Source organism: Erwinia sp. 009765445, assembly GCF_058137865.1.
Genome location: NZ_JBYUWC010000004.1, coordinates 1 through 230686, shown reverse-complemented (window position 1 = coordinate 230686; position 230686 = coordinate 1). Strand labels below are relative to the sequence as shown.

The window sequence follows — 230686 nt, the reverse complement described above, 5'->3', positions numbered from 1 at the left end:
TGACCAGCACGGAAGGGAAGCGCTCTGAGTTGTCCTGGATCGTCCGTCCGATATAACTGATATAGAGCTGCTGCTGTGCGGAATTCAGCGCCTCCAGGAACAGATAGCGGTCATCGTCCCGGCGGCTGCGATCTCCTTTTTTGGGCTGTTGGCTCATCAGGTCAAAACCCAGCGGCGGCAACGTCCGCGGATAAACACCATCGTTCATTCCCAGCAGGCACACCACCTTAAAAGGGATGGAACGCATTGGCATCAGGGTACAGAAGTTGACCGGTCCAGCGAGGAAGCGCTGACTGATCCTCTCCTGATCAAGCCGGCCTGCCAGTTCATCGCGCAGCAACGTCAGCGGGATTGGCTGCTGATAGTGCGCCTGGATGCCGTAGTTAATCGCCTGCTGCCACTGCTCTTCTATCAGCGCCAGCGCCGCTTCGGTATCGGCATCTCCGGTGAAAAAGTCAGTGAGCAATTCACGGCACAGCGGCAGCCAGCTCTCCAGCCCGCGCGGCGAGGTCAGCTGTTCACGCCAGCGACGAAGACGCATCAGCAGTTCCGCCAGGTTTCCCGCCAGCTCGGCAATCAACCCGCTGGATTCATCATAGGGCAGGATCCCCTGCCAGTGCCCGGTCTCGCTGTTCATGGCGTAACCCAGCAGCATTCTTGTCAGGCCGAACTGCCAGGTGTGCTGGCCGGTTGGTGGCAGATCCAGATCCCGCACCGTATCATCATCCAACCCCCAGCGAATACCGGACTCTCCCACCCAATGCCGCAGGCGTCTCAATCCCTCTTCGTCAATGGAGAAATGCGCGGCAACCGCCGGAACCTCCAGCAGCGCAAGGACCTCTTCCGAAGTGAAGCGGCTGTCCGGCAGGCTGAGCAGAGAGATAAATGCCTGTAACGCCGGATGGGCCTGGCTGGCTCGCCGGTCGGAAATTGAAAATGGCAGATAGCGTTCAGACGGAGCGTTGCCAAACACCGCCTGGATAAAGGGCGTGTAGGCGTCGATATCCGACACCATCACAATAATGTCTCGCGGGGAGAGACCGGGATCTTTGGTCATCATATCCAGCAGCCGATCCTGCAAAACCTCAACCTCGCGCTGCGGGCTGTGACAAAGGTGAATGCTCACCGAACGATCTGCAGGATCCAGAAGCCGCTTATTACGGCTGGTTTCCCACTCTTCCTGCTTCAGCCCAATCACCGCCCTGTCTTCCAGCTCCAGCAAGTCATGCTGCAGGCTTTTCAGCAGGGAGACCGGTTCGATATCCACAAAGGCGTCAATCTCCTGGCACTCCATTTGCGCCAGCAGAAACAGGTTGTCGCGCCCCAGCTTGCCCCATGAAGCCAGCAGAGGATTGCTGAGCTGCTGTTCGCCCGCCTCGTTAAACAGGCCGGAAGCATCCGCCTGGCGGAAAAGCGAGCTTTCGCTTTGTTGCTGGTAATGCTGACGCCGCCGGCTTTGTAGCTTCGCCAGAAAAGCATAGTCCTGAATATCGCCCCAGTACTGACGGCAGGGATTGGTGAACAGCAGATGAATATCAATATGTTTACCCAGTGCCTGCAGGGCTTGCAGATACACCGGAGGCAGCGCGGAGATGCCGCAGATAAACACGCGGTCAGGCAGATCGGCCGGGCGCTCGTGGCTCTTTTCCAGCGCAGAAATAAAGCGCGAGTAGAGATTGGCACGGTGCCACTCAGGTTGCCCCAGCTCGCGGGTATACTCTACCAGCGCGGCCCACAGCGGAGCCTGCCACTGCTGCGCTTCACCCAAACCGTCAACGCTAAGCCCCTTTTCCCAACTGTTCAGCCATTCAGGCCGGTAGACCAGATACTGGTCAAACAGGTCTGCTACACGTGAGGCAAGCTGGAATAACTTGCGCTTGTCCTCATCATCAGTCAGATAGTGACTGAGCATGGCAAATTCATCGCGCGTCAGCATATCGGGCAGGATCGCCATCAGCTTCCAGCTCATGCCTGACTTGTTAAACGCGCTCTCTTTCGGGATATCCGTCAACACGCGGACAAACATATCCCAGATAAATGTGGCGGGCAGCGGAAACGCGATATTAGCGGCAATGCCAAACTGCTCCGCCAGCGACATCTGCAGCCACTGTGCCATCCCCGGACTCTGCACCAGCACCACTTCGGACTGGAAAGGATCGCGCAGCGGCTGGTTTTCAATCTGCCAGGCCGCCAGCGATTTCAGCAAATCCAGCTGATTTGAGTGGTAAACGGTAAACATCACTGCTCCTTTTCCGGGGATCGTCTTCTGCGCGAACACTGTAACCCGTCCGTCGTCTGTTGCAAAACATCAGGGATCACACTGCAACTGCTTCAGTTCCGCTTTGCGGCCCAGCGGGCTGGTTACCGTCACTGCCAGCAACAGACAACCTTCAGGGCCAGGCCGCTGCATCAGTGAGCTCTGCCAGTCAACGGCCTGATAACCCTCAAAGCGGAGCCATGCCTGCCGCCAGGCCTCCCTTTGCTGTAGCTGTTGCTGAGCCCCTTTCGCCAGCGCCAGCTGATAGTGCATTAGCGCAGTGAAACTGAGGGTAAATAACAGTAGAGCCACCAACGTTTCGGGCAGGCTGAAGCCCTGTTGCTCACTCATCCGGCTCACATTCTGCCTCCACTGATAGCGGGCAAAAGTCCAGCCAGCCGTGGGCTCTCTTTTCCAGAGAGCCAGCACTGCTCCGCTCCAGCCACTGATAAAAGGCTATCGTGCCTGCTCCACTGTCTCCCCGCAGCAGTACGGGCAGTTTCTCCTGCTCCAGCAGGCAGGCACGCCACGCCTGCGAAGCCAGCGTTTTGCACTGCCAGCCCAGCAGTGGAGACCACGATTGCTGCTCGCCCCATGCCAGTGCCGACAGGGCCTGACTGGCCTGCTGAAAATACTGGCGCTCATCCGCCACCAGGCTCAGTGACTCGTCAAGCTGGCGACGGGTGGTGCTCAGTAATGCCGCTGACATCAGCAACAACATAATCACCATGATCATTGCCCCGCTCCCTTGCTCCTTCGTATACCACATCTCTGCTCTCCGGGGTTGATGAGGTTACAGCCGGTGCTCCGTTTACCGACTCTCCTGCGCGGATAAATTCACGGTCGTCACCAGGCTTTCCAGCGTCAGAGGATGCTGCGGAAAGGCCAGTATATAACCGCTCAACCTGAGCCGCACCAGCTGTCCTGCCCTGACTACCAGGAATTCTGCCATCTTCGTGGTTGCCGGATCGTTGAGTTTCTCCCAACCACCTGCATCGCACCTCTCCACACCCCGCTGGGCTTCGAGATTTCCATCGCGCAGGCGAAAACCGTAAAAATCACTGTTTTCATTTTCCACCCCTTCCCATTTGCCATTGCTGTTTTCATCCCAGCGCAGCAACAGGCAGTTGCCCTGCGGATTGATTGTCAGCGCCTCTCCCGAACAGTCTCCCCGGCAATAACCCGCCCGGCGAACAGCCTTTTCCAGCGTGCTCATCATCAGCCGCAGCTCTTCATGGAGCTGAATACTCATCAGAGTGCGCAAATTCGCCATCTGCAGCGCAGGCAAAAACCTTGCCGCGCCGATCATCAATATCCCGCTAATGGCCAGTGCGATCAGCATTTCCAGCAGCGTGAAGCCAGCCTGTTTCATGGGCACGAATCCTGGCAAATGCGGACCCTGGCGCGGGAAGATACGATGATATGCCGCTCCCCGGCTGCGCTGGCTATCACTATGCGTCCCGGTTTCGCCACGTTACGGCGACCATAAAAACCCATTCCTTCCGTCACTGAACGCAGCGTTATTTCCGGCCAGGGCGCAGCAAAGACCCGACGCTGGCGCTGACAGGTTAGCTGCAGCGGACCGCTGCCCACACACCAGTTATTGCCGCTGCGTTGCCACAGCAGTTGCTGTCGGTTGTGCCAGTTAGCCTCATTGCGCAGCCTCAGCAGGAAATGTTGGATCTGGCGCGCGCTGGCATTCAGCCGCTGCTGCTGCTGCCAGTTCTGCCAGCCGACCAGGGCAGTCAGCGTCAGCGTGCTGGCGATAATCATCACCACCAGCAGTTCCAGTAAGGTAAAACCGGGATTGATTTTCATCAGCGCAGGATGGTCTTCATCTTAAAAGTCGTCCAGCGTTGAAAAATAACCCTGCGAGACGCCTTCAGCGCAATATCAATCTGTCGTTTGCATTGGCAAAATAGTTGCGGGATATGCCGCAAAAACAGCATGATGTTGCCCTTCTGGCTGGCGAATGCACCAGCTGCATCGCCCGAAAAGCGGTCTGGCTCAGGGCATCCACCGCCATTCGTCCGGGAAAAGAGAAGAATGTTAAACAGGGTTTGTTATGACTGATGAGTGTGAACTGATTGATTTGGCAGGAACTTTTCCACAACTGACCATCGATATGAAATACGCCACCGCCGACAATATCTGCGGCCAGCCAGTCTACTGTGAAGATCGCTGCCTGCTGCATCCCGATGCCGCAGCGGCGCTGGAAAAAAGCATCAGCATCGCCGCTCTGGCTGGCTATACACTGCTGGTTTATGACGCCTATCGTCCGCAGGCTGCACAGCATAATTTATGGCAGGCTTGCCCCGACCCCGCCTACGTAGTGGAGGTTTCTCTGGGTTCAAATCACAGCCGAGGTACTGCCGTTGACGTCACGCTGATCGACAGCGAAGGTCAGGTGCTGGATATGGGCGCAGGGTTTGATGAAATGCACGAGCGTTCCCACCCTTATTACCCCGGACTTACCCGCGAGGCACTCCGAAACCGACTGATGCTGAACGCTATTATGTTTGGCGGCGGCTTTACCGGTATCGCTACCGAATGGTGGCATTTTGAACTGCCCGACTCTGGAAGTTACCCCCTGCTGACGGATCGCTTTGCCTGCTATCCGCCCGCCTGACCTGTATTGCTATCAGGAGCGGCGAGTCGCTCCTGATCGAACTCAAATCGCCACTGGCGCTTTAATCGCCGGGTGCGGATCGTATCCTTCGATCTCAAAATCTTCGAAGCGATAGTCAAACAGGGAAGCAGGTTTGCGCTTGATCACCAGCTTTGGCAGCGGGCGCGGCTCACGAGTCAGCTGCAACCGGGTCTGCTCCAGGTGGTTGCTGTACAGGTGCGTATCACCACCGGTCCAGACAAAGTCCCCCACTTCCAGATCGCACTGCTGCGCCACCATATGCACCAGCAGCGCATAGCTGGCGATATTAAACGGCAGGCCGAGGAAGATATCGCACGAACGCTGATAGAGCTGGCAGGAGAGCTTGCCGTCCGCCACGTAGAACTGGAAGAACGCATGGCAAGGGGCCAGCGCCATCTCATCCAGCTCGCCGACGTTCCAGGCGGAAACGATAATACGGCGTGAGTCCGGGTCGCTTTTCAATTGCTGCAGAACTTTGGTTAACTGGTCAATCTCGCGACCACCGGTGGCACCCCAGCTGCGCCACTGTTTACCGTAAACCGGTCCCAGGTCGCCATTCTCATCAGCCCACTCATCCCAGATGGTGACCTTGTTTTCCTGCAGATAAGCGGTATTGGTATCGCCATTGAGGAACCACAACAGTTCATGGATGATCGAACGCAAATGACATTTTTTGGTGGTGACCAGCGGAAAACCTTCCTGCAGGTTGAAACGCATCTGATGACCAAAAATCGACAGCGTGCCGGTACCGGTGCGATCGTTTTTCGGCGTGCCCTCAGCGAGCACTTTCTGCATTAAATCCAGATACTGTTTCATTTTTCCTCACGAAGTTGCTGAGCGCCGCGACGGCGATAGGCCCAGATCATCATCACAATACCGGCGAAAATCATCGGTGTGGAGAGGATCTGCCCCATGCTGATACTGTTGTCAAACAGGCCAAGCTGAGCGTCCGGCTGGCGGAAGAATTCCACAATAAAGCGGAACGCGCCGTAGCCGATCAGGAACAAGCCGGAGACGGCACCCATCGGGCGGTTTTTACGGATAAAGAGATTCAGGATGATAAACAGCACCACGCCTTCCAGCAGCAGCTCATAGACCTGCGAAGGGTGGCGCGGCAGCACGCCGTAGATAGACAGCAACGTCTGCCATTCAGGATGCGTTGCCGCCAGCGCGACGTCTTCGCTGCGGGAGCCGGGGAACAGCATTGCCCAGGGCAGATCCGGTGCCACGCGGCCCCACAGCTCGCCGTTGATAAAGTTACCCAGACGGCCGGCACCCAGACCAAATGGGATCAGCGGTGCGATAAAATCAGAAACCTGGAAGAAGTTACGTTTGGTGCGGCGGGCGAACCACAGCATCACGCAGATAACCCCAATCAGACCGCCGTGGAACGACATGCCGCCATCCCAGACTTTGAACAGATATAGCGGGTTATCGAGGAACAGCGGCAGGTTATAAAACAGCACATAACCAATACGGCCGCCAAGGAAGACCCCGAGAAAGCCTGCATACAGCAGGTTTTCCACTTCTTCTTTTTTCCAGCCGCTGCCAGGCTTGTTGGCACGGCGCACCGCCAGCCACATGGCGAAAATAAAGCCTACCAGATACATCAAGCCGTACCAGTGCAGGGAGATCGGTCCGACGGAGAAAATCACCGGATCAAATTGGGGGAAAGCCAGATAGCCGTTAGTCATCTTTCACCATTTATAGAGTCTGTCCTGACCGGCAGGCGACGGAATTTATTAACCAGTGCGCGCACGACGCTGCATTAAGGCGCGCATCATAGCACAGCGCGAATTGCAGCGGCCCGGCGGAACTGTAAACTTTATTAAGCTACGGAGATCCCGGGTCAGATTATGTCGGGATTGCGCCGGGGGAAACTTTAGCGTCCACCCCGGATCAGGCCACCCAGCCCGCGACGTTCCATAAAGGCAGCCACCTGATGGCGGACCTCGGTCGCCAGCTGCGCCCGCAGACCAGATTCAGCCAGCTTGCGTGCCTCTTGATAGTCGAGATGGTGCAGCAGGTACTTGACCCGCGCCACGTTACGACCGTTCATGCTCAGATGGTGGTAGCCCAGACCGATCAGTAGCGCAACGCAGGCCGGGTCCCCGGCCATTTCGCCACACAGGCAGAGTTCTATTCCGGCCAGCTTCGCCTCTTCCGCAATGGTTTTCAGCGCTCTGAGCATTGCCGGGTGCAGGCTGTCGTACAGGTTAGCCACACGGGTATTGTTGCGGTCAACCGCCAGCAAATACTGCGTCAGATCGTTAGTGCCTACCGAGATAAAATCGACCCGATTGGCCAGATGACCGATCATAAAGATCATCGACGGCACTTCAATCATCACCCCGATACGCGGTTTCGGGATCGTATAGCCCAGCATTTCCTCCACTTCCAGCGCGGCGCGGTCGATCAGCCGGATCGCTTCATCGATTTCGTCAATGCTGGTGATCATCGGCAGCAGAATACTGAGGTTGTCGCTGGCAACGTTAGCGCGCAGCATCGCCCTCACCTGCACCAGGAAGATCTCCGGCTGATCGAGCGTCAGGCGGATGCCTCGCCAGCCAAGACACGGGTTCTCTTCACTGATTGGCATATACGGCAGCTGCTTGTCGGCCCCGATATCCAGCGTGCGCAGGGTGACCGGTTTTTCCAGGAACAGTTGCAACATGCCCTGGTACTGTGCTACCTGCTCTTCTTCAGAAGGGAAGCCGTTTTGCAGCATAAACGGGATTTCGGTGCGGTAGAGGCCCACGCCATCCACCCAGCTCCCCAGCGCTTTTTCGTGTTCGGCACTCAGGCCTGCATTGAGCATAACCTTGACGGGTTCGCCGCTTTTCAACGCGGCCGGGCACTCGACCACGTCCTCAGCCAGCTTGCTCAGTTCGTTTTCTTCGCTGATCAGCCGCTGATATTCCAGCACCAGCACCGGCTCAGGATCGACCAGCAGCTCACCGCGATAACCATCGACAATCAGCAGCCTGCCGTTCAGCAGTTCGGGCTGAATATCCGCGCCCATCACCGTCGGGATCCCCATCGCCCGAACCATGATCGCCGCGTGGGAGTTAGATGCGCCATCCCTGACCACCACACCCGCCAGACGATCGTGCGGCAACTCGGCAAGGGTTGTAGCCGTCAGCTCATCGGCCACCAGCACAAACCGCTCGGGCCAGGTATTGGTGCCCTGCATGGTGTCATCAAGGTGGAACAGCAGACGCTGGCCAAGCACGCGCAAATCGCCAGAACGCTCACGCAGGTAACTGTCCTGCAGGCTGGCAAACTGGGCGGCAAATTTTTCGATCACCTTTTTAACCGCCCACTCGGCTACCGATCCTTTGTCGATCTCGGCATAGAGATCTTTTTTCAGGCGGTTATCGCTCAGCAGGTGGGAATAAAGATCGAAGATTGCCGCGCTCTCTTTGTTGACGCTGGCAGTGAAACGCTTGCTGTAGCGGCGGAACTCGCCAGAGGCTTCATCCATAGCCAGAGAGAGCCTCTCCCGCTCACGCGCCGTATCCAGCGTTGAAGCTGCGAAAACGTTGTCCAGCGAAGGCTGGGTGGTGTCGACCCACCCTGCGGCAACAGCAACGCCCGGAGCAGCCGCCAGCGCGCGAACGCGGGTCTGCCGGTACTGGCCAAACAGGGCATTAAGCTGTGACTGGGATAGGATTGTCGCCATCTGGGTGGCGAGCGTGACAAGAAACGACTCTTCGCTTTCGTCAAACTGGCGGTGTTCACGCTGCTGCACTACCAGCACGCCAAGCAGCTGGCGACGGCTGATGATCGGCACGCCCAGGAACGAACGGAAGCGCTCTTCTTTGACCGAAGGAACGTATTTAAAACTGGGGTGACTCTGCGCATCTGCCAGGTTGATTGGCTCAGCCAGCCGTCCCACCAGCCCGACGATCCCTTCGTCGAAGGCCAGCGCGACGGTACGGCCACGCGGCTTTTTCAGTCCGCGGGTCGCCATCAGGTAATAGCAGCGGCGATCGTGGTCGGCGAGATAAACCGAACAGACTTCGGTTTCCATCGCCAGGCAGATCTCGTTGACCAGGATATCGAGCGCCTCGGTCAGCCTGGGTGCCCCGGCCACTTTTTCAACTATTTCGCGCAGCTGTGTGAGCATAATCTACGTGGCTTAACCTCTCTTCCGTCGGTAGAGCGCATTTCGTTGTACGGCATTCTCCTGCAGCGGCATTACCACGCCGGCAAACTCCTTCATCACCCGACGATAAACGTCGCGCTTGAAGGACACCACCTGGCGTACCGGATACCAGAAGCTGACCCAGCGCCAGCCGTCAAATTCCGGCGTACTGCTGGTTTGCATGTTGATATCCGCGTCATTGCACAATAATTGCAGAAGAAACCACTTCTGTTTCTGGCCGATACAGACCGGCTTTGTGTCCCAACGCACCAAACGTTTTGGCAACTTGTAGCGTAACCAGTTGCGGGTAGAGGCAAGAATACGCACATCCTTGCGGTGCAAACCGACTTCCTCGAAAAGTTCTCGATACATCGCCTGTTCCGCTGTCTCCCCGGGATTAATTCCCCCCTGAGGAAACTGCCAAGAGTGCTGGCCATATCTTCTGGCCCACAACACTTGTCCCTGCCTGTTACAAATTACGATACCAACATTCGGGCGGTAGCCATCATCATCGATCACTGGACTACCTCAAACTAAAACTCGGATGTTCTGATTGTTTCATACTCCTTAGAGGTGGTAAACCACTGGTTTTCGCCGTCAGCACCCGGCAGATGCGGGATAACTCACAGAGTTGAGCAAAGTTATAAACAGAAATCGCCGTTTCAGGGCGATCTTATTCACCTTTTCTGTGGATAGCTTTGTGCAGAACTCTGTTAACCCATGGGGAAAACTTTCTGAACACTGGCAGAACCTGATCTGAGCCTGGCGGTTAACCCTCTGTGGAAACTAGGATTTATCCGGATACCCCCTCCTTACCAACCCTTTTCATCCCTCTGTCACACTCATACCATTCCGCACTGGTGAAAGATCGAACACCGGGGTTTTTATCCACAGGCTATGCCATTAAGATGTACAAAAAAGCGTTTAAAATGGATAAAACCCCCTACGTCAAGGCTGTAAATCGAAACAGTATTATCATAAAAGCCGAGTTATCCCATTTTTCTGTGGATAACAGGGTGTAAGATCCTGTTCATTGCCAGTGACAACTCTGGCATAACCTTAAGCTGGCCTGGGAAAAACTCCCGATCCAGGAATAAAAAAACATGATTTATCATGCTATTATTTCACTTTTACACAATCTCCTGTGCCAGAGCAGGGAAAGCAAAAAAGAGTGGTGTTTTTTTGAACGGCAACAGAGAGTTATTCATGACCCAACCCTTTATCCCGATCCTTCCGCCGGAAAATGAAGCGCAGCTGCTGGAGCGTGCGCGACTACTGTCTGGCTACACGCTGGGCGAACTGGCGCTGCGAGCGAATATTGCCATCCCCCGCGACCTGCGTCGGGATAAAGGTTGGGTGGGAATGTTGCTTGAACGTTATTTGGGTGCCAGCGCGGGCAGCAAGCCGGAGCAGGATTTCGCCGAGATCGGCGTGGAGCTGAAAACCATTCCTGTAGATTCACTGGGCCGACCGCTGGAGACCACATTTGTCTGCGTGGCTCCCCTCACTGGCAATACGGGCGTAGTGTGGCAGACCAGCCACGTTCGCCATAAGCTGGCTCGTGTACTCTGGGTTCCGGTTGAAGGCGATCGTGCCATTCCGCTGGCTGACCGTCGGATCGGGGCTCCACTGCTGTGGAGCCCCGATCAACAGGAAGAGGCGCAGCTCAGACAGGACTGGGAAGAGCTGATGGATATGATTGTGCTGGGCCAGGTAGAACGGATTACTGCCCGTCATGGTGAAGTACTGCAGATCCGCCCGAAAGCGGCCAACAGTAAGGCGCTGACCGAGGGTATCGGGGAAAACGGTCAGCCGATCATGACGTTGCCTCGCGGGTTCTATCTAAAGAAAACTTTTACTGCTCCCCTGCTGGTTCGCCATTTTCTGCTGTAACCCTCAGAACCAGATAAATGCCCGCTATTTACCAGGATCATGGCTATAGCTTCTGCTGGGCGGGTTGAGTATCCTCTTCGTTTACTTCTCGTTTAGGATGTGATGCTTATATGTTTGAATGGATTGCCGATCCGAATGCCTGGCTGGCGCTGGGTACGCTGACGATTCTGGAAATCGTCCTCGGTATTGATAACATTATTTTCCTGTCTCTGGTGGTGGTGAAGTTGCCAAAACAGCAGCAGAATGCCGCACGCCGTCTGGGCCTGGCCGGTGCGATGATGATGCGTCTGGGTTTGCTGGCCTCGATTGCCTGGGTGATCCGCCTCACCCATCCCCTGTTCACACTGATGGATCACAGCTTCTCCGCCCGGGATCTTATCCTGCTTTTTGGTGGCCTGTTCCTGCTGTGGAAATCAAGCCAGGAGATCCACGAAACGATCGAAGGGAGCGAAGAAGAGCATACGACCAACGTTAACTCCTTTGCCGGTGCCATCGTGCAGATTATGCTGCTGGATATTATTTTTAGCCTTGATTCAGTGATAACCGCAGTGGGCCTTTCTGACCATCTGATTATTATGATGGCTGCAGTGGTGATTGCGGTAATGGTGATGATGTTTGCCGCCCGCAGCATTGGCGAATTTGTTGAACGCCATCCTTCGGTAAAAATGCTGGCGCTGGCCTTCCTTATTCTGGTTGGTTTTACCCTGATTCTGGAAAGCTTCAATATTCACGTTCCGAAAGGCTATATCTATTTCGCCATGTTCTTCTCAATGGCTGTTGAGTGCCTGAATTTACTCAGAAATAAAAAGAATCATACCGGATAAATACTGGCCGGGGTCCCGGCCAGCCTGTCATCCTGTAATATCACTTTACGAAAAAAGTCAATGACACTCCGTGCTTGCTGCACATTTTCGGAGTGTTACGATAGCCTCATTGTGCTATAGAGCGTAATAATGTTAGACAGATGACAGGCTAAGGGAGCTAAGTATGAAGTGGATGTTTGGCGCGGTTGCGCTGGTGCTGGCAACGCTGGTCAGCGGCTGCAGCAGTGATTACGTGATGGCAACAAAAGACGGCAAGATGATCATGACCCAGGGCAAACCGGAAATTGATAAAGAGACCGGGCTGGTGAAATATACCGATAATGCCGGTCATGAATTACAAATTAACGGCGACGATGTTTCCTCGATTGTCGAACGCTAACGCAAATTTCTGCCACCTGTTGCCGTAAAACGGGTGGCCTCAACGCATTTCCCGATAAATCCCCTCTTCCCCCTGTTGCACACGACGGTTATAGTCAAATGCCGGACCTGGCTGCACGCCGTTAAGCGCTACCTGAGCGTGAAGTTCGCTGCCAGGTTCCAGACCTTTTAATAATGAAAAAAGGAAGCCGGCAAATGCACTATCATCGTATCCCCCACAGCACTCTTGAAGTCAGCAGCCTGGGGTTGGGCACCATGACGTTTGGTGAGCAAAACAGTGAAGCCGACGCCCATGCTCAGTTAGATTTAGCGCTCAGCGCTGGTATCAACCTTATTGACACCGCCGAAATGTATCCGGTGCCTCCGCGCCCGGAAACCCAGGGTTTAACCGAAAAGTACATTGGCAGCTGGCTGAAAGCCCGCGGCAACCGCGAAAAAATCATTCTCGCCTCAAAAGTGGCCGGTCCAGTCCGTGGCGCAGATGCCTCAATCCGTCCGGGTCAGGCTCTCGATCGTAAAAATATCCGCGAAGCGCTGGATGCCAACCTGAAGCGCCTGAACACCGACTACCTCGACCTGTATCAGCTGCACTGGCCACAGCGCCAGGCCAACTATTTTGGCAAGCTGAACTATGAATATAGCGACAGCATGGCGACCGTGACGCTGCTGGAAACGCTGGAAGCGCTGAATGAGCAGGTTCGTGCCGGGAAAATTCGCTATATCGGCGTGTCGAATGAAACGCCATGGGGCGTGATGCGTTACCTGCAGCTGGCTGAAAAGCATGAGCTGCCGCGCATCGTCAGCATCCAGAACCCCTACAGCCTGCTGAACCGCAGCTTTGAAGTGGCGCTGGCGGAGATCAGCCAGCACGAAGGTGTTGAGCTTCTGGCCTACTCCAGCCTGGCGTTTGGCACGCTAAGCGGCAAATACCTTAACGGGGCAAAACCGGAAGGGGCTCGTAATACGCTGTTCAGCCGCTTCACCCGTTACAGCAGCGAGCAGGCGCAGCTGGCAATCGCTGAATACGTCGCGCTGGCGAAACAGCACGGTCTGGATCCGTCACAAATGGCTCTGGCCTTTGTGCGTCAGCAACCTTTCGTTGCCAGTACCCTGCTGGGCGCCACCACGCTGGAACAGCTGAAGATTAACATTGACAGCTACAATCTGACGCTGAATGAGGATGTCCTGCAGGGGCTGGAGGCGATCCACCGCCGCTATACTTTCCCTTCTCCTTAAAGCCTTGCTGGCGGGCGGAATTTATTCCGTCCCTGTGGGTAGATTGCAGGGGGCGTTCATTCGCCCCGCCAGGATGCATCAAAATCTGAAGTTATTCTCCCCGCGCGACACGAGTGCGTTTCTGAGCCAGTTGCCAGCCCCACAGCACAGCAATCGCCAGCGCGAACAGCGCGCCAAAACCTACCCCGGTAGCCACCGGCGGCGATCCCAGCTTAATTGCCAGTGAATACAGCCCCAGCATCAGCAGCATTGCGCCGTTTTCACCGAGGTTCTGCACCGCAATTGCATTACCTGCCCCCACACTCTCTTTACCACGCATTTGCAGCAGCGCATTAAGCGGCACCACAAAGAAACCGCCCAGTGCACCGATGGCAATCAACAGTCCATAAGCTCCGGCTGCCGTATGTTGCAGAGAGAAGCAAACCACCGCTACACCGATCAACACGCCAGCAGGCATGCAGCGGCCCATGGTTTTCAGCGTCACCAGCTTCGCTGCAGCGCCAGCACCAACCACTATCCCGATCGCTACCATTGCATTCAGTAGCGTAGGCGTTTTGTTGTCGGTAATGCCCAGCGCCACCGGCACCCACAGCACCAACAGGAAACGCAGCGTGACGCCCGCTCCCCAGAACAGGCTGGTTCCCACCAGAGAGAAGCGGGTTTCGCCGTCACGCCACAGCACGCGGCAGGCACGGAAAAAGGTAGTGGACATTTGTACCGGATGCCAGGTCTGACCCGGCCGGGCCGCTGACAGTTTCGGGATCAACAGATTTGCCGCCACCGCCAGACCGTAGGCCAGTACGCAGGCAATCAGCGCGGCCAGCAGGTTCCAGTCAGCCAGCACCCCACCGGCGACAGAGCCAATCAGAATAGCTGCGATAGTGGAGGATTCCATCAGGCCATTGGCCTTCACCAAAGTTTCACCGCCGGAGATCTCTCCCAGAATGCCGTACTTCGCCGGGGAGTAGGCTGCAGCCCCCACACCGACCAGGCTGTAGCCGATAAACGGGTTGAAGCCAAAGCAGATCACCAGCGCCCCGAGCAGCTTCAGTGCGTTAGCGAACATCATCACCCGCCCTTTGGCAAAGCTATCCGCTATCTGACCAACAAACGGCGCAAGAATGATGTAAGTGGCGACAAAGACCATCTGCAATACGGGCTGACTCCAGTCCGGATACACCTGCTGCTTAAGTACTGCAAGGGTGGCAAACAGCAGGGCGTTATCGCCAAAGGCAGAGAGGAACTGGGCGGCAATCACCGCCATCATCCCTCGCGACATGATCCCTTCATTGCTGGCGGCATTACTCATTGTTATTGTTCTCCGGTTGCTCAGCCATTTGTTTCAGGGTCACAAAATCTGGTTTGCCGCTGCCCAGCTGCGGCAGCTGTTTCAGGAAACGAATATCGCGCGGTACTGCCAGTTCAGGGCTGCCGATTTCACGGGCGGCACGCTGTAGTTTATCGCGGGTCAGCTCACTGTCCGTGGTAAACAGCACCAGCGCTTCCCCGCGATTTCCATCCGGCTTCATTGAAGCAGCATGCTGCTTCTCAGCCGAAGCCTTCAGCGCAATTTGTTCGACGGTTTCCAGCGAGACCATTTCACCGGCTATTTTGGCAAAACGCTTCATCCTGCCCTGAATCTGGCAAAAGCCGTGATCGTCAAAGTCGACAATGTCCCCGGTGTCGTACCAGCCTGCCTCCATCTGACCTTCGCCATTATCCGCCTGTGGCGCTTCCAGCACGCCTGGGTTATCAACGCGCAGATAGCCTTTCATAATGTTAGGGCCACGTAGCTGCAACAGCCCTCCCTGTTCAATACCCGGAACAGAAATAAGCCGGGAATCCATACCCGGCAGGATGCGCCCGACGGTGTGATTTTTCGCGGCCATCGGCACGTTGATTGCCACGACAGGCGCACATTCCGTCACGCCGTACCCTTCAAGAATACGAATACCAAATTTGTCCATCCACGTCTGACGGGTGTCTTCCTGCAATTTTTCCGCTCCGGCCACCACATAACGCAGGCGTGCGAAGTCATAAGGATTGGCAAAACGAGCGTAGTTGCCAAGGAAGGTGGAAGTGCCAAACAGCACGGTACAGTTACGGTCATAGACCAGCTCCGGCACGATGCGGTAATGCAGCGGGCTGGGATACAGAAAGACCTGCGCACCGGTCATCAACGGCGTGAACAGGCCAACTGTCAGGCCAAAAGCATGAAACAACGGCAGCGCTGACATAAAACGATCGCGAGGGGTGAAATCTGCCACCGTCCTGATCTGCTCGACGTTCGCCAGCAGGCTTTTATGCGAGTGCACCACGCCCTTCGGGTTTCCTTCCGAACCGGACGTAAACAGTACCATGGCCGCATCTTCCGGCTGCTGCTTAACGGCAGCCAGTGAAGGGAACAGCAAACGGCTGAGGATCCACAGCTTGTCCTGAGTAGTGACGGTCTCTTTCAAATCCTCCAGAAACACCCATTTAACGTCGGTGATCCCTTCCGGCAGATGCCAGAGCTTGCCTTTATCAAGGAACTGCCGCGAGGTGAATACCGTCTTCACTTCGGCAGCCTTCAGTGCACTGGTCAGTCCTTTCACGCCCGCCGTGTAGTTGAGCATCGCCGGAACGCGACCGCGCATTGAAGCGCCCAACAGCGCGGCAGCAGTCACCGTAGCATTCGGTAGCAGCAGACCAATATACTCACCCTGGGTGGTATAACGCTCAAGAATGCGTCCGACCCCCAGCGTTTTTTTCAGCAGGCCGGTATAGCTGTCTGGCGTGAAATTAACGTCTTCAATGCAGGGTTTGAAATAGCCATAACGCGAGCGGGCGGCCAGAAATGCCTGGTAAAGCGTCTCACGCGGTCGCACCGCCATGCGGGCTTCCATCATAATATGGTGCAGATGCTCACCTGCCAGCTTGCGACGCTCACGCGCGGTTTTTGCTTCCGGCATTGGCAGTGTGGTCGCAGGCAGAACGGTCAGGCTGATCCGTGGGAACAGGCGACGTTTAAACACACCAGCCAGCCGACCAAACAGCGAGAATTCTGCCCCCTCGATCCGCAGTGGCACTACGGTCGCCTGGGATTTGGCGGCAACAAAACCCGCCCCGTCGTAGATTTTCATCAGCGAACCGGTCACGGTAATGCGACCTTCCGGGAAAATCACCACCGGGCGGCCCTGGCCAATCATCTTAACCAGATGTTTGACTGACATGGGTTTAGTCGGGTCCAGCGGCACAAAATCAATCACCGAACGAACCCAGCGCATATACCACCGATCGCTGATGGAGGAATAGACAGCGAACACCGGTTTTACCGGCAGGAACACGGCCAGCAGCACCCCGTCAAGAAAGGACATGTGATTAGGGACAATCAGGACTTTTTCTTTTGTTAACCCGGCTAAATCGCCCCTCAGGCTGCAACGAAACACCAGCCGGAATAGCAGACGAAAAAATGAAAATAACATGCCAACTCCTTGAGCTTAAAAGTTGGCTATAACGATGCAGGATGCAGGGAGATAACTCAATGCGCTGAAGGGAAAAATCGCGTTTCAGGCGGCCAAATTTAAAAGGACAGGGGGATTTCTCTCATCTGGCAGGCCAGCTTTCAGTGGTCATATGAATTTCATGTGACAGTGCTCAGCTTTATGCCGGGTGCAGAACCGGGTTTCAGCGGGTTAAGCCTGGGGGTCATTATGGATAACTCTCTAATTTCTAATTAGTTGGCGGGTAAGAAATGGGGGAGTTCTTCCACGACCGTCCCTCCTGACAAAGGTCAGCTGTCTTCCACAGATAACAACCCTTTTTCTTATCACGACGGACAAATTGTCCTTTCCACCATAAATACAAAGACCGTACAGCATGATTAATTGCGCTGGATAAACTCACAAAATCAGAGTTATAAACCTTTAAAAAAGAAATAAACCACACTTGACGCTAATAATGAATTTCACGATGTAGCTCTTTTGGTCATTTTTTAGCTGTTTTACATGCTACACGTTCTAGTTTAGTTTGAAGGCAACCTGAACAGGGGGGAGAAAAAATATCTTCTCAGCTGCTGCCCGGGGCCATAACAACTCAAACTACTTTTGGAGCACCGCTATGACGTCCATTTTCCAACATCGGGGATATTTTCTGGCCGCCGGCCTGCTGGCCGCTGGCGCATCATTCAGCAGCGCAACCTTCGCCGCTGACACTAAAACCTGCGAGAAAACCTACACCATCGGTTTCAGCCACCCGGTGGGCGAGTCGCAGTTCGCCATTGCGCTGAAGAAAAAAGTGGTGGCCGCCGGTGAGAAAAACGGCTGCGTAAAAGTGCTGCTGGACAACACCCATCAGAGCAACCTGGAATCTCAGCGCGCCACGCTGGAAAGCTGGGTAACCCGCCGCGTGGACGCGATAGTTGTACTGCCAGTAGAAGCCACCGCGCTGGACGGTCTGCGGATCCAGGCGCAGAAGAAAAGCATGAAGTGGCTGACTTATGCAGGCGCAACCAAAGGCTCCGACGGTTCAGTCGGTTTTGATAACGTGCAGAGCGGCGATCTGGTTGCCAAAGATGTCCTTGCCTGGGTGAAGAAACGTTATCCGGACGGGAAAATTACCGCCGCCGTCACCACCCTCACGCCGCTGAAAGGCTTTGCCGGACGCTGGGAAGAACCGCTGAAGCAGTTTAAAGCAGCCGGGCTGACGGTAGTCTCGCAGCAGGATTGCGCCACCCAGGCCTGCGGTATGCAGATTGCAGAAGACACACTGCGTCAGCACCCCGATCTGCGCGTGTTTATCGGCATCAATGACGATGCGGCTCTGGGTGCCCTGCGCGCCTTTAAAAATGCCGGGATTAAACCGGAAGACGCTTACATCGCCGGGCAGGACGGTACTGTGGAAGGTCTGGAAGCTGTGAAACAGGGCGGGGCTTACCGAGCTTCTGCGGCCATCCTGCTGGACGATCTTGCCCAGTCGATTATCGATAATTCGCTGGCAGCGATCACCGGCAAAGGTCGCACCAACTACGAAACTGCGGTTGAACTTGGCACCCAACGTAACCCTCAGCGTCTTGATGCCCTTATCGCGCAATATAAGGACTGAGTATGAGTCTCGATCTGACCTCGAAGTGTCTGACTATTCGCCAGCTTCGTAAGTCTTTCGACGCGCAGGAAGTGCTCAAGGGCATCGACCTGGAACTGAAAGCGGGTGAAGTTCATGCCCTGCTCGGCCCCAACGGGGCCGGGAAGTCCACTCTGCTCGGTTGTCTGAGCGGCGCGGTAACGCCGGATTCTGGTGAAATCGTTATCGGCGATACGGCCTATAAACAGTTTACTCCCACCTCCGCTTTCGAGGCGGGAATGGCCAGTATTTATCAACATTTTCAGCTAATTGGTTCGCTAAGCGTCAGCGATAACATTTTTCTGGTCAATGAGATGCGCACGGCGTTTGGCACCACCCGCCAGCGTGCGCAAAAGAACCGCAGCGTGGAGTTACTGGAATCGCTGGGCGTGGATGTCGATCCCGCCAGCCTGGTGGAAGATCTCAGCGTTGGCGAGCAGCAAACGGTGGAAATCGCCCGGGCATTGCTGAAAGAGCCTTCCGTACTGATCCTCGATGAACCCACCGCCGCGCTGAGTGAAAACGAAGTAACCGCGCTACTGGAGCTGGTCCGCCGGTTGGCTCAGGATCATGGCCTGATTGTCATCTACGTCACTCACCTGCTGCGGGAAGTGCTGGAGGTGGCGGATAAAGTCACCGTGCTGCGTGACGGTAACGTCTTGTGGACGCGGGAAATTCACGATCTCAACCTTGCAGATCTGGTTCACGCTATTTCGCCTGAGAGCAATTTCTCACGCGAGCAACAGCAAAAGCAGATTGGCCCGCCGCTGTTCACGCTGGACGCATACCGCTCTTCCTGGACCGGTCCGGTGGATCTGACTTTGCATCAGGGTGAAATCGTCGGCGTTTTTGGCCTGCTGGGTTCCGGCCGCACGGACCTGCTGGAAGGGCTGGCTGGCGTGAAGTCAGGGCATGGCGGGCTGAGGCTTTACGATCGTCAGCTGCACTGCCCTTCCCCGCAGAAAGCCCGGCAGCAGGGGATTGTGCTGGTGGCATCTGACCGTAAAGAGCAGTCTTTGTTTGGCAGTATGAGCGCCAGTGAAAACCTGCTGCTTCCCCACTACTCTGCCCTTTCCCGCCCCTGGCGCCCGGTGAAAAAGGAGCGGGCGATCTTCCACAGGCTGGCAAAGCGCGTTGGCCTGATGCCTGCCGATCCTGACCGGGAAGGCGCTAATTTTTCCGGCGGCAATGCGCAGAAGCTGATGGTTGGCCGCTGGATGACCGACATTGACAGCAGCCATCTGCTGCTGCTTGACGAACCCACTCAGGGAGTGGATGTCGGGGCACGACAGGATCTGTACAGCCTGATACGCGACTACGCCGCACAAAAGGAACACGCGGTGATCTTTGCCTCCAGCGATCCCGAAGAGATTGTGGCGCTGGCCGACCGCGTCATTGTGCTGGTCGATGGCGAAGTTGCCAGCATCGTCGATCCCACTATCGGCGAAGAGAAACTGATAGCCCTGGCGCACGGCTGATCGTGTGTCGCTTCCCTCTTTTTATGGCGAATAATTATGTCTGATACCTTAAAAGCACCTGCAGGATCTTCGCTGAAGCGCAGCGAATCGCGATCCTCTCATGGCCTGAAAAGTCTGGGCCTGATGATTACCCGCTGGATCCTTCCCGTGGCTACCGTGGCGCTGATGGCGTGGTTCTCATGGCAGACGCCGGTTTTTTTCACCACCGATAATCTGCTGGCCATCGCCACCCAAAACGCGCCGACGTTTATCGTGGCCGCCATTTTCGCCATGCTGATGATGGCGGGCTATGTGGATCTGTCAGTCGGTTCCGTGCTGGCGCTGGTTGGCGTTTCAGCCGGGCTGGCGCTGAACAGCTGGGGATTGGTCCCCGGCATTCTGGTCGGGCTGGCGGTTGGCATAGCCGCAGGCTTGCTGAACGGCGTGCTGATTGGCCTGCTCTCGTTTTCACCAATTGTCGTCACGCTGGGTGGCCTTGCCGCAGCCCGTGGGCTGGCGCAGTACCTCGGCCAGGGATCAATCTATGGCTTCCCGGATGCCTTTGCCAACTTTGGTTCTGACAGCTGGCTTGGCCTGCCTGACCTGGCAATTATCGCCGCAGCGATCTGCCTGATCAGCGTCATCGCCACCACCTGCTTCCCTGTTGGCCGGCAGATTATCGCCATCGGCGTGAATCCCCGCGCGGCCTTTCTGATCGGCATCCGCGTCCGACTGGTGGTCACCCTGTTGTACACCCTGACCGGGCTGGCGGTGGGCATCGCCGGACTGCTGCAAATTGCCCGGCTGAACAGTGCCCCTTCCGGCACGCTGGGCGACGGCTTTGAGGTCATTATTTTGACGGCTGTCCTGCTGGGCGGCGTGCCGTTTACCGGCGGTAAAGGCAGCATCTGGCGCGTACTGGTCGGCGTCTGGCTGATTGGCACGCTGCGCAATGGGCTGATTTTGCTGGATATTGGTACCGAACTGAGCGGCATTATCACCGGTGGCGTGCTGGTGATGGCCGCCGCGCTGGAAGCCATCCGTTACTACATCCACAAAACTAAATAAGGAGGCGCTATGTACCTGATTGGCTATCTTTCTGCCCTGAGCTGTCGTGCCGGAGAAGGTGTGGACGTGATGATCGGCAGCAGCGTCAGTGAAGTCAGTGTTGATGTGGTTCACCTGATCCACGGCGATGATAATCCGCTGGGGCCAGGCTTTCTCTACCAGCCGGTTGAGCAGATTGCTGCCCGGCAGGTTCAGGCAAGTGAACAGCAGACGCCGATCGGCTCATGGGCTATCAGCCAGCAGCCTGTGCGGCTTGGTCAGCAGGAAACGCTGCAGCTGAGCCTGTCACTGTGGCCCACGCTGCCACCAGCAAAAGGGCTGCAGGGGATCTGCAGCCTGCCTGAGGCAGAGTTCCTGCTGGCGCTGGACAGTGAAGGCTGTCTGGTACTGAGCTGGCAGCAACAGATTCTGCTGAGAACAACAGCGCTGCCGCTGCGCGAGTGGTGCCAGATTGAGATTGAGGCCACAGAGAGTGCCTGCTGGCTGAGGATCAGCGACAGCAGCGGGCAGTCTCCGCATTTTACCGGGCCGGGCGTGCAGTTCAGTGGCAGCAGCAAAGTGCTGCTGGCGGCGGCATCGGTTGAATCCCGTGGTCAGCAGAATTTTCCGCAGGGCGTCTACAACGGCAAAATAGCCCAGCCGGTTATCAGCGTTGCCGGGCAGGTAGTGGCCCGCTGGGCCTTTGAACAGGAGATGAGCACGCAATCTGTTCCGGACAGCAGTGGCAACGGCTGCGAGCTGCAACTGATCAACGCCCCGACCCGCGCCATGACCGGACCTGACTGGCGTAACGATGTTCATGACTGGAAGCAGGAGCCGTCGCAGTTCGATGCGATCCATTTTCATGACGACGATCTGGCCGACGCCTGCTGGCCGGTGACCACGCACGTCGATATCCCGGCCTCACTGGGTAGCGGCGTCTACGCCATCAGGCTTCAGGCTGCCGGGCTGAAGCCTGATTATGTTCCGCTAATCGTCCGGCCTGCCGCAGGTATCGCTGCGGCGAAAATCGCCATGGTGATGGCAACCTACACCTATATTGCCTATGCCAATGAACATCTGACCGAAGGCGACTTTGAACAGGGAAGCGAGATCCCGGTCCAGACCGGCGACTGGGAAGATCTGGTCGCCATTCATCAGGAGTGGGGAAAGAGCCACTACGACCTGCACAATGACGGCTCCGGCGTGGCCTACTCCAGTTCGCTGCGCCCCATTCCCAATATGCGCCCCAACTACCGGTTCTGGGGATTTCATGCTCCACGCCGTTTTTCTGCCGATCTCTATATGGTCTGGTTCCTGACGCAGATGGGGGAAGAGTTCGACGTCATCACCGAGCATGATCTTCATGCAGAGAGCACCACCCTGCTGGCCGGTTACCAGACCGTGATCACCGGCAGCCACCCGGAATATTACAGCGCACCGATGCTTGATGCCTTTGAACAGCATGTTGCTCAGGGCGGCGGGCTGATGTATCTCGGCGGTGACGGATTCTACTGGGTTACCACCCCGTTTGAGGATTTGCCGCATTTGCTGGAGGTTCGAAAATCAGAGGGCCTTCGCCACTGGGATGCCGAACCGGGAGAGCGCTATCATGCCAGCACGGGTGAACTGGGGGGGATCTGGCGAAGTCGCGGCCGCAGTGCGCACCAGCTGTTTGGTGTGGGAATGGGCGGACACGGCTGGGACAATAAAGCGCCGGGTTACCGCCGCAGTGAACGCTCTTATCAGCCGGATGCCGCCTGGGTTTTTGAGGGGATTGAAGATGAGGTGGTGGGCGATTTTGGGCTGATCATGAACGGCACCAGCGGCGATGAAATTGACCGGGCTGACTTCCGCTATGGCACCCCGGCACATGCCATCATCCTTGCCTCTTCAGAACCCCACAGCGAGTGGTATGTGCCTGTTCCGGAAGATGTGACAACTGTATCGAACCGCCTCAACGCACGATATAATCGCGATGTTCGTTCCGATATGGTCCTTGTGGAACATGCTGGCGGCGGCGCGGTATTTTCGGTGGGGTCGATCATTTTCACCGGCGCGCTCCCGGTGAATAACGGGGATAATAACATCGCCCGCCTGTTGGGAAATGTTATCCGTAACTTTACTGCCAGAAGGTAATATTGACGCCTCCGTGATCGGGAGAACAGCGATGGCGCACTGACTATGAACAATAAACAGACCAGCATGCTTACCAGCTCCGGCTTTGCCCTGGCGGCGGCCGATCAGGTCAGCACGGCGCTGTGGCGAAACACCATTAATAACCGGTTTACCCAGCCGCAGTTTCTGGCCCTGAATGGCCTGCTGTATAAACCGGGGATTGGGCATTATGAGCTGGCGGATCGCGTTGGCGTCGATCGGGCGACCATTGGCCCGATTCTCAAGCGCCTGATGGAGCAGGCGCTGGTGCAGCGCAGGAAAGATCCGGCGGATTCACGCCGTTCCATGTTATCTCTCTCTTCTGAAGCCCACGACCTGCTGGCTGAAATGGCTTCGCTGGTGGAAACCGTTGACCGCCAGTTGATGGAGCCGCTCAGCGCGGCCGAACAGGCGGCGCTGGTGCAAAGCTGGGCGATGCTGAGCGAAGAGAACAGCCTGCAGGAGATGGTCGGGTTTGACGATCAGGCAGCCGATCCGGTGATCCCTCCCCTGGCACACTACCCGTGGTTTTTTCTGCGGCAGGCCTGCCGCAACTACCGTCGCCTGTGGCGGGAGCGGGTGGATGAGAACATCAGCACATCACTGTTTACGCTGATGGAGGTGGTTGCAATGAAGCCGGAAATTGATATTCGCACCGCTGCGCAACTAGCCTCGATTGAAGAGAGTAACGCCGTCCGGATGGTGATGCGCATGGTGCGAACCCGCATGATGCGTGATCCGCGAGATCCTCATGATGCGCGCCGCTCGCTGCTGTCGCTGACCGCCAACGGGCTGGCAACTTTTCAGGCGCTACAGGCACGCTTTCCGCTGGTGCAGCGGGGCTTAACGCAAAAACTGCCGCCGCTGGCCGTGGAGGAGTTTCACCGCCTGACCCGACTGGTCGCCAGGCTGTGATCAGCGCATTCTTAATGGCAATCTCATACAGATTGATCACGCTGAATTACTCCGGCAAATTCTTCGCATCCCAACCGCCGCCCAGCGCGGCAATCAGCTTAACGCTGGCAACCCACTGGGTGCTCTGCAGCGATAACAGGCTCTGCTGCGAGCTGAGGCTGGTGTTCTCGGTGGTCGCCACATCCAGGTAATCAATCATTCCGGCCTGATACTGGTTATAAGTCACGCGGGCTGACTCTTTTGCCGCCTCCGTGGCACGCTGCTGCGCCAGCATCTCATCCTGCAGGGTATTCAGCTGTACCAGATAGTTCTCCACTTCCTGGAAGCCGGTCAGCACCGCCTGACGGTAGCTGGCCACATCCGCATCATAGCTCGCCCTCGCCTGCTCAACTTTCGAAGAAGTGGCGCCGAAGTCCAGCAGCGTACCGCTGAGTTCCGGTCCCAGCGACCAGACGCGGTTCGGCAGTGAGAGCAGGTTATGGAATGTCGAACTGGATAAGCCGCCGGACGCGCTCAGCGTCAGGTCCGGATAGTAACCGGCAATCGCCACGCCCACGGCCGCATTGGCAGAGGCTACGTTACGCTCGGCATAGGCGATATCCGGGCGTCGCTGCAGCAGTTCGGAAGGCACGGATTGCGGAATGGCGGGCAGCGTGGCGGTGAGTTTAGCGGCTGGCAGGCTGAATCCGGCTGGCGTCTTGCCAGTCAGCATGGCGATGGCGTGCTCAGTTTGCGCCCGCTGCCAGCTCAGATCCAGCGCCGAGGCGCGGGCACTTTCAAGCTGCGCCTGTGCCTGCGCCAGAGTGGCGCGGGATTCGCTGCCTGCCTGGTATTTGTTATTGATAATGGTCAGATAGCGCTGATAGGCATCCACGCTCTGCTGATACAGCGCAATCTGCTGATCCATGATCCGCAGCTGGAAGTAGTCCTGCGCCAGCTCGGACTGAGCGCTGAGGGTGATATTCGCCAGTTCAGCAGCGCTGGCCTGTGCGCTGGCTTTGTTCTCTTCCAGCGTACGCCTCAGTTTACCCCAGATATCCAGCTCCCAGCTGGCGCTGGCCTCAAGGGAGTGGCTGTTGCTGGTGGTTCGCTGCCCACTGCCACTTGTGCTGTTGCCCGCACTGCCGCTGCGGGTAGAGGAGCCGGTATAAGTGGCGCTGGGGAACAGATCGGATCGCGACTCAGAAACCAGCGCCCTCGCCTGCCGGTACTGCGCCTCATACTGCGCGACATTCTGGTTCGAAACCGACACCTGACGCAGCAGCCCGGAAAGGGTTTCATCATGGTAAACCGACCACCACTCGCCCTTGCTCTCTCCATCCTGCGGCTGCGCCTCACGCCAGCCTTTCGCCTCTTTATACTGAGCGGGCACATTAGCCGTTGGGCGGTGATAGTCTGGCCCGACGGCACAGCCGCTCAGTAACAGCACCAGCAAAACAGGGGTGAGTTTATTCATTTTCTTTATCATCTTTTATTCAACATGACGCAGGCGGGCCCACTGACGTTTTGTCGCCCTGCTGGCCCGATCGAGATAGAGGTACACCACCGGCGTGGTGAACAGGGTTAACAGCTGGCTCAGCGCCAGGCCACCGGCAATCGCCAGGCCCAGCGGGCTGCGCAGATCGGCATCACCACCGCTGCCCAGCGCCAGCGGCAGTGCACCGAAGAAGGCTGCCAGGGTAGTCATCATAATCGGGCGGAAGCGCATCAGGCACGCCTGGGTGATCGCCTGCTGCGGCGTTAATCCCTGCTTACGTTCAGCCGCCAGTGCAAAGTCGATCATCATAATGGCGTTTTTCTTCACGATACCGATCAGCAGCAGGATGCCGATCAGTGCGATCACCGTCAGTTGGGTATTGGTCAACAGCAACAACAACAGTGCCCCGACACCTGCCGAAGGCAGCGTGGAAAGAATGGTCAGCGGATGAATATAGCTTTCATACAACACCCCCAGCACGATATAGACCGCCGCCAGCGCCGCCAGGATCAGCCATGGCATGGAAGCCGACAGGTCGGCAAAGGCTTTCGCCGTGCCCTGGAAGCCAGCCTGAATGGTATCCGGCAGAGCGATTTTCGCCATGGCGTTTTTAATCAACGCCGACGCCTGTTCCAGCGACACGCCATCCGCCAGATTAAACGCAATGGTGCTGGTCGCCGACTGTCCCTGATGCGCAACGGACAGCGGCGCATTCGCCCCGCTGAAGGAAGCAAAGGCGGAGAGCGGGATCTGATTGCCGGAATCATTGACCACGAACATTTTGTTCAGCATATCCGGGTCACTGGTATAGGAATCCTGCAGCGACATCACCACGTGATACTGATTCAGCGTCTTATACAGCGTCGCCACCTGACGCTGGGCAAAGGCGTTATTCAGCAGCGTATCCAGCATGTTGACGTTAACGCCCAGTCGTCTGGCGCGGTCGCGGTCAATGTTAATCATCACTTCCTGACCGCCAGTCTGTGAATCAGAGTCCACGCTGGTCAGCTGCGGAATGGCTTCCAGCGCCGCTTTCACCTTCGGCGTCCAGATGCGCAGCGTGTCCAGATCGTCGGCCTGCAGGCTGTACTGATAGCTGGCGTTGGCGCTACGTCCGCCGATATGAATATCCTGCGCGGCCATCAGGAACAGCTGCACTCCCGGCACGTTCATCGCCTTCCCGCTCAGGCGATTGGCGACTTCGGTCGCCGTCGCATCACGCTTATCGAAATCCTTCAGATGGACAAAGAAGTTGGCGGTATTACGTGAGCCAAACATACCGCTGCCCATTGAGGCCATCACGCCATCCACCGCCGGATCCTGGCCGATCATTTTGGCAAACTGTCTGAGCTTCGGTTCCATCGCCTGGAAGGAAATATTCTGATCGGCACGCAGCGCCCCCATCAGCAGCCCGGTATCCTGGTTCGGGAAGAACCCTTTCTGCACCACCGAGTAGAGGAACAGGTTGAGGACCACCGTCAGGATCAGGCTGAACAGCGTCAGCCGCTGATGGCGCATCACCCAACCCAACGCGGAAGAATAGGCTGCCAGCAAGCGGTTCAGGCCGTTTTCAATCCACTGGTAAACAGGATGCGCCCGTCTGGTCACTTCCGGTTTGCGCTTCAGCAACCGTGAACAGAGCATCGGCGTCAGGCTCAGGGAAACCAGCATCGAAATTATCAGCGATACCGTCAGCGTTACCGCAAACTCGCGGAACAGTCGCCCAACAATACTGCCCATCAGCAGAATCGGAATAAAGACGGCTACCAGCGAGAGCGTCATCGACAGCACGGTGAAGCTGACCTCCTGCGCCCCTTTCAGCGAGGCGCGAACCGGACTCAGCCCCTCTTCAATATAACGGGTGATATTTTCCAGTACCACGATGGCATCATCCACCACGAAACCGGTGGCGATAATCAGCGCCATCAGCGACAGGTTGTCCAGGCTGTAGCCGAGAATGTACATCACCGCACAGGTGCCAATCAGCGAGACCGGCAAGGCCAGCGCGGGGATCAGCACCGCCTGAGCGTTCCGCAGGAAAACGAACACCACACCAATCACCAGCAGCATTGCCACCAGCAGCGTCTCTTCGGTGTCATACAGCGAAGCACGAACATTCGGCGAGCGGTCAACAACGATTTTCAGGGCCACATCGCCCGGCAGATCTTTTTCCAGCGCCGGAAGCTGCGCCTTGATCGCATCGATGGTTTCCAGCATGTTCGCCCCGGCCTGCCGGGTCACGCCGATCATTACCGAAGGCGTACCGTTGTAGTAACCGACGTTGTATTTGTCCTCTACCGAGTCATACACGGTGGCAACATCACTGAGGTGAATGGCCTTACCGTTCTGATAGCTGACCACCAGATTACGGTACTGACTGGCCTGCTCCAGCTGGCCGTTGCTGTCCACCACCCAGGACTGCTTACCGCCCTGCAGCATCCCTTTCGGCAGATTGGTGGTGCTGTTGGCGATAGCTTCGCGCACCGTATCCAGCGACACGCCGAAGTGGGTCAACATCTGTGGCTGCAGGTCGATCCTGACCGCAGGCAGCGCACTGCCCATCAGCGACACATCGCCCACGCCCTGAACCTGAGCGATCTTCTGGTCAATTTTACTGTCGGCCAGATCGTACAGATAGCCTTTGGAGCGGGTGTCCGAGGTCAGCGCCAGCATCACAATCGGCGCATCAGATGGGTTAGCCTTACGGTAGGTCGGCAGCGAGGCCATGCTGCTCGGCAGCAGACTACGGGCCGCGTTGATCGCCGCCTGCACATCGCGCGCCGCCCCGTTAATGTCACGGTTAAGATCGAACTGCAAAATAATATTGCTCGACCCCTGCGAGCTGCTGGAGGTCATCTCGGTGATCCCGGCGATTTCCCCCAGCGAGCGTTCCAGCGGCGTGGCGACCGTGGCCGCCATAGTCTCCGGACTGGCTCCTGCCAGCTTGGCGGAGACCATAATGGTCGGGAAATCCACCTGCGGCAGCGGAGCCACCGGCAGCAAACGGTAGCCCAGCGCGCCCAGCAGCAGCAAAGCCAGCGTCAACAGCAGCGTGGCGACAGGCCGAAAAATAAACAGGCGCGTCATTTGCTCTGTACCGCTTTACGCATTCTGCGGCGTCCACGCTCTGCCATGCGGTCAAACCACAGGTAGATGACCGGCGTGGAGAACAGCGTCAACACCTGGCTGAAGATCAGCCCGCCGACGATCACCAGGCCCAGCGGCTGCCGCAACTCGGCACCGGAGCCGGAAGCCAGCATCAGCGGCAGCGCGCCCAGCAATGCCGCCATGGTGGTCATCAGGATCGGCCGGAAGCGCAGCAGGCAGGCCTGGTGGATCGCTTCCCTCGGGCTGAGGCGCTGCTTCTTCTCCGCTTCCAGCGCGAAGTCGATCATCATAATCGCGTTCTTTTTCACGATGCCGATCAGCAATATCACCCCGATCAGCGCAATCAGGCTGAACTCACTGCCTGCCAGCAGCAGCGTCAGCAGTGCGCCCACTGCCGCAGAAGGCAGCGTGGAAAGAATAGTCACCGGATGGATAAAACTTTCATACAGAATGCCCAGCACCACGTACATGGTTAGCAGCGCGGCGAGGATCAGCCACAGCGTGTTGCTGGTGGCGCTCTGGAACGCTTCGGTTTCCCCCTGATAACGCAGCGTGATGCTGGAAGGCAGCGCCAGGCTTTGCTGGGTTTCCGCTATGGCTTTCTGCGCATCTTCCAGCGAGTAACCCTTACTCAGGTTAAAGGAGATCGTCACTGCCGGGAACTGGTTCAGCCGCATATGCACCAGTGAGCCAATCCGCTGATGGATGGTGGCGATTGAGGTTAGCTTCACCATCCCGGTCTGGGTGCTGCTGGTCGAAGATGAGGTTGAACTGCTGCTGCCGGAAGAAGACGATGAGGAGGACGACGAGCTGCTGCTGCCGGAAGTTGACGACCCGGAGCTGTTCGACGTCGCCAGATAAATATCGTCAAACGAGGCCGGTGACTGCTGATACTTCGGTGCCACTTCCAGTACCACACGGTACTGATTCGACTGGGTGAAGATGGTCGACACCAGCCGCTGACCGAAAGCGTTATACAGCGCGGTATCCACATCAGAGGCGGTGATGCCATAGCGGGCCGCCGCATCGCGATTCAGGTCAACATAAGCGACCTGCCCCTGATCCTGCAGATTACTCACCACCGAGCTGAATTCCGGCCGCTTTTGCAGCGCGGCAACCAGCTGTGGCGACCACTCGACCAGGTTTTCACTGTCGGCATCGTCCAGCGAGAACTGATACTGATCCGGCGTAACCTGATCGTTGACCGTCAGATCCTGTGCGGCCTGCATATAGAGCTGAATGCCCGGCACGTTCTGCGTCGCCTGTTTCAGTTCGGCAATCACTTTATCGGCCCGCTCATCACGCTCGTCAAACGACTTGAGGTTAATCTGCAGGCGCCCGCTGTTCAGGCTGGAATTGGTGCCGTCAATGCCGATGGTTGAGGAGAGGCTGTCCACCGCCGGGTTCTTCAGTACGATCTCCGCCAGCTGCTGCTGACGCTTCGCCATTTCACCGAATGAGACATCCTGCGAGGCTACGGTGACGCCCTGGATCAGCCCGGTATCCTGGGTCGGGAAGAAGCCTTTGGGGATCACCACATACAGCAGTGCGGTAAACACCAGCGTCGCCAGCGCCACCAGCAGTGTTAAACGTTGATGGTTGAGAACGATGGTCAGCAGGCGGTCGTAGCCCGCGATCAGCTTATCGAAGAACTGGCCGCCTTTGCGGTAGAAGCGGCTCTGGCGCTCCTCCGGAATATGCTGCAGCAAATAAGCACACAGCATCGGCGTGAGCGTCAGCGACACCAGCATCGACACCAGAATCGACACCGCCAGGGTGATAGCAAACTCGCGGAACAGTCGGCCAACCACATCGCCCATAAACAGCAGCGGGATCAGCACGGCAATCAGCGAGAAGGTCAGGGAGATAATAGTAAAGCCGATCTGGGCTGAGCCTTTCAGCGCGGCCTCCATCGGCGTTTCGCCCTGCTCCAGCCGCCGGGAAATGTTCTCCACCACCACGATGGCATCATCGATGACAAAGCCGGTGGCGATGGTCAGCGCCATCAGCGACAGGTTGTTCAGACTGAACCCGGCGAGATACATCACGCCAAAGGTACCCACCAGCGACAGCGGCACGGCCACGCTGGGGATCAGCGTGGCGGCGACGTTGCGCAGGAACAGAAAGGTCACCATAACCACCAGCGCTATCGACAGCATCAGTTCAAACTGCACGTCGCTGATTGAGGCACGGATAGTTTGCGTGCGGTCAGAGAGGATCTGCACTTTTACGCCATCGGGCAGCGCGGCCTGCAACGTCGGCAGTTGAGCCTTGATGCCGTCGACCACCGAAATCACGTTAGCCCCCGGCTGGCGCTGCACGCTGATCACAATGGCCGGAGTGTTGTTGGCCCAGGCAGACTGGTAGGTATTCTCCGCTGCTTCTTCGATATGGGCAATATCATGCAGCCTGAGCGCCGCGCCGTTCTGATAAGTCAGGATCAGGTTGCCGTACTCGTCAGCGGTGCGCAGCTGGTCGTTGGCATCAATAGTGACGGAATGATACTTGCCGTCAAAACCGCCTTTTGAACCGTTAACGTTGCTGTTGCTGATTAATGTATTGACGTCTTCCAGCGTCAGCCCGTGCGCCGCCAGCGCTTTCGGGTCCATCTGCACGCGGATCGCCGGTTGATGACCGCCCGCCAGCGTCACCATCCCGACGCCTGAGATTTGCGAGAGCTTCAGCGCAATGCGGGTATTCACCAGGTCCTGCACTTTAATCAGCGGTAAGGTATCGGAACTGGCTGCCAGGGTGATCACTGCCGTATCCGCCGGGTTCACTTTTTTATAGGTTGGCGGATTGGGCAAATCGTTTGGCAACAGACTATCCGCAGCGTTGATCGCTGCCTGCACTTCCTGCTCGGCAACGTCCAGCGACAGATCGAGCGAGAACTTCAGGGTAATCACCGAGGACCCGCTGGAGCTGCTGGAGGCCATCTGGCTTAAGCCCGCCATCTGCCCGAGCTGCCGTTCCAGCGGCGCGGTGACCGATGAAGCCATCACGTCCGGACTTGCGCCCGGATAGAGCGTGGTGACCTGAATGGTCGGATAGTCCACCTGCGGCAACGCCGAGGTGGAGAGGACGCGGTAGGCAAAAATACCGGAGATCAATACGCCAATCATCAGCAGGATGGTAGCGACCGGACGCTCTATAAAAATGCGGGAAGGATTCATTGCGCTTTCGGTTTCCCGCTGGCCGCTTTGGTTTCAGAGGCGGTCACCACCGACACTTTGCTGCCGTCGCTGAGACGGTCGATCCCTTCCGTCACCACCTGCTCGCCAGCGGTCACGCCCTCAAGAATCGACTGCTGAGTATCACCCAGTGCCGGACCGGTTTTCACCGCTTTACGCGACACAGTTTGGTCTTTGTTAATAACGTAGACAAAGCTGCCGTCACTGCTCAGTTGCAGCGCCTGGGCAGGGATCACCGTCGCTTGGTTCAGCGTGCCGGTTTGCAGCCGCAGGTTGACGAACTGGTTCGGATACAGCGCCTCATCCTGATTATCGAACAGCGCTTTCAGCTCTACCGTCCCGGTACTGGTGTCGATCTGGTTGCTGATAAACTGTACCCTGCCCTGACCAAGCTCTTTGCTGCCGTCCTGATCAAAAGCAGTGGCGGGCAGGCTCTGGCCGTTATGCAGCGCCCTGACCAGCGTGGAGATGTTGCTCTGCGGCACGCTGAAAGTTACCGCAGCGGGCTGCGTCTGAGTAATTGTGACGATGCCGGTGGTGTCAGTAGAGTGCACCATGTTACCGGCATCCACCAGGCGCAGACCGGCGCGGCCGGAGATTGGCGAAGTGACGCGGGCAAAATCAATGTTCAGCTTCGCCGCATCAATCTGGGCCTGATCGGCTTTGATCGCGCCGCGGTACTGGCCAACGGTGGCAATCTGCGTGTCCAGATCCTGGCGGGATAACGAGTCCTGTGCAAACAGCTTGCGGTAGCGGGACAGCGTCAGTTCGGCACTTTTCAGCTGTGCCTGATTCTGGTTCAGATCGCCCTGATACTGTGCCAGGGTCGCCTGATAACTGCGCGGGTCAATCTGCGCCAGCAGCTGTCCGGCCTCAACCTTCTGCCCTTCGGTGAAATAGACCTTCATCAGTTGTCCGTCCACCCGGCTGGTTACCGTTACCGTGGCATTCGGGATTACCGTACCCAGCGCGGTCAGATACACCGGCACGTCTGCGGTGGTCACCTCTCCGGCGTGAACCGGCGTGGGGCCTGACATCATCATGCCGCCGGGCCCACCAGGTCCACCATGTGCTCTTCCCCCACCCGGCGGCCCGCCTGCACCCTGCGGTCCGGCAGAGCCATGCGGCCAGAAACGCCAGACCAGCAGCGCCACGATAATAACCAGGATCAGAAGAAGGATTTTCTTACGCAGTGAAGGTGAGATTTTCGCAGTCGATAGGGTCATGAGGCTCTGTTGAGTCAAGTGAAGTAAAAGACAAGCAGTTCGCAACCACCTGAAAAAAGTCAGGCCAGCAAAAACTGGCCTGAAGCTATTATGATTGAGCACGCTGATTAATTTCCATCCTCATAACGTAAGGATTTCGTTAATCATTGTCTGCCAATCATGATTTCCATCCACCACCCAGCGCTTTATACAGTGTTATTTGCTGGTTCAGCTGCCCTAACTGAGTGGTTATGAGCGACTGCTGTGCGGCATACAGCGATCGCTGCGCCACCAGCACATTCAGATAATTGTCCACTCCCTCCTGATAGCGGATATGGGCAAAGTCGTAGTTCTTCTGGTTTGCCTGTTCATCCTGCAGGCGCGCGGTTAGCTCATCCTTATAGGTATCCTGACCGGCCAGCGCATCACCCACTTCTTTGAACGCGGTCTGAATCGACTTCTCATAGTCAGCAATTTCAATGCGTTTCTGCAGGTGAGCGATATCAAGATTAGCCGAGTTCACGCCACCGTCAAAGATGGGCAGATTGATAACTGGCCCAAATGACCAGGCTGCGGTACCGCCTTCCAGCAAATGGCCCAGGCTGCTGGAGGTTGAACCGCCGGAGGCCGTCAGGCTGATACTTGGGAAGAATGCCGCACGCGCCGCGCCAATGTTGGCGTTGGCTGCTTGCAGGGTATGCTCTGCAGCAATAATATCCGGGCGGCGGGTCAGCAAATCGGACGGCAACCCGGCTGGCGTCGCCGGGAAATGCCACTCTTTATCCAGCTTCGCGTTGGCCAGTATATCCGCAGGCAGGTTGGTGCCGACCAGCAGGGCCAATGCATCGACATCCTGCCGTACCTGGCGGGTGTAGGTTGCCACATCGGCCTGTGCGGTGCGCACAGAGGTCTCTGCCTGCACCAGATCCTGCTCGCTGCTGACGCCGCCATCGAAGCTGCGTTTGGTCAGGTTGTAAGAGTCCTGCTGGCTCTTCACCGTGTCCTGCGCCAGCTTCAGCAGCTCGTTATCGGCACACAGCGACAGGTAGCTGGAAGCCACTTCGGAGATCAGGCTGATTTGCGTCGCCCGCTGAGTGGCTGCTGTAGCCAGATAACTCTCCAGAGCCTGATCGCGCAGGCTGCGCAAACGGCCAAAGAAGTCCAGCTCCCAGGCACTGACGCCGAGGCTGGTGTTGAACTCATGGTAGGTGATCGGGCCGGTCGAAGCAGTGTTATACAGGTTGCCAGGAATATGAGCGGCCGTTTCCGAGCCGCTGGCGCTGATGGAAGGCAGCAATGCTGCCCGGTCAATCTGCACCTGTGAACGAGCCACATCGACGTTCAGCGCCGCCACCCGCAGGTCACGGTTATTCGCAAGCGACATGGCAATCAGCTTGTGCATCACCGGATCGGTGAAGAAATTCTGCCAGCTGATATCCGCACCATTGCCCGCCGTCTCCTTCCCCTGCTGGTCATAGTGCGCCGCCACCGGCAACGCAGGACGCTGATATTTCGGCTCCATGGTACAGCCGCTCAGAACCAGCATCATTGCCAGCGGCAGCAGTGCCAGTGAATGAGTCTTGTGCATTAGTCTTTCACCTCAGTTTTTGTTTTTTTCTTGCCGGAGAAGCGCTGGGCCACCACAACGTAAAACATCGGCACAAAGAAGATGGCGAGGAAGGTGGCGGTAATCATCCCGCCGACCACTGCCGTACCGATTGAGTGCTGGCTGCCCGCGCCCGCACCATGAGAAATGGTCAGCGGCACCACGCCCAGCACGAAGGCCATTGAGGTCATGATGATCGGACGGATACGCAGTCTTGCGGCTTCCATGGCAGCCTCCACCAGCCCCTTGCCCTCTCTCTCATGCAGCTCTTTGGCGAATTCAACAATCAGGATGGCGTTTTTCGCCGCCAGCCCGACGGTGGTCAGCAGCCCCACCTGGAAGAACACATCGTTTTCCAGCCCGCGCATCAGCACGGCAAGGATCGTCCCGAGTACCCCCAGCGGCACCACCAGGATTACCGAGAACGGAATCGACCAACTCTCATACAGCGCAGCCAGGCACAGGAATACCACCAGAATCGAGATGGAGTACAGCGCCGGGGTTTGTGAACCGGAGGTCTGCTCTTCATACGACAGGCCGTGCCACTGAACCTTGAAGCCTTTCGGCAGCTTAGCGGCAATCTCATTCACCGCCTGTACCGCTTCACCCGAGCTGTAGCCCTGCGCCGGAGAACCCATGATTTCCACCGCCGAGACGCCGTTAAAGCGTTCATAGCGCGGCGAACCGTATTCCCACTTGCCGCTGCCGAAGGCGGAGAACGGCACCATATCGCCGCTCGAGTTACGGAAGTACCATTTGTTCAGATCTTCCGGCGTCACGCGGGAACCGGCATTGCCCTGCAGATAGACCTTCTTCACGCGGCCGTTGTAGATGAACTGGTTCACATAGCTGGAACCCCACGCCGTGGAGAGCGTGTCGTTGATGTCTTCCAGGCTCAGCCCCAGCGCTCGGGCGCGCTCATCGTCGATGATCAGGTGATACTGCGGCTCATCTTCCATGCCGTTCGGACGGGTTGCCGTCAGGCGTTTGTCCTGCGCGGCCATACCGAGGAACTGATTACGGGCCGCCATCAGCGCCGCATGCCCCTGGTTATTGGTGTCCTGCAGGAAGAAGTCGAAACCGGTTGCGTTACCCAGTTCCAGTACCGCAGGAGGCACCAGCGCAAAGACTTTGGCGTCTTTCAGCGTGGAAAAGTGGGCCATGGTACGCTGCGCCAGCTTCTGCACCGTCTGATTGCTGTTGCGCTGGTCCCACGGCTTCAGCAGCACAAACGACATGGCGGTGTTTTCACCCCGGCCTGAGAAGCTGAAGCCGTTTGGTGAGAACACCGAACTGACTTCCGGCTCGTTCTTCAGCAGCCAGGACTGAATGTCATCCAGCACCTGCTGCGTGCGCTCAGAGGAAGCGTTGGCAGGCAGCGTGGTCTGCATCATCATCACGCCCTGGTCCTCATCCGGCAGGAACGAGGTCGGCACGCGGGTGAACAGATAACCGGTCACGCCGACCAGCACCAGATAGATCACCAAAAACAGGTTACGTTTGGAGATCACCGTTCCCACGCTGTTGGTGTAGTGCAGCGTCCCGGCATCGAACTTACGGTTAAACCAGCCGGCCATGCCTTTAGTTTTGTGCTCCGCCGAGCCAGGTTTGAGGAGGGTGGCGCACAGGGCCGGAGTGAAGATCAGTGCCATCAGCACCGAGAGCGCCATCGCCGAGACGATAGTAATGGAGAACTGGCGGTAGATGACGCCCGTCGAACCGCTGAAGAAGGCCATCGGCAGCAGCACGGCGGACAGCACCAGTGCGATCCCAAACAACGCCCCCTGAATCTGCTCCATGGATTTTATCGTGGCGGCTTTAGGATCCAGCCCCTCGTCGTGCATCACACGCTCGACGTTTTCCACCACCACGATGGCATCATCCACCAGCAAGCCTATCGCCAGCACCATCCCAAACATCGTCAGGGTGTTGATGGTGTAGCCGCAGGCCGAAAGGATCCCGAAGGTGCCCAGCAGTACCACCGGCACCACCATGGTGGTGATCAGCGTGGCCCGCAGATTCTGCAGGAATACCAGCATCACCAGGAACACCAGAGCAATCGCTTCGAACAGGGTTTTCACCACTTCTTCGATCGATGCGCTGACCACCGGAGAGGTGTCGTAAGGGAAGGTCACCTGCACGCCTTCCGGCAGTGAAGATTTAATACCGTCCACGGTGGTGCGTACCGCGTTGATCGCATCCAGTACGTTAGCTCCACTGGCCAGACGCAGAGCGATACCGGCAGACGGTTTGCCGTTATAGGTGGCCGAGATGCTGTAGTCCTGCGGCCCCAGATCCACTTTCGCCACGTCTTTCAGACGCACCTGTGAGCCATCCGGATTCACTTTCAGCAGAATGTTTTCAAACTCTTTCACCGACTGCAGGCGCGTTTTACCGATTATCGTCGCACTGTATTTGGCACCAGGAATAGTCGGCAGGCCCGCCAGTTTCCCACTGGAGATCTGCACGTTCTGCTGGTTAATGGCGGTGGAAACATCACTCGGGATCAGCTGATATTTATAAAGTTTCGCCGGATCGATCCAGATACGCATGCCGTATTCCGAGCCCAGCACCAGGAAGTCGCCGACGCCTTTGGTGCGCGAGATCGGATCTTCCAGTTTGGAGACCAGCAGGTCCGCAAGGTCGCCGTTGCTCATCTTGCCGTTGTTGGCGATCAGGCTGACTACCAGCATAAAGTTGGCCTGATATTTACGGACGTTAATCCCCTGCCCGGTCACTTCGGTCGGCAATTGCGATTCCGCCAGCGACACCTTGTTCTGTACCTGAACCTGGGCAATATCCGGATCGGTGCCCTGATCGAAAGTAACAATGATGGTGGCGCTGCCGTCGCTGTTACTCTGCGATTCGATATAGCGCATGTTATCAATGCCGCTCAGCTGCTGCTCAATCACCTGCACCACGGTGTTCTGCGTGGTTTCGGCGCTGGCACCCGGATAGGTCACCTGGACCGAGATCGCCGGAGGGGCAATGTTGGGATACTGGTTAATCGGCAGCTTGAGGATCGACAAGCCTCCGACCAGCATCACAATGATCGCCACCACCCACGCAAAGATGGGGCGCTCAATGAAGAATTTAGACATCAGATTTCCTCTACTGCGCTGAAGGATCGGTGGTGGTCAGATTGGCCTGCGGAGCGGCTTTGGGCTGACTTTCGGTCGCACTGACCTTGCTGCCGCCCTTGACGTTTTGCAGCCCGTCCACCACTACCCGATCTCCGGTTTTCAACCCGGAAGTCACCAGCCATTTCCCGTTGATCATTTCACCGGTGGTGATGGTCTGCTGAACCACGGTGCTGTCCGCGTTAACCAGGTAGACGTAAGGCTTGCCTTTGGTGTCATGCATGATCGCTTCCTGCGGCACGAGAATGCCCTGGTCGGCGACGCCCTGTGGGAAGCTGGCGTGGACGAACATACCCGGCAGCAGTACGCGGTTCGGGTTCGGGAACGAGGCACGCATGGTGACGCTGCCAGTCCCCTGATCCACAGTGACTTCAGAGAATTCCAGCTTGCCCTGCTGCGGGTAGGTCGAGCCGTCTTCCAACTGCAACTTCACCGCTGCAGCGTTGTCACCCACGGCCTGCAGCTTGCCATCAGCCAGCGCGCGACGCTGACGCAGCAAATCCTGCGAGGATTCGCTGACGTCCACATAGATCGGGTCAAGCTGCTGGATGGTGGTCAGATAGCTGGTCTGTCCGTTGGTGACCAGCGCCCCTTCAGTTGAAAGTGAGCGACCAATATGGCCAGAGATTGGCGCACGTACTTTGGTGTAGTTGAGATTGACCCGTGCCGTTTCCATATCGGCCTGTGCCTCCCGCGCCGAGGCGACCGCATCGTCATAGGTCTGCCCGCTGATGGCATGAGCGGCGGCCAGCGGTTTGTAGCGCTGGGCCAGCTTGCTGGCATTGGTCAGCGTGGCTTCGGCCTTGTCATAGGCCGCCTGGTAACTGGCCGGGTCGATCTGATACAGCGGCTCGCCAGCCTTCACTTCGCCGCCTTCGGTAAACAGCCGCTTGAGAATGATACCGCTGACCTGCGGGCGAACTTCGGCCGTCCGCACGGCAGTGGTACGTCCTGGCAACTGAGTAAAGAGCGTGACGGGCTCGCTGCGTAAGGTGGTTACCCCGACGGATGCAGGCTGATTGCCGGCACCGGGCGTGGAAGTCTGGTCACAGGCGGCCAGCAGGAAAATCAGGCTCACCGGGAGGATCTGTAGGCGCATGGTAAATTCTCAATATAAGGAAAAAAGAATAGTAATGAGAGTGATCATTCTCATAAAAGAGAACAATTATATGAGGGCCTAAATGATGAAAATGTTAAGTTTCCGCTAAGTTATTTGTCGAAACGCTACCGGTAAGCACTTCGTGCTGAAACGAGGCAATTCAGCCAGCAAGAGAGCGTGACGTTATCGTGGTCAGTGAGGGTTCTCAGCTGGTCATGCAGCCCGGGGTGAATACGCAGTTGAAAAGCGGTCGATCGGCCACCCAATTTCGGCGTTCTGTCTTTGAGTTTGGCCATAGGCGTCCAGTCCGGTAAGCGAAAAAAACGCCCCTTTCAGCGCTACCAACACAGTAAGGGGCTGGCACTGCCCAACGGAATGCGGTGTCAGACGGTGACGTCCACACCATACCCTGCCGTTGCTGATATGGATGTTTATGAAATGCAAAAAATTAGTTAAGAGTTGTGAGTATTTTTGGAGTGTTCTGACCATAATGCCAGAAGGCGCCCGATCGACCAGTGTGCGGGATCGCGCACATTTTCAGTACCAGCCTCCATTGGTCTGATCTTTTATTAATTAAAATCAACATTCAGCTGGACAGTAAAAATACGATAAGCGCTGATTTTATCGCCAAAGGAGTGGACGATGAGCCTCAGCCTGCCGGGAAATGACCTCTGGTATCTGCCTAAAGACAACCTCGCGCCCGAAGAGTACGAACGCATTATCTCTCCCTCTCTGGCCTGGTCCCGCATTCAGGAAAAGTATGAATTTGACGACAGCCATAACCGCGGGTTTCGCCCGGTGAATATGGTTGAGTGCCCTTCTGTTGCTAATCCTCATCAGCCCCGCCGATACGGGCCACAGGAAGAAGCCCGCATGAAAGAGATGGTGAAATCGGGCAGGGTGGTGATGCTGACAAACTTTTATAGCCCCGCCGGACTTTTTTATATTGATGAGCAGGGCCAGCTGATTTGTCGCGATCCTTCCGCATTTGCTCCATCGGGAGCAGAGAGGATACTGAACGAATATCAGCGATCGGTCAGCCGTCGCGATTACCGGCACTCCGGCGGCAAACCCCGGCCCACCCGCGTTGAAGTCCGGCTGCGAGCGGCAGAACCGGAAGAGGTTGTCCCTGCTGCCCGTCAGGGGCAGAAGACGAGCGGCTTCAGCGCGGCAGAAAGCGACCTGATTGCGGACTACCTTCACTGCTCCGCGCACTGGAATGCGCGGCTAACGGACGCGGCGGGCAGCATTCAGGGAGGATTATCGCCGTCGGAAACGCGGGGCTTCCCCCATCGCCCCGACGAACGCTGGTGCCGTACGGTTTATAACATGGAAGGAAAAAAACAGTGATGATAAAACGCACCATCGCGCTGATGCTGATGCTGAGCGGCTGTCAGGGGCAGCCCAAAACCTCACCGTTTTACAAAGCTGACTATACGCTGCCGTATGGCAAATGGGGGTTTGCCTTTTTTACCCCCAAAGCACTGCCCGCGCTGGTGACTTACACCGCCATCGCCGACACACGGGGCTATCTGCTCAGCTTTAATACGCTCGACGGCACGCATGACGATCCAAATGTCGTGAGTAGCTGGAATGAAAGTAGCCGAAGTGGCTCCATCCATTACAATCAGGCGGAGTACCCGCCACAGTATATGGTGTTCTGCTGGGACTCAATCATTGATAAAAAGGTGTATGAAACCAGCCTGTGGTTTCCGCCGTCGGTGTGGCAGAAAATGATGACGCCAGCCGACCATAAGTCCCGATCAGGATCGACAGTATGGTATGACACTCTTCTGATCGGACTGGCTCCGGGAGGTACAGTTCGCGTCTGGTTAAAGGACGTGGGCAATTACCCCAATTACCCGGTCCCGGTAGTTGACCTGAAAACTGTCTCCGGGGATAAGCTGGACGTCTGCAAGGGGGTAACCCGCTTTTCGAAAGGTTACCACTACCTGAAGAGCACCAGCGACTTTATTAAAGGCAAAACCTACCCGTACGGCAGTTGGTAAATCATGAATTTAAAACGCGATATCCACACCCCCCCGGAACACGGATTCGTCGCCCCGGTCGGCAATATGCTTATCCATCCGCAGGAAAAGTCGGGCGTCTTTGGCTTTGCCGATATCCAGCCGCAAGCCGTACCACTGCGAGTCCCGATCGAGGGTCATGCCTGGGATGGCGAAGCTTTGTCCATCCGATCCTGTCCCCACCCATTTAGCATTCACATCCAGCGATGGGTTGGTGAAAGCGTGCTGATATTCTCCGTAGACCGACAGCATCGACCACCACTGCTGTACTGTAAACAGGGGGGCGCTCAGGTTCAGGCCGGCCAGCCCGACCGTCCGGCTGTAACGGGCGCTGTCGCCCTGTAATCCCAGCGCACTGCCTTCGTCGCTGAAGCCGCCGGTATAGAGCTGGCTCAGCTTCATCCCTGCGTAAGGCTCCAGCGTCAGCCGGTCGTTCAGCGACCAGCGGTAACCGGTTTTGATCAGGCCCTGCCAGCTGTCATTGCGGGTTTCTGCTGAAGTAGCCTGCACGCCATCCACCAGCAGCACCCGGTAAAGCTGAGTGTCACCATGCTGATAGCTCAGATTGGCCTGCCAGATCCAGGCTGGCGTTACGGCGTACTGACCGTAAAGCATCAGCCCCTGCAGGCTGTTGGTGCTGTTGCCGCCGCTGCCGTCATAATCCGCTCGGATCTGGCTGTCCGTAATGGCTGCACCCAGTCGCAGACCTGTTATATCGAAACTGCTGTCCAGCCCGATTGCGGTGGTGTTGATGCGATAGTGGCTGCCCAGATAGCCATCCTGCTGTAAATCGCCGTGTAACGTGCCGGTTTCCGCCCAGAGGCCATAAGGCTTCTGCTGCGCGGGATCCAGACGGTTGCCCAGCAACTGGTTCTGGTAATCCAGGCTGTTGAAAAGGATGGCATTGCCGCTGGCATGAGCCTGACCGGAGAGCGAGTCCAGCGCGGCACGCGCAGCGGCACTGCTGCCAATTTGTTGTAAAGCGGCGGCGTTTTGCAGCAGATCTTCCTGTTGCGCCGAGCGCCCTGCCTGGGTCGAGTAACTGTCCGCAACCTGAAATGCTTGCTCAACGTTGGCCGCACTCTTCAGGGTCGCCCCGCTGAGGCCCGCAGCCTGAGCAGCCTGAACCGTATTAACCCGCTGGAAATGCCCGTTCACACTGTTTGCGCTGTAGTCGACCGAACCCTGCAGGAACACGCCGGTATCCACGCTGGCAAACTGTCCGCTGATCCCCTGCCCACTCTGCAAAAGAGACTCGCTGGTCTGCACAATATAGGTATTAGAGGGCAGAGTGACCTGCAATGCACCGTTCAGCGTTGCCGGGCCAGCGACCGTGAGCGGCTGGGAGAGCGTCACCCGCAGCGTACCGTCAGCACTTTGCTGATAGCTGCCCACCACATGCAGGGCACCCGCCGAAGTGGTGACCACCGAGCCCTGATTACTCAGATTGCCGCCAATGTTACCTTTGCCTGCCAGCACGCCGCTGCCGGTCACCTGCACGTCACTGGCCACCGAACCATCAATATACAGGCTATTGCTCTGCACTCTGGTCGCTCCGGTATAGGTGTTGTTACCGGTCAGCGTCAGCACGCCGCCTGCATCGCTGGCACCGGAGACAATCAGGCCACCATTACCGCTGATATTGTTGGAGAAGATGTAATTTCCGGCGGAGAGCGCAGCGGTGAAATCATCGCCGTAAAACATCCCCGGACCGTTCAGAGCCCTGTCAACATTGACGTTCCCCCAGCCAAATGTGTCGTTATAGGGGCGACCATTCGCGCTGTCGGAGGCGACGCCTGCCACAGCATCACTGTGATAATCCGCCGTGGTTAACAGGGTTTGCTGGAGGTTATAACCGGTCATCCATGGGAATTGCGCCGACACTCTCGATGCGGCTCCGGCCACGCGAGGTGCAGAAAAGGAAGTACCGTACTTACGTGCAAGAGTGCCGTCATCCTGCAGGTAGTCGGCATAGCCCGGAGCAGCAAGGCACCAGGCTGCGACATCGCCGCAGGCATCAAATACATACAGTTCAGGAGGACGGCTGCCCTGTGCCACGGTGTAACCCGGCAGATAACCGGTGACGGCAATCAGCCCTTTTTGCAGGCTGGCATCGTTATAAATCAACGGCACCTGGGCATTAGGAGAAGGCGTGGAGGTGCCATTATTCCCCGTCACCACCACGCCCAGCGCGTTAGCGTTGACGATGCTACTCAGGCTGTCGCGAAGCGCATCGTAACGCCCGCTCTGACCAGCGCTTGCCAGTTCGGCTGATGTAGTCAGACGCTCGTCAGAAGCGTATGACATATTGATAATCTTAACCCCGTTACTCAGCAGGCCGTTGATCGCCTTCTGTGTGTCCGTGTAGTAAAAAAGATTATTACTGGAGGCCTGAGCTATCCATAACTCACTGTCCGGCGCAACGCCACCGGTGAAGGAGCCTTCTGCCAGTCCGGCCAGGGTCAGGGCGACGACGGTGCCGTGTCCCGAGTGTCCCTGATTATCATTCAGGGTCTGACTGGCACCCGCCAGGGACGAAGTGAAATGGATATCGGCATAATTGAATTCTGAACGATCTGCGGCCAGACCGGAGTCAACGATCCCGACTTTAACCTTGCTGGACCTCGCCACAGGCGTACTGGGTGTTGGAGCAGGCGTGGGGGCGGGAACCACTGTTTCACTACTGCCTCCTCCCCCACCGCCACCCCCACCGCCACAGCCATTCAGCAGCAGGGTACTTATCAGTACGGCCAGTATCGAGAGCGAAGGTGTGGCGGAGAACACATAAGCAGGTCTTATAATTTGCACGGGAGCCTCTTTAACCGCATAGCGGCAAATAACGGTATCCATGCCGGAATACAGTCAGTTGTGATTACTGCATGGGATACAAATAAGTTATCTGGTCGGACCGTTTCTAATCGCAGGAACAGCTGGGGTTTCGCAGAGGTATTTATGCGTTAAAGTTTTTTGACAGAGCGGGAATTTGGGCTAAAAAAAACCCACGCATCCGCGTGGGTTGGTGCAACTGAACAGGGTGTAAATCTGCCGGGAGCAGATTGCATTGTCACCAATCAATACCTCTGGGACTTCCATCCTCGCAGGTGAGTACCCGGCCTGCCAGCAGCAAAACGCAACGGAGTTAGCGAAAATGCTACCAGCTGTAAAACCTTTGCCGCTTTGTTTACCGGCCTTTTCCGGCAGTAAATTATGAGCCGCTGTGAGTAGCGTAGAGCGCGTCCGGTGCCACGTTCATATGCTTAAGAACCGGACCAATAATGTTGCCGAAGACCGGCGCGGCAACCGAGCCACCGAAGTGATCGCCAGCGGTTGGGTGGTTGATCATAATGACCAAAGCCACCTGCGGATTACTCGCCGGGGCCACACCTGCGGTGTAGTTGATGTAACCGCCATCGTATTTGCCACTGGTGCCCATTTTCTCCGCCGTACCGGTTTTAATCGCCAGACGATAGCCCGGCACTGCCGCACGCACCCCACTACCGCCAGGCAGTGCATCACTCTCCATCATATGCACTACTGAGCGGACCGTATCTTCGTCGGCCACTCTTGTTCCCATTACCGGCGGCGTCACCTTGGTGATCGACAACGGCCGGTAAACCCCGAACGATCCCAGCGTGGCGTATTCACGGGCAATCTGCAGCGGCGTCACGCGCAGGCCATAACCGAACGAGAAGGTAGCGCGTTCGATATCTGCCCAGCGCTCACGGTGCAGCGGGAAGTAGCCCACGCTTTCACCGGTCAGCCCCAGCCCGGTTGGCCTGCCCAGCCCGAAGGAGCGGAAAGTGTTAACCAGCACTTCCGCAGGCATCGCCAGCGCAATGTGTGACACGCCGATGTCGCTCGATTTCTGCAGGATGCCGGTCATGGTCAGACGAGGCCAGTGGCCAACGTCACGGATCAGGTGGCCGTTAACCTGATACGGCGTGGTATCCAGCACCGAATCCGGACGAACCAGCTTGCGGATCAGCCCTTCCATCACCACCAGCGGCTTAACGGTTGATCCCGGTTCGTAGCTGTCATTGATGGCAGCGTTACGCATCTGTGCCGGGGAGACATCGCTGAAATTATTGGGGTTAAACGACGGATAGGAAGCCATCCCTAAAATCTCGCCGGTGTCGATCTTGATCAGCACTGCGGCACCGGAATCGGCTTTGTTCAGCAGCACGCCGTCGCGCAGCTTGCTGTACATGGTGTACTGATCGAACTTGTCGATGCTGAGCTGCACGGTTGGCGGCTGACGCGGCGGCTCATAGTTGATCATCGCCACAATATTGCCGTGAGCATCCTGGCGGTATTTCTCCACGCCCGGAGTCCCCTGCAGAACTTTATCAAAGCCTTTTTCCAGGCCGTTCAGCCCGTTGTTATCCGCTCCGACGATACCGATCAGCGGTGCGGTAGCCTCACTCATTGGGTAGAAACGGCTGTCATCATAAACGGTGGTAATGCCGGCCAGGTGCAGCTGGGCGATGTCTTTGGAGATCCCCAGCTCAATCTTGCGGCCAAGATACAGGAAGCGGCGATTTGGGTTAGCATTGATCTGTTGGGCAATCTGTTCAGGACGTTGATCCAGCGCGTTAGCCAGATACTCCCATTTTGCACTGGTGAAATCAGGGTGCGCTTCCAGCACGCGCTGTGGGTCAGCGATGATATCGCGCGAAGGCACGCTCAGGGCCAGCGCCTCACCGTTACGATCCAGCAGAGTGCCACGGTTGGTCGGGATCGCCACCGTGCGCAGGGAACGTTCATCCGCCTGCTTTTCCAACATGGGGTGGTTGATCAGCTGAACGTCGCCCACCCAGGCTAACAGTAAAACCAGACAGCCAAACACGCCGAGGCAGATCAGACGGAAGCGGACAGGATTGAAAGGCGTTTTAGCCGGGTCTTTTGCCAATAATTTCTTTAAGCGGGGCATCGGTCTTCTACTAGCTGGTCAGGGTAACTGACCGGGAGTTATACAAAAAATGCCGTCATGAGAACAGGGAAACTGTGTTTCAGCCTGTGATTGTGCCGCAGCGCGCAGATTATGCACACCGATTTATTCCGAATATTCAGGAAGTTATTGTGATTTTTGCGGAGTTCAGACAAAAAAAACCTGCGCATCTGCGCAGGTCGGTGAAACAAAGCATAAATACTTTTTGATGTTCACCCATCAATACCTCTGGGACGTAAACTGTAGCAATCTGGCCGACTCCCCCGCCAGCCAGGATTCGCAACAGTTACACGCAAAATGTAACCACCTATGTGATTCTTATGCAGTTTTGCAACCTTTGGGTCACAACCCCCTAACGGCGGAAAACAGGTCCGCTGAGTGTCAGGGAGAAACTACCCCGCAGCCAGCTTGATCTCCACCAGGCAACTCATTGCATTCGGTCCCTGAGTCAGCGAGGAGGTGCCGATATCCAGCGTCAGGACGTTTGGATTACCCGCGCGGTCATAAGGCTGCCAGGCTTTACCGAAGCCCGGATCAAACCAGGCTCCGGTGGAGATCAGTACCACGCTGGGGCTGACGCCTGCTGTCAGCCGCACCCCCGCCAGCATCCGGCCACGTTCGTTACTGACGTCAATCACATCACCGTCGTTGATCCCGCGCGACCGCGCATCGTCCGGATGCATCCACAGCGTTTCATGCCCGGCGGTTTTATTTGCCTGCACCGATGGCGTGGCGTCCATCTGGCTGTGCAAACGATCGCCCGGCTGGATCGAGATCATATGCAGTGGGAAGCGCTGGCTGATTTCAGCTCCCAGCCACTCTTTCGGCGGCTGCCATTCCGGGTGTGGCGCGAAATCATCCAGCCGGTAGCCAGCGATGGTCTCGCTGAACAGCTCGATTTTGCCGCTGGCGGTTTTAATCGGGTTGGCAAGCGGGTCGTGACGGAACTCTTCCATAAAAATGAAGGGCTTGCCCCCCTCAGGCACTTCCGCATAGCCCTCTTTCCAGAAGACCTGAAAATCTGGCCAGCTGATCCCTTTAAGCTGATGCGCCTCAGCACACTGATGATAAAGATGCTCAATCCACTGCATTTCATTGCGGTTTTCAGTGAAGGTTTCCCGGTAGCCCAGACGCTCGGCCAGGTCGGCAAAAATATCAAAATCGTTGCGCGCCAGATGCTGCGGCCTGATTGCCTGATGCATCGCCAGCACGAAGCGGTCGCGGGAGGAGCCGCCAATATCGTTACGCTCCAGCGTGGTGGTCACTGGCAGCACAATATCGGCCATCTGCGCCGCCGGGGTCCAGACGATATCCTGCACGATCACCGTGTCCGGCTTCTGCCAGCCCTCGACCAGCCGGTTCAGCTGTTGATGATGGTGGAAAGGATTGCCACCCGCCCAGTGGATCAAATGGATATCCGGATAGGTCTGCGTCTGCCCCTGAAAAGCGTACGGTTCGCCGGGATGCAGCAGCATATCGCTGATACGGGCCACCGGAATGGCGCGGTCAGCAATCGGGTTGACGCCGGTGGACATCAGCGGGGCCGGGCCTTCAGTACGGGGATTGCCCACGCTGTTCATCGAGCCGTGGCCAAAGGAGAAACCGGCTCCAGGCAGGCCAGGCTGACCAAGCATCGACGAGAGCGCAATCATCATCCAGTAAGGTTGCTCACCACGATGCGCGCGCTGCACGGAATAAGAACAGGTGATAAAGCTGCGTTTGCCCACCAGCTGTTTCGCCAGTTGCTCAATACGCGGTGCCGGTATGCCGGTGATGTCGCTGGCCCATGCCGGCGTTTTAGGCGTGCCGTCCGTTTCTCCCAGCAGATAGCTGCGCAGCTGCGGATAACCCACGCAGTGGGAGGCGAGGAATGCGTTATCCACCGCGCCGAGGCGCTCAATTTCAAAACCCAGCGCCAGCATCAGTGCCACGTCGGTATTCGGGCGGATCGGGATCCACTCCGCGTTCACAAACTCCGGGCAGTCATCGCGCATCGGGCTGATGTTAATCACCGGCGTGCCTTTCGCTGCCAGTGCCTGCAGCGCAGGTTTAAGGCTGTGCTGCCCTGCTCCACCGGAAGCCACCTGGCTGTTTTTCAGTGCCAGGCCGCCAAAGGCGACAAAGATCTCACAGTGCTCAACCACGTCCGGCCAGTCGGTGACGCGACCAGTGAGCGGCATGTAGGTGCCGATAACGTAGGGCAGGAAGAACTGCGCTGCGCCCCAGCTGTAGTTGCCCAACTGATCAACGCCGCCACCGCCGGTAAAGTAGAAACGGCGGACCAGAGTGCGGGCATGATTAACACGGCCTGCCGATGACCAGCCATATGAACCGTTGAAGATGCCGGAGGCACCGTAGCGATCCCGCACGCGGCGATTCTCTTCAGCCACCAGATCCAGCGCGGTTTCCCAGTCCACCTCAACGAAATCTTCCCGGCCGCGCAGCCTGCGGTCACTTTTCTCGCGGGACTTCAGCCAGGAACGGCGCACCATCGGCTTGCGGATACGCTTATCGGAATAGACCAGCTCCGGGATGGTATTGAGCATCGGCGACGGATCCTGATCGGCGAAGAAAGGCTCACAGCGCAGCAGCTTGCCGTCTTCCACCACGGCGGTGAAAGCGCCCCAGTGGGCGAGGTGTGGCACTTTTATGATAGTCATCAGGCGATCCCGCAGGTTTTATCGTTATGTGAAAGCCAGAATAGCATTTTTAGCCACGAGATTTGAATCACAAAACGGGGCGCTGTTGCGGGCTGATTTTATCCAGCTTTGCGACACCGCTTGCATTCTGTCTGCTTGAAGTAACAGGAGAATTCCGCAACACTGAAGGCAATGTAAACGTTTACCCAGGAAGGCACCTGACCTATGGCTACCATTAAGGATGTTGCCAGGCTCGCCGGAGTTTCCGTCGCCACGGTCTCCCGCGTAATTAACAACTCGCCGAAAGCAAGTGAGCATTCACGCCTGGCCGTTAACAGCGCAATGGAAGCGCTGAAGTATCACCCAAACGCTAACGCACGCGCCCTGGCGCAGCAGTCCACCGAAACTATGGGGCTGGTAGTGGGCGATGTGTCCGACCCTTTTTTTGGCGCTCTGGTGAAAGCTGTGGAGCAGGTGGCCTATGAGACCGGCAACTTTTTGCTGATTGGTAACGGTTACCACACTGAGCAAAAAGAGCGGCAGGCTATCGAGCAGCTGATCCGCCATCGCTGCGGCGCACTGGTGGTGCACGCCAAGAAGATCCCCGATGAAGATTTAGTCCCGCTGATGCAGCAAATTCCCGGCATGGTGCTGATCAACCGGGCGCTGCCGGGCTTTGAGAAGCGCTGTATTGCGCTGGATGACCGCTACGGGGCCTGGCTGGCTACCCGCCATCTGATCCAGCAGGGACACCAGAACATCGCGTTCATCTGCTCCACCCACCCGATTTCGGATGCGGAAGATCGCCTTCTGGGCTATTATGACGCGCTGCGCGAACATTATCTGCCCTGCAATGATCGTCTGGTCGCACTGGGTGAACCGGATGAAGTGGGAGGAGAACAGGCGATGACAGAGCTGCTGGGCCGGGGTAAGCCTTTTACCGCCGTCGCCTGTTACAACGATTCAATGGCCGCCGGTGCGCTGGCGGTACTGAGCGATAACGGTGTGCGGGTGCCGGAAGAGATGTCGCTGATTGGCTTCGATGATGTACTGGTCTCGCGCTACGTCCGTCCACGGCTGACCACGGTACGCTACCCGATCGTGACCATGGCACAGCAGGCCGCAGAACTGGCGCTGGCCTTAGCCAATAATCAGCCGCTGCCGGAAGTGACGAATATGTTCAGCCCGACGCTGGTGCGCCGTCATTCTGTGGGGTCGCCGGGTTAACTCAGCGACTTGTGACAGAGCCGCACTGGCTTATCCGGGTAATCCAGTGCAACGCCGATATAGCCCCAGCCAGAGCATTCGTAATAGTCCGCACAGTCCGACCGTTCCCACCGCTTTTTCGCCCTCCAGCGCCACATAAGTGACCGGCAGCTCACTGTTTCCTCTCACTCTGCGACAACAAATGGGCGGCAGGATTACCTCTCCAGCGCCAGCAGTTCCTGTACGGTTTGCGCACGGCGGATCTGACGCGGCTGACCGTTCTCAAACAGCACTTCCGGCAGCAGAGGACGGCTGTTGTAGTTAGAAGACATCGATGCGCCGTAGGCTCCAGTGTCGTGGAACACCAGATAGTCGCCCACTTTCACCGCAGGCAGCGCGCGCGTTTCCACTTTGCCCCCTTCCTGCTGGGTGAACACATCGCCGGATTCACACAGCGGTCCGGCCACCACGCTCTCCAGAGTTTGCTGCTCGTTCAGCTCGCGGTCATCGCCCGCCATGGCGGAAATGTGGTGATAACTGCCGTACATCGCCGGACGCATCAGGTCGTTAAAACCGGCATCCACCATCACGAAGTGGCGGCTACCCATCTGCTTCACGGCACGGACCTGTGAAACCAGCACGCCGGACTCAGCCACCAGGAAGCGACCGGGTTCAATCTCCAGTTTAACCGGATGTCCCAGATGCTGCTCAACACGCTGGCGCGCAGCGTCCCACAGGCCAAAATAGTGGTCGGTATTGATTGCTTCTTCACCGAAGTGATAAGGGATCGACAGGCCGCCACCAGCTGAAATCGCCTGCAGATCCTGGCCGAAACTGACCACCTGATCCACCATCGCATCACACACCTGCTCCAGATGAGCATAATCCACACCCGATCCGATATGCATATGGATGCCGACCAGCCTGAGCGGGTGACACTGAATGGCTTCCAGCGCCAGCGCCATATCGCCGTGCCAGATACCGTGCTTGCTGTTTTCGCCGCCGGTGTTGGTCTTCTGACTGTGCCCATGACCAAAGCCAGGATTCACGCGCAGCCACACCGGATGGCCGGGGGAGATTTCACCCAGCTGATGCAGCATATCGACAGAACCGGCGTTAACCGGGATCTTCAGTTCGGCAATGCGGTTCAGCGTTGGTTGATCGATCACATCGGCGGTAAAAACGATTTCATCGCCACCTGGTATAAAACCTGCCACCAGCGCACGCTCAATCTCGCCGAGAGAAACTGAATCCACTTTCACTCCGGCTGCATGCATCAGACGCAGGATATGAATGTTTGAACAGGCTTTCTGCGCGAAACGCACCACGTCAAACTGCTGCAGCTGCGCAATACGATCGCGGATGATGCTGGCGTCATAGGCCCAAATCGGGCCGCCATACTGGCGCACCAGTGGCAGAAGGTTATCGCGCGTCAGCGCAGTTTCAGTATTGGTGAGCAGGCGTGGCATAAGTTTTCTCCTGAGAATATGCCGCTATTACGCCACAGCCCGGACAGGATGAAAAATATCTGTTTTAATGAAGTCTATTCATCCATGATATGGCTTTGCATCCCGGCACAGGAATCGATCATGGCAGGCATCACGCTGCGGCATATCGAAATTTTTCACGCGGTGATCACCACCGGCAACCTGACGGAAGCCGCCACGCTGCTGCATACCTCGCAACCTACGGTAAGCCGGGAGCTTGCCAGGTTCGAAAAGCTGACCGGACTTAAATTGTTTGATCGGGTGCGGGGACGCCTGCAGCCTACCGTGCAGGGACTGCGGCTGTTTGAAGAGGTGCAGCGATCCTGGTACGGACTTGATCGCATCATCAATGCCGCCGAAGGGCTACGGCAGTTTCAATGGGGTGAACTCTCCGTGGCCTGCCTGCCGGTTTTCTCCCAGTCACTGCTGCCACTGCTGTGCCAGCCCTTTCTGCAACGCTACCCCGAAGTCAGCCTGAATATCATTCCTCAGGAATCTCCCCTGCTGGAAGAGTGGCTGTCGGCCCAGCGTTATGACCTGGGACTGACCGAAACCAACGTGACACCAGCAGGAACAGAACGCACCGAACTGTTTACCGGGCTGGAAGTATGCGTGTTACCGGAAGGCCATCCGCTGGCAGATAAAACCTGCCTGACGCCGCAGGATTTCAGCGGGCAGAACTACATCAGCCTGTCGCGTACCGACAGCTATCGCCAGCTGCTGGATAATCTGTTCAACGAGCAGGGCGTTCAGCGAAGAATGGTGATGGAAACGCACAGCGCGGCGTCGGTGTGTTCGATGGCCAGGGCAGGCGTGGGCGTATCGGTGGTGAATCCGCTAACGGCGCTGGACTATGCCGGTAGCGGTGTAGTGATCAGACGCTTCAGCGTGGATGTGCCTTTTACCGTCAGCCTGATCAGGCCGCGCCACCGGCCCTCTTCCGCGCTGGTCGAGGCCTTCAGTGCCCATCTGCAGCAGCACATCAGCCTGTTCAACCAGCGCCTGGCTGCATTGCTGGGTTAGGCGCGGGCGGTCTGGGCCTGTCCGCCGGAACGACGGAAGGTAAACAGACACAGCAGCAGCCCGGCAGCGGCCAGTACCGCCGCCACAACCGGCACGGCGGTCAGGCCAAAACCTCCGCTAATCACTGCACCACCCGCCCAGGCACCAAAAGCATTGCCGATATTGAAAGCGGAAATATTCAGCGTGGAGACCAGATTCGGCGCATCTTTGCCGTGGCGCACCACGTTAATCTGCAGGCCGGGAACGATAGCAAAGGTCGCCATCGCCCACAGGAACAGGGTGATCTCCGCCAGCCACAGTGCATGGCTGGTCCAGCTGAAGAGCAGCGAGAACAGCGCAATCAGCGAGAAGCTGAGGATCAGGCTGAAGGAGACTTTCCAGTCCGCCAGCTTGCCGCCGAGAATATTCCCAACCGTCAGACCGCCGCCAATCAGGAACAGCGTCCAGCTCACGCCTTTATCGCTGATGCCAGTCACCTCCAGCAGCAGCGGCGCAATATAACTGAACAACGCAAACATCGCGGCGGCAAAAAACACCGTCATCAGCAGCGACAGCCATAACCTGCCGTTGCCCAGCGCGCTGATTTCGCTCGCCAGATGGACTGGCTTCTCTTCTTTATTTGTCGGCAGGCTGACAATCAGCGAGATAAACGCCAGGATGCCGATAACCGCCACGCCCCAGAATGTCGCACGCCAGCCAAACATCTGGCCGAACCAGGTACCCAGAGGCACGCCCAGCACGTTCGCCAGCGTCAGGCCGGTAAACATCAGCGCCACTGCGGAAGCCTGTTTGCCAGGCGCAACCAGGCTGGCAGCCACCACTGCGCCGATACCAAAGAAAGCACCATGACAAAGAGCAGTGATTACGCGAGCCAGCATCAGCAGGTTATAACTGTAAGCCAGCGCGCAGAGGACGTTGCCAATAATAAAAATCGACATCAGCAGGATCAGCGTGCGCTTACGCGGCAGCTTCGCGGTGAGCAGGGCCATTATTGGCGCCCCGATGGCGACCCCAAGGGCATAACCACTGATCAGCCAGCCTGCGGAAGGGATCGACACCTGCAAGTCACCCGCCACTTCCGGCAGCAGCCCCATAATGACAAATTCCGTGGTGCCGATGGCAAAAGCACTCAGTGCCAGCGCCAGTAAGGAAACGGGCATCTCTCTTTCTCCACAAGTTTCAATAAGATCCCCGGCAGGACAAAGCCAACGCACAGGGCAGAAAGGATAAAATGTGACTACCGGGATTATTTGATCTGCGTCACAATATTATTAAAGCACAGCTGTCCGTTGCCTGATACCCCGCGCACAGCAAGGGAGTATTGCCTGAGACGCAACAATCAGGGCCAGAGACCCCCCTTGAGTCTGCCGAAACAGGGGTTTCCCTGATAAAAGCAGCAGAGATGCCATCTTTACGGAATCTTTATTGTCTATACTTTGCCTTATCACCTTATTACATAATACTTTTTGAACAGTCCGGACGAAGAACGATCTTAGATTCGCCTGACAAAGACACGAAAAATTGTCATTTACAGGAGAGTGCATCAGGCTTTGTGTTAAGTGAAAAGAGTAAAGTTTTTTGAATGTTAGCCGATACCTCGATGAAGGATCCAACGGGCGTTTCATGAGCTGTGCTTGATCTATCCATTGTCGGGGACCAAAGATGAGATGTGCTATTTGCCTGCTGGCCCTGATGCTGGCCGGCTGTTCAGTAGGAAAATATGAGTACAGCCGCGAGGCGGAAAAACGGGTTGATATGACCGTGACCGGCATTCCTACGGTGCTGGGTATTGGTACGCTGGGTACCACCATTCCGCTGACGTCAGAATACAGTCTGACCGCCGCCCATGTGGCTAAATTCTCCCTCTACCGCGTCAAATCCTGGCACCCGGAGTGCGATCTGGCGGTGGTGTATCACCACAATGATAATTTTCAACCGCCGCATTTTCGTAACGGTCATATCGGCGACAAAATTAATCTCTACGGCTACAGCTTCATATCAGCCATGCCGGTGGCATCCACCGGAACGAACCTGGTGAACACCGGGCTGAAGAATGAGTGGAACAAGCTGAGCTGCGTGGTGGTGGCTTCCGATGCGGGCGTGGTGAAAGGCATGTCCGGTGGCGCGGTGTATAACGCCTCGGACGACTCTGTCGGCGGGGTTATTGTCGGCTACTCTAACCGGATTAACGATCTGAAAACGGGCAAGACGTTGTATAAAGATGTCTCTCTGTACGTTCCTTATGCCCGCTTTAAAGAGTGGCTGGACGCGGCAGTGAAGTCGTAACAGGGAGATCACCTCGCGCGGGGTGGCCCAGTGAGGAACCAAACCAGAGCGTCCTGAGCAGCATTAATCAGGACGCTGGCTGAGTCAGAACTCACGTTTTACAATAACGTAGCCGGTAAAATCGACTGAACACTCATTATTATTAACGATTGCTTTAAAACCCTCTGGCACCAACATCTCGGGCTTTAAACAGGAGTTCACCATTCCTGAAGAACTGCGCTTTTCTGACATGATATTCCCACGACCTTCCTTTCTCCTTGTGGTCTGAATATTCCCTCTTTGTTCTACGCCTGAGTTCAACCTGCTACCAGCAAAAAAATAATCCCGAGAAAGTTAACTTCCGAAAATCAGAAGTCCATCAAGTTTTGTTTACTGCCGGCCTTTATCCAAATGATGCGGTAAAGGCCCGATAAAAAGCGTTCAGTGTTATTCCAACATAAACTTCACTGCTGCGCTGGCATGAATAGCAGTGGTGTCGAATACCGGAACAGGGCAATCCGTGGCCTTTAGCAACAATCCGATTTCGGTACAGCCAAAGATCACCCCTTCAGCGCCCTGTTCCACCAGCCCGGCAACCACCTGGCGGTAGTAAGCGCGTGAGGCTTCGGTGAAGACACCAAGGCAAAGCTCTGCAAAAATGATGCGGTTCACTTCCTGCCGTTCAGCTTCACCAGGAACCAACGTTTCAATACAGTGCTCTGCCAGCAAGCGGCCACGATAGAAATTCTGCTCCATGGTGTAGCGGGTGCCAAGCAGCGCCACATGGCTCATCTTATGCTCTTTGATCGCCGCTGCCGTACCGTCTGCAATATGTAGAAACGGCAGGCCGCTCTGTTCCTCAATGGCACCGGCCACTTTATGCATTGTGTTGGTACAGAGCACAATGCCTTCTGCGCCAGCCTTTTTCAACGACACCGCCGCCTCTGCCAGCATCTGTCCTGCCTTCTGCCAGTCGCCGCTGGCCTGGCAGGCTTCAATCTCGTGAAAATCCACACTGTACAGCACCAGCTTAGCCGAGTGCAGGCCCCCCAACTGCTGCTTAATCCCTTCATTTATCAGGCGATAATAAGGCACGGTAGATTCGCAACTCATGCCACCAATCAGTCCCAGCGTTTTCATCACCTTTTACCTGTTTATCTCATCTGGCAAATACTATTCTGCATCTCTTGCCAATTTACAACCCGCTATTTTGCCTGCCTCGTGCAACAAATGCCTCTTTAGTGGTAATTAGTACAGGTACAAAACCTGAACACCGGGATCAGAATTGGTTAAGCATAACTTATGCAACCTTATCATCTCTGTACAACTTTCAGCAGAAATAGTGAACATTCGGCGCTAAAACCTCCCGCTTTCCCTGAATTTTTTTCGTAAAAAAAATGATGATAATCAGGATATTCCTTTACGGAAATTAAAGGAAATATTTAGAGCTCTAATGTTTAAAGCTTCCTGACCGATACCGTAAAAATCTATACAGCAGCCTTCGTTCGCCAGTTCAGGGCTACATTTTCTTTCATGATGCAGGAGTTTCTATGAGACAGGCTGGAGCATTCAGCGGGTTTACTAATATGAAAGTCGGCTACAAACTGGCTTCCGGGTTTTCATTAGTCATCATTTCGCTGGTGATGATAGGCGTCATCTCGCTAATGTCGCTGGCAGGTATTCAGGATAATGCACAGCGCCGCGCCTTAACAATTGATATGGTGGGGTCTTTTGCTCAGGCAAAACTGAATCGCACGCTTTATCAGTACACTAATGACACTGAATATGCGGATAAAAATGGCCAGGCACTGCAGGAGATGGTCAGGCAGCATCACACCCTGGCGTCTTACCACTGGGATAGTGAAGGTCAGATGCTGGTAGATGAAATTGCTAATGCCCTGAAAGACTATTCCGATCTGCGCGATATTTTAATTTCAGATATGAAAAGTATGATGGGCAAAGCCATTCAGCTACGCGAGATGCCTTTTCTGGAAACGGCCCGTCAGTTAGACCAACTGACTTCTGCCAATCTCTCGCCGGAAATGGCCTATACTGCGGCCCAGCTTTCAACCACGCTGAAAGAGATCAAGCTGGTACTGCTTGACGTTACCACCGCCCCGACACCACAAAATCTGCAGTCACTGGAAAATCTGATTAGTCGGGCCACGACGCTGACGACTTCACTGAATACCAATGCCAGCCCTCAGCTGATTGCGCTAACCGGCAGCATTAACGACACCATAAGCGCTTCCCGACGCAGCCTCAGCGGATTTGATCAGATCTGGCAGGAGCATAAAAAAGCGGCCCTGGAGCTTGCAGGTCGCGTGAAGCAGTTTGATGACTCGATAAATAAAATGTTTGTGTATCAGTCAAAAAACTCGCGGCATTTTATTGACTCCTCAACATGGACGATTGGCAGTATTGCTCTTGCCGCAGCCCTTGCCAGTATGATAATTGCCCGCCTTATCAGCAGCAGTATCACTGTGCCTTTGAAGCGAAGCCTGCAGGTGGCACAGCAAATCGCAGCCGGTGATTTGACCACGTCAGTGAGCAGTACACGTAAGGACGAACCTGGGCTACTACTTCAGGCAATTGGAGCGATGAATAATAATCTGAAAGAGATTATTCATTCTGTGAAAAACGGCATCCAAAGTGTCATGCTGGCATCGGGCGAAATAGCCGAGGGCAACAATGACCTCTCTTCACGCACTGAAGAGCAAGCCGCCGCCGTAGTGGAAACAGCAGCCAGCATGGAGCAGCTCACTGCGACCGTGAAACAAAATACCGATAATGCGCGCAATGCCAGTACCCTGGCCGTCTCGGCTTCACACCAGGCCGCACGCGGCGGTGAGATTATCGGTCAAATGACGCAGAGCATGAAATCTATTAAAGAGAGTTCGGCACAGATTGCAGATATCACCTCAGTGATTAACAGCATTGCCTTCCAGACCAATATTCTGGCGCTGAACGCCGCCGTTGAATCCGCCAGAGCGGGTGAACATGGCAGAGGCTTTGCGGTGGTTGCTGAAGAAGTCCGGGCTTTGGCACAGCGTAGCGCCACTGCCGCAAGGGAAATCGAGGGGCTGATCGCCAATTCCGTTGCTCAGGTAGAGGAAGGTGCCTCTCACGTTGAAGGAGCCAGCGATAGCATGATCGGCATCAGAGACTCTGTCACACAAGTCAGCGAACTGATGACGGAAATCGCCACGGCGTCAGAAGAGCAAAATCGTGGTATTGAGCAGATTGGCCGCGCGATGACGGAAATGGACAGCACAACACAACAAAATGCCGCACTGGTTGAGCAATCTTCTGCTGCTGCCAATGCGCTGGAAGATCAGGCCCAGCAGTTGAATAATCTGATTGCCGTTTTCCGGGTAGAGGAAGCCCATGCGAGGCCCGCTGCTTCACCACCGGTAAAAATGATGAGCAACAGACGTGGAGAGGTGGCCCTCAGTCAGTCGCCGGGCTGGACAACGTTCAATACCTGAATCCCCCAGGGCAGCAGGAACACTCAGCCACCGGCAAAAGATGGCTGAGGTTGAAGACCAAAATCAGGCTCAGGGGCCTGATTTTGCATCTCATCCCCCCCAACGTGTCCACAGAGTTGCAAGAGGAGGCGTAAAACGGTACTTTTTCATATCGGAAGAAAAAAAGTACAAATATCTTTTTTTGCATCAGCTTTGACAGGGCAAAACCACCTTGTCACAGGTTTAACACAGCGACTGCCGCACCGCAGAATGCACTGGATCACCGGGAGATATGCCGTTATGGAAAAGGAACTTTATGTCAGCAGTGTTATCAAAAAACACCTTGAAACCAGGTTAGGTGAACTGGGGAGTTTCACCTGGGCATATGTTGTTATATCAAAAAACAATATGTCGATTATTCAGCACGCGACTAATTATCCGGCTGAATGGGTGAAACTTTATCAGGATAATAACCTGCAGTTTACTGATCCGGTTGTTATCACTGCACTAAACCGGCTGACACCTTTTTCATGGGATGAAAAAATCACCATCGGTAATGAACCATTCTTTTCCAGCATTTTCGAAAAGGCCAGGCTTTTCAGCGTAATCAATGGCTATACCTTTGTTTTGCATGATTATAAAAACAATATGGCCACGCTCTCTTTAATCATTGACCCCAGTAAAAAAGATGAAGTAGAACAGTGCATTAACCTTAATAAAGGGATTTTAAATTTATTACTTGCTGCCGTTCATGAAGAGTATCTGGCACTCACCCTGCTCTCGAAAAAAAGTGAATCAACTTCATCCAACAGGAACCTGTTTACTGAGCGGGAAAACGAAATCCTTTATTGGGCCAGCGTCGGAAAAACCTATGCGGAAACCGGAATGATTCTGGGAATAAAAACGACCACGGTAAAATTTCACATGTCGAACATTGTCAGGAAGCTGGGTGTGACAAATGCCAGGCATGCAGTGCGTCTCGGCATGGAGCTTCACCTGGTTAAACCCGTCAGTTAGTTAATTATGAAAAAGCTTCTTCAGACAATGGCCAGCGATTCAGGAGATCCTCCTTCAGACTGCCATCTTCCCCGATAATTTTTGCCTTCAGCGCCTGCTGGCTTTCATCATCGACATGCCCCAAAACCAGATACACCGGCTCTTCTTTCTCTGACTGGCCCGTTTCCAGCAGAGTAATACGCCAACCTGAATTCCTGATAATTTGCATCATAGGATGGCTGGCTACGGCAATAATGCCATCGTATTGATTCTGCCTTGCAAAGTTTATCAGGGACAGGAATAAAACCTTCGTTACGGGGAAGCGTGGCCCCGCTAAAGTTTTAGCTCTTTTTTTATCGACGAAAAAACGAGTGGATTCAATATAGTTACCTTCAGGAATATCAACCTTATTAAAAAAAGAGGAAAAAGTATTGACAAGCATATTTTTATTCCGCATTTCAATAATTCGACTACTGCATATTACCTTCTCATCTTTCACCCCATAAATGTATTTTGTATTTTCATTATCAAACTCATCAGTTTCCATTCCACCCGTACAGCTTACTGCCCACTGGAGCCTGTCTTTAAATATATTTTTCCTCAAGATAAAAATATCTTCTGATTTTTTGCAATCTAAAGTTGAGTAATTAGAACAATAAATATTAAGCATAATGTTACCTGTGTTTAATTTAGATAAGTGAAACTATCTGAGAACACAGGCGAAGTTCTCCGGTCATTATGCCGAGACGGGAGGATGATATTATTAAGCGCCAATAAACGGTAGTAAGATTTTAAAAAACGATATAAAAAATACTTATAGCTCAGGAAAGAGAGAGAAAAGTTACAGGGATTATTTCAGTCAGCATGAACCCCGTCTGAAAGAGAATTCCAGACTACTGAATTAACAGGGATATGGGAAATATGCAGGGAATAATTGCGTTGAAGGAGCGAATGACATTCGCTCCTTTTTACGCCTCCGCCAGCCAGCACCTGTACTTTTTGTACCAGCACCAGCACCAGCACCAGCACCAGCAGGGAGAGGATTACTTACCGGATGGACGCAGTGCCGGGAACAGGATCACATCGCGGATAGTGTGGCTGTTGGTAAACAGCATTACCATGCGGTCAATACCGATGCCGAGGCCCGCCGTAGGTGGCAGACCATGCTCCAGCGCCGTCACGTAGTCTTCGTCGTAGAACATCGCTTCGTCATCACCGGCATCTTTGGCATTGACCTGCTGCAGGAAACGCTCAGCCTGATCCTGCGCATCGTTCAGCTCGGAGAAGCCGTTACCGATTTCACGGCCGCCAATAAAGAACTCGAAGCGGTCGGTGATTTCCGGATTGTGGTCGTTACGACGAGCCAGCGGTGACACTTCAGCCGGGTATTCGGTGATGAAGGTTGGCTGGATCAGATGGCTTTCCGCCGTCTCTTCGAAGATCTCGGTCACGATGCGGCCCAGGCCCCAGCTCTTCTCGATTTTGATGCCCAGTGACTGCGCAATGGCTGCCGCTTTATCAAACTCGTCGAGGTCGACGAGGTTGGTTTCCGGACGATATTTCAGAATCGCTTCTTTCATCGTCAGCTTCTCAAACGGCTTGCCGAAGTCGAACTCCTGCTCACCGTAAGGCACCACCGTATTACCCAGCACATCCTGCGCCAGCGTGCGGAACAGGCTTTCGGTCAGCTCGATCAGATCCTTGTAATCCGCATACGCCATATAGAGTTCCATCATGGTGAACTCAGGGTTATGGCGCGGCGAAATACCTTCGTTACGGAAGTTACGGTTGATTTCAAACACGCGATCGAAGCCACCAACCACCAGACGCTTCAGGTACAGTTCCGGGGCGATACGCAGATACATGTCGATATCCAGCGCATTGTGATGGGTGATAAACGGACGGGCTGATGCACCGCCAGGGATCACCTGCATCATTGGCGTTTCCACTTCCATAAAATCACGACCGACCATAAAGCTGCGGATACCCGCCATGATCTGCGAACGAATTTTGAAGGTGTTACGGGATTCGTCGTTAGAGATCAGATCAAGGTAGCGCTGACGGTAACGGGTTTCCTGGTCGGCCAGGCCGTGGAACTTGTCCGGCAGCGGGCGCAGGGCTTTGGTCAACAGGCGCAGTTCGTGGCAGTGAATGGACAACTCGCCAGTTTTGGTTTTAAACAGCTTACCGCGGGCACCGACGATATCGCCAAGATCCCACTTTTTGAACTGCTCGTTGTAGATGCCCTCAGCCAAATCATCGCGGGAAACGTACAGCTGGATGCGGCCGCCGACGTCCTGCAAAGTCACGAAAGAGGCTTTGCCCATGATACGGCGGGTCATCATACGACCGGCAACGCTGACCTCAACACCCAACGCTTCCAGCTCTTCATTTTCTTTGGCATCGTAATCAGCATGCAGTCGATCTGAAAGGCTGTCGCGGCGGAAGTCATTCGGAAATGCCACGCCGTTTTCACGCAGCGCGCTGAGCTTTTCGCGACGCGCTTTCAGTTCGTTATTCAGCTCAAGTGCGGCATCAGCGCTTTGCGGTTGTTGTTCAGACATGTCAGTTCCTTATAGCCCTGCTTTCAAACTTGCTTCAATAAATCGGTCCAGATCGCCATCCAGCACCGCCTGGGTATTACGGGTTTCCACACCGGTGCGCAGATCCTTGATGCGGGAGTCATCCAGCACGTAGGAACGGATCTGGCTGCCCCAGCCGATATCAGATTTGTTATCTTCCAGCGCCTGTTTCTCAGCGTTTTTCTTCTGCATTTCCAGTTCGTACAGCTTCGCCTTCATCTGCTTCATCGCCTGGTCTTTGTTTTTGTGCTGAGAACGGTCATTCTGACACTGCGTCACGGTATTGGTCGGGATGTGGGTAATACGGACCGCAGATTCGGTTCGGTTAACGTGCTGACCACCCGCACCGGAGGCGCGGTAAACGTCAATACGCAGGTCGGCCGGGTTGATCTCGATATCAATATCTTCGTCCACTTCCGGATAGATAAACGCGGAGCTGAACGAGGTGTGACGACGGCCGCCGGAGTCGAACGGGCTCTTACGTACCAGGCGATGCACGCCGGTTTCGGTACGCAGCCAGCCAAAGGCATAGTCGCCCATGATGCGCAGCGTGGCAGACTTGGTGCCCGCAACGTCACCTTCAGACTCTTCGATAATTTCGGTTTTGAAGCCTTTTGCTTCGGCCCAACGCAGGTACATACGCACCAGCATGCTGGCCCAGTCCTGAGCTTCGGTGCCACCGGAACCGGCCTGAATATCCACGTAGCAGTCAGCGCTGTCATACTCGCCGGAGAACATGCGGCGGAATTCCAGCTCACCGAGCTTTTTCTCCAGCACGTCCAGCTCAGCCACCGCTTCGTTGAAGGTGTCTTCATCGTCGGCTTCAACGGCCAGTTCGAGCAGGCCGGAAACGTCTTCCAGTCCCTGACTCATCTGATCCAGCGTGGCGACAATGGCTTCCAGTGAGGAACGCTCTTTGCCCAGCGCCTGGGCGCGGTCAGGTTCATTCCACACGTCCGGCTGTTCCAGCTCGGCGTTAACTTCTTCTAAACGTTCTTTCTTGGCATCGTAGTCAAAGATACCCCCTGAGAACGCCGCTGCGCTCAGAGAGATCCTGAATCCGGTTCTTAACAGGATTAATTTCAAACATGATTTTTGATTCTTCCAGGGGCCTGAATGTAACTCAGCAGTTTAACTGAAAATGTGGGCGGATTACAGCGGCCAGAGGTGGTCGATGATCAGCTGCACGCTGCGGTTGCCGCGAAACTCGTTGATATCCAGCTTATAGGCCAGCTCAACCTGCTTAACGCTTGGGTCAGGCCACAGTGCGGTGTCGATGTTGAAAGCGATGCCGTCGAGCAGCGGCCCGCCACCCAGTGGTTCGATCATCACCTTCAGATGACGTTCCCCCACCAGGCGCTGCTGGATCAGTTTGAACTTGCCGTCAAACTGCGGCTCCGGAAAGGACTGGCCCCACGGCCCGGCTTCCCGCAGCAGTTCAGCTGTTGGCAGCGTCAACTCCTGCGCCATCAGCTCACCGTCTGACCAGATCACGCCCTGCAGCGATTCCGCATCCAGCCACTCGCCGACCAGGTCGCCAAAGCGCTGGCGGAACTCGTCAAACTTCGCTTCTTCCAGTGACAGACCGGCCGCCATGGCATGACCGCCAAACTTCAGCATCAGCCCAGGATTCAGCGTGTCCAGCCTTTCCAGCGCATCGCGCATGTGCAGCCCGGCAATGGAGCGTCCCGAACCTTTCAGCACGCCGTCACCCGAGGGAGCAAAAGCAATCACCGGTCGGTGGAAACGCTCTTTCAGCCGGGAAGCCAGAATGCCCACCACGCCCTGATGCCACTCCGGATGATACATGGCAATGCCTAACGGCAGCGCCTCGCTGCTTCTCTCAAGTTTGTCGCACAGCGCCAGCGCTTCCGTCTGCATGCCCTGCTCAATCTCTTTGCGCGTCTGGTTCAGCGCATCCAGTTCGCTGGCCAGCATTCTGGCCTGGGCAATGTCCTCACTCAGCAGCAATGCCACGCCGACCGACATATCGTCCAGTCGCCCGGCCGCGTTCAGCCGTGGTCCCAGTGCGAACCCCAGATCGTTTGCGGCAAGCTGACGGGCATCGCGGTTCGCCACTTCCAGTAGTGCCTTGATCCCGGCACGACATTTCCCGGCGCGGATGCGGCTCAGCCCCTGCCAGACCAAAATACGGTTATTGGCATCCAGCGGCACCACGTCCGCCACCGTGCCCAACGCCACTAAATCCAGCAGTTCAGCCAGATTGGGCAATGTTTCTGCACCGCTGTCGCGCAGACGGGCACGCAGTGCCAGCATCAGGTAGAAAGCCACGCCCACGCCTGCCAGCGATCGCGACGGGAACGCGCAGCCGTCAAGGTTAGGATTAACGATCGCCTCTGCCTCCGGCAGCGTCTCGCCCGGCAGGTGGTGATCGGTGATCACCACCGCAATGCCCTTCTCATGCGCGAGGCTGACGCCAGCATGGGAGGAAATACCGTTATCCACGGTGACGATCAACTGAGCGCCACGAGCGGCAGCCTGCCCGACCACTTCCGGACTCAGACCGTAACCATCATCAAAGCGATTTGGCACCAGATATTTGACGTTACGTCCGCCCATGCTGCGCAGCGCCAGTACCGTCAGGGCCGTACTGGTTGCACCATCGGCGTCAAAATCGCCGACGATCATAATGCACAGGTTGTCACTAATGGCCTGCTGCAGAATTTCAGCCGCCCGCTCAATGCCATCCAGGGAGTGGAAAGCATGAAGGTGTTTTGCCCCACGCTCCAGCTCTGTCGCCAGTTGAACACCACGGTGCAGATAAAGGCGGCGAAGCAGAGGATGCAGATCGTCAGGAAGATTACAGCCTTCCGCCGCCTCACGGCGACGGAGTTCGGTTTTACTGTTCACTGCGCTCAGCCACCCTTCTGGCTGTCAAGCATCTGCTTCATTTCCTGCGGCCCCTGGTAGCCTGGGATCATCATGCCGTTCTGCAGCAGAATAGCTGGCGTACCCTGAATACCGTACAGAATACCCAGTTTATAGTGCTGAGCCAGGTCGATATTGCAGTCTGCCGGAGTAACGGCTTCGCCTTTCATCGCGGCATCAAAGGCTTTGCGGCGGTCTGCTGAGCACCAGACTGATTTCATGTCTTTGGCAACCTGACCGTTCATGCCTTCCCGTGGAAAGGCAAGGTAGCGCACGGTGATGCCCAGTGCGTTGTAGTCGGCAATCTGGGTGTGCAGCTTGCGGCAGTAGCCACAGGTGATATCGGTAAACACTGTGATCACATGCTGCTCTTTCGGCGCTTTATACACGATCATCTGGTCGCTGAGCGCATCCACTTTTTTCTCCAGCAGCTTGTTAGTCACGTTAACCGGCTGTCCGCCGCTTACGTCATACAGTGGCCCCTGAATAAACTGTTTACCGTCTTCGGTGATGTACAGCACGCCACTTTCAGTCAGCACGGTTTTCATGCCTGGCAGGGTTGAAGGCTGGATCTCAATCTGCTGCAGGCCCAGCTTTTTCAGTGACTGCTGGATGGCTGCATCATCAGCGTGGGCAAAACCGGTGACTGCCGTTATCAGCAGGGAAAGCAAAAGGTGACGCTTCTTCATTTAATGTCCTTAAAGCCTCATTCTCGGGCCGTTTAATCTTCGCGCCAGGCGCGGGAGACGCTGTTGTAAAGAGTGCCCCGCTAAGCGCGAGGGTGATGCTGTTGATGTAACTGACGCAGCCGCTCGGTGGCGACGTGCGTATAAATCTGGGTGGTCGACAAATCACTGTGCCCCAGCAGCATCTGGACAACTCGCAAATCGGCACCGTGGTTCAGCAGATGAGTGGCAAACGCATGGCGCAGCACGTGCGGGGACAGTTTCTCGCTGTCGATCCCTGCCAGTGTGGCGTAATGTTTAATCCGATGCCAGAAAGTTTGCCGGGTCATTTGTTGCGCGCGACTGCTGGGAAACAGCACGTCGAGGGTCTGGCCATTGAGCAACCACGGTCGTCCATACTCAATATACTGTTCCAGCCAGTGCACCGCCTCTTCCCCCAGCGGCACCAGCCGTTCTTTGTTGCCTTTACCAATCACCCGGACCACGCCCTGACGAAGGCTGACATTGCTCAGCGTCAGGGTGACCAGTTCGGTCACGCGCAGGCCGGTGGCATACAGCAACTCCAGCATCGCTTTATCGCGCAGTTCAAGGGGAATTTCGGTGGACGGTGCCTGCAGCAGGCGGTCAATCTGCGCTTCACTGAGGTCTTTCGGCAGGCGCTGCGGCAGTTTAGGAGAAGAGAGCAGCGCGCTGGGATCGTCTTCACGCAGTTTCTCACGGTAGAGATACTGAAACAGACGACGCATGGCGCTGAGCAGGCGTGCCGAGCTGGTAGCCTTATAGCCGCCCTCAACACGTCCGGCCAGAAAGCCCTGCAAATCAACCGTATCCACCCGCAAAAGATCGGATTCATGGTGGGCTAACCAGCCCGCCAGCGACATCAAATCAAGACGATAAGAGGCCACGGTATTTTCAGCCAGGTTGCGCTCAATCCATAAGGCATCAAGAAACTGTTCGATCAGGTCGCTGTCCTGCACGTCATCCCCTTTGTTCACCCGTGCGGCGAAAAAAGCCGTCAAAGTTCAATTCTGATATAATCCGCGCCATTGCACCATGCACAATGAGTTAACCGGATATGAATATTGGTCTCTTTTACGGTTCCAGCACCTGCTATACCGAAATGGCAGCAGAGAAGATCCGTGATTTCATAGGCGAAGACCTCGTCACCCTACACAATCTGAAAGATGACTCACCGCAGCTGATGGAAAAGTACGACATGCTGATCCTCGGCATTCCCACCTGGGACTTCGGCGAACTGCAGGAGGACTGGGAAGCCATCTGGACCGAATTGCCTGCGCTGAATCTTAACGGTAAAGTGGTGGCACTGTATGGTATGGGCGATCAGGCCGAATACAGCGAATGGTTCCTGGATGCGCTGGGTATGCTGCATGACGTGCTGGCTCCGCTGGACGTGAAGTTTGTCGGCTTCTGGCCTAACGAAGGTTACGAGTTCACCAGCAAAAAACCGCTGACCGCAGATGGCCGCCAGTTTGTTGGCCTGGCGCTGGATGACGTCAATCAGTTTGAAGCAACTGACGAGCGCATTGCGCAGTGGTGCGAGCAGATCCTGACGGAAATGGCTGACACGCTGTAATCCTGCCAGCCGCCTAAGCGGCATGTCCAGCACTGAGCAGTTGCTGTCGCAGCTGCCGCCATTCCTCCTCGGCCATACTGTCGCGCACCAGCCACAGCTTTTCCTGCTCGCCTCTGGGCGTACGCAGCGCCAGCAGGATCGCCTGTCGGGTCATCCACGGCCGCCCGCAGATTTGCCAGCGTTTCTGGCGCCACTGCATTTGTCGTCCTTCCAGCAGGGCAATATCCCCTTCCCGGCTGCGAATACGCCGCTGGCTGCGCACGCACTCGAACACCACCAGCGTCAGCAGTAACATCCACACCACCGTGTAGCTGGCAGGCCAGGGAGCCAGCAGGAGCAACAGGATCACCACACCATGCAGCAGCAGCGAGACCCACTGCGCACGCCAGGAGACCCGCAGATCAGAGTGCCACAGGGCCACGTTGCTGGTTTCGCTGCTGGATCAGGTGCACCATTCGCTTCAGTTCTGCATCGGCCGGTTCGCCGTGATTCATCAGCCAGTTGAACAAATCGGGATCGTCACTCTCCAGCAGGCGAACAAACACATGTTTGTCGCTGTCGCTCAGTGAATCATATTCATACTCGAAAAACGGCATGATGGAGATATCCAGTTCACGCATGCCGCGACGGCAGGCCCAGTGAACGCGGGCTCTATTACTAATATCCATTTTTTCCATCGTCAGTCAGTCAAACATGCTGGCTAGTGTAACGCTTTTTCGCCGGGATGTTGATGCAGCAATTTTCTGCTTTTGTACCGCTTCGCAAAGCAGGTGCATGTGTTGCAGGGTTATCACACGTTTTGTGCGTCGTTTCCAGGAAACAGGTTGCAAAGCCGGTCGGCTCTTTTAACATGACTGACAGGGTTTACCTTAAATCAGGAATACATCATGCCGACTTTATCTTTTCCGCCTCGTCAACCTGCGGCTTCGGCACGCCTGCCGCTTACGCTGATCTCGCTGGAAGAGTGGGCGTTGGTTAACGTTACCGGCGCAGATCGCGTCAGCTACCTGCAGGGTCAGGTCACGCTGGATGTGGCTGCACTGGGTGCGGCTGACCACCTCCCTGCTGCCCATTGTGATGCCAAAGGCAAAATGTGGAGCAACCTGCGCCTGTTCCATCGCGGTGAGGGACTTGCCTATCTGGTGCGCCGCAGCCTGCGCGACACGCAGATTACCGAACTGAAAAAATATGCCGTGTTCTCCAAAGTCACCATCGCCGCCGATGACGAAGTAATACTGCTCGGCGTGGCTGGCTTTCAGGCACGCACAGCTTTAGCCAGCTTCTTTGACACGCTGCCGGATGCTGAAACTCCGGTGGTGCAGCAGGATGATACCACCCTGTTATGGTTTGCCCTGCCCGCTGAGCGTTTCCTGCTGGTAACGAGCCGTGATAAAGCCCTGGCACTGCGCGAAGCGCTGGACGGGCAGGCGCAGCTGACCGACAGCTCCCAGTGGCTGGCACTGAATATTGAAGCCGGTTTCCCGGTAATAGATGACGTAACCAGCGCGCAGTTTATTCCGCAGGCCACCAATCTTCAGGCGCTGGATGCCATCAGCTTTAAGAAAGGCTGCTACACCGGTCAGGAGATGGTTGCTCGTGCAAAATTCCGTGGTGCCAACAAGCGTGCGCTGTTCTGGCTGGCCGGGAGCGCCGGGCGAGTTCCCGCCGCTAATGACTCGCTGGAAATGAAGCTGGGAGAAAACTGGCGTCGCACCGGAACTATTCTGTCGGCTTGCCAACTGGATAACGGTGAGGTTTGGGTTCAGGCGGTGCTGAATAATGACCTGGAACCAGACAGCGAGCTGCGTGTGCAGGGTGATGATGGCGGTAAGCTGACGATCCAGCCGCTGCCGTACGAGCTGAGTTAACCTGACGAACCCATTCGTGTGAGCTAATAAAAACTGAGCTTGATGAAAATAGTCTCTGCATTATCAAAATCAGTACCTGCGCGGGGAGTCGGTCTGTTAAAGGACTGACTCACCTTTGGCATATGAGTCGTTGCCTGTTCATCTCACCTTTAGCATCTGAATCATTGCCCATTCATCACGAAACATAGAGATAGATAGCCAGGAAGTGGCAGATGCTGCCGCCCAGCACGAACCCGTGCCAAATCGCGTGGTTATACGGGATCCGCTTCGAGACATAAAAGATCACCCCCAGCGAATAAATCACCCCGCCCGCCGCCAGCAGCCAGACACCTACCGGTGAGAGCTTAATGGCCAACTGATAGATAACAATCAGCGACAACCAGCCCATCAGCAGATAGGTGATCACCGACAGCGCCTCAAAGCGGTGAACAAACGCCAGTTTGAACAACACCCCAATCAGCGCCAGGCTCCAGATAATCACCATCAGTCCGTGTGCCAACGGCGACTTCAGACCGACCAGTAAAAAAGGAGTGTAAGTGCCCGCTATCAAAATATAGATAGCGCAGTGATCCAGCTTTTTAAGCCAGTACTTCGCCCGCTGGTGTGGAATCGCATGATAAAGGGTGGAAGCCAGAAACAGCAGGATCATACTGCCGCCATACAGGCTGTAGCTGGTGATCGCCATGATGCCAGCCTGGCTGTCTACCGCCTGGATCAGTAGCAACACCAGACCGACGATACCAAAAATAAAACCGATGCCGTGGCTGATGCTGTTTGCCACTTCCTCGGCAAGGGAATAGCCGTGCGCTAATAACGTTTTTTCGGCCATATTCTCTTACTCTCCCTACTCTGAAGCGGGCTTGTTGACCGCGCAAGATACGTGAAATCAACGCTCGGTACTGACTCTGAGTATCGGCCAGCACGCCCGAAAATTGAGCACAACTAGCGTAGCTGAGAATAATTTCAGAGTACACATGTAAGCTAAAAATAAACTGTGAATGCCTGTAACACGAACAGCACACAACTATAGGTTCGGCAGATTTCGCGGAGATGACACGGTGGATGGCACGGGTAAAACCCCTGCCTCAGGGTGGCAAAATCTGCTAATGTAGTGATTCTCCGGGATTTGAGCGCCGCTATGTTTACCCATCATAACCTTGCCACCCTGAACGGCCTGGAACTGCAGGTCTACAACTATGCGATAAAAAATCGTGACAAGGTCATGTATATGACCATTCTCGAGCTGGCCGATGCCGCTGCGCTCTCCACCACCACCGTGCTGCGGTTTTGCCGGAAGATGAATTGCGATGGCTATTCCGAATTTCGAATTCGTTTTAAATTATACCTTGAGCAGGAACAGCAGCTTCCGGGCCAGTCCGGCATCAGCGAAATCGTCAGTTTTTTTAAAAGTATTAATAATACCGAGTTCGAAACGTTAATAGCGGAAGCGGTGGAGCATCTGATTAAAGCTGAGCGTATTATATTTGTCGTTGCCGGAACCTCCGGTACTTTAGGAAAATATGGCGCGCGTTTTTTCTCCAATGTCGGTAAGTTCAGCAGTCACATTGATGATCCTTATTATCCGGTTAACAGTGATATGTATAAAGACGCTGTGGCGATTATATTATCTTTTTCAGGTGAAACGCCGGAGATATTGCGTCTGGCCACGCAATTCAGCCTTCATCACTGCCAGGTGATTTCAATTACCAATAATGATAACTCCTCGCTGGCCCGCATGGCCGACTTCAATCTCTCGTGCCATATGCCACAGCTGCGCATGGCCGGGGAGTATAACGTCACCACCCAGGTGCCAGTGATCTATATTCTGGAAACCATTGGTCGTCAACTCGCCAGCCTGCTGAAATAAAAAACATCCTGTTTTTTTGATGTGACAAATCACCTGCGGGTGAATTTGTTATATCGTGACATTCTTAGCCACCTTGTTACATTCGCAATAATAATAAAACCGAACATCCCGGAAAATTTTTTCCCACATGATGAGTGTACCCTGGCGAGGAATAATCATGGCTCTGAATTACGATAAGGTCGCTGAAGAGATTATTGAATTGATTGGCGGCAATGCTAATGTGATCAATATCACACATTGTGCCACAAGACTGCGGTTTATATTAAAAAGCCACGATGAAGTTAACAAAGATCAATTAAAACGGGTGAAAGGTGTTATTACCGTAATTGAAGCCAGTGGCCAGTTACAGGTGGTGATTGGCAATCATGTCGGCGAGGCCTTTCAGGCCGTGCTGAAGCGGGTCAATATTGATGATAATGCCGCAATGGCTGCGCCGAACGTGGGCATCGTCAGCCGCCTGATGGACATTATCTCCAGTATTTTCGCCCCGTTCCTCTATCCGCTGGCAGCCTGTGGCGTGCTGCAGGGTATCCTCTCGCTGGTCACCGCGCTGGGCTGGATGGATCAGGCCAGCGGCGCGTATCGCATTCTGAATTTAGTCTCGTGGACCGGCTTTACTTTCCTGCCGGTAATGGTGGCCTTCACCGCCGCAAAGAAATTTAACGTTAACCCTTTCACCGCCGTGATTGCAGCCTGTGCACTGATCAGTCCGGATTATATGAACATGCTGGCCGCCAACAAAATCGTACTGGCGAACTCGGCAGATCCCGCCATGCAGCAACTGATGAAAGAAGCGATCGCGACCCCGGACATCGCCAAAATTCTGGTGGAAGTTGTCGGAGTTCCGGTTAATGCACCGACGCTGGACTTCTTCGGCATTCCGGTAAAATATCTGACTTACACCGCCTCAGTGATCCCGATCATCCTGATGGTCTGGGTGATGTCGTATGTTCAGCACTTCTTTGAGCGCATTTTGCCGCTGGTGATCCGCAACCTGTTCACGCCGCTGTTCTGCATCGCAATCATGGTGCCGATGACGCTGCTGGCCTTCGGGCCGATTGGGAATGCGACAGGCGGCGCAATCGGCGGCGTTTACAACACGCTGTACCACCTCAGCCCGTCGATAGCCGGATTTGTGGTTGGCGCACTGTGGATGCCGCTGGTGACGCTGGGCGTGCACTGGGGGATTACACCGGTCACCGTCGGTAACTATGCCACGCTGGGTTACGACACTTTTACCGGGCTGCAGGCCTCTCCGGTCTTTGCGATGGCCGGAGCCACCTTCGGCGTCTGGCTGAAAGCGAAAGATGCCGAAATGAAACGGGTCGCTCTGTCAGCAGGCATGACCGCGCTGTTTGGTATTACCGAACCGGCAATCTATGGCGTAGCGCTGCGGCTGAAGCGGCCGATGATCTGCGGTTGCCTGGCCGGAGCCGTCGGGGGAGCCGTGGCCGGATTCTTTAATGCCGTCTCCTGGAGTTACTGTCTGCCGGGCATTGCGGTGCTGCCAGTGTTTTTCAAAGAGGGGCACATGCCACAGTTTATCGGCTTCCTGCTGTCAATCAGCGTGGCCTTTGTGCTGGGCGCGGTGTTCACCTGGTTTGCCGGATTTAAAGAGCTGCCGGGGGATAAAGCGCACAGCACCAGTTCACTGAAACCTTCACAGGACTGATTTGCCACTAAAAAATGTATCAGCTATAAGGACGGAATTGATGACCACACATCAGCAGTTACCAAAAGATTTCCTCTGGGGAGGTGCCGTTGCCGCGCATCAGGTTGAAGGCGGCTGGGATCAAGGCGGTAAGGGCGTCAGCATTGCGGATGTTCTTTCCGGCGGCGCTCACGGCCTGGACCGGGTGATGACCGATGGCATTCAGCCAGGCTACAGCTACCCCAACCATCAGGCGGTGGAATTTTACTCCCATTATAAAGAGGATGTGGCGCTGTTCGCCGAGATGGGATTTAAGTGCTTCCGCACCTCAATCGCCTGGACGCGCATCTTCCCCAACGGCGATGAGCTGGAGCCGAATGAAGCGGGCCTGCAGTTTTATGACGACCTGTTCGATGAGCTGTTGAAATACAACATCGAGCCGGTGATTACCCTGTCGCACTTCGAGATGCCGTATCACCTGGTGAAAGAGTATGGCGGCTGGCTGAACCGCAAAGTGGTTGATTTCTTTGTGCGCTTCAGCGAGGTAGTGCTGGAACGTTACAAGGGCAAAGTGAAGTACTGGATGACCTTTAACGAGATCAATAATCAGCGCAACTGGAAATATCCGCTGTTCGGCTACTGCTGTTCCGGCGTGGTATTCACCGACCACGCTAAGCCCGAGCAGGCGATGTATCAGGTACTGCATCACCAGTTCGTTGCCAGCGCGAAGGTGGTCAAACTGGGTCATGAGATCAATCAGGATTTCCAGATTGGCTGCATGATTGCCATGGTGCCGCTTTACCCGTGGTCCTGCCATCCGGATGACGTGATGCTGGCCCATGAGGCTATGCGCGAACGCTATCTGTTCGGCGATGTGCATATGCGTGGCTACTACCCCTCCTACATCCTCAACGAGTGGGTGCGTAAGGGTTATCACATTGAGATGCAGCAAGGGGATGCTGAAACGCTGCGTGAAGGCTGCGCCGACTACATTGGCCTGAGCTACTACATGAGCAACGCAGTGCAGGCCAATGCACAGGGCAGCGGCAGCGCAGTTTCCGGCTTTGAAGGCAGCGTACCAAACCCTCATGTGAAAGCCTCCGACTGGGGCTGGCAGATCGATCCGGTCGGGCTGCGTTACAGTCTTGCCGCCCTGTACGAGCGCTATCAAAAACCGTTATTCATCGTGGAAAACGGCTTCGGGGCAATTGATCAGGCCGGGCCTGACGGGCAGATTAACGACGATTACCGCATTGCCTATCTGCAGGCGCATATCGAACAGATGAAGCTGGCGGTGTTTTACGATGGGGTTGAGCTGATGGGCTATACGCCGTGGGGATGCATTGACTGCGTCTCCTTCACCACCGGCCAGTACAGCAAGCGCTACGGCTTTATCCACGTCGATAAAAATGATGATGGCAGCGGCACACTGACCCGCTCGAAAAAGAAAAGCTTCGGCTGGTATCAGCAGGTGATTGCCAGCAACGGCGAATCTCTCTGAAAAAGCGCAGGGTCGCCATATATGGCGACCAATCTATCTGACCGAAGACTCCGTTTTTTTAACGCCCACCGGCCGCATCAACAAAGGTGCCGGTGACGTAGGAGGCCTCTTCGCTCAGGAGCCAGCTGATAGCCTGAGCGATCTCTTCCGGCTGGCCGCCACGCTGCATCGGAATGGCCGGAGCAACACGATCCACCCTGCCCGGTTCACCGCCGTCGGCATGCATTTCTGTGTAAATATAACCGGGCCGCACGCCATTTACGCGGATGCCGTGCGCTGCCACTTCCAGCGATAATCCTCTGGTCAGCGTATCCATCGCGCCTTTGGAGGCCGCGTAATCTACGTATTCTCCCGGCGCACCAGTACGGGCAGCAGCGGAGGACACATTAACAATCGCCCCACCTTCTCCCCCATGATGGCACCCCATCCTTTTAACCGCCTCGCGACAGCACAAGAAAGTCCCGGTCACATTGGTGGCAAACAGCCGGTTAATCCTCTCCGCCGTCAGTTGCTCAACCGTTGACTGCTGAAACAGGATCCCGGCATTGTTCACCAGCACGCTCAGCGTCCCTGGCAGGCTGTCGATCTGCCGGAACATCGCCATCACCTGCTCCTCATCTGCAATGTCCGCCTGCAGGGTAAATCCCAGGCCACTGTGCTGATGGATAATCTTTACGACCTCTTCCGCCGCTTCCTTATTCCGATGGTAATTCACCACCACACAGTATCCCTGACGGGCCAGCAGAATACTGGTAGCCCGGCCAATCCCCCGGCTGCCTCCGGTCACTAATGCGATTTTCATCTGCCACTCCGCAATAAAAAAAGGGCATGTCATGTGCCCTTTTTACTGTAGTCAAAAATCAGCAGAACTACTCGTATTCGCTCATCGGTACGCAGGAGCAGAACAGGTTACGGTCACCGTAAACGTCATCAAGACGTTTAACGGTTGGCCAGTATTTGTTGTCACTACCTGCCGGGAAGACTGCAAGCTCGCGGGTGTACGGGTGTGACCACTCGCCAACAATTTCCATCTGCGTGTGCGGTGCATTGACCAGCGGATTATCTTCCGCAGGCCATTCACCTGCTGCCACGCGGCCGATTTCCATGCGGATTGACAGCATCGCATCGATAAAGCGGTCCAGCTCAATTTTGCTTTCCGATTCGGTTGGCTCAACCATCAGCGTTCCGGCCACCGGGAAGGACATAGTCGGCGCATGGAAGCCATAGTCAATCAGGCGCTTGGCAATATCCAGCTCGCTGATACCGGTCTGCTCTTTCAGCGGACGAATATCCAGAATACATTCGTGCGCCACGCGACCGTCACGACCAGTGTAGAGGATTGGATAGGCTGACTGCAGGCGGCTAGCGATGTAGTTAGCATTAAGGATAGCCACAGAGCTGGCCTGCTTCAGACCTTCCGCGCCCATCATACGAATGTACATCCAGCTGATTGGCAGGATGGATGCACTGCCAAACGGTGCGGCAGAAACAGCGCCCTGCTGCGTCAGCACGCCATCAATCTGCACCACGCTGTGGCCCGGCACAAACGGGGCCAGGTGGGCTTTCACGCCGATTGGGCCCATACCTGGACCGCCGCCGCCGTGCGGGATACAGAAAGTTTTATGCAGGTTGAGGTGTGAAACATCCGCGCCAATGTAGCCCGGCGTGGTGATACCGACCTGCGCATTCATGTTCGCGCCGTCCAGATAAACCTGGCCGCCGTACTGATGAACGATCTGACAAACCTCGCGGATAGTTTCTTCATACACACCGTGAGTCGACGGGTAAGTCACCATGATGCAGGAGAGCGAGTCGCCGGTCTGTTCAGCTTTTACCCGCAGGTCGTGCAGGTCAATGTTACCCTGCTTGTCACAGGCAACCACTACGACTTCCATCCCCGCCATCTGCGCAGAAGCCGGGTTGGTGCCGTGCGCAGAGCTTGGGATCAGGCAGATATTACGCCCGCCTTCATTGCGACTTTCATGGTAGCGACGGATTGCCAGCAAACCAGCATATTCGCCCTGTGCGCCGGAGTTAGGCTGCATGCACAGTGCATCATAGCCGGTCAGCTGCACCAGCCACTGGGAAAGCTGACCGATCATCTGCAGATAGCCGGTAGCCTGATCGGCCGGGCAGAATGGATGCAGCTCGGAGAACTCCGGCCAGGTGACAGGGATCATCTCTGCTGCGGCGTTCAGTTTCATGGTGCACGATCCCAGCGGGATCATCGCCTGGTTCAGCGCCAGATCTTTGCGCTCCAGGCTGTGCATGTAACGCATCATCTCAGTTTCGCTGTGATGACGGTTGAAGACCGGGTGGCTGAGGATCGCGTCCTGACGCAGCAACGCAGCTGGCACTGACTGGCTGTTTGCCGCGACAGCAGCATCTAACTGGTCAATATCCAGGCCGTGGTTTTCACCCAGCAGAATAGAGAACAGCGCGGCGACATCTTCGCGCAGCGTGGTTTCATTCAGGGTGATGCCAACGGCGTTATGGATATCAGTGCGCAGGTTGACACCAAAACTCAGCGCGCGATCCAGCACCGCAGCTTTGTCGGCCACTTCCACTGTCAGGGTATCGAACCAGTGCTGATGGCGCAGCGTCAGGCCACCTTTCTGCAGGCCCGCCGCCAGAATATCGGTCAGGCGGTGAATACGTGAAGCAATGCGCTTCAGCCCCACCGGGCCGTGGAACACGGCATACAGGCTGGCGATGTTGGCCAGCAGCACCTGAGAGGTACAGATGTTGGAATTCGCTTTCTCGCGGCGGATGTGTTGCTCGCGGGTCTGCATCGCCATACGCAACGCAGTGTTCCCTGCGGCATCGCGGGAAACGCCGATGATACGACCCGGCATAGAACGTTTGTGCTCGTCGCGGGCGGCAAAGAAGGCCGCGTGTGGACCGCCGTAGCCCATTGGCACGCCAAAGCGCTGAGCGGAACCGAACACGATATCCGCACCCTGTTTACCCGGAGCCTGCAGCAGGACCAGCGACATAAAGTCAGCCGCAACAGCGACGATCGCCTTGCGCTCTTTCAGTTCAGCAATCAGGCTGGTGTAGTCATGCGCTTCGCCAGTTGTGCCGATCTGCTGTAACAGCACGCCAAACACTTGCTGGTGATCCAGCACTTTCTCCGCCTTATCGACCAACACCTCGAAACCAAAGGTTTCTGCACGGGTGCGCACCACATCCAGTGTTTGCGGGTGAATATCATCAGCCACGAAGAAGCGGTTGGCCCCTTTCAGCTTGCTGACGCGCTTAGCCATCGCCATCGCTTCAGCGGCGGCTGTCGCTTCATCCAGCAGTGAGGCAGAAGCGATATCCAGGCCGGTCAGATCCAGCGTGACCTGCTGGAAATTAAGCAGCGCCTCAAGACGTCCCTGAGACACTTCCGGCTGATAAGGAGTGTAAGCGGTGTACCAGCCCGGATTTTCCAGCATATTACGCAGGATCACCGGCGGGGTGAGCACCGGGGTGTAACCCATGCCGATATAGGATTTGTAACACAGGTTCTGACTGGCAATGGCCTTCAGTTCCGCCAGTGCCTGATGCTCAGTCAGGGCATCACCGATCGCCGGTGGACCAGGCAGCTGAATATCCGCTGGTACGATAGAGGCGATCAGGTCGGTGAGAGAGCGGGCACCGGTGGCATTTAACATCGCATTCTGCTGCTCCTGCGATGGGCCGATATGGCGTTCGATAAACGCGCCGGTGTGTTCAAGCTGGCTGAGAGTCTGGGTCATTAGCAACAAATCCTGATTACGGGTTATTCGTCGATGCTGGTTTTATAAGCATCGGCATCCAGCAGTGAATCCAGTTCAGATTCATTGCTGGCTTTAATACGGAACAGCCAGCCTTCCGCATACGGGGCGCTGTTAACCAGCTCCGGCTCGCCGTCCAACGCATCGTTCACGGCAATCACTTCACCGCTGATCGGGGCATAGATATCAGAGGCCGCTTTTACGGACTCGGCCACGGCGCAGTCATCGCCCTGGCTGTAGGTGTTGCCCACATCCGGCAGATCAACAAACACCATATCGCCCAGCAGTTCCTGGGCGTGTTCGGTAATCCCGACGGTGTAGGTGCCATCGGCTTCTTTACGCACCCACTCGTGGCTGTCACGGTATTTCAATTCATTTGGTACATTGCTCATCGCCAGCTCTCCTGAAGTTATTATTGGGCGGCTTGCCGTCAGGGGCCGCCCGCGGCTTAATTGCCCTGTTATGCGACCGGTTTACCGGCGCGAACAAAAATCGGTTTGGTGACTTTCACCGGCATTTCACGGTTGCGGATCTGTACGATAGCCTGTTCGCCAATCCCCGCAGGGACGCGGGCCAGCGCAATGCTGCACCCTAAAGTGGGAGAGAAGGAGCCGCTGGTGATCACCCCTTCCTGCAGATTGCCCTGGGCATCGGTAAAACGCACCGGCAGTTCATTACGCAGCACGCCCTTTTCGGTCATGATCAGGCCGACCAGCTGTTCGGTGCCCTTTTCACGCTGGGCTTCCAGCGCTTCACGACCAATGAAATCACGATCTTCAGGCTGCCATGCCACGGTCCACCCCATATTGGCGGCCAGCGGAGATATACCCTCATCCATCTCCTGACCGTATAAATTCATCCCCGCTTCCAGACGCAAGGTGTCACGTGCGCCCAGGCCAGCTGGCTTCACGCCCGCAGCGACCAGCTTCTGCCAGAAATCTGCTGCCTGATCGTTTGGCAGCGCAATTTCATAACCGGCTTCACCGGTGTAACCCGTGGTGGCAATAAACAACTCCCCTGCCTGCACGCCAAAGAAGGGCTTCATACCGGCGACGGCCTGGCGCTGGGCATCATTAAACAGGCTCTGTGCTTTGGCCTGAGCATTCGGGCCCTGCACGGCAATCAGCGACAGGTCGTCACGCTCAGTCAGTTGCACGCCAAACGGCTCAGCATGTTGGGTGATCCAAGCCAGATCTTTTTCGCGGGTAGCAGAGTTGACCACCAGACGGAAAAAGTCTTCGGTCATAAAGTAAACAATCAGATCGTCAATTACGCCAGCGGAAGCATTCAGCATTCCGGTGTACAGGGCTTTACCTGGCTGGGCCAGTTTGGCGACATCGTTGGCAAGGAGGTAGCGCAGGAAGTCGCGAGTGCGGGCTCCACGCAGGTCGACAATGGTCATGTGCGACACGTCAAACATACCGGCATCGGTACGGACCGCGTGGTGTTCATCCATCTGGGAGCCATAGTGTAGCGGCATCATCCAGCCATGGAAATCCACCATGCGTGCGCCGCAAGCCTGATGTTGTTCGAACAAGGGGGTCTGCTGAGTCATATCATTCCTGTGCTTTGCTGGTTGTCCGGTGCCTGCCCTGGCAAAATCACGCCTGGCGCAAACGTTACCCAGGCTCTGAACTTACCACCGAATGCGGCCATTAACCATAAGTTAAACGGGGTCGAATCGTTATGGTGCAGCGCGGAGACGCTGGTCAGTTTCCAGCATTTTTCACCACAAATCTGCACCAAACCGCACATAAACGGCAGTAATCAATAAAAAAGTCAGTTTAAAAATAGCGAATCGGCCCCTGACGGCTGAAATCCCGCTGCACTAAAATAAATAATGCATAAAAAAATATAATGCGAAGTGAGCGGTTAAATTAGAATTTTTCAAACGATGACCCAAAATGGGGCACAGGGAATAGCGGGTTCAACGACGAAGGAGGTGTGCAGGCTACACACCTAATCAGGGTCAATTTGGAAAAAAGATATTGCCGGAAGGATGGACAGGGAAATACTGACCGCGATTTCCCCGGAAAAAAGGTAAGCGGCAGAGAGCGTGAAGTCAGGGCAGCATTGCGCTACCCTGATCAGACAGCTTAGCGCAGCCACTCCGGCAGGTCGTTAAGGCCCATCGCCTGCTTCAGCAGACGCGGCTTAACGCCCGGCAGATTGTCGGCCAGGCTCAGACCGATATCCCGCAGCAGTTTTTTCGCCGGGTTATTGCCATTAAACAGCTCACGAAAGCCCTGCATCCCTGCCAGCATCATTGCCGCACTGTGCTTGCGGCTGCGTTCATAGCGACGCAGATAGAGGTGCTGACCAATATCTTTGCCCTGCTGGTGCAGACGCTTCACTTCACCAATCAGCTCTGCCGCATCCATAAAGCCGAGGTTCACTCCCTGCCCTGCCAGCGGATGAATGGTGTGTGCCGCATCTCCCACCAACGCCAGACGATGTGCTGCAAAATTACGAGCATAACGCCCCATCAATGGGAAAGTTTTGCGCTCGCTTTCAACGTTGCACAAACCCAGACGCAGATCGAAGGCCACAGACAGCTGCTGATTGAACAGCTCTTCCGGCATTGATTGCAGACGTGTCGCTTCCTGCGGCGGCAGGGACCAGACAATGGAGCTGAGATGCGGATCGCTTAGTGGCAGGAAAGCCAGAATGCCCTCGCCGTGGAAAACCTGACGCGCGACGGCATCGTGCGGCTTCTCAGTACGGATGTTGGCCACCAGCGCGTGGTGCTCATAGTCCCAGAACGCCAGCGGGATATCCGCCTTGTTGCGCAACCACGAGTTGGCGCCGTCTGCTGCGATCAGCAGTCGGGCACTCATCATCGTGCCGTCATTCAGGGTCACAAATGCTTCGTTATCCCCAAAAGCCACCTGCTGCAGCTCAGCTGGCGAAATCAGCGTGATATCACTCAGCTCACTGGCTTTGTTCCACAATGCCTTATGGATCACCGCATTCTCAATAATGTGCCCCAGATGCGCCAGCCCCTGCTGCGCGTCATCAAAGGCAATCTGCCCAAAGCTGTCGCGATCCCAGACTTCCATGCCGTGATAGGCACTGGCACGACTGGCAAGAATGCTGCTCCAGACGTCCAGGTGCAGCAGCAGGCGTTCGCTGGCGGCATTGATTGCGGAAACCCGCAGCGCAGGCGCAGCATCGTCAGCCAGCGCAACCGGCGTTTCTCTTTCCAGCACAGCCACCTTCATCCCGCTGCCCTGCAGGCCGCAGGCCACAGCCAGACCGACCATGCCGCCTCCGGCAACGATCACATCATAGGTTTGCATCACTGCTCTCTCCTTAACGCTCAACCCAGCCCAACGTGCGCTCGGCCAGCAAATTACGCACCAGCGGCAGGGAATCCATCGCCATCAGGCCCAGATTTCGTCCCACCACCAGCGGTATGTAGCGATTAGCAAACAATCTGACCAGACTGTCTGTCATGCCAATGGTTGCCGCGGCATCCGGCTGCCGCCGCTGCTGATACTGCTGCAGAATATTGTAGCTTCCCACATCCTGTCCGGATCGCCATGCGGCGGCAACGGTTTCCGCCAGCGACATGACATCACGGATACCTAAATTAAATCCCTGACCCGCAATCGGATGCAGCGCCTGAGCTGCGTTACCGACCAGTGCCAGGCGATGAGAAACATGCTGAGAAGAAACCTGCAGCTGCAGAGGATAGCTGTGGCGCTGCCCCACCTGGGTGAAATGACCCAGACGCCAGCCAAAAGCTTTTTGCAGTTCGTCGAGGAAATGCCGATCGCTCCAGCCATCTACCTGTTCTTTATCGGCCAGCGGGTGGCACCAGACCAGCGAACTGCGACCGCCTGACATCGGCAACAGTGCCAGCGGGCCATGCTCGGTAAAACGTTCAAAAGCCCGTCCGTTATGAGGCTGCTGCGTGGAAACATTGGCGATCACCGCGACCTGCTGATAATCCTGCGCCTGCCACTTAATACCGCAAGATGCGGCCACCGCAGAGCGGGAACCATCAGCCGCCACCAGTAGCTGCGCTTCAAGCGTTTCGCCATTGTCCAGCGTGACGCTAACTTGCTGCTGAGTACGCACCACCGCCGACACTTTTGCCGGACAGCACAGACGCACGCCAGGCGCTTTTTTCAGCAGGGCAAATAAACGCTGCCCGACATCATGCAGCTCAACGACCTGCCCCAGAGCGGAAATTGCATACTCTTTTGCCTCCAGAGAGACGAAACTCGCATGACCGCGATCGCTGACGTGCACATCGGTGATCGCCGTTGCGCACTCCTTCAGCACGGGCCACAGATTGATCGCCGCCAGCTGCTGGCAGGTTCCTTCGGCCAGAGCAATCGCCCGGCCATCATAGCCGGGATGCGCCCTACTGTCCGGGGCTAAAGCCTCGACCAGCGTCACCGGCACCTTTCCCCTGGTAAGATGAGAAATAGCCAGCGCCAGCGTGGCTCCCGCCATTCCTCCTCCTGCGATTACAATGCTCATTGCGCCTTCGCTGCCGCCATTAATGCTTCAATTTCATCGGCATCTTTCACCACTGTGTCGGTCAGATTTTCGTTGCCGTCTTCAGTGATGATGATGTCATCCTCGATACGAATGCCGATACCGCGATATTCCGCTGGCACATCCGCATCCGGGGCGATATACAGGCCCGGCTCGATGGTGATCACCATTCCGGGTTCCAGAATACGATCACGGTCGTTGCCGTAGAAACCGACGTCGTGTACGTCCAGGCCCAGCCAGTGGCTGAGCCCGTGCATAAAGAACTTGCGGTGAGCCTGTTCAGCAATCAGCGTGTCCACCTCACCTTTCATTACGCCCAGTTTCACCAGCCCGGTTACCATGATGCGCACCACTTCCGCATTGACCTCGCGGATGCTGGTACCTGGGCGGAACAGCTCCAGCGCCTTGTATAAAGAAGCCAGTACGATGTCGTAGACTGCACGCTGAGGCGCGGTAAATCTGCCGTTCACCGGGAAAGTACGGGTGATGTCGCCAGCGTAACCCTGCAGTTCACAACCTGCGTCAATCAGCACCAACTCGCCATCACGCATCTGGCACTCATTTTCGGTGTAGTGCAGGATGCATCCGTTCTCACCCGCGCCGACGATGGTGTTGTAAGAAGGGAATCTGGAACCGTGGCGATTGAATTCGTGGTGGATCTCACCTTCCAGCTGATATTCATACATTCCCGGGCGGCACTGCTGCATGGCGCGGGTGTGGGCCAGTGCGCTGATCCTCCCCGCTTCACGCAGGATGGCCTGCTCCTCCGGAGATTTAAACAGCCGCATCTCATGCACCCACGGCCGCCAGTCAGTGATGCTTGCCGGAGCAGTCAGATTCTGGCGCGAGCCGCGACGCAGTTTTTCCAGTGCCGCAAACAGCAGCGAATCGGCTTCAGCGTACTGTCCCTGAGCGTGATAAACCACGTCGAGCCCGTTCAGTAATTGAGGCAGTTGCTCGCTGATGTCGCTGAAAGGCAGTGCGCGATCGACTGACAGCATCGAAGGTGCGGCATCCTGCCCCAGGCGACGGCCAAACCAGATTTCAGCGGTCAGATCGCGAACCCGGTTGAACAACACGCTGTGGTTATGGCTTTCATCGCTTTTAATCAATACCAGTACCGCTTCCGGCTCGTTAAAACCGGTGAAGTACCAGAAATCACTGTTCTGGCGATAGGGATACTCACTGTCGTTGCTGCGGGTCGCTTCTGGCGCGGCAAAAATCACCGCAGCGCTGGCCGGGACCATTTTTGCCAGCAGCGCCTGGCGACGACGCACAAACTCTTGCTGTGTCATCAGCTTCTCCTGAATGCACTCCATGTTAGGGGCCGACCGTTAATGCAGGGTCGGTTTTTTCACTTCCACGGCGGTTGGGCTGGTGCGGGTAAAGGTGTCGTGGCAGAGCAGCGCAGCTACCCGCACATATTCGATCACCTCTTCCAGCGACTGCTCCAGCTCCTCCTGATCTTCGTCTTCATCATAGCCAAGCTGCGCAATAGTGCGCAGATCGTCGATAGCTTCACCGGTTTCACCCTTCACTTTGTCCAGCTTCGGCTGTGAAACGCCCAGTCCCAGCAGGAAGTGGTTCACCCAGCCCGCCAGCGCATCAGCGCGGTCGAACACGGTAATATCATCATCCTCCGGCAGATAAAGCTGGAACAGGAAGCCCTCATCCTCCAGCGAATCACCGATGCCCTGATGCAACTGTTGCAGCGGCAGCGCCAGAGACTGGGAGAAAGCCATCCCCTCGTTGGTAAGGTCATGAACCAGCGCCTGCCAGCTACTGTCCTTGTTGCCACCACACAGCAATCCGCTGATCAAACCATGCATTTCAGCAGGCGTCATACCCACACCCTGCTGCGTCAGTACTGAGGCCAGCGCGTCATAGCCCGGCATTGTGTTTGTTAGTGACATACGTTTTGGTCGTCGTTGGCTGATTAAGTTCGTGTTATGCTACCACCAGGTGCCTCAACGATTCCAGAAAGGGGTTGTTTCTTCTGTATGGGGTAGTTATAGTCGCTTACCCTCCCAACCCATTGAGCGGTAAGGGAGATTGGCGGCGAAGTAATCAGTCAGGATGGTTTCATGTCTGCTCAACCCGTAGATATTCAAATTTTTGGCCGTTCGTTAAGAGTGAATTGTCCGCCTGAACAGCAAGATGCGCTGAACATGGCTGCCGAGGACCTCAATCAGCGGTTGCAAGATTTAAAAGTTCGCACTAGAGTCACAAATACTGAGCAGCTGGTTTTCATCGCTGCCCTGAATATTTGCCATGAGCTGGCGCAGGAAAAAAATAAAACCCGCGACTATGCCAGTAATATGGAACAACGTATCCGGATGCTGCAACAGACCATCGAGCAGGCATTGCTTGAGCAGGGTCGCATAACGGAAAGAACAGGTCCTCAATTCGAATAACACATCAGCGTTTACTGTGTTACAGTGACGGTGAAGTAAAAATTTCTCTGAGATGTTTGCATGCGGGCCAGTCCCCTGAGCCGATATTTTATACCAACAGAGTGTGTTGCTCTGTAACCTGTGAGCAAGCTCGGTCAGTCCGAGAAGCCTGATGGTTGCGACGACACATTCACCTTGAACCAAGGGTTCAAGGGTTACAGCCTGCGGCGGCATCTCGGAGATTCCCTCCTCAGTTTTACCGGCAACGTTTTCTGGCTTCGGGCCACGAACAATTCGCCACCTGAACACCTTTCACTGTAAGCTTCCGGTTTCCGGGCAACTTAAACGTTATCTCCTGATACGGTGAAATTCATGTCCCTCAATCTTCTCGATCGCCAGGATATTCGTACCCACGTTCGCCATCTGCGTCGTGCCCTGACGCCCGAACAGCAGCAGCTGGCTGCCGTACATGCCGCTGAACGTGCGCTGAACTTTGCTCCCATCCAGCAGGCGAAAAAAATAGCCCTGTTTCTCTCTTTTGATGGCGAGCTGAATACGCGACCGCTGATTGCCAGACTCTGGCAGCACAAACAGGAAGTTTACCTGCCGGTGCTTCATCCCTTCGCTGAGGGACAACTACTATTTATCCGCTACGATTCCGAAACGTCACTGCAACCTAATCGCCTGCGGATTCCCGAGCCGCCACTGGATATCCGTAATCTGGCAACGCTGAGCGAGCTGGATGTGCTGATGGTTCCTCTGGTAGCGTTTGATGCACAGGGGCAGCGTCTCGGGATGGGAGGAGGATTTTATGACCGTACGTTGCAGAACTGGCAGCAGCATGGCTTTCTGCCGGTCGGGCTGGCGCATGATTGTCAGCAGGTGGAAGCCCTGCCAGTGGCGGAGTGGGATGTGCCATTACCGGCGATGATTACACCCTCGAAGATATGGCAGTGGTGAGAAGGCAGGGAAAAAAGAAATCGCCTGAGATATTGGAGCCTGCGTGGGGAACACAGGCCGCTCATAAAGACGCAAAAAGCGTCGTCCCTGACAGCTCGACTCGCACCGTCCATGGCGCGAGACGCTTTATTCACAGCCTGTGTTCCCCTCGCGTTAAGCCCGAAGTTGTCTGTCAGGTATAAAAAAGCCAGTACGAATGGTACCTGGCAGTTTTCTGCTTAGTACAAAAGGCGAGTTCGAATGGTGCCTGGCAGTTTTCTGCTTGGTACAGAAGACGAGCACCAATGGTGCCCGCCATTTCCCTGCTCAGTACAACAGTCGGGCGCGAATGGTGCCAGGAATAGCCTTCATCAGCTGCAGAGCCGTGTTAGCCACATCCTGCGGCGCATCGATATCGATCACCACATAGCCCATTGAGGGGGTGGTTTGCAGATACTGTGCTGCGATGTTGATCCCCTGCCCGGCGAAAATGTTGTTGATCGCGGTCAGCACGCCAGGGCGATTCTCGTGGATGTGCAACAGGCGACTCTGGTCGCCATGCATCGGCAGGGAAACTTCCGGGAAGTTAACCGCCGACAGCGTCGAGCCGTTATCCGAGTATTTCGCCAGCTTGTCGGCCACTTCGCTGCCGATGTTTTCCTGCGCTTCCTGGGTGGAACCGCCAATGTGCGGCGTCAGGATCACGTTATCAAACTCGCAAAGCGGAGAATTGAACGGATCGCTGTTGGTTGCCGGTTCTTCCGGGAACACATCGATTGCGGCACCAGCCAGATGTTTGTCGGCCAGCACTTTGCACAGCGCCGGAATATCAACCACTGTCCCGCGTGATGCGTTAATCAGCAGTGAACCTGGCTTCATCATCGCCAGCTCTTCCGGACCCATCATGTTTTGGGTCGACTGGGTTTCCGGCACGTGCAGGCTGACCACGTCGCTCATATTCAACAGGTCGGACAGATGACGGATCTGGGTCGCATTCCCCAGCGGCAGCTTGTTCTCAATATCATAGAAGAACACATGCATGCCCAGGCTTTCAGCGAGCACGCCCAGCTGCATACCGATATGGCCGTAACCGACGATACCCAGCTTTTTGCCACGCGCTTCAAACGAGCCCACGGCCAGTTTATTCCACACGCCACGGTGTGCTTTAGCATTCGCCGCAGGGACGCCACGCAGCATCAGCAACAGCTCGCCAATGACCAGTTCAGCTACGGATCGGGTGTTGGAGAAAGGCGCGTTGAATACCGGGATCCCTCGTTTTTCTGCTGCTTTCAGATCGACCTGGTTGGTGCCTATACAGAAACAGCCCACGGCGACCAGCTTCTCAGCCGAGGCAAAAATCTCTTCGGTGAGGTGAGTACGCGAGCGGATGCCGATAAAGTGCGCGTCACGGATCGACTCTTTCAGAGCTTCGCTGTCCAGTGCGCCTTTATGAAATTCGATGTTGGTGTAGCCAGAAGCACGCAGATTATCTACGGCTTTCTGGTGTACGCCTTCCACCAACAGGAACTTAATCTTGTCTTTCTCCAGTGATACTTTTGCCATTTCCCGACCCTATTTAGCAGACTTCAGAAGTGGCTGGCATAAGCCAGCCTTCTGTCAAAATATCAAAAATTACGCCTGCGGCAATACAAACGATTGCCTGCATCACAGCACGGGCAGGAAGCAGACAGGCACAAATCAACAGATAATCAGGGCACGGTGAATATCGTCAGAAGGATCGCCCTGTGAGTGAAGCTTATGTGACATAAGTCACCGAATTTCGGTATGAAAAGAAAAGATGTTTTTTTGCAGAAATTAACCGGCGCCGGAGCGGCGCCAGTGAGATCATTTTTCTATGCTCTTCACGCCGGAGGCGGTACCAATCAGCGCAATATCCGCTGCCCGCGCGGCAAACAGCCCCACGGTAACCACGCCAGGTAAGGCATTAATGGCCTTTTCCAGCGCAATCGCGTCGAGAATTTTTAAGTTGTGCACGTCGAGGATGAAATTGCCATTATCAGTCACCACGTTCTGGCGATATTCAGGCAGGCCGCCCAGCTTCACCAGCTCCCTGGCAACATAGCTGCGCGCCATCGGGATCACCTCCACCGGCAACGGGAATTTACCCAGCACATCAACCTGCTTGGACTCGTCAGCGATGCAGACAAATTTATCCGCCACCGCAGCGATGATTTTCTCGCGGGTCAGGGCTGCGCCACCGCCTTTGATCATCTGCATAAAACCGTTGATTTCATCTGCGCCGTCAACGTAGACCGACAGTGAATCCACCTCGTTAAGATCCAAAACCGGGATCCCCAGGCTTTTCAACTTAAGGGTTGAGGCCTCAGAACTGGAGACCGCCCCGTCAATTTGCTGTCTGATCGAACCCAGTGCATCAATAAAATGCGCGGCGGTCGAGCCGGTGCCCACACCCACGATGGTGCCCGGTTTTACGTATTCCAGCGCGGCCCAGCCAACGGCCTTTTTCAGTTCATCCTGCGTCATGGTATGTTTACAATCCGTGCTGCTACAGTGTGGCGTTAGTATAAACAACCCCGCCGCGTCAGGGCAGCATTTGTTGTCCGTTTACAGACACAGCCCACAAAGCCGTGCCGGATAAACACACTGTTACGCAGGGCAAAGTGACAAAAATATGGCATAGTGCAGTTTCCATACCTGAGGAGAGTTAAACGAACCAATGAAACGCCCGGATTATCGAACGCTTCAGGCGCTGGATGCAGTGATCCGCGAGCGCGGTTTTGAACGCGCCGCACAAAAGCTTTGTATTACCCAGTCAGCCGTTTCCCAGCGAATCAAGCAGCTGGAAAACATGTTCGGCCAGCCGCTGCTGGTGCGAACCGTTCCTCCACGCCCGACCGAACAGGGGCAAAAGCTGCTGGCTTTATTGCATCAGGTCGAGCTGCTGGAAGAGGAGTGGCTGGGCGATGAAAATGGCGGTACCACGCCGCTGCTGCTGTCGCTGGCGGTCAACGCCGACAGTCTGGCAACCTGGTTACTGCCCGCGATGAAAACGGTGCTGACCGATTCGCCGGTTCGCCTGAATTTGCAGGTGGAAGATGAAAGCCGCACCCAGGAAAGGCTGCGTCGCGGTGAGGTAGTGGGAGCCGTCAGTATCCAGCCACAACCGCTGCCAAGTTGCCTGGTGGATCAGCTGGGCGCGCTGGATTACCTGTTCGTTGGTTCGAAAGAGTTTGCCGCACGCTATTTCCCTAACGGCGTGACCCGCTCCGCGCTGCTGAAGGCTCCGGCGGTTGCGTTTGACCATCTTGATGATATGCATCAGGCGTTTTTGCAGCAAAACTTCGATCTGTCCCCGGGCAGCGTGCCCTGCCATATCGTTAACTCGTCAGAGGCCTTTGTACAACTGGCCCGTCAGGGCACCACCTGCTGTATGATCCCGCATCTGCAGATTGAGCGTGAGCTGGCCGAAGGTGAGCTGATTGACCTGACACCGGGTCTGTTCCAGCGCCGTATGCTGTACTGGCACCGTTTTGCGCCGGAAAGCCGTCTGATGCGCAAAGTGACTGACGCGCTGATCGCCCACGGCCATCGCGTGCTGCGCCAGACCGACTAGCGATAAAAAAAGGGGCCACCAGACCCCTTTAAAGTAATGACTTACTGGTTATGCTGCAGTTCAAACACCACATCGACCTGATCGTCAAAATGAATGCTTTGCTGCTCATACGTCTGTGCGGCGGAGGTCATCGGTGCCGCATCGGCCGTCTTGAACATTCTGGCAACCGGCATTGGCTGGTAGTTAGCCACGTGGTAACGGATGCTATAGACCGGCCCCAGCTTGGCATTAAAGCCCTTCGCCAGTGCACCCGCCTGCTGGGTGGCATCATCAATTGCAGCCTGGCGGGCCTTATCGCGATACTGGTCAGGATTCGCCACACCCAGTTCTACAGAGCGGATTTCATTCAGGCCAGACTTCAGCGCGCCGTCCAGCAGCCCGTTCAGCTTCTCCAGCTGGCGCACAGTAACCTGCACCTGACGCACCGCACGATAGCCCTTCAGTTCCGACTTACCGTCTTTCAGATAGTCATATTCCGGCTGGGTGCGCAAATTGGCAGCGTTGATGTCTTTCTTCTCAATGCCGTTTTTCTGCAGGAAATCAAAATACTGTGCGACGCGGGCATCGGCCTGCTTCTTCGCCTCTGCAGCCTCTTTCGAAGAGACGCTCACTTCAATTGCCAGCGTGGCAATATCCGGCGTGGCATCCACGCTCGACTGGCCTGAGGTCACCACGTGCGGGCCATTAGGCAATTCATCCGCCAGCGCTAAAGCGGGGACAGTTCCAAATCCAATCATTGCGGCCAGGGCCAATTTAGTAAGCTTCACTGGGTTCCTCCGTGGGGCTTTCAGTCACATCATGGCTGACTGACGGCGGCAAAATGCCTCGCCGTCAGAGTATTGTTCCGATTAAACGCAACATTCTGGTACAGATTATTGCGTTTTCAGCTATCACGCTATGACAGTAATTCCTGGAATGAGTTCCTTTTTACCCCTGACCCAGCGCCTGCAGCGCCAGTTTGGCTGCAATCCCCCACATCATGACTCCAACCAGCGCGTTGATGATCCGCTGCGCTTTAGCGTTATTCAGCACCGGTGACAACCAGGCAGCCAGCAAGGCCAGACCGAAGAACCACAATATGGACGCACTCACTGACCCGAGGGCAAACCAGCTGCGCGCCTCCGGAGGTAACTGACCGCCAAGGCTACCCAGCACCACAAAGGTATCAATATAGACATGCGGATTAAGCCAGGTGACGGCCATCATGGTGGCAAAAATTCGCCAGCGCCCCTGCTGCATGACCTTTTCAGAACTTAACTCAATATCCCCTCTGAAGGCAGTGCGTAACGCTCCCCAGCCATACCACAGCAGAAAAGCCACACCGCCCCAGGTCACCAGATTGAGCAGCAACGGAGACTGGGTCAGCAACGCGCTTCCCCCAAATACGCCACCGCAAATCAGCACGATATCACTCAGCGTACACAGCCCCGCAGTCATCAAATGATACTGACGACACACGCCCTGATTCAGTACTAATACATTCTGCGGACCCAAAAGCAGGATTAACGCGGCACCGAGAGCCATGCCCTGAAAGAAAACGGATAACACAGTGACTTCCTCACTCTTCAGTAATTGCTGGCGAGTTTACAGGGGCTTTAATATTAGAGGAAATGGAAAAAGCTAATGATTTATCAGTATCGCTAATGATGATAAGCAAAGAAAAGGCGGCACGGCGGCCGCCCTTAACAAGCTGATTATTCAGGCTTTGGCAGAGTGTCGGCGGAGACTTTCTGCTCAGCCTGTTGCGCCTGGGCAGCCTTATCGTGATGCAGGTGGACATCCATCTGCGGATAAGGAATACCGATTTCATGAGCATCCAGCGTACGCTTAAAGTTCTTCATCAGATCCCAGTAGACATCCTGCAAATCACCTGCCTTACTCCAGCAGCGCACCACGAAGTTCACGGAGGAGGCTCCCAGCTCATTCAGGCCAATCTGCACGCCCATATCCTGCAACACGCGAGGCTCAGCATCGACCACTTCGCGCAACAGCTTCAGCACTTCATCCACGTCTGCGTCGTATGAAACGCCAATGATGAACTCATTACGACGCACCGGTTCACGCGAAAAGTTGACGATGTTACCGGCGATAATTTTACCGTTCGGCACCACCACAATCTTGCCATCGGCAGATTTCAGCGTGGTGGAGAAGATCTGCACATTTTGCACGGTACCCATGATGCCGATATCAATAAAGTCACCGGTGCGGAAAGGACGGAAGGTCACCAGCAGCACACCAGCCGCCAGATTCGCCAGCGACCCCTGCAGGGCCAGACCGATAGCCAGGCCGGCGGCACCAAGAACGGCAATCACCGAGGCTGTCTGCACCCCAACACGTCCCAAAGCGGCAATAAGGGTAAAGGCAATCACCCCGTAGCGCACCAGCGCGGACAGGAAGTCGGCAACGGTGGCATCAATATGACGGGCAATCAGCACCTTGTTCAGGGTGTTAGAAATAATTCGCGCCACGATCATCCCGATGATGATCGTGGCAATCGCCGCCACGATATTGACGGCATAGCTGAGCAGCAGCGCCTGGTTACGCACCAGCCAGCCTCCGGCGTTGTTGATGCCATTTACTACGTTAAGATCTTCCATTTGATTATCCTGTTGTTGTTCCCGAAGGAAGTAAGCAGTTATTCATTACCAGCCAGACTGGCATCCCAAACTTCAAGCGTAACCAAAAACGACGCTTACTGCCAAATATCGTGGGAAATTAATAATTTGTTACCAGCAGACAAAAAAAAGGCCCCTTAACGGGGCCTTTCGGAGCTCAGGAAGCAAAAATTACAGAACGTCTACCGCGTTCAGCTCTTTGAATGCCTGCTCCAGACGAACGATCATCGAAGACTGAGAAGCACGCAGCCAGACGCGCGGATCGTAGTACTTCTTGTTTGGCTTGTCTGCGCCTTCCGGGTTGCCCAGCTGGGCCTGAAGGTAGCCTTCGTTCTTTTTGTAGTACTGCAGGATGCCGTCCCAGGTTGCCCACTGAGTATCAGTATCGATGTTCATTTTGATCACGCCGTAGCTGATAGATTCTTCAATCTCAGCAGCTGAAGAACCGGAACCACCGTGGAACACGAAGTCCAGGGAGTTGTGCGGCAGGTTGTGTTTCTTGCTGACGTATTCCTGAGAGTTTTTCAGAATTTTTGGCGTCAGCTTAACGTTGCCTGGTTTGTACACACCATGCACGTTACCGAAAGAGGCCGCGATAGTGAAACGTGGGCTGATAGCGTTCAGTTTTTCGTAAGCGTAATCAACGTCTTCTGGCTGAGTGTACAGAGCAGAAGCGTCCATGTGGCTGTTGTCCACGCCGTCTTCTTCGCCACCGGTACAACCCAGTTCAATTTCCAGGGTCATATTGATTTTCGCCATACGAGTCAGATACTTGCTGCAGATCTCGATATTTTCTTCCAGTGACTCTTCAGACAGGTCGATCATGTGTGAAGAGAACAGTGGCTTGCCGGTTTTGGCGAAGTGAGCTTCACCCGCGTCCAGCAGACCGTCGATCCATGGCAGCAGTTTTTTCGCGCAGTGGTCAGTGTGCAGGATAACCGGCACGCCGTAGTGTTCAGCCATCAGGTGAACGTGGTGTGCACCAGAGATCGCACCGAAGATAGCGGCAGCCTGTGGCTTGTCTGATTTCAGACCTTTACCCGCGATAAAACCTGCACCGCCGTTAGAGAACTGGATGATGACCGGAGCTTTTACTTTCGCAGCAGTTTCCAGTACGGCATTGATGGAGTCGGTGCCCACGCAGTTCACTGCTGGCAGTGCGAATTTGTTTTCTTTCGCAACTTTAAAAATTTTCTGTACGTCGTCACCGGTGACAACACCTGGTTTTACGAAATCAAAAATTTTAGACATGTTTTTGTCCTGTTTCGTCGGTCGTATGAGAGATTCGGAGCCTGGCACCCCAGGCAGATCGTTACGACGGGGGCAGCCCCCCGCCCCAGAGATTACTGTTTCGCGCGCTCTTCAAGCATAGCGACAGCTGGCAGAGTTTTACCTTCCACGAACTCCAGGAAAGCACCGCCACCGGTAGAGATATAAGAGATCTTATCTTCAATACCGAACAGGTCGATCGCCGCCAGCGTATCACCACCACCGGCGATAGAGAATGCGTCGCTGTCTGCAATGGCTTTCGCCACAATTTCTGTCCCTTTACGGAAGTTAGGGAATTCAAACACGCCGACCGGACCGTTCCACAGAATTGTTTTGGCTTCTTTCAACAACTTAGCCATCGCCAGCGCGGTTTCATCACCGAAGTCCATGATCTCTTCATTATCATTAACTTCAGTGACTTTCTTCACGGTGGAAGGCGCAGTTTCAGAGAATTCCGTGCCCACGCGGGAGTCGGTAGGGACCGGGATTTTAAATTCGTCACGCAGTTTTTTCGCTGCCTCAACGAAATCGGGCTCGTACAGGGATTTACCAACGTTGTTGTCGATAGCCACGAAGGTATTAGCGATACCGCCACCCACGATCACCGTGTCAGCAATTTTCACCAGAGAGTTCAGCACGTCAAATTTAGTGGAGACTTTAGAGCCACCCACCACGGCAACCATTGGGCGGGCCGGGGTTTTCAGGGCTTTGCCCAGCGCTTCCAGCTCGTTGGCTAACAGCGGGCCTGCACAGGCCACAGGAGCGAATTTGCCCACGCCATGGGTGGAAGCCTGCGCACGGTGAGCCGTACCAAAAGCATCCATCACAAAGACATCACACAGCGCAGCATATTTTTTGGACAGCGCTTCGTCGTCTTTCTTTTCGCCTTTGTTAAAGCGAACGTTTTCCAGCACGACCAGTTCGCCTGCAGCGATATCAACACCGTCCAGATAGTCTTTTGCCAGACGTACCGGTGAGGAGAGTTTGTCTTTCAGGTAGTTTACGACTGGCAGCAGGGAGAACTCTTCATTGTATTCACCTTCGGTCGGGCGACCCAGGTGAGAGGTAACCATCACTTTTGCACCCTGCTTCAGGGCTGCTTCGATGGTCGGCAGCGAAGCACGGATACGTGCATCTGACGTCACTTTCCCTTCTTTCACTGGCACGTTCAAGTCGGAGCGGATGAGTACACGTTTCCCAGCAAGATCCAGATCGGTCATCTTAATTACAGACATGGTGAATCCTCTCGTTGATTCTCTAAGTTTTGACAGGCGCAAACCGCGCCCTACCTGAAACCGCTTGCGGCCATCGCTAACGTCGTATCAATCATTCGGTTAGCAAAGCCCCATTCGTTGTCGCACCAGACAAGTGTTTTGATCAGGTGCTGACCGCTGACCCGCGTTTGGGTGCCGTCCACAATGGCACTGTGCGGATCGTGGTTAAAATCTATGGAGACTAACGGTAATTCCGTATAGTCAACTATACCACTAAATGCCCCTTCTGAGGCATTTTGCAACAGCGCGTTGACCTCACAGGCGCTGACCGCTTCACGCACGCTGACGCTCAAATCAATCGCCGTCACGTTAATCGTCGGCACGCGCACGGCGATAGCTTCAAAACAGTCGCTAAATTTTGGAAAAATACGCGAGATGCCAGCAGCAAGCCGGGTATCCACCGGAATGATTGACTGGCTGGCCGCGCGGGTACGCCGTAAATCGGTGTGGTAAGCGTCAATCACCTGCTGATCGTGCATCGCAGAGTGAATGGTGGTGACCGTACCCGACTCAATGCCGAAGGCATCATCCAGCAGTTTAATCACAGGAATAATACAGTTGGTGGTGCAGGAAGCGTTGGAGACGATCAGGTCGCCGGGTTTCAGCTCTTTTTCATTCACACCGTAGACCACGGTGGCATCCAGATCGTTACCGCCTGGGTGAGAAAACAGCACCTTTTTCGCCCCGGCTGCCAGATGGGCCTCGCCATCCGCACGGCTGCCATAAACGCCGGTGCAGTCAAGCACCACATCGACGTTTAGTTCACGCCAGGGTAAATCGCCAATCTCTGCCCGGTGGAGAATACGGATAGTGTCTTCTCCGACCCACAGCAGATCGCGCTCCTGGCGAACATCCCTGGCAAAACGCCCGTGGCTGGTATCGTATTTCAACAGGTGCGCCATCCCGGCGGCTTCCGCCAGCTCATTAATGGCCACTACGGTGATTTCAGCACGGCGTCCGGTTTCATAGAGCGCACGCAATACGTTGCGCCCAATGCGACCAAATCCGTTAATGGCAATGCGAACCGTCATATCACTCCTGAATCAGAATTCAGTGCAAAACTGGGACATTAGCCTGAGCCAGACGTCCGCGTTTGTACAGGGAATTCTTGCGCTACTGCAACTGCATATAACCTGTGTTTCGTCAGCGATAACGCCAACTGAAACGGTTCAGCCACAATAAAGATAATGCGAAATAATTGGAATGAGGAAGATCAATCGAAGCACTGAAACTCTGACAAAGATCACATTTAATAATGGAGTTGCACAAAATAAGACCAGCGCCCGGTCAGGTGAGAGTAAAGTAATGACTCGGACAGCGACTTCTGGCTATCGGAGGTTAACATAATCTTCTCAATATGAACTACAACCTGCTTTGGATTGTCTGGCTGATCTGGGCTGCAGCGTTGATTGTCTGGGGGTTGGGCTGGGAAGCGTCACGGGCATTGATCCGTCAGTACCCTGGCCTGCTGCCCGGGCTCTCTCTGGCGATTATCGCTGGAGCTTTGTTAAGGAATTTATTATTCGATAAGGATATGACCATGTTTAAACGTAAAGAGAACATCATCACCCCGACAGAAACTCCCCTTTCCCCGCAGCGGGACAGTGAACCGGATGAAGGCTCCCTGCGGCCTGACAGCGATTTTCACGATGATTTTTCCGTTGCCGCTTTCACCACAGCATCTGACACCACCACTATCCCCGAAACCTGCGTGATCGACGGTGAAATCAGAGCCGTGGGCGATATTCATATCAACGGCGCGGTTAACGGGAAAATCAACTCGGAGAAAACGGTGTTCGTGCAGAAAAGCGGTCGGGTGGAAGGCGAAATATTTGCCAACCGGATCGAGATAAGCGGTGAGCTGAAAGGGTTATGCCGCAGCCGGGAAGTGGCGATCAACGCTAACGGCTTCCTGGATGGGACCATCGAATGCGAGTCGCTGTCGGTCAACCAGAATGGACGTTTCTACGGATTGTCAAAACCCTGGCAGCAGCAACCTGAGCAGGAACAACCCCCCGCCATCGTGAAGCAGAAAGTCGTCGAGCCGGTCATGCCGCTCAATCAGGATTTCCATTTGAGGGAACAGACGTTAATGCAGTAAGGCGGGAACAAGGTTCGCCCGCTGATGCAGGCGAACCTCCGGTATTACAGCAGCTCTTTCGCTTTAGCGACCACATTATCCACGGTGAAGCCAAAGATTTCGAACAGCTTCTCAGCAGGCGCTGACTCACCGAAGGTGGTCATGCCAACGATCGCGCCGTTCAGGCCGGTGTATTTGAACCAGTAGTCAGCGATACCCGCTTCAATGGCCACACGAGCGCTGACCGCTTTAGGCAGCACGGATTCGCGGTAAGCGGCATCCTGCTTGTCGAAAGCATCAGTGGAAGGCATGGAAACCACGCGAGCTTTACGCCCTTCTGCCGTCAGTTTGTCATATGCACCCACTGCCAGCTCAACTTCAGAGCCGGTGGCAATCAGGATCACTTCTGGCTGACCGTCGCAATCCTTCAGCACGTAAGCACCGCGGGCGACGTTCGCCAGCTGCTCAGCAGTACGATCCTGCTGTGCCAGATTCTGACGGGAGAAGATCAGCGCGGTTGGACCGTCGTGACGCTCAATACCGTATTTCCACGCTACCGCAGATTCAACCTGGTCACACGGACGCCAGACGCTCATGTTCGGCGTGACACGCAGGCTGGCAAGCTGCTCAACCGGCTGGTGAGTAGGACCGTCTTCGCCCAGACCGATGGAGTCGTGGGTATAGACCATCACCTGACGGATTTTCATCAGCGCGGCCATACGGGCTGCGTTACGCGCGTATTCCACAAACATCAGGAAGGTTGCGGTGTAAGGCAGGAAGCCACCGTGCAGCGTGATACCATTGGCGATAGCAGTCATACCGAATTCACGCACGCCATAGTGGATGTAGTTGCCCGCTGCGTCTTCGTTGATCGCTTTGGAACCGGACCACATCGTCAGATTGCTTGGTGCCAGGTCGGCAGAGCCGCCCAGATATTCTGGCAGCAGCTTGCCAAAAGCTTCCAGCGTATTCTGGGAAGCTTTACGGCTGGCGATTTTCGCCGGATTAGCCTGCAGCTGTTCAATGAACGTCTGTGACTCTGCCTGCCAGTTTTCCGGCAGCGCATTGCTCATACGGCGCTTAAACTCAACCGCCAGTTCAGGATGAGCTTTGGCGTAGGCCGCGAACTTCTCGTTCCAGGCTGCCTCTTTAGCCTGACCTGCCTCTTTCGCATCCCACTGAGCGTAAATGTCCTGTGGAATTTCGAATGGTGCGTGGGTCCAGCCCAGCTGCTTGCGGGTCAACGCAATCTCTTCTTCACCCAGCGGAGCGCCGTGTGAATCGTGAGTTCCTGCTTTATTTGGCGAACCGAAACCGATGACAGTTTTGCACATCAGCAACGATGGCTTATCGCTGACGGCCTGAGCTTCTTCCACCGCTTTTTTGATAGCAGCAGCATCATGACCGTCGACGCCCCGCACCACATGCCAGCCGTAAGATTCAAAGCGTTTAGCCGTATCGTCGGTGAACCAGCCTTCAATGTGACCGTCGATAGAGATGCCGTTGTCGTCGTAGAAGGCAACCAGTTTGCCCAGCTTCAGGGTTCCCGCCAGCGAGCACACCTCGTGGGAAATACCTTCCATCATGCAGCCGTCACCCATGAACACATAGGTGTGGTGGTCAACAACATCGTGGCCTGGGCGGTTGAACTGCGCCGCCATTGTGCGCTCGGCAATCGCCATACCCACGGCGTTGGCAATCCCCTGCCCCAGCGGACCAGTGGTGGTTTCCACACCAGCGGTATAGCCGTATTCCGGGTGACCTGGAGTTTTAGAGTGCAGCTGACGGAAGTTAGCCAGTTCAGAAATTGGCAGATCGTAGCCGCTGAGGTGCAGCAGGCTGTAGATCAGCATTGAACCGTGACCGTTAGACAGCACGAAGCGGTCGCGGTCGGCCCACAGCGGGTTGGTCGGGTTGTGGTTCAGGAAATCACGCCACAGGACTTCGGCGATATCCGCCATCCCCATAGGTGCGCCCGGGTGGCCAGATTTGGCTTTCTGTACCGCATCCATACTTAAAGCGCGAATGGCATTGGCAAGCTCTTTACGAGAAGACATGTTCTACTCCAGGTCGGATTAAACGCTTCGCCGTCCTTAACCTATTTTAATCAATGAGTTATCAGGCAAAGTTGTAAAAGTCGACCCTCAATGTACATGAAAAACAGGGATCATGTACATGGCGAAAAGTGCAAAATATCGGGGCCAGACTTGCACTTTTCAGGCACGGGCGCTATGCATGGGTTGGGAAAAAGCGGCATCGCCGTTTTATTAACCCGCACTATTTTCAGCCTCATGGAGCAGGCTTCTGATCTAAATACCTTATTATGGAATGGAATAAAATTATGACGTTACGGACATCTCTTATCGCGCTGGCCCTTACAACCGCACTTTCTGGCTGTCAGAACTTTGACAGCACCACGCTGATGCAGTCAGGCGCACAGGCCTTTCAGGCCGCCACTCTCAGCGATGAACAGGTGAAGGAGCTCAGCGTAAAATCCTGCGAGCAAATGGACAGCGAAGCGCAAATCGCCCCTGCCAGCAGCGTCTATACCCAGCGGCTGAATAAGATTGCCGCCGCCCTGGGCGATAACATCGACGGCACACCAGCTAACTACAAGGTCTATCTCACTAAAGACGTCAATGCCTGGGCAATGGCCAATGGCTGTATCCGGGTTTATAGCGGGCTGATGGATATGATGACCGATAACGAAGTGGAGGGCGTGCTGGGCCATGAGATGGGCCACGTTGCGCTGGGACATACGCGCCGGGCCATGCAGGTGGCTTACGGCGCAACAGCAGTCCGCTCAGCGGCAGCTTCCGCAGGTGGCATTGCGGCCACGCTTTCGCAGTCGCAGCTTGGTGATTTAGGTGAGAAGCTGGTCAATGCACAGTTCTCACAGAAGCAGGAGTCGCAGGCGGACGATTATTCGTTTGTTTTACTGAAAAAACGCGGTATCAACCCGGAAGGACTTGTGACCAGTTTTGAGAAACTGGCAAAAATGGATAGCGCCGCATCCAGCTCAATGTTTGATTCTCACCCGTCATCCGCATCCCGCGCTCAGCACATCAGGGATCGTATCGCTTCAGGGAAATAAGCGTCTGGGCCTACCTGTGTGGGGCAGGCCTTTATTGTTTCCAGCCACACCTCTAATCGAAATGGAAGAGAGATCGGTTCTCGTCACAGACACTGGATTCTTCGTAGAAACTTAATCCGTGAGCTGCGTCTTAAAGCCGGAAGGATGTGGTGAAAAAACACTCAACCCCCTGTACTTTGGCGGATGAACCACAGACAAGGAGATGTCCATGATAAGCAAGCCTACACATATCCGAATCATCCCTTAAGAGTATGGTTTTCCTCTGAAACTGAAACCCCGTTACGACAACTTTATCGGTGGCCGATGGGTACCACCGGTCGGGGGACAGTACTATCAAAACCTGACGCCGATTACCGGTCAGCCGCTGTGTGAAATTGCCAGCTCCGGCAAAAAAGACATAGACCTGGCGTTGGACGCCGCTCACGAAGCCCGGGCGGGCTGGGGACAAATGGCTGTGCAGGAGCGCGCGGCCATTCTGCTGAAAATAGCAGACCGCGTGGAACAACACATCGATTTGCTGGCCACAGCTGAAACCTGGGACAATGGCAAACCAGTCCGTGAAACCACTGCCGCCGATGTGCCGCTGGCAATTGACCACTTCCGTTACTTTGCCTCATGTATCCGTGCGCAGGAAAGCGGTATCAGTGAGATTGAGCATGATACCGTGGCCTACCACTTCCACGAACCCCTCGGCGTGGTTGCACAAATCATCCCGTGGAATTTCCCGCTGCTGATGGCAAGCTGGAAGATGGCTCCGGCGCTGGCGGCAGGTAATTGTATAGTGCTGAAACCCGCGCGTCTGACGCCTCTGTCTGTCCTGCTGCTGATGGAGCTGATAGGGGATCTGCTGCCGCCGGGCGTTATCAACGTGGTCAATGGTGCGGGCGGCGAAATTGGCGAGCATCTTGCGACATCCAGACGCATTGCCAAAGTTGCCTTTACGGGTTCCACTGAAGTTGGCCAGCAGATCATGCAATATGCCACTCAAAACATCATTCCCGTCACGCTGGAGTTAGGCGGAAAATCACCGAACATCTTCTTTGCTGACGTGATGGACGAGGAAGATGCTTTCTTCGACAAAGCACTGGAAGGTTTCGCGCGCTTTTCGCGTTCAACCAGGGCGAAGTCTGCACCTGTCCCAGCCGCGCGCTGGTGCAGGAATCCATTTACGAGCGTTTTATGGAGCGCGCCATCAAGCGCGTGGAAGCCATACGCAGCAGCAACCCGTTAGACAGCCAAACGCAAATGGGAGCCCAGGTTTCTCTGGAGCAGATGGAATCGATTCTTAACTCTATTGATATCGGCAAGAAATAAGGCGCGGATGTACTGACCGGTGGACGGAGAAAAATGCTGGAAGATGGCCTTCAGGCGGGTTATTACCTGGAACCCACCATCCTGTCAGGTAACAACGATATGCGTGTATTTCAGGAGGAGATCTTCGGTCCTGTACTGGCCGTCACCACGTTTAAAACCATGGAAGAGGCGCTTGAACTGGCAAACGATACTCCCTACGGCCTGGGGGCGGGAGTCTGGAGCCGTAATGGCAATCTGGCATACAAAATGGGACGTGGCATTCAGGCCGGTCGCGTGTGGACTAACTGTTACCACGCCTATCCGGCTCACGCTGCGTTCGGCGGTTACAAACAATCCGGAATTGGGCGTGAAACCCACAAGATGATACTCAACCACTATCAGCAGACCAAATGCCTGCTGGTGAGCTATTCCGATAAGCCCTCAGGATTGTTCTGATAAAACAGGGCGACGGGTACGTCGCCCCTCTTTCTTACAGCTCAGCTACCGCTACGAAGGATCACAGAGCCGTTGTTTACTGCGCAGCTTTATTGACGGCCTGCACGTGCAGCATATCCAGCGCCAGCGTTGCTGCCGCCAGCGCGGTCAGGTCTGACTGATCATAACCCGGTGCGACTTCAACCAGATCCATACCCACAATGTTCAGACCCTGCAGACCGCGTACCAGCTTGGTAGCCTTGTCCGTGGTCAGGCCACCGATTACCGGCGTACCGGTACCAGGAGCATGCGCCGGATCCAGACAGTCGATATCGAAAGTCAGATATACCGACATATCGCCAACGATCTGTTTCACCTGCGCAATGATGTCATCAACGCTGCGGTCGTTAACCTGAGCGGCATCCAGCACGTTGAATCCCAATGAGGCGTCAAATTCTGTACGGATACCGATCTGCACCGAGCGCTGCGGATCGATCAGGCCCTCTTTCGGTGCATGATGGAACATGGTGCCGTGATCGAATGTTGGGCCGTTAGAATAAGTATCGGTGTGCGCATCGAAGTGAACCAGCGCCATTTTACCGAAGTGTTTGGCATGGGCGCGCAGCAGCGGCAGCGTGACATAGTGGTCACCACCGAAAGTCATCATGCGCTTACCGTTGGTCAGCAGTTTTTCAGCATGTGCCTGCAGCTTGTCACTAAGATCCAGGGAGTCGCCGAAGGCATAAACCAGGTCACCACAGTCAACCACATTCAGACGCTGACGCAGATCGAAATCCCACGGCCAGCGGCACCCTTCCCATGCCAGGTTGGTGGAGATCTGGCGGATCGCACCAGGGCCGAGGCGGCTGCCAGGACGACCGGACGTCGCCGCATCAAAAGGAACGCCAGTGATCACCCACTCGGCGTCGCTGTCGTAAGGCTGGAAGTTAACAGGGAAACGCATGAAACCGAAGGCGTTTGAAACCAGGGAGTTATCATACTGATTGCCCAGGGTGTTATACATAGAAGAGTCCTCTAAGATCTGTCGATGCCTTATTAATGAAATACCAGATGAAAAAAAACCCTTCCCCGTCGACAGACCCGACGGAGAAGGGTTTATTCAAATCAGCTGTAGCTTGAACAAATTATCGGACGAAATTCCTCATGGCGCAATAGTGCCAGACCGTCGATTGTTCTTGCTTATGACCGCTCGCACACTCCCTGACAGCTTACCGCTGGCATCACAGCGTCTCAGCACAGGCACGACAGACAATAACATCGATAACTTTTAATTGAAGTACCAGACAAAAAACTAAAACATTTCACAACAGCAACGCAGATAAATAAAAAAAGTTTGCAGGCCTTGTTTACCTGCAGTTTAAATTAAGCAACGGTAGACAATGAAACATAAGAATTATCTTAATAATTCATGTCGAAATTGATCCATATCAAATTCCATGCGAGACGCCATATTAAAAAATAAGTATACTTCGCGGCTCTGAAATGAGGCCGATATGATTAATACCGTTAATGCAAAAGAGAAAAAGTATGTGGCGTTATTCTCCATCTTTTCTTTTATTATTTTTTCGGCCGCCACTATTATTTTCTCCTTCAAAAAAGCGTATCTGGAGGTGGAAATCGCAGCGACCAACTTCACTCAGGTTTTGCTCAACAACTTCTACACCAACGAAAATGTTGCTGATGCCATTTCTGTAAGATACCTGCAATACAAAACAAAAGTTCACAAGAGTACACTTTCTGCCGATCTGAAATTAGAGCACGATACAAAAAGCAACATCTCAGGCATCAATATTTATGATGACCCGAGTAACCCCAATATCACCGGCACATTGCAGATTACTGCAGGAACGGAAGATCAGGTAGCTTTAAAAGTCGTAAAAAGCATTGATTACATATTCAGAACCTTTCGTTTTGGCGATAATTATAAAAATCGCTACCATTATTTTTACGACCGTAACGAACGCTACATCTACCTGACTCATCATACCCCTGTCAGTAAATATGTCTTTGTTCCTTCCCGTGCCAGTAACTTTAAAATATTTGGTATCCACCCAGAATACATCGTGCGTAAGTTTACCCGGGACCCGCTCAAAATGGGCATCACCAGCACAGAAATTTACACAGATCAGCTGACTCAAAATGCATCATACAGCGTGGTCAGCTATGTGTACGATCTCAGTGATGTCGAGTCAAAAAAAATCCTTGGGGCAATGATGCTTGATTATACTGCTGAAGATCTGCATGAAATTTTTGCGGGCCTCTCTTCTTCAGTAAATGAAAAATATGTCAGTGCTAAAGTCATTTCGAATGACTCAGGGAAAGAGATCTTCTTCCTTGGAGACAGAGAACACAGCTGTAAAATCACTAAAAAACTCTCGGCGAAGTATAAGGTTGAGTTCAGCATAGATTTCTGGCTCTTTATACTCCATGACAGGCTGGCTCTTATCTCGTTAATTGCCTCCTTTATCCTTTCTCTGATGACCTATGTGCTCTGTTTTAATTACCTTAAAAAAAGTGGTAATGAGAACATCACCGATCACCTGACTAAAAGTTATAACAGAAAAGCGCTGGAACTGGTTCGAACGCCTGAAATCGGTGAAACCGTGTCTGTCGTCGTCACTGATTGCAATAAGTTCAAACAAATCAATGACACTTACGGCCATGATACGGGAGATAAAGCTCTGGCTTTCCTTTCCAGGGTTATCTCCGGCAATATCAGACGTTCATCTGATGTGCTTATCCGCCTTGGCGGGGATGAGTTCTGCATTATTTTTAAAGATACGGAAAGCCGGGTCGCCGGGGAGTGCATGCAAAGGATCAACAGTCAGATTAAGGCATTCAGGGAAGATATCCCATTATCCATTTCCTGGGGAATTGTGGAGATCCGGCCCGGTGAGGATGTCTATCATGCCATTAATCGCGCCGATGTCATCCTGTACGAAAATAAAAAATGAAGAGAATTTGTCATGTTAAATAAGAGAGAACTGAGAAAAAATCTGCACTACGGGATCGTAAATAACGAGCTTTATGCCGTGTTTCAGCCCGAAGTGAGCACACATGACAAGCGTATCTATTCTGTTGAGTCACTTGTCCGCTGGCGTCACCACGACCAGGAGGTGCCGCTGAACCAGTTTTGCCATCTGCTGCAGGAAGACAGCCTGGGGCATCAGGTTTTCCTGTTTATGCTGAAGGAAGCAGTCAACATGCTGGAAATTCTCAAACAGCAAGGTATGCAGCACAGTATAAGCCTGAACATTTCAACACCAACCCTCGCCCTGCCGGATCACGGCTCAGAGATAGTGGATTTTCTTGCCAGAGCTGGTGTCAGCACTTCTGACATTAAATTCGAATTGGTGGAATGCGTGGATGTCCGGGCTGACAGGGTGATTCAGGACAATATTAACCATTTAAAATCAGCTGGCTATGATGTGCTGCTCGACGATTTTGGCGCAGGCGGTTTTTATATGGGCAACAGCAACGTAGTGGATTTTGACGCAATTAAGCTGGACAGAGATCTCTGCACCTGCTCCTGGTCCAATAAGCTGAAAGAGAAGATTATCATTTCTCTCTGAATATGGCCGTCAGTATGGCAAAAAGATCATCGCAGAAGGGGTGGAAACTGAGGAGCAACATGAGCGGCTCAAGGCTGCCGGGGTGAATATTTTTCAGGGGTATCTTTTTGCTTTCCCGATGCGTAAAGAGAAACTGATCCCATGGATCACCAGCTTCACCGGCAACGCAGCATTAATTTAAAGGTTGAGCCGCAAGCGGCTCAACCCGACAATATTACTCGTCTTCCAGGTAGGTATAACCGTACAAGCCTGACTCAAATTCTTCCACAAACTGAGCGCGCAGATCTTCGTCCAGATCGCTCTGACTGACCTGATTACGGAAGTGCGTCAGTAGCTCTTTGGGATCCAACTGCACATATTCCAGCATGTCAGCCACGGTATCCCCTTCGTCGGACAGCTGAACTTCCACGCTGCCGTCGGTAAAGGCAAACACGTCAACCGCTTCGGTATCGCCGAACAGGTTGTGCATGTTGCCGAGGATCTCCTGATACGCCCCGACCATAAAGAAGCCCAGCATCGGTGGATTATCCACATCGTACTGCGGCATCGGCATCGTGGTGGCAATACCGTCACCATCCACGTAGTGGTCGATGGTGCCGTCAGAGTCACAGGTGATATCCAGCAGAACCGCACGGCGCTCCGGCGACTTGTTCAGCCCTTCCAGCGGCAGAACCGGGAACAGCTGGTCAATACCCCACGCATCCGGCATAGACTGGAACAGCGAGAAGTTGACGTAAATCTTATCCGCCATCCGCTCCTGCAGCTCATCAATGATCGGACGGTGAGCACGGTTGCTCGGGTCCAGATGCTGCTGAATATAGTGGCAGATGCTCAGGTAAAGCTGCTCGGCCCACGAGCGCTGCTTGAGATCGTAAGTCCCCTGCGAATAGCCGGTGTGGATATCGAACAGGTCCATCTGGCTGTCGTGCAGCCATTCACGTAGCGAGCGGCGGTTGTTCGGCTCGTGCATCTCCTGCCAGGTATCCCACATGCTGATGATTGGGCGTGGGGAGTCTTCGGAAGGCGCATCTGGCGTGCTGAATTCGTTGCGCTCAACGCCGATGATATTAGAAACCAGCACGGTGTGGTGAGCGGTAACTGCACGACCAGACTCGGTGATCACCGTGGGGTGCGGCAAATTATGCTCTTCGCAGGCATCACCGATGGCCCAGATCACATTGTTGGCATATTCGTTCAGACCGTAGTTCACCGAGCAGTCAGACTGCGACCGGGTCCCTTCATAGTCCACACCCAAACCGCCGCCAACGTCGAAGCACTGAATATTGACGCCCAGCTTGGCCAGTTCCACGTAGAAACGGGCAGATTCACGAACGCCGGTCGCGATATCGCGAATGTTGGCCATCTGTGAGCCAAGATGGAAGTGCAGAAGCTGCAGGCTTTCCATCCGCCCCGCTTCGCGCATGATGTCCACCAGCTTCAGAACCTGGGTGGCTGACAGACCAAATTTCGATTTTTCACCGCCGCTGGACTGCCATTTACCCGAGCCCTGAGAAGCCAGACGCGCACGAATACCCAGACGCGGAACCACGTTCAGGCGTTCAGCTTCTTCCAGCACCAGCTTCACTTCGGTCATTTTTTCCAGCACCAGATAGACCTTGTGGCCCATCTTCTCACCGATCAGCGCCAGGCGGATGTACTCGCGGTCTTTGTAGCCGTTACAGACGATCACCGAGCGGGTCATTCCGGCATGCGCCAGCACCGCCATCAGTTCCGCTTTTGAACCAGCTTCCAGGCCCAGTGGCTCGCCTGAGTTGATCAGGGATTCAATGACGCGCTTATGCTGGTTAACCTTAATCGGATACACCAGGAAGTAGTCGCCGCGATAGCCGTAAGATTCACGCGCACGTTTAAACGCGGCGTTAATAGAGCGCAGGCGATGCTGCAGGATCTGCGGGAAACAGAACAGCGCGGGCAGACGCTGGCCTTCGGCCTCACGCTCTTTAACCAGCTTAGCCAGATCGACTCGTGCTTCCGGCACGTCCGGATCCGGACAAACGCTGATATGACCCAGTTCGTTCACGTCGTAGTAGTTATTGCCCCACCAGGCAATGTTGTAGGTGCGCAGCATCTTGCTGGCATCTTGATCGCTCATGGCAACCTCCTGCATTGAGCGGAGTACACCCTGTTCGCCTGCTGACGAACCCTTGATAGTTTTGATGTCGTCAGACATTGCGAGCCTCAAATTTTAATGATGCGGAACAGTTAACTACTATCGCAGGGAAAACCTGTGACAACAACCTATTACGAAGCGACGAATTCAGCATAAAACGCTGAAACGCACTAAAAGGCAGTATCTGAAGTATAACATCAAACACGTTGGACTCCGGGGAACGGGTCAAAGAGCCAATAGCCAATCTCCCTCAGCAAAAATCTGAGAGAACCTGAAAAGCAGCCTAAGCGAAGTTACCCGGCGCTGGTGTCGGTATGATTACCGGCCGGTGGAAAATCATGGAGGGTGAAAAGCCAGCGCCAAAAACCCACGGCTGACGTGCCCGCCGCAGGCCCGGAGTGCAATGTAGAAATCACCGGGCGAAACGCAGCGGCGTTTTATACAGCCACCGGAGCAAAAATGCAAAATCTAATTGTGCGAAATGCGGCAGATGTCAGGATAATTTTCCACTTTTCACCTGCACTGAAATTTCATTTCAGTAAAAAAAACTGGCAATCTGCTTAACGTGTAACCTAATATAGCCATCCAGATGTTAATCCATCTATACTGGTTAACTTCTAAGCGTCTTAATATTTGTACTGCTCATGGCTTTGCCTGAGGGGGGCGCTGGAACAACCGCCAGGTTCAGTTTTTTGCGCTAAGCAGTCGAGTTCAACCCGTTTCAGTAAGGTAAAGATTAAATGGCTAAACACCTTTTCACTTCCGAGTCCGTCTCAGAAGGACATCCTGATAAAATCGCTGACCAGATTTCTGATGCCGTGCTCGATGCCATTCTCGAGCAGGATCCGAAAGCCCGCGTTGCCTGCGAAACCTATGTAAAAACCGGCATGGTGCTGGTCGGTGGTGAAATCACCACTACCGCATGGGTCGATATCGAAGAGATCACCCGTAATACCGTGCGTGAAATCGGTTATGTCCATTCCGATATGGGCTTTGATGCCAACTCCTGTGCGGTGCTGAATGCCATTGGTAAACAGTCTCCGGACATCAACCAGGGTGTTGACCGCGCCGATCCGCTGGAACAGGGTGCGGGCGACCAGGGCCTGATGTTTGGCTATGCCACCAACGAAACTGACGTGCTGATGCCAGCACCGGTGACTTATGCTCACCGTCTGGTACAGCGCCAGTCCGAAGTGCGTAAAAACGGCACCCTGCCGTGGTTGCGTCCGGATGCAAAAAGCCAGATCACCTTCCAGTACGACGATGGCAAAATCGTGGGTATTGATGCGGTGGTGCTGTCCACTCAGCATTCTGAAGAGATCTCGCTGAAAGACCTGCAGGAAGCGGTGATGGAAGAGATCATCAAGCCGGTTCTGCCAGCCGAGTGGATCAACGCCAGCACCAAATACCATATCAATCCGACTGGCCGTTTCGTTATCGGTGGCCCAATGGGTGACTGCGGCCTGACCGGTCGTAAAATCATCGTCGATACCTACGGCGGCATGGCTCGTCACGGTGGCGGTGCGTTCTCCGGTAAAGATCCTTCTAAAGTTGACCGTTCAGCGGCCTATGCGGCCCGTTATGTGGCGAAAAACATCGTCGCGGCTGGCCTGGCTGACCGTTGTGAAATTCAGGTTTCCTACGCGATTGGCGTGGCAGAACCAACTTCAATCATGGTTGAGACGTTTGGTACAGAGAAGGTTTCAACTGAACAGCTGACTCTGCTGGTGCGTGAGTTCTTCGACCTGCGCCCATACGGTCTGATTCAGATGCTGGATCTGCTGCACCCGATGTACCGCGAAACTGCGGCATACGGTCATTTTGGTCGCGAACATTTCCCATGGGAAGAAACCAACAAAGCGGCACAGCTGCGTGAAGCTGCCGGTCTGAAGTAAGCTTCAGTCTGCAGGCAGCAAAAAGGGCACCCTGTGGGTGCCCTTTTTGCTGCCTGCAGACTGACACACTGCCCGCAGCTGTCTACACTCTCACTCTCACTGCCACTGCGGGGTGATAATGTTAACGGTTACAGTGTTAAACGTTTTGTTTCGCATACATTTAGGAATTAGCATCCTTAACAATTAGCATCAAAATGCGCTATTTTCAGTGCTGTCCGATATTGAGGCAACAGGAAACCAGGAGAAACTATTTAGTGCTATGACTAACTGGTTATAAAGCGTAAGCACGTGTGAAAATCCCGATTTTAAGAAAGATCTGGTGTGTAACCGATTACACCATTGTGATCTGTCGCACAGTCTTGTGCCCTAGGGTTTTCTAACATTCATAACAACAATAAGCAGTACTACTTACATGGAGGCTACATGCCTGATAATAAGAAACACAGCAGAACATCGAACAAGGCCATGACCTTTTTCGTTTGTTTTCTTGCCGCACTAGCTGGTCTGCTGTTCGGACTGGACATCGGCGTGATTGCCGGGGCCTTACCCTTTATTGCTAAAGACTTTAACGTCACCGCACATCAGCAGGAGTGGATTGTCAGCTCAATGATGTTTGGTGCCGCAGTGGGTGCAGTCGGCAGCGGCTGGATGTCTTCCTATCTGGGCCGTAAAAAGAGCCTGATGATTGGCGCAATCCTGTTCGTTATTGGCTCCCTGTGGTCAGCACTCTCCAGTAACCCGGAGATGCTGATTTTCGCCCGTGTACTGCTGGGTCTGGCCGTGGGTGTGGCATCTTATACCGCTCCGCTTTATCTCTCGGAAATCGCACCAGAGAAAATTCGCGGCAGTATGATTTCCCTGTACCAGCTGATGATCACCATCGGTATTCTGGGTGCTTACCTGTCCGACACTGCCTTCAGCTACACCGGCGAATGGCGCTGGATGCTGGGCGTGATCACCATTCCAGCAGCTCTGTTGCTGGTTGGCGTCTTCTTCCTGCCTAACAGCCCACGCTGGCTGGCGGCGAAAGGCGACTTCCGTACCGCGCAGCGCGTGCTGGATCGTCTGCGTGACACCAGCGAGCAGGCGAAACGTGAACTGGATGAAATCCGCGAAAGTCTGAAGATCAAACAGTCCGGCTGGAGCCTGTTTAAAGACAACAGCAATTTCCGTCGTGCCGTTTATCTGGGCGTGTTGCTGCAGGTCATGCAACAGTTCACCGGGATGAACGTCATCATGTACTACGCGCCGAAGATTTTCGAAATCGCCGGCTTTACCAATACCACTGAGCAGATGTGGGGCACGGTAATCGTAGGTTTGATCAACGTCCTGGCGACCTTTATCGCTATTGGCCTGGTTGACCGCTGGGGCCGTAAACCAACGCTGATCCTTGGCTTCCTGGTGATGGCTGCAGGCATGGGCGTTCTTGGCACCATGCTGCATATGGGTATCCACTCTCAGGGCGCACAGTACTTCGCCGTTGCCATGCTGCTGATGTTTATCGTTGGCTTCGCAATGAGTGCCGGTCCGCTAATCTGGGTTCTCTGTTCTGAGATCCAGCCGCTGAAAGGCCGCGACTTCGGTATCACCGTTTCCACCGCGACCAACTGGATTGCCAACATGATCGTCGGGGCGACCTTCCTGACCATGCTGAACTCGCTGGGCAACGCCAACACCTTCTGGGTTTACGGCGGCCTTAACCTGTTCTTCATTATCCTGACTCTGTGGCTGATCCCGGAAACTAAAAACGTTTCGCTGGAGCACATTGAACGTAACCTGTTGAGCGGCAAAAAACTGCGCGACATCGGTCAGCGTTAAGCCCGACTGCTGGCCGGGGAAACCCGGCCAGATTCATTGAAATCCCCCCATCCACATCGTATTCTCTGCCGTATGAAACCCCTTCGACTCCCGATTGCCCTGCAGCAGGCCGTGATGCGTTCACTACGTGAAAAATTGCAGCAGGCTAACCAGCGACTTGAGCGCAACTATCCCGAACCGAAGCTGGTTTACCAGCAGCGAGGCACCGTCGCAGGCACTGCGTGGCTGCAATACTGGGAAATCCGCCTGAATCCGGTACTGCTGATGGAAAATCAGCAGGCATTTATTGATGAAGTCGTGCCACACGAACTGGCGCACCTTCTGGTCTGGAAGTATTTCGGTCGCGTAGCGCCGCATGGCAAAGAGTGGAAGTGGATGATGGAAAGCGTGCTGGGAGTCGCAGCCAGCCGCACCCACAAGTTTGAGATTAACTCGGTACGCAGCCGCGCTTTCCCCTACCGCTGTGGTTGCCAGCAGCACCAGCTGACCGTCCGCCGCCATAATCGTGTGGTCAGGGGCGAGAGTGAATACCGCTGTGTCCACTGTGGTGAACGGTTATTACCTGGCACTTTCCAGCACTCTGAAAAAACCACCTGATGGCACAAAAAAAGAGCAATAATACGCTGATTTGACTGCGTTCATTTCCTCAAGCCACGGGTATCTGTTACTCTCGCCGCCTTGCCTGAATGACAGATATATGGACTATGTTTCGCAAAATTATCCGCTCCTTTTCGCTCTCTCTGCTGTTCCCCGCATTCTTTTCTCATGCCCTGAACCCCGATAACTACCGTCAGAACAGTTTTTCTCAGGCCAAAGAGTATGCCGCGTATATTAACGCTGCTGCGCCAGGTACGTTCTATTGCGGCTGTAAAATCCGCTGGAAAGGCAAAAAAGGCGTGCCGGATTTGGCCTCTTGCGGCTATAGCGTACGTAAGAATGCCAACCGGGCAAAGCGCATTGAGTGGGAACACGTGGTCCCGGCCTGGACCTTCGGCCATCAGCGCCAGTGCTGGCAACAGGGCGGCAGAAAACAGTGTGCTAAAGATGCCGGTTACCGCCGGATTGAGACAGACCTGCACAACCTGCAACCGTCCATTGGCGAGGTCAATGGCGACCGTGACAACTTTATGTACAGCCAGTGGAATGGCAGCGAGCATCAGTACGGCCAGTGTGAAATGAAGATCGACTTTAAGAATAAGCAGGCAGAACCGCCTGCACGCGCCCGCGGGCCAATTGCCCGCGCCTGGTTCTATATGCGTGACAGGTATCAGATTGGCATGTCCAGTCAGCAAACGCAGCTGATGACCGTCTGGAACAGGCAGTATCCGGTAACGCCATGGGAATGCGAACGCGACAATCATATTGCCAGGGTTCAGGGCAACCACAACCCTTATGTACAGCAGGCTTGCCAGCGGTAAAATCACTGACCTAAACTAGAGGTCACTATTTTGGCCGTGCCTGCGGGTACGGCCAGCTACTTTTATCAGGATCCCCATGCGTATACCCCGCATCTTTCATCCCGAGCCACTGACCGTGGGCAGTGAAGTTGCCCTGTCCGAAGACGCCGCTAATCATGTTGGCCGCGTACTGCGCATGAGCGCGGGTCAGCCCCTGGAATTGTTCGATGGCAGTAATCTGACTTTTGCCGCAGAGATCGTGCAGGCCGACAAAAAAAACGTGCGCGTAACGATTACTGAAAGCCGCAACGACAGCCGTGAATCCCCGCTGTACCTGCATTTAGGCCAGGTCATGTCGCGCGGTGAAAAGATGGAGTTCACCATTCAGAAGGCGGTAGAACTGGGAGTAAATACCATCACCCCCTTGTTTTCTGAGCGCTGCGGCGTAAAGCTGGATGCGGACAGGCTGGCGAAAAAGATCCAGCAGTGGCAGAAAATCGTGATTGCCGCCTGTGAACAGTGCGGCAGAAACAGCGTGCCGGAAGTACGTGAAGCGATGACGCTGGAGGCATGGAGCGCTGAAGAGGCGAGCGGCTTAAAGCTGAATCTGCATCCCAGAGCCAGCCACAGCATTAATACGCTCCCACAACCGGTCAACCGCGTGCGATTATTGATTGGTCCTGAAGGCGGCCTGTCGACAGAGGAGATCAGCATGACGGCCCGCTACGGCTTCACCGATATCCTGTTAGGCCCGCGCGTGCTGCGCACCGAGACCACAGCTCTGACCGCAATTACTGCTCTGCAGGTGCGGTTCGGCGATTTAGGGTAAGAAGAATTAAGCTATAACCGGAGAAACAGAATGATTAAGCTTGGCATTGTGATGGACCCTATTACCTCCATCAATATCAAGAAAGACACCAGCTTCGCCTTCTTGCTGGAAGCACAGCGCCGTGGTTACGAAATTCATTACATGGAGATGAAAGATCTCTACCTGCGCGGCGGTGAAGCACGTGCGCATACACGTCATCTGAGCGTTGAGCAGAACTATGACAAATGGTTTGAATTTGGCAGCGAGCAGGATATTGCGCTGGCCGATCTGAACGTTGTACTGATGCGTAAAGATCCCCCATTCGACACCGAGTTTATCTATGCCACCTACATCCTCGAGCGCGCAGAAGAGAAAGGCACGCTGATCGTGAACAAGCCGCAGAGCCTGCGTGACTGCAACGAGAAGCTGTTCACCGCCTGGTTTGCAGAGCTGACGCCGGACACGCTGGTAACCCGCAGCGCACAGCAGATCCGTAACTTCTGGCAGGAACACGGCGACATTATCCTCAAGCCGCTGGACGGCATGGGCGGCGCGTCAATTTTCCGCATCAAGAAAGAAGATCCGAACCTGTCAGTGATCATTGAAACACTGACCGAGCACGGCAATTTCTACTGCATGGCGCAGAACTACCTGCCAGCAATCAAAGACGGCGACAAGCGAGTACTGGTTGTGGATGGCGAGCCGGTGCCTTACTGCCTGGCGCGTATCCCTAAATCTGGTGAAACCCGCGGCAACCTGGCCGCCGGTGGCCGTGGCGAAGCGCGTCCGCTGAGCGAAAGCGACTGGGAAATTGCCCGCCGCGTGGGGCCGACGCTGAAAGCAAAAGGCCTGATCTTCGTCGGCCTGGATATCATCGGCGACAAGCTGACTGAAATTAACGTCACCAGCCCAACCTGCGTGCGTGAGATCGAGGCCGCATTCCCGATCTCAATTACTGGTATGCTGATGGACGCCATTGAAAAACGCCTTGCCTGACGCTCTGATTGGGGTCAATAGGCCCCTGTGCTCACCCCGTTATCACGCTCTCCTGTCAGGGGGAGCGGTTAACCCGGATACAGAATCTCGATATGAATTTACAGCATCATTTTTTGATTGCCATGCCCACGCTGCAGGACCCGCTGTTCAAACGTTCCGTGGTTTACATCTGCGAGCACAATGAAGATGGCGCAATGGGCCTGATAGTGAATAAGCCGATGGAAAACCTGACGGTAGACGGTATTCTCAAGAAGTTGAAAATCATGCCTGTGCCGCGCGAACCTGACGTCAAGCTGGATAAACCGGTGTTCTCCGGCGGCCCGCTGGCGGAAGATCGTGGATTCATTTTGCATTCAGCGCAGCGTACCTTCGCTTCCAGCATCCGGGTTTCTGATAACACGGTGATCACCACCTCCCGCGATGTGCTGGAGACGCTGGGCACGCCAGACCAGCCCAGTTCCGTGCTGGTCGCCCTTGGCTACTGCGCGTGGGAGAAGAACCAGCTGGAAAGCGAACTGCTTGAAAATGCCTGGCTCACCATCCCCGCCAACAGCAATATCCTGTTCAAAACACCGATTGCCGAGCGGTGGCGTGAAGCGGCGAAAAGTATCGGGGTGGATATCCACAGCATTACCAGCGATGCGGGACATGCCTGATGAGCCACATGATCCTGTTAGCCTTCGATTTTGGCACCAAAAGTATTGGCGTGGCGATTGGCCAGCAGCTGACCGGAACCGCCCGCCCGCTGGCCGCGCTCAAAGCTCAGGACGGTACGCCGGACTGGAGCAAAATAGAGGCGCTGCTGAAAGAGTGGCAGCCGGATCGCGTGGTGGTTGGCCTGCCGCTGAACATGGACGGCACCGAACAGCCCCTGACCGCGCGTGCGCGTAAGTTTGCTAACCGTCTGCATGGACGCTTTGGCGTGCAGGTCGATCTGCACGATGAGCGCCTGAGCACGGTTGAAGCCCGCGCAGACTTGTTCTCCCGTGGCGGTTTCCGCGCCCTGAACAAAGGCAGCGTTGATTCCCTTTCCGCCGTAATCATCCTCGAAAGCTGGTTTGAGAACGCCTGGCAGTAGCAGGCCTCTCCCGTTCATCGCGCATTCTTATCCGGATGCAATCAGCCCCGCTTTCTGCCTTGCGGCAATACTTTGCTCAAATGACTGCATCCCTGACTGCATGCCGGTCTGCACTATCGCCGGTAGCTGATGCGTCTTCCCCTCACGGATCAGATTAGCCACGGCAGGGGTATTGATCAGCACCTCAAACAGCGCCACCCTGCCCTGACTGCTGCCCGGCACCAGCCGCTGGGCAACTACCGCTTTCAGGCTGCCAGCCAGCTGAGTGCGGATCAGCGCCTTCTCCTCACCGGGAAACACGTCCACCAGCCGGTCTACCGCCTGTGCCGCCCCCCGGGTATGTAACGTTGCCAGCACCAGATGACCGGTCTCTGCTGCCGTTAAAGCCAGTTGGATCGTCTCGCTGTCCCGCAGTTCGCCCAGTAGTATGACATCCGGGTCTTCCCTCAACGCGGCCCGTAGCCCGTCACTGAACGATCCGCAGTGCATACCGATTTCCCGCTGCTGCACCAGCGAGCATTCGCTGTGGTGGATAAACTCGATCGGATCTTCGAGCGTAATGATATGCCGCTCCTGCAGGCGGTTAATCTCACCGGCCAGCGCTGCCAGCGTGGTGGACTTGCCGCTACCCGTTGCTCCCGTCACCAGCACCAGGCCATCGCGCAATTGCAGCAGTTGGCTGACCACCGGCGGCACACCTAATGCTGCAAGCTCCGGGCACTCGCTGACAATCATCCTCAGAGCCAGCGACATCCCCAGCCGCTGACGAAAAAGGTTACCCCTCAGGCGCGTGCCATCCGCTAATGTCAGGGCAAAATCGAGCTGCCCGGCCCGCGCAAAGTGATCCTGTTGTGCGCTATCCAGCCAACCCCGAGCGGCACTTTGCAGCAGCTCATCGCTGACCGGCTGCACCTCCGCCATTTTCTGCAACCGGCCGTCACGCCGCCAGAACGGAGAATGGCCACTGCAGAGGTGCAGATCCCCGGCATTATGCTTTACACTAAGGGCCACTATGTCCTCAATATCCATAATTTTTCCCTGACTATGACCTTGATTGAGCACAACTTACAGCAAGTCCGCGAGCGAATCTCAGCGGCAGCCGCACGCTGCGGCCGCGATCCAGAAGAAATTACTCTTCTTGCAGTGAGCAAAACCAAGCCTGCGATCGCCGTCGCAGAAGCGGTGAATGCTGGGCAGGAATGTTTTGGCGAAAACTACGTGCAGGAAGGCGTGGATAAAATTCAGCAACTGGGAAATTCCTCGCTGACCTGGCACTTTATCGGCCCGCTGCAATCCAATAAAAGCCGGCTGGTTGCGGAGCATTTCGACTGGTGTCACACCGTGGATCGGCTGAAGATTGCCACCCGGCTGAACGAGCAGCGCCCGCAAGATTCTACGCCGCTGAACGTGCTGATCCAGATAAACATCAGCGACGAACACAGTAAATCTGGCATCATGCTGGAGTCGCTGCCCGAACTGGCAAAAGAGATTGCCCAACTGCCGCGCTTAATGCTGCGTGGATTGATGGCCATTCCCGCGCCGGAGGCAGATTATCAGCGGCAGCTGGCCGTTTGTCAGCAGATGGCCGAAGCATTCAGCAGGCTGAAAAAAGAGTATCCATCTGTCGATACGCTTTCTCTGGGAATGAGCGACGACATGGAAGCCGCAATTGCGGCAGGCAGTACCATGGTGCGAATTGGCACCGCCATTTTTGGTGCGCGTGATTACGCCACCACTCACAACAATAATTGAGGGAACCCATGCTGACGTTGACTTTCCTTGTCTCAACGGTGATCAACCTGTACGTGAAAGTGTTGTTACTCCGCATCTGGATGCAGTGGGCAAGATGCGATTTCTACAACCCGTTTTCGCAGTTCGTGGTCAAAGTGACCCAGCCGGTGGTCAAGCCATTGCGCCGGGTTATTCCGTCCATCGGGCCGCTGGATACTGCCTCGCTGCTGCTGGCATATGTGCTGAGCGTGCTGCTGTTTACGGTGATGTTTGCCATTCAAAGCCAGGTGCTGATTTTCGATCCAGTGTTCCTGTACTTTGGTCTGGTGTCACTGGTTAAAGCCGCGGGCGTGCTGGTGTTCTGGGCGATCATTATCCGCTCACTGCTGAGTTGGGTAAGCCAGGGCCGCAACCCGGTGGATTATGTGCTGATCCAGCTGACTGAGCCGCTGATGGCCCCTATCCGCAGGATCATCCCGGCAATGGGCGGCATCGATTTCTCCGCGATGGCGGTGATCCTGATCCTGTATATGCTGAACTACCTGGGGATGGACTTCATCCCTGGCTGGTCGCAGCTGTAATTCTGTTGATGTAAAAGAGTCTGGACCTGATATGCAAAAAGTTGTGCTCGCCACCGGTAATCCGGGAAAAGTTCGTGAACTGGCTGATTTACTGGCCGCCTTTGGCCTCGATATCGTGGCGCAAACCGAGCTGGGCGTGGAGTCAGCCGAGGAAACCGGCCTGACGTTTATTGAAAATGCCATTCTGAAGGCACGTCATGCGGCAGCAATCACCGGCTTACCGGCAATTGCCGATGATTCGGGACTGGCCGTGGATGCGCTGGGCGGCGCGCCGGGGATTTACTCGGCGCGCTATGCCGGTCCCGATGCCAGTGACCAGCAGAATCTGGAAAAGCTGCTGCAGGCACTGGAAACGGTGCCGGACGGCAAGCGTAAAGCGCAGTTCCACTGTGTGCTGGTTTATCTGCGCCATACGGAAGACCCGACGCCGCTGGTATTCCACGGCAGCTGGCAGGGTGAGATCACCCGCAGTGCGGCGGGTGAAGGCGGTTTTGGTTACGATCCGATTTTTTTCGTTCCGGAGCTGGGGAAAACCGCGGCTGAGCTGAGCAGGGATGAAAAGCGTGCCGTTTCCCATCGCGGTAAAGCGCTGGCTCTGCTGCTGGATGCGATGAGTAATGCATAACCTCCCTCCCCCGAGCCTCTATATCCACATTCCCTGGTGCGTGCAGAAATGCCCCTACTGCGATTTCAACTCGCACGCACTCAAGGGAGAGGTGCCTCACGAGGAGTACGTGCGTCATCTGCTGGCCGATCTGGATATTGATCTGCCGCTGACTTCGGGCCGTGAAGTGAGCACTATCTTTATTGGTGGTGGCACACCGAGCCTGTTAAGCAGCGAAGCGATGCAGATGCTGCTGGATGGTGTGCGGGCGCGCCTGCCGCTGTCACCCACGGCAGAAATCACCATGGAAGCCAATCCGGGCACGGTTGAGACAGACCGCTTCAGCGGCTACCAGCGGGCCGGGATTAACCGCATTTCAATCGGAGTGCAGAGTTTCAGTCAGCAGAAGCTGGAACGTCTGGGACGCATTCACGGGCCTGCTGAAGCGAAGCGTGCGGCGACTCTGGCTACCAGCCTGGGGCTGCGCAGCTTTAACCTCGATCTGATGCATGGCCTGCCGGACCAGTCACTGGAAGAGGCCCTGGACGATCTGCGTCAGGCGATTGAGCTGGATCCTCCGCATCTTTCCTGGTATCAGCTGACCATTGAACCGAACACGCTGTTCGCTTCCCGTCCGCCGGTGCTGCCGGATGACGATGCGCTGTGGGATATTTTTGAGCAGGGTCACCAGTTGCTGACGGCTGCCGGTTATCAGCAGTACGAGACATCGGCCTATGCCAAACCGGGCTACCGTTGCGAGCACAACCTGAACTACTGGCGTTTTGGTGACTATCTGGGGATTGGCTGTGGCGCACACGGCAAGCTGACTCAGCCGGACGGCACTATTATCCGCACCAGCAAAACCCGTCATCCACGGGGTTTTATGGCGGGAAATTATCTGGATCGACAGTTCGAAGTGGCCGACAGCGAGAAGCCGTTCGAATTCTTTATGAACCGTTTCCGCCTGCTGGAAGCCGCGCCGCGTGAAGAGTTCCAGCGCTACACCGGCTTAACCGAAAGCACCATCCGCCAGCAGTTGGATGAAGCTCTGAGCAAAGGTTATCTGACCGAAACGGCGGAGAGCTGGCAGGTGACGGAAAAAGGAAAGCTGTTTCTGAATTCACTGCTGGAGCTGTTTCTGGCCGAAGAGTAGGGTCAACTGATCGGTCCCCCTTTCCCGAACTTTCTGTTGAACGCTTGAAAGCCTGGAGTACCATTCAGATGGTACGGCAAATAGCCGTACATAATGACAAATATGTAGTGACTACTTTATGAGAAACCCGGATTCATTAAATTATAATCTACTGATGGTCGGCTGGTTTACTTCTACCCTACCAATTCCCTTGCGAATCTGGCTACCCAATTTACTTTCTTACACCTGATACAGCGGGCGGAATAAATTCCGCCCCGACAACGCAGATGATCCCGGCAGAGGACAAATTTATTCCGCCCCGCAAGCAAAATTACTTCAGCCCGGCCACCAGCCCTTTGCGCTGCTGCTCAAGATTGGTTACGCGATTACACACCTCATGGCCGAAGTTCTGGAAATCTTTCTCCTGATCGCCCCACTCGGCTTGCAGAGACTGCTGCAGACCGCCAAGATTACCCATGATCACCTGTAGCGGGTTACCGCCGTTGCCAGACTGCTGGCTGCCCATCTCGTTCAGGCTGTCCTGCAACACGCCGCCCATCGCGCTCTGTACCAGCTTCTCGCCGTCCTGACGCACCTGATCGATGGCCTGATGATGGAAAGTCAGCCCATCGCTGCGGTGTTCAATGATGCGGTTCATCTGCTCTTTCAGCTGTGTATCCAGCTTGCTCAGGCGATTGCGCACGTTGCTGTTGCTGCCCAGCTTCTCCACAATCACTTTATCCAGCACCACACGCCCCTTCTCCAGGTGGGAACGCGCGCCCTGATCCACCCACGGCAGATCCCGGCGCAGTGCGGTCTGATAATCGATAGCTTTCTGACGGGTGGCGGTGTCCACCGTCGCGGCCTGTCCGTTACGCTGCACATCCCCCGCAGGGGTAATGACCAGGTTGCCGTTGGCGCCCACCACCTGCACGGTCTGCGGCGTGATCACCACGTCATCCTGCGGCTTCACGCTGCACTGATAATCTGCCTGCACCTGACCTGCCACCAGTAACAGCACGCCAACCATTAACTCTTTACGCATTTGCTTTCTCCTGAGAGTGAAAAGGCCACGCAAGCGTGGCCCCGACGGACATCCGTTCTTGTCTGCTTAGTCCCACCAGACGTCAAAAAGTTCGGTAACCTGAATGTTGTTCAGCTTACGATCGGACAACCACTTGCGCACAATCTCACGGTGCTCGTCAGTGCATTTGCCGGTCTGCTGCAGGCAGATCAGCCCTTCCCACTGCAGATAGCCGCTGCCATCAAAGGCCAGGCCATTCGGGTCGATCACTTCTTCAATCAGTGCATCTAAGGTGCTGTCGATCGTCTCTTCGTTGCTCCCTTCCGGGAAAGCGAAACCAATGGAAAAGCCTAATTCCTGGAACTCATCGATATGCATCTTTTTGCGCAAACGACGACTGCGGTGGGTAGCCATTATTTAATCCTCTCAAACATAAGATCCCAAACACCGTGGCCCAGACGCTGGCCGCGCTGCTCAAATTTGGTCAGTGGTCGTGACGCCGGACGCGGCACATAGGCCTGCGTTTCCGACTGGTTTTTATAGCCCGCAATGCTGTTCATCACTTCCAGCATATGTTCTGCATAGGCTTCCCAGTCCGTCGCCATATGGAACACGCCGCCCAGCTTCAGCTTACGCAGCACCAGCTCAGCAAACGGCACCTGCACGATACGACGCTTATTATGGCGCGCTTTATGCCACGGGTCCGGGAAGAACAGCTGCACCATACGCAGTGAATTATCCGGGATCATGTGGTTCAGCACATCCACCGCATCGTGGCACATCACGCGCAGATTCTCCACGCCTGCCTCATCGGCGGCGCTCAGGCAGGCACCCACACCCGGTGAATGCACTTCAATACCAAGAAAGTTCTGCTGCGGATTGGCCTGCGCCATGGTCACCAGCGAGGCCCCCATACCGAAGCCAATTTCCAGCACCACCGGCGCTTCACGCCCAAAAAGTTCTGCCAGATCAACAGGCTCAGGCTGGTATTCCACGCCTGACACCGGCCAGAAATGGTCCAGCGCATGCTGCTGGCCTTTGGTCAGACGGCCCTGACGACGAACGAAGCTACGAATACGGCGCATCGGACGGCCGTTTTCATCAAACTCCGGAGAAATAACATCATTCTTCATGTTTTTGCCTGTTGGTCTGCAATATCTGGAAAACGGGCATTATGCAAAGTTACAGCGGTTAAGCAAGCCCTGGAAACTTCCGGTTTACAGCATAGTTGGTCTGTGCTGGAATCCCAGCCTGATTTTCAATTATCCGGGGTTTTCTCTGACATGATGCAAGCGCAGCAGTTCTCCAGCCAGGTCCTTGACTGGTATCAGCGCTTTGGCCGCAAAACCCTGCCCTGGCAGCAGGGAAAAACGCCCTATAAAGTCTGGCTTTCTGAAGTCATGCTGCAACAAACGCAGGTGGCGACCGTTATACCCTATTTTGAACGGTTTATGGCCCGCTTCCCCACCGTCACCGATCTGGCAGCAGCCCCGCTGGATGAGGTGCTGCACCTGTGGACCGGGCTGGGTTACTATGCCCGCGCGCGCAACTTACATAAAGCAGCAATTCAGGTGACGGAGAAGCACGGCGGCAAATTCCCGGAAACTTATGACGAAGTAGCCGACCTGCCCGGCGTGGGACGTTCCACTGCCGGGGCAATCCTTTCCCTTTCCCTCGGTCAGCACTTCCCGATCCTCGACGGCAACGTTAAGCGCGTGCTGGCGCGCTGTTATGCTGTCGCTGGTTGGCCTGGCAAAAAAGAGGTGGAAAAACGCCTGTGGGAAATCAGCGAAGACGTCACGCCCGCAGCAGGCGTCAGCCAGTTTAATCAGGCGATGATGGATCTGGGCGCGATGGTCTGCACCCGCTCGAAACCGAAATGTGAAATTTGCCCGCTGAACCTCGGCTGCATGGCCTACGCCAATAACAGCTGGGCGAACTATCCGGGGAAAAAACCAAAGCAAACACTGCCGGAGCGCACCGGCTGGATGCTGATGATGCAGCGCGACGACGGCGTGTGGCTGGAACAGCGCCCGCCTGTCGGGCTTTGGGGCGGCCTGTTCTGCTTTCCCCAGTTTACCACCCGTTCAGAGCTGGAAAACTGGCTGAGCGAACGTCTTATCGACAGCAAGGCGCTGCAACAGGGCATCGCCTTCCGTCACACCTTCAGCCATTTCCACCTTGATATCGTGCCAATGTGGCTGAAACTGCCTGCGGCAGGCGCGGTAATGGATGAAGGCGCTGGTCTCTGGTATAACTTAGCCCAGCCACAGTCCGTCGGGCTGGCAGCGCCGGTGGACCGCCTGCTACAGCAGCTGCGCCAGCCACAACAAATTGCGCCGGGCATTCGCGCAACAGAAGAGGAAGAGTAATGAGCAGAACCATATTTTGCACGTTCCTGCAGCGTGACGCTGAAGGGCAGGATTTTCAGCTGTATCCGGGCGACCTGGGCAAACGCATCTATAACGAGATTTCCAAAGAAGCCTGGTCGCAGTGGATGACCAAGCAGACCATGCTGATCAACGAGAAGAAACTCAGCATGATGAACCCGGAAGATCGCAAACAGCTGGAACAGGAGATGGTCAATTTCCTGTTTGAAGGCCACGACGTTCACATCGAAGGTTATACCCCGCCGGAAAAATAATCGTTGGGCCTCGCGATGGAGGCCCTCTCAATTTGGGCGAAGCACGACACAATGAATAAAAAGCTGATTAGTTTACTGATCATCGCACCGTTGTTGATCTCCTGTTCCGGCAATAAAAAACCGAAGTTCCACGAAGAGTGGGTTAAGGACACCAACGGCTTTGACATTTTGATGGGGCAATTTGCCCACAACATCGAGAATATCTGGGGCATCAATGAAGTGCTGATTGCCGGCCCCAAAGACTACGTTAAGTACAGCGATCAATATTACACCCGCAGCCACATCAACTTTGATGCCGGTACCATCACCATCGAGACCATTGCCGGGACCGATCAGATGGCCAGCCTGCGTCAGGCTATTATCACCACGCTGCTGATCGGTGATACCCCGGGCAACGTCGATCTCTACTCCGATGCCAATGATATTGAGATCGGTAAAGAACCGCTGCTGTATGGCGAGGTGCTGGATAATACCGGCCAGCCGATCCGCTGGCAGGGCCGCGCGGCCAGCTTTGCCGACTACCTGATCCAGAACAAGCTGCAACGCCGTAACGCCGGGCTGCATGTGATCTGGTCGGTAACCATTCCAATGGTGCCGAACCATCTCGACAAGCGTGCACACAAGTACCTGCCGATGGTGCGTGAAGCGGCAGCGAAATATGGCGTCGATCAGTCGCTGATCCTGGCGATCATGCAGATTGAATCAAGCTTTAACCCATATGCCGTCAGCCACTCTGACGCGCTGGGTCTGATGCAGGTTGTGCAGCATACCGCAGGCGTGGATGTGTTCCGGATGAAAGGGAAATGGGGCAAACCAAGCCGCAGCTACCTGCTTGACCCGGAGAACAACATTGATGCCGGTACAGCCTATCTCTCACTGCTGCAGGGCAGCTATCTGTCAGGGATTGTGAACCCGACCTCGCGGCGTTACGCGGTGATCACGGCTTATAATGGCGGAGCGGGAAGCGTGCTGAAAGTCTTCTCCAGCGACAAGAATCAGGCTTTCGCTAACATTAACAATCTGTCGCCGTCTCAGGTTTATCAGACACTGACCACTAACCACCCTTCGGCCGAGTCGCGTCGCTATCTGTACAAAGTGAGCAGCGCGCAGAAAAGCTACCACCAGTACTGATCGGACAGCAAAAAAAACGGCGGATCTTGCGATCCGCCATCCAGAGGGGGGAAAAATTCCCTGATGTTGGTAAAAATTAACGATTTATATTTTTAAATTGTTTTGTCGTTTCAGTCAGTGCGACCTCGGTTGGCAAACGCTCCATGGAGCTTGCGCCGTAAAAGCCGTCACACTGAGGGCAATGGTCAAGAATGTACTGTGCATCCTCCAGACTGGAGATTGGCCCTCCATGACACAACACAATCACATCCTTGCGCACATTCTTTGCAGCCTCTGCCCACTGATTAATAAGCGGCACGCAATCCGATAACTTAAGCGCGGTCTCTGCACCAATATTTCCACCGGTGGTCAGGCCCATGTGCGGCACGATAATATCAGCACCGGCTTCCGTCATTGCCACCGCATCCGCTGCGCTGAACACATACGGCGTGGTCAGCAATCCTTTCTGATGGGCCAGAGCGATCATCTCCACTTCCAGCCCGTATCCCATGCCGGTTTCTTCCAGATTGGCGCGAAAATTACCGTCAATCAGCCCCACCGTCGGGAAGTTCTGCACACCGGAGAACCCCATCGCTTTCAGGTCGTCGAGAAATTTGTCGAAATGGCAGAAAGGATCGGTACCGTTGACCCCCGCGAGAACCGGGGTCTTTTTCACTACCGGCAGCACCTCTTTCGCCATATCCACCACGATTTCGTTGGCGTTGCCGTAAGCCAGCAGCCCAGCCAGCGATCCGCGCCCGGCCATACGATAACGACCAGAATTGTAGATAACGATCAGATCGATACCACCCGCTTCCTCACACTTAGCCGACAGACCGGTTCCGGCTCCGCCGCCAATAATCGGTTCACGACGGGCAATCATCTCATTGAATTTTTTCAGTATTTCCTGACGGGTAAACGCCATATTCAGAACTCCTTCTCTGCAAGCTGACGGAACTGCTGTACCGCCGCCTGAGCGAATTCAGGGGTGTTAATGTGGTAAGGCAGACGGACGATTTTACGCCGCCGGGTCTGCAACAGAGTCTCTTCAAGCGTGGTGATAAAGGCCAGGTTCGCGTCGGGTGACCAGAATGGCTGCTCCGGCGCATCGAGCGCGGAGAACCCGCCCACTGGGATCAGAAAGACCACATCCCCTTCGCAGCGGTTCAGCTTCTCTGCAATCCACTTCGCCATCGCCACGTTCTCTTCCGGCGTGGTTCGCATCAGCGTAACCTGCGCATTGTGATGGTAAAACAGGCGCCCGGCATATTTCTCCGGGATGGTGGAAGGATGGCCGAAGTTCACCATATCCAGCGCACCGCACGAAATCACGCAGGGGATTTTCTTCTTCGCCACAGCATCGAAGCGGGTTTCATCGCAGGCCAGTACGCCATCGAACAGCAGATCACAGACTTCGGTAGTGGTGAGATCCAGCAGCCCGGAAAGCATACCGCTGTCGGTCAGTTTCTCCATCGCCCTGCCGCCGCTGCCGGTGGCATGGAATACCAGGCAGTCATAATCCTTCTCCAGCTTCTCGCTGACTTGCTGAATGCACGGCGTGGTAACGCCGAACATGGTCAGCCCCAGCGCCGGTTTCTCATCATCATCACTGTCCGTTTCGAACAGCACCGCACCAGCAATCTGGTGCGCCGCGTTGCCCAAAACCTTTCGGGAAATGCGATTCAGGCCGGCAACGTCCGTGACCGAATAGATCATGCTGATATCGCTGGCCCCCACATAGCCGGAAACTTCACCGGAAGCCATGGTCGACACCATCACCTTTGGCACGCCGACCGGCAGCGCCTGCATCGCCGGGGTAATCAGCGCGGTACCACCGGACCCGCCCAGGCCTATTACTCCGACCAGGTTCTGACGCCTGCTGAGGAAAATCTTAAATGCCAGCGCCATCGCATCGATGGCCTTACCGCGATCTTTGCAGAACACCGCATCGCGCCCATCGGGATGAAAATCGGCCACCAGTTCCGGCGGGAAATCCGCCCTGGAAGTGCCGTTAACTGATTGAGTCGACAGGTCTACCGTTAAAACCTCAGCACCCGTTTCGGCAATGCATTCGCTGACGTAAAACAGTTCCCTTCCTTTAGTATCTGCCGTCGCTGCGGCATAGATATAACCAGTATAATTAGTCATAGTCGTAACAACACCCTGTTATCAGACGTAATAAAAACTTGATAAAACAACAGTAAAGACGTAAATAACCACAGAGGTATATTGACTCTGCATGTTGTGAGATAACAGTATCACCTTCATTAATGATAAATCAATTGAATGGAATGTGCGTCTCACCGGGAAGTTGGCTATGCTTGTTGTGGGATCTGAAATACAGGTTCTGACTGGCGATAACACAGCCCTCCCCTGAAGTTATCAACCAATTGATTTGTATGATTATTTAACGATTGAAAGAGGTTATTGTGGAGCAAAGGGATTCCGCTGGGGTTATGACGTTAACCGCCACACGAGCAAGAACACGTCGCTTACTTATTGAAACTGCTATGAAAATGTTCGACAGCGGCGCATTTCCATCCATCACCGAAGTCGCTGCCGAAGCTCAACTCTCCCGGGCGACCGCCTACCGTTATTTTCCTACCCAGAGCGCGCTGGTTTCCGCCATCGTGACGGAAACGCTCAGCCCGATTAAAAACTGGCGACCTTCGCGTAAAGAAGCATCCGAGCGAATCGATGAACTGCTGACCTTCGCCTTTCCACGAATGCTGGAGCACGAAGGCACCTTGCGTGCGGCGTTGCACCTTTCGCTGACGCAGTGGGCGCAGTCGCAGTCCTCTGCCGAAAAGCCGGAAAAAGATCGCCTGGTGAGAGGTAACAGGAAGGCGTTACTGCAACACGTCGTGGAACCCCTGAACAGCGAACTGCCTCCAGCAATGGTGGAGCGGGTCATTCAGTCGCTGTCGCTGGTATATGGTTCAGAGATTTTTCTGGTGATGAAGGATATCTGGGGCTGCAATAACGATCAGCTGCAGGATATTGGGAAATGGATTGCCAGAGCGATTGTCCGCCAGGCCAGGGAAGACAGCCAAGCGCTGAAAGCCGAAGCAACAGGATACCAGGCGACCGATATGGCAGATACTTAGAGACCTGGTAGCCGCTGACCGCCGGATTACGGGGGGGATGGCAATCGCCCCCCGCAGACAGGATTACTCGTTGATCATATAGCCAAACAGGCGTTTCACGCCGTGCTCATCCGCCTCAGCATAGACGCCCTGCAGTTCCGGCGAAAAGCCCGGCAGCAGATTAAGTCCCTCTTCCAGCGCGAGGAAGTAGCGCTGCACCGCCCCACCCCACACTTCGCCCGGCACCACACACAGCACGCCCGGTGGATAAGGCAGCGCACCCTCCGCAGCAATACGCCCCTCGGCTTTGGCAATCGGCACCAGCTCAACGTTGCCACGGATAAATTCCCTGTTGGCATCCTGTGGGTTCATCACCGCTTTCGGCAGGCTTTGCTGGCGGAACATCGCTTTCTGCAGGTCTTTCACCCCGTAGCTGACGTACAGCTGGTGCATCTCCAGGCACAGCCGACGCAGGGTATAACCCGCATAACGAGCCGCATTTTTGCGATAAATCGTTGGCAGCACATCGCTCAGCAGCGCATCTTCCTTCACGTGCTGTTCAAACTGCGCCAGCTTCGCCACCAGGTAAGCCATTTTGTCGCTGCTCTCTGCCGGGGTGAGCAGGAACAGGATCGAGTTCAGGTCGCACTTCTCAGGCACCACGCCATTTTCACGCAGGTAGTTAGCCAGAATCGTTGCCGGGATACCGAATGAGGCGTACTGGCCGCTGGCCGCATCAATGCCGGGCGTGGTCAACAGCAGCTTGCACGGATCGACCAGGTACTGATCTTTTTCGTACCCCGCAAAACCGTGCCAGGCCGCGTCAGGTTCGAAGCTGAAGTAACGCGGATCGGAGGCGATGACTTCGGTCGGCGTATCCTGCCACGGCTTGCCGTCCACCTCATCAGGGATAAACGGTTTGATCATCCCGCACTTCTCAATGATCGCTTTACGGGTGGCAATGCCCAGCGTGACGCATTCATGCCACAGACGGCGCCCGGCCTCACCCTGATGCATTTTGGCGTTAACGTCCAGCGCGGCGAACAGCGGATAAAACGGGCTGGTTGAAGCGTGCAGCATAAAGGCATTGTTCAGACGCTTGTGGCTGCAGAAACGCTGCTGTCCACGAATGTGGTTATCTTTCTTGTGGATCTGCGAGGTCTGCGAGAAACCGGCCTGCTGCTTATGCACCGACTGAGTGACAAAAATGCCCGGATCGTTTTCATTCAGATCCAGCAGCAGCGGAGAACAGGCTTCCATCACCGGGATAAATTGCTCGTAGCCGACCCACGCCGAATCAAACAGGATGTAGTCACACAGGTGTCCGATGCTGTCGAGTACCTTACGCGCGTTGTAAACCGTGCCGTCATAGGTGCCAAGCTGGATCACGGCCAGACGGAACGGACGTGCATCGCTGGCGCGATCCGGCGCGACCTGTTTGATCTGCCTACGCACGAACTCTTCATCAAAGCAGTGTGCGTCAATCCCGCCAATAAAGCCGAACGGGTTACGGGCCGTCTCCAGATAAACCGGCGTTGCCCCGGCCTGGATCAGCGCACCGTGGTGGTTGGATTTGTGGTTGTTACGGTCGAACAGCACCAGATCGCCCCGCGTCAACAAAGCATTGGTCACCACCTTATTGGCGCTGGAGGTGCCGTTTAGCACGAAATAGGTTTTATCGGCGTTAAAGACCTTCGCGGCAAATTTCTGCGCGTGCTTGGCCGATCCTTCATGGATCAGCAAATCACCCAGCTTCACATCGGCATTACACATATCAGCGCGGAAAATATTCTCGCCGAAGAAGTCAAAAAACTGACGGCCAGCCGGATGCTTTCTGAAGAACTCTCCACCCTGGTGGCCGGGACAGGCAAAGGTGCTGTTATCCATCGCCACGTATTTGGTCAGCGTGTTGAAGAACGGCGGCAGCAGCGCTGCCTGATAGGCAGAGGCTGCCGCTTCCAGCCGGATCGCATCATCATCAGCACCGGTCAGCAAGCCGGTCACTGCAGGCAGATCCTTCGCCTGGTCCGGGGAGTCCAGCGAGATAAACACCGGCAGATTAAAGCCGGTATGCTTTAACAACGCCAGCATGCCGCTGCGTGAATCAGCCACGGAAACAACCACCGCCGCGATATCAGTAAAATCAGTTTTTTCCAGCGTGACGACCTCGCGGCCGGTCTGGAGATGAATAGCCACGGTAGTGCTGGCTGCAATTTTCAGTGGTGTCATAACACAAATCCTCAGGCGTCAAGGATGAGTGGGTGCCAGGGGCACAGCAATGGGCAAAGGCTGGCCTTTGCCCGGCGAAAGGATGTCTGGTGGTTTCAGGCCAGTTGGTTTCAGCTTTGACCAATAGGCATCAGTAAAATCAGATCGAGTCTGTCTTTACTCATGCCCAACAGTAAGCGTATGAAAACCTCACCGCATGGTGAGAGAATTTTTCGACAGGATGTGACAAACGGATCGGCACGCACACGGCATCTGCAGATGACCGGAACAGTTGCTGGCAGACTTCAGCAGTGATCCTTGCATGGCGGCGACCTCAATTAAGGGATGACGTTACACGTCAGAATGGGCGCAATAATCGCACTTTTTTTTTACTGGTTCAAGACACCGGCTTGTCGCCAGAGGCCACCATTTGCTGCTCGACCACATCCAGCGTGCAGTCCGAGTCGATCACCAGCGGATGTTTGTCCATAAACGCAATACAACTTTTGCGCTCATACCGCTCGCGGAAGAACAGTCGCGCGGTGAGGTTGCGGAAACGGGACGATAAAGTGCTCAAAGGTTGTGAGAAGTATTCCATCTTGCTGAACCCGTTCTGAATGAAGATGAACAGAATACTGCAGAATTGTAACCGCTCGTCAGGAGAAGCAAGGAAAATCTTAAGACGATGAATTATGCCAGCGAAACAAAAACCGACAGCAGAATCTTATGCTGGTCAGGTGACAGTTTTGGTGGAAAAGAATGCAGTCAGTTCGCTTTCGGCAATAAAGCCGTTGACGCCTTGCGGTCAGTAAGGTTTAATGCGCCCCGTTGCCCGGATAGCTCAGTCGGTAGAGCAGGGGATTGAAAATCCCTGTGTCCTTGGTTCGATTCCGAGTCCGGGCACCATCTTCAGAGCCTGTTCGTTAAGAGATGAGATCCTTAACGGGCATGAAAATAGTTCCCAAAATCAGAATCTGAGTTGTCGCGATAAGACACACAACTTGGGTTGTTGAACAAAGGAACTTAAGAATCCGGAGTGTGCTGGCCGCGCACTCCGGATTTCTCACGTCCATCCGATAAGAATTCTGACAGTATCCCACCGGCAGTGTCAATCTTATGTAAAGAAACCCCCCACTTTTTTGCTTTCAGTCACTTAGATTTAACTTAAGATTAATCCTACCTTGCATAAACCTCCTCTACCGCCGTCCTCATTGCATCCAGATTCCCTTCCACATACTCCAAAGTCACATTGACCGTTGAATGTCCCAGTAAAGCTTGAACCGTTCTTAGATTTCTATCAGGGGACTTCATCATATTTGTGGCGATAGTGTGCCTGAAACGATGAGGTGAAATTTCTGAACGACATTCTTTGGATAGCCGCCGGAAAAAAGCTCGCAAGTGTTGGGGATCCATACATCCATGTTCATCAGTTCGCTTACTGGAAAACCGGGAAACATTGAAAAGAGGGTCTTCAGGTTTCGCTTCAAGCGCTAAAGACCTGTCATAAAGCGTCTGCAGTCCGGGACGAAGCCCTTTGGCAATAGGGACAGCATGTTCACGATGATTCTTTGCTGATTCAGCTCTGAGATTAATGGTCCCGGCTTCAAGGTTTATATCGCCAAGCTTTAGATTCAGAAGTTGGTTTTGCCGCATGCCTGTATATTTAAGAGTATCGAGAACCGTTAGCCAAAACCAGGCAGGCAGCAAGGCGCATCGCCTTGGATGTTGCACTGTTCCCATTCGCTCCGCTTCATCATAAGACTGCATAATGAGATATATACTGCTCATCTGATTAGGTGTCAGCGTTTTTTTACGCTTAATGTCTGGTCGGGCAACGACACCGTTAAAAGGATTCTCCCCAGCTGGAATCATCCCCTTTTTCAAGGCATGATTAAATATGGCTCTCATGTGTGCGACTTTATTGTTCCAGGTACGTCTCGATAATTTCATCTCTGTAAGTACTTGCCTCCGCCAGATGAGGACTAATTCTTTATTCACCTCTGAGGGTGCAATATTAGGCCCGGTAAATCTTGTAAATGATTTTAGAACCTTCTGATAACTCCACTCTGTGGCTGGCCGTAAATATTTCGAGAAAAAATAGTCTTCCAGAATGTGACCGTAATTAACATCATTCATTTTCATTACCCTTCATGAGTATAATAAAGCCTAGGACTATCGGTTTGGAGATAGCCATGAACTATCAGAAAGCTCAACACCTTGCTTAAACAGTTGCGAGGTCAAAATCATATAGCCGGACATTTTAGTAAAACGACCTTCTTTAATTTCATTCTCATATTTCCTGTAGATATATATTCCTTTACCATTCCTTGAAAAATGTTTATTCAGCGCTTCAAAGCTTTTTTGAATATCATCTTTGTCTGACTCTTTTTTTTCTTGTGTCGCCAGATATCGGTAAAAACAATCCGGCGTCTGAATAAAGACGTACTGAGCCATAACATGCAATAGACTGTCCTGAGCATTGACACTGAGTGTCCCTTCCTCAATGGAATCCACCAGCCATTCCCAAAAAAGGTCACCCGGTGTGACGATACTGGCAGATGCAGGCGGCGCCGCTGGCGATAATGGTGGTTCATCACTCTGACTTGCTTCATCAACTGTTTCTGCACCAGTCATTTTATCCAGCAGCGTCAGCAATTCCCCTGGCGTCCCTCCTTCTGTTTGCCCATCCGTACCCGGTCCTACATCCTTTTCAACCTGCCCTGATGCGCTGATGGCTGAGACCAATTCTGGCAAGACCGGAATGGCAGCAGCACTGCTCAGCGACTGATGGTTATTGTCATCAATTGCAGCAAAAACAATGGGATTAACAGGGATTTCATTAGAGGGTTGTTCGGTAGGAGCAGTAGGCTCAATCTGGCTTAATACTTCAGGATTATCGGTGGTCAATTTGACTAAAGCCTGAGCAGATATGTCCTGAGCAGACAACCCGCATTTTTCGCGGGCTTCGCTAACAGCTGCATGAAGAATAGCACCTGCGGGTTTTTTACCTGACAAATAAACCAGCAATGCATCCGCCAGCGATGGCCAGCGCGCTACCCAGATAAGCCCCTCGTAAGGTATCAGGCGATAAGCGCAAGTGGCAGCGCGAACTGCTGAATTTGTTTCTTGCTCACAAAATTTCATCCGCCAGGGAGCTTCAGGCATCCCCAGACCTGGAAACCACCGGCGACCATCTTCGTAGAAAGCCGCCATCTGTTCGAGGCTGCCCAGGTCATGCATCAATGCTGCCCAGAAAATGGCTGTACACCAGGCTGCGCTCTGCGCCGACTGTTCTTCCGGGGGTGCCCCTGGCGGCAGCATCCATCCCCTGGATAACTTCACCGCGCAAACTGCGACCTCAAGCGCTTCATCCAGCATGCCGCCTTCGCGTGCGTAGGGTCCCGATGACGCAGCCGGCAGTTGCTGCAGGCCCACAGCCAGCCGCTTCACCGGCTCCAGCCAAAATGTCTCCCAAACTGGCCTGGAGAAAGGGCTATTGTCCCATAATTGCTGCAGCGCCTGTTTTCTGTGTCGCGTGGACAATAGTGCATCTGCGCTCAGCGGTAAAAACCACCCCGCAGAAGTTGGTCTCTCTGACTCCTTACGCACCTTCGGTGCGGTATCTACTTTCTGATTATGAAATCTGCCTGTCATCCACTTCAGCATTGCCGCCCCCGTCAGTCATCGATAAAGGGGCATTACGCTATGCTTTCCCCCTCTTCTGGCAAGCGAGAACTCTATATTCGTTTCCTCAATTAACCCCTTGATCTTTATTTTTTGGATCTGCATGAATAATTTTTGCAGGCCATGAGCTTCCAAACGTGCCTGAATGTGGCTTTTCAAAGAGAAGAAACCGCCATGAAATCAGACGCTGTTCCTGTGGCCATAATAATCACCTGCTGGATGTTGATTTGCTCATCGCTCACAACCTTCATCACTAGTGGACTTTTCACATCGGGCAGTCTGATCGTATTTATCACGCTCACCGGTACGCCCGCGCTGTTCAACCCACTGGCAAAAGCTGTGTTTTTTCTCAGGCCTTACCCCTTCGTATTGATGAAAAAGAGACGCCGGTTATGGCTACACCTCAATCCCTGGCTTGCTGTCGGCCAGCCGGGGATCCGGGATATGAAAGGTTACTGGCATGCCCTGTCAGACACTCTCCGCACTGCCATGAAAACGCCCCGGCACACAATTATCCTGTCGTCTCACCTGCTCAGTCCCCGACGAACAGCCCGGTTGTTACGACACTTCCCCGCAGATCATTATCGCTGCCACACCCTGAGCAGACCCATCAGCCACGCGGAACGAACGGGCTTGCAGATCGACACATTCCTGAAGGAATGGCGTTGGTACACTCCCTCAATGCAATGCGGCATCTTGGTGATACGCAAAAAAGAAAAGAGGTAATGACGACAATGCTCTCCTGGAAACTGATGAAAGCCACCGAACGCGCCTGCAGGAATATCTGTGAGGAGGAAGAAGCAGCCTTTCATTACAATTACCAACTAAGTCGTTTTGATCGTCTCATACTGTGGATTAAAGGCTTCATCGCCGGCTGGCCACAGGATGAAGAATACAAACCGCTGTTTGGAAACATAATTCGTCTCTGGAGACGAAAACAGCGGTAAATAGCTCTACCCCGGAATTTTAATTTGTAAATCTGAATACATAATTTCCCGTTAAATCTCTGTTTAAACGTATTCATACTGGCTACATGAACCGTATCGATCTGAACGATCGAAATTGTCCGTTATACAAAAGCGCAACACCCGATTATTGTATTCACACCGAATACAAATAATAAAAATCATAAATTTTAGTTGGTTATACCAACATCCTATTCAACACCGGGGAGTCTCATGAATCTTAGTGTCACGTCACTGCTTTCACGTCTGACCCTGGAACAGGACGATAAACTCAACGCCCTGCTCAGCGCAGCGGCGACAGAAAGTAAAAAATCGGGCGACCCGCTGGCCGTAAGATTTAAACCTGGGATCCGCGAGTACATTACACTCGCCTCTGCAAAACTGGGCATATCAGCGTCTGAATTCATCAATATCTTAATTGAGGGCGTGATAAGGGAAACGCTGTCCCCCTTTCAAACACGCGCTACCCAGGTCGTAGAACGGTTTCAACTGCTCATGGACGCCCACGGTTTGAACATCACTGACGTCGCGACGCTGCTGTCACCGTGGAATATCGGACTGAGCGTACTGGAAAGCCGTGAGCGCACCATGGATTATCTGACAGACCCTTTGCTTTCCGAAATAGCGGAGTGGTTTAGCATTAATAAAAGTTGGCTAACAGCGGCGTCATCTTCACCAGTTGTCGCACCCGGCAATATTCCCGACTGGCATAGGTTAGCACTGCAAATTAGCAATAAAATAGCGGATGTTTCATTAAAGGCCTTACCGCAGATTATTTTAATTCGGGATACTTTGGCTCCCTCAGTCGATCACTTCAGTTATGAAACGCTGATTGGCGTGTGTTTAATCACTGTGAAATTGAAAAATGGGCTCGCCCTGCGTGTTGCTGAATACTTAGGCGAACAAATACCGTATGGCGGACACGAACAGATCTTTATTGATTTCATGGCTTATTGCGGTGTCTTACAAAAGAAAAGACGGGCCATTGTGACAACCTGCACAACAGACGCCTCTTCTTTAGAACTCTTGTCATCCGGTAAAGTCTTGCCCGTCATGTTATTGGATAAACGACTAAATCAAAATTATTTGAATCAATGGGAAAAAGAAGAACTTAATCTGCTGCATTATCCGGAGAAATACGTCACAGAGGAGTGGCTAAAAGAAATAGATAATTTGAACTAATAATAAACTCGTTAAGTAGCAAATCTTTTTATTGGTGCATCTGCACCAGGGAATTGTTTTACCTAAAAAACATAAACTGCACAGGAAAATATAATGATGAAAGCCACGTTAATAACACGCTGTCTGATGTTTGCCGGGCTGGTCTCTTCACTGCCGGCGGCACATGCTGCCGGCACCTGGTTTGAAGCCAGGAACGATGCGATGGGAGGAACCGGCGTTGCTTCATCAGAATACGGCGCGGCTCCGTTGCTTAACCCGGCCTTACTAACAAAGTCAGAACCCGGAGATAACCTCAGCATTATCCTGCCAACCGTGGGCGCCCAGGTCAGTGACCCGGACAACCTGCAGGACGGCTTTGATAACGTCAAGCATGCGTGGGATAACCTCGATAATGCCAGCGGCACCGGCAACAGCGCCTCCTCAGCGACAGAACTCAGGAAATCGCTGACCGATATTTCTGGCCACAGCGGCCGTGCGAATGCCGGCGCAGGCGTAGTGATTGCCGTACCTAATGACACACTGCCCTTTGCTCTGGTCATTAAAGGCTGGGGTCAGGCGAAAGCCCGTGCTGAAGTGAGCAACAGCGATCTGGCTTATCTCGATGCCGCCGGTGCTGGCCTGGTTCATCCCGATGAAACTGCCCTTAACAGCCTCACCTCACGCGCTGAAGGCGTGGCAGCTCTGGTGAGCGAGTACGGCATCGCAATGGCACATCCTTTTACGCTGGGTGATATCACGGTATCGGTTGGGATCACCCCCAAATTTCAGCGTGTGGATACCTGGAATTACAATGTAGCCATCAATAACTACAGTTCCTCCGACTTTCGCAACGGTGACTGGAAGCGTTCAGAGAGCGGCGCCAACGTTGACCTTGGTTTTTCTGCTGACCTGACGCCTGAATGGACTATCGCCCTAGCGGGACAAAACCTCGTAGCACGCAGTGTAGATACCCGTGAAGTTAATGGCCTGCAGGACAACTTCAAAATCCGCCCTCAGGCTACTGCGGGCACAGCCTGGAGTAACGGGATCGTGACTTTCGCAGCCGACGTAGACATGACGCCTGCCAGCGGATTCACCTCCGATGAGAAAAGACAATATGCCGGCGTCGGTGCAGAGCTCGATGCCTGGTCCTGGACGCAGCTGCGCGCTGGCTACCGCGCGGATATGCGAAACAGTGACAACAACGTCGTGACAGCAGGTATTGGTATTTCCCCATTCGACGTCGTTCATCTCGATCTGACCGGCATGGCCGGGACAGATCGTACTTATGGAGCCGTGGCTCAGCTCTCTGTGACCTTCTGATTCTCATTGGACATGCTCAACGTGCCCTTTTCCTTCAACGGAGAAACACCATGACAGCAGTAAAAGAACGCCACTTATCTTCGGTCATTTTAGTCATCGCGGTGCTAAGTAGCATGCTCCTTACCGCCGCGAACGCGCGAGCCTCGACAATTACCAATTCAACAGAAAAGGCAGCCGGAGAAGTCTTAATTCCGCAGGCTTGTGGGAGCTGCGTTTCTTATGATGTATCAGTTTGGATGTTTACGCCGACGCGCCCTGACGCGCTCAAAAACATTCTCCAATCACTTAATACACTCCCTGAGGGGGAGCCTGATGAGGTCGAGGGCCAAAGGGTAATTTCACCCGATAAAAGCACTGTCGCTGCTAACACTTTTAGGCAATCAGGAACATTAGATCCTTTAGTGCTTTGGCATGCGATGTCTATTTTTGGGGAACCACTGCCATTGAAATTAGTTTCGTCTGCTGGGACTTTCCGCGCTGAACTCAACATGAAGGCTGTCCCTTCAACCACGTTCTTGAAGCCATCGTCTGAAACTTTCAATCAAAAAATATTGAGCCTTTCGCGCAACGTAGACAACGAAGATTCAACTTCGCAGATTCAAACGTTATTGAACTTCAAGCTTATAGCAGGCTTGCCAGTAGGTTCTGGCAGTGGGGTTAATGACATCGCTAGCAGCAGCGGGCGAATGCTGATTAAAAACGGCGGTGCGTTATTGAATGTTAACCGCATGGGGAATCGCTACCTGGTTTGGATAGTTCACGCGACTTATATCAACTTCTGAATCTGACCGGGGCAGACATTGCATGCAAGCCCCTTTAACGGAGATATAACATGACGATCGTAAAACAACTTCGCTTTACCCCTGCCATTTTGATTATAGCAATGCTGCTAGGAGTGACAGGATGCAGCAATAGCGACCTGAACGCGATAACGCATCAGGTCAGCACCCTGGGTTCCTCGCTGATGCCTTCAAATGCTTCAAACGACAATGTGAAATCACCTGAATGGGGTGAAGTCAGCAAAACCCTGACGGTGCATGCAGATATCGATATAGCCGCGGTAAGACTGAAAAGTTATTACCGCTTTACCTCAACCGATGAAATCACCGCTGCCGGTAACAGCGGTAAAGGGAACTCGGGTTGGGTCGCCAGCGCGATGGCTGAAGGCACTGACTGGAGCGCCCAGCCAGGCTCTTACTACCGTATGAGCCGTATATGGGGAAAAGCGGACCACCTAACTCTTGAGGTCAGCCGCGAAGGGAGTCACAGTCAGGTCATTGTAACCTATCGCTCAGCTGATCCAGCTCATCTGAAAGAAGCCTGGACGAAAAAGCTTTGGGCGCAAATTGGACCAGTGGCGGAAGGTAAAATTCGTTAGGCATCCCTTATCCATCAGAACCTGTGCCCGGTTTTTCGGGCATATCCTCTACCCAAGTTATACTTTTAAAGTTTATTTGTTCAATGCCGATAGGTGCTTAATTGCTTTTATTTAACGGTAATACAATATGGATAATCCTATAGTCAGTTCCAAAAGTAATAAAGTTACAGACTATGAACATTTGAAGGAATGTTTAAGAATAGAAGTGATAAAAAGAGATGGGGGCAAGGCATTCTCATGGTTGAAAGTTCTTCACCGTGTTGCTTTTAATCGCAAAAAACGCTTCTATTTTTGGTGGCGAATTGCAAACTATTTGTATAAATCCTCATCATCTCGTCAGCGAAAAGTCGCCAAAATAATTGGAGTTAACTTAGCCAGAAAGTATGGTGCAGACATAAGCATTGCTGCGCATATCGGAACCGGTATGAAAATAAACCATTATGTGGGGATCGTAATCAGAGCTGAATGTGTGATTGGCGACAATGTGAATATCCGTCAAAACACGACTATTGGAAGGAAAAAATCAACACCTGATATAGGATATATCATAATCGGTAATAACGTCGATATCGGTGCTAACTCCTGCATCCTTGGGGACATAGTTATTGGAGACAATGTCACTATTGGGGCAATGTCATTTATCAATAAAGATATCCCCGCAAACGCCCTTGTTTATAGTCAAAAAACTACTCAGATCGTAATTAAAAACATCGAGTCTACGAATCAGCATTGATTGTGTATCAAACGACACGCCAATAAAAAAGCCTCTTCAAAAAAAGAGGCTTAACTTATGCTTACTCACAACTTAATTTGTCTTTCTTAGACGTAATGACCAGTTTCCAATCCAATGCGCCGGCGTATACATCACTCGCCTGCGTTCACCGTTCAGTGCGTTGCCCGTAACAACTTCACCTGCTAACCCCATCAGAGACAATTGTATATAGGCCATTCCGGATGCCACAGGATCAATATCGGTACAGGAAACCCACAGACGTCGCGTTGGATTGAATCCCTTTTCGCGTAAGACTTCTGCAATAGCCAGGAGCATGCCAGCAGAACCACATGCCGGCTCGTAAACAGTAAAAAAAGGTTTATCGGCCAGCAGGCTGTCGATATCACCCAACTGCATTTCTGCCATCATTCGTGAGACGCAAAACGGCGTAAAAAACTGACCACGCGCTGCTTCACCGAGTTCCAGTGTCATGTAAAGCGAGCCCAGGAAGTCACCACACTCAGCTTCCAGCCCCATGACAACCTCTGCCAGTAACATGGCCATCCGCTCAGCATCTTTTGCCTCGTACTGGCGTACCGTTTCCATGTACTCCTTTTCCAGCTCGTCATTACAGTTTATTCCGTTATGAATCGACGCTGCAGCAAGGGTAATAAAGTCTCGGAAGACTTTATTACGGTGATGATAGCGGGCGGTTTCGTTGAAAATTGAGATGAATTGTTTCTTATGGTCAACCATGATTTTTATCGCATATCTCCGGGGAAATATGCCCTGAAGGGGATATTTCCCCTTCAGGATGGTAAGTGATGCGGAACGACGTTCCGCTTATGTTATCGAATTATGAATGCTCAATATAACCTGCACGTAATTGCGTTTCGGACACATCAATGAACACGTCACATCCCTTATTAATGACTTCTTCCAGAAAGGTGCCCCAAAAATCGTTTCCAAGAACTTCCCCAAAGTCATCGCCGCCCACTTCGAGATAAGCCTTTTCATACCAGTCTTCGTTTCCAGTTAATCGGGGATCAAAACCTTCCGCATAGGCGATATGCAGCCTGCGACCTTTTCTGAATGCGCCCTTTTCAGCCATCAGGTAAATGCCTTCATCTTTCACTAAAAGCATGTTCCCGCCTTTTTCCTGCAGCTCTTCCATCACAGGTTTCAGAACGGCATTTTTGAACAACAACATGATTTTCACCTTCATAAATTAAGGGGAAAATCATCCCAGGGGATGATTTTCCCCTGGAGTTTGGTTAACGAGATATCAGCCAGAACATGGGCCTACCAGTCATGGACGGCAAATCCGGCTAATACCTCACCACAGCAGTCAAAATGAACGAGCGAAACATTAAACCGCTTCGTCAGTACGTAGGTCAGGCGGCGCGCATCTTTTGAAAACCCCCGCTTCTTTAATTCAAGCTGCGGAAAGTTATAGGCACTCAGCCGCACTAAATAGCCGGTACCGGTGAGGTGGATCCACTCGGCATCCCCCCACTCGCAACGCTGATGCCCCAGACGATGAAACAGTTCAGCATCTTGTTCAGTCAGGTGCGCCGTACTGCACACGACATACTGGTACAGTTCCACCGGTCGCACATCGTTGATCGTGACCATGTTAAGCATCCCCTGCTGGTGATGCACTTTGCTCCTGCACTGGCAGCGCCTCCGGCGGGAAAGCCATCAACGGAGCCGAAAACGGCCCCGCCCCGTACTTCCCGCTGTCAACGTGGTCTCCGCGGTCATAACAGTCATAACCCAGGACACCGTTGACCGGCTCCTGATACCAGTGGCGGATCTCGCAGTCAAACACGGCCGAGAGTTCCCCCATCAGCTCGCTGGAAGGCGGATACGACGGTGAATCAAACTCCAGGCGCAAACTGTTTATACGATCACGATGCCAGAGAACGTTATGGCCACACGGCCACTCCATCCCGTGGATGCGGCTGTACAAACTGCCCGTACTAGACATACCTGCCAGCAGGCGGCCGTTGCCGTTGATTTCCGCCGCAAGCCGGGAAGGAATAATCATCAGCATGTCGCAGTGACAGGCACGCTCAGGTCTTCTCCCCAGTTTCTCCCAACATTCACCACCGTTGATATGGGGTGACCAGGTGGCCACACCAAACCAGTCAACGTACTGCCGGGTCATCAGCTGCGCCATTATCTGACGAGCGCCTATCGGGAGAGCTTCCCACCGGACAGCACCGAGCCCTGACTGCGTCCAGATACGGTCAATTTGTCTGACGGTATCCGGATTAAGTACCGCATCTTTCTGCAGTAATTCCAGCCAGTGCTGGAAAGCCAGGTTGGAGGCGACAGCCGGACCGGTTCCGTGGGAGACCAACTCCGGATAAGGGAGATACTCCACAGTTTTCACCGGTTTAAGCACCCCGCCTGAGCCTGCCAGAAACAGCTGAATGCTCTGTTGTACGGCGTGGCGGTATAGCGGCACCTCATCGCCGGTAACCCACTGCAGCATGACGTCGATAAACACGGAACGGCCGGTAATTTCCAGGCGGTTTTTGCACCATTCAAACATCGTTACTTCTCCTCTTCAGACTATAAAAGAGGGAGCCTCCCCATCGGGGGAGGTCTCCCCCGATGGGTGGTTTACAGGTTAAGTCGGGTCAGCCCCGGAGCACAGGTGGCTGATAATCCCGAGTGTGGCACCGGCCTCAAGGCCGGCAATCAGCTCATCGGCCGCGCTCAGATAAGGCGAGCGTGGCAGGTAAGCAGAGTCGTCAAGATGCGTCAGATGATATTTATCCACCAGGTCATTAATGGCTTCAAAGGGCTTCACGCCCGCTTTTTGCAACGCTGCCACACAGGCGTCGTCGCATAAATCGGTATCATTCAACGTCAGGCCATAGTGCCTGGCCAGCAGCGCCGATGCGGTGGCCTGCCAGAATTGTGGTGTCTGCATCATTGTCTCCTTCAGGCCACTTTTGAGGCCGTTGATACTGCCTGAGTGTCAGCCGTCAGAGTTAAGAGAAACTCTGACGCTTCCCGCGCCTGCCTGCATGCCCGGAAAAGCGCTCTTTTGTCTTCTTTGAGGGCCTTGAGCCAGCCACTGACGTAGCTTTCATGCTGCACCTCACCGTAAACGCCAAGTTCTGCGCAGAGAAAGGCGCTGCCCATCTCGGCAATGAGCTCCTCAAACGCATATACCGGATCTCCGAATTTTCGGGTTGATGAAGTTATTCCCTCCCGGTTTAGCCGTTTTTGATGCCCACTCGCATGCACCAGTTCGTGAAGTAACGTGGACCAGTAATCAGCCTCAGTAAAAAACTGCCCGGAGGTGGGCATCACTATCTGATCCACCACCGGCCGGTAATAGGCACGGTTTTGCTCCAGAAAGTTGACGGCCACGCCGCTCGCGTTGAAAATTTCCATCACCCGGTTCATCACCGGTACAGAAACCGTCTCCACTTCTTCTTCAGTCATCAATGTGTCCAGTTCATCGGAAAGCGCTGCCGGCAGACCGTCGCACTGCTGGATGTTAAACAGCTGCAGAGGTCTGAGCATCGTCCGGGACTCCATGACGGGGTTACCATCCTCGTCAGTAAGTTTGGTGCCCTGCTTATCTTCCGCCTGGACCTCAAACGGTTTGAAAATTACAGCAAGACTGCAGGTCTCTCCCGGGCGGACGTGTCCGCCGGCGAGCTGCGCCTGCCGGAAGGTGAGCCAGCGGTCAGAGCTAAACCCACGCTCCTCCGCCGCCATCCAAAGCAGTGGAATATTTATCCCGCTGTAGGCTTTGCCTGTTGTGGCATTCGCTGGCAGGCAGCTGCCGGTTCTCTTTTGTGCAGCACGCCAGGGTTTACGCCAGGGCGCGGTGCCTTTCTCAAGAGCCGCAATGATTTTGTCAGTGACCTGCTGATACAGGTCCGCACGTTCAGTTTTGGATGCCCTGCGGGCTGAGGTATGTTTTTTCATGGGATAAACCTTAAAAAAAGGGCGTATCCCGGCCAGTGGCGGGATACGCCACTGGGGGTGGATGAAAATTAATGCGTGAGATAAGGGGTGATAATGTCCCCTATCGGTGTCACCGAACTTATTCGGTCTTTGAGCCGGGAGAACGCGCGAACAAATTGTTCGTGGTCAGCCGGTTTTGCCCGCTTGCAATCAGTCCGGATAACGTCATCGAGCACATAAAGTGCCGCCAGACGCCACGCTGCTTTCTCCCGCCGACCTACGCAGGCATGAAAGTGTTTATGCGACTGATCAAACATCCGTTCGATACCGTTTCGGAACTCTGCGACCGGTATAAAAACTTTCTCCGGAAGCCGGGTTTCACTCCGTACGGTTGAAATCAGGGGCGTCACCAAGAAGTCATGATGTTCGTTGAGGATCGCCTCCCTCGTGGTGTGACTGATAAAGAAGGTGAAGGAATAGTCGATGCCTGGAAGCAGTTCGCAGATCTTTTCCTCCCATCCATCGTCTCGTCGGGGATCGAAACCCTCGGCATAAGCCATGTTCATATACCCGGGTTGTTTTTCATCCTCAGCCCGGATGTAAAAGCCGTAGCCGTTTTCTAACGTGATCGGTTTATTCAGGCCGGACGGGAGAGTTAATACCTTACGCAGAGAAGCGGAAGTAAAACGGAACATGATAAAGACTCCTGTGATTCACAGGAGAGACTTCCCGGGAGGAAGTCTCTCCGGGAAGTAAGGTCAAATAAGGTATTACGCGACGTTTTTAGCACCATCGCTAAAACGATAACGGTACAAAGCCAGATCGCGGGCCATTATTCGGGCCGCTTTCATGGCCTGACGTGCAGATCGCCATTGGCCGCAGGTACCAAAACCCTGTACCTTCCAGTCGCGGGAACTGCACCCCGTACGGCACGCTATCGTGGCGATAAACTGCCCCTGGCCGTTTCGAATCACCTCGGGACGGAAACTCAGATGCCCCGTACGATTAGTAAACCAGTCATTGTCGTTCTGCCCAAGCACAGCAGAACAATGAGCCAGGACATCGGACGCCTTCTGTAAAAATGAAATGATAATTTTCATGGTGTTTCTCCTGCAGTTGAGCGGAAAAATCTTCACCACCAGCGGGGGGAAGTTTCCCCGCGTGGGTGGTCAGTTAGATAGTCCCGTCAGGACATGAGTGAAACGCAATTAATAATCGTAAACAGCCTCGACGCCTTTACGGAAACCATAACTCCAGGCGTATGCATCTATAGCGTGACCAAGAAGCACGAGCTCGGTCACATACTTTTGAAAAAGATAATCTGGTATCAGGCCGGACTCGCAGGCCTGGCCGAGATGTTTAGCGATCCAAATTATTTCCCAGGTTCGTGATGGGAAGCCGTCAGCATCGACGTCATCCGCAATACCACAACGTTCCAACGCACGTATCGACAGTAATGCCGTTTCAATGTCTGAAACCAGCACGATAAAATCGACAGTTGAACGTGTACACGCATGGATACGCCCGACAGTGATGTCGTATGAAGACATGGTAAAATCCTCGAGGTAAAGGGGTACCATGCCCGCAGGGAGCAAAGTCCCGGCAGAGTAAAAAATGTGAAAAGCTAGATGGCAAAACGCCGTGAGGTAGAGCGAAAAGAGTAAAACGTGTGAAGTGAGCCTTAACCCGAAGGTCTCTGTTTGCAAAGGTTAACAGATTTAACACCGCCCGAAAGCGCCATCTCTCAGGTCATGATGGCATTGGCATGTGATTACCCGAAGGCGTTCCTCTCAAATCACCGGAACATTGGCAGTTGTCAGAGACAACGTAAGCAAATTAATCGTACACAATCCGTGCATCTCCGGCAATACCGTCTTTATATAGAATTTCCACAAGTTAGGGCGCTGTATTACCCCTTACTTGACCTTGCCCCGAAATCCCATGGGCAGACCAGCGATTATCATCAAGTTGGCGGCGACGGTTCTCCTACAGCCGAATCAGATAATGCTAGTGCGGAACAATGGTTAAAATAAAGCGGGAATTCCAAAGTATTTTTTGAAGCACTATCCAATTTAGACATATCGATTATTTTTAGATGTATTAGTGATCATGGTAAAGATAGACTAAAAAATATTATCCTTTTAAAACAACCCATTATCAGAGGTACTGCGTTGAAATTTAATGCCAATTAAATGATATTTTATGCGTCAACACTCATTTTATGTTTCAACCTTGGAATAAAGTATATTCTATAAAAATAAAATATCATCTCGAAGGATAACCAAATGAATAAATGGCTAATCATTACCATGATTATCATAGCTTCATTTAATGCTATATCTGGGGAAGCGAGGTTTGGGGAACGTGGCCATTTCTGGTGCGGGGAACGCTTTCTTCCTCCGATGACCAACCATTTTGGTGCAAACGAAGAAAATATCGCAGTTAAAGGCTATATCTATGTTTTAGCGGCAGCTTTAGCATTACAACAAAACAATGATGAAGGAAAAGCACATTGGTTCACTACCCCAAAAAGAATGGAAGTAATTAATCCACCGGTTACCTTGCCTTCAGGATTTAAGGCAATCACATTTTTAATAAAACCACTAGATCCCTCTCATGAGGATGAAATCGTTGTTGCTTTTACAGGCTCAGACCAAGGGATAGACTGGACTAGAACAAATATAATGAGGAGCAGGAGTCAGTTTAAAGATGCAGAAAATTACATTCTGAGCTTAGCTCGCAGCATGAAAATAAAAGACAAAAAGATAATAGTGACAGGAATATCTTTAGGAGGTGGTCTAGCAGTTTATGTTACAAAAAATGACAATACAAGTAAGTATATAAAACAAGCGTGGGCAATAAATCCCTCACCGGTGACATTTTCAAATAATGATATCGATAATAGAATATGGTTAGTCTATGCTGAAGGAGAAGTTCTGTCTTTTGTAAGGAAAGCATTGTGGTTAACGTATCTTAGAGGGATTGGTAACATAGGTGCCCCTTATCACCATACAGGTAAAGATTTTACATTGGTCAAGTCAAATAGTGTTTATGCCCATTTTAGATGGGTAATTACTAGGGAGGTCCTCTTTGTAGCTGATTATGCGATGACTAAAAGAGGAACTAAGCTTTTTGAAACAGAGCCATATAATATCCTTAAAAGGAGTAGCTTTCAGTCATGCAAAAATCCAGAAGTTTTAAAAACGACAGAATGAAACTCGCTTATCCGCATCGATTCAGTTGTCATTTTACTCATCGCTCTCTACCTTATTATAAACACGAGTGACGTAATGTCCCCGACCATCTCCATGGCCTAAATCCATGGACACTAATGCCTCGGCTTCTTTCTGGCTGAATCCCTTGTCTAAATGGTATTTCATGGCATCTCTTGAATAAGCATATCGCAAACTGTGGGGAGCATATTTACCAACAAGACCGGCCTCTCTGACAATATTGCGGTATCGTTCAATGGCAAGGTGGATCCCCGCTTTATCTATCAGTTTCCCGTTGTTATTTTTCATAAAGCGTATTGCATTATTTACGACGCTAAGCAAAGTCTGGCGATCAATTATCGTCGTATCGCGAGGTCGCCCCCCTTTCGTACCGAAGACGATCCTGACTTTTTCCTGGTCACTCTGAAGAACCTTTTGCCAGGTCATTAATGACTTAACAGATTGCATCGTTTCTTCCGTACGTAAACCAAGATGTCGAGATAATTCCATGGCGATCGCAGCACCCGCATCGACTTCACGGATTTTATCAAGAGTCTCTTTATAAACATCATCAGGAATAGCGACTTTGGTACCCTCTCGGCTGGTTCCTGAAATACCTAACGCAACATTGCTTAATTTCTCATGCACTGGATTAGCCATAAACGTTTTACCCGCAGCACGAAGTATCGCCCGGATTGCCGCCATTTCATTTTGCAACGTACGTTTGGATATGTCTTCAGAAAGACGGCTTTTTATGTAAAGCGCAATATGATGCGTTTTCAAATTCCCGGCATCGCGAATCTGAATGTTCATTTTTAATAAACGGTCCGCCAAGCGATCGGCAATTTTCATTCTGTCGGAAACGGTCTTAAAACTGCCTCCAGCCTGACGAGCAAGCGTGACCAGGCTTTTATTTAATTTCGCCATAAGCACTCCAAATTGACACAAGGTGAGTTAGGCATTCCGTCCCAGTGAACGGAATGCCTAACTCACCGGTTCCCCGGATACTTCAGTCAAAAACATCTCACCCCGACGGCACGGTTAATTTTGCGCTTCCTGCGTCTCAACAGACATCTGTGCATCGGGGCGGCGAAATGTTGAGTTCTTGCGAGGCTCCCCAGGTCTCAGACCTGTTCGCGGCTTACGCCGGGCTGATTTACATCAGTCTACCTCCACACACCAGCTTCCTGGTGTCGCCATCGATGTCGTGTTGATTTACCTCCTCTAATTTAAAAGTTGTCTTCATACGAGTTTCCGCTGTTAAGACAGTTGGTGAGTGATTAATGACCTGAATGACAGTTAAACGATCTGTTATGCGTTTTAAAACCGTCACTACGTGTTGGTCAGATGGTAGAAATGTTGTGGAAGTGGCAGTACGTCAGTGCTGCCGGTTGTGCGCTGCGCGCGTCACTTGGTACTCGTTTCACTCGAACGCAAGTGACGCCGCGCTCCTCTGCTCTCAATGCGTACGTGGAAGATGCCAAATGTTCCAATTGGCATACCCACGGTCCGCAAATCTCGCAACCGGTAGCTGACGTCAAAGCATCAAATCGAAGTGAAACTGCAGTGAAAACTGCAAAACGTAATTGCGTAAAAATCAGCAAATTGAAGTAGAAGAGACCTTACCGCGATCCAATCGCGATCCCCATTCTCAAAGGTTGACGGGGGTACCGCCCGAAGGCGCCACCTCTCAGATTATGGTGGCATTGGCAGTGCGATCACCCGAAGGCGCCCCTCTCAGATCACTGGGACATTGGCATGTTGCTTAAAGCAACGGTAATACAGTAAGCATGTTAATCATTCTTGTATGATCAAGGCAAGAACCAGTGTTATTTTTCTTTCAGGGCTTCCACTCTTGGAGTCATTCAGTCGACTACGGGCGCTATAAACTCCCCCATCCCGGATGTTTTCAAACCAATGAAATAATGTTATTAAGAGCAACAGCACGGTTAATAACTAATTCATCTATAATTTGGTCTATATATTGGCGGTCATCTTTAACATATTTTATTTTCTTAGCTGCCTCGATAATTTCATCTTGTTCTGAATATAAATTCAAACTTGTAAAAACTCTCATCATTAAATTATTTCATCGCCAATTAAAGTATTTTTCATTCAAAAAAATATTTATTATTAGACAGATTATAATGCTTTATGATAAGATACTGTTTATTTATACATGTATCTAGCGATATGTTGTGAGGATTTAAAAATGAGTGCAAATAAAATAAAGAAAAATGTTACGGTCATTTTTTTTAAAATAGATACTAAAGATGAGTATTTTGATGATTTTGCTCTTAACTATGCTACCGTATCAGAATTAGATGAGAACGTTAGAGTAATCTCTCATAGGGACAGAAAACATTTGATTAAAGTTGATCATTATTGTCTTCATGATGGGTTAAAAACCTTTAATACCACTATTGTAAAAGAGCGCAATACGTGGCAAATCAAAGCAACTAGAGATGGTGTATTAAGTGGAATTAGCCTGAACCAAGGTATCATTGGTGACCCCTACTTTATTACTGTAATACCGTCAATGAAGATCATATTTGGTTTCACCTCTGGGCCCAGTGGGACTATAAAAAATATCTGCCGCTTTATATTGGAACAATTTAATACCGATCGCAGGAATAAGATAAAAATTGATCTTATTCCTAGAAAAAAAGAGTTTACAACATTAAACAACATTCCTGAATTTGACAGTCTTCATTTCAAAATGAATTCTTCTTATCTTGTTGATTTAGCTGATGATGCACCAACATTTTTCAAAGAGCTAGCTTCGACACCACTTATTGGGCCTGGAATGCAATTATCTTTTGATTTGGCATTCAATAATGATAATTATAATCAACTTACAAAAGAGCATGTTGTTGAAATAGTTAACTTCTTATCCGATCACGGTGGTTGTTCAGGTTTAAAAGTTAAGGGTAAAGATAATCAAGGAAACTCAATTAACATGGATTTTTCCAATTCATTTCTCACCTTTAAAACTGAAATCAATACACGCAACAAATTTATTGATAAAGACGTATCGTTGGATGTATTGAGATCAGCTCTTCAGGAATTATTAAAATTCAAGAACGATTAACTAAATGTTCAATTTCCTTTTTTATAACAACGTGTATTCGAGAAATGCTTTCAGAGTCTAATAATCTAATTAAATCAGTAAGATTTTTTATTGGCACTCCAGAAGGCACCTTCTCATCAATTTCCTTAGATGCTTCTCGTGACAATCCAAGGTTTAATAAATCCATCATCCTTTCGTCACTGGCACCAATTTCCAAAAAGTAATGTAATTTTACACTTTGAACATCACTTCTTTTCATTCTCGCCGCCAATACAAAAAGTGTATAATAACATTTTATTGCATTTGATAGCCTAAATCTAACATCGCTATTAATTACATTTATAACATTACGAACTGACTTATTAACTTTAATCTCATTTATACCTTCATCTTCATCATTGGCATCTTGCGAAGGAGAAGGAGAAGGAGAAGGAGAAGGAGAAGGAGAAGGAGATGTATTATCCCAATAAATCTGTTCCGATATCATTTCTTTTAAGCTATTTCCTTGAATCCACTTTTTAGATATAAAACAGATATATTTAGCTGTATAGTTTCCCGATGGGATAAAAACGCCATACTCAACAAGCTTACTCGAAATTTTTAATAATCTCTCATACAAATCTTCCGATTTAGGGTGTGGTAATGACCATTCATGTAAATCAAGCCCGCTCATTAGAAACTCATAGACTTTATTCTGCTGAATATATCCTATCGTAGGATTAGACTCTAAGATCAGGGATGATACTTTCAAATTTAAAAATGCCTGTTCAACATCATTCTTCAATCTGCGAATAATATCACTCTCAAGTTTTACCTCTGGAGCAGAAAGGGTATTATCAAGACCACCATTATCAAAAGCTTTAATTAACTTATTAGCTACTGAGTAAAATTTATATTGTTCATCCTCCCTAGGATACTGACCTGATAAAGCCATTAGTACATCATCCGTTTTGTCATTGATTAATTTAAAATAGGTTGGTATTTTTTCTTCTTTAACTTCATCACTTTCAATAAAATAATCATCAAAGGCCCATTTATCCTGCTCAATAAGAAAAACATTGCCAGAAAAATGTTGGAGCATTCGACCTGCCCTTCCAGTGATGTTATTTATTTTAACATCCTCAAGTCTTTCTGGGCTTTGGAATTTCTTTTTAAAGAATGGATTTTGTATAAACAAATTTTTTGCAGGCAGGTTTACCCCTTCTGCTAAAGTACTTGTGCAGCATATATATTTTACATGCCCTTCTTTAGCTAAATTTTCAACCATAATTCTAACTGACGTTGGTAATGGGCTGTAATGAAATGCTACACCTTTCACTAGATTCGAAGCCAAAGTAAACTCTTCATGAATAAAATTCTTAATATATTCAGACGCTTCGACTAGGGCTGCGTTATCAGAAACAACCTCTATTCTGTTTGAAATATCTTGAGCAATTGTTTCACAATAGTTAGTTTGGTTTCTATAAATAATATTGCTATGATTTTTCCCTAATCTATAAACTATATCAGCAAGTTTTTTTTCTTTAAAGTTTTTAGGAATTACTACCTTATCCGCGGAATACAATCTATCAATTTCAAGATTTCTTCCTTTCGGCCTCACATTCATTACCAATTTTGAAACCGGAGAATGGGTAGTTATCTCCTTTTTAAATGGAATATCATTAAATACACTTGTGAAACTATTCTGATATTGTGGTGATGGCATTCCAATAATGATCTGAGGAGTACCATTATCCAAGACTTTTTCAAGTGTTAGATGAAGTAGAACCCCTCTACTTTCATCAGAAATATTATGAGCTTCGTCTATAAAAAGGTAGTTGAAGCTAATATCGCCTCTCAGCAGAACCTCATGTAACCGTTCTTGCGTCATAACAAAGAATGTTTTGTCTGAAAAATTACCATCTCTTGGTATAGTACAAATTTCAATTTCCTTTTCTCTTTCCCTTTCCTTAGCAAGATTATAAATCTTAGATGATACTTCTGTAATCAATGCTCGGGTAGGAACTACAATTACAGCAAATGCGCCATCAATGCTATCGAGAACACTATCAACTAAATAATTTAGTATAATATGTGTTTTCCCCGCCGAGGTTGGTGCGACGGTAATAACATCATCACCTCTCTGTAGATCATCCCAAAGCCTTTTCTGAAAATCAGTCAATATAATATTTAGAGTGTCTACATTATTTAATGAACGACGAAAATTAAATGTAGCTTCTGAAAGGAAATTATGTTTAAAATGTATTTCCGGAAACCGTTCTTCAAGCAATTCTATATTTGGAAAGTCTCCTGTGCTAGTAAAAACATGTGCAGCAATAGGAATTATCTCAGGATAATCTATTCCACAAGAATCGATTAACATTGATAGAAGGTTAGCACCTTCTTTTAAATGTTTTTCATCTTCAGATTTATAAAGAATCTGAGAGGCTGTAGTTATATTTTTTGCGAGCTCTTTACAAATAGTCTCTTTTTCACCAATAAGCATCTTGATATAGCTTGCAAATAGCTCTGATGTACCGATTTTGAATTGTTCATTATCTATTATTCGATTAGACAACTTGGTGTAGAATTCGCTCATTTTTGTATCCCAAGATGGGTTATAAAATCCTTGACTAAAGCCTCTGTATCGGTAAAGGGAAGTATCATTAATGTTGATGATTCAATGTTCACACTTCTCTTCTCAAGTTTTTTATAATAATCGTCGATATGATTGAACGCTATATTTATATAACATTGAAGAAAGTCCTCACCTTTTAGGCAGCTCTCAATTAAATTTCTATCTGCGAAACCAATAAAACACGGCGAATGAATATGATCATCAATATTTTTATTTTCAAATGGATTTAGTATAGCAAGAAGCTCTTCTTCTGCATCATCATCTAATTGAGGGAGGTCTATGTAACTATCGATTAAGTTGAACTCATCAAGATATTTACTTTTGGCTTTTTCTATTGAACTTGCAGCTTTGGTAGCAGCATTACTAAAGGTCGTATAGAGCTTTGACTCACCTAAATATATACGAATTTTATCATTGACGTACTGGATATGTACGCCATCAGCGCCAAAGACTGGCATTTGCGGACTGGTTTTTAAGGAAATTTTGCTAAGTAACTTAGGTGCTTCTAGGTAAACATCAACTAAAGTAAAAAGGATTAATTCACCAAGTTCACCATGTGCCGTTTGTTGACTTAGTTTACTTAACGATTTTTTGAAAAGAATGTCCGCAGCTTGGGTACCATTTCGCTTAAGTTTTTTCTCAATATCTTGACAAGTGAGAGCAAAGTGATGGAGCAACTCATTTGCTATCATGTCGAAGAATGCCGTATGGTTTATTACTCCATTGATTGAAGGCAGGTAAACTAACAATGTTTCAACTCGTCTTCCATCTGAAAGAAAAATAGAAACATTAACTTTTTTTAGCATATCCTTTATAACGTGCGTATTTTTCAACTGAGGAGCAAGCTTCATTGTCATGTTATTATTTCTTTATTAAATTGAAAAAATAAGAAAACTAATGAGACAAAATAATACTTAATTAGACTAATAATAACCTCTAATGAGTCTCTTGGAAAGTAGAGCAAAACCCCTTATACTATTATGGGTTTTTAATCTTTTCCAATAACATTTCTTGGCTTTATCGTTTGACGTTATATCAAAATAAAGATATTTATCCTGCACTATTAATTTCACAGATCTATTTACTACCCCCTATCTTGTAAAAATAAAATAAGATACCCGCATAATAAAATTAATTTAATCAATGACATAAAGACTAACAATTGTAAAATTCATGACGGTAACTTTTACTGAACAACGAAATAATTTCATTGATTATGAATCAAACTAAATTGGCCCCCTAAAATTCACAATCACGCCTTACTTAGCAACTAGAATTTTCAATAAACTCTCCATAACACTGCATCATCTCCCTCCGTCCTTCCAGATACAACGCATGGTTGTACGTCTCGCGAATCGCATTCTTATCGACATGCACAAGCAGGGTCTCAATCCATGTCATATTGAACCCTTCCTCATGTGGCTTTTGAAGACATTACTAACTGAATCGCTGAATCGCTACGGGTAATCTAAAAATGCCTCAACAGATGACGACAAGACATCCGCTTGAGTCTATTTGCTTGCCATGATATTTTTGGATGAGTGATTTATAACCAAAGAGTGATAAAGATTATGTCGCAAGGTTTTGATCCGAAAGATCTTGAGGAAATTTGCTCCAGGAAACCAACAAAATTCAAAATGAAGAAAGCAGATTACAAAGAACTTGGTCGTAATACGCTTTTGGGGTCTGTTGATCTTGTCTTCGGAGCCTTAGGCGCTGCGGTTCTTACTGTAGGAGCACTGAATAATAGCAATAAAGCCATCTCAAAATCCGAAAGCGATGATCTTGGTTATGGTTACAAAGACGGTAACCAAGGGTACGGTTATTATTTTGGTGATATTAAAGATGACGACTAGTAACTGAGAATCCATTCCAAGTTACTAGTCTTTGTTATTTTATGCCTTTAGTTGCAGCCGATGTTGCAGCATCTTTTGCCAATTTACCTCCCTTTTCACCTGCTTCCTGCGGCATTTTACCTCCTTGTGACAAAGACTTCGCTACATCACCTACATTTACTCCTATCCAACCTAGCATCCCAACCCAGAACATGGGGAAGACCACATACATCATTCCCAACACCAGGTTCATGATCCAACCATCAGCGGTTGAGCTGGTAAATTCCGCAAAAGGCACACTGCTGTTCGAAATGCCCTGCGCGGACATGCTGTCATACAAAATGGTAATCATCCTGTCATCGAGCCAGCCCGCCAGTTCCCACCAGAAAGTGATAAACATAAGCGCAAACAGCGCAAACGATATGGTCACCACCGTCTTTGGTTCATAGGCGCTGAACATCATCAGCACGGGAATGACGATGATAATCATCATCTCAAGCAGAGCCTGTATCATTGGCAATGCCTGCTTCAGCGCATCAAACCCCGGCAACGCTTCGGCCTGCTTAATTCCCACACCAATTGTCGACACGAGACGGGTCACGTTAAATGCCAGACCTGAGCCCACATCACTGCTGCCAGTAGCATAAGTCTCACCGCTGCCTGAAAGCCCAACGTTGCGCGGACTCACCAGCCAGCGCAGCGCCATCTCCTCCCACTGATCCTTGCTAAATTTCCGCTGTAGCTCATCCTTGGTAGACTCATCCATATTGGCCAGCACCCGGGCCTTCAGGCCATTAGAGCCGTCAGACCACCACTGTTTACAGGTAGGATAACCGCCTTTTCCCAGATCCGGATAGCCGCTGTCCCGGGCGTTGTCATACGGCCACTGGCTGCGCGGACTGGTCGATGTGTAATAATCATAGTAACCACTGGTATTGAGAAAGTAGCTGCTGCCTATCCACCCTACTGAATTGATTGTTGCGTCACTCAGTTGGCTGTTGCTGTTTTTAAGCTTGAAGTAAGAACGGGAATAGCACTGATCTGCAAAGTCCTGCACTTCCTGCAGCACTATAGGGTCGCGAATTTTGGTGTTTTGCACGTCAAAGCGCATCTGGCGGAGCTGGTCTCCGCAGGGGATCGAGGCAATCATCGCCTGGGTGATGCCCTTGGAGATCATATGCAACAGATACCACCAGACCGGGACTTCTGCCGTCTTGCCGTCAAAGTCGTTAACAAGCCCCTTGTAACCCGAGTTCTGCGGCGTAGGCACGCTTACGCCGCACTGTTTCGCCCGTGAAGTGTCGAATTTAATGGTGCTGATATCGACCGGCAACAGTGGAATGCAGCAGAACAGCATCACGCAAAATGATACGTAGAGCGCGTGCTCAACCCGCGGCAGTGCGAGAACGCCTTTATTTCCCTCATCGGCACCTTCTTCTCGCACTTTCAACCAGATGCCCAATACCTTGAAAACCAGAGGCAGCGCGAAAAGTCCCGTACTGATAAGGATGTTCCACAGGGCGTTATTCAGCATCCAGCCGAACAACACCAGGAAGTACTCCAGAAAACTGTTGGCCGTCATGACGCCTCCTTATGCCAGTACGGAACGCCAGGCGGCGAATTCGATAACGATAATAAAACCCGCCGCCATCCACTCAAGGCGATGAAGTGATTGACCTGGGGATTTCTTCACAACCTGCGGTCGCACAACGTAAAACCAGGCCCAGCAAAGCCCGGTATAAATTGCCAGCCGCCAGACAAACAGACCGTACCGGCTGGCACTCAGCCAGTCGCGCACCTTATGCCCATCCGGATCGGCTTCAAACAGCACTGAGGCAATGAAGAAAAGCCCCACAGTCAGCGAGAGGATAACCAGAAAAGTCAGCACGAAACGGCGCATACGGCCAAAACGACGCTGAGGGGAGACGGGTATCGTCATTATTGCGCTCCTGATTTCTGGCTCATGTTATTGAATCCCTGATCCTGACTTCCGCTGTGCTGCTGCAGGCGGCTGTCCTGATTGCGTACACCCTGACGTTCCAGGGTCGTGAGCAGACTGTTATTACTGATGGACTTTCTCAATGCCATTTCGTTACTCAGCGCGGCCAGCTCCCGGTCGAGTGCATCAACGCGACGGTCCCCCTCAGCCAGCGCTTCCGGCTGGTCGGCCGCATTGGGTTCAGACTGGCCGGTAGTCAGCATGCGTCGCATGGTCAACGCCTGTTCCACGGTGTCAGACATGGCCAGTTCGCCGGCGAGGCGCTGTACCAGCGCCGCGTTGTCCGGGTCGTCTTTCAGGGACTGAATAACCCCGCGCGTTACCACCAGACTACCCGTTTTAAGCTTGGCCAGATTATCCGCCGTCGGCGCATCTGAGCCGCCAACGAGTTTAGTCAGTTCATCCAGGTTCTCTTTGGTCGTATCCTCAAGTATTGGTGCAAACCCCGTGCCGGCAACCGTGCTGCCGGCTGCATTCTCGCCCCCACCGCTGTTGCATACACTGGCATCACGGCAGGTGCGGATAGAACGATCTCCCAGTACTTTTACGACCGCTGCTGCAGCGGCTTCTGAATTCGGATAACGCTGGCAAACCGAGCCGTTACAGCTTGAAGCGCCTACGTTGTTGTTGCTGGTCACAGGCAGGTTGTTCATCATGTTGTAACCGGCTTTAGCCAGGTCATGCGTCGGTTTAATGGCTGGCTGCCCTTTACCGCCGCGTTTCTGTCCCCCGATCCATGTCGCCCCGTCCTCACCCGTCGCCTTCTGCAGTTTCTGGTCGCTGCTGACGGCATCACCGTCGCTGGAGGCGACAATATCCTTGTACTCCTCGGTGACTGCCGCCTGCGTCCACTTGTTCCCCATCGTATAATCGGCCATTTTATTGGCCATGTTCTGGCAGTTGAGTTTGGCCTTGTCAAAACTCAGTCCGGCCTGCAGCACGCCGTTGGTCAGCATTTCATACAGCCCGGGATTGGCGCGCTGGATAATCATCGCCGGCATACTGGAGACCGCGCCGGTAGCCCCCTGCATCACGGTGCCCATCAGATCCTTAAAGCCGCTGGTCACACCGTTAAGCTGATTACCTACCGTCGTTTTCAGGTCAAAATTACCGCACATCAGGTCGCTGCTCATGCCGGCGTTCATGCCCAGACGCGTCATGCTGTTTCGGGAAGCGGGTGGCGATATGACCGAGCCGCCGCCAATGGAATAAAACAGGCCGTCACTGATGGCCCCGTTGGCAGAAGCGCCGCTGGGAGAGGTGGTGACCTCAGCGTATGCATTGGGTGTGCCGCTGGCTAACATCACCAGCAACGTCAACGGGAGAGCGAGAGGGACTTTTTTTAGCATTGTCATAGTGTGAGTCTCACGAAAAATCAGTGCTGGAAAGGAAGGTCTGACCGCGGCGTTTACAGCAGCTGTAAGGTTGCCAGAGTGCCCAGGCATAATTACCGTCCTGAGAAACCGTCGCGCCGGTGTCGGGGAAAACTGCACAGGTGGAAGAGAGCGTCGGAGAAAGACGTTGCCATTTATGGTTTTGGGTACCGGTATTCTCTTTCACCGGTGCAGGTGGCCAGTAGCCTGGGGATTGCTGGCCTACCAGCGGCTGGTAGACGTGCAGTTGGCCAGTGCGGGTGATGACATCGGCCACGCGCTGGGCGACGACGGCTGCGGACTTATACCCGTCCTCCTGGGTGACAAAACCGCTACGCGGATAGATATTTCCCCACATATTGACCCCGGCCTGACTGCCCAGCTCACGCTGTCCGGGGATAAGGGCTTCCGGGTACAGGCCTTCCGGCAGACCGCTTCGCCAAACCAGCGCATCGAGCGAACTGACAAAGTAAGGAACGAAAGGCTTGGCGGCGGACTTGCAGGAGTACCCTGCTATCTGTCCTCCGATAAGCGTGGTGGCCGGATGGCCATAGGCATCGGCATAGTGAAAATGCAGGTTCTGTTTACGCAGCCCGGGGGCCTTCATTTCTTGTTGTCCCCCGCCCGCGCTGACGCCGCTCAGAGAACCGATGACGCTACTTTCTCCGCTGCCGGCCGCACCGCTGACCGCTGACATTTCCGTCCAGGGATTATCGCCGGGGCCGGAATAGGCTGACACCACAGCTTCCGGGATGAAATGTTCAACCTTTACGGACGTTTTGACAGAGCAGCCAAAAGGCGTGCAAAGGAGCCAGTAGCAGATCCCCTTCACCTTCCAGCCGATACAGGAGACGCTGGCTGCACTGGAAATCAGGCTGGCTGTGTTGACGCTGGCTGCACACAACCCACTGCCGGTCAACAACGTGGCCAGCAGCAGTCGGCGAGAACGAGGTGAAGAAAATTTCATTGGTTTCCCCCCCGCCAGTCCGCCAAATGGTGCATGGCCACACTGACATCCGTGGTACCGTAAACCACCCATTTATCGTCAAACACGACCGCAGGATATTTGGTCACCCCCAGTGACCAGGCTTTCATCACCCCCTGATAGGCGCTGGTCAATTGCTGTTGTTGCGATGAGAACGCGGGTGAGTTGAGAACATCCCGGGCCTGTTTTTCAGCCAGGGCAGGATTTGCCGGGAGGGTGCCAAAGATATCCGTTTGAACATGCTCGGGCGCATCGAGATATACGACAGGGATATCGGGTGAAGGGGAACTAACGGGGTTCGAACTGTCAGTATAAATGACGGTGCCGGCGCAGGCACTGGCAGACAGGCACAGTGCCGACAAACAGCTGATGAGTTTTTTCATAGAGAATACTCCTTAAGCGGATAACCCGCCTAAGGTGCGTCGATACGCTGTTCACGTCAGTAAACAACTCAATATCTGTCTACGAAAATTTATCCGGCCTGCTGGTCAGCCTCCTGCCCTGCAAGCAACTTCAGGTATTTCAATTCCGCATGAAAATATCCCGTAAAACCCACTGCGGCGGCATTCCGCTCAATTACCCAGCGTGTTTCCCCCTGCCGCAGGTATGGCTTCCAGTCCGGGGAGATTGCGCTTTGCATTTTCGCCTCCCAGTCTGCATGAGATGGCGGAAAATAATAAAGGTAATCTGTAACATGAGCTAACGTGTATTAGCTCAGACTTAATCTGACAGTCTGGTTTGAGGCATTGCTGTAGTTCTTTTTTAATGTTCCCCGGTTTTGTATAAAAAGCGTTTTATAAATCGTTTCGTGTGACACATGCATTTCCTGATTATCCGGATAACAACGTTTCAGCCAACCAGCAATTTGTTCCGGCGACCAGTCCTGATGCATCTTCTCTGCAATGATTTTACACAATGTGGGGCTTTCAATTAGCTTGCAAAGTTTTGGTCTCAGAACACTTTCCCACGCAGCAGTATCCGCTTTTGCTGCACGGTATTATTTTGCCCCCATGCATCTTGATCTCGCGGCTAACTGTTGAGAGGACTCTTGATAATTTGTCAGTGATGTCCCTGATGCTACGTTTTGCTACCAGTCCTCTGGATATCTCCTCTCTTTCATCAAGCGAAAGAGCTAACCGGTGCCGCTTTCGGACAAGGGGGGCAGTATCCACCAGTCTGGCGGATACTGGGCATGATGGAAGAATGGTATCTGTCGAACATTCTGGCGATATCATGCAAGGAATCACCTTGTTTATATCTGTTCCAGATAATGGCTTTCTGTTCTGGCGTGTAGTGAATCCGCGTTCTTCGTTTCATGGCAACACCCCCTTGATTAAGGATGACGTTGCATCGACCCGTTGAACTCACACGTGAAAGCGGAACATTGAAAGGTAAACGAACGATCTGGGATGGACGTTCGGCGGTTCGAACTGCGTTATACATGGCAATATTATCGGCAGCACGAAGCAACGTGCGGATAAAAGCCTTTTATGATCAGTTGGTAGCCCAGAGGAAAGTGAAAAAGGTCGCATTAACAGCCTGCATGAGAAAGCTAATCACGATCCTGAATGCGATGCTCCGAGATAACAGTGAATGGGTGATAAACTGACCAGCACTCATTGACTTTAAATACAACTGCTCCTTTGAAATACAATAACCGGTTAAAAACGATGTCATGCAATAGCTATAACATTCGATAAAACGAATATGTAAGCGCAAGATTTTTAGACACAGATAGGGTTGCCGTTGGTGGTTGCGTTATCCCGTTCAGCCTGACGGGTCAGTTGCAGAAGCGCATCCCGCTGACAAGGGTAAGCCTACTCAATAAAGGCTGCCGCCCAGGCCGGCATATGCGGGGAAAGGCGATAATGGATCCACTTCCCCTAGCACCGGTCATGCAGGATGCCCCTTTCTTTCAGCAGGGCAAGATGACGGGACATTTTTAGCTGGGATTTCTGCAGGATAGCGGAGAGCTCACAAACGCAAAGTTCGCCTTTTTCACACAGCAGGGGGATCAGAGCCAGACGGGTTTCCTCAGCAAGAGCCTGGAAAAACATAAGGGGGTAGCAGTGACATATTAACTCCTGTTCAGTCAGAAGATGGTCTGAGGGTAAAGAAAAAGATTAGCAATTATATGTATGGATAAATGCATATGAATCGGCCAAAGTAGAGGTGCGGTTCACGTAATACGACAGGGTGGCAGCACTGCCCGGGTACGCTGCCCGGTTCGCCTCCCAAAATCCGTGGCAGGCGCCATTTCTGTCGGCTACTTAATATAACCTTAGATACGGAACAGTTAAGATGGCAAAAGTCAGCATAAGAAAGATGAACGATGAAGACTGGAATGCAGTCAGGGAGATTTATCAGGAGGGGATTGCTACCGGCAATGCCACCTTCCAGATGGTACCACCGGAATGGCAGGAATGGGACAGCGGTCATATCAGGGAATGCCGTTATGTTGCCTGTGTTGAGAACAGTGTGGCGGGATGGGCTGCATTATCTCTCTATTCCCGCCGGAATGCATACCGCGGCGTTGCTGAGCTGAGCATTTATGTCGGTTCCGGCTATCAGGGTTGCGGAGTGGGCAAAGCGCTGCTCTCGGAGCTCATCAGAGGATCAGAAAAGGCCGGGTTCTGGACCATATTGGCCGGCATATTTCCGGAAAATAAGGCAAGCATTTCCCTGCATCTCGGCCTGGGATTCAGGGAGGTTGGCTGCAGGGAAAAGGTTGGGGAAATGAATGGCGTATGGCGCGATGTTCTGATTTTTGAACGCAGAAGCCGTGCGGTCTGTTACTGAACAAGCCTCCGCTGAGCGGAGGCATCCAGGGTATTAACATTATTCTACGGAGATGGCCTTGGGATTCTGCATTATGAACTGACTGCAGAAGACGGCTGCCAGACCGCCGCACAGCGGAGCGCACCAGTACAGCCACTGGTTATCCCAGTACCCCATGGCGAAAGCCGGGCCGAAACTTCTGGCGGGATTCATGCTAGCACCGGTTAGAGGGCCGCCGATAAAGGCATCCAGAAAGACCGCAATGCTGATGATGGCGGCATTCCGTGTTGTCAGGATGCTCATGATTAAAAAAAACGTCATGATCCCCTCAATGAAGAACGCGTTATATAGGGATACGTCCATATGAACCCGGGTTACGCCTGCCAGCAGCGCATGACCAAACACGGCCTTCAGGCACAAGGCTGCAGCACTTGCGCCCAGCAGTTGAGCCAGGACGTAGCTCATTGCCGAGCGCAGAGAGCAGGCCCTGATTAGATAAAAAATCATGGTGACCACTGGATTCAGGTGTGCCCCGCTGCTGGCCGAGAACAAATTTATGCAAAAGTAAACGGCCAGACCAAAACTGAGCGCTATACCGAAATTGCCAATTACCTCGCTGATTTCATTGACAGAAATGGAACCGACACCAATCATAACCAGCATGAATGTACCGAGACATTCCGAAAGCACATCACGGGATTTACAATTGCATAAAGTCTTCATGGGTCAGTCCTGAAGGATGCGGTGAACGGGTGTCGGCATACCGGGACTGAACGCATTATGTTCCCGGAAGATGACCTGCGATTCTGTCAGTGAGGCCGTATGTTTGACCGCCGCCTCCACGATCGCATAAATTTCAGCCGGCTGCCCTTCAGCGCGGGCATTGATGAGTGCGACACAGGCTTCTGCCGGATCGCAGCAACGCTCATCAAACTGGATTTCTTTATGTATGTCGACCAGGCTTGCTTTTGTGAGTGTCACGCCGTTACCCAGTGCTATTTTAATATGACCAATCACCCGGTTACTGAGTGAGGGGGCAGATCTCAGATTCTCAAGACAGGTCCGGATCCAGACATCAGGCGCAATAAGCCGGTCATTGGCCGTCAGGTCCAGGCTTATATCCACCCACGCCATATCGGCTTCAGCGGCCCCGTAGGTTTCATAATCAATCTCCAGAGGCGTGAGGGTATATGCAGACAGCTGAGGCGTGAAGATGAGCGCATCGGCAAATTCAGCGATGCCGTCACCGGTCTGCGAGGAATAGGTTATAACCGGCTTGGCCGGATATTGCTGATGCAACGCCGCAATAAACGCTGCCCGGTCGTCGTCAGGAATACTGTCTGACTTGGAGAGGCCAATTATCTGCGCATCTTCTATCTGCTTTGTAAAAAGGTAGCTCAGACGGGTTCCAAGCAGGCGCTGCATATCAGCGTAGCGGTTGCCGTCCAGCACCACCGGAAAAGGCAGCACTTCCAACTGAGCGCCGTAGTACTTTTTAAGCGGCCTGATGACCGTTGAAACCAGATCCGTACAGCTGCCCACGGCTTCTGCAATAATGACGTCCGGTTGTTTTTCTGCAATCAGGCCCTGTACCGCTTCTATCAGATCTTCAAATCGGCAGCAAAAACACCCGTTCCCGACCTGCCTGGTCACTATGCCCTTACCTTCACCCATTTCGGTATCAATCAGCAGGCTTCCCTGGTCATTGGCAATGTATACTGCGGACAGTCCTTTTCTTTCAACATGTGAAATCAGCCTAAGGGCCGTCGTGGTCTTTCCGGCCCCCAGAAATCCACTCAGCAGTAATATTTTTACTTTTTTCATTGTGGCCACCTTATTTTTTGAGACTGCTCACAAGGTAATAACCCAGTTTGTGTTCAATAAATGATGAAGCCTCCGGCTCTTTTTCCTGCAGCTCAAAATACTGCTTTTTATATTCTTCGCTGTTTTCAAGCATCTGGGCGTAACGCAGGTTTTTATCATCCGTATGGTTTTCCACCACGAAAGAGGTAAATTCGTTCTGCTCAAGAGAGGTGAGGTTTTCACTCAGTAGCAGGCTGCCTGCGCGGCATCCGCTCATAAGGTTGATGTTTTCACGGATGTTTTGCGGAACGGTTTCGTACGCAACAAAGTCCGTGTAAATGAAAATGCCGCCTGGTGACAGGACGCGATGAATCTCCTGCAGAACCTTATTCCTATCCGGCACCAGGTTGAGGACACATTCGCTGTAAATGAAATCAAAAGCGTTATCCATGAAGGGGAGATCCTGAGCATCTGCAACGAAAAATGCCATTTTCTCCGTGAAGGGGGCGTCCGTTTCAGCTTTTCTCTGACGGGCCAGCTTGATCATATTGTCGCTAAAGTCGATGCCGATTATTTTCTCCGGCTGATGCAGAACTGGCGCGGCGTCGAAAAGAGTGGTCCCCATCCCGCAGCCGATATCCAGGATGGTTGATGGCTGCCGGGCCGCAATGTAGCGGAGGATGCTTTCCGTGGGGGCGCCGGGAGAAAACTTATCCGTTCCCTGAGAATATCCCGATCCCCCGAGGGCAGCCTGATTGTAAAACTCCCTGATGGGATTCAGCGCCGGCGCTTTTGCCGGGGCACAGCAGTTAGTGGTGGTCATGATGAGAGCCTCTGGTTACGCAAACAAATACAGCGCCTGTGAGCAGCCACAGGGCGGCGGTGACATAAAAGATGGAGTTATAAGACACGCGATCGACGAGAAATGCGTTCAGCATCGGGCCGATCACCATACCAAAACTGCTGGCAGAACCCAGGAAACCCATGATCCTGCCCATACCGTTCTTCTTACCGGTTTCCACAGACAAAGCCGACACGCCAGCCATGCACAGCGCCACACTGACGGCAGTCGTGCAGACAAAGAAGCAGAGCCCAGCCCAAGCCGCGTATCCGCTAATCACCGGGGTGAGCAGAAGACTTGCCGACATGCTGACGACCGAGATAAGGATACAAGTTTGCCTGGAGTGCCGATCGACGAGTCGCCCGAAGGGGATCTGAAGCCCAGCCATGATGAGGCTGTTTACGGCAATAAGGGTTCCCAGAACGGAGGGAGACAGATTCATCTTCAGCGCATACAGAGGGAAGAAGGAAATGATGAAAATATCAAAGACGGCAATGACGGTATTGAACAGTGCCAGCACAATGACGCCGCGGGTCAGGGTGACGCTTGTCTGCCGTGCACTGTCCGGTGTCGCTCTGCTCTGTGACGTATTCTGCGTCGGGTGCTCGTGTGGCAGCAGGATCACAACCAGCAGGGAGATAAGTGAGAGAAAGAAAAGACACGAAAAGGCTGCACGAAAGCCCCAGTACTGGGCTATGAAACCGCCCGCTACCGGACCGAACGCGCCGGCGGACAGGATAACCGTATTGAGTATGCCGATGTAATATCCTTCCCTTCCCCTGAGGCTGATATTACCCATGTAAGCCATGGCCATGGGCAACATCATGGCGGAGGCGATACCGTGCAACAGGCGGGCGCCGAGAAGGGTAACGGCATCACCGGCAAAAAAATAGGTTAGCGAGACAAAGGGATAGACCACAAGAGAGACGATAAGCGTCGTTCTCGCCCCGTATTTTTCTGAGAAAAACCCTACGGGCGTGCCGATTATCAGCCTGACAATGTAAAAGCCGCTGAAAAGGAAGCCGATCGCATAGGTTGATATACCCATGGTGCCGGCATACGGAGCCAGCAACGGGGCAATAATCCCGGTTCCGCTGACAAGCAGAAAAACAGCTGTGCAGAGGAGCAGTTGCATCCTGCGATTATCGCGGGTGGATTCACTGACAGCATTCAACGGTGAAGTATTCATCTGACTCGGTAATCCTTTCAAGCGGATCTAAAGAGGATGCACTGGAGATAATGTAAGAACCCAGTCGGGTGTAGTTGCTGGTCGTCCGGGTGACGAAAGAACCCGCCGGAAAAGCCCGCTGCACCGGATAAGGGCAGGACTTATAACGGACATACCCGTCTTCAGCGGCAAACAGAAAGATACTCATGGCCGATGTCGGGCTTTCTGTGACACAGCCCAGTGCGGTAAGAACGTCATCCACGGAATGCCCCAGCGACAGAAGCAGCGCTGCCTCGAACAAATCCAGCCCGGTGGTGAGCCGGACGAGATCGGCAATATTGTCTCCTCCGATACGGCCGTTAATTTCTATCAGGCCGGGCACACCTTCGTGCAGCTTGATTTCGGTATGCGTAACGGCATGCCGGATGTCCAGCTGTTTGTGAAGGGAAGAAACAAAAGATTTTATGGCGTTCCGCTCTTCCGGACTTATGCGTGCCGGTACCAGGTGAGCTTTTTCAACACTGCCCTGAGTAAACTTTTCAGTAACGGCAATAACGCGCGTGGATGACACGTCAGATAATGCTTCCACGCTGAACTCCCGGCCCTCCAGATACCGTTCAATCAGCGTCCGGCCTCCCATCGCCTGAAGGACATGGTTCTTTTTCAGATTACCGATGATGCTGACCGCATCCCAGAGCTCCTCTGTGTTCCGGCAGATGTAGACGTGGTTACTGCCGGCATCATTTTCCGGTTTGGCCACTACCGGAAAATCCATACCTTCAGTGTCACTGAGCAGCGCGCGAATGTTTTCATTCACAACGTAAGGCACGGTGTCGAGCGGCGTTCCCCGGAGCGCGTTTCTGACGCTGGATTTGTTTCTGCAGATGGCCGCCGCCTGTTCAGACAGAAAGCAGGTGCCCGCCAGGGTTGCGATTTTCGCTGCCAGCTCGGTACGGTACTCATTCAGCGTAAGAACAGAAACCAGGTGCATGCCGTCCTGCAGGAGAGCAGTTATCTGATTGGTAATACCGTCACTGTCATTGAGGTCTGCCTCAATGGCTCTGTCCACAAAGCAGAGTTCTTTCAGGGATATACGGGTATTGATCAGCAGCACCCTGTAACCGTGCTTTCTGATGATGCGCGTTTCCTGCTCAGGGTCTCTGCTTCCAATAAGAACAACATAACCGTGTTCCATTCTCAGCCCCTTATGAACAGCACGAAGAAGAACCCGAAGGCTTCTCATTCTTGACGGTTTCACTGTAGATATACGAAAGCTTTACGCTGGCGATAATGGCAAAGACGGCATCAATGTTATCCTGCCCGCCTCCGGCGTTTTTATATTCAAGCATCAGTGCTTTTGCCTCTTCCGGTTTGTCCATTGCCAGCAGCACGGCCATTTTGATCAGGCCCAGCGTGCCAGCTTCCAGAGTGGATTTTTCCTGCGCAAAGGCAGTCAGCTTTGAAAATTCATTAATAAACATGTTGATTATCCTGTCAGCATTTGAGACAGCAGCGCTTGAACACGCCTTCTTCAGCCGGGGTGACACTTGCAGCGTAAAGCTCATCAACCCACGGATCGTTGTGGGACCAGTCATAGTGGAAATCGTATTCAGTGAGGCTGACATTTTTTATGTCATCCGAAAGAAGCAGGGGCGAGCCTTTATAGAGCGACAGGCGGGTTTCAAACTGAATGGGGTCAATATCGTCACGCAGGTTGACGCCGTCTATCCACTCCTGGAAATGCTCCATGTCCCTGAGTCCCGCCCAAGGGTTATACATAATGAATGTGGGGTTCAGCATGATGCCGGAGCTCTTCATTATGCGGATGGCCTTCTCCGTATCACGGACGGTGACCTGCTTGTTGAATATCCTCAGGACATTGTCGCTGGGGAACTCCAGCGCGGAAGTGATAATTCTTACGTTCAGATCCCTCAGAAGCGCCATGCGACTTTCATTTTCAATAATGTGATCCACCCGGGTCGTAATATCGAATGTCAGTTCAGGGTGGATTTTGTGAAGATCGGTGAGAATTTCTATTCCGTAATGCCGGGTACTGAACCAGTCTGCATCAATAAAGGTCAGGTGCGTCATGCCTCCGTCGACCATGTTTTTGACATCGTCGATGATAATGTCAGCGGGAATTTTTATCACCCGACCGTCATAAGCGGCGTAGACCGAGCAGTACAGGCATTTATGCTTACATCCCCTTGCCAGTTCTGTTGACCCGACAGTAACATCTTTTCCGAGCAGCTTGTTTAGCTGCTTATTGGGATATTTATCCAGTGAAGGGAGGATTTTCCGGTTGGGCACACTGAAACCTTTTTTGGAAAAAAAGGGCGCCGGTTCAGTGATATCGCCTTGATTCATAACGCCGGGCAATGATATGCGGGCGCCGGTAAAAAGGGCGTTAATCAGGGATTTCATGGTTAACTCCCAGTCGCCGAGGATACAGAAATCCGCTCCTTTCTCTGTCAGTCGGGTCGCATGAATGGTGGCATGCTGGCCATAGAAACACACTTTTGTGGCCGGATTCAGGCGTTTTATGGTTGCGAGCAACTCAACCCCCGGCATCACCGCATCGAACAGCGGCAGTGAAATAAAAATGAGATCCCGCCCTCTGATTTTTGATTCATCCGGCCCGTGTACGTAGGTATCCAGGACGTCAATGTTAGTGACAGCGGCTTCCCCTGCCAGCGCCTGGTAGGCCGTAGAGATGGTTATCGGCTGGTAGCCGCCTTCAAAGATGGAAACAAGCAATACATTCATCCGTTCACCTGCGCGAAGTTATATAACATATGGCGAATGTTTTATGTGTTAGCGGATGATAACCCGCTGGATAGTTTCGACTTACTTATACCACCCCGCGCAAATTATTGTCAAAGAACGTAATGTATTGTGTATATAATTGATTTTAAATAACATTAAATCTTGGTGAATACAGATGACTAAGAAATAGCATAAATCCGGCTAATAATTTTGTCTTTCCGCACAGAGCATCATGCTAATTAATTTATTCTGCACCAGAATAAATGTTTTCAGTTCGTTCAGCCGCCTTGCCTAAAAACTGGACTTCGGGTGAATGACAGTCAGTTTTATGGTATTTTTTCCATTGCCTGAACTCAGAATTTCGATTCCGGAAAGGACTTATCCCGGGCGGTTTGATGTCTGGCGACAGAAGGCATGATATGTTTTAATTTTTATCAAATCTGACTACCGGCCTGACAATATGATCCCACCATCTGCCTTTTACCGGCTGCTTTCAGACGAGAGTCGCCTGAATATCCTTCTCCTCCTGAAGGAGTCCGGTGAGCTGTGCGTATGCCACATCTGCGCGTCGCTGGATAGCTCCCAGCCGGCAATATCCCGTAATCTCGCCATGCTGAAAGGCGCCGGCGTTCTGACCGACCGCCGCAACGGAAAATGGGTTTACTACCGGCTCTGTGAGTCATTACCGGTGTGGATGCACGATATTCTTGAAATAACGCAACGACAAAACCAGCACATATCCGGCCAGGTACGGCAGGACCTGCCGGTTCATTCGAATTAACCCTGACGGCAAACGGTATGCTGGCGGCTGTCGGGGCGGGGGTGAGCTGTTCCCTGCCCGTAAACTGCTTAACAGCAGAATGCATGAAACGCATGCAGTGCGGCCTGTAAGCTTCAGTCTGGTATGTTTTTACAGAGATGCTGGCTGTATAGCCTGATGCAAACAAGCAGTGTGCTTGTGCTGCCTGAGGCTGCAGTTGTTAAGAATGATTACGGCTGGTTGATTTTTTTGGGATGCCATCGTAATGATCCCCATGATCACCGCGACAGACTTTATTGGAAGGGAAACTCGCAGTTATCCGGCTGATGGGATGTCAGGGCACATAAATCATCCGTGCCCTGAGTTTGTTATTTTTCTTTAGGTTTACAGGGTTTAACCCTCGGATTATTAACGGGATTTTTTTATTATCCCGCTGGCACTGATCGGGCTTTCCTGTCGAATCAGCAATTCGTTTAGGACCTGGTTTTAGACCAATAATATTCATCCTACAGACGTTAAAAAAAATCCCTGAGTGGATATATTAGAAGCTGCAAAAATAATCAAGTAAGGTAACTGCTCCCATATTATTAAGTGACAAATGCGTGAGCAATGTCCGTAACTGGCACAGACCTGCCTGTCAGATTAGCTTTGGCTTGTGCCGTAGTTGTGTCAGGTCAAGTCTGAGCTAATATAGCTAACGCGCCTGCGGCTTGTTCAACTGGCGTCGTCTGCACAAAAGATTTGAGCAGCCGTCGCCAGTTTCCGGTTTCTTTATCCTTCTTTGACTGTCAGGACATCCAGAGATTTCAGCAACCACATCATGTCAGTGGCATCCGCCACATTGATATACCAACGTGCTCCCCGTACATACTCATTATCATCCGGCCAGACGGTATTACCCGTAATGGTGATCAATAAATCCAGCGTGGCCCCTGCATTATCTTTCAGATGTACGGAAACACAGTTAAGCGAGCCCACCCGATGCGGCCGCATCGAGAGAAGCGCCGGTGACTGCAGGCGCTTTCGGATACGGTCGCAGAGCGTCATAAGCTGACCATGATCAGTGACACCGATACGGGCCTCTCCCTGAGGTGGCACATCAAACATGACGGCCAGACTCACTTCATTATCATTGACTACGGCAGGTGGTAACATTCCCAGTCGTCTCATACCGCCCTCGCCTCAATGAGTATTCCCCGGGCCTTATCGAGCTTTCGGGCAACGTGGAACGCCGCTTCCAGTTCAGTACAATGGTATTCATTCATCAGCGCACGCCGCTCCGCTTTTTCTTCTTTTTCTGTCATTCCGAGTGCCAGGTACAGGCTGGGCGGCACAGCCCTGAACAACGCCTCCACCCTTTTGGCCAGGACCACACCTTCGGTATAGCAACGCGGGAGCTTGGTCGCCGACAACAGCATGGCTTTTTGCTCCACCGTGAGCTTTTTAAAACGTGAAATTTGCTCAACTTCATCCGGCGGCATGGTCAGACACAGCCACCATTCGGCCATGTTAAGCATTTTTTCCGCTGTATCCGGGTAGTCCGCAAGGTTCTGGGTGGCCAGCCACAGCCAGGCGCCGAGCTTACGCCACATTTTTACCACCTTGGTCATGTAAGGCGACAGCAGCGGGTTCGTGGTCACGATATGGGCCTCATCGATAACCATATTGATTTCACGGTCAAGATACTGGTCACGTTCGGCAATGTTGTTCACCGTATTGACCAGCGCAATGACCGCCACCGCCATCTGCGCCTCGTAACCTTCGCGGGCAAGCGTTCCCAAATCAATCAATGTGACGTCCGTCTCCGGCCACGGCGTACCTGGACGGTTAAACAGCTCGCCCTCAAATCCTTCGGTGAACATGCGCAGCGCTTCTGACATTTCTTCCGCACGCGCCCGCCGGCTGGCCGTTCTGCGTTCGCGGCCGTCGGCATCTTTTGAGTTATCGCGTGCAATATTTTCCAGCGCATGCATCAGATCCTCAGGCAGCATTTGCCGGTTCTCATTAAAGGATGTGCGCGCCGCCGCGAGGATAGCTTCACGCAGCATCCCGCGATCGGCCCGTGTCATGCGGGCCTCCTCGGCCACCTCCCCGCCGGTTACCATCAGACGCGCCGCAATTTCCATTTCCCCCAGGATGTCACGTTTTTCATCGTCTTCCTCATCGCCCGTGCCGGCATCAAGCTCGGGCAGGGCTGACTCATCAATGACCAGCTCATCGGGTGAGGCCTGGAGCAACAGATGGGCATCGGCGAAGGGGGCCAGCGAGACACCTTTCCCCGGCTTCACACTGATTTTATTGACGGTCAGCCCCAGCGACTCACAGTAATCTGCAAACAACCCAAATGAGTTACCCGCCTCCAGCAGGAATAACCGGGAACGGTGTACTGCCATCAGTTGAGACAGCGAAGCACAAAGCGTGGCCGATTTACCTGAACCGGTTGGCCCGAACAGCAACAGGTGCGCGTTCTGCGTGCGGTCATCTTTGTTCATCGGGTCGAAGGTCAGCGGAGCGCCGCCGCGGTTGAAGAAGGAAAACCCCGGATTACCGGTGCCGGTATCGCGGCCAAACACCGGTAACAGGCAGGCAAAATGCTGAACAAACGTCAGCCGGCTGTACCAGTGGTTTTTATCCACCGACGGGTTAAAGCACATCGGCATGGCACGCAGGTAACCATTTAGCGGGGCCACATCGTGCTCAGGATTCACCGGCTGCAGCCCGGCATTGAGCAGTTTTGCACTGATATCGAGATAGCGCTTATCGAGGCTGTTGAGGTCGGGGGCGCGCAGGAGAAACGTCAGCGCAGACCGGTACAGTTTATGCTGGTCGCCCAGGTATTCCCGGGCTTTCTTGGCATCCTCGCGGGCGCGGGTAGATTCAATATTTTCCCCCATGGCGTTGCGTCCCAGACGGCTGAACTCTTCTTCCAGCACGTCCTGAGGCTGTACAATCAGCGTCATAGCGATCATGGTACCCTCAGGCATCAGGTCCATCAGGGTATTGATGTTCTCCCCCCGCCGCACTTCGCCGGTCAGATGTCCCGTTTGCGGCGCGCGGCGTAAACGCTCAACCGGCACGGCCTTATGAGCGACGTTATCAAACCACCATACTCCGCGCTCGGCATCGCTGCGCGGGCGCGTAAACCACAGCGTTTCGCTAAAATCATTCAGAATAGGCAGGCTGTCCGATTCGCCGTCGTCGTGCCGTGCAGCGCGGTAAAGCACATCGGGAGCCACCCACTGTGGACTCGGGTTAAACCAGCGCAGCAGCCAGCTGTGGATCTGCTCTCCGTTTTGTCGCTCACAGCGAATGCCGGCGCCGGCCAGCGCCGAGGTCAGCCGGTCACAGACCTGATTAAGCAGGACTGCCGGTGGCAGCGGGTCGCGGGCGTTTTTCTCAACGTATCGGTAGATAACCATGCGCGTGCGGCGGGTCTGGCCACGCCATGGCGCACCGGTGACAATTTTGTCCTCAAAAAGCCCCTTCTCTACGGAAATACTTTGCATATGTCGTTCAGTTTCAGCCAGCCAGGCGCGGGTAAACGGCGTTCCCTGTGCCCAGGGTTTAACATAGCCCCGTAACTTATCCATATAGGCCGTCACGTCAGTTTCATCCTGACAGTAAAACTGCACTACCCACTGGTTCCCGTCGAGCTCCGGCAGGCTGTCCTGCAGCGCATCCTCCACCACGTCGCGGATTTCTTCCAGACGTTCGGCCGGACGTCCCTCGGTACCCACCGGGATCACCTCAAACACGGCGCCGACGGACACGCCGTCATCGAGAAGCAGGCACCGCCCCTCCGGGAGATATTCGCCCCAGGGCATATAATCAATAATCGACGGCTGCAAGCCATAAGCTCTGGCCTCATCGCTGTGTGTAAAACGCCCCTCACGGCTGAACGGCTCATGTCCCTCAACCGCGAAGGGTCCGTTGCCGGTAAGCTGTACGTCTGAAGTGTCGGGTTGACGACGAAACAGTGAAAACATTACAACTCTCCCGTGCGTTCACCCGGCAGGGCATATTGGATCTGGCTGTAGAACGGAAACACCGTGCTGTATCCCGGCACCGGCGCATTGCCATCGGCAATGTGCGGGTACACATACATCACCATGTCCGGATTGGGCAGACGTGGAAACGTCTGCTGTATTTCATTTTCCTGCGTTCGGCTGTAACTTTCCGCCACCTGCGTTGACGTGGTGCGTTCGCGATCGTTGAGCGACCGGCGAAGCGTAGTGCGTCCTTTCCCGGTCGCGTGCGTCGTCGATGCGCCGTCATTCCACAACTCCAGCATGGTACTGTCGCCCGGAGGCAACATCGTGTCTTTACTGGTACTGCAACCGCTCAGCAACATAAGTACCCCTGCATACATCAGAAGTGTTCTTCTCTTTTTCATTCGCCTACCCGCCTTTCTTGTAGAGTTCATCCGCTGAAGCAAAGTCCTGAAAACAACGCAGTAAAAATCTGTCCAGCGCCTTTCGCTGAAGCTCCCCTGTGACACGCGGGATCCGTAATGCCGCAGCGGGCAGCCAAAGCTGCGCCGCCGCAGGCGTCGGGTCATTGACCAGCGCGACCATCCAGCTGAGTGAATTCTTTTTGCGCGGAGCGACCGGCCCCGGTCCACGACAGCACCACCACATCGGTTGCAGCACGCCAGAAAACAGCAGTGCACTCACTTCTTTCGCCCCGTGCCCTGCCACTGCCGGGGAGTGACAAACGGACTGCCAGGGCGTGACCTGATGCGTGATGAGCGAGAGAAACAATGCCTGTGCTGAGTCTGAAACCATCCCGACATCCCCCCTTAATCAAGACCGGTACCGGCCTGGCTCAGGCTAAAGCCATAGTTCACCTTGCGGCCCTTCTCTTCATAATCAATGGCAAGCTGTTTGGTGATATGGATCGCCACCTTCATACCCGGCGGCACGTAAATGGCATCAAAGGTTTGGCCATAGCGGGCTTTCACCCAGTCCGCCGTATCCCGCATGCCCCCGGACAAGGCTTTGCCCAGCACGGCCTGCCCGGCATCCCCCGTCAGCGTAGAGGTCACCCCGCCATATCCGTTGGTCTGCGTGCTGTTCTGGTTCTGGGCCAGGGCATCACCCGCCGCGCTGCTTGCCCCCAGCGCAAAGAGCGTCGGCAGGTAAGTTGAGGCGTTGGATTTACGCTCACCGGAAAGGCACGGAATACCGTTTTCATCAGACAGCCAGCCAATACTGCCAGCATTCCCGTTGCTTTCTCCCTGGCCTCCACCCTGACTGTCAGCCTGCCCGGCAGGCCTTGGCAGGGTGCGCACAGTACCGTCTGAAAACACAAACGTAATGCTGGTCACTGAGCCGCGCACGCACGACAGCGTCCAGTCTCCCGTCGCCGTACCGGATACGACAGCCCCCTGCACATCCGGCAGATCGATGCCGTTTGCGGTCAGGTTGTCTTTTCCTATCAGCACCTTGAAGGGGTAAGGGTCAGTCACTTTCCCATCGATGGGAACGCGGCCAAGCAGCGCGGTCATCGCCCGGCTGCCGATTAAGGTAGAGTTCTCAGGCAGGGTATACACCGGGTCTACCGGCCCTTCGGCGGCTTTATTGCCGCTCAGCGTCTGGCCGGTATTCGTTTTGTTGGCCAGCTCCGCTTTCTGACGGGTAATGGCGTTGTCGTCCATAAAAGAGGTGGCAAAGGAGAACCCGCTGGCGGCATTGGTGTTTCCCTCACCCACGGGTTTGCCGCTGGCATCGACGGCAACGCCGTCTTTCGGCTCAATCCACTGGAGGCCGTCGCTGCCAGGCGCGGAGGCGGGAGTGCCGCCACCCTCGAGGCCTAATCCCACAGGGATATCGCTGCCGACCGTGGAGGAATTTCCTGTCACCGTCTCCTGGGTACGGCTGCCTTTATCCTGTAACTGCTGCATGAGGCCGCCAATTTTCGACGTCAGATCCTGCACCTGGTTCTTCAGTTGGCTCTGCTCCTTGTCAGCCACGGACTGCGCGTTGACCACCGCCTGATTAATGCGCTCATCGACGTTCTGGTTAGTCTGCTTCAGGTTCTTGTTTTCCTCCGCCAGGCTTTTGTTGTCCGCATCGAGCTGATTTTGCCGTTTGGTCACCGTCTTCAGGCTGCCGACCAGCGTTCTCAGGGTATCCTGCGGCGTGTCCCCCTCGATGCCCATGGCCTTCATGTCCTCCGGCGTCAGGTCAGGCACGACCGTTCCGGCCGTGGTCTGCGCTTTCTTCTCGCCACCGCCTGATGAGCAGGATTTGACGCCGATAAACACCGCGCCAAGGATGGCCAGAGGCACCATGAGTTTGACTAAACCATTGGATTTGATTTTCATTGACGGGAGCTCCGCGACTTTTTGGCATGAATGGGCGTCAAGGCGGGCTCGGCCAGGAAAGCCCCTTCAGGACGGCCTTCAACCACCAGATACAATACCGTGGTATCTTCCGGCGTCCCGGCATTTCCTAACCACCGGTGCTGGAACGTCGCCGACACAAATTGCCCGTTCAGTTCACGGGGATCGAGAATGACTTTTGCCGCCGACGTATTGCGTACCTGCAGAGCCACCACGCTGTAACCATTGAGGGTCCAGGCGGCAAGCGGGCTGACCATAACCGGCGCTGAGGGATAAAGGGTCGTGACCCGGGACGGTAATTTCAGGGCGACTGTACTGATGCCCGGCACCGCTTCAACCGTCCGCAGCGGCCCATAAAGGCTTTGCGCGGCATAGCGGGTCAGCACCACAGGTAGCGGCGCATTCAGCTTCGCGGGTTTACGTCGTTCTGTTGTCCCCTCCCCCTGCGTGGTTGCCGGCTGCCCGCTGTTGCCGGCACCGCTGACCTGGGTTTTATCGCTGGCAGAGGCTGACGACACCTCACCGTCATAGACCACCTGAACCGGCTCACGGGTTGCTTTCCCCGCCGCCGCACTGACGTCGAGCAGGATAATTTCGCCGTTTTCCTTGTTCTGCAACTGCAGGCGCGTCAGAGGAAACGCGTCGGTGGCATCCAGATAGACCGCCCCTCCGCTGCTCTGCACCCGCAGCTTGCCGTTAAGGGAAGGTGGAAAACCCACCCGCACGTTTTTGTCCACGAACACGATCCGCTCCTGCCCCACGTTGAGGGGTATCTGCAGAGGGATCCGCTCCCACTTCATCAGCTCCACGGCATGGGCGGCACCGGCCGTTGCTATCAGTAACCCACCGGCTACCAGGATGTTTAATTTCACTGGAATACCCCCGTTTTCTTCTCCGGTGCCTGGACAGGCATCGCCTCCAGACGCTGCGGCACACCGTCATAGCAGTCCATGGCCAGCCCAAACGGATTACGCTCAGGGTCCCCCTCCCAGCGGATCACCTTTATCGGATAACGCACCATCGCCCGCTTAACCGGTTCGGTGTGGTAATACTCATCCGCCACCAGATCAAGGCGGGCCACCCATTCATCCTCGGATTTGATCTCCACGCTTTTACTGCTGTAACCGCGTTTGGGGATCTCGTAAACCACACGCACGCGGTCTTTCAGCTCGCCGCTGTTGGTGCGAAATTCAGCATCCTTATTCAAAAAATCCTGGCAGGCAGGCGTCAGGAAAGGACTCATCTGGGCAATCTTTGCCGGATAGTCCACCTCCCCGTCTTTGGGCCAGGCATTGAGCTGCTGGAAAATGTAAAAGGCAAAGCTGTACACCGTTGACGGCGGCACTTCCCACCATTTTTTGGTACTGCCCGACCGCAGATCGGGTGGATTGTGGATAGTCAGGTTTCGGGGTGCCAGCATCCAGCCGGTGCTGGTTGTCAGCAGCGCGACAAACAACATGCCGCACACCAGCCGAAGGGTAAAAATATGGTTGTCGCGTGCGCTTACCGCATTGCGAAAACGGCTCATTGAATGACTCCCCGTTTAACCGGGCACGTACGCCGCAGCGCCCATGCCCGGCTGTGGACGATCAGCCCCCGAAAAAGCCCGGCGCGGGCTCGCAGCTCCTCCAGCCGACGCCACAGATAGTTATCCGGCTTTCCGCGTTTGTAATTACTGACCCAGCGCCCGCCAATAAATACCACGATGATGGGCATAATCAGCATGCAGGTCGGGATCGCAATCCAGCCGACTGCGGGGATGAAGACCAGAGGAAGAGAGACCGGGATACCGAGTACAAAACCCACCGCGGCCGCCAGAAGAAACTCTCCAGCGGTAAAGCCTCTCCAGACGACGGGCGGGGTATTCAGACGGTCAGGTAAAAACTCGATCACGGCCATACCGCCTCCTCAGATGATGTCGCTGGATTTGGTGACAAGCCAGATAACGACGACCAGCAAGATGACGCCAATAATCACGAAGGTGCCGAATTCCGTCCAGGTCGCCTTACCCTGACGGACGTGATGGAAGCAGCTGATTGCCGCATTAGCGACAACGATAAAGGCCACGGCAGCAATAATCAGACCGCCCAGCGTCAGACCGTCGCGCAAATAGCCTTTGATGGTGGCATAGGTACCGCTCCCGCCTCCTGATGAAGGCTGCTCAATGGGCGGCAGGTCAGCCAGGGCATTACCGATATAAAACAGGGTACTGCCTGCCAGCAGGGAAAGTTTGTTACGGAAAAATATCATTAACTTCATAGAATTATCCTTACTTCAGTGGAAAAACAGGAAGAGTGTTACGAGTAGCAGAACCACCAGGCGGATAGCCGACTCTGGCAGCTTGCTCATGGGAATGGATTTGTCAGACACGCCGCGATAGGCCGTCACCAACACCCAGGCAACGAACAGAAACAGTACCGCCCCCAGCAGACCTAAAATCAGCAAATTGAGCGCCGACGGCTCCATGCCGCCGCCGGTGCCGGCACTCCAGCCAGACTGCTGAGCAGAGGTCATAGACATCAGCGATCCTCCTCGCCGCGGTACTGGCCAGTGACTGACATCGGTATCGAAGGCTGAGCGCGGGAAGGTTCCAGATAGCGCGCTATGCCCTGCTTCATCGTGGTGATGTCGCGGGTTGCGCTGAGGTAGTCGAAGTAGAAACGGGCATCCTGACCATTCTGGTTGGCCACGACGCGAGCCCTGTCCAATCCGGCCTGAACCTGATCAAGCTGACGCATCACCAGGGCCAGTTCGTCTTTTTCGGAAGCCTGCGTCGGGAACGTGCTGAAGCTGCACATAGCCAGCAGCAGTACGCAGAGTCCGGGGGTTGGGCGCATGACGCTCTCCTGTGTGTTTAAGGTTGCGGGGGAAAGACTGACGCAACCGAACAGGGAGAGCAGCAGGAAAGTGTTTATGGCGGGGTGAAAATTAAAAAAAGAAGTGAAGGAATTTAATTTAAGTAACGAAACAAACAAAACCGTGATCAGGATCCCTATGGTGGTCGAGAGTAGGAGCGCTCTCCGTGTAGCCTCAACCTCGGTGATGATGGGTAGCTATAACGCCGCTTTCTCTCCTCTGCATAAAACAAGATTATGCTGTTGCTTTATCCGTGTAAAAAACACAGTGGTTCATGATCGGTTTTTTACTACTGCAGCCAACTGCTTGGACGCTTTCCCTTCATACTCGTGAAAAGATTGGCCGCTCAGTGGATAAAAGAACTATTCCACCATGTTATCTCACACTCTTTTGTATAGATTTTTCATTGTCGCTTCCCGTAATACCGCTCCTTCGGTTCATTATTCTAGTTATTATAAGCCTGATATTACACATTCGAAATTTCAAATATGTAATTGACATTTTTTGAGCAAGCCCTACCATGGCGCCATCATGCAAAGGAGACCTTATGAAGAGTCTGTCTTCACTTCTGTTGTTTAAAAACCTGTCCGATGAAACACGTCTGTCGATCGTCATGCTGCTCAGAGAAGCCGGGGAACTGTGCGTCTGTGAAATCATCGGTGTGCTTAATGAGTCGCAGCCAAAAATCTCAAGACACCTCGCCATGCTCAGAGAAACCGGGCTCATCATAGATCGCCGGGACGGAAAATGGATTTACTACCGCCTGTCTCCGCATATGCCAGCATGGGCAGCGGCCATAATTGAGCAGGCCTTTTTGAGCGAGCAGGACAAAATCACTGCACAGGTAAAAAGCATTACCCGCAAGCAGAACACCACCGGGGGCAAGGCCGTCTGTCTGTAATCTCAGGCGAAAAATACATTCGATAAACCAGATTTAAACTCCACCACAGCCGATGAGAAGTGCGGCCCACGCTGACCGCACTCATTAAATGACATTTAGAGGAAAGGTCATGAAAACCATTTCAGTTTTTGATCCAGCAATGTGCTGTAACACGGGCGTGTGCGGCAGCGAAGTTGATCAGGCCCTGGTCAACTTTTCCGCGGACTGTGACTGGCTTAAACAGGCAGGTGTCACCGTAAATCGCTTCAATCTTTCCCAGCAACCTATGGCGTTCGCAGATAACACCCAGGTTAAAGCTTTTCTTGAGAATTCCGGGGCTTCATCTTTACCGTTGATTCTGCTCGACAATAACGTTGCACTGGCCGGCCGCTATCCGACGCGTCAGGAGCTGGCTCGATGGTGTGGCCTTGCCCTGGAGGGCGAACAAGCCGCGTCATCAGGTTGCTGCACCGGCGGCAAGACGAACTGCTGCTGAGCTCATTAATTCGGAAGAAGGATACCTCCATGCAATTCATGAATAATCCCCCCACGTTTCTCTTTTTCACCGGCAAAGGCGGAGTCGGGAAAACCTCCCTGTCGTGCGCGACGGCCATTTCGCTAGCGGATCAGGGAAAACGCGTTTTACTGGTCAGCACTGACCCGGCGTCAAACGTGGGGCAGGTCTTTGGTCAAACCATTGGTAACCAACTGACCGACATTCATAGCGTACCGGGCCTCACTGCACTTGAGATTGACCCGCAAGCCGCCGCGCAGCTCTATCGCGCACGCATCGTCGATCCCGTTAAGGGGGTGCTTCCCGACGACGTGGTGCGCAGTATTGAAGAACAGCTCTCCGGTGCCTGTACGACGGAGATTGCCGCCTTTGATGAGTTCACCGGCTTACTGACGGACGACGCCCTGCTGCTGGAGTACGACCATATTATTTTCGATACGGCACCTACCGGGCACACTATCCGGCTGCTGCAACTTCCCGGTGCCTGGAGCAGTTTCATTGCAGAAAATCCGGAGGGGGCTTCCTGTCTCGGTCCCCTTGCCGGGCTGGAAAAACAGCGTGAGCGTTATGCACATGCCCTGTCGGTTCTGGCCGACTCCGCCAAGACTCGTCTGATTCTGGTAGCTCGTCCTCAGGCCTCTGCCCTGCTTGAGGTCGCCCGCACGCATGATGAGCTTCATCAGGTTGGGCTGGAGAATCAGACCCTGGTCATCAACGGCGTGCTGCCTGAAAGCGCAACCACGGGAGATGCGCTGGCCCGGTCTCTCTATCAACGCGAGCAGCGCGTGTTAGTAAGCCTTCCGCCAGCATTAGCGGCCTTACCGCACGAAACCTTAGCGCTTCAGCCGGTCAACATGGTGGGCCCTGACGCGCTGCGTGGCCTTTTCCAGACACAAAAATCCGGGGACGCAACAGTTTTTCTGCAGGACGAAGCGGTTCCGGATATTCCCTCTCTCGATGCACTGGTTGAGGACATCGCCCGCCAGGATCACGGCCTGATCATGCTGATGGGGAAAGGGGGGGTAGGTAAAACGACGCTTGCCGCCGCCTTGGCGGTCAGGCTTGCTGAAAGAGGGCTGGACGTTCACCTCACCACGTCAGATCCGGCCGCACACCTGGAAAACACGCTACATGGTCAGCTTAAAAACCTGCAGGTCAGCAGGATTGATCCGCAGGCCGAAACCGAGCGCTATCGCGAGACGGTGTTAGCGACAAAAGGCAAGGGCCTGGACGCGCAGGGCAAAGCCCTGCTGCAGGAAGACCTGCGTTCGCCGTGTACCGAAGAAATTGCCGTGTTTCAGGCATTTTCCCGCGTCATACGCGAAGCCGGCAAACGCTTTGTGGTGATGGATACCGCACCGACGGGCCACACGCTGCTGCTGCTGGATGCCACCGGTGCGTATCATCGTGAAGTGGCGAAGCGCATGGGCGAAAACGGCCATTATCTTACGCCGATGATGCAGTTACAGGATGCGGAACGCACTAAAGTGCTGCTAGTGACGCTACCTGAAACGACACCGGTGCTGGAGGCGGCCAATTTGCAGGAGGATCTTCGCCGTGCGGGTATTGAGCCGTGGGCGTGGATCATCAACAACAGCCTTGCCGCAGCACGTACGACGTCCCCGTTGCTCAAAATACGCGCGGCACATGAAGTAGAGCAAATCAGGAAAGTTCAGTCAGGCCTTGCGACACGTCTGGCATTGATCCCGCTACAGGAAGATGAGCCGGTCGGTATTGACCGTCTTAGCATTCTCGCTGGAAAACAATAATAAACGGCATTGCGTGCGGGCATAACAGTTCCGCGCAGGAGAGAAAGTATGTGGTTAGCAGGAGCGATTTTTGTTCTGACGATTGTGTTAGTTATCTGGCAGCCTAAAGGTCTGGGTATCGGCTGGAGCGCCATTATCGGCGCAGCGCTGGCTTTGGTCTCCGGCGTGGTCCACGTTGGCGACATTCCCGTCGTGTGGAATATTGTGTGGAATGCGACAGCCACCTTTATCGCGGTCATCATCATTAGCCTGCTGTTGGATGAGTCAGGCTTCTTCGAGTGGGCAGCGCTGCACGTCGCACGGTGGGGTAATGGTCGCGGGCGTTTGCTGTTTACTTACATTGTCCTGCTCGGCGCTTCCGTTGCCGCGCTCTTTGCCAACGACGGGGCCGCGCTCATTCTCACGCCGATAGTGATTGCCATGCTGCTGGCATTGGGCTTCAGCCGCGGCGCGACGCTGGCCTTCGTGATGGCTGCGGGATTCATCGCCGACAGTGCCAGCCTGCCGCTTATCGTGTCAAACCTGGTGAATATTGTCTCGGCCGACTTTTTCAAAATTGGCTTCAACGACTATGCATCCGTCATGGTACCTGTCGACATTGCGTCTATCGTGGCAACGCTGGTCATGTTGCACCTGTTCTTCCGTAAAGACATTCCGGCCACCTACGACGTATCTAAATTGCCGGAGCCGCACAAGGCCATCAAGGATCCTCTGACCTTTAAAACGGGCTGGTTTGTGTTACTGCTGCTATTGGTAGGATTCTTTGGGCTTGAGCCGCTGGGCGTGCCGGTCAGTGCCGTCGCAGCGGTGGGTGCACTTATTCTATTTATTGTGGCAAAGCGAGGTCATGCGATCAACACCGGCAAAGTGCTCCGCGGCGCCCCATGGCAAATCGTCATTTTCTCTCTGGGTATGTACCTGGTGGTATACGGCCTGCGCAACGCCGGCCTGACTGATTATCTGTCAATGATCCTCGACCGCTTTGCTGAGCAAGGTCTGTGGGTGGCAACCCTGGGCACGGGCTTCCTGACCGCCTTTCTCTCCTCCATCATGAACAACATGCCGACGGTACTGATCGGCGCGCTGTCCATTGAAGGCAGCAGCGCGGCGGGTGTGATCAAAGAGGCCATGATTTATGCCAACGTCATCGGCAGTGATTTGGGGCCAAAAATCACCCCGATTGGCAGCCTGGCGACCCTGCTATGGCTCCACGTGTTGTCGCAGAAAGGCATCAAGATCACCTGGGGCTATTACTTCCGGGTCGGGATTGTCATGACCCTCCCGGTACTGTTTGTGACGCTGGCCGCCCTTGCCTTACGTTTATCGTTCGCCCATTAATTCATCCCTGGCTACCGCCTGCCGTGAGGGCACGGCGGGCCTTACTCACAAGAGAGCACCGTTATGACTTCTATCACGATTTATCATAATCCTGCCTGCGGCACCTCGCGCAACACGCTTGAACTCATCCGCAACAGCGGCGTTGAGCCAACCGTTATTCACTATCTTGAAACGCCACCGGGCCGCGATGAGCTGATAAAGCTGATCGGCGACATGGGGATTTCAGTGAGATCACTGCTGAGAAAAAATGTCGAACCTTATGAACAACTGGGCCTGACTGAAGATACGTTCAGCGATGAGCAACTGGTGGACTACATGCTGCAATATCCCATTCTCATTAACCGCCCTATTGTCGTGACGCCGCTTGGCACCAAGCTGTGTCGCCCGTCGGAGGTCGTTCTGGATATTCTCCCGGACGCGCAGCAGGGTGCCTTCACCAAAGAAGACGGTGAAGCCGTAGTCGACGCCCAGGGAAAGCGGGTTTCTAAATAAACCAGAGTGAAACAGAGAGGCACCCCATCAAAGGGGTGCCTCTCTTCCATAAGGGGTTAAAGAATGGCTATGAAAAAACATCGGGTTCTGTTCGTGTGTTCGGGCAACTCAGCCAGAAGCCTGTTTGCCGAAGCTCTGCTCAATAAGATTGCCGGCGATAAATTTGAGGCGTTCAGCGCAGGGAGCGCTCCGATGGACGCACCTCATCTGCTGACGCTGGAGGTGCTGACCATGCAGGGTATGGATACGTCATCGTTATACAGCAAGGGGTTAGAGCATTTTACCGGCAGTGATGCCCCGCACATGGATTTTATCTTTACGCTTTGCGACAAAACCGCCGGAGAAGGCTGTCCGGCTATACCTGGGCAGCCGATAACAGCTCACTGGGGATTTCCTGATCCCACAGCTATTGAAGGCACTGAAGAGGAGAAGATGCGGGGTTTTATCCAGGTTGAGAAACAAATAGCCACACGGCTGCGGCTGTTCGTCAGCCTGCCCGTTGATAAAATTGAACGCATGTCTCTTCAGGTCCAGCTTCGACAATGGGGAAGCGACGATTAATCCTCAGCATTGCTTGCGAGACAGTCTGCTGAGACCCACGCCCTGTTCTCCCCGGCGTTCTCCCCTCATGCACCCTGCCTGTACCGTTCCCTAAACGAAAGAGCAACACTCAGGACTGTAATTATCAGTGACACAGACAGAGAAAACAACAAGGTGTCATAAATGCCCATGGCGTCCAGCAGGCTGGCATAGATGGCCGGTGCCAGAGCGGAAAGGAAAAAGCTTGGCATCAGCAGTGTACCGAGTTTGTCTGCATACTGATGTTTATCGAACATAACGAGAGGTAAAGTAGCCCTAACCAGCGTCGACAGGCCGTTGGCTGCACCATAACTTAATACAAAGAGAGCAGCGCTTACGGTAGAGTGGAAACTGAACAGACTGAACACAAAACAGAATGGCAATATTCCCCCCACCAGCATATTCAGCCCAAGCGGCGAGCCTTTTGCGCCCATAAAAACGTCGCTCAGGCGGGAGCTGACCTGACCGACACCCCAGAGTGTGCCAATCAATACCGGTACGCCGAAGCCTGCAAGCATGGCGGGGAGATGCGCGGAAATCCCCGTGGATAAAAAGCTCAGCAAGGCCATCAGAGCGGCGTAAATCCAGCCAGACCACCGGTTATTGTCGTCGACTACCCCACAGGGTGACGGGGCTGGTTGGGTACCGGAAGTCACTGGCGATGACATTTTATCTGGCAGACAACGGAGTAAGAGAAGGCTCATCAGCGCAAACAGCCCATAGCAAACCGTACCTGCACGCCATCCCATCACCGTTAAGAGCCACGCACCTACCGGCCAGAAGGCCACGGAAGCAAGACCGCCCAGCAGCGTTACCTGCGTCATGGATTTTCGTGCCGATGGACCCGCGATATCCACCAGAACGGCGAAGGCAGCGTCATAAAGAGACAATCGCATCCCTGCGCCCATGATAACCCAGGCTGCCCAGTAGCTCAGGGGCCCCTGACTGGCCGCTAACAAAAGACATCCGGTGGCGTTCAGCACGATGCCGCTGGCCATCATCTTTTTTCCGCCCAGGTGTTTCAATATTCTGCCGGAAAATGGCGAGGTGAGCCCCATTATGCCCATGGACAACGTCTGCCCGGAATAGGTCATCACCTGCGTCCATCCCAGCTCTCTGCCGATAGCCTGACCAAATGCGCCCAGCAGGTAAAAGGTAATGCCCCAGTTAATCAGCTGGGTTAACCCCACGAATAACGTCACCCTGCCCTTTACAATGACCTGTTCCAACGGGAATGCTCCTTGGGGAAAAGACCGGGAGATTACAGGAGAATTATTACACCTCTACTTACTCATCTTAGGCATTTATCCGGCTATGGCTGCGCGTGCTACACAGCCGCGCCACTGCATGTAGGATGTGACGCTCTCAAATGCTTTTCTGGTTAACTCTGACGGACAATTCGGCGGCACTTTCTTTGCGTTCGCTGTAACGGTCAACTAGGTATTCAGCATTGCCACGGGTTAACAACGTAAATTTCAATAGCTCTTCCATCACGTCGACAATGCGGTCGTAATAAGCGGAAGGCTTCATCCTGCCGTTTTCATCGAACTCCAGAAACGCCTTGGCGACGGAGGACTGATTCGGGATGGTGATCATGCGCATCCATCGGCCAAGAATGCGCATCTGATTCAGGGCATTAAACGACTGTGAACCGCCACTGACCTGCATAATGGCAAGGGTTTTCCCCTGAGAAGGACGAACAGCGCCTACCGATAGCGGGATCCAGTCAATCTGGGCCTTCATGATGCCGGTCATCGCACCGTGGCGTTCAGGTGAACACCAGACCATACCTTCTGACCACATCACAAGCTCACGCAGTTCAAGGACTTTTGGGTGCGTATCCGGCGCATCATCGGGAAGCGGCAGCCCGGAAGGATTGAATATTTTCACCTCGGCGCCCATCGCCGTAAGCAGGCGGGCAGCCTCTTCCGTAGCTAACCGGCTGTATGACCGTTCTCGTACTGAACCGTAAAGCATCAAAATTCGCGGGGCATGGCGGCATGCGGTCAGGGAGAGCCTTTCCGTGCTGATATGGGTATCGAAAATTTCAGGCTGAATGTTGATAAGTTCGTTCATCGAATCTGACATATTTCGTTCTCTGTGTGGTGTCTTCAACAGGTTTGGTCCTTCTCGGCGCAGCATTCGTCGATAAAGAAGACCATAATTTCGTTCAGAACCTCATACTGCGGTAAGCAATACAACGTTCTGCCCTGCCGGTTTTGGCGTACCAGCCCCACCGCAACCAGGGCAGCGACATGATGACTGAGCGTGGAGGCAGGTATGTCCAGGCGTTTTTGCAACTCACCCACGGGCAGGCCCTTATGCCCCGACTTCACAAGCGACTTATACACGGTGAGACGGGTTGGGTGGCCAAGCTCTTTTAGCGCGTTGGCGACGTCATTGAGTTCCATTACAATCTCCATAATTCTATATTTCTAGAATAATAGAAATATAGAATAAATCAATACCCCGGAATGTTAAGTACTGAGTTAGAATGGTTACGTATACTAATCAGTCAAAATGGACAAAAGTTGCTTGCATGCAGGGATCCTTTGAAGAAGAAACACTATTCGTTAGCACAGATATTGGATCTCGCTCACTGGTTGAAACCTTTTGGAAAATGCGCTGTGAGATATTATCGCCAGCTTACACAACTAGTTGGAAGGAACTTCCCTTGGCTGTTATACGGTAAATCAGTATCCCTCATTAAATCGACATTGTTGTTTATATTGTTTACGGTTTTTCCTACGGCGCTGCTCGGGAGATATAACTCCTACCATGCCAAAACAATGATCTCGACGCCTGGCAATAGCTTCTCGAGCACAATCATCATCAGTCAGGTCAAGCACTTCCAGCCAACGACGAGCTGCACGGTGCCACCATCCTTTATGCTCCAGTGATTCTGCGATGTCGTCTTTTACTCTCATTCCTTTCTCACTACTAAAACTGCCTCAGGGAGAGGCGGGGAAGAAACATTCATTACAAGGTAACAGAAGCCCGTCGGATTCAGCACGCGACGCCAACCCAAAATACGCGATGTTTTTTACAGGTATTTTTTAAAGGCACCCGTAACAACCGTCAGCACAAAACCCAACATAATCGCCGAGGGTAACAGCAGCAAATTAGGCCATACTGCCGTTGGCCAGGCTAGATAGAGCATACAGGGGCCGTACATTGCCGGTTTCACGTAACGCTTCGCGTGATGGTAAACAAAGCTGGACTCATAACCAGCGCCGTAGCGACGTAAATCCCGACGAACGAGGCCGTCAACAATACCGATAACGCTGACCATGATAAATAACGGTACTGACAACACCAGGATAGCCACGCGAATGGCGAAGATAATCGTCACATACACCGTGGCCTGTAAATATTCCCACAATGCCCTTGCCAGCCAGCTACCAGCCCGGCTAAGCGTCTCTACTGTACCGCCCTGACTGTGCACACTGCGGGCGGTATTCACCCAGCTGATAAATCCGGTATCCACAAAAACCCATTGGTACGCCTGTTGTATCCACGCGCTGATGGCTACCACTGGCTGTGAGAGTATCAGGCTGCGGGTAAAGCCTTCAGACAAATAACCGCTTTCCGTTAACATGACTTGTCGGCTGTGTTCAGCCCCCTCACCCGCCCAGATAAAGGTCATGCCGGCATATTCGATAATCAGGCTGACCAGAAGAGAGGCCAGTAATATCCCAATCACCTTCCAGGGCATCAGCCAGAACAGGGTAATGAACAGACCGGGCTGCTTGGGCGGAGCCGTCTGCTGTCTCTGCTGAACTTTCTCCTCGGCCATTATCCCTCCGCGGATGCAGCTAGGGCATCAGAAGGTAAGGCGCTGCCCGTCCACCAGTTTTCGCCGGTGCGATAATTCTGTTGCATGTATTCTGCGATGCGGCTGATGCTTTCCGGCATCAGTGGGTCGTTACCGCTCCCCGGTAACGGCATCCGGATTTTCCACAACCGCCCCCCTTCCAGCAGGGCAAATGCCTGCCCCTTAGGGAGGTTTATGATATCCGCCGGTGTGATCATCGGCATTCTGGCCAGCGTCACCTGATCCTGAACGTTACTGTTAAAATCGGTTCCCTCACCAGGGCGCGACACGTCGGTCACGCCGGAGGTGAGGGTTTTATTGTACACATCGACTTCTGGCAACTGACTGGTCAGCAGCTCCGCCGTGCTGTTCTCACGTACCCGCAGCATAATCAGGGAGTTGAAGTTACCGACAACCTGATTCGCCTTCGCACGGCTCCCTACGCGGGCCTCAATATCAGAGAGGGTTTGGGTGTACGCCGTCACCTGGATACCGGCACCGCCCCCCTTGTTGATAAGCGGGATGAACTCATCCCCCATCAGCTCATTAAACTCGTCGCAGTGCAGGTTAATGGGAACTTTCTTTTGCGTGGCGATGCCGGTTTCATCTGCCAGACCAAATTTATAAATGTGGCCGGCGACAGAAACCAGATCTGCAAACATGCTGTTGCCAACGGCCGATGCGACCTCCGAATCCGATAGTGCATCGAGGCCGACATACACAATCCCTTTTTTACGGATCACTTCCTGCCAGTCAAAGATGGGACGTTTATCGTCCATATCGTTGTAATCCGGAGCCAGCAGCGCCGCCGTCTTGCCCGTGGTCAGTTTCTCCAGCAGGGGCAACAGGGAGGCGACGATTTTATCAAAATAGGTTCGGTCATAGCGAACTGCGCTCCGCAGTCCGTCCAGTACCGGATCCCACAGTTTCTTCCCTTCATCCGTGCTCAATGTCATTTCAATGGCCCATACCCGCATCGCGTTGGCCTGTCCCTGCATGTTGCGCGGCAAGTCTTTTTCTTTGAGCATGCCCGAAGACAACAAATTCTCTACCTGCATCAGCAGGTGAGGCGCCTTCGAGGCCAGCATATTTTCTACGTAGGTTTCATAGAGCTCACCAATGTTGGTGACGTAGCGCAGGATAAGCGTGTAGTCAGGACGCTGACCCAGTGCCACCAGCGCCCGGGTGATGATATTCACAAAACGCCAGGCGAATTCACGAAACGCCGCCGAGTTCCCCTCACCGGACAGCTGCCCTGCGACGCGTGAAGCTACTTCAGAGATGCGGCTAAAGCGGCCGATGGCGTTATACCGTGCGCTGACGTCTGGCCACCCCAGGTGAAAGACGTAAAATTCATTCTCCCGGCCCGCCCTGCGAGCCTCTGCATACATGCGTTTGAGCAAGTCTGCATCCCCCTTAGGGTCAAACATTACCGTGACATCACCTCGGCGAATGTCCTGCGTCACCAGCACCTCGGCCAGACGGGTTTTGCCCACGCGGGTGGTTCCTATCACCAGCGTATGCCCCACACGCTCGCCCAGGTCATACAGCACGTCACTCTCATCAGGTTCGACACCGTGATAAACAGGACTACCGCCCACCGGCGGTAAAGGCCGCGCAGGATTGAATATTGAGTCAGTTTGCGTCAGACGACACAGCCACGGCAGGCTGTATTCCAGCCGTTTCTCCAGGTCGCGAGCCATGCGATAGATAACGGGAGGCTGAACATAATGTTCCGCTTCAGGCCGCCTCGCCTCCAGCAGACGTTGCGTGTGTTTTTGCGTCCACTGAAATCCGCGTCCCAGGAACAAATACCGCTGGCTGACGGGGATTTGTCGGCTGCTCAGCTCATAGCGCGGCAACCGCTTAATATTGCGGCGGTAACGCAGGATACGCAGTCCCTGGCGTGTGCGTTGAAGAGCCAGCACGCCAAAGCCTGCGGCGGTGACCCAACTGACCGAAGGGGCCAGTGCAACAGCCCAGGGCGCCGTCAGACAGATGTAGGTTGCGCTCCAGGCGGTCCCTGCGGTGTACAACTCCACCGCAGGTCGCAAAAGGGACTCCATCACATAGCGGTCGCTCATTCAGGCCTCCTGTTGAACGGACCCTGTAGAAAGTTATCCGAGGTCTTGCCCGATGAAGTCCGGCTGTTTGCCCGTAAACCCTGAAGTTTGCGAAGCACGCTCCAGCCCTGGGCTGCGTGGCGAATGTGATCTACACCCTTCCAGTCAGGCGGGAGCCCGTTAGTCACAAACGCCAGTTTCAGCGATAAAAATGGCATGAAATGATCGGTTCTCCACCCGGCAGTCTCCTCCCGGGAAAGAAGCTCTGTACCCGACGTCAGATCCCAGTGATAACCCGCCTCAGGCTGACGACGAACTTCGCCTTGTAAAGCACGGTAAGCACCCAACAGTTCATCATCAAACACGTAGTGATTGAGGGTGACACCATGGAGATGTGTCAGTTGGCGGTCATAAAAAAGAACGCGAGCCAGAGCTGAACGATGGTTGCCGTCACTGCCAATATACCAATCCAGGCCGTTGTAGCTGTTGTAATACATTCCGGACTTTTTCGCCTTGGTCCCCAAGTAGTAATCCGGGTGCCGGTCCATCATCTGCATGTTCCGATCCATGAATTTACCTTTGAACAAAAACTCAAGCCAGGTCAGCCCCTGATAATCCGGGTGTTCAGTCCCTTTAACACAAAATACGTTAATACTTCCCCGGTCTGTCCAGTAGTTGTGCCGCACAAAATCCCCATACTTATGCAATTTTTCTGCATCCCAGGGAAGGATAATCTCGTCCGCCCAGTCGGGAAGGTTAGCCACCGTACGATCCAGAAATCCACTTCTGACTGCGTATCCATTTTCTTTCGTTTTGGCTTGCCAACAGGTTTTCGCTCGGGCTTCCGACAATAGTCTCAGCCAGCCACTTTCAATGCGTTTGAGAAACTCACTCATTGCTGCTTATTCCCCAGATTATCGCTACCCTTTCCCTCTCCCGCTTCTATCACGCTCACTACCGGTTTTAGTAATGACGCATTCATACTCCAGACGTAGCGCATTCCCTCCAGCAGCACGCTAAAAAGAAGGACGCACTTCCCTATTTGATTCATCAGGTTGTGATCTCCCAGAACTATTCTGGCCAAGTCAACAAGTTGTCCCACAGGAAGGAAAAGCCAGAAGCCAAACGTCGACGCACCAATTAAGAAGAAAGGCACTGCGACACACACCCGCCAAAACAGGCTTAGCCCATAACGAAATGGGTCGACCATAAGCAATGCAAATGCTTCAAGACGACCTAAGCCCAGCTGTCGCAGTCGATTGAATTTTGAAATAAAGGATTGAGGGGTTGTCATAACCGGTCTCTCACTGATCGATGTATTGCCAGCCGGCGTTACCGGACAGCAGTTTTAACAGACGATTGCCGCTGATAAGCGAAACGTCGGGTACGGCGCGCAACGCTTCGCGGCTGACCTCCCCGGTTCGCCCGGTATGCACAAAGAATCCCCGACAGCGCTCCTGACGGACCAACGCCCCAAAGTCCAGGACATGCCCGGACGAAATGCAGCTGGAATAGCGTTTTGCCTGTACTAACCAGCGCTGGCCATTAATCCAGACCTGACCATCGACCCCGCCGTCGCCGCTGTAGCGTGCATTTCGCTTTATCCGACATCCCTGACGGGCAAACGCCGTCATAAGCATTTCTTCAAATACATAGGGATGGATTTTTCGAAGGTAAACCAGCCTGGCAGCGTCGTCCCGTAGCTGCGGGAGGCGGGCAAGAATACGCTCGGCCTGACGCTGATAACGCCGGTGGCGGCGCTGACTTGCCGTGCCGAAGAGAAACGGCAGCAGCATGAATACCAGAGGAAGTAGCAGAACGCTCAACCACCATCCCGGCACGCCCTGCCGCAGGGCACTGAGAATCTGGCCCCCCGTAAGTGCAGGACTCATTGTGCAAGCCCCTTCTCGGTAATGATCAGCGGGTAGTGGATCAGCTGCAGACGGCGAGCCAGGTCGCTGCCGGAAACCGGCACCATATCGCTTCCCGGGAGCAACGCCTGTAACGCCTTCAGGCGATCCTGGTCGGCAACGTTCACCACAAATCCCGTGGCATTGAGACGCGTAAGCTCGGCCCCGCGCTGAGCCAGCCACTGCCTGGACAGGTCATCATCGCCGATAATAAAAACGGGCGGCATCCCGGGGAGGGTGAGCGTTCTGGGCGTCACGGCACCGGGTGAAAGCTCAGGCGTGCGGACGGGTAATGCAGACGCCACCGAGACCTGCGCGGGTACCTGAGCCTGCGCCACTGATTCCGGCGGCGTAAATTCACCGGGCTGGTCATTCACCGCATCAAAATAGGTATCCGTCGGCTCTCCCCCGAGGTCTCCCACCACAGTCAACGCCGAATACCCCGCCGTTGAACACCCCACAGCGCACATCAATACCATCATTTTTAAGAATTTCATTTGGGCTCTATCCAGGTGAGTTGATTACTGGCCAGCGCAACTCCCTTAAGCGGCGTCGGCATCAGATAATGTGTGTCAGAGGCCTGCTGAACGGGGGCCAGGGTGTCGAGCTTACGGCGCACGATCGCTATATAGGTGGCCGCGGCTTTACCGCCGGCTGGGTGGTGGTAACACCCTGCCGCTTTAATCCAGCTCCCCGGACTGGCGTCATAGCAGGTTCGAAGAATGTTAGCCGCGACGCGCAGGTTGGTGTACGGGTCGAAGGCTTCATAAAAGGAGGTAAACAGATGGCCATTCCACCCCAGGTTGACCTGAGCAATACCGACATCGATGCGTTTGAGCGGGTATTTCCGGACAAATTGCAGCAGTGCCTGCCAGGCGGCTTCGCGGGATTCAAACCGATAGCCCTTGCCCGCCACATTAATTGTCCAGGGCCACGGACGTTCGCCATACGGAAGACGCCGGGAGCTTTCAGTCAGGGCTAGGGAATATAACGACTCCGCTGGCACCCGCGCCGCCGCCGCGATCTGATGGTAGGCAGGCGGAATTTGCTGAAGCGGCTGAACGCTTTTCGCAACGCCGCACATCGGCAGCAGCAACATTGCTGACATCAGAATGCGGCGAGTTGCCATCCGTTTTCCCCTTGCTGCAGGATCACCGGCATTTGCCCCTGACCATAAGTCAGCCACAAGCCGCGATCGTGATTCAGTGTGATTTGACGACTTCTGACCCGGTCCACCGGAATGTTGTGGCTGACCGCCCATTTGCGCACCGTGTCATCTTTGCCATCGCTGCCCACCAGGTAGATATCAACGGGGCGATTGTCCGCCAGGACGGCGGCGAGACGTGCATCACAGCGCTCACAGTTGTCGCGAACGAACAACGCCATGCGGCCGTTAGTGTCATGAGCAAGCCCGGAAGCGTTCCCCATATTGACCGACAGCGCATTAGGGTACAGACGGCTCCAGGCCGCGTTCACTTCCCGCTGAAACGCCAGCTCCTTTTCCGTGCGCTGGTATTCTTCTTTCACCCACAGTTCCGCGAGCCGACGGCGCTCTGAAACGCTATCGCTTTCCACACCCAGCGTGGTCAGTGGGTCAAGCCCCGGAGACTGGATCCCTCGCTTACCCTGTTTCAGTTGCTGATACTTCTGCCACTCTGTATCACTCAGCCCCCACTGCTGGGCTGATTGCTGTTGCTGAGACTGGAGAGACTTATCCTGAAGACTACTTGCGGTTGACGTGGTGCTGGTTGCGCTGTTGACGGTATCCGCTCTGGCGACACCCGTAGCCAACAATATGAACAGCATTGCTACGCGACTGATTTTCATCACGACTCCTGTTTACTGCGCGCTGAGGCGCTGTGGTATACCGTTAACAGAGAACACTGCCTGATTGCCCTCAATGCTGCGCAGCTGCCATCCCCAGGCAGAATCGCCCGGCGACAAAAGTTGCATCTGAGATAAGTTCGTAGCGCCCTGCGGCGCAATGACAGCAAAATTCTGACCGCCCCGCTGCTCAATGCCCGTCAGGATAAACGGCGCAGCCAGTGGCACAGTTCTGGCTGACCGCAGAGACTTTTTTGAGGCACTGGTTTTATGTTTATTTCCGGCGTTGGCCGCACCGCCTGAAGCGGTAGCGGGTGGTTTCTGAGCCTGGCTTGCTTTGAGGGCGTCAACAGTGGCTTTGAGGGAGGAAAACTCGAGTGCGCTCGCCTGACCATTATCAAGCTCATACTGCAGCGCTTTTTTCTGCTCACTGATTTGGCTGTCTAACAGCTCAATTTTTTTGTTCTGGTCAGCGATTTGCCCGTCCAGCACTTTACCGAGTTCACTCATTCCTTTCAGAACGCCGGCTCTTAGCGCAAATCGTTCATCTTGCTCAGCAACGTGTTTTTCGAGCGCGGCCACTGACGATGAGAGCTGGCTGAGCTGGCCGCTGCGGAATGCGGCTTCGAGAGAGTTAACCCGAATGTCCATGTTGCTCAGTTGAAGATACAACACCACGCTGAGCACGCTCGGAGCAATAACACAGAGGGCAGCAACGCCGATGCCAGTACGTTTTAACAGTGCTGACTGACTCAGAGAGAAGATCGAACGTCGAACGGCAGTGGCGTTTTGTTCACTGACGCTTTCACTTATAACGGGGTCTGGGACAGGTTCATGCTCTGGCAATGTTTCGGAGGTCATTGCACATCATCCTTTCAACTGTTCGGAAAGTTATAAGGTGCAAAACCGCAGGACGGAAGGCGATGCTTAACTAAATATCATTGTTTAAAAATTTCCAAAGTTAAGCTCCAAAATTTAACCTCAAAAACCAAAAGCTATGTAATTTTATTGTAAGAAGTGTTGGGTATTCGTAAGATAACTGCTTCTCAAAATTGCCCTTCCTGTTAGGGCCAACATAGCAATATAAAAACCATGCATAACGTCAAGACGTATGATTCAATTCAAGCTTTTAGGGGACTTGCTGCATTAGCAGTGATGTTCTTCCACTTCAGATGGCTCATAAACAATGAATTCCCTAATACCGGAGATTATCTTTTTGGGTGGGGGGCAATCGGCGTTGACTTATTTTTTATTATCAGCGGATTTGTCATCACACTGTCTGCACAAAAACTAGACACTGGAGTAAGCGCATCCTTGACCTTTATTAAAAGTAGATTAAAAAGGATAATGCCGACCTACTTTATCATTCTTCTGGTAGTTTTCATATTATCTGGCGGCATGAGTATATTTCATTATTCAGAAAAATTAGCTAATTTTGTCAGCGCGCTAACCTTCCGCCCAATATATACCTCTAACGCACCATTCTATATTAATGACAGCGGCGTATATGGTGTAAGATGGACGTTAAATTACGAGATTTATTTTTATTTAGTTTCCTCACTCTGTCTTTTAACTAAAAGACCTTTATTATGTTTACTATCATTTTTCATAACTGCACTTGTTATTATACCCGTAATATGTGGACAACAATTCACTTTATCCTCTGAAGGGTATCAATTCAATAATCCTTACTTAAATCTTCTCACAAATCCAATAAGTTGGATGTTCATTTCCGGTGTACTTATTGCTAAGTTAGTACCACTCGCCCAACGCTTACCGGCCACACTAAGAGTAACCTACTTAGCATGTGTTACCCTCTATACCGTATATAGCTTGTTTTTCCTTAAGCAAATTGGTCACGGGTTGTTATCATCAGGCTTTGCTCTGATATTACTTATGAGTGGGGTGGTTATGAATGACACATGGTTGAGACGATTCACCCCGAGATGGTTAATTTTCATTGGAAACATTTCGTACTCACTGTACTTAATCCATACATTAATGAACACAGGCCTTGGAAAACGGCTTGCGTGGACTGGTCTTAGTGATGGTGTAACTGGGTTTATAATTTACTCGGTCATTTCATTGATATTAGCAACTCTTTCATATCGATACATTGAAACGTTATTTTTCAGCAGAAGTAAAAAAGTGAATCAAAATAGAAAAACAGATGGTTTAATTGCCGACAAATGAAGTTGGGAAATATTAAAAAAGCCTCCTACATGATAGTCAGGAGGCTTTTTTTTATTGTCGAACACAGGATGCCACTGCGGCATAGCATGAAGGCTTCCCTTGATTATTTGGCGTTGTTATTACCCAACGATTCCCAGGGTTATCTGCATAATTTGAGTCTGGAGAGTTGTAAGACCCACCTTCAGTCCACTTCGTCAGTTGATACCCTCCAGAAATTAATTTAGTTCCTGCCGGACACGTCGCATAAGCCGCTGTTAGGTTAGTACACGCAGATGGGCTAATCACTGTTTGAATGTCAAATGCTGGAGTTTGACGTTTCCACACTCCTGATTGACATGAAAGCAAGGCCCCAGTGGAATCATGACTAACACCTCCCGCATCACATCCCCAACCCTCATTGTTTATTTGGTCAAGCTGTAGGATCCCACCAGCAGAAAGACGGTCATCTGCACGAACGCTCCCCCCTCTGACCTGCCCACCAGTGTAGATATTTTTATCATTGATGGCTCGTACCCAGTCATTATCAGTCATAGTAAAACCACCTCCATGTGTTTCATTGAGCCAACCTTTACTGTCTCGGGTTATCAGCCACCCATTATTACTGCGGATATCACTGCCAGCGGTGATGGCGTTTCCCGCTGTAACACTATTGTTGGCCGTTACGTTGGAAGTTGCATTCACATTCCCCCCCTGAACTGTACCGGCAGCAGTAACATTGCCACTAAAGATTCCCGTCTGCGCGTTGACCGTATTGGTATTGTTGAGGTTATTACTCCCCATATCAATGCTCGTATGCATGCGGTTCAGGTCAGGTTTTCCTGTCACCGAAAAACGGTACAGGCGGTCACTCTCCTCCCGGGCCACACCCAGCTCATCAGAAGGGATAAGTGCCCCGACGTGCCCGCTGGACGTGCTGACGCCAAAGCTAGCTAAAGGCACGCTCCAGCTCTCCATCGCGCCGGTCACATTGGTACTTTTCCAGACGTACGCCCCCAGGCCATCAATATCGACAGAGATCTGTCGAAGTGCGGCATACGGTAGACTTTCTCCGCCCTGGGTGATCACCAGTGCCTGCAGTTGGTCAGTGTTCGTCGCATTGCGCGTGACAGCTGCACTGATCAGTTGCCCGTCAGTTGTGGCATTACTGAATCCGGGTTCGATGAGCCCCGTATTTTTAAGCATCTGCGGAGTAATAATCACCGGTGCAGTGGTTCCTGCCGCAGCCAGAAGAGTGTCATAGTAGCGGCCCACATAGGCTTTCACCGACGATCGGAAGCGGGTCAACTGGGATGCCGTGACCTGCCAGCCGCGTTGCTGGATATAATCGTTGTAATACCCCATGGACCACACCGCCACCGCCAGGAGGATAAGCAGTCCGATACCGGTACTCATCACCGTCCAGCCGCGGTCAGCACGTTTTAAATTTGTCGACATACGTCACCACATGAATAAAGGATCTGAAACGTTGAGCGCCATAGACAGCAGCGCCCCGTAACCCAGCCACGGTCCCAGGGGCCCCCCGCGGGAGGTCTCCCGCGATCCGGCGTGCCAGAGAATAAAACCGACCAGCCCCACCATGAGAGTAAATAGCGTGAGGGGTGAACCAAACCAGGCGCCCAGACCAGCGGCCAGCCAGATGTCGCCCAAACCAAGCACTTCCCGCTGAGCGAGACGCTCTCCCAGCACGCTGATGAGCCACCCGATGCAGAACAGAATGAGGGACGTTAACGCATGGGCAGGAAGACACTCATTAACCCAGGCAACGCAAAAACCTGCGGCAGTAAACGGCCAAGTAAAATCCCGGGGTAACCATCCCGTCAGGGCGTCAATGAGGCTCATCCGAAAGATAAATACGACAAAAAGAACCGACGTCATCAGCTCAAACGGTTTGCTGAGTGAAGACAGCATGACTATTGCGCACAGGGCAATGGCGTGAAGCCAGATATGCTGTTTGATAGCACGAACATCCGATTCAGAAAATGCCTGATGCCCGTAATCCTTCATCACGTCCGTTACCTGAGCGGTCTCAGAACGCAAGAACAGTAGTGCAAGGCAAAACAGCGGGAGCGACAGCGGCCAGGGGCCCACTATCGTCAATACAGTGACAGGTTCGGTCATATGACTATTCCCTTTTCCTGTTTCAGGATCCGTTTGTAGATGGCATAAATACGGTTGGCATAGGACTCACGCGTTTCATGGCGGTCTTTACGAAAACCGGCATTGTAGGAGCCCAGACAGTTCCAACTGATGCCACAGACCTGAAAGTGTGACGCCAGAATCCGCGTACCGATTTGCACATTGAGACAGGGGCGCGTCAGGAGATCGCTTTTTTGAGTGATTACCCCGTCGCGAATAAGCTCCGGGATATGCGTTGAATTGACCTGCATCAGTCCGTAATCCTCACTCAGGGCACGGCCGGTCCGTTTGTCACGGTTAATGTTAATGGCGGAGGGATTCAGGCTGCTTTCTCCCCGGGCAATGGCCTTTAACAACAGAGGATCAATGTGGTATTTGGCACCGGCCGCATCAAAACAAAATGCGGCCGCCGGCTGGCACACGACCAGAAGCAGGAAGAAAAGAACGCGTGCCATGCACTTTTACCCGTTAACCGTAAAAGTCAGCGTGTTCTGCCCCGTACCACCGCTGTCCTTGATGCACTCCTTGGTCGCCGTTTCAGCAGACACGTTGCCGTCAGTGTGCGCAGAACTGTTAATGCTCACGCTGGTATACGCACCGTTACCCATCTGCTGCGCGATAGAAATGCAGGCATCCTGCGGGATTTTGGCTGAAGACAGGGAGAATCCGTTGTTGAAGCCATTGGCCGCGACAGGCGTAATTACCACCTGGCCACCGAAGGTGTTGGTCATTGTGGCAGTCCCTGAGGTTTCGTCCCCCTGAATGGTCATGCCCTTGGCCCCGCCGGCAGCAATCACAGTGCCGGTCATCGTGGCTGCACTGGTGAAGTTGTACCCACTCGTTTGTTTAAAATTGCCCCGGACATAGGTGATGATGCTTTGGTAATTCGTGACCTCCATGGCAACGTCCTTCTGCGTCCACAGCCCCCACAGCTTACTGACGACGTACACGATGACGATGATGGCCAGGATGGCGAGCGTCCCATTTTCGATAATGCCCCACCCGCGATGAGGTTGACGACGAACAGAAACGGATAACGGATTAGCTGACATAAGAAGTCCTTTAATGAGGAGAAGTGTGGGTCATGTCCTGAATTTGCATCACCATGCCCAACATGAGTAAGAAGAAAGTGATTATCAGAAACAGAGAGAAAAGTTTTGCGATATTTGCGCGCTGGCCAACCACTACCAGCACCTGCTCAAGCCAGCGGTCAGCGTAACGACTGATAAGCGTAGAGGCGCCGTTGCCCTGTCCCAAAATCGACAGGTAGTTGGCCGCTTCCTGGCTGGGGAACTGGTACCCGCAATCGCGCAGCGACCTGCCGAGGCCGCTGCCCATGCTGATACCGTCCATCACGGCACTAAGCCGCTCGCGTAGCCAGGGGGAGCCAAAATCATGCAATATTCTGACGGCATCAAGATGCGGTACGCCCGCCTCTAGCAGCGCAGAGACGTTCATAAGAAAAACCGCGCCCTGCAGATCCTTGTAAATGGACCACGGCATCAGCCGGTCGGCCAAGCGACGCAGCCGGCCACGCCAGCGCGGCAGTGACCAGAACACGAGTCCCACTAATGCCACGCAACCAATAGCAGCCACGCTGCCGTAAGCCGTTGTGAAGGCCGACACCTGGTTCATGAATCCGAGGGAGCCCGTCCAGGACTCAGGAGGAGACAGTTTGCTGAGCGTCGGGATAAGCAGCCGGTTATTGACTGTCAGCAGGCCGGCGCCCAGGGAGAGCAGTAATACCGGGTAGACGGAGGCCATCAGTACCTGTGCCATAATCCGCCGCCGGGCGACAATCAACTTGTCGGCTTGCTCAAGAGAGCGAGGCACGCTGCCGCTGCGGATACCGGCGCTGATAAGCGCGGCCTCCTCCCGCGGAACCCAGGTAGCGAGTACGTCGGGGAGGGAATGGCCGGCACTGTTATCGGCAAGCGCTTCAAGGCAATCTTCAACCAGTTCGATATAAGGATGCCAGCGGCGGCCAAAATCGGTATGCACCTCACCGATCATCGTCAGCGCCTCTTTGAATGATTTCTTGTTTTCCAGCAGAAAACGCAGCGTCTCGTAAAAGGGTTGACGGTATCTCCCGGTGAAGGTCCTGCGCACCAGCTCGTAACGTACGCGTTCTAAGAGGCTCATATCCTGCGCACGGTAGGTCACGGTGGAATACTCAGACATGGGGCACCTCACAGGCGAGCAGCTCATCTTCATCGAGAGGACACACCAGATCGCCGTCAAGCGGGTCCACAAGCCCTTCAGCCAGGCGTCTCAGAAGATGTATGCGACGGCTGATCCCGCCCAGATGCTGTAACCAGTATTGCCGCGCGACGGAGGTTCCGTGAGACAATAACAGGCTCATAAAACGGGCGTCGGGTCGGATCACTTCGGCCAGCACGGTACGTCCGGTCACGCCGCGGCTGACGATGCGTCCGGTAAGCTCAACCTTTTTTTGGCAATGCTCGCACCCGTCGGGGTGACGAAACCAAAGCTGCTCCGGTGCGCAAACGTCGGGTTCATTGCAGTATTTCTCCAGTCTTTCCCTGATATGCCCCGCAAGCGTGGGGGCCTTCTCAGACCAGGGCACGCGGCAATGCGGACACAGAGTCTGAACCAGCCGCTGACTAAGCAGCCCAACCATGATTTGCGGATCGGCAATGAGCTGAATATTGACACCCATCGAACCAATACGCGCAATAGCACCGGCCGCGCTGGGTGCGTGCAGCGTATCGAAAACGACATGGCCAGACTCGACGGCGTGGATAGCCGCCATGACGGAATTGCGCTCCTGCATTTCACCGATCACGATACCGTCCGGATCGGAGCGAAGTGCGGCAGCGTTGGAGTCTTCCCAGGCCTCCACCACGTGTTCCCGGGCACTGCTAATGGGCGTCACTGAGGTTTGAATAGCCCCGGCAATGCGACCCTCAACGGGATACTCGATGGTCAGCAGGCGTTTTTTACCCCCCGTACGGTCAAGCCAGAGTCGGCTAAAGGTGCGTAGCGTTGTACTTTTCCCGGACCCCGTTGGCCCTGTCAGCGTCACCATGCCTTCCGGTATTCTCAGGATTTTTTCAATCAATGCCTGTTGCTCTGGCAGGAAGCCAAGCTGCTCAAGTGTAGGCACTTTATCGCTGTCGTCCGGAATAATACGCAGCACAACGTACAGCCCGTCCGGCGTCGGCATGTGCTGATAACGCGCCCCGAACACCCCTGCGCGGCGGGCATACTCCGATGCCACCCTGCCCTTTTGCGCAATCTGCTCAAGGAAGTCAGTCGAAAGCAAGTCGCACATGGAGCGGTAAATCGTAGATACCAGAGACAAACCTTCGTCATAGGTCAGCTCATTAATGACTTCAAGCTCACCGTGTATGCGCATCTCAATGACGGTAATGTTTTCATTTTTGCTCAGTGTCAGATGAATATCCGAGGACAACAGCTGCCCCGCGGCCGCCATATAGGTCAGAGCTTGTTGCTGAGTTGCACTGAGATCCTGCATCTGCTGGCGAGGAATGAGCACTAGGCTCCCAGTATTTAACCGCTTATCGCGCCGGGCCTTGAGCTCACTGAGTGACACAAACTCTTTTGTGGCCAACGGATAGGCTTTGACCCTATCCATGACCCAACGCTGAACCCGAGGATCCGTTCGGCGGTTGGTGTCAATGACCAGCCTGACGGCCCCATGACTGTCGGGAACCTCCTCAGCCAGCACAAAATCCATAATTTCACTGTCCGGTTGCATGGTGTTTCCTTAATCAGAAAGACAGTTCTGTCCCGTCACTCAGTTTCACTGCATTCAGGGTGACCGATTTGACCGTCAGCTTGCTTCCCGGCAACTGATCGCCCGGAGAAATCTCGGTCACCCCACCCTGAGGCAGAACAATGCGGGCACGCAGCTGCGCGCCCTTTCCATAAATCTCCTGAAGGCGGACAGGCGCCGGGACACTCTTCTCTGACGGTGCTCGGGTAGCTTGCTGCTCCGCCCCCGCAGTCGGGGAGCCTGAAGGGATGAAAGGCAGCGGCGCGGGGGAATTGGCCACAGGGCTTGCCTGACTCATCTGAATTTCACTTTCGCTCTCACGCAGCTGCCGCGTGAGTCTGGCGGTTTGCACCTGCTGTTCCAGCAGGAAGTTCCGGGACTGAATGGCCTCGAGCTGGCCAATCGTGACATTCCCCGTATCGGCAGAGACCGGGCTTTCTGCCGCCAGGCACGGTAGGCTAAAGACAGCAAAAATGCCCAGCAGCCAGAGTCGGGAGGCGGGCTTAACGTTGTGCATAGAGACTCCCCTTAACGGTGTAGTCAAACTGCCCCTGTGGGCTGAGCGTAAAGGCAATACTGAAGAGACGAAGCCCGGTATCATCGCAGCCGGCAAGCATCCACTCCGGAGCCAGACGGGCATTGACCGCAAAGGTAAACTCACGCCAGTCCTGAGGGGGAGGAGGATTGGCTGCACCGGGGATGACTTCCGGCGGTTTTATCTCGGTAAACTGGACGTGGATGTCGCGCCGCTGCAGATGAGAAACAAAGCGCATCAGTTGTGCGTTGCCGTCGGGTACGTCCTCATCTCTCACGGGCTGAGTGCTGGCAGCATAGGGCACATTGACATCCCCGTTCTGTCCGCCCTCTTTCAGGTTGAACTCCGCGCTCTGCCCAAAAATCTGTTTAGCCCGGCGGGCAAAATCCTCCACCGTGGTACCGGGCATCGCCACATACCGCAAGCGCAGCCCCGTCTGGGTACATTCGCCGGCGGTAAGCCGCCATCCCACCACCGAAACAGGCAGGGGCTCGCGGGTAAACCAGCACTGACTCAGAAAAACAGAGGATGGCAATAGAGAGGCCCACGGATGTGCAGCCTTTGTTGGAACACTGGGCTTCGTCGCCGTCAGGGCCTGCGCTTTATACTCGGCCAGCGCAGCCGCCTGCCTGGCCCGCAAGGCCGCATCATCACGCCAGTAAAAGAGCGCGGCGCAGATACCTGCTACCAGCAATACCAGCGCGCCTAATTTTGGCAAAGATGGGATTTGACGCAGTTGAACGCGACGACGCTGCTGGCGAGTTAATGAACCGCTCAGGCTTTGCCAGGATTGAGGGACTTCTGGGGTCGCAGTACATTGCCAGCCGCGCTGCACATCACCCGGCTCATTGAACTCAATGAAACGTTCCTGGGCAGCGTTCACCTCTTGCAATGTTCCGACCACGTCTCCCATGACGGAGAGGCGCCCCCCAACCGTCGCAAAAAACACCCAGCGGTCAGCGCCTTCTTCAACACGATAAATGCCGTAGCTGTTGTCCCCTTCGTGTATTAAAAATGCAGCAGCCAGCGAAAACAGGCCAACGCCACGCCTGACCCGGGCAGGTCTGGCGAAGCCAACCATTCTGTTGGGTTTTCTGCCCGTCAGGATCCGATGGGTATCGCCGCGGTTATTGCGTCCAAAACCAATCCCGGAGCCCTTTTCATCTGCCCAGCGTAATCCTGCCAGCCATCCGCAGCGCCCCTGAAGAAGAACGGGCTGTGTCGCCGCTGAAGGACGATTTTCTTTAGGTTTTTTCATCATTACCTCAGCAATACTGGTGTAACTAAAATGACCAGGGTGGTGCGCGTAGTACTGCCATTTTGCCCTCCGCCAAACATGAAGTTGCCCGGCGTGAATGTTCCTTGTTTATCTGCTGAGGTGGTGACCTGGTCAGAGCCAGTCAAAACCAGCGTTTCCCCGGCACGCATATTGACTTTTTGGGTCAGCGCTTCCTGCTGGAACGTAGGAACGTCATTGCGGGTATTGCCATCTTTGCTGACAAAGGATTCAATTTTAGGTGGGCTGGAATAGCTGAACGCAAACTGCAGCTGCACATCACCGCTTTCCTGGATATACGGCAGCATGGTCATGAACAGGCCAGTCGTCAGAATGCTGGTTTGCATAGAAGATGTGACCCCGACGTTAGCAGTCGCTGTCGAGCTTGAGCTGGTCAGAATGCCTTTTTGATTGGAGAGTTGATAAGGAACAGGTGTAAGGTTTGTGGTCGCACGATTGAGCTGGGTGACAACGCTGACGTTACCTTGCTCAGACAGGGCCTTGATCAGCAGCTGTGAGCCGGAAAAGCGCGCCGCACTGCCGCTGGCCGTATCCAGAATGGAGAATCCTGATGAGACGGCATTGTCAGCAGCGTTAGTGAAATTACCGGAAAGTGTCGCGCCGGCCGTATGCAGAGATTTGTACACCAGCCCCCAGTCGAGTCCCATCTGTTCATTACGGGTCTGCGTTACACTGAGTACACGTACGCTCAGTTGCACCTGGCGGTTTAAAACTTTGTTCTGGTAATCGATATAACGACCAATGCGGTCGAGCACGACCGGTGTATCCGTTACAGTTAATGTTCCGCTGGCAGACGATAGCCAATAGCGCCCCTTGGATGGGGTGATCATGTTATCGATGGTTTTACGGATATCATCATAAAGATTGCTGCTGAGATCATAGGCTGTTTTTTGCGCCGAGTTGATATCCCCTGAGGTACCTGAGCTTCCCCCGCCACTGCTGCCCAACTGATTACCGGAACCTGAGTTAACCGACGCAGTACTGTCGATTTTGGTATTCAGGATCACCAACTGGTATGTACGGGTATCGAGCTGATAAAAAACAATCGTACCGTGGTCATTACGCGCGGACAGTCCAAGGCGGCTGGACACCATATCCAGGAACCCGCGAAGTTTGCCCTGCCATTTCAGGCCGGTGAGTACCGTGTCTGTCAACGAGACGGAAGCGACCTGCTGTGCTTGTCCCCCAATATTGGGCAGAGGAACCCTGCCATTATCATCCGGTGCAGGCAGTTTGCCCGTCAGTTGCTGGGTAGTGATACTCCCGCCACCGGTTGAGACCAGCGCCTGCAGGGCATCAGGTGTAATGGTTACCCTCAGACCACACATTGCCGTAATGCGCTGCCCAATCTCAGGCAGGGTCATTCCTTCAGGCCGGTTAATGGAGATATCGCAGTCAGGGAATGCGCTGTCTTCGGGCGTTGACACGACAGGGATGACAGGCTGGAGATTTACCCAGGGCTTATCCGTCCAGGTCACCGGTGCTTGCTGTAAATTCGTTCGGCTTTGGGTGATCCGTTGTGCGGTATCTGCATCGCCACTCGCCTGGCGGTCCATGCGATTAATTTCTTTGAGAGAACATCCGGCCAGCATCACCAATGCGGCCGTGATAGCAGCGCGGAGAACGGGTCGGGAAAGGCAAAACTTCAGCATTCTCGATTCCTTCAGTTGAGATAAACGACGTTGCCTTCCGCCACGCCGGCGGGAAGGGACAAATTCATATCGGTGCCGTCAGACATTTTCAGACGTCCGCCTGATACCGTGCACACCAGGGCTGAACCGACTGACTGGCTGTTCAGGGAATCGACCAGGCCCGGGCGATCCGCAGACCAGACCCAGAGTCTCCCTCCCTGAATTGCTGCCTGAATGTGACTGTCAGGGACCGGAACAATGCCAAACTGACCGACGGCAAGCGGCCCCTCGGGTAACTGGCGGGTATATCGCCAGTCATTGACCGCGCTGGCCAACCGAAGCATGTCCGAGGCGAGACGGCCAGCATTCACCTGGATCCCCTGACGCTCAAAGCGGGAGGCCTCCCGGATCTGAACGTTGCCGACAATCAGTAAAAAAATCATGGCCAGCGCGGCGATGGCGTACCCCATCAGTTACGACCGGGTTGGTCACTAACGGATACCAGGCACTGCATCCGGCTGGCGGCGGCGTAAAGCGGTTTGTCAGCCTGGCGATACAGGTCAAAAACCTGAACCAGCACCGACTCAAAGTTGCCGTGGAACGTCAGAGGCGCATCGATGCGGTAATCAAGTGATACCGGCCAGATAACGACCCAACTCCCGCCGTTGTCGCACTTCGCCGAACTTGCCCAACGGGTTAGCGTCTCTTTTAACGTGGACCCCACCTCGGCACGCCACAGCTGCCCAGACGGGGCTGCGGTTACCGGCGTGCCTGGGACAAACAGCGGGCCTGAGGCAGAGGTCGAGGGATTTTGTAAAGGAGGTGCTTTAGGCACCGGGGAAATCAGGGACGTTAATAAAGACGTCGTGCCCGCTGCCGCGACAGAAGGTGATGACGTTTTTGCTGGAGGTTGCACCGTCAGCCTTGGCTGTCTGGTTGGTGGTACAGCAGCCGAATATTTCGAGCCAACGGGGGTTGATTTACTCCCCAGTGTTCCGCTCCTCACGGTCGTCAGCACCGGAGAGGGTACCGGGACACTTTCCGGTTTCAGCACGGGTTTGGGCTGTCCTGCTGCGGGCACGGGAATCAGAGATGTAGCCGGATTATTGTTTGAGACTCCAACTGACGGAGCGGTGAACAGATTACCCGACATTCGCGGGGAAGCCGTCACTGTAGTCAGCGCACGGGAGGATACGGGCGTCGAGGCGCGTGGAGCGAAATCACGATAAGCATCACGAAGCGTAAAACACACCTCGCGGTTGACATCATCAACGCGTAAACGCCAGGCGGGGCCGGCCAGGACCTGCAACGCCTCGCTCAGACGAACGGGACCTATGGAGCGCTGCACGGCCGGTAACGGGCTGCTGAGCAACTCGGTAAATACGGAAGAGGATGCCGGGCAAAGAGAGTAACCAGACTCCAGCAGCAGGTAGCGGAAACCATCCCCGACGGAGCGCACTAACTGTGCTGGCATTGTAATATCGACCATCTGGTTTAACGGGTCACGCTGCGCATCCGCTGGCCGGGTGCTGATCAGGGTGTACTTGTCATAGCGCACCACCTCGGGCGACTGGCCCTGGTAGATATCGCTGACGCGGGGATTGGCGGAAATACGCGGCAACACGTCAGTGGACGTGCCGTTATTGGTGCATCCGCCGGTCAGCAATGACAGCGTAAGCCATGCCAGTTTGCGCCCGGGATACTGGGTCAGTTGTGCCATCAATGTTCACCGTAAGAGTATTCCTAATGAGAGACGGATATTCTGACGACGGCGTAAAGTGGGACAACGTTAAACTCTTTCTGAAAACTGAAGAAAAACCCTTTAACCGGGTTAGCGGAAGTGATAGTAGGACGTGGGCATTAGCGGGGAGTTCGCGAGGAGACATTTTTTTCAGCAAAAGGATAAAAAAAACGCCGGACAAGCCGGCGTTTCGTGCTGAAAAACTGATGGGGTTAATCAGGATAAAATTCACTGTCCATGATCTGTTCAAACGACCACGGACATGATTTTGGGAACGTGTTTTCATCCATCCCTGTTTCTCTTGCTGCAGACAAAATGGCATCGCCGTAAGCGTCTGTCGTCATCTCATCCAGCTCACGCTTTAAGCTTGGACTTTTTGAAAGACGACGCGCAACTTTACGACGTTGCTCTGCAATGGTCAGTTGCCAGCTGCGACCTCGATGGGAAGGCTGGAAAGCCCACTTAAGAAGATGAAGGAACAAAACCTCAAGGCGTGACTCCAGCTCGCTTCGTTGGCTATTGCCCATGCTCTCGATTTCCTCCAGAAGGTTCTGTGTATCTAACTGACCCAGGCTCCCGGAACGCAGCAAATCTGCCTGCTCCTTAGTCCAGCCATAAAAATCAGTATTATAACGGTTAGTCATAGTGTCCTCCGCCAACAGCGCACTTTACCTTCGATAAGGTGAGTCTGTCAGAGAAACGAACGCCAGTCAAAACTGGCGAAGAGTAATGTACACAAGGCTTCATACAGCGTAAGCGGCTAAAACCTCCGGGTCCTGAACATCAAAAAGTTCAGGTTCCATAAGGGCTAACACTTCCGGATGCTGACGCCAAAAAGGGGCTACATCGGCGAGAAGAAGCTGTCTGGCCTCACGCCTTAGCGTTTTAGCTGTAGAAAAATTATCCCACCCGCTTTCAAAAGCGGCTTCGGCGAGCAAGGCATCACATTGTTGATGAAGTTTTGCTGCCGCAGCGTTGTCTTTTACCGGGATGATCCAGAAAATTTTACCGTTCCGGATACACCCTCCGAGGACTTTTCGACCCAGTCTGTCATTGATGCAAACAGACTGAGCAAAGAAGCTTACCGGACCACAATCATGACCTAACTCAGCGTCATAGTAGTCTTTCTCCTCGTCCCGGAAAGCCCAGGCTCTCCGCTGACTGATTTCAGTAATCTGAGTGATAACCTCACTCAGCGTCGCACCGGTGCAAACACTGTATGTCTCTTCACGGGTGTAATTCCCGCAGTTAAGATCATCTTCCGGATACGTTGTAGTACCTGCGACAACGACCGAAAACTGACGAGCATAGACATCGGCACGAAGCGAAACGCCGGGTTCGTAAGGCGTGTGGATAAACTGAGGGTTAAGGTGAGTCATAAATATTCTCCGATAAAAAAGGAGAATCTCCCTGGGGGAGTTCTCCCCACAGGGTGGATGCTTACAAGCAATGAGTAAAAATACTGCTCAGGAAATACCGTAAAGCGCGCCGCGACATACTCCATATCCATAACCAAGGAACGGGATGTCGTCATCAAAATCCATCGGCGGTTCATTGCCCATAGACTGCGGCGCTGACTGTGACTGAGGTGTCCCGCTCGCAGGCGCTGCAGCAGAATGCTGTTTATTTGCAGGCTGACCACTTCCACTGGTGTTGGTGCGATTGCTGCTGCCCAGCATCTGCATAGTGCCCTGCTGTTTGACCACGATTTCAGTTGTCCAGCGTTCGACCCCTGCATTGTCAGTCCACTTACGGGTTTGCAACTGGCCTTCGATGTAAACCTGAGAACCTTTATGCAGGTATTCTCCGGCGATTTCAGCAAGCTTGCCAAACAACACCACTCGGTGCCATTCAGTACGCTCTTTCTCTTCGCCTGATTGTTTATCACGCCAGGATTCAGACGTGGCCAATGAAATGTTCGTCACTGCCATACCGTTTGGAAGATAACGAACTTCAGGTTCCTGCCCTAAAAAACCGATCAGGATAACTTTGTTTACGCCGCGACTGGACATATTGAATTCCTCTTAAAATAGGTGAGAGGAACACACCCGCTGGTGTGTTCCAGCTGGGTGTGTATCCGTGTCAGGTCAGAATGAATTGTCAGCGTAGCTTTTCAGCTGCTCTACATTCTGTCCCGGCGGAGTAGAGGTCGGTTTTTCGGACTTGAACACGATCTCGCCACCAATCTTTATCCACTCGACCGCAATAAGCCGGGCTTTTAAGCTTGGGCGACTTTCACCGGCGTGATCTCCTTTAGACAAGGTAAATACGTCAGCAGTAAGACCGCTCAGGACAAAACCAATCAGCACCTGTTTCTCTTCATCCACTGACTTTTGGCAGCGATTGATGAGCGAAACACTTTCCTTGCCTGCAACAGTCACGTCAAAACGGGTGTATGACGCATTGTCTGTCGGGCCGGTCAGGGCATTAATAACGGCACAGGTGAATTCACCGGTGGTGCCAGCCACTTTGCGGATGTTTTTAAGGTATCCGATGCCAGTAACATTGAGATTGAAATATTCAGCCTTAGGCTGAGAGGAAGAATGTGAAGCGTTGTTTGAAGCAGGGGTATTTGCAGTAGCAGTCATGATGCTCTCTCCGGAGTGAAAATAAACAGGTAGCGGAGAAACAATCATCCCGTGCGGGAGAGTGTTTCCCGCAGGGAAGTCAGTAACGAGGTCACTGACTGGCTGAATTTGTGAAGGTGGCCTTAACCCGAAGGTCTCTGTTTACAAAGGTTAACAGATTTAACGTAACCGCCCGAAAGCGCCATCTCTCAGGTCATGATGGCATTGGCATGTGATTACCCGAAGGCGTTCCTCTCAAATCACCGGAACATTGGCAGTTGTCAGAGACAACGATTGGCCTGTTCAGTTTTAAACCGCGGCGGGGAGAAGTCAATATAGCGGGTCTAAAAAATTGAAAATGGGGAGGCATAAATAAACAGCGGCACCCTAAGGTACCGCCATTGCGATCTGCACCATCGATCTGAGGTTAAGCTGTTTGCACAGCAGCTCCGGGGCATGTTCAGGACCCAGCACGGTTTTCACGGAGGTTATGTGCCTTACAGACTCTTCTCTCAGGTGTGGGAGCGGTCTGTCAGACTGTTCGGCCAGAACGCAATGCATGTAGCATTCTGGCAGACCGCAGTCACGGGGTGCGGCTTCAGAGCCACGAGAAACATAGCAAAATACATGCCCCACCCGCAATCGGTTAATTCTGCTTTGACTTACGGGACTTAGGCTTAGAAAGCTTTTTCTTCGCCTGGTCAGTGGCGTTGACGACGCCTTTGCATGCTGGGTATTTCTCACAGCTGTAAAACGTCCCTTTCTCGCCGTGCCTCAGCCGGGTTTTACTGCCACAAAGGGGGCATTGCGAGGTCGGGGGCACGCGGATAGTGACATTTTGAACCTGCCCCTGAGAAACGAGTTGTCGAGTCCAGCCCGTCTGTCGCGCCATAAAGTCTTCCAGTCGCATCCGACCTGCAGCAACCTCATCGAGCGCCTGCTCCCATAGTGCTGTCATACCCGGCTCTTTCAAAGGGGCAGGCAAGGCATCTATCAGATCCATCGCCACTTCGGTGGCCCGCAGATAGCGGCCCTTAATGACGATATATCCCCGCTTCAGGAGCGTGTCGATGATACCGGCGCGGGTCGCTTCTGTTCCCAGACCCGCATTCTCTTTCAGGACCTTTTTTAACTGCAAATCTGTCACGTAAGACGCCGCGTTCATCATCGCGGCTATCAGCGTATCGAACGTGAAATGCAGCGGTGCTTTCGTTTTAAGACTCTTCACCTCAGCAGCCGTCACTGTGCACATATCCCCTTTGTTCAGCGCGGGGAGCGCGTTGTCCTGCTCGTCCCCGGTGTTCTCTTTCCCGTCAGTGACTGAGTTAAACAATATTTTCCAACCGGGCACTACGACCACCCGGCCAGTTGTGCGAAAAAGCTGTCCCCCGATGCTGAGGTCCAGGCGTGTCACATCGCTCTCGTGCAAAGGAAGGAACTGGGCGAGGTAGTGGCGACGAATGAGTTCATACACCCGCTTCTCTGCGTCATTCATTTTTCCCAGGTCGCAGGCATGCTTAGTCGGAATGATCCCGTGGTGAGCCGTGAGCTTTTTATCATTCCATATACGTGAAGCAAAACGGGGATCCAGGGTTGCAATCACAGGTGTGAGGGAAGGGTCAGTTTTGGCCAGGGCGGCAAGTACCTGAGGGATTTCTTCACGCATCGACTCCGGCAAAAAACCACAGTCGGTACGGGGGTAGGTCGTGGCCTTATGGGTCTCATACAAACTTTGGGCGGTATCAAGCACCTGCTGAGGTGACATTTCCCAGAGTTTCCCACAGGCCTGCTGCAAAGCACCTAACGAAAAGGCCAGCGGAGCAGCTTGTGTCTCACGCTTTTTCTCCTGCTCAAGAACCTGAGCCTGCCCCGTCTGACGGCACAGTTGGGCCACCTGTTGGGCAATGCCCTGATGGACACAGCGTTTTTCCTCGTCGGTGTACATTTTCGCAGGTACCCACTGGGCAGCAAACGTCACATCACCCGCATGCAAAACCGCACTGACCTGCCAGTAGGGTTTCGGGACAAAAGCGGCAATCTCTCTGTCCCGGGTTACCAGAAGTGCCAGCGTCGGTGTCTGTACCCGACCTACCGACAGCACCCCGTCAAACCCTTTTTCACGGGCCTTTAATGTATATAGGCGGGTAAGATTCATACCCGTCAACCAGTCAGCACGGGCGCGCCCCAGTCCCGCATAGTATAAAGCCTGAGTCTCGTTACCGGGTTTGATGTGATTGAGCCCATCACGAATACTCTGTTCATCCAGCGCTGATAGCCATAGCCGGTTTACCGGTCCCCGCCACTGGCAAAAGTCCAGCAACTCCCGGGCAATGACTTCGCCTTCCCGGTCTGCGTCGGTGGCTATCACCACTTCATCAACCTGCTTCAATAATTTTGCGATTGTCTTAAACTGATCTTCCGTGTCCTTCTTCACTGTCATTTGCCACTGTGCCGGCAATATCGGAAGGGCTGAAATGTTCCAGGGTTTCCCGAACTGCTGACCATACGCCTCCGGAGAGGCGTTTTCGAGTAAATGGCCAACTGCCCAGGTGACCGTCACCCCAGGCCCCTGAAGGAAGCCGGTGCCTCTTTTCGTGGCACCGACTATGGCAGCGATGTCCCTCCCCTGAGAGGGTTTTTCACAAAGGAATAGGCGCATTCTCCCTCCTTTATTTAGCATTATCGCTATTATTAGCCCGGTAGCGGATTCGCAGGAGGTTAACACTGGCCTCATTAACGGGCGGGGAGAAAGCAGACCGATGGTTACCCAGCAGCACGTCAACATCAGGTTCACCAAGCTCCAAAACGGCCTGCTTCCAAACAGGGTTATTTTCGACTGCGTCCTGCCTGGAAACATTTACTGAGCGATAACTCATCGCAGTACCATAAATCTCACGAAGGAGGCGACTTCCTTCACTTAACATGTCGTAACGTTGTTGACGTGAAATCATTCCATAGTGCGAAGCCTGAAGGACCTGCTTGGCAAACTGATCAAAACCAAGAAGCAGAAAAACACAGCGGTAACCAAGGGGGGTATTACTGAACACCCGGATATCAAGGGGTTCAGAAACGGAAGCCTCACTTAACGTTGCCCCTTTCGGTAACCATTGCATGTCTTTTTCAAGACCTTCGATCAGCGACTGCATCTTTTTATTCGCGGCATTGAGCTTCACCTCCATCGTCCACATTGTGGCATCTGCCCAAGGATTATTCTTAAGAGAGTCCTGATTGATTTTGGATGCCAGACTGAGAAAACGCGGCATTCCCATGATGGCAGGCTTGCCTTTACTCCCCTCTACCCCTTTCTCTGCTCGCCTGCCCTGCCATAACCCAATCGCATAGTGGCTGTGGAGTTCAATTTTCAACTCTGAGTGCAATGCACCCGTTCTTTTCTCGGTATTATCCGCCATCGTTGTCACCGTCTTATCAGTTAAGAAGGAGCTGATAGTCCTGAAAATACAGAGGTCCCAACAACGTAAAAGTCTTCATTCATTTTCTGAATATAAGGCCACACCATCCCAAGGCCGGTTCCGAAATAGGTTAATGTGCATTTTTTGACCTTGTTGCGCCCCGCAACAAGGTTATTTTTTAGGCGACCAGCGATAATTATTAATCGCTTTATGGAACCACTAAAATATCTGGCTATTTTTTTATCTTGTTGCGGGCCGCAACAAGATTACTTTTTAACCACCTCTGTGCCCCGCAACATCGCATTCCGAATGTCAGCGATAACGCTTGAAACACTTTCGGCAGAGGCCCGTTGTGCAGGCCGTTGAAATACTGGCATCGGTGATAAGGCGGCGTTTGCCTGTCCGACAGTCTGGGACGAAGTGACAGCGTCGGGCATCACAAGTTGTCCATCACGGGCCCGTTTGAGCATGGCCAGCATCCAGCCCATAGGGTTGGTTAACTGGCCCTTACGCAGCTGTTTTTTCAGCATACCCATAAGCGCAGAAGACTCCGGCTCAGGCAAGGCAGCCAACTGAGCAGACAGCGCTGCCGCATCCTCCGTTGATATCTTGCTGGTCAGCGACTCAGGCAGTTCCGGTACCGACAAGCCCTTACCACCGTTCTCATCCGGTACGTACGTTTTTTTATTCACACCTTGTGTGAAAATACGTACGTTACAGTTCGATTTCCGAACTCCGGCGTAACTTGCTGATTTTAGACTGAGTTCGGTATCCGAACCCGGTTCAACGCTCCCCTCTTTTTCACTGAGTTCGGTATCCGAACCCGGTATCTCATAATGCTTTTCTGCGTTTTTTATACTGAGTTCGGGAACCGAACCCGGCTGATAAGCACGGCGTAGGCTAGCCATCTCCCGCGGCGCTGATGGCGAACCGAGCCGACTTTCAATCATGGCCAAACGCGAATGACGGTGACGCATGGTGGGGTCATTCTTAATGTCGGCAAGCACGGCCATGGCCGTCAAGCGAACTGCCTTATTACGGTGCTGGCAACTCGATGCAACAAGGTCAAGCCAACCGGGATCAAAGGTTTCCGCATCACGGCAACTGAGCGGTTCATCGTGCTGGGCATAAATGTTTCCCCTTACGCGACCGCGCGCATCACGGACGCGCTTACACAGGCTCAGCCAGCCGGTTATCCTTAGCATGAGAAGCACTCTGCTGATGGTTTCGCGGGACGCCTTTTCCGCATGAGGCGAAGCGAGCTGGAGTTGCAATTCATCGTAGGTAGGAAACACCGCGCCCTCATTTTGCTGCGCATAGAGGCGGATCATTACCCACGCCGTTTTATCCAGCGGCGAAAGACGCGTATCCATAAACAGCTGACGTGGAAAAGCATCATGCACGTTGCCCAGGAAAAGCAGGCCGCTGCGTTCGCTGGTGACGTCATTTTCCGGCGTTCTGCTGGCAAGGCTGTTCTGCATTCGTGACAGCGTAAACTCTACGATACTGTCTGGCGGTAATCCCATCTCGCGTCCTCTTGATACATGACAGTGACAGCACTGCGGGGCCATAAAGGCCCCGTTCCTGGATGTGTGCGTCATCGTAAAACTGTGCTTAACCTTCTGCGTTATTTCCTGATTTCACGGTTATATGTCTCGTGATTCATCAGGAACCAGCGGTGCCCGCCGTCTTTGCTAAGCATCCGCCAGAATGGACCGATATCAATTTTGAGATAGCCTTTTACATCCAGACGCTTGCATACCTTTTGGCCGCTCTCAAGAGAGTTCACCATCCCTATTGCTTTACGACGCACCGCAGGGGTGATGTGCTGACGCGGGTTGAAATCGAGAAGCTCAGTCATACCGCCTCCCGTTTATTGCCCTTACGTTCACGTTCACGACACCATGTGGTTACGCGCGTCCAGACGGCAGTCAGTGAGACATTATGGAGCTCGGCGGCGAGCATCATTACGTCCAGTGCGTCATGAGAGTCTGGAGAATTAAGACCCGATGCGTCCCACTGCGTCCAGATGCCGGCATCCGCCTCTTCATCCGGTGCCTGCGTACGCCCACGGGCGGTATCAATTCCTTTGAGACGACGCCGGGCACTGACCTCTGCCGCGCTGAGACCAAAGTAAGTCTGCATCAGCTCGATGGATCCGCCGAGCGCTAACGCCCGGTCAATGCGCTGCATGCGCTTCTGCTCAGTTCTGGACTGCTGAACGATGATCCAGAAATTGTCATGATTGATGCTAAGATTCAGTACCGACACGCTGCTTTGCATCAGGTAATGCAGGTCGTCGACGGTCAATTGACTCAACTGACGCACCTCTTCGATCGTCATACCTAAAGACTCACACCGGCGAATATTCCCTGATTTCAGCTCCATAAGGAGATGTGTCAATATGGCATTCGTTGCCTGAGATAAGTTTTGGCTCACAGTACCCCCCCGTTCATCCCCAAATCCGCAAGTAACCAAGCATCCGTCATCCAGCAGGCAGTGCATGCTATGAAAATCAGTGCATTACTCATCATCTTTTCCTCCGATCACGGACAAGGCTTTCAACTGCGACGTCTGACCATTAAGCCCCTGACTCAGTTGGGCTTGCCGCCCGGCCATCCAGCCTGATTCGCGGGCTTTTGAGTCACCGCGGCAACTGCGTGCCTCCCTTACATTAAGCTCAGACAGCGCCTGATTTCCGCATCGCTGTGTCAGCCAGTTCCGCAAAACTCCCGATTCTTTCTCTGAGGGTTCAAACGACTCAAGAACGTTCCAAACTCCCACTACCCAACCCTCACGAAACTGGTCAGCCCGGTTTCGCTTTGTTTGTACCTTGAGCCGTTTAAGCCGGTAGGCTGAGTGCATGTGCAAATCAGTGGCCTCTCTGAGCTGGCGGGAGAGGACAGTGAACACGTACAACCCCACCTCAGGACGTTCATTCAGTCCATAAAAATGCAGTGAACGCCGGCGGCGGGACTGGCCGGTTCGGGTGGCGGAGTGATGCCAGCTAAACCAGCAACGACACCCCGTGGCCATACATACCACGGCAGCCAGTGCATTCAGCCACCCCGGGATATTGATGGCATCGGAATAAATTTGATAACTGACCGCTTCCTGGACGTCGCCGAATACTAGATCCTGCGGTGAGAGGTTGTGTCGCTGCATAAGAATCTGTGCAAGACGCACAGCGCGCGCGGCCTCATAAGCGTTGTTATTGCGAGTTCCTAAAGCCATAAGCTTACGGATACGGCGCAAGAGCTTTTCATTATCTCCGGCTGTCATAGCGTTTCCCCGTACCAATGTGCTGATAATGTTCCCGGACTTCCTGACAGCCGATGCAAAAACGGACGCCACGAACCGCCTGACGGCGCGCTTCCGGGATGGCTGCTCCACAGTCCTCACAAAAGTGATGTGACGGTTTATCAGAACGGACTTCGTCAAGAATAAGACTCAGACTTGCCCTGAGCTGCTGCTCCGTGACTGCCTGTGCCATTTCATCATTGAGATCAAAGGTCATGGGAACCTCCCTTCGCTGCATCACGCTGTAACTCACGCAGGCGACGTAAAACGCGGATCAGGCGCATAACTTTAACGACGTGCTGATCGGCAAAAACGGGCTGGTCGCTGATAACCGGTGAGCCGAAAAAATTCAGGCAGAACATAAACATATTGAAGGGCTGCTTCGGAAGATTACCCGTCATGCCCGCCAGGAACAGGACGAACTCATTGCTGCTCTGTTCGGAAGCGTTGTAACCCGCTGATTGATTAGATTTATCTTCATAAATGCTCTCTTCACATCCCATAGCCTCTGCGAGTTCAAAGGCCAGACGGTAGGCCATGTCCTGCAGGTGCTCGATATCATCCTGTAGTACCGGGATGTGCCAGATATCAGTGACCGGCTCAAGCCCCGTCGCGGCAAAAGCAACAGATGACTCATGAACCACCGACTGAGCAGACTCATCAGATGACTCCGACAACGCGGAAAACAAACTAATATCATTAAATGCTGATTGCCCACTCGGCTCACCGCTGAGAACAGCTGGCCCACCATAAAGATCTGGCTGTGTCTCCGTTCGTTCCGCAGGGCGCAGCTGACTACCATCTGTAAGAGACTGCAAAGAAGCCGGTAATGTTGGAACCTCTACTTCAGCATTGTTATCCGGAGCAGGTTCAGGTCGGTTATGCGTTCCTGTCAGCGTGCCGGAGCGCAGCCCGGTTAAGTGCGTTTTATCATCAGGCTGCGGTGGGAACTGCCTCACTTCTTTTTCTTGTAATACTGATAGGGACGTATCCTGAACTGGGCTCATTACGGGCGGTGCAGGCGGTTCACCAAACATCTCTCGACGCTGCTGCTCTTTCGGGTCAAGCTCAATCAGCCAGCGGTCATAGTTCAGAGATGGGTGAGGTAATGCTTTGAGAAGCTCGCCAATGAGCTCATCGCGAAACATCTCAAAGGAGTACAGTTCTGGGTTATTGAACAAACAGCAGGTATTGGCGAAAACCTCATGAAAATCACGTTTAGCCGATACGTCAGGAGCGAATATTTTCCACGTTTTCTCAGCTGTCGAACGCAGACTAAGTAAAGGGGTTACCTGAGACCGACTTAGCCCTGAATCAAGAAGAATCGGCATAGAAGGGTATAAATAGGTCAGGGTATCTTCCATCCGGCTAATCCCTGAGAAATGTATCGGATAGCCCTGCTGATTAAGCAAATCGGAAAGCTCACGCAATGTGACACTCTTGCCGAGCTGTTCCTCCCAGATTGTCCGGGCTTTATGGATACCAAAGGCCTTTTCGATGTAGGTAAGATCACCGCGAACTTCGTTTTCAGCAAGATGCCCAATCACGCACTGGAGACGTCCAGGCCATGGCTTAACAATGGTCTGGATTCGATAGAAACGATCGTCCCCTGTCTCCTGCCAGAGTTCGCAAAGGATCTGATAACGGGTGTTCCCACCATCGCTGAAGATATACACATCTTCACCATCCGGATCGCGCGTTACTTTGGGAATAGAGTCCAATCCACGCGAGCGAATAGAGGTTTTGATATCATCGAAACGGGAGTTGCGCGACGTGCGCGGATTATCAGGATTTGGACGCAACTGATCTAATGTAAGCACCATCGGCATTTCACTAAGAGGAAGAACTGATGGTGAAACGTTATCGCCTGTAGTGAGCTGTGACGGTGATTTACCGCGCTGTAGCATGGCATCAGAAAGATTAATTTTTGTGAACTTGCTCATCGGTAAACTCCTCCTTGTAAGGCAGGAGCTCGATGAGACTCAAAACGGGTAAAGCGGCTGTCAAAACGGAGTGTGACCATCCCAATAGGTCCCTGCCTCTGCTTTCCAATGATCACTTCAGCCAGCCCTTTGTCTTCTGTGTCGGGGTTATAGACCTCATCGCGATAAATAAACATGATAACGTCAGCATCCTGCTCCAGCGCGCCGGAGTCACGTAGATCACCGTTGTTTGGTCGTTTGTCTGCACGGGATTCAAGAGAGCGGTTGAGCTGGGAGAGAGCCAAAACCGGGCACTTCATTTCTTTCGCCAGAGCCTTAAGAGAACGTGAGATTTCGGCGATTTCCTGCGTACGATTCTCCTGATCGGGGCACCGCATCAGTTGTAAGTAATCGATCATAATCAGTGAAGGTTTACCGTACTTACGCGCACTGCGACGTGCGCGAATTCGAAGCATCGACGGCGTCAAATAGCTGGTATCGTCAATGATCAGCCTATCCCGCCAGTCATTAGCGATTAGGCCAGCAACATGACTTATCCGAGCCCAATCCTCATCCTCCAGCAGTCCACTTTTGAGGCGTTGAAGCTCTACATTGCCCAATGAGGAAATCATGCGCATGAGAAGCTGTTCAGTCGGCTGCTCGAGACTATAAACCTGAACGATACTTTCCTTATGTTGCTCAAGAGCGCCCGTCACCATGCCCATTGCCAACGCCGTTTTACCCATCGATGGGCGTGCAGCCAGCAACACAAGATCACTGTCCTGAAGCCCGCATGTGCGAGTATCAAGATCGTCATAACCTGTTGGTGTTCCGGTTATCCCGTTACCTGACTGATTGCGCATTTCCAAATCGCTGATAAGTCGCTCTAACCCTTCGATTACGGAGGTACCTTTTTCAGGCTCTGCTTTTTCAGCGATATCAATGATCCGTTTTTCAGCCTGCTCGAGGATGCAAGAGATATCTGCACGGGGTGCAGCGACATCCCGACTCAGATCGTTACCCAAAGCAGCAAGCTGTCGCGCTCTGCTATAACGCGCAACAATTTCGCTGTACGCGACAATATTGGCCGCGCTTGGCGTGTTTTTACTGAGCGTTGCTGCGTAACCAAACCCTCCCACTGTCTCCAGCGTTTTTTGCTGATCAAGCGTGTCTGTCAGAGTGATAAGATCAATTGGTTTGCCAGCATCAATCAGGCGCTTCATTTCACGAAAATATGTCTGATGCGTCCTACTGAAAAAATCATCTGCGGTAAGGACAAGTGCAACGTCATCCCAACGATCGTTATCGAGCATTAAACCACCCAGCACGCCCTGCTCCGCTTCAACAGAAACCAGTCCTTTCAAGGCTTCCATGTTGGATTCAGCCATGTTTCGCCTCCATTTCTTTCAAGGCGATGCGGTCGAACTGCGGTTTCCATTCAGGGAAAAGTTCGCTTGCAAGGTTGTACATCGTGGCGAACGCAGAGTCGCTTACTCGGCCGGTTTTCTTTTCCAGGCGATGGGCAGGCTGACCCGCTGCGTGACCTTCAACGTAAATTTCGAGGTCATAAATGAAGGTGCTGAGCAGCGAGACTTTGATTTGTTCGCTGTGCGCGCTATACCGGCCATCGTTGATGATCTCTTCAAGTTGCTGGTAAGTATCACGGGCAAGGCGGGTGTACTTCATACAGTTAATGAGGATGCGTATTTCTGGGAGTTTCAGACCGAGGGCTGAAAAAGGCAGCAAGTTTTCCATCATATTGATGGTCCCGCGAATGAATTCCCTTACATCAGGCAGTACGGGTTTTACGACACCCACGGCCGTTCGCGTTGCTGCCAGAACAATCAGTTCCAGCATGATGGAGCGGGCTCCCTGAGAATCGACGATGATGACGTCATATGACTGGAAAAGAGGATGTTGCAGAACATTGCGTAAGCGTAAGCGACCATCCGGAGCGTGAAGCATGGCCGTCGGAAGCTGGGCGTGGGGATCGTTGGAAACAATCACATCTAGGCCGTGAATGACGCTATTGGAAATAATACTGGAAGGAGTATTGAGATCGGCAGTCTGCATGAGCAGCTCATACAAACCACACGGTGCTTCATAGGAAAGAGAGAAAATGCTGCTCGCGGTTGGCTGAGCATAGTCGCCATCAATAAGAAGGACTTTTAAACCTACATCGGCTAGAAAACCGGCGAGATTGGCAGCCTGAGTGGATTTACCTTCCCCACCCTTGGTAGAAATCACTGGAATTACATGCATTTAAACACCTGAATAGTTTATTCAAGTGTGTGCTCAATCGCTAATTACTATAATTTAACAACTCGGAGATGGGATTGAAAATCCCCGTGTCCTTGGTTCGATTCCGAGTCCGGGCACCACTTATTTGCATCAAAGCACGCTGGTTAAGAGATGAGATCCTTAACGGGCGGTAAATGCAGGGGCCGGTCATACGGAATGTCCTCCGGTGTTTTCAAGAGCGTTTGCACTGGTTGATATATCCAGAACTTGTCCCTCAAGATGGGGAACCTGTTCCAGCAGGTTCCCTTTTCTCGATCACCGTTAATCATCCCAGTCAACTAAGCGTGTGTCAACAGGTGTAAATTTCTTTCGCCTGTAACATCTGTGTGAAGTGACAGCTCAGCTTCCAGTGTTTTCCCGACAATATCCATCTTCAACTCCACATACTCCATGGTTGTACTGACGCTGCGGTGCCCCAAAAGGTCTTTTACCAGTTGAAGATTTCGTTCTGGTGATTTCATCAGTTCCGTCGCCAGCGTATGGCGAAAACGATGTGGCGACACGGTAAAACCACACTCTTTCGACAGACGCCGGAAAAAAGATCGGATCTTCTGATGGACCTTAGCAGCATCCCATTCCACATGACGCTTAAGTAGAATTCTGTTCACATCAAACAGATAATCTCCGTTTCCCGCCCCCAGTTCCGTTGATTTTTCTATCAGGTGATGCAGCCTGGGCTTCAACGCACTGACAATCGGAACCCGCCATTCACGGTGTGTCTTACTGCCCTCCAGACAGAGTTCCAGACACCCTTCACTAAGGTTGATGTCCCCCAGCCGGATATGCAGCAGCTGATTTAGCCGCATTCCCGTATATCTGAATGCATCCAGAACTGTCAGCCAGTACCACGCCGGCCAGAGCGCATTACGCCCGCCCCTGATACCGCGCCCTGTTCGTTCAGCCTCTTCAAATTGCTGCATGACAAGATAAACACGAATCAGTTGCGATCGTGTCAGCGTTTTTTTCTTCCTCGTATCCCGCTGAACATTGCTTTTATTGAAGGGATTTTTCCCCGGAGGAAGGATTTCATGTTCCATCCCGTAATTATACAGCGCCCGCAGGTGTGCAATTTTGTTGTTCCATGTCTGAGCCGATTGTTGTTTCTCCTGAAGAAGATAACGCCGCCACTCCAGCACCTGACGGTGCGTAATTTGCGCAGGCAGGGTATCGCCAGAATAACGCCTGAACCCTCTGACAACCTTGTTGTAACTCCATTCGGTAGCGGGTCTCAGCCGGTGAGCAAAAAAGTATTCTTCAAGCAGTTCATCCCAGGTTATTTCATTACGCATCTTATTCTTCTCCCAAAAAACCAAAACAGATCCCTGTAGAGATCCCTGTGTGTATCTTCCTTATGGAAAGAAAAGGAGCTTGCTGTCCTCCGGAGGCCTCACTCCTTTCAGACGGGCAGCTTTGATAAGATAACCATTAACCTTACTGAACCGCCCCTGTTTATCTTCTGAGCAGTACAGTTTCGCCCGGGTAAAACGCTCTCCTTTGCGAACACGATGTAGCTGGAGTTTTTCAAACGACGTCTGAATCTGCTCCCTGTGACTGTCACTTCCGGTATCTTTCAGAAAAAGAAAGAAAATATCCGGCACCAGAAGGTAAATAAAACCGGCAACGGAATGCACCCGTGAATCAGGCTGGTTGACGGTGATCCTGCCGGATGCCATACCGTCAGACAGCCAGGCGAGAAAATCCTCACCCGACCGTCGGGCATCGACACCGACATTAACCGGGTAGCCCAGCACTCCCTCTGTACCAGACGACAGACAGTCAGCACTGATATCGTTATGCTGGGGTGCATCTTCCATCTCAGCAGGCTCATCAGGAACGTCTTTCCCAACGGGCACCATTTCATCCGGCGCTACCGTGGCTGGCGTATTCACACCGGCGTCATCTGCAACCTCCGGGACTTCTACATCAGCCACTACAGAAAAAAGACTGAGCAGCATATCTGCATCATCCTGGCCCGGGCTGCCGTTATCCTGCTCTTCCGGCGACTCCACTGTACTTACCCCTTTCAGCGGTGGCTGTCTGTCCCCACCACCAGTATCGTTGAGTGACGTCATCAGCTCCGAAGCGGCCAGCTCCACCACAGAAGAGGATAAATTATCGTCCGTCTGAACGACCAACGTCCCCTCCTGTGACGTTACAGAATCTGGCGGCGCAATTACTACAGAAGATTCACCTGTGTCCTTCCGAAGCGCCGGTGAGTCAACCTTCTCTGCAGCCTGGTCGAGCAACGTCCTGATAAGAGGCATATCTGGAGAACCATTGCGGAATGCACAGGCAAGACTTAGCAGCGCTCCGGAGTTACCTGAAAGCCAGTTTATCGCTTCTGCGGGCATCAGTTGACCAGAGGCAAGCGCCGCCAGAGCAGAAGCATCATGCGCGTTCGGGGGAGAAGAACGAAACCGGAAGCGATAAGGTGTATCAGGCACAGATATGCCAGGTTGCCAGTTGAGGCCACTGGCGGTTTCTCCTTCAATACTGGCCAGTAATGGCAGGTGATAGCATAACGCGGCCCAGAAAATAACGGCCTGCCAGATAACACCCTGCGCAGCCTGTTCTTCCGGCATCGCACCAGGCGGAAACATATACCCCCGGGCAAGCCTGACAGCATAAGCGGTAAAACGCAGGCTTAAATCACCAAATCCCCCGGCATAAGCCCACCGGCCATCAGGTGCCGCCGGCACGTTCTGGGCCCGTTCAAGCAGGTGGTGCACAGGAGCCAGATAAAGTCGCTGATATACTTCTCCCGACAGCGCGTTATTTTCCCGAATTTTCTGCAGGGCATCCTGGCGCAATGCGGTGATGACCAGCTCCTCAGCCTTAACCGGAGAAAAATACCCCGTTGGTGCCGAAACGTGGAGTTTGTCTGATGCCTCTGTGATAACCGGCGTCCGGGACAATAAGGTTCTGATTTTATTTAACATGGGAAATTGCTTCTCCCCCATCGTTCTCCACGTCCCCCGTTGCCGGTTGTTCACAATTTTGCTGCTCTTCACCTGCCTTCAGGTACAGCATCAGCTCATTCAGCACCAGGGTCTTGCGGGCACGGGTCACGGCCACATACAGCAGATTTGTTTCATCCTGTCGCTCTTCGGCAGAAAGAAGCGGATCAGTGATGTCACAAAAATCCTCATTCAGAACGACAACTTCCCACTCCAGTCCCTTACTGCGATGCGCAGTGGACACGGTAACCTGCGCATCCTTTTCATGTGTCACAACCTGCCGGCGCATGATGGCCAACTTTTGCGGCAACGGAAAATACTCATCAAGCAACAGGATGGCCTGATTCATCTCCACATCCTGCGTCGCCTTTGCAATGGAGCAATATTCCTCAAAGTCCCGGTACTCCTGTCCAAGGCGGGGAGACTGCATCCGTTCAGGCATATCAGCAGAGAACCAGTAAAGATCCTCCAGTTCTTCCGTTTTGTACCCTTCAATTCCCCCCACCCAGAAGACTTTTTTCTCCTGCAGACTGGTGAAAAGCGCGGTTCCAATGACGCCAGAGACCGTCCGGCTGAGAACGGAGTAATGAAGGACGTCTGCAGGCAAATGAGCAATCACTTCATCATCCTCGCCGCTGCCGGTGACCTGCATCTCTTCCCCGGACATGGCCAGCAGCATGTTCGCTATTTGTGCAACTGCAGGGCCAAACCGAAAGCTGGTCGTCAGCCACAATCGATCGGCCTGCTTCAGAAGGGGAGAACTCAGCGCATTATTCGCACCACGAAAGCGATAAATTTGCTGGTAGCAATCACCAACCAGCACGACCCGGCAGGTCTGACTGAGCACAAAGGCACTGGTAACCGGATTGGCATCCTGAGCTTCATCAAAAAGAATGGTGTCCCACTTACTTGCAAGATTCGGCTCTGAAAGCTGGAAAAGTTTCAGATAAACATCATGCGTGATCGGGAAATCTGATTCAGTACGACTCACCTCATACCAGAGAACCTGCACTGCCCCCAGAATTTTATCTGCCGGGAGGCCATGACGCTCATCCTCTGCTGGCAGATGGATAATGCCGGGTTCCGGTTCAGCACTACACAGAAACGCATTCAGCCCCGTCAGCGCCAGACGCGCCAGCGGCCAGTGCCGGGTATTCAGCTTTCGGGCCACATCGGTAATACGCAGATTTGCTGTCAGCCGATTCCTGAAATGTCGGCCGAAATGCGACCAGGCCAGTTGATGGGCGGTTTTACACTCAACGTTGAAGGGAAACTTTTGCTCGGCTTCGTCGCGGATGGCTCTGTTGTAGGCAAGGTACAACATTTTGCTGTCCGGGTTCGCCTGAGCGAATTGTACCAGTGTGGTGGTTTTACCAGTACCTGCAAACGCATTGACCACAAGCTGATTGCCCTGCCATTCGATAATCGCATTTTGCTCTGGTGTGGTTTTCCAGCTCATTGGGTTCTCCGGGAGTGACAGTTGAACACTCACACTGTCACCCGTGTGAGCCTGCGGCGAGAAAAAACCAGATATCCATTTTCAGAAATAAAAAAACGCCCCCGAACGGGAGCATGATGACCCAATCATGCAGCATGATTTCGTCGTTGATATAGGCATTGGCCAATATACTTTATATAGTATCCACATCTAGTTGAGACAACTTAGAATAAGGACCATTTTACTAAGATAGATCCACCTCTGATATTAAGTTAAGTAAATTTTGTAATCCTTGCTGTGCGACAGGAACATCTTCATTATTATGCATAGAGGAAAATATTTGCTTTGAATGTGTTGATTCTGATAGCAACATGCTTGCTATTTTCAAATGCTCCTGCTCAGATGAGATAAATCCTATTGGTACGCTAATAGGCTGATGTTCTAAATGAAAATGAAAAAGCACACAAACCATTAGGCCAGGTATCAGTAGCAACTCTAATTTTCCATCCATAAGACAAATATCCGTATTGAATAAATACTGAAACTGATCTCTGTATTTAAATGCACGCTCTTTAGCTGAGTGATTCCTACCAGAAATCAATACATAGGTTCCAACTGGATAACTATTTTTTTTATTCTTAGAATCCAACAAACGATCAATCTTCTGCACAAACTCTCTTGCACCGCGAGTTCTCGCCCAAAGGGATAGTTGTGGGGCAAGCCACAACCCACTTTGAACGGTGTTTTTTTCTAAAATAGGAACCATATCCATCTTTTCACTACCACCATCCGGTGTTAAAGCACTATCTTTTTTAACTAATAACTCTTCCTGTTTTAATATTTCATCTCCAATCTTGGAGAGAATTAAATCAGCGTTATTTTGTAGATAAAATGCTCCTAGCAATGGTGTAACTCGTTTAGTATCATAACCAACTACACGCGTTAAATGAACATCTTGAACATAACGACGCAAGTCAAATGCATCATTCGAAACATAACGTTCAAACAACGAATCATTAAAATGATGAATGAAATCTATAAAGCTATTATTTTGTGGGCGATTTTGATTTGAAAGGGCATCAGTAATAGCCTCAGATATTTCAAGCCTATGTTTGAATACTTCATTATCTATGTCACGACGAATATTAACCTGGCCGTCTAAGTCCAAATGAAATACACAAGGCAGTGGGATACTAAAACGTTCACCAGCATCTACCGCACTAATCTTATAGATCTCCGCTTTGTTTTTTTTACAAATACTATGAAAGTGTTCTTGAAAGGCCTGTTCCGCATATTGGATTGTTCTAGATTGCTTCTCAACATTTCGAGCTGCCAACTCTACGAATGAATTTACACGTTTTAATCTGTTAGGGCGTCCAGCTGGGCTAAAACTTATTAGATCAAAAACAACTTCAGAATTCCATTCCTGGATTTTAAAGAAACGAGGTAGATGATCTGAACTATCTTGAAAACGAGTTAAAGCATAAGGAGTTAATTCTAACAGTTCATCTTCATTCCATTTAATCAGGCGCTCATTAAGTAATGTCTGTATTACTGCGTCCGTTTCCTTTTTCGTAAACCCGAAAAATTCTTGAATTTGTACAGGACTCAATGTACCACAAACATAAGCAATGCGAAGCGCGAACTCAGTAACAACAGGTAATGCCTCCTCAGCACTTATTGAGCATTCGATAGCAAAACTTTGTGCGGGAATCGCGAAAGTAATTTCATCGACAGCTAATATTTCTCTTAATTTTTTTTCTTCCAATGTAATCATTTCTGCCCCTCCTCAATGGCTAATGCTTGAACCAAATTGAAGTTATTCCCATCACGATGTGTTTCGATGTAAGCTAATACACGGCCTAATGCTGAAGTTTGATGCCTCTCTCGCCACATGCGAGCTGCTCCAACGATTACTAATCTATCCATTGCACGAGAGATAGCCACATTAACTCGCTCCGAACTGCTAAGAAATCCTTGAATACACTGATTATTATTACGCGTAGTTGCAACAATAATTATCCGATTTTCCTTACCTTGATAGCTGTCAACTGTATCAATCTTAATAAGATGTCTATAACCTGTAGCCCAATCTTGTTCACTAAGTAAACGTTGCAATAGACGCTCTTGATCTGCATACATACAAATTACGCCGATTGGTTTTTCTTCCTCTGACGTTTCATCCATTAAACATTGAATGAAGGATTCTGCTGTACATATTGAACGTAGCGTATCAATAATTTCTCTGGCTTCATAAGGATTATCAAACCCAGGATGTTTCGCCCTATCGTAAGATTCCCCTTCAGCATCAGAAGTATCAACCCAAGTAACAATCGAACCCAATCTATTAGGTAATTCATTAAACCAAGGTTCAGGGCTTCCACGTCCAGACTCTAACGGTTTAGGATAAAAACAAGCTGAAACCATTTCGCCTATTGGTGGGGCCATCCTATATTGAGTGCGCAATGTGGCTCCGACCTGTATACCATAATTTGATTCAAATGCACGTTCAAAATCACTGCGTGTGAGGACTGAGCGATCAGGGTAGTTTAGTTCTATCGATATTTTTCGCACCACTGGTTCAGGATACAAAGGAGGCAATTGACGGTGATCACCGACCAATAACACTCTGCATCCTGACTGAATTGCTATAGCCAACTCACCTGGAGTCGCACGAGCAGCTTCATCTACTATCACCCAATCATAGCGATTTTTTGCTACACCAAATTGTGAGCGTCCCAGCCCCACGCAAGTTCCACATACTAGTGATCGAGTCTTCGCAAGAAACTCTTCAAAATTACCTCTCAAAGTGCCTAAGCGATCTACCCACTCCTGAGACATTGCAATTACTTGTTCCAGTCGAGACACTGCATCTAAAGAAGTTACACCAAACTGATTCATTGCCTCACGGCTTAATTGATTTATCACTTCCTCAGGGGCACCCTCTCCCACATAGCCAAACTTTTCAAATGCAATTATTTTAAAGCGTTCAAGTCTCTGATTGATTCGAGCAGTCAAGGGATTATTACTATTTTCTGATATTTCTCTTTTGTTGAGATTTGCGGTTAATCTTTCAATTTCACGACTCAAGCGTTTAAGTTGATACTCAATATCAAACCATTTTTCTACAAACTTGTTAGGAAGGCCTAAATTGCGGTTCATCGCTGAAATTCTAACTCGCATTTCTGAGCGGAATAAGTCTCGATAACTTTGCAGAATAGAAGATGAATGATGTGGGTGAAGTTTTTCTGATACCATTCCTTCTGCACCAAATCGAACAACATCCAGCGGCAGATTACTGTGCTGACAAAGTTCAATTACTTTTTCAGCAGCATTATTTACAGCTTCATGTGACTGACTTGCGAGAAGTATACTTTGGGCTCCTTGTGAGAGAGCATAATGAATAAATGAAGCAATGAATGAAGTTTTCCCTGTGCCAGGAGGACCTTGTAGAAGACTCAATGGACCATATGACCAAAGTTTAGCAAAGGCATCTCGCTGCTGACGATTGAGTGAAAAAATTAGCCCGCCATCTTTGTCATATCGATTATAAGCATCAAGGTCAGAATCACTTGGTTCTGGTTGCAGATATTGGGGGGGAGGGCAAATTAAAGGATCGAAATAATTAATTAATGAAGGGATGGCAGCCTCAGAATTCAAAATACGTGTAACAGCATGACGCCTACGTCTAAAAGACGATAGGTCCTGTTGGCTTCGTAATTTCAAAGTATCACCAATATTCGTCTGGATACGAATTCTTGGACTTTCAAGTACGAGAGTAGACTGAGTAGTTTCTCTTATATCAACATTCCCTACACGTATCAGTTCACCATTAATTTCTTGTAATGCCTCAACTTTTGCATCAGATTCATAGTCTAAGGATTCACCTTCCTTTCTGTATGGTATTCGCAATTTCTCATGGCGCTTGTCCATATCCCTGATAACTGGTGCAGTAATTTCAATTTCAGGTAATGAGTCCTCTTCTGCGTCTAAAATTGCACGCCAAAGCGATGCTGTATGTGGTTTAGTTTGCACTCCAGCTGAAGGTTCTAAGCTCTCTACATCTTCCTCATCGGAAGGAAGTTCCCCACCAAGAATGCTATTCTGAACCTTTAATATTGCAGAGAAAAGCTCAGGCATAGTCTTTAGATGCTCTAATAACTTACCAGGATCATCTACCGATGAAGGCTCAAGTAATATAGTTGCCTCCAGTTGTGTAATAGCTTGTGATGCCATACGTACAAATAAACTATGGGCTATATCTTTAATGCGTAAATATGCAAAATCTAATTTGGTTGCCTTTAGATAGATTTGTAACTGTTTACGTACTCCAGAAAAGGATACTACGACATGAGGTTGCTGCTTTGGAGAACGAACTCGTTCTTCACTAATACTAATATGAAATACGCCATTGTCATTTATTAATTCTTGGCTAGACGTCAGTTGCCTCATCAGTACTGACAACCTCACCCCTTCAATTATTTTAGGGGGATTAATTAGAGTTTCTAAAACATCATTTATTCGATCAAGAGAGTAAACATTAAAATCCCGCCGCATACAACTTTCGATCTCATTTCGTAAAGCAGAAGGATCGACCCCCTCCCAATTAACGGTGTGTTCTAAAATTTCATTGCACACTTTAGCTACAGCGTAACAATCACGTTCTTCCAAAGTCATAGATTCGAAGTCTGTAGGTATATATGCAGGAGTAAATATTATATTATCACCGGAGCAAGGCATATCAAGTGCATCAATGAAGCGAACCTCTCCCTTTTCTATTAGAATATTATTGGGATGCAGATCACCATGTTGCAATTGCATAGCATGTAAATGCAATACTGCCTTAACTATTTTTTGGCATAGTAATATTAATTCATGACCTACAAAATATGATTCTACAGCATAATTAATAAACTCTCCATCCATCCATTTTTGCACTATATAGGTTCCGGCATCTGAGATGCCAAAATCAATAACTTCAGCAAGAGAGGAGCAAGGTTGGGATTTTACCAAGCGAGCTTTGTCGAGAAAATTTTGAAGTTGCAAAGCCTCTTCCGGCCTTTTTATATCCGGCTTACGTCCGTACCATATTTTGACAGAAACACTTTCACCAGAAAAAGTCGACTTGTATATATGACTTACACCTTGTTTTATATTTTCTTCAATAGGATAAATCACCATTGGAATTAATTCACTTCGATAATGTTCGAACCTACGTAAATCGATACCTTCATTTTCCGGATACCCTAACGGTAATGAATTAAACGAATCAAGCATAATTCGCGCATTTGAAAAACGTCCTGCAGGAATTAAATTCAAAGCAGTTTCAAACCAGGTGTTAAGCTGTGGGTCAACTTCAAAACCCGTTAGATTATCCCATACAAATAAATCTTCTTCTTGTTTTGGAAGTTTCAAAAATAGAATGTGATGTATAACTACGGCCAATAGATAAACATCTCTACGGAATGGATCACTTGCTTCACCTTTACCAACCTCTGAATCTTCAGGTAAGGTAGTTTTACCTGCGCGAAGCTGTTCACGGAGAGAACCAACAGTTCCTAACTCAGGAAAATATGCAGTCAGAAAGCCTGATATAGATATTTTCGATGGACGTTCTAACCAAAGAGTATGATCGCTAATATCACGGTGAGCAACACCCAAGTCATGCAAATCAGCAACATGAGATAAAAGAACCTTCACAAAATTAATTCTTTCACAGAATTCTAGGTCCTCACCAAAACGATGAATGAATTCATTAAGCCTTAATTGCCTCGACGGAAGCCTGTACAACTCACAGAAATCCGCATCTATATCATCTCGAGTTGGATGCGACAGTGGTTGCAAAACAACACTATCAAGCTGTTCATTTTGCTCATGAATAAAACCCAGAACTTTATGCTCTCGTAATGCTATACGGGCTCGTTCATCAATAGTATCTGCAATACCAGATAATGCTGAAAAATCCCATCTTCGCAATAATGCTTCATGTCGTTGATCATCCTTTTTGACAGATTTGTACTCCTTGTACAATCCATCAGGATGAGGAAAAGTAGCTTCTCCAACAATTTGAAAATTATTAAATGAAAAACTTGAAGGCTTAAAATCCCTTCCTTTAAAAAATGGTGTGAACACCTGCAAATACTCACATGGCTTGCGCGCTTTTAGTGGGCCAAATTCGCTTTGGTACCCCCCAGATTTGGCAATTTTCAAAAACTGTTCGAGTGTACAAACAAATGATTTTTCATCCTCTGGAATTTCAGAAAAATCAGCACTACCACACATAACAACTCTGTAATCGATATATACTTCTACTGCTGGCACACTCAGTCGAGCTTTAATCTTTGATGAGAGAATTTTCCACTTATCTGCAAGAACTTTGACTGGTGAGCGCCCCATATCATCACCATCACGCAACCAATGATCGTGCATTGGTTCAATTTTTCCACGCCATTTCTTAAGTTCCACGATCAGAAGTCGATCATGCGTAAGAAGAACCAAGTCAATTTCTCGATCTCTATAAGTTGTGTCCATCATCATGAAACCAGCATAACCATGCCATTTTTGGCTAAAACTGGATGCATTAAAAACGTCTACCATCCTCTTAATTGCTTCTTTTTCTGAGGCATGGATACCGTCACTACTTAAAATATCAATCTTCATTTTTATATTTTCATTAGGAGTTCCGTCATGTAGACGCTTTCCAACACACTTAGTGAAAACGCAATCAAAATGACAGATAACTCGTGAAATCAGGGACAAAACGCAGAACTAACTCCGCAGGATCCGCACTGCATATCACCATTCAATCATTGGTGAATTTTTCACCACCCGCCATGAGAGCGAGTAACATCTTAATTTTCATAATGTTAATGGTTAAAAACATGTTTCCCTCGCACTATTTGATTTGCCAAACTGATCAGAGCCGTATTTACAATACAATCATAGCATTACGCACTTTTAAGATCTGCATCAATGGCTGTATCTTGATAATGATGATCAGAAAGTAGTGGTGAGAGCTTTTCCAAAACAAGACATGGGCATAACTTCCATTATCATTGCTACGTGGATAGCCGTCATTCTTCAAGTTAAACGTCTGCCTTTAGCTCGTAGTTGACTACGGCCGATTCGACGTTAGTTTTGTAGCAGAGCGGACTTGTGGTCATTGCTGGGAACGCAACCATAAAAAATTCGGAGATGAGCTACTGACAATGCATGGCAGACAGAAGCGTAGCCGTGACTACACCCCATTGTTTTACTTTCTGATATGAGAACAACTGCAAACATACACATCTTACTTTCGAATGTTCACAGCCTGACATCCACCAGCTATGCTGAACATAGAAAAAACGCCCCCGGAGGGGAGCGCTATGGTGTAATTATGCGACCTTTTTTCGCAGTGAATGCAGACGGAGCGACCAGTTACCGAGATAATGGCCCGGCGTCAGCAGTACCCGCCGCCGTTCGTCACACAATGCGTTGCCAATGACGACCTCGCCGGCCACGCCGCAGAGTGATAACTGGATGTAGGCCATGCCAGCGGCCAGCGGATCGATATCCGTCGCGGAAACCCACAGATAGCGGTGTGACGCATAGCCTGCCTGGTTAAGAGCATCGGCAAAAGCCAGTACCATGCAACCGGCACCGCAGGCAGGCTCGCTGAGAGTGATGAAAGGCTTTTCATCAAACATAGCCTTCACATCCCCCAGTTGCAGCTGCGCCATCATTCTGGCCACATCCCAGGGGGTGAAGAACTGGCCGCGATACTTATCGCCCAGTTCCAGCTGCATAAATACGTTACCCAGAAAATCACAGAACCCATTCTGCAGCCCGTTAACCACATGAGTCAGCAGTTGCGCCATACGGACAACATCCGGCTTTTCATAACCACCGATTATTCGAAGATATTTAGCTTCTCGCTTTTCGCTGAAACAGAGACGGTTCTCCAGTGCAATAACGCTGCAGCTGACAAAATCTTCGAATACCTTATGGCGGTGATGTGTTAGTACCGATGTAAAAATGCCCCACATGCCAATGTAAAACTGACCCACCATGGGTAAAACTGGCAGTTTTAAGC

At 53.0% G+C, this 230686-nt stretch carries 209 protein-coding genes, 1 tRNA gene, 1 other RNA gene and 5 pseudogenes (1 of these 216 cut by a window edge); 70 read left to right on the top strand and 146 right to left on the bottom strand.

Going from position 1 to position 230686, the window contains the following annotated elements; all coding sequences use genetic code 11:
- The 5 genes from recC to AC3Y5R_RS05835 all read right to left on the bottom strand — a co-directional run.
- A protein-coding gene (gene recC / locus AC3Y5R_RS05855) for an exodeoxyribonuclease V subunit gamma (protein ID WP_489920540.1) crosses the window boundary here: on the bottom strand, positions 1–2239 show its 5' portion. 1142 nt of this gene lie to the left of the window's left edge; 2239 of the gene's 3381 nt are visible here — the first part of the coding sequence; its start codon is at positions 2237–2239; the stop codon falls past the left edge of the window.
- A gap of 69 nt (positions 2240–2308) precedes the next feature.
- The gene (locus AC3Y5R_RS05850) at positions 2309–2608 is read right to left on the bottom strand and encodes a prepilin-type N-terminal cleavage/methylation domain-containing protein (protein WP_489920539.1); all 300 of its coding nucleotides are present in this window, start codon (positions 2606–2608) and stop codon (positions 2309–2311) included.
- The gene (locus AC3Y5R_RS05845) at positions 2601–3026 is read right to left on the bottom strand and encodes a DUF2509 family protein (RefSeq protein WP_489920538.1); all 426 of its coding nucleotides are present in this window, start codon (positions 3024–3026) and stop codon (positions 2601–2603) included. The genes AC3Y5R_RS05850 and AC3Y5R_RS05845 overlap by 8 nt, the downstream gene beginning before the upstream one ends.
- 42 nt (positions 3027–3068) lie before the next feature.
- Positions 3069–3629, bottom strand: a complete 561-nt coding sequence (locus AC3Y5R_RS05840) for a prepilin peptidase-dependent protein (protein ID WP_489920537.1) — start codon at positions 3627–3629, stop codon at positions 3069–3071.
- A complete protein-coding gene (locus tag AC3Y5R_RS05835; RefSeq protein ID WP_489920536.1) occupies positions 3626–4075 on the bottom strand; it encodes a prepilin peptidase-dependent protein in 450 nt (149 codons plus the stop codon). The genes AC3Y5R_RS05840 and AC3Y5R_RS05835 overlap by 4 nt, the downstream gene beginning before the upstream one ends.
- Positions 4076–4322: 247 nt before the next feature.
- On the opposite strand from AC3Y5R_RS05835, the gene ddpX reads away from it, so the two are divergent.
- Positions 4323–4886, top strand: coding sequence for a D-alanyl-D-alanine dipeptidase (ddpX, locus tag AC3Y5R_RS05830; RefSeq protein WP_489920535.1), 564 nt, complete (start codon positions 4323–4325; stop codon positions 4884–4886).
- Positions 4887–4928: 42 nt separating this feature from the next.
- Here ddpX and thyA read toward each other — a convergent pair whose 3' ends face one another.
- The 4 genes from thyA to rppH all read right to left on the bottom strand — a co-directional run bounded on the left by thyA (position 4929) and on the right by rppH (position 9573).
- The gene (gene thyA / locus AC3Y5R_RS05825) at positions 4929–5723 is read right to left on the bottom strand and encodes a thymidylate synthase (protein ID WP_489920534.1); all 795 of its coding nucleotides are present in this window, start codon (positions 5721–5723) and stop codon (positions 4929–4931) included.
- A complete protein-coding gene (gene lgt / locus AC3Y5R_RS05820) occupies positions 5720–6601 on the bottom strand; it encodes a prolipoprotein diacylglyceryl transferase (protein ID WP_489920533.1) in 882 nt (293 codons plus the stop codon). The genes thyA and lgt overlap by 4 nt, the downstream gene beginning before the upstream one ends.
- 188 nt (positions 6602–6789) lie before the next feature.
- On the bottom strand, positions 6790–9036 hold the full coding sequence (gene ptsP, locus AC3Y5R_RS05815) for a phosphoenolpyruvate--protein phosphotransferase (RefSeq protein ID WP_489920532.1): 2247 nt from the start codon (positions 9034–9036) through the stop codon (positions 6790–6792).
- Positions 9037–9048: 12 nt separating this feature from the next.
- The gene (rppH, locus tag AC3Y5R_RS05810) at positions 9049–9573 is read right to left on the bottom strand and encodes an RNA pyrophosphohydrolase (protein ID WP_147199635.1); all 525 of its coding nucleotides are present in this window, start codon (positions 9571–9573) and stop codon (positions 9049–9051) included.
- Between the two features lie 687 nt (positions 9574–10260).
- Here rppH and mutH point away from each other — a divergent pair.
- From mutH to AC3Y5R_RS05790, 4 genes are all read left to right on the top strand, one after another.
- Positions 10261–10947, top strand: a complete 687-nt coding sequence (gene mutH / locus AC3Y5R_RS05805; protein ID WP_489920531.1) for a DNA mismatch repair endonuclease MutH — start codon at positions 10261–10263, stop codon at positions 10945–10947.
- Between the two features lie 110 nt (positions 10948–11057).
- A complete protein-coding gene (locus AC3Y5R_RS05800; RefSeq protein WP_489920530.1) occupies positions 11058–11771 on the top strand; it encodes a TerC family protein in 714 nt (237 codons plus the stop codon).
- A gap of 163 nt (positions 11772–11934) precedes the next feature.
- Entirely contained in the window at positions 11935–12150 is a 216-nt protein-coding gene (locus tag AC3Y5R_RS05795; protein WP_158783985.1) for a YgdI/YgdR family lipoprotein, read from the top strand.
- Positions 12151–12344: 194 nt separating this feature from the next.
- Complete coding sequence (locus tag AC3Y5R_RS05790) at positions 12345–13385, top strand: NADP(H)-dependent aldo-keto reductase (protein ID WP_489920529.1); 1041 nt, start codon at positions 12345–12347, stop codon at positions 13383–13385.
- Between the two features lie 91 nt (positions 13386–13476).
- Here the strand turns inward: AC3Y5R_RS05790 and lplT are convergent, their stop codons facing one another.
- Positions 13477–14694, bottom strand: a complete 1218-nt coding sequence (lplT, locus tag AC3Y5R_RS05785; RefSeq protein WP_489920528.1) for a lysophospholipid transporter LplT — start codon at positions 14692–14694, stop codon at positions 13477–13479.
- Positions 14687–16849 (bottom strand): bifunctional acyl-ACP--phospholipid O-acyltransferase/long-chain-fatty-acid--ACP ligase, encoded by a 2163-nt coding sequence (aas, locus tag AC3Y5R_RS05780; RefSeq protein WP_489920527.1) that lies wholly within the window; start codon positions 16847–16849, stop codon positions 14687–14689. The genes lplT and aas overlap by 8 nt, the downstream gene beginning before the upstream one ends.
- 634 nt (positions 16850–17483) lie before the next feature.
- On the opposite strand from aas, the gene AC3Y5R_RS05775 reads away from it, so the two are divergent.
- The 5 genes from AC3Y5R_RS05775 to AC3Y5R_RS05755 are packed head-to-tail and all read left to right on the top strand — an operon-like array spanning position 17484 to position 24061.
- On the top strand, positions 17484–18467 hold the full coding sequence (locus AC3Y5R_RS05775; protein WP_489920526.1) for a sugar ABC transporter substrate-binding protein: 984 nt from the start codon (positions 17484–17486) through the stop codon (positions 18465–18467).
- 2 nt (positions 18468–18469) lie between these two features.
- A complete protein-coding gene (locus tag AC3Y5R_RS05770; RefSeq protein WP_489920525.1) occupies positions 18470–19963 on the top strand; it encodes a sugar ABC transporter ATP-binding protein in 1494 nt (497 codons plus the stop codon).
- 36 nt (positions 19964–19999) lie between these two features.
- On the top strand, positions 20000–21010 hold the full coding sequence (locus AC3Y5R_RS05765) for an ABC transporter permease (protein WP_489920524.1): 1011 nt from the start codon (positions 20000–20002) through the stop codon (positions 21008–21010).
- 9 nt (positions 21011–21019) lie between these two features.
- Positions 21020–23128 (top strand): N,N-dimethylformamidase beta subunit family domain-containing protein, encoded by a 2109-nt coding sequence (locus AC3Y5R_RS05760; protein ID WP_489920523.1) that lies wholly within the window; start codon positions 21020–21022, stop codon positions 23126–23128.
- A gap of 45 nt (positions 23129–23173) precedes the next feature.
- The gene (locus AC3Y5R_RS05755) at positions 23174–24061 is read left to right on the top strand and encodes a MarR family transcriptional regulator (protein WP_489920522.1); all 888 of its coding nucleotides are present in this window, start codon (positions 23174–23176) and stop codon (positions 24059–24061) included.
- Between the two features lie 46 nt (positions 24062–24107).
- Here the strand turns inward: AC3Y5R_RS05755 and AC3Y5R_RS05750 are convergent, their stop codons facing one another.
- The 8 genes from AC3Y5R_RS05750 to AC3Y5R_RS05715 all read right to left on the bottom strand — a co-directional run bounded on the left by AC3Y5R_RS05750 (position 24108) and on the right by AC3Y5R_RS05715 (position 39183).
- A complete protein-coding gene (locus AC3Y5R_RS05750; RefSeq protein WP_489920521.1) occupies positions 24108–25517 on the bottom strand; it encodes an efflux transporter outer membrane subunit in 1410 nt (469 codons plus the stop codon).
- A gap of 15 nt (positions 25518–25532) precedes the next feature.
- A complete protein-coding gene (locus AC3Y5R_RS05745; protein ID WP_489920520.1) occupies positions 25533–28625 on the bottom strand; it encodes a multidrug efflux RND transporter permease subunit in 3093 nt (1030 codons plus the stop codon).
- Positions 28622–31819: an efflux RND transporter permease subunit gene (locus AC3Y5R_RS05740; protein ID WP_489920519.1), complete on the bottom strand. Its 3198-nt coding sequence runs from the start codon at positions 31817–31819 to the stop codon at positions 28622–28624. The genes AC3Y5R_RS05745 and AC3Y5R_RS05740 overlap by 4 nt, the downstream gene beginning before the upstream one ends.
- Positions 31816–33063, bottom strand: coding sequence for an MdtA/MuxA family multidrug efflux RND transporter periplasmic adaptor subunit (locus tag AC3Y5R_RS05735; RefSeq protein ID WP_489920518.1), 1248 nt, complete (start codon positions 33061–33063; stop codon positions 31816–31818). The genes AC3Y5R_RS05740 and AC3Y5R_RS05735 overlap by 4 nt, the downstream gene beginning before the upstream one ends.
- A gap of 157 nt (positions 33064–33220) precedes the next feature.
- Positions 33221–34630, bottom strand: a complete 1410-nt coding sequence (locus AC3Y5R_RS05730) for an efflux transporter outer membrane subunit (protein WP_489920517.1) — start codon at positions 34628–34630, stop codon at positions 33221–33223.
- Positions 34630–37749: an efflux RND transporter permease subunit gene (locus AC3Y5R_RS05725; RefSeq protein ID WP_489920516.1), complete on the bottom strand. Its 3120-nt coding sequence runs from the start codon at positions 37747–37749 to the stop codon at positions 34630–34632. The genes AC3Y5R_RS05730 and AC3Y5R_RS05725 overlap by 1 nt, the downstream gene beginning before the upstream one ends.
- 10 nt (positions 37750–37759) lie before the next feature.
- Positions 37760–38887: an efflux RND transporter periplasmic adaptor subunit gene (locus tag AC3Y5R_RS05720; RefSeq protein WP_489920515.1), complete on the bottom strand. Its 1128-nt coding sequence runs from the start codon at positions 38885–38887 to the stop codon at positions 37760–37762.
- A 125-nt stretch (positions 38888–39012) separates the two neighbouring features.
- Positions 39013–39183 (bottom strand): toxin-antitoxin system HicB family antitoxin, encoded by a 171-nt coding sequence (locus AC3Y5R_RS05715; protein WP_489920514.1) that lies wholly within the window; start codon positions 39181–39183, stop codon positions 39013–39015.
- 346 nt (positions 39184–39529) lie between these two features.
- Between AC3Y5R_RS05715 and AC3Y5R_RS05710 the strand changes: the two genes are divergently transcribed.
- Positions 39530–40237, top strand: coding sequence for a DUF8093 domain-containing protein (locus AC3Y5R_RS05710; protein WP_489920513.1), 708 nt, complete (start codon positions 39530–39532; stop codon positions 40235–40237).
- Positions 40237–40896 carry a DUF2931 family protein gene (locus AC3Y5R_RS05705; protein WP_489920582.1) on the top strand — a complete coding sequence of 220 codons (660 nt, stop codon included), beginning with the start codon at positions 40237–40239 and terminating at the stop codon, positions 40894–40896. Before AC3Y5R_RS05710 ends, AC3Y5R_RS05705 begins: the two co-directional genes overlap by 1 nt.
- 9 nt (positions 40897–40905) lie before the next feature.
- Here AC3Y5R_RS05705 and AC3Y5R_RS05700 read toward each other — a convergent pair whose 3' ends face one another.
- The 3 genes from AC3Y5R_RS05700 to AC3Y5R_RS05690 form a co-directional block, all read right to left on the bottom strand.
- Complete coding sequence (locus AC3Y5R_RS05700; protein WP_489920512.1) at positions 40906–43722, bottom strand: S8 family peptidase; 2817 nt, start codon at positions 43720–43722, stop codon at positions 40906–40908.
- Between the two features lie 397 nt (positions 43723–44119).
- Complete coding sequence (locus AC3Y5R_RS05695) at positions 44120–45844, bottom strand: penicillin-binding transpeptidase domain-containing protein (protein WP_489920511.1); 1725 nt, start codon at positions 45842–45844, stop codon at positions 44120–44122.
- A 410-nt stretch (positions 45845–46254) separates the two neighbouring features.
- Positions 46255–48522, bottom strand: a complete 2268-nt coding sequence (locus AC3Y5R_RS05690) for a molybdopterin guanine dinucleotide-containing S/N-oxide reductase (RefSeq protein WP_489920510.1) — start codon at positions 48520–48522, stop codon at positions 46255–46257.
- 204 nt (positions 48523–48726) lie between these two features.
- Here AC3Y5R_RS05690 and galR point away from each other — a divergent pair, with 204 nt between their 5' ends.
- A complete protein-coding gene (gene galR, locus AC3Y5R_RS05685) occupies positions 48727–49728 on the top strand; it encodes an HTH-type transcriptional regulator GalR (RefSeq protein ID WP_489920509.1) in 1002 nt (333 codons plus the stop codon).
- A 194-nt stretch (positions 49729–49922) separates the two neighbouring features.
- On the opposite strand, the gene lysA is transcribed toward galR, so the two are convergent.
- A complete protein-coding gene (gene lysA / locus AC3Y5R_RS05680) occupies positions 49923–51176 on the bottom strand; it encodes a diaminopimelate decarboxylase (protein WP_489920508.1) in 1254 nt (417 codons plus the stop codon).
- A 120-nt stretch (positions 51177–51296) separates the two neighbouring features.
- Between lysA and AC3Y5R_RS05675 the strand changes: the two genes are divergently transcribed.
- On the top strand, positions 51297–52217 hold the full coding sequence (locus AC3Y5R_RS05675) for a LysR family transcriptional regulator (protein ID WP_489920507.1): 921 nt from the start codon (positions 51297–51299) through the stop codon (positions 52215–52217).
- On the opposite strand, the gene AC3Y5R_RS05670 is transcribed toward AC3Y5R_RS05675, so the two are convergent.
- On the bottom strand, positions 52214–53377 hold the full coding sequence (locus AC3Y5R_RS05670; protein WP_489920506.1) for an MFS transporter: 1164 nt from the start codon (positions 53375–53377) through the stop codon (positions 52214–52216). The two genes, AC3Y5R_RS05675 and AC3Y5R_RS05670, sit on opposite strands and share 4 nt — an antisense overlap.
- Positions 53378–53879: 502 nt before the next feature.
- Here AC3Y5R_RS05670 and AC3Y5R_RS05665 point away from each other — a divergent pair.
- Positions 53880–54503, top strand: a complete 624-nt coding sequence (locus AC3Y5R_RS05665) for a serine protease (RefSeq protein WP_158783961.1) — start codon at positions 53880–53882, stop codon at positions 54501–54503.
- A gap of 426 nt (positions 54504–54929) precedes the next feature.
- Here the strand turns inward: AC3Y5R_RS05665 and AC3Y5R_RS05660 are convergent, their stop codons facing one another.
- Positions 54930–55622, bottom strand: coding sequence for an amino acid racemase (locus tag AC3Y5R_RS05660; RefSeq protein ID WP_489920505.1), 693 nt, complete (start codon positions 55620–55622; stop codon positions 54930–54932).
- 410 nt (positions 55623–56032) lie between these two features.
- Between AC3Y5R_RS05660 and AC3Y5R_RS05655 the strand changes: the two genes are divergently transcribed.
- Together AC3Y5R_RS05655 and AC3Y5R_RS05650 are read left to right on the top strand one after the other, a co-directional pair.
- Complete coding sequence (locus AC3Y5R_RS05655; RefSeq protein WP_489920504.1) at positions 56033–57970, top strand: methyl-accepting chemotaxis protein; 1938 nt, start codon at positions 56033–56035, stop codon at positions 57968–57970.
- Between the two features lie 279 nt (positions 57971–58249).
- Complete coding sequence (locus AC3Y5R_RS05650) at positions 58250–58966, top strand: LuxR family transcriptional regulator (protein WP_158783958.1); 717 nt, start codon at positions 58250–58252, stop codon at positions 58964–58966.
- Between the two features lie 4 nt (positions 58967–58970).
- Here AC3Y5R_RS05650 and AC3Y5R_RS05645 read toward each other — a convergent pair whose 3' ends face one another.
- The 6 genes from AC3Y5R_RS05645 to xerD all read right to left on the bottom strand — a co-directional run bounded on the left by AC3Y5R_RS05645 (position 58971) and on the right by xerD (position 66079).
- Entirely contained in the window at positions 58971–59615 is a 645-nt protein-coding gene (locus tag AC3Y5R_RS05645; RefSeq protein WP_489920503.1) for an acyl-homoserine-lactone synthase, read from the bottom strand.
- 373 nt (positions 59616–59988) lie between these two features.
- Positions 59989–61509, bottom strand: a complete 1521-nt coding sequence (lysS, locus tag AC3Y5R_RS05640; RefSeq protein ID WP_489920502.1) for a lysine--tRNA ligase — start codon at positions 61507–61509, stop codon at positions 59989–59991.
- Between the two features lie 9 nt (positions 61510–61518).
- Positions 61519–62617, bottom strand: a protein-coding gene (gene prfB / locus AC3Y5R_RS05635; protein ID WP_158783955.1) for a peptide chain release factor 2 whose coding sequence is annotated in 2 segments (ribosomal slippage) — positions 61519–62541 and positions 62543–62617 — 1098 coding nt in all. Because the reading frame shifts where the segments join, the coding sequence is not laid out codon by codon here.
- 62 nt (positions 62618–62679) lie between these two features.
- Positions 62680–64398: a single-stranded-DNA-specific exonuclease RecJ gene (recJ, locus tag AC3Y5R_RS05630; RefSeq protein ID WP_489920501.1), complete on the bottom strand. Its 1719-nt coding sequence runs from the start codon at positions 64396–64398 to the stop codon at positions 62680–62682.
- 5 nt (positions 64399–64403) lie between these two features.
- Positions 64404–65105, bottom strand: coding sequence for a bifunctional protein-disulfide isomerase/oxidoreductase DsbC (gene dsbC / locus AC3Y5R_RS05625; RefSeq protein WP_489920500.1), 702 nt, complete (start codon positions 65103–65105; stop codon positions 64404–64406).
- A gap of 80 nt (positions 65106–65185) precedes the next feature.
- The gene (xerD, locus tag AC3Y5R_RS05620; RefSeq protein ID WP_489920581.1) at positions 65186–66079 is read right to left on the bottom strand and encodes a site-specific tyrosine recombinase XerD; all 894 of its coding nucleotides are present in this window, start codon (positions 66077–66079) and stop codon (positions 65186–65188) included.
- Positions 66080–66177: 98 nt separating this feature from the next.
- Between xerD and fldB the strand changes: the two genes are divergently transcribed.
- Entirely contained in the window at positions 66178–66696 is a 519-nt protein-coding gene (fldB, locus tag AC3Y5R_RS05615) for a flavodoxin FldB (RefSeq protein ID WP_489920499.1), read from the top strand.
- Between the two features lie 13 nt (positions 66697–66709).
- Here fldB and AC3Y5R_RS05610 read toward each other — a convergent pair whose 3' ends face one another.
- Positions 66710–67117 carry a protein YgfX gene (locus tag AC3Y5R_RS05610; protein ID WP_158783951.1) on the bottom strand — a complete coding sequence of 136 codons (408 nt, stop codon included), beginning with the start codon at positions 67115–67117 and terminating at the stop codon, positions 66710–66712.
- Positions 67098–67364, bottom strand: coding sequence for an FAD assembly factor SdhE (gene sdhE, locus AC3Y5R_RS05605; RefSeq protein WP_489920498.1), 267 nt, complete (start codon positions 67362–67364; stop codon positions 67098–67100). Before sdhE ends, AC3Y5R_RS05610 begins: the two co-directional genes overlap by 20 nt.
- A 219-nt stretch (positions 67365–67583) precedes the next feature.
- On the opposite strand from sdhE, the gene ygfZ reads away from it, so the two are divergent.
- Positions 67584–68564, top strand: a complete 981-nt coding sequence (gene ygfZ, locus AC3Y5R_RS05600; protein ID WP_489920497.1) for a tRNA-modifying protein YgfZ — start codon at positions 67584–67586, stop codon at positions 68562–68564.
- A 175-nt stretch (positions 68565–68739) separates the two neighbouring features.
- Here ygfZ and trhA read toward each other — a convergent pair whose 3' ends face one another.
- Positions 68740–69393, bottom strand: a complete 654-nt coding sequence (gene trhA, locus AC3Y5R_RS05595) for a PAQR family membrane homeostasis protein TrhA (protein ID WP_489920496.1) — start codon at positions 69391–69393, stop codon at positions 68740–68742.
- A gap of 309 nt (positions 69394–69702) precedes the next feature.
- Between trhA and AC3Y5R_RS05590 the strand changes: the two genes are divergently transcribed.
- The 3 genes from AC3Y5R_RS05590 (at position 69703) to AC3Y5R_RS05580 (ending at position 73583) form a co-directional block, all read left to right on the top strand.
- On the top strand, positions 69703–70431 hold the full coding sequence (locus AC3Y5R_RS05590) for a MurR/RpiR family transcriptional regulator (protein ID WP_489920495.1): 729 nt from the start codon (positions 69703–69705) through the stop codon (positions 70429–70431).
- Between the two features lie 157 nt (positions 70432–70588).
- Positions 70589–72103 carry a PTS transporter subunit EIIC gene (locus tag AC3Y5R_RS05585; RefSeq protein WP_489920494.1) on the top strand — a complete coding sequence of 505 codons (1515 nt, stop codon included), beginning with the start codon at positions 70589–70591 and terminating at the stop codon, positions 72101–72103.
- A gap of 40 nt (positions 72104–72143) precedes the next feature.
- Positions 72144–73583 (top strand): 6-phospho-beta-glucosidase, encoded by a 1440-nt coding sequence (locus AC3Y5R_RS05580; protein WP_489920493.1) that lies wholly within the window; start codon positions 72144–72146, stop codon positions 73581–73583.
- 58 nt (positions 73584–73641) lie between these two features.
- Here AC3Y5R_RS05580 and AC3Y5R_RS05575 read toward each other — a convergent pair whose 3' ends face one another.
- From AC3Y5R_RS05575 to AC3Y5R_RS05540, 8 genes are all read right to left on the bottom strand, one after another.
- Positions 73642–74385, bottom strand: coding sequence for an SDR family oxidoreductase (locus tag AC3Y5R_RS05575; protein ID WP_489920492.1), 744 nt, complete (start codon positions 74383–74385; stop codon positions 73642–73644).
- A gap of 67 nt (positions 74386–74452) precedes the next feature.
- Positions 74453–77326: an aminomethyl-transferring glycine dehydrogenase gene (gcvP, locus tag AC3Y5R_RS05570; RefSeq protein WP_489920491.1), complete on the bottom strand. Its 2874-nt coding sequence runs from the start codon at positions 77324–77326 to the stop codon at positions 74453–74455.
- A 23-nt stretch (positions 77327–77349) separates the two neighbouring features.
- Positions 77350–77736 (bottom strand): glycine cleavage system protein GcvH, encoded by a 387-nt coding sequence (gene gcvH, locus AC3Y5R_RS05565; RefSeq protein ID WP_158783942.1) that lies wholly within the window; start codon positions 77734–77736, stop codon positions 77350–77352.
- A gap of 68 nt (positions 77737–77804) precedes the next feature.
- A complete protein-coding gene (gene gcvT, locus AC3Y5R_RS05560) occupies positions 77805–78899 on the bottom strand; it encodes a glycine cleavage system aminomethyltransferase GcvT (RefSeq protein WP_489920490.1) in 1095 nt (364 codons plus the stop codon).
- 541 nt (positions 78900–79440) lie between these two features.
- The gene (gene ubiI / locus AC3Y5R_RS05555) at positions 79441–80643 is read right to left on the bottom strand and encodes an FAD-dependent 2-octaprenylphenol hydroxylase (protein ID WP_489920580.1); all 1203 of its coding nucleotides are present in this window, start codon (positions 80641–80643) and stop codon (positions 79441–79443) included.
- Between the two features lie 13 nt (positions 80644–80656).
- Positions 80657–81835, bottom strand: a complete 1179-nt coding sequence (ubiH, locus tag AC3Y5R_RS05550) for a 2-octaprenyl-6-methoxyphenyl hydroxylase (protein WP_489920489.1) — start codon at positions 81833–81835, stop codon at positions 80657–80659.
- A complete protein-coding gene (gene pepP, locus AC3Y5R_RS05545) occupies positions 81832–83148 on the bottom strand; it encodes a Xaa-Pro aminopeptidase (protein WP_489920488.1) in 1317 nt (438 codons plus the stop codon). Before pepP ends, ubiH begins: the two co-directional genes overlap by 4 nt.
- 39 nt (positions 83149–83187) lie before the next feature.
- The gene (locus AC3Y5R_RS05540) at positions 83188–83766 is read right to left on the bottom strand and encodes a YecA/YgfB family protein (RefSeq protein ID WP_158783938.1); all 579 of its coding nucleotides are present in this window, start codon (positions 83764–83766) and stop codon (positions 83188–83190) included.
- 171 nt (positions 83767–83937) lie between these two features.
- Here AC3Y5R_RS05540 and zapA point away from each other — a divergent pair, with 171 nt between their 5' ends.
- From zapA to AC3Y5R_RS05525, 3 genes are all read left to right on the top strand, one after another.
- Entirely contained in the window at positions 83938–84267 is a 330-nt protein-coding gene (gene zapA, locus AC3Y5R_RS05535) for a cell division protein ZapA (RefSeq protein ID WP_158783937.1), read from the top strand.
- 41 nt (positions 84268–84308) lie between these two features.
- Positions 84309–84492: non-coding RNA, 6S RNA (gene ssrS / locus AC3Y5R_RS05530), on the top strand.
- 126 nt (positions 84493–84618) lie between these two features.
- A complete protein-coding gene (locus tag AC3Y5R_RS05525) occupies positions 84619–85206 on the top strand; it encodes a 5-formyltetrahydrofolate cyclo-ligase (RefSeq protein ID WP_489920487.1) in 588 nt (195 codons plus the stop codon).
- A 306-nt stretch (positions 85207–85512) separates the two neighbouring features.
- Here the strand turns inward: AC3Y5R_RS05525 and serA are convergent, their stop codons facing one another.
- A complete protein-coding gene (gene serA / locus AC3Y5R_RS05520) occupies positions 85513–86748 on the bottom strand; it encodes a phosphoglycerate dehydrogenase (protein ID WP_158783935.1) in 1236 nt (411 codons plus the stop codon).
- 282 nt (positions 86749–87030) lie between these two features.
- Positions 87031–87690 (bottom strand): ribose-5-phosphate isomerase RpiA, encoded by a 660-nt coding sequence (gene rpiA / locus AC3Y5R_RS05515; RefSeq protein WP_489920486.1) that lies wholly within the window; start codon positions 87688–87690, stop codon positions 87031–87033.
- Between the two features lie 193 nt (positions 87691–87883).
- Between rpiA and AC3Y5R_RS05510 the strand changes: the two genes are divergently transcribed.
- Positions 87884–88780 (top strand): LysR family transcriptional regulator ArgP, encoded by an 897-nt coding sequence (locus tag AC3Y5R_RS05510; RefSeq protein ID WP_489920485.1) that lies wholly within the window; start codon positions 87884–87886, stop codon positions 88778–88780.
- 41 nt (positions 88781–88821) lie between these two features.
- On the opposite strand, the gene AC3Y5R_RS05505 is transcribed toward AC3Y5R_RS05510, so the two are convergent.
- From AC3Y5R_RS05505 to epd, 6 genes are all read right to left on the bottom strand, one after another.
- Complete coding sequence (locus AC3Y5R_RS05505; protein WP_158783932.1) at positions 88822–89547, bottom strand: oxidative stress defense protein; 726 nt, start codon at positions 89545–89547, stop codon at positions 88822–88824.
- A gap of 160 nt (positions 89548–89707) precedes the next feature.
- Entirely contained in the window at positions 89708–90328 is a 621-nt protein-coding gene (gene argO, locus AC3Y5R_RS05500; RefSeq protein ID WP_489920484.1) for an arginine exporter ArgO, read from the bottom strand.
- A gap of 146 nt (positions 90329–90474) precedes the next feature.
- Positions 90475–91377, bottom strand: a complete 903-nt coding sequence (gene mscS, locus AC3Y5R_RS05495) for a small-conductance mechanosensitive channel MscS (RefSeq protein ID WP_489920483.1) — start codon at positions 91375–91377, stop codon at positions 90475–90477.
- A 189-nt stretch (positions 91378–91566) separates the two neighbouring features.
- The gene (gene fbaA, locus AC3Y5R_RS05490) at positions 91567–92646 is read right to left on the bottom strand and encodes a class II fructose-bisphosphate aldolase (RefSeq protein ID WP_489920482.1); all 1080 of its coding nucleotides are present in this window, start codon (positions 92644–92646) and stop codon (positions 91567–91569) included.
- Positions 92647–92738: 92 nt separating this feature from the next.
- Complete coding sequence (pgk, locus tag AC3Y5R_RS05485; RefSeq protein ID WP_158783928.1) at positions 92739–93899, bottom strand: phosphoglycerate kinase; 1161 nt, start codon at positions 93897–93899, stop codon at positions 92739–92741.
- Between the two features lie 50 nt (positions 93900–93949).
- On the bottom strand, positions 93950–94969 hold the full coding sequence (gene epd / locus AC3Y5R_RS05480) for an erythrose-4-phosphate dehydrogenase (RefSeq protein WP_489920481.1): 1020 nt from the start codon (positions 94967–94969) through the stop codon (positions 93950–93952).
- A 326-nt stretch (positions 94970–95295) separates the two neighbouring features.
- Here epd and AC3Y5R_RS05475 point away from each other — a divergent pair, with 326 nt between their 5' ends.
- Complete coding sequence (locus AC3Y5R_RS05475) at positions 95296–96039, top strand: bactofilin family protein (protein ID WP_489920480.1); 744 nt, start codon at positions 95296–95298, stop codon at positions 96037–96039.
- A gap of 44 nt (positions 96040–96083) precedes the next feature.
- Here the strand turns inward: AC3Y5R_RS05475 and tkt are convergent, their stop codons facing one another.
- Positions 96084–98075, bottom strand: a complete 1992-nt coding sequence (gene tkt, locus AC3Y5R_RS05470; RefSeq protein ID WP_489920479.1) for a transketolase — start codon at positions 98073–98075, stop codon at positions 96084–96086.
- Positions 98076–98359: 284 nt separating this feature from the next.
- Here tkt and loiP point away from each other — a divergent pair, with 284 nt between their 5' ends.
- Together loiP and AC3Y5R_RS05460 are read left to right on the top strand one after the other, a co-directional pair.
- A complete protein-coding gene (gene loiP, locus AC3Y5R_RS05465) occupies positions 98360–99112 on the top strand; it encodes a metalloprotease LoiP (protein WP_158783924.1) in 753 nt (250 codons plus the stop codon).
- Between the two features lie 262 nt (positions 99113–99374).
- Positions 99375–100861 (top strand): annotated as a pseudogene (locus tag AC3Y5R_RS05460) (aldehyde dehydrogenase family protein).
- Between the two features lie 76 nt (positions 100862–100937).
- Here AC3Y5R_RS05460 and speB read toward each other — a convergent pair.
- Positions 100938–101864: an agmatinase gene (speB, locus tag AC3Y5R_RS05455; protein ID WP_489920478.1), complete on the bottom strand. Its 927-nt coding sequence runs from the start codon at positions 101862–101864 to the stop codon at positions 100938–100940.
- Positions 101865–102354: 490 nt separating this feature from the next.
- On the opposite strand from speB, the gene AC3Y5R_RS05450 reads away from it, so the two are divergent.
- Both AC3Y5R_RS05450 and AC3Y5R_RS05445 read left to right on the top strand, forming a co-directional pair.
- Positions 102355–103815 carry a diguanylate cyclase domain-containing protein gene (locus tag AC3Y5R_RS05450; protein WP_489920477.1) on the top strand — a complete coding sequence of 487 codons (1461 nt, stop codon included), beginning with the start codon at positions 102355–102357 and terminating at the stop codon, positions 103813–103815.
- Between the two features lie 12 nt (positions 103816–103827).
- Positions 103828–104433 (top strand): EAL domain-containing protein, encoded by a 606-nt coding sequence (locus AC3Y5R_RS05445; RefSeq protein ID WP_489920476.1) that lies wholly within the window; start codon positions 103828–103830, stop codon positions 104431–104433.
- 214 nt (positions 104434–104647) lie between these two features.
- Here the strand turns inward: AC3Y5R_RS05445 and speA are convergent, their stop codons facing one another.
- Positions 104648–106624, bottom strand: a complete 1977-nt coding sequence (gene speA, locus AC3Y5R_RS05440) for a biosynthetic arginine decarboxylase (RefSeq protein ID WP_489920475.1) — start codon at positions 106622–106624, stop codon at positions 104648–104650.
- A gap of 285 nt (positions 106625–106909) precedes the next feature.
- Between speA and AC3Y5R_RS05435 the strand changes: the two genes are divergently transcribed.
- The 9 genes from AC3Y5R_RS05435 (at position 106910) to ruvX (ending at position 114556) form a co-directional block, all read left to right on the top strand.
- Positions 106910–107128, top strand: coding sequence for a hypothetical protein (locus AC3Y5R_RS05435; RefSeq protein WP_489920474.1), 219 nt, complete (start codon positions 106910–106912; stop codon positions 107126–107128).
- A 176-nt stretch (positions 107129–107304) separates the two neighbouring features.
- Positions 107305–108459: a methionine adenosyltransferase gene (gene metK, locus AC3Y5R_RS05430; protein WP_489920473.1), complete on the top strand. Its 1155-nt coding sequence runs from the start codon at positions 107305–107307 to the stop codon at positions 108457–108459.
- Positions 108460–108882: 423 nt separating this feature from the next.
- Positions 108883–110277, top strand: coding sequence for a sugar porter family MFS transporter (locus AC3Y5R_RS05425; RefSeq protein ID WP_489920472.1), 1395 nt, complete (start codon positions 108883–108885; stop codon positions 110275–110277).
- Between the two features lie 72 nt (positions 110278–110349).
- Complete coding sequence (locus tag AC3Y5R_RS05420) at positions 110350–110874, top strand: SprT family zinc-dependent metalloprotease (RefSeq protein ID WP_489920471.1); 525 nt, start codon at positions 110350–110352, stop codon at positions 110872–110874.
- Between the two features lie 107 nt (positions 110875–110981).
- Positions 110982–111695, top strand: a complete 714-nt coding sequence (gene endA, locus AC3Y5R_RS05415) for a deoxyribonuclease I (protein WP_489920470.1) — start codon at positions 110982–110984, stop codon at positions 111693–111695.
- Positions 111696–111771: 76 nt separating this feature from the next.
- The gene (gene rsmE, locus AC3Y5R_RS05410) at positions 111772–112503 is read left to right on the top strand and encodes a 16S rRNA (uracil(1498)-N(3))-methyltransferase (protein WP_489920469.1); all 732 of its coding nucleotides are present in this window, start codon (positions 111772–111774) and stop codon (positions 112501–112503) included.
- A gap of 30 nt (positions 112504–112533) precedes the next feature.
- The gene (gene gshB / locus AC3Y5R_RS05405) at positions 112534–113478 is read left to right on the top strand and encodes a glutathione synthase (RefSeq protein WP_158783913.1); all 945 of its coding nucleotides are present in this window, start codon (positions 112534–112536) and stop codon (positions 113476–113478) included.
- A 92-nt stretch (positions 113479–113570) separates the two neighbouring features.
- Positions 113571–114134, top strand: coding sequence for a YqgE/AlgH family protein (locus tag AC3Y5R_RS05400; protein ID WP_489920468.1), 564 nt, complete (start codon positions 113571–113573; stop codon positions 114132–114134).
- The gene (gene ruvX / locus AC3Y5R_RS05395) at positions 114134–114556 is read left to right on the top strand and encodes a Holliday junction resolvase RuvX (protein WP_489920467.1); all 423 of its coding nucleotides are present in this window, start codon (positions 114134–114136) and stop codon (positions 114554–114556) included. The genes AC3Y5R_RS05400 and ruvX overlap by 1 nt, the downstream gene beginning before the upstream one ends.
- 27 nt (positions 114557–114583) lie before the next feature.
- On the opposite strand, the gene AC3Y5R_RS05390 is transcribed toward ruvX, so the two are convergent.
- On the bottom strand, positions 114584–115585 hold the full coding sequence (locus AC3Y5R_RS05390; protein WP_489920466.1) for a type IV pilus twitching motility protein PilT: 1002 nt from the start codon (positions 115583–115585) through the stop codon (positions 114584–114586).
- 15 nt (positions 115586–115600) lie between these two features.
- Between AC3Y5R_RS05390 and AC3Y5R_RS05385 the strand changes: the two genes are divergently transcribed.
- The 4 genes from AC3Y5R_RS05385 to hemW are packed head-to-tail and all read left to right on the top strand — an operon-like array spanning position 115601 to position 118625.
- Positions 115601–116308, top strand: coding sequence for a YggS family pyridoxal phosphate-dependent enzyme (locus AC3Y5R_RS05385; protein ID WP_489920465.1), 708 nt, complete (start codon positions 115601–115603; stop codon positions 116306–116308).
- 8 nt (positions 116309–116316) lie between these two features.
- A complete protein-coding gene (locus AC3Y5R_RS05380) occupies positions 116317–116868 on the top strand; it encodes a YggT family protein (protein ID WP_158783910.1) in 552 nt (183 codons plus the stop codon).
- A 31-nt stretch (positions 116869–116899) separates the two neighbouring features.
- Positions 116900–117493, top strand: coding sequence for an XTP/dITP diphosphatase (locus AC3Y5R_RS05375; protein WP_489920464.1), 594 nt, complete (start codon positions 116900–116902; stop codon positions 117491–117493).
- Positions 117486–118625 (top strand): radical SAM family heme chaperone HemW, encoded by a 1140-nt coding sequence (hemW, locus tag AC3Y5R_RS05370; RefSeq protein WP_489920463.1) that lies wholly within the window; start codon positions 117486–117488, stop codon positions 118623–118625. Before AC3Y5R_RS05375 ends, hemW begins: the two co-directional genes overlap by 8 nt.
- A 310-nt stretch (positions 118626–118935) precedes the next feature.
- On the opposite strand, the gene AC3Y5R_RS05365 is transcribed toward hemW, so the two are convergent.
- From AC3Y5R_RS05365 to trmB, 3 genes are all read right to left on the bottom strand, one after another.
- Positions 118936–119649 carry a YggN family protein gene (locus AC3Y5R_RS05365; RefSeq protein WP_489920462.1) on the bottom strand — a complete coding sequence of 238 codons (714 nt, stop codon included), beginning with the start codon at positions 119647–119649 and terminating at the stop codon, positions 118936–118938.
- A gap of 66 nt (positions 119650–119715) precedes the next feature.
- Positions 119716–120042, bottom strand: a complete 327-nt coding sequence (locus AC3Y5R_RS05360) for a YggL family protein (protein ID WP_489920461.1) — start codon at positions 120040–120042, stop codon at positions 119716–119718.
- Positions 120042–120761, bottom strand: a complete 720-nt coding sequence (gene trmB / locus AC3Y5R_RS05355; protein WP_489920460.1) for a tRNA (guanosine(46)-N7)-methyltransferase TrmB — start codon at positions 120759–120761, stop codon at positions 120042–120044. Before trmB ends, AC3Y5R_RS05360 begins: the two co-directional genes overlap by 1 nt.
- Positions 120762–120911: 150 nt before the next feature.
- On the opposite strand from trmB, the gene mutY reads away from it, so the two are divergent.
- From mutY to mltC, 3 genes are read left to right on the top strand one after another with little or no spacing between them, the layout of a single operon-like run.
- Complete coding sequence (mutY, locus tag AC3Y5R_RS05350) at positions 120912–122000, top strand: A/G-specific adenine glycosylase (RefSeq protein ID WP_489920459.1); 1089 nt, start codon at positions 120912–120914, stop codon at positions 121998–122000.
- A complete protein-coding gene (locus AC3Y5R_RS05345; protein ID WP_489920458.1) occupies positions 122000–122272 on the top strand; it encodes an oxidative damage protection protein in 273 nt (90 codons plus the stop codon). The genes mutY and AC3Y5R_RS05345 overlap by 1 nt, the downstream gene beginning before the upstream one ends.
- A gap of 51 nt (positions 122273–122323) precedes the next feature.
- Positions 122324–123403, top strand: coding sequence for a membrane-bound lytic murein transglycosylase MltC (gene mltC / locus AC3Y5R_RS05340; protein WP_489920457.1), 1080 nt, complete (start codon positions 122324–122326; stop codon positions 123401–123403).
- 76 nt (positions 123404–123479) lie between these two features.
- Here mltC and AC3Y5R_RS05335 read toward each other — a convergent pair whose 3' ends face one another.
- Together AC3Y5R_RS05335 and AC3Y5R_RS05330 are read right to left on the bottom strand one after the other, a co-directional pair.
- On the bottom strand, positions 123480–124307 hold the full coding sequence (locus AC3Y5R_RS05335; RefSeq protein WP_489920456.1) for a phosphoenolpyruvate hydrolase family protein: 828 nt from the start codon (positions 124305–124307) through the stop codon (positions 123480–123482).
- A 2-nt stretch (positions 124308–124309) separates the two neighbouring features.
- Positions 124310–125530: a Tm-1-like ATP-binding domain-containing protein gene (locus tag AC3Y5R_RS05330; RefSeq protein WP_489920455.1), complete on the bottom strand. Its 1221-nt coding sequence runs from the start codon at positions 125528–125530 to the stop codon at positions 124310–124312.
- Positions 125531–125838: 308 nt separating this feature from the next.
- On the opposite strand from AC3Y5R_RS05330, the gene AC3Y5R_RS05325 reads away from it, so the two are divergent.
- Entirely contained in the window at positions 125839–126489 is a 651-nt protein-coding gene (locus AC3Y5R_RS05325) for a TetR/AcrR family transcriptional regulator (protein WP_489920454.1), read from the top strand.
- A 63-nt stretch (positions 126490–126552) separates the two neighbouring features.
- Here the strand turns inward: AC3Y5R_RS05325 and AC3Y5R_RS05320 are convergent, their stop codons facing one another.
- A complete protein-coding gene (locus tag AC3Y5R_RS05320; RefSeq protein WP_489920453.1) occupies positions 126553–128697 on the bottom strand; it encodes an ornithine decarboxylase in 2145 nt (714 codons plus the stop codon).
- A gap of 376 nt (positions 128698–129073) precedes the next feature.
- Entirely contained in the window at positions 129074–129274 is a 201-nt protein-coding gene (locus AC3Y5R_RS05315; RefSeq protein ID WP_489920452.1) for a CBS domain-containing protein, read from the bottom strand.
- Positions 129275–129506: 232 nt separating this feature from the next.
- Between AC3Y5R_RS05315 and AC3Y5R_RS05310 the strand changes: the two genes are divergently transcribed.
- Positions 129507–129582 (top strand) — tRNA-Phe (locus AC3Y5R_RS05310).
- A gap of 270 nt (positions 129583–129852) precedes the next feature.
- Here the strand turns inward: AC3Y5R_RS05310 and AC3Y5R_RS05305 are convergent.
- Both AC3Y5R_RS05305 and AC3Y5R_RS05300 read right to left on the bottom strand, forming a co-directional pair.
- The gene (locus AC3Y5R_RS05305) at positions 129853–130812 is read right to left on the bottom strand and encodes a tyrosine-type recombinase/integrase (RefSeq protein ID WP_489920579.1); all 960 of its coding nucleotides are present in this window, start codon (positions 130810–130812) and stop codon (positions 129853–129855) included.
- 36 nt (positions 130813–130848) lie between these two features.
- Positions 130849–132342, bottom strand: a complete 1494-nt coding sequence (locus AC3Y5R_RS05300; RefSeq protein ID WP_489920451.1) for a TraI domain-containing protein — start codon at positions 132340–132342, stop codon at positions 130849–130851.
- Positions 132343–132534: 192 nt separating this feature from the next.
- Between AC3Y5R_RS05300 and AC3Y5R_RS05295 the strand changes: the two genes are divergently transcribed.
- From AC3Y5R_RS05295 to AC3Y5R_RS05265, 7 genes are all read left to right on the top strand, one after another.
- Positions 132535–133086, top strand: coding sequence for a hypothetical protein (locus tag AC3Y5R_RS05295; protein ID WP_489920450.1), 552 nt, complete (start codon positions 132535–132537; stop codon positions 133084–133086).
- Between the two features lie 26 nt (positions 133087–133112).
- Positions 133113–133307, top strand: coding sequence for a hypothetical protein (locus tag AC3Y5R_RS05290; RefSeq protein WP_489920449.1), 195 nt, complete (start codon positions 133113–133115; stop codon positions 133305–133307).
- Between the two features lie 231 nt (positions 133308–133538).
- On the top strand, positions 133539–134507 hold the full coding sequence (locus AC3Y5R_RS05285) for a hypothetical protein (protein ID WP_489920448.1): 969 nt from the start codon (positions 133539–133541) through the stop codon (positions 134505–134507).
- A gap of 93 nt (positions 134508–134600) precedes the next feature.
- Positions 134601–135809 (top strand): conjugal transfer protein TraF, encoded by a 1209-nt coding sequence (locus AC3Y5R_RS05280; protein WP_489920447.1) that lies wholly within the window; start codon positions 134601–134603, stop codon positions 135807–135809.
- A gap of 50 nt (positions 135810–135859) precedes the next feature.
- The gene (locus tag AC3Y5R_RS05275) at positions 135860–136591 is read left to right on the top strand and encodes a hypothetical protein (protein ID WP_489920446.1); all 732 of its coding nucleotides are present in this window, start codon (positions 135860–135862) and stop codon (positions 136589–136591) included.
- Between the two features lie 50 nt (positions 136592–136641).
- On the top strand, positions 136642–137187 hold the full coding sequence (locus AC3Y5R_RS05270; RefSeq protein WP_489920445.1) for a hypothetical protein: 546 nt from the start codon (positions 136642–136644) through the stop codon (positions 137185–137187).
- 127 nt (positions 137188–137314) lie between these two features.
- Positions 137315–137920 carry a serine acetyltransferase gene (locus AC3Y5R_RS05265; RefSeq protein ID WP_489920444.1) on the top strand — a complete coding sequence of 202 codons (606 nt, stop codon included), beginning with the start codon at positions 137315–137317 and terminating at the stop codon, positions 137918–137920.
- A 72-nt stretch (positions 137921–137992) separates the two neighbouring features.
- Here the strand turns inward: AC3Y5R_RS05265 and AC3Y5R_RS05260 are convergent, their stop codons facing one another.
- The 9 genes from AC3Y5R_RS05260 to AC3Y5R_RS05220 form a co-directional block, all read right to left on the bottom strand.
- Positions 137993–138655 (bottom strand): N-6 DNA methylase, encoded by a 663-nt coding sequence (locus AC3Y5R_RS05260; protein WP_489920443.1) that lies wholly within the window; start codon positions 138653–138655, stop codon positions 137993–137995.
- Between the two features lie 100 nt (positions 138656–138755).
- Positions 138756–139109: a DUF3085 domain-containing protein gene (locus AC3Y5R_RS05255; protein ID WP_489920442.1), complete on the bottom strand. Its 354-nt coding sequence runs from the start codon at positions 139107–139109 to the stop codon at positions 138756–138758.
- A 92-nt stretch (positions 139110–139201) separates the two neighbouring features.
- Entirely contained in the window at positions 139202–139534 is a 333-nt protein-coding gene (locus AC3Y5R_RS05250) for a DUF5983 family protein (protein WP_242754930.1), read from the bottom strand.
- A 1-nt stretch (position 139535) separates the two neighbouring features.
- Positions 139536–140459 carry a DUF1281 domain-containing protein gene (locus AC3Y5R_RS05245; protein WP_489920441.1) on the bottom strand — a complete coding sequence of 308 codons (924 nt, stop codon included), beginning with the start codon at positions 140457–140459 and terminating at the stop codon, positions 139536–139538.
- A 78-nt stretch (positions 140460–140537) separates the two neighbouring features.
- The gene (locus tag AC3Y5R_RS05240; RefSeq protein WP_489920440.1) at positions 140538–140846 is read right to left on the bottom strand and encodes a TA system toxin CbtA family protein; all 309 of its coding nucleotides are present in this window, start codon (positions 140844–140846) and stop codon (positions 140538–140540) included.
- An 8-nt stretch (positions 140847–140854) separates the two neighbouring features.
- Complete coding sequence (locus AC3Y5R_RS05235; RefSeq protein ID WP_489920439.1) at positions 140855–141856, bottom strand: ArdC family protein; 1002 nt, start codon at positions 141854–141856, stop codon at positions 140855–140857.
- A gap of 68 nt (positions 141857–141924) precedes the next feature.
- A complete protein-coding gene (locus AC3Y5R_RS05230) occupies positions 141925–142530 on the bottom strand; it encodes a hypothetical protein (protein ID WP_489920438.1) in 606 nt (201 codons plus the stop codon).
- 75 nt (positions 142531–142605) lie between these two features.
- On the bottom strand, positions 142606–142935 hold the full coding sequence (locus AC3Y5R_RS05225; protein ID WP_489920437.1) for a hypothetical protein: 330 nt from the start codon (positions 142933–142935) through the stop codon (positions 142606–142608).
- Between the two features lie 108 nt (positions 142936–143043).
- Positions 143044–143385, bottom strand: coding sequence for a hypothetical protein (locus AC3Y5R_RS05220; RefSeq protein WP_061552843.1), 342 nt, complete (start codon positions 143383–143385; stop codon positions 143044–143046).
- A gap of 735 nt (positions 143386–144120) precedes the next feature.
- Between AC3Y5R_RS05220 and AC3Y5R_RS05215 the strand changes: the two genes are divergently transcribed.
- Positions 144121–145050 (top strand): Tle-like phospholipase domain-containing protein, encoded by a 930-nt coding sequence (locus AC3Y5R_RS05215; protein ID WP_489920436.1) that lies wholly within the window; start codon positions 144121–144123, stop codon positions 145048–145050.
- A gap of 33 nt (positions 145051–145083) precedes the next feature.
- On the opposite strand, the gene AC3Y5R_RS05210 is transcribed toward AC3Y5R_RS05215, so the two are convergent.
- Together AC3Y5R_RS05210 and AC3Y5R_RS05205 are read right to left on the bottom strand one after the other, a co-directional pair.
- Positions 145084–145974, bottom strand: coding sequence for an integrase domain-containing protein (locus AC3Y5R_RS05210; protein WP_489920435.1), 891 nt, complete (start codon positions 145972–145974; stop codon positions 145084–145086).
- Between the two features lie 982 nt (positions 145975–146956).
- The gene (locus tag AC3Y5R_RS05205) at positions 146957–147127 is read right to left on the bottom strand and encodes a hypothetical protein (protein WP_489920434.1); all 171 of its coding nucleotides are present in this window, start codon (positions 147125–147127) and stop codon (positions 146957–146959) included.
- A gap of 132 nt (positions 147128–147259) precedes the next feature.
- Between AC3Y5R_RS05205 and AC3Y5R_RS05200 the strand changes: the two genes are divergently transcribed.
- Positions 147260–148138, top strand: a complete 879-nt coding sequence (locus AC3Y5R_RS05200; RefSeq protein WP_489920433.1) for a hypothetical protein — start codon at positions 147260–147262, stop codon at positions 148136–148138.
- Here the strand turns inward: AC3Y5R_RS05200 and AC3Y5R_RS05195 are convergent.
- The 3 genes and pseudogenes from AC3Y5R_RS05195 to AC3Y5R_RS05185 form a co-directional block, all read right to left on the bottom strand.
- Positions 148125–150695: a DEAD/DEAH box helicase gene (locus AC3Y5R_RS05195; RefSeq protein ID WP_489920432.1), complete on the bottom strand. Its 2571-nt coding sequence runs from the start codon at positions 150693–150695 to the stop codon at positions 148125–148127. The genes AC3Y5R_RS05200 and AC3Y5R_RS05195 overlap by 14 nt on opposite strands.
- A complete protein-coding gene (locus AC3Y5R_RS05190; RefSeq protein ID WP_489920431.1) occupies positions 150692–151591 on the bottom strand; it encodes a HamA C-terminal domain-containing protein in 900 nt (299 codons plus the stop codon). Before AC3Y5R_RS05190 ends, AC3Y5R_RS05195 begins: the two co-directional genes overlap by 4 nt.
- 406 nt (positions 151592–151997) lie before the next feature.
- Positions 151998–152153, bottom strand: a pseudogene (locus AC3Y5R_RS05185) (integrase); the annotation flags it as partial.
- 152 nt (positions 152154–152305) lie between these two features.
- Here AC3Y5R_RS05185 and AC3Y5R_RS05180 point away from each other — a divergent pair.
- Complete coding sequence (locus tag AC3Y5R_RS05180) at positions 152306–152590, top strand: hypothetical protein (RefSeq protein WP_489920430.1); 285 nt, start codon at positions 152306–152308, stop codon at positions 152588–152590.
- 34 nt (positions 152591–152624) lie between these two features.
- Here the strand turns inward: AC3Y5R_RS05180 and AC3Y5R_RS05175 are convergent, their stop codons facing one another.
- The 6 genes and pseudogenes from AC3Y5R_RS05175 to AC3Y5R_RS05150 form a co-directional block, all read right to left on the bottom strand.
- The gene (locus AC3Y5R_RS05175) at positions 152625–154151 is read right to left on the bottom strand and encodes a conjugal transfer protein TraG N-terminal domain-containing protein (RefSeq protein ID WP_489920429.1); all 1527 of its coding nucleotides are present in this window, start codon (positions 154149–154151) and stop codon (positions 152625–152627) included.
- A gap of 9 nt (positions 154152–154160) precedes the next feature.
- A complete protein-coding gene (locus AC3Y5R_RS05170; protein ID WP_489920428.1) occupies positions 154161–154508 on the bottom strand; it encodes a hypothetical protein in 348 nt (115 codons plus the stop codon).
- Positions 154508–155872 carry an integrating conjugative element protein gene (locus tag AC3Y5R_RS05165; protein ID WP_489920578.1) on the bottom strand — a complete coding sequence of 455 codons (1365 nt, stop codon included), beginning with the start codon at positions 155870–155872 and terminating at the stop codon, positions 154508–154510. The genes AC3Y5R_RS05170 and AC3Y5R_RS05165 overlap by 1 nt, the downstream gene beginning before the upstream one ends.
- Before the next feature lie 61 nt (positions 155873–155933).
- Complete coding sequence (locus AC3Y5R_RS05160; RefSeq protein ID WP_489920427.1) at positions 155934–156908, bottom strand: TIGR03756 family integrating conjugative element protein; 975 nt, start codon at positions 156906–156908, stop codon at positions 155934–155936.
- Positions 156905–157309 (bottom strand): TIGR03757 family integrating conjugative element protein, encoded by a 405-nt coding sequence (locus tag AC3Y5R_RS05155; RefSeq protein WP_489920426.1) that lies wholly within the window; start codon positions 157307–157309, stop codon positions 156905–156907. The genes AC3Y5R_RS05160 and AC3Y5R_RS05155 overlap by 4 nt, the downstream gene beginning before the upstream one ends.
- A gap of 354 nt (positions 157310–157663) precedes the next feature.
- Positions 157664–158243 (bottom strand): annotated as a pseudogene (locus AC3Y5R_RS05150) (transposase); the annotation flags it as partial.
- Positions 158244–158289: 46 nt separating this feature from the next.
- Here AC3Y5R_RS05150 and AC3Y5R_RS05145 point away from each other — a divergent pair.
- Positions 158290–158535 (top strand): annotated as a pseudogene (locus tag AC3Y5R_RS05145) (transposase); the annotation flags it as partial.
- 115 nt (positions 158536–158650) lie between these two features.
- On the opposite strand, the pseudogene AC3Y5R_RS05140 reads toward AC3Y5R_RS05145, so the two are convergent.
- A pseudogene (locus AC3Y5R_RS05140) lies at positions 158651–158983 on the bottom strand (metalloregulator ArsR/SmtB family transcription factor).
- A gap of 244 nt (positions 158984–159227) precedes the next feature.
- Between AC3Y5R_RS05140 and AC3Y5R_RS05135 the strand changes: the two are divergent.
- Complete coding sequence (locus AC3Y5R_RS05135) at positions 159228–159725, top strand: GNAT family N-acetyltransferase (protein WP_489920425.1); 498 nt, start codon at positions 159228–159230, stop codon at positions 159723–159725.
- A 39-nt stretch (positions 159726–159764) separates the two neighbouring features.
- Here AC3Y5R_RS05135 and AC3Y5R_RS05130 read toward each other — a convergent pair whose 3' ends face one another.
- From AC3Y5R_RS05130 to arsL, 7 genes are read right to left on the bottom strand one after another with little or no spacing between them, the layout of a single operon-like run.
- Positions 159765–160427 carry an MIP/aquaporin family protein gene (locus tag AC3Y5R_RS05130; protein WP_187514494.1) on the bottom strand — a complete coding sequence of 221 codons (663 nt, stop codon included), beginning with the start codon at positions 160425–160427 and terminating at the stop codon, positions 159765–159767.
- A gap of 3 nt (positions 160428–160430) precedes the next feature.
- Positions 160431–161528 (bottom strand): GTP-binding protein, encoded by a 1098-nt coding sequence (locus tag AC3Y5R_RS05125; RefSeq protein ID WP_489920424.1) that lies wholly within the window; start codon positions 161526–161528, stop codon positions 160431–160433.
- Between the two features lie 10 nt (positions 161529–161538).
- Positions 161539–162330 (bottom strand): putative arsinothricin biosynthesis methyltransferase ArsM, encoded by a 792-nt coding sequence (gene arsM / locus AC3Y5R_RS05120; RefSeq protein WP_187514496.1) that lies wholly within the window; start codon positions 162328–162330, stop codon positions 161539–161541.
- The gene (locus AC3Y5R_RS05115) at positions 162317–163537 is read right to left on the bottom strand and encodes an MFS transporter (RefSeq protein WP_489920423.1); all 1221 of its coding nucleotides are present in this window, start codon (positions 163535–163537) and stop codon (positions 162317–162319) included. Before AC3Y5R_RS05115 ends, arsM begins: the two co-directional genes overlap by 14 nt.
- Positions 163506–164711: an ATP-grasp domain-containing protein gene (locus tag AC3Y5R_RS05110; protein ID WP_489920422.1), complete on the bottom strand. Its 1206-nt coding sequence runs from the start codon at positions 164709–164711 to the stop codon at positions 163506–163508. Before AC3Y5R_RS05110 ends, AC3Y5R_RS05115 begins: the two co-directional genes overlap by 32 nt.
- 10 nt (positions 164712–164721) lie before the next feature.
- Positions 164722–164997 carry a hypothetical protein gene (locus tag AC3Y5R_RS05105; protein ID WP_187514499.1) on the bottom strand — a complete coding sequence of 92 codons (276 nt, stop codon included), beginning with the start codon at positions 164995–164997 and terminating at the stop codon, positions 164722–164724.
- A gap of 13 nt (positions 164998–165010) precedes the next feature.
- Entirely contained in the window at positions 165011–166282 is a 1272-nt protein-coding gene (gene arsL, locus AC3Y5R_RS05100) for an arsinothricin biosynthesis radical SAM protein ArsL (RefSeq protein WP_489920421.1), read from the bottom strand.
- A 460-nt stretch (positions 166283–166742) separates the two neighbouring features.
- Between arsL and AC3Y5R_RS05095 the strand changes: the two genes are divergently transcribed.
- Positions 166743–167063 (top strand): metalloregulator ArsR/SmtB family transcription factor, encoded by a 321-nt coding sequence (locus AC3Y5R_RS05095; protein WP_489920420.1) that lies wholly within the window; start codon positions 166743–166745, stop codon positions 167061–167063.
- A 750-nt stretch (positions 167064–167813) separates the two neighbouring features.
- On the opposite strand, the gene AC3Y5R_RS05090 is transcribed toward AC3Y5R_RS05095, so the two are convergent.
- The 11 genes from AC3Y5R_RS05090 to AC3Y5R_RS05040 are packed head-to-tail and all read right to left on the bottom strand — an operon-like array spanning position 167814 to position 176222.
- Entirely contained in the window at positions 167814–168212 is a 399-nt protein-coding gene (locus tag AC3Y5R_RS05090) for a hypothetical protein (protein ID WP_489920419.1), read from the bottom strand.
- Positions 168209–171028, bottom strand: coding sequence for a conjugative transfer ATPase (locus AC3Y5R_RS05085; RefSeq protein WP_489920418.1), 2820 nt, complete (start codon positions 171026–171028; stop codon positions 168209–168211). The genes AC3Y5R_RS05090 and AC3Y5R_RS05085 overlap by 4 nt, the downstream gene beginning before the upstream one ends.
- Positions 171028–171435: a TIGR03751 family conjugal transfer lipoprotein gene (locus AC3Y5R_RS05080; protein ID WP_489920417.1), complete on the bottom strand. Its 408-nt coding sequence runs from the start codon at positions 171433–171435 to the stop codon at positions 171028–171030. Before AC3Y5R_RS05080 ends, AC3Y5R_RS05085 begins: the two co-directional genes overlap by 1 nt.
- A gap of 4 nt (positions 171436–171439) precedes the next feature.
- Positions 171440–171826 (bottom strand): hypothetical protein, encoded by a 387-nt coding sequence (locus AC3Y5R_RS05075; protein ID WP_061552878.1) that lies wholly within the window; start codon positions 171824–171826, stop codon positions 171440–171442.
- A gap of 14 nt (positions 171827–171840) precedes the next feature.
- On the bottom strand, positions 171841–173367 hold the full coding sequence (locus AC3Y5R_RS05070; RefSeq protein ID WP_489920416.1) for a TIGR03752 family integrating conjugative element protein: 1527 nt from the start codon (positions 173365–173367) through the stop codon (positions 171841–171843).
- The gene (locus tag AC3Y5R_RS05065) at positions 173364–174257 is read right to left on the bottom strand and encodes a TIGR03749 family integrating conjugative element protein (RefSeq protein WP_321187218.1); all 894 of its coding nucleotides are present in this window, start codon (positions 174255–174257) and stop codon (positions 173364–173366) included. Before AC3Y5R_RS05065 ends, AC3Y5R_RS05070 begins: the two co-directional genes overlap by 4 nt.
- On the bottom strand, positions 174254–174913 hold the full coding sequence (locus AC3Y5R_RS05060) for a PFL_4703 family integrating conjugative element protein (protein ID WP_061552880.1): 660 nt from the start codon (positions 174911–174913) through the stop codon (positions 174254–174256). Before AC3Y5R_RS05060 ends, AC3Y5R_RS05065 begins: the two co-directional genes overlap by 4 nt.
- Entirely contained in the window at positions 174910–175284 is a 375-nt protein-coding gene (locus tag AC3Y5R_RS05055; protein ID WP_489920415.1) for a TIGR03750 family conjugal transfer protein, read from the bottom strand. The genes AC3Y5R_RS05060 and AC3Y5R_RS05055 overlap by 4 nt, the downstream gene beginning before the upstream one ends.
- A 9-nt stretch (positions 175285–175293) precedes the next feature.
- A complete protein-coding gene (locus tag AC3Y5R_RS05050) occupies positions 175294–175644 on the bottom strand; it encodes a TIGR03745 family integrating conjugative element membrane protein (RefSeq protein ID WP_489920414.1) in 351 nt (116 codons plus the stop codon).
- 15 nt (positions 175645–175659) lie between these two features.
- Entirely contained in the window at positions 175660–175905 is a 246-nt protein-coding gene (locus tag AC3Y5R_RS05045) for a TIGR03758 family integrating conjugative element protein (RefSeq protein WP_060435735.1), read from the bottom strand.
- The gene (locus AC3Y5R_RS05040; RefSeq protein ID WP_187514509.1) at positions 175905–176222 is read right to left on the bottom strand and encodes an integrative conjugative element protein, RAQPRD family; all 318 of its coding nucleotides are present in this window, start codon (positions 176220–176222) and stop codon (positions 175905–175907) included. The genes AC3Y5R_RS05045 and AC3Y5R_RS05040 overlap by 1 nt, the downstream gene beginning before the upstream one ends.
- 566 nt (positions 176223–176788) lie before the next feature.
- Here AC3Y5R_RS05040 and AC3Y5R_RS05035 point away from each other — a divergent pair.
- The 6 genes from AC3Y5R_RS05035 (at position 176789) to AC3Y5R_RS05010 (ending at position 181795) form a co-directional block, all read left to right on the top strand.
- Entirely contained in the window at positions 176789–177142 is a 354-nt protein-coding gene (locus AC3Y5R_RS05035) for a metalloregulator ArsR/SmtB family transcription factor (RefSeq protein WP_187514510.1), read from the top strand.
- 109 nt (positions 177143–177251) lie between these two features.
- The gene (gene arsD, locus AC3Y5R_RS05030; protein WP_489920413.1) at positions 177252–177617 is read left to right on the top strand and encodes an arsenite efflux transporter metallochaperone ArsD; all 366 of its coding nucleotides are present in this window, start codon (positions 177252–177254) and stop codon (positions 177615–177617) included.
- Between the two features lie 29 nt (positions 177618–177646).
- The gene (gene arsA, locus AC3Y5R_RS05025) at positions 177647–179404 is read left to right on the top strand and encodes an arsenical pump-driving ATPase (protein WP_489920412.1); all 1758 of its coding nucleotides are present in this window, start codon (positions 177647–177649) and stop codon (positions 179402–179404) included.
- A 48-nt stretch (positions 179405–179452) separates the two neighbouring features.
- Positions 179453–180742, top strand: a complete 1290-nt coding sequence (locus AC3Y5R_RS05020) for an arsenic transporter (RefSeq protein WP_489920411.1) — start codon at positions 179453–179455, stop codon at positions 180740–180742.
- A gap of 63 nt (positions 180743–180805) precedes the next feature.
- Positions 180806–181234: a glutaredoxin-dependent arsenate reductase gene (gene arsC / locus AC3Y5R_RS05015; RefSeq protein ID WP_489920410.1), complete on the top strand. Its 429-nt coding sequence runs from the start codon at positions 180806–180808 to the stop codon at positions 181232–181234.
- A 63-nt stretch (positions 181235–181297) separates the two neighbouring features.
- The gene (locus AC3Y5R_RS05010; RefSeq protein ID WP_489920409.1) at positions 181298–181795 is read left to right on the top strand and encodes an arsenate reductase ArsC; all 498 of its coding nucleotides are present in this window, start codon (positions 181298–181300) and stop codon (positions 181793–181795) included.
- Between the two features lie 65 nt (positions 181796–181860).
- Here AC3Y5R_RS05010 and AC3Y5R_RS05005 read toward each other — a convergent pair whose 3' ends face one another.
- The 3 genes from AC3Y5R_RS05005 to AC3Y5R_RS04995 form a co-directional block, all read right to left on the bottom strand.
- Complete coding sequence (locus AC3Y5R_RS05005; RefSeq protein ID WP_489920408.1) at positions 181861–183042, bottom strand: MFS transporter; 1182 nt, start codon at positions 183040–183042, stop codon at positions 181861–181863.
- A gap of 136 nt (positions 183043–183178) precedes the next feature.
- A complete protein-coding gene (gene arsH, locus AC3Y5R_RS05000) occupies positions 183179–183889 on the bottom strand; it encodes an arsenical resistance protein ArsH (RefSeq protein ID WP_187514553.1) in 711 nt (236 codons plus the stop codon).
- Between the two features lie 35 nt (positions 183890–183924).
- The gene (locus tag AC3Y5R_RS04995; protein ID WP_489920407.1) at positions 183925–184224 is read right to left on the bottom strand and encodes an ArsR/SmtB family transcription factor; all 300 of its coding nucleotides are present in this window, start codon (positions 184222–184224) and stop codon (positions 183925–183927) included.
- 83 nt (positions 184225–184307) lie between these two features.
- Here AC3Y5R_RS04995 and AC3Y5R_RS04990 point away from each other — a divergent pair, with 83 nt between their 5' ends.
- Entirely contained in the window at positions 184308–184505 is a 198-nt protein-coding gene (locus AC3Y5R_RS04990; protein WP_489920406.1) for a DUF4113 domain-containing protein, read from the top strand.
- Position 184506: 1 nt separating this feature from the next.
- On the opposite strand, the gene AC3Y5R_RS04985 is transcribed toward AC3Y5R_RS04990, so the two are convergent.
- The 10 genes from AC3Y5R_RS04985 to AC3Y5R_RS04940 form a co-directional block, all read right to left on the bottom strand.
- Positions 184507–184740: a PerC family transcriptional regulator gene (locus AC3Y5R_RS04985; RefSeq protein WP_187514519.1), complete on the bottom strand. Its 234-nt coding sequence runs from the start codon at positions 184738–184740 to the stop codon at positions 184507–184509.
- A gap of 116 nt (positions 184741–184856) precedes the next feature.
- Positions 184857–185609: a TIGR03747 family integrating conjugative element membrane protein gene (locus tag AC3Y5R_RS04980; RefSeq protein WP_489920405.1), complete on the bottom strand. Its 753-nt coding sequence runs from the start codon at positions 185607–185609 to the stop codon at positions 184857–184859.
- A complete protein-coding gene (gene traD / locus AC3Y5R_RS04975) occupies positions 185609–187711 on the bottom strand; it encodes a type IV conjugative transfer system coupling protein TraD (protein ID WP_489920404.1) in 2103 nt (700 codons plus the stop codon). The genes AC3Y5R_RS04980 and traD overlap by 1 nt, the downstream gene beginning before the upstream one ends.
- Positions 187708–188586, bottom strand: a complete 879-nt coding sequence (locus AC3Y5R_RS04970) for a hypothetical protein (protein ID WP_489920403.1) — start codon at positions 188584–188586, stop codon at positions 187708–187710. Before AC3Y5R_RS04970 ends, traD begins: the two co-directional genes overlap by 4 nt.
- A complete protein-coding gene (locus AC3Y5R_RS04965) occupies positions 188583–188984 on the bottom strand; it encodes a hypothetical protein (protein ID WP_489920402.1) in 402 nt (133 codons plus the stop codon). Before AC3Y5R_RS04965 ends, AC3Y5R_RS04970 begins: the two co-directional genes overlap by 4 nt.
- A 10-nt stretch (positions 188985–188994) precedes the next feature.
- A complete protein-coding gene (locus tag AC3Y5R_RS04960; RefSeq protein WP_489920401.1) occupies positions 188995–189582 on the bottom strand; it encodes a restriction endonuclease in 588 nt (195 codons plus the stop codon).
- Complete coding sequence (locus AC3Y5R_RS04955) at positions 189579–190097, bottom strand: integrating conjugative element protein (protein WP_060435742.1); 519 nt, start codon at positions 190095–190097, stop codon at positions 189579–189581. Before AC3Y5R_RS04955 ends, AC3Y5R_RS04960 begins: the two co-directional genes overlap by 4 nt.
- The gene (locus AC3Y5R_RS04950) at positions 190094–190729 is read right to left on the bottom strand and encodes a transglycosylase SLT domain-containing protein (RefSeq protein ID WP_060435743.1); all 636 of its coding nucleotides are present in this window, start codon (positions 190727–190729) and stop codon (positions 190094–190096) included. The genes AC3Y5R_RS04955 and AC3Y5R_RS04950 overlap by 4 nt, the downstream gene beginning before the upstream one ends.
- Entirely contained in the window at positions 190708–191427 is a 720-nt protein-coding gene (locus tag AC3Y5R_RS04945; RefSeq protein ID WP_489920400.1) for a TIGR03759 family integrating conjugative element protein, read from the bottom strand. Before AC3Y5R_RS04945 ends, AC3Y5R_RS04950 begins: the two co-directional genes overlap by 22 nt.
- Before the next feature lie 12 nt (positions 191428–191439).
- Positions 191440–192285, bottom strand: a complete 846-nt coding sequence (locus tag AC3Y5R_RS04940) for a hypothetical protein (protein ID WP_489920399.1) — start codon at positions 192283–192285, stop codon at positions 191440–191442.
- A 231-nt stretch (positions 192286–192516) separates the two neighbouring features.
- On the opposite strand from AC3Y5R_RS04940, the gene AC3Y5R_RS04935 reads away from it, so the two are divergent.
- Positions 192517–193617, top strand: a complete 1101-nt coding sequence (locus tag AC3Y5R_RS04935) for an acyltransferase family protein (protein WP_489920398.1) — start codon at positions 192517–192519, stop codon at positions 193615–193617.
- A 51-nt stretch (positions 193618–193668) separates the two neighbouring features.
- On the opposite strand, the gene pilV is transcribed toward AC3Y5R_RS04935, so the two are convergent.
- The 31 genes from pilV to AC3Y5R_RS04780 all read right to left on the bottom strand — a co-directional run bounded on the left by pilV (position 193669) and on the right by AC3Y5R_RS04780 (position 230663).
- Entirely contained in the window at positions 193669–195051 is a 1383-nt protein-coding gene (pilV, locus tag AC3Y5R_RS04930; RefSeq protein WP_061552941.1) for a shufflon system plasmid conjugative transfer pilus tip adhesin PilV, read from the bottom strand.
- A gap of 3 nt (positions 195052–195054) precedes the next feature.
- On the bottom strand, positions 195055–195735 hold the full coding sequence (locus AC3Y5R_RS04925) for a prepilin peptidase (protein WP_314523274.1): 681 nt from the start codon (positions 195733–195735) through the stop codon (positions 195055–195057).
- Positions 195732–196208 (bottom strand): lytic transglycosylase domain-containing protein, encoded by a 477-nt coding sequence (locus AC3Y5R_RS04920; RefSeq protein ID WP_047609031.1) that lies wholly within the window; start codon positions 196206–196208, stop codon positions 195732–195734. Before AC3Y5R_RS04920 ends, AC3Y5R_RS04925 begins: the two co-directional genes overlap by 4 nt.
- Positions 196209–196214: 6 nt before the next feature.
- Positions 196215–196805, bottom strand: coding sequence for a type 4 pilus major pilin (locus tag AC3Y5R_RS04915; RefSeq protein ID WP_060435747.1), 591 nt, complete (start codon positions 196803–196805; stop codon positions 196215–196217).
- A gap of 10 nt (positions 196806–196815) precedes the next feature.
- The gene (locus AC3Y5R_RS04910) at positions 196816–197895 is read right to left on the bottom strand and encodes a type II secretion system F family protein (protein WP_437127803.1); all 1080 of its coding nucleotides are present in this window, start codon (positions 197893–197895) and stop codon (positions 196816–196818) included.
- A 31-nt stretch (positions 197896–197926) separates the two neighbouring features.
- Positions 197927–199273 (bottom strand): GspE/PulE family protein, encoded by a 1347-nt coding sequence (locus AC3Y5R_RS04905; protein WP_314523272.1) that lies wholly within the window; start codon positions 199271–199273, stop codon positions 197927–197929.
- Between the two features lie 235 nt (positions 199274–199508).
- A complete protein-coding gene (gene pilP, locus AC3Y5R_RS04900) occupies positions 199509–200030 on the bottom strand; it encodes a type IV pilus biogenesis protein PilP (protein ID WP_072270527.1) in 522 nt (173 codons plus the stop codon).
- Positions 200017–201306, bottom strand: coding sequence for a type 4b pilus protein PilO2 (pilO2, locus tag AC3Y5R_RS04895; RefSeq protein WP_489920397.1), 1290 nt, complete (start codon positions 201304–201306; stop codon positions 200017–200019). Before pilO2 ends, pilP begins: the two co-directional genes overlap by 14 nt.
- Positions 201307–201308: 2 nt before the next feature.
- Positions 201309–202997, bottom strand: a complete 1689-nt coding sequence (gene pilN / locus AC3Y5R_RS04890; RefSeq protein ID WP_060435751.1) for a PilN family type IVB pilus formation outer membrane protein — start codon at positions 202995–202997, stop codon at positions 201309–201311.
- An 11-nt stretch (positions 202998–203008) separates the two neighbouring features.
- Positions 203009–203446, bottom strand: a complete 438-nt coding sequence (pilM, locus tag AC3Y5R_RS04885; RefSeq protein ID WP_060435752.1) for a type IV pilus biogenesis protein PilM — start codon at positions 203444–203446, stop codon at positions 203009–203011.
- Positions 203446–204696: a PFGI-1 class ICE element type IV pilus protein PilL2 gene (gene pilL2, locus AC3Y5R_RS04880; RefSeq protein WP_489920396.1), complete on the bottom strand. Its 1251-nt coding sequence runs from the start codon at positions 204694–204696 to the stop codon at positions 203446–203448. Before pilL2 ends, pilM begins: the two co-directional genes overlap by 1 nt.
- Positions 204697–204929: 233 nt before the next feature.
- Positions 204930–205361, bottom strand: coding sequence for a DUF29 domain-containing protein (locus tag AC3Y5R_RS04875; protein WP_047609022.1), 432 nt, complete (start codon positions 205359–205361; stop codon positions 204930–204932).
- A 99-nt stretch (positions 205362–205460) separates the two neighbouring features.
- Positions 205461–206096 carry a hypothetical protein gene (locus AC3Y5R_RS04870; protein ID WP_489920395.1) on the bottom strand — a complete coding sequence of 212 codons (636 nt, stop codon included), beginning with the start codon at positions 206094–206096 and terminating at the stop codon, positions 205461–205463.
- Between the two features lie 87 nt (positions 206097–206183).
- On the bottom strand, positions 206184–206729 hold the full coding sequence (locus AC3Y5R_RS04865) for a single-stranded DNA-binding protein (protein ID WP_217147404.1): 546 nt from the start codon (positions 206727–206729) through the stop codon (positions 206184–206186).
- Positions 206730–206804: 75 nt separating this feature from the next.
- Positions 206805–207305, bottom strand: a complete 501-nt coding sequence (locus tag AC3Y5R_RS04860; protein ID WP_060435755.1) for an STY4534 family ICE replication protein — start codon at positions 207303–207305, stop codon at positions 206805–206807.
- Between the two features lie 625 nt (positions 207306–207930).
- Positions 207931–209943, bottom strand: coding sequence for a DNA topoisomerase III (locus AC3Y5R_RS04855; RefSeq protein ID WP_489920394.1), 2013 nt, complete (start codon positions 209941–209943; stop codon positions 207931–207933).
- A gap of 10 nt (positions 209944–209953) precedes the next feature.
- Positions 209954–210694, bottom strand: coding sequence for a PFL_4669 family integrating conjugative element protein (locus AC3Y5R_RS04850; RefSeq protein ID WP_047609017.1), 741 nt, complete (start codon positions 210692–210694; stop codon positions 209954–209956).
- Between the two features lie 266 nt (positions 210695–210960).
- Complete coding sequence (locus AC3Y5R_RS04845; protein ID WP_217147401.1) at positions 210961–212220, bottom strand: STY4528 family pathogenicity island replication protein; 1260 nt, start codon at positions 212218–212220, stop codon at positions 210961–210963.
- A gap of 101 nt (positions 212221–212321) precedes the next feature.
- The gene (locus AC3Y5R_RS04840) at positions 212322–212555 is read right to left on the bottom strand and encodes a ParE family toxin-like protein (RefSeq protein WP_060435758.1); all 234 of its coding nucleotides are present in this window, start codon (positions 212553–212555) and stop codon (positions 212322–212324) included.
- Positions 212552–213133 carry a DUF2857 domain-containing protein gene (locus AC3Y5R_RS04835; protein WP_060435768.1) on the bottom strand — a complete coding sequence of 194 codons (582 nt, stop codon included), beginning with the start codon at positions 213131–213133 and terminating at the stop codon, positions 212552–212554. Before AC3Y5R_RS04835 ends, AC3Y5R_RS04840 begins: the two co-directional genes overlap by 4 nt.
- Before the next feature lie 84 nt (positions 213134–213217).
- Positions 213218–213976, bottom strand: a complete 759-nt coding sequence (locus AC3Y5R_RS04830; RefSeq protein ID WP_119262056.1) for a DUF2786 domain-containing protein — start codon at positions 213974–213976, stop codon at positions 213218–213220.
- A complete protein-coding gene (locus AC3Y5R_RS04825) occupies positions 213960–214211 on the bottom strand; it encodes a TraR/DksA C4-type zinc finger protein (protein WP_072270529.1) in 252 nt (83 codons plus the stop codon). Before AC3Y5R_RS04825 ends, AC3Y5R_RS04830 begins: the two co-directional genes overlap by 17 nt.
- A complete protein-coding gene (locus AC3Y5R_RS04820) occupies positions 214201–215937 on the bottom strand; it encodes a ParB family protein (protein ID WP_489920393.1) in 1737 nt (578 codons plus the stop codon). The genes AC3Y5R_RS04825 and AC3Y5R_RS04820 overlap by 11 nt, the downstream gene beginning before the upstream one ends.
- Entirely contained in the window at positions 215934–217304 is a 1371-nt protein-coding gene (gene dnaB-PI / locus AC3Y5R_RS04815; RefSeq protein WP_489920392.1) for an SPI-7-type island replicative DNA helicase, read from the bottom strand. The genes AC3Y5R_RS04820 and dnaB-PI overlap by 4 nt, the downstream gene beginning before the upstream one ends.
- Positions 217297–218178, bottom strand: coding sequence for a ParA family protein (locus AC3Y5R_RS04810; protein ID WP_489920391.1), 882 nt, complete (start codon positions 218176–218178; stop codon positions 217297–217299). Before AC3Y5R_RS04810 ends, dnaB-PI begins: the two co-directional genes overlap by 8 nt.
- Before the next feature lie 317 nt (positions 218179–218495).
- Positions 218496–219506 (bottom strand): tyrosine-type recombinase/integrase, encoded by a 1011-nt coding sequence (locus AC3Y5R_RS04805; protein ID WP_269535490.1) that lies wholly within the window; start codon positions 219504–219506, stop codon positions 218496–218498.
- Positions 219507–219566: 60 nt separating this feature from the next.
- Entirely contained in the window at positions 219567–221156 is a 1590-nt protein-coding gene (locus tag AC3Y5R_RS04800) for a TraI domain-containing protein (protein ID WP_489920390.1), read from the bottom strand.
- The gene (locus tag AC3Y5R_RS04795; protein WP_489920389.1) at positions 221146–222633 is read right to left on the bottom strand and encodes a UvrD-helicase domain-containing protein; all 1488 of its coding nucleotides are present in this window, start codon (positions 222631–222633) and stop codon (positions 221146–221148) included. Before AC3Y5R_RS04795 ends, AC3Y5R_RS04800 begins: the two co-directional genes overlap by 11 nt.
- A gap of 223 nt (positions 222634–222856) precedes the next feature.
- A complete protein-coding gene (locus AC3Y5R_RS04790; protein WP_489920388.1) occupies positions 222857–224389 on the bottom strand; it encodes a hypothetical protein in 1533 nt (510 codons plus the stop codon).
- On the bottom strand, positions 224386–229272 hold the full coding sequence (locus tag AC3Y5R_RS04785) for an AAA domain-containing protein (protein ID WP_489920387.1): 4887 nt from the start codon (positions 229270–229272) through the stop codon (positions 224386–224388). The genes AC3Y5R_RS04790 and AC3Y5R_RS04785 overlap by 4 nt, the downstream gene beginning before the upstream one ends.
- A gap of 716 nt (positions 229273–229988) precedes the next feature.
- Positions 229989–230663 (bottom strand): N-6 DNA methylase, encoded by a 675-nt coding sequence (locus tag AC3Y5R_RS04780; RefSeq protein ID WP_489920577.1) that lies wholly within the window; start codon positions 230661–230663, stop codon positions 229989–229991.
- Between the last annotated feature and the right edge of the window lie 23 nt (positions 230664–230686).

What these genes read in the sequence shown, in the direction of transcription:
- AC3Y5R_RS05775 (WP_489920526.1), top strand. Translation starts at nt 17,484, where the DNA reads ATGACGTCCATTTTCCAACATCGGGGATATTTTCTGGCCGCCGGCCTG.
- serA (WP_158783935.1), bottom strand. Translation starts at nt 86,748, where the DNA reads ATGGCAAAAGTATCACTGGAGAAAGACAAGATTAAGTTCCTGTTGGTG.
- AC3Y5R_RS05710 (WP_489920513.1), top strand. Translation starts at nt 39,530, where the DNA reads ATGAGCCTCAGCCTGCCGGGAAATGACCTCTGGTATCTGCCTAAAGAC.
- AC3Y5R_RS05690 (WP_489920510.1), bottom strand. Translation starts at nt 48,522, where the DNA reads ATGACTATCATAAAAGTGCCACACCTCGCCCACTGGGGCGCTTTCACC.
- AC3Y5R_RS05450 (WP_489920477.1), top strand. Translation starts at nt 102,355, where the DNA reads ATGATTAATACCGTTAATGCAAAAGAGAAAAAGTATGTGGCGTTATTC.
- trhA (WP_489920496.1), bottom strand. Translation starts at nt 69,393, where the DNA reads ATGGCCGAAAAAACGTTATTAGCGCACGGCTATTCCCTTGCCGAGGAA.
- AC3Y5R_RS05235 (WP_489920439.1), bottom strand. Translation starts at nt 141,856, where the DNA reads ATGAAAAAACATACCTCAGCCCGCAGGGCATCCAAAACTGAACGTGCG.
- dnaB-PI (WP_489920392.1), bottom strand. Translation starts at nt 217,304, where the DNA reads ATGGCTGAATCCAACATGGAAGCCTTGAAAGGACTGGTTTCTGTTGAA.
- AC3Y5R_RS04965 (WP_489920402.1), bottom strand. Translation starts at nt 188,984, where the DNA reads ATGACAACCCCTCAATCCTTTATTTCAAAATTCAATCGACTGCGACAG.
- AC3Y5R_RS05365 (WP_489920462.1), bottom strand. Translation starts at nt 119,649, where the DNA reads ATGCGTAAAGAGTTAATGGTTGGCGTGCTGTTACTGGTGGCAGGTCAG.
- AC3Y5R_RS05590 (WP_489920495.1), top strand. Translation starts at nt 69,703, where the DNA reads ATGTTTACCCATCATAACCTTGCCACCCTGAACGGCCTGGAACTGCAG.
- dsbC (WP_489920500.1), bottom strand. Translation starts at nt 65,105, where the DNA reads ATGAAGAAGCGTCACCTTTTGCTTTCCCTGCTGATAACGGCAGTCACC.
- metK (WP_489920473.1), top strand. Translation starts at nt 107,305, where the DNA reads ATGGCTAAACACCTTTTCACTTCCGAGTCCGTCTCAGAAGGACATCCT.
- AC3Y5R_RS05020 (WP_489920411.1), top strand. Translation starts at nt 179,453, where the DNA reads ATGTGGTTAGCAGGAGCGATTTTTGTTCTGACGATTGTGTTAGTTATC.
- AC3Y5R_RS05675 (WP_489920507.1), top strand. Translation starts at nt 51,297, where the DNA reads ATGGCAGGCATCACGCTGCGGCATATCGAAATTTTTCACGCGGTGATC.
- AC3Y5R_RS05445 (WP_489920476.1), top strand. Translation starts at nt 103,828, where the DNA reads ATGTTAAATAAGAGAGAACTGAGAAAAAATCTGCACTACGGGATCGTA.
- AC3Y5R_RS05760 (WP_489920523.1), top strand. Translation starts at nt 21,020, where the DNA reads ATGTACCTGATTGGCTATCTTTCTGCCCTGAGCTGTCGTGCCGGAGAA.
- AC3Y5R_RS04790 (WP_489920388.1), bottom strand. Translation starts at nt 224,389, where the DNA reads ATGATTACATTGGAAGAAAAAAAATTAAGAGAAATATTAGCTGTCGAT.
- pgk (WP_158783928.1), bottom strand. Translation starts at nt 93,899, where the DNA reads ATGTCTGTAATTAAGATGACCGATCTGGATCTTGCTGGGAAACGTGTA.
- AC3Y5R_RS04985 (WP_187514519.1), bottom strand. Translation starts at nt 184,740, where the DNA reads ATGAGAGTAAAAGACGACATCGCAGAATCACTGGAGCATAAAGGATGG.
- AC3Y5R_RS05160 (WP_489920427.1), bottom strand. Translation starts at nt 156,908, where the DNA reads ATGAAATTTTCTTCACCTCGTTCTCGCCGACTGCTGCTGGCCACGTTG.
- AC3Y5R_RS05740 (WP_489920519.1), bottom strand. Translation starts at nt 31,819, where the DNA reads ATGAATCCTTCCCGCATTTTTATAGAGCGTCCGGTCGCTACCATCCTG.
- AC3Y5R_RS05300 (WP_489920451.1), bottom strand. Translation starts at nt 132,342, where the DNA reads ATGCTGAAGTGGATGACAGGCAGATTTCATAATCAGAAAGTAGATACC.
- AC3Y5R_RS05105 (WP_187514499.1), bottom strand. Translation starts at nt 164,997, where the DNA reads ATGTTTATTAATGAATTTTCAAAGCTGACTGCCTTTGCGCAGGAAAAA.
- hemW (WP_489920463.1), top strand. Translation starts at nt 117,486, where the DNA reads ATGCATAACCTCCCTCCCCCGAGCCTCTATATCCACATTCCCTGGTGC.
- arsM (WP_187514496.1), bottom strand. Translation starts at nt 162,330, where the DNA reads ATGACCACCACTAACTGCTGTGCCCCGGCAAAAGCGCCGGCGCTGAAT.
- AC3Y5R_RS05670 (WP_489920506.1), bottom strand. Translation starts at nt 53,377, where the DNA reads ATGCCCGTTTCCTTACTGGCGCTGGCACTGAGTGCTTTTGCCATCGGC.
- AC3Y5R_RS05345 (WP_489920458.1), top strand. Translation starts at nt 122,000, where the DNA reads ATGAGCAGAACCATATTTTGCACGTTCCTGCAGCGTGACGCTGAAGGG.
- AC3Y5R_RS05040 (WP_187514509.1), bottom strand. Translation starts at nt 176,222, where the DNA reads ATGCGCCCAACCCCCGGACTCTGCGTACTGCTGCTGGCTATGTGCAGC.
- mscS (WP_489920483.1), bottom strand. Translation starts at nt 91,377, where the DNA reads ATGGAAGATCTTAACGTAGTAAATGGCATCAACAACGCCGGAGGCTGG.
- AC3Y5R_RS05540 (WP_158783938.1), bottom strand. Translation starts at nt 83,766, where the DNA reads ATGTCACTAACAAACACAATGCCGGGCTATGACGCGCTGGCCTCAGTA.
- AC3Y5R_RS05155 (WP_489920426.1), bottom strand. Translation starts at nt 157,309, where the DNA reads ATGAAAAAACTCATCAGCTGTTTGTCGGCACTGTGCCTGTCTGCCAGT.
- traD (WP_489920404.1), bottom strand. Translation starts at nt 187,711, where the DNA reads ATGAGCGACCGCTATGTGATGGAGTCCCTTTTGCGACCTGCGGTGGAG.
- AC3Y5R_RS04825 (WP_072270529.1), bottom strand. Translation starts at nt 214,211, where the DNA reads ATGACCTTTGATCTCAATGATGAAATGGCACAGGCAGTCACGGAGCAG.
- AC3Y5R_RS05205 (WP_489920434.1), bottom strand. Translation starts at nt 147,127, where the DNA reads ATGATGAGAGTTTTTACAAGTTTGAATTTATATTCAGAACAAGATGAA.
- AC3Y5R_RS05425 (WP_489920472.1), top strand. Translation starts at nt 108,883, where the DNA reads ATGCCTGATAATAAGAAACACAGCAGAACATCGAACAAGGCCATGACC.
- AC3Y5R_RS04865 (WP_217147404.1), bottom strand. Translation starts at nt 206,729, where the DNA reads ATGTCCAGTCGCGGCGTAAACAAAGTTATCCTGATCGGTTTTTTAGGG.
- AC3Y5R_RS05795 (WP_158783985.1), top strand. Translation starts at nt 11,935, where the DNA reads ATGAAGTGGATGTTTGGCGCGGTTGCGCTGGTGCTGGCAACGCTGGTC.
- AC3Y5R_RS04955 (WP_060435742.1), bottom strand. Translation starts at nt 190,097, where the DNA reads ATGAAATTCTTAAAAATGATGGTATTGATGTGCGCTGTGGGGTGTTCA.
- AC3Y5R_RS05250 (WP_242754930.1), bottom strand. Translation starts at nt 139,534, where the DNA reads ATGGTCACGATCAACGATGTGCGACCGGTGGAACTGTACCAGTATGTC.
- AC3Y5R_RS05730 (WP_489920517.1), bottom strand. Translation starts at nt 34,630, where the DNA reads ATGCACAAGACTCATTCACTGGCACTGCTGCCGCTGGCAATGATGCTG.
- epd (WP_489920481.1), bottom strand. Translation starts at nt 94,969, where the DNA reads ATGACGGTTCGCATTGCCATTAACGGATTTGGTCGCATTGGGCGCAAC.
- AC3Y5R_RS05090 (WP_489920419.1), bottom strand. Translation starts at nt 168,212, where the DNA reads ATGAGACGACTGGGAATGTTACCACCTGCCGTAGTCAATGATAATGAA.
- AC3Y5R_RS04845 (WP_217147401.1), bottom strand. Translation starts at nt 212,220, where the DNA reads ATGGGATTACCGCCAGACAGTATCGTAGAGTTTACGCTGTCACGAATG.
- AC3Y5R_RS04950 (WP_060435743.1), bottom strand. Translation starts at nt 190,729, where the DNA reads ATGGCAACTCGCCGCATTCTGATGTCAGCAATGTTGCTGCTGCCGATG.
- endA (WP_489920470.1), top strand. Translation starts at nt 110,982, where the DNA reads ATGTTTCGCAAAATTATCCGCTCCTTTTCGCTCTCTCTGCTGTTCCCC.
- AC3Y5R_RS05660 (WP_489920505.1), bottom strand. Translation starts at nt 55,622, where the DNA reads ATGAAAACGCTGGGACTGATTGGTGGCATGAGTTGCGAATCTACCGTG.
- AC3Y5R_RS05400 (WP_489920468.1), top strand. Translation starts at nt 113,571, where the DNA reads ATGAATTTACAGCATCATTTTTTGATTGCCATGCCCACGCTGCAGGAC.
- AC3Y5R_RS05715 (WP_489920514.1), bottom strand. Translation starts at nt 39,183, where the DNA reads ATGGCCAAACTCAAAGACAGAACGCCGAAATTGGGTGGCCGATCGACC.
- AC3Y5R_RS05325 (WP_489920454.1), top strand. Translation starts at nt 125,839, where the DNA reads ATGACGTTAACCGCCACACGAGCAAGAACACGTCGCTTACTTATTGAA.
- pilP (WP_072270527.1), bottom strand. Translation starts at nt 200,030, where the DNA reads ATGCACAACGTTAAGCCCGCCTCCCGACTCTGGCTGCTGGGCATTTTT.
- thyA (WP_489920534.1), bottom strand. Translation starts at nt 5,723, where the DNA reads ATGAAACAGTATCTGGATTTAATGCAGAAAGTGCTCGCTGAGGGCACG.
- AC3Y5R_RS05260 (WP_489920443.1), bottom strand. Translation starts at nt 138,655, where the DNA reads ATGGTTGACCATAAGAAACAATTCATCTCAATTTTCAACGAAACCGCC.
- AC3Y5R_RS05225 (WP_489920437.1), bottom strand. Translation starts at nt 142,935, where the DNA reads ATGAAAATTATCATTTCATTTTTACAGAAGGCGTCCGATGTCCTGGCT.
- AC3Y5R_RS04860 (WP_060435755.1), bottom strand. Translation starts at nt 207,305, where the DNA reads ATGACTGCTACTGCAAATACCCCTGCTTCAAACAACGCTTCACATTCT.
- AC3Y5R_RS04780 (WP_489920577.1), bottom strand. Translation starts at nt 230,663, where the DNA reads ATGGTGGGTCAGTTTTACATTGGCATGTGGGGCATTTTTACATCGGTA.
- pilL2 (WP_489920396.1), bottom strand. Translation starts at nt 204,696, where the DNA reads ATGGCACAACTGACCCAGTATCCCGGGCGCAAACTGGCATGGCTTACG.
- AC3Y5R_RS04945 (WP_489920400.1), bottom strand. Translation starts at nt 191,427, where the DNA reads ATGAAAATCAGTCGCGTAGCAATGCTGTTCATATTGTTGGCTACGGGT.
- AC3Y5R_RS05840 (WP_489920537.1), bottom strand. Translation starts at nt 3,629, where the DNA reads ATGAAACAGGCTGGCTTCACGCTGCTGGAAATGCTGATCGCACTGGCC.
- AC3Y5R_RS05270 (WP_489920445.1), top strand. Translation starts at nt 136,642, where the DNA reads ATGACGATCGTAAAACAACTTCGCTTTACCCCTGCCATTTTGATTATA.
- AC3Y5R_RS05045 (WP_060435735.1), bottom strand. Translation starts at nt 175,905, where the DNA reads ATGTCTATGACCTCTGCTCAGCAGTCTGGCTGGAGTGCCGGCACCGGC.
- AC3Y5R_RS05645 (WP_489920503.1), bottom strand. Translation starts at nt 59,615, where the DNA reads ATGCTTAATATTTATTGTTCTAATTACTCAACTTTAGATTGCAAAAAA.
- pepP (WP_489920488.1), bottom strand. Translation starts at nt 83,148, where the DNA reads ATGACACAGCAAGAGTTTGTGCGTCGTCGCCAGGCGCTGCTGGCAAAA.
- AC3Y5R_RS05695 (WP_489920511.1), bottom strand. Translation starts at nt 45,844, where the DNA reads ATGCCCCGCTTAAAGAAATTATTGGCAAAAGACCCGGCTAAAACGCCT.
- AC3Y5R_RS04870 (WP_489920395.1), bottom strand. Translation starts at nt 206,096, where the DNA reads ATGACTCACCTTAACCCTCAGTTTATCCACACGCCTTACGAACCCGGC.
- AC3Y5R_RS05280 (WP_489920447.1), top strand. Translation starts at nt 134,601, where the DNA reads ATGATGAAAGCCACGTTAATAACACGCTGTCTGATGTTTGCCGGGCTG.
- AC3Y5R_RS05215 (WP_489920436.1), top strand. Translation starts at nt 144,121, where the DNA reads ATGAATAAATGGCTAATCATTACCATGATTATCATAGCTTCATTTAAT.
- AC3Y5R_RS05650 (WP_158783958.1), top strand. Translation starts at nt 58,250, where the DNA reads ATGGAAAAGGAACTTTATGTCAGCAGTGTTATCAAAAAACACCTTGAA.
- AC3Y5R_RS05135 (WP_489920425.1), top strand. Translation starts at nt 159,228, where the DNA reads ATGGCAAAAGTCAGCATAAGAAAGATGAACGATGAAGACTGGAATGCA.
- mltC (WP_489920457.1), top strand. Translation starts at nt 122,324, where the DNA reads ATGAATAAAAAGCTGATTAGTTTACTGATCATCGCACCGTTGTTGATC.
- AC3Y5R_RS05705 (WP_489920582.1), top strand. Translation starts at nt 40,237, where the DNA reads ATGATAAAACGCACCATCGCGCTGATGCTGATGCTGAGCGGCTGTCAG.
- AC3Y5R_RS05330 (WP_489920455.1), bottom strand. Translation starts at nt 125,530, where the DNA reads ATGACTAATTATACTGGTTATATCTATGCCGCAGCGACGGCAGATACT.
- AC3Y5R_RS05265 (WP_489920444.1), top strand. Translation starts at nt 137,315, where the DNA reads ATGGATAATCCTATAGTCAGTTCCAAAAGTAATAAAGTTACAGACTAT.
- AC3Y5R_RS05165 (WP_489920578.1), bottom strand. Translation starts at nt 155,872, where the DNA reads ATGTTAGCCAGCGGCACACCCAATGCATACGCTGAGGTCACCACCTCT.
- AC3Y5R_RS05295 (WP_489920450.1), top strand. Translation starts at nt 132,535, where the DNA reads ATGAAATCAGACGCTGTTCCTGTGGCCATAATAATCACCTGCTGGATG.
- AC3Y5R_RS05320 (WP_489920453.1), bottom strand. Translation starts at nt 128,697, where the DNA reads ATGACACCACTGAAAATTGCAGCCAGCACTACCGTGGCTATTCATCTC.
- AC3Y5R_RS04810 (WP_489920391.1), bottom strand. Translation starts at nt 218,178, where the DNA reads ATGCATGTAATTCCAGTGATTTCTACCAAGGGTGGGGAAGGTAAATCC.
- AC3Y5R_RS05585 (WP_489920494.1), top strand. Translation starts at nt 70,589, where the DNA reads ATGGCTCTGAATTACGATAAGGTCGCTGAAGAGATTATTGAATTGATT.
- rpiA (WP_489920486.1), bottom strand. Translation starts at nt 87,690, where the DNA reads ATGACGCAGGATGAACTGAAAAAGGCCGTTGGCTGGGCCGCGCTGGAA.
- AC3Y5R_RS04785 (WP_489920387.1), bottom strand. Translation starts at nt 229,272, where the DNA reads ATGAAGATTGATATTTTAAGTAGTGACGGTATCCATGCCTCAGAAAAA.
- AC3Y5R_RS05010 (WP_489920409.1), top strand. Translation starts at nt 181,298, where the DNA reads ATGGCTATGAAAAAACATCGGGTTCTGTTCGTGTGTTCGGGCAACTCA.
- AC3Y5R_RS05190 (WP_489920431.1), bottom strand. Translation starts at nt 151,591, where the DNA reads ATGACAATGAAGCTTGCTCCTCAGTTGAAAAATACGCACGTTATAAAG.
- AC3Y5R_RS05420 (WP_489920471.1), top strand. Translation starts at nt 110,350, where the DNA reads ATGAAACCCCTTCGACTCCCGATTGCCCTGCAGCAGGCCGTGATGCGT.
- AC3Y5R_RS05115 (WP_489920423.1), bottom strand. Translation starts at nt 163,537, where the DNA reads ATGAATACTTCACCGTTGAATGCTGTCAGTGAATCCACCCGCGATAAT.
- arsH (WP_187514553.1), bottom strand. Translation starts at nt 183,889, where the DNA reads ATGAACGAACTTATCAACATTCAGCCTGAAATTTTCGATACCCATATC.
- AC3Y5R_RS05255 (WP_489920442.1), bottom strand. Translation starts at nt 139,109, where the DNA reads ATGTTGTTGTTCAAAAATGCCGTTCTGAAACCTGTGATGGAAGAGCTG.
- AC3Y5R_RS05075 (WP_061552878.1), bottom strand. Translation starts at nt 171,826, where the DNA reads ATGGTTTCAGACTCAGCACAGGCATTGTTTCTCTCGCTCATCACGCAT.
- AC3Y5R_RS04995 (WP_489920407.1), bottom strand. Translation starts at nt 184,224, where the DNA reads ATGGAACTCAATGACGTCGCCAACGCGCTAAAAGAGCTTGGCCACCCA.
- speA (WP_489920475.1), bottom strand. Translation starts at nt 106,624, where the DNA reads ATGTCTGACGACATCAAAACTATCAAGGGTTCGTCAGCAGGCGAACAG.
- AC3Y5R_RS04915 (WP_060435747.1), bottom strand. Translation starts at nt 196,805, where the DNA reads ATGTCAGCTAATCCGTTATCCGTTTCTGTTCGTCGTCAACCTCATCGC.
- AC3Y5R_RS05195 (WP_489920432.1), bottom strand. Translation starts at nt 150,695, where the DNA reads ATGAGCGAATTCTACACCAAGTTGTCTAATCGAATAATAGATAATGAA.
- AC3Y5R_RS04840 (WP_060435758.1), bottom strand. Translation starts at nt 212,555, where the DNA reads ATGACTGAGCTTCTCGATTTCAACCCGCGTCAGCACATCACCCCTGCG.
- AC3Y5R_RS05275 (WP_489920446.1), top strand. Translation starts at nt 135,860, where the DNA reads ATGACAGCAGTAAAAGAACGCCACTTATCTTCGGTCATTTTAGTCATC.
- AC3Y5R_RS05770 (WP_489920525.1), top strand. Translation starts at nt 18,470, where the DNA reads ATGAGTCTCGATCTGACCTCGAAGTGTCTGACTATTCGCCAGCTTCGT.
- AC3Y5R_RS05130 (WP_187514494.1), bottom strand. Translation starts at nt 160,427, where the DNA reads ATGAAGACTTTATGCAATTGTAAATCCCGTGATGTGCTTTCGGAATGT.
- AC3Y5R_RS05385 (WP_489920465.1), top strand. Translation starts at nt 115,601, where the DNA reads ATGACCTTGATTGAGCACAACTTACAGCAAGTCCGCGAGCGAATCTCA.
- AC3Y5R_RS04925 (WP_314523274.1), bottom strand. Translation starts at nt 195,735, where the DNA reads ATGACCGAACCTGTCACTGTATTGACGATAGTGGGCCCCTGGCCGCTG.
- AC3Y5R_RS04990 (WP_489920406.1), top strand. Translation starts at nt 184,308, where the DNA reads ATGGTTACGTATACTAATCAGTCAAAATGGACAAAAGTTGCTTGCATG.
- AC3Y5R_RS05050 (WP_489920414.1), bottom strand. Translation starts at nt 175,644, where the DNA reads ATGAAGTTAATGATATTTTTCCGTAACAAACTTTCCCTGCTGGCAGGC.
- AC3Y5R_RS05060 (WP_061552880.1), bottom strand. Translation starts at nt 174,913, where the DNA reads ATGAGCCGTTTTCGCAATGCGGTAAGCGCACGCGACAACCATATTTTT.
- AC3Y5R_RS05580 (WP_489920493.1), top strand. Translation starts at nt 72,144, where the DNA reads ATGACCACACATCAGCAGTTACCAAAAGATTTCCTCTGGGGAGGTGCC.
- pilO2 (WP_489920397.1), bottom strand. Translation starts at nt 201,306, where the DNA reads ATGAAAAAACCTAAAGAAAATCGTCCTTCAGCGGCGACACAGCCCGTT.
- AC3Y5R_RS04960 (WP_489920401.1), bottom strand. Translation starts at nt 189,582, where the DNA reads ATGAGTCCTGCACTTACGGGGGGCCAGATTCTCAGTGCCCTGCGGCAG.
- AC3Y5R_RS05055 (WP_489920415.1), bottom strand. Translation starts at nt 175,284, where the DNA reads ATGGCCGTGATCGAGTTTTTACCTGACCGTCTGAATACCCCGCCCGTC.
- mutY (WP_489920459.1), top strand. Translation starts at nt 120,912, where the DNA reads ATGATGCAAGCGCAGCAGTTCTCCAGCCAGGTCCTTGACTGGTATCAG.
- AC3Y5R_RS04910 (WP_437127803.1), bottom strand. Translation starts at nt 197,895, where the DNA reads ATGAGCCTCTTAGAACGCGTACGTTACGAGCTGGTGCGCAGGACCTTC.
- AC3Y5R_RS05285 (WP_489920448.1), top strand. Translation starts at nt 133,539, where the DNA reads ATGAATCTTAGTGTCACGTCACTGCTTTCACGTCTGACCCTGGAACAG.
- AC3Y5R_RS05230 (WP_489920438.1), bottom strand. Translation starts at nt 142,530, where the DNA reads ATGTTCCGTTTTACTTCCGCTTCTCTGCGTAAGGTATTAACTCTCCCG.
- AC3Y5R_RS04980 (WP_489920405.1), bottom strand. Translation starts at nt 185,609, where the DNA reads ATGGCCGAGGAGAAAGTTCAGCAGAGACAGCAGACGGCTCCGCCCAAG.
- AC3Y5R_RS05790 (WP_489920529.1), top strand. Translation starts at nt 12,345, where the DNA reads ATGCACTATCATCGTATCCCCCACAGCACTCTTGAAGTCAGCAGCCTG.
- AC3Y5R_RS05525 (WP_489920487.1), top strand. Translation starts at nt 84,619, where the DNA reads ATGTCCCTCAATCTTCTCGATCGCCAGGATATTCGTACCCACGTTCGC.
- lplT (WP_489920528.1), bottom strand. Translation starts at nt 14,694, where the DNA reads ATGAGTAATGCCGCCAGCAATGAAGGGATCATGTCGCGAGGGATGATG.
- AC3Y5R_RS05745 (WP_489920520.1), bottom strand. Translation starts at nt 28,625, where the DNA reads ATGACGCGCCTGTTTATTTTTCGGCCTGTCGCCACGCTGCTGTTGACG.
- AC3Y5R_RS05720 (WP_489920515.1), bottom strand. Translation starts at nt 38,887, where the DNA reads ATGCGCCTACAGATCCTCCCGGTGAGCCTGATTTTCCTGCTGGCCGCC.
- pilV (WP_061552941.1), bottom strand. Translation starts at nt 195,051, where the DNA reads ATGTCGACAAATTTAAAACGTGCTGACCGCGGCTGGACGGTGATGAGT.
- gcvP (WP_489920491.1), bottom strand. Translation starts at nt 77,326, where the DNA reads ATGACCCAGACTCTCAGCCAGCTTGAACACACCGGCGCGTTTATCGAA.
- ygfZ (WP_489920497.1), top strand. Translation starts at nt 67,584, where the DNA reads ATGCCGACTTTATCTTTTCCGCCTCGTCAACCTGCGGCTTCGGCACGC.
- AC3Y5R_RS05390 (WP_489920466.1), bottom strand. Translation starts at nt 115,585, where the DNA reads ATGGATATTGAGGACATAGTGGCCCTTAGTGTAAAGCATAATGCCGGG.
- AC3Y5R_RS05180 (WP_489920430.1), top strand. Translation starts at nt 152,306, where the DNA reads ATGTCGCAAGGTTTTGATCCGAAAGATCTTGAGGAAATTTGCTCCAGG.
- AC3Y5R_RS05070 (WP_489920416.1), bottom strand. Translation starts at nt 173,367, where the DNA reads ATGAAAATCAAATCCAATGGTTTAGTCAAACTCATGGTGCCTCTGGCC.
- AC3Y5R_RS05750 (WP_489920521.1), bottom strand. Translation starts at nt 25,517, where the DNA reads ATGAATAAACTCACCCCTGTTTTGCTGGTGCTGTTACTGAGCGGCTGT.
- AC3Y5R_RS05210 (WP_489920435.1), bottom strand. Translation starts at nt 145,974, where the DNA reads ATGGCGAAATTAAATAAAAGCCTGGTCACGCTTGCTCGTCAGGCTGGA.
- fldB (WP_489920499.1), top strand. Translation starts at nt 66,178, where the DNA reads ATGAATATTGGTCTCTTTTACGGTTCCAGCACCTGCTATACCGAAATG.
- AC3Y5R_RS05360 (WP_489920461.1), bottom strand. Translation starts at nt 120,042, where the DNA reads ATGGCTACCCACCGCAGTCGTCGTTTGCGCAAAAAGATGCATATCGAT.
- pilN (WP_060435751.1), bottom strand. Translation starts at nt 202,997, where the DNA reads ATGCTGAAGTTTTGCCTTTCCCGACCCGTTCTCCGCGCTGCTATCACG.
- gcvT (WP_489920490.1), bottom strand. Translation starts at nt 78,899, where the DNA reads ATGACTCAGCAGACCCCCTTGTTCGAACAACATCAGGCTTGCGGCGCA.
- lysA (WP_489920508.1), bottom strand. Translation starts at nt 51,176, where the DNA reads ATGCCACGCCTGCTCACCAATACTGAAACTGCGCTGACGCGCGATAAC.
- fbaA (WP_489920482.1), bottom strand. Translation starts at nt 92,646, where the DNA reads ATGTCTAAAATTTTTGATTTCGTAAAACCAGGTGTTGTCACCGGTGAC.
- AC3Y5R_RS05035 (WP_187514510.1), top strand. Translation starts at nt 176,789, where the DNA reads ATGAAGAGTCTGTCTTCACTTCTGTTGTTTAAAAACCTGTCCGATGAA.
- AC3Y5R_RS04795 (WP_489920389.1), bottom strand. Translation starts at nt 222,633, where the DNA reads ATGAGCTGGAAAACCACACCAGAGCAAAATGCGATTATCGAATGGCAG.
- galR (WP_489920509.1), top strand. Translation starts at nt 48,727, where the DNA reads ATGGCTACCATTAAGGATGTTGCCAGGCTCGCCGGAGTTTCCGTCGCC.
- ruvX (WP_489920467.1), top strand. Translation starts at nt 114,134, where the DNA reads ATGAGCCACATGATCCTGTTAGCCTTCGATTTTGGCACCAAAAGTATT.
- AC3Y5R_RS05755 (WP_489920522.1), top strand. Translation starts at nt 23,174, where the DNA reads ATGAACAATAAACAGACCAGCATGCTTACCAGCTCCGGCTTTGCCCTG.
- AC3Y5R_RS05335 (WP_489920456.1), bottom strand. Translation starts at nt 124,307, where the DNA reads ATGGCGTTTACCCGTCAGGAAATACTGAAAAAATTCAATGAGATGATT.
- gshB (WP_158783913.1), top strand. Translation starts at nt 112,534, where the DNA reads ATGATTAAGCTTGGCATTGTGATGGACCCTATTACCTCCATCAATATC.
- AC3Y5R_RS05125 (WP_489920424.1), bottom strand. Translation starts at nt 161,528, where the DNA reads ATGAAAAAAGTAAAAATATTACTGCTGAGTGGATTTCTGGGGGCCGGA.
- loiP (WP_158783924.1), top strand. Translation starts at nt 98,360, where the DNA reads ATGACGTTACGGACATCTCTTATCGCGCTGGCCCTTACAACCGCACTT.
- AC3Y5R_RS05735 (WP_489920518.1), bottom strand. Translation starts at nt 33,063, where the DNA reads ATGACCCTATCGACTGCGAAAATCTCACCTTCACTGCGTAAGAAAATC.
- aas (WP_489920527.1), bottom strand. Translation starts at nt 16,849, where the DNA reads ATGTTATTTTCATTTTTTCGTCTGCTATTCCGGCTGGTGTTTCGTTGC.
- AC3Y5R_RS04875 (WP_047609022.1), bottom strand. Translation starts at nt 205,361, where the DNA reads ATGACTAACCGTTATAATACTGATTTTTATGGCTGGACTAAGGAGCAG.
- AC3Y5R_RS05475 (WP_489920480.1), top strand. Translation starts at nt 95,296, where the DNA reads ATGAACTACAACCTGCTTTGGATTGTCTGGCTGATCTGGGCTGCAGCG.
- AC3Y5R_RS05220 (WP_061552843.1), bottom strand. Translation starts at nt 143,385, where the DNA reads ATGTCTTCATACGACATCACTGTCGGGCGTATCCATGCGTGTACACGT.
- AC3Y5R_RS04920 (WP_047609031.1), bottom strand. Translation starts at nt 196,208, where the DNA reads ATGGCACGCGTTCTTTTCTTCCTGCTTCTGGTCGTGTGCCAGCCGGCG.
- AC3Y5R_RS05380 (WP_158783910.1), top strand. Translation starts at nt 116,317, where the DNA reads ATGCTGACGTTGACTTTCCTTGTCTCAACGGTGATCAACCTGTACGTG.
- arsD (WP_489920413.1), top strand. Translation starts at nt 177,252, where the DNA reads ATGAAAACCATTTCAGTTTTTGATCCAGCAATGTGCTGTAACACGGGC.
- AC3Y5R_RS04820 (WP_489920393.1), bottom strand. Translation starts at nt 215,937, where the DNA reads ATGAGCAAGTTCACAAAAATTAATCTTTCTGATGCCATGCTACAGCGC.
- AC3Y5R_RS04850 (WP_047609017.1), bottom strand. Translation starts at nt 210,694, where the DNA reads ATGGCGGATAATACCGAGAAAAGAACGGGTGCATTGCACTCAGAGTTG.
- arsL (WP_489920421.1), bottom strand. Translation starts at nt 166,282, where the DNA reads ATGAATGTATTGCTTGTTTCCATCTTTGAAGGCGGCTACCAGCCGATA.
- arsC (WP_489920410.1), top strand. Translation starts at nt 180,806, where the DNA reads ATGACTTCTATCACGATTTATCATAATCCTGCCTGCGGCACCTCGCGC.
- zapA (WP_158783937.1), top strand. Translation starts at nt 83,938, where the DNA reads ATGTCTGCTCAACCCGTAGATATTCAAATTTTTGGCCGTTCGTTAAGA.
- AC3Y5R_RS05800 (WP_489920530.1), top strand. Translation starts at nt 11,058, where the DNA reads ATGTTTGAATGGATTGCCGATCCGAATGCCTGGCTGGCGCTGGGTACG.
- AC3Y5R_RS04830 (WP_119262056.1), bottom strand. Translation starts at nt 213,976, where the DNA reads ATGACAGCCGGAGATAATGAAAAGCTCTTGCGCCGTATCCGTAAGCTT.
- AC3Y5R_RS05845 (WP_489920538.1), bottom strand. Translation starts at nt 3,026, where the DNA reads ATGTGGTATACGAAGGAGCAAGGGAGCGGGGCAATGATCATGGTGATT.
- AC3Y5R_RS05110 (WP_489920422.1), bottom strand. Translation starts at nt 164,711, where the DNA reads ATGGAACACGGTTATGTTGTTCTTATTGGAAGCAGAGACCCTGAGCAG.
- tkt (WP_489920479.1), bottom strand. Translation starts at nt 98,075, where the DNA reads ATGTCTTCTCGTAAAGAGCTTGCCAATGCCATTCGCGCTTTAAGTATG.
- AC3Y5R_RS05240 (WP_489920440.1), bottom strand. Translation starts at nt 140,846, where the DNA reads ATGATGCAGACACCACAATTCTGGCAGGCCACCGCATCGGCGCTGCTG.
- AC3Y5R_RS05510 (WP_489920485.1), top strand. Translation starts at nt 87,884, where the DNA reads ATGAAACGCCCGGATTATCGAACGCTTCAGGCGCTGGATGCAGTGATC.
- AC3Y5R_RS05375 (WP_489920464.1), top strand. Translation starts at nt 116,900, where the DNA reads ATGCAAAAAGTTGTGCTCGCCACCGGTAATCCGGGAAAAGTTCGTGAA.
- AC3Y5R_RS05305 (WP_489920579.1), bottom strand. Translation starts at nt 130,812, where the DNA reads ATGAATGATGTTAATTACGGTCACATTCTGGAAGACTATTTTTTCTCG.
- ptsP (WP_489920532.1), bottom strand. Translation starts at nt 9,036, where the DNA reads ATGCTCACACAGCTGCGCGAAATAGTTGAAAAAGTGGCCGGGGCACCC.
- ubiH (WP_489920489.1), bottom strand. Translation starts at nt 81,835, where the DNA reads ATGAGCATTGTAATCGCAGGAGGAGGAATGGCGGGAGCCACGCTGGCG.
- AC3Y5R_RS05665 (WP_158783961.1), top strand. Translation starts at nt 53,880, where the DNA reads ATGAGATGTGCTATTTGCCTGCTGGCCCTGATGCTGGCCGGCTGTTCA.
- trmB (WP_489920460.1), bottom strand. Translation starts at nt 120,761, where the DNA reads ATGAAGAATGATGTTATTTCTCCGGAGTTTGATGAAAACGGCCGTCCG.
- AC3Y5R_RS05725 (WP_489920516.1), bottom strand. Translation starts at nt 37,749, where the DNA reads ATGTCTAAATTCTTCATTGAGCGCCCCATCTTTGCGTGGGTGGTGGCG.
- AC3Y5R_RS05175 (WP_489920429.1), bottom strand. Translation starts at nt 154,151, where the DNA reads ATGACGGCCAACAGTTTTCTGGAGTACTTCCTGGTGTTGTTCGGCTGG.
- AC3Y5R_RS05850 (WP_489920539.1), bottom strand. Translation starts at nt 2,608, where the DNA reads ATGAGTGAGCAACAGGGCTTCAGCCTGCCCGAAACGTTGGTGGCTCTA.
- AC3Y5R_RS04935 (WP_489920398.1), top strand. Translation starts at nt 192,517, where the DNA reads ATGCATAACGTCAAGACGTATGATTCAATTCAAGCTTTTAGGGGACTT.
- AC3Y5R_RS05085 (WP_489920418.1), bottom strand. Translation starts at nt 171,028, where the DNA reads ATGTTTTCACTGTTTCGTCGTCAACCCGACACTTCAGACGTACAGCTT.
- AC3Y5R_RS04800 (WP_489920390.1), bottom strand. Translation starts at nt 221,156, where the DNA reads ATGTTAAATAAAATCAGAACCTTATTGTCCCGGACGCCGGTTATCACA.
- AC3Y5R_RS05655 (WP_489920504.1), top strand. Translation starts at nt 56,033, where the DNA reads ATGAGACAGGCTGGAGCATTCAGCGGGTTTACTAATATGAAAGTCGGC.
- AC3Y5R_RS05200 (WP_489920433.1), top strand. Translation starts at nt 147,260, where the DNA reads ATGAGTGCAAATAAAATAAAGAAAAATGTTACGGTCATTTTTTTTAAA.
- AC3Y5R_RS04805 (WP_269535490.1), bottom strand. Translation starts at nt 219,506, where the DNA reads ATGCGTAATGAAATAACCTGGGATGAACTGCTTGAAGAATACTTTTTT.
- AC3Y5R_RS05290 (WP_489920449.1), top strand. Translation starts at nt 133,113, where the DNA reads ATGAAAGCCACCGAACGCGCCTGCAGGAATATCTGTGAGGAGGAAGAA.
- mutH (WP_489920531.1), top strand. Translation starts at nt 10,261, where the DNA reads ATGACCCAACCCTTTATCCCGATCCTTCCGCCGGAAAATGAAGCGCAG.
- pilM (WP_060435752.1), bottom strand. Translation starts at nt 203,446, where the DNA reads ATGGGGTACGCCATCGCCGCGCTGGCCATGATTTTTTTACTGATTGTC.
- AC3Y5R_RS04940 (WP_489920399.1), bottom strand. Translation starts at nt 192,285, where the DNA reads ATGACCTCCGAAACATTGCCAGAGCATGAACCTGTCCCAGACCCCGTT.
- lgt (WP_489920533.1), bottom strand. Translation starts at nt 6,601, where the DNA reads ATGACTAACGGCTATCTGGCTTTCCCCCAATTTGATCCGGTGATTTTC.
- AC3Y5R_RS05095 (WP_489920420.1), top strand. Translation starts at nt 166,743, where the DNA reads ATGATCCCACCATCTGCCTTTTACCGGCTGCTTTCAGACGAGAGTCGC.
- gcvH (WP_158783942.1), bottom strand. Translation starts at nt 77,736, where the DNA reads ATGAGCAATGTACCAAATGAATTGAAATACCGTGACAGCCACGAGTGG.
- AC3Y5R_RS05080 (WP_489920417.1), bottom strand. Translation starts at nt 171,435, where the DNA reads ATGAAAAAGAGAAGAACACTTCTGATGTATGCAGGGGTACTTATGTTG.
- AC3Y5R_RS05765 (WP_489920524.1), top strand. Translation starts at nt 20,000, where the DNA reads ATGTCTGATACCTTAAAAGCACCTGCAGGATCTTCGCTGAAGCGCAGC.
- AC3Y5R_RS05575 (WP_489920492.1), bottom strand. Translation starts at nt 74,385, where the DNA reads ATGAAAATCGCATTAGTGACCGGAGGCAGCCGGGGGATTGGCCGGGCT.
- AC3Y5R_RS04855 (WP_489920394.1), bottom strand. Translation starts at nt 209,943, where the DNA reads ATGCGCCTATTCCTTTGTGAAAAACCCTCTCAGGGGAGGGACATCGCT.
- ubiI (WP_489920580.1), bottom strand. Translation starts at nt 80,643, where the DNA reads ATGCAAACCTATGATGTGATCGTTGCCGGAGGCGGCATGGTCGGTCTG.
- AC3Y5R_RS05245 (WP_489920441.1), bottom strand. Translation starts at nt 140,459, where the DNA reads ATGTTTGAATGGTGCAAAAACCGCCTGGAAATTACCGGCCGTTCCGTG.
- AC3Y5R_RS05170 (WP_489920428.1), bottom strand. Translation starts at nt 154,508, where the DNA reads ATGACGATACCCGTCTCCCCTCAGCGTCGTTTTGGCCGTATGCGCCGT.
- AC3Y5R_RS05315 (WP_489920452.1), bottom strand. Translation starts at nt 129,274, where the DNA reads ATGGAATACTTCTCACAACCTTTGAGCACTTTATCGTCCCGTTTCCGC.
- lysS (WP_489920502.1), bottom strand. Translation starts at nt 61,509, where the DNA reads ATGTCTGAACAACAACCGCAAAGCGCTGATGCCGCACTTGAGCTGAAT.
- ddpX (WP_489920535.1), top strand. Translation starts at nt 4,323, where the DNA reads ATGACTGATGAGTGTGAACTGATTGATTTGGCAGGAACTTTTCCACAA.
- sdhE (WP_489920498.1), bottom strand. Translation starts at nt 67,364, where the DNA reads ATGGATATTAGTAATAGAGCCCGCGTTCACTGGGCCTGCCGTCGCGGC.
- AC3Y5R_RS04970 (WP_489920403.1), bottom strand. Translation starts at nt 188,586, where the DNA reads ATGAGTGAGTTTCTCAAACGCATTGAAAGTGGCTGGCTGAGACTATTG.
- rsmE (WP_489920469.1), top strand. Translation starts at nt 111,772, where the DNA reads ATGCGTATACCCCGCATCTTTCATCCCGAGCCACTGACCGTGGGCAGT.
- arsA (WP_489920412.1), top strand. Translation starts at nt 177,647, where the DNA reads ATGCAATTCATGAATAATCCCCCCACGTTTCTCTTTTTCACCGGCAAA.
- AC3Y5R_RS05835 (WP_489920536.1), bottom strand. Translation starts at nt 4,075, where the DNA reads ATGAAAATCAATCCCGGTTTTACCTTACTGGAACTGCTGGTGGTGATG.
- speB (WP_489920478.1), bottom strand. Translation starts at nt 101,864, where the DNA reads ATGTATAACACCCTGGGCAATCAGTATGATAACTCCCTGGTTTCAAAC.